Source organism: Microbacterium sp. M28 (genome assembly GCF_025836995.1).
Classification (GTDB): domain Bacteria; phylum Actinomycetota; class Actinomycetes; order Actinomycetales; family Microbacteriaceae; genus Microbacterium.
The window spans coordinates 111,365-336,907 of sequence record NZ_CP107546.1 but is presented as its reverse complement, the minus strand read 5'-3'; the positions used below and the strand labels follow the sequence as shown (position 1 = coordinate 336,907).

The 225,543-nt window shown below is 68.9% G+C and carries 217 protein-coding genes and 1 riboswitch (2 of these 218 only partly in view); of the genes, 106 read left to right on the top strand and 111 right to left on the bottom strand.

What is annotated here, in order from left to right:
- The 10 genes from OED01_RS01680 to OED01_RS01635 all read right to left on the bottom strand — a co-directional run.
- Positions 1–617: the beginning of an arabinan endo-1,5-alpha-L-arabinosidase gene (locus OED01_RS01680; protein ID WP_264156681.1), read on the bottom strand. The gene continues 673 nt to the left of window position 1, outside the view; the window shows 617 of its 1,290 coding nt (coding positions 1–617); it begins with the start codon at positions 615–617; the stop codon falls past the left edge of the window.
- 1 nt (position 618) lies between these two features.
- Positions 619–1,551, bottom strand: a complete 933-nt coding sequence (locus OED01_RS01675; RefSeq protein WP_264156680.1) for a carbohydrate ABC transporter permease — start codon at positions 1,549–1,551, stop codon at positions 619–621.
- 37 nt (positions 1,552–1,588) lie between these two features.
- Entirely contained in the window at positions 1,589–2,491 is a 903-nt protein-coding gene (locus OED01_RS01670; protein WP_264156679.1) for a carbohydrate ABC transporter permease, read from the bottom strand.
- Positions 2,492–2,572: 81 nt separating this feature from the next.
- Positions 2,573–3,892: an ABC transporter substrate-binding protein gene (locus tag OED01_RS01665; RefSeq protein WP_264156678.1), complete on the bottom strand. Its 1,320-nt coding sequence runs from the start codon at positions 3,890–3,892 to the stop codon at positions 2,573–2,575.
- A gap of 156 nt (positions 3,893–4,048) precedes the next feature.
- Positions 4,049–5,065, bottom strand: coding sequence for a LacI family DNA-binding transcriptional regulator (locus OED01_RS01660; RefSeq protein WP_264156677.1), 1,017 nt, complete (start codon positions 5,063–5,065; stop codon positions 4,049–4,051).
- Positions 5,066–5,119: 54 nt separating this feature from the next.
- Positions 5,120–6,247, bottom strand: a complete 1,128-nt coding sequence (locus OED01_RS01655; protein ID WP_264156676.1) for a bifunctional 2-methylcitrate synthase/citrate synthase — start codon at positions 6,245–6,247, stop codon at positions 5,120–5,122.
- 20 nt (positions 6,248–6,267) lie between these two features.
- Complete coding sequence (gene prpB / locus OED01_RS01650) at positions 6,268–7,170, bottom strand: methylisocitrate lyase (protein ID WP_264156675.1); 903 nt, start codon at positions 7,168–7,170, stop codon at positions 6,268–6,270.
- 46 nt (positions 7,171–7,216) lie between these two features.
- Positions 7,217–8,743, bottom strand: coding sequence for an MmgE/PrpD family protein (locus OED01_RS01645; protein ID WP_264156674.1), 1,527 nt, complete (start codon positions 8,741–8,743; stop codon positions 7,217–7,219).
- Positions 8,740–9,384, bottom strand: coding sequence for a GntR family transcriptional regulator (locus tag OED01_RS01640; protein ID WP_264156673.1), 645 nt, complete (start codon positions 9,382–9,384; stop codon positions 8,740–8,742). The genes OED01_RS01645 and OED01_RS01640 overlap by 4 nt, the downstream gene beginning before the upstream one ends.
- 77 nt (positions 9,385–9,461) lie before the next feature.
- Positions 9,462–10,424, bottom strand: a complete 963-nt coding sequence (locus tag OED01_RS01635) for an EamA family transporter (protein WP_264156672.1) — start codon at positions 10,422–10,424, stop codon at positions 9,462–9,464.
- A gap of 48 nt (positions 10,425–10,472) precedes the next feature.
- Here OED01_RS01635 and OED01_RS01630 point away from each other — a divergent pair, with 48 nt between their 5' ends.
- Positions 10,473–11,009, top strand: a complete 537-nt coding sequence (locus OED01_RS01630; protein WP_264156671.1) for a CGNR zinc finger domain-containing protein — start codon at positions 10,473–10,475, stop codon at positions 11,007–11,009.
- A 51-nt stretch (positions 11,010–11,060) separates the two neighbouring features.
- On the opposite strand, the gene OED01_RS01625 is transcribed toward OED01_RS01630, so the two are convergent.
- From OED01_RS01625 to OED01_RS01600, 6 genes are all read right to left on the bottom strand, one after another.
- Positions 11,061–12,395, bottom strand: coding sequence for an LLM class flavin-dependent oxidoreductase (locus OED01_RS01625; RefSeq protein ID WP_264156670.1), 1,335 nt, complete (start codon positions 12,393–12,395; stop codon positions 11,061–11,063).
- Positions 12,392–13,174, bottom strand: coding sequence for an ABC transporter ATP-binding protein (locus OED01_RS01620; protein WP_264156669.1), 783 nt, complete (start codon positions 13,172–13,174; stop codon positions 12,392–12,394). Before OED01_RS01620 ends, OED01_RS01625 begins: the two co-directional genes overlap by 4 nt.
- The gene (locus OED01_RS01615; RefSeq protein ID WP_264156668.1) at positions 13,150–14,028 is read right to left on the bottom strand and encodes an ABC transporter permease; all 879 of its coding nucleotides are present in this window, start codon (positions 14,026–14,028) and stop codon (positions 13,150–13,152) included. Before OED01_RS01615 ends, OED01_RS01620 begins: the two co-directional genes overlap by 25 nt.
- A 1-nt stretch (position 14,029) precedes the next feature.
- Positions 14,030–15,103, bottom strand: coding sequence for an ABC transporter substrate-binding protein (locus OED01_RS01610; RefSeq protein WP_264156667.1), 1,074 nt, complete (start codon positions 15,101–15,103; stop codon positions 14,030–14,032).
- Positions 15,104–15,288: 185 nt separating this feature from the next.
- Positions 15,289–15,729: a LysR family transcriptional regulator gene (locus OED01_RS01605; protein ID WP_264156666.1), complete on the bottom strand. Its 441-nt coding sequence runs from the start codon at positions 15,727–15,729 to the stop codon at positions 15,289–15,291.
- A 122-nt stretch (positions 15,730–15,851) separates the two neighbouring features.
- Positions 15,852–16,214, bottom strand: coding sequence for a VOC family protein (locus OED01_RS01600; RefSeq protein WP_264156665.1), 363 nt, complete (start codon positions 16,212–16,214; stop codon positions 15,852–15,854).
- Between the two features lie 255 nt (positions 16,215–16,469).
- On the opposite strand from OED01_RS01600, the gene OED01_RS01595 reads away from it, so the two are divergent.
- The 7 genes from OED01_RS01595 to OED01_RS01565 all read left to right on the top strand — a co-directional run bounded on the left by OED01_RS01595 (position 16,470) and on the right by OED01_RS01565 (position 24,033).
- The gene (locus OED01_RS01595; protein WP_264156664.1) at positions 16,470–17,729 is read left to right on the top strand and encodes an ABC transporter substrate-binding protein; all 1,260 of its coding nucleotides are present in this window, start codon (positions 16,470–16,472) and stop codon (positions 17,727–17,729) included.
- Between the two features lie 61 nt (positions 17,730–17,790).
- Positions 17,791–18,756: a carbohydrate ABC transporter permease gene (locus OED01_RS01590; protein ID WP_264156663.1), complete on the top strand. Its 966-nt coding sequence runs from the start codon at positions 17,791–17,793 to the stop codon at positions 18,754–18,756.
- Positions 18,756–19,607, top strand: coding sequence for a carbohydrate ABC transporter permease (locus tag OED01_RS01585; RefSeq protein ID WP_264156662.1), 852 nt, complete (start codon positions 18,756–18,758; stop codon positions 19,605–19,607). Before OED01_RS01590 ends, OED01_RS01585 begins: the two co-directional genes overlap by 1 nt.
- Positions 19,608–19,609: 2 nt before the next feature.
- Positions 19,610–21,532, top strand: coding sequence for a hypothetical protein (locus OED01_RS01580; RefSeq protein WP_264156661.1), 1,923 nt, complete (start codon positions 19,610–19,612; stop codon positions 21,530–21,532).
- Positions 21,529–22,314: an RraA family protein gene (locus OED01_RS01575; RefSeq protein WP_264156660.1), complete on the top strand. Its 786-nt coding sequence runs from the start codon at positions 21,529–21,531 to the stop codon at positions 22,312–22,314. The genes OED01_RS01580 and OED01_RS01575 overlap by 4 nt, the downstream gene beginning before the upstream one ends.
- The gene (locus tag OED01_RS01570) at positions 22,284–23,231 is read left to right on the top strand and encodes an aldo/keto reductase (protein ID WP_264156659.1); all 948 of its coding nucleotides are present in this window, start codon (positions 22,284–22,286) and stop codon (positions 23,229–23,231) included. The genes OED01_RS01575 and OED01_RS01570 overlap by 31 nt, the downstream gene beginning before the upstream one ends.
- A 1-nt stretch (position 23,232) precedes the next feature.
- Positions 23,233–24,033, top strand: coding sequence for an amidohydrolase family protein (locus tag OED01_RS01565; RefSeq protein WP_264156658.1), 801 nt, complete (start codon positions 23,233–23,235; stop codon positions 24,031–24,033).
- Here OED01_RS01565 and OED01_RS01560 read toward each other — a convergent pair.
- The 5 genes from OED01_RS01560 to OED01_RS01540 all read right to left on the bottom strand — a co-directional run bounded on the left by OED01_RS01560 (position 24,012) and on the right by OED01_RS01540 (position 31,706).
- The gene (locus tag OED01_RS01560) at positions 24,012–24,683 is read right to left on the bottom strand and encodes a GntR family transcriptional regulator (protein WP_264156657.1); all 672 of its coding nucleotides are present in this window, start codon (positions 24,681–24,683) and stop codon (positions 24,012–24,014) included. The genes OED01_RS01565 and OED01_RS01560 overlap by 22 nt on opposite strands.
- Before the next feature lie 83 nt (positions 24,684–24,766).
- Positions 24,767–28,816: an Ig-like domain-containing protein gene (locus OED01_RS01555; RefSeq protein WP_264156656.1), complete on the bottom strand. Its 4,050-nt coding sequence runs from the start codon at positions 28,814–28,816 to the stop codon at positions 24,767–24,769.
- A gap of 233 nt (positions 28,817–29,049) precedes the next feature.
- On the bottom strand, positions 29,050–29,469 hold the full coding sequence (locus tag OED01_RS01550) for an RbsD/FucU family protein (RefSeq protein WP_264156655.1): 420 nt from the start codon (positions 29,467–29,469) through the stop codon (positions 29,050–29,052).
- Positions 29,462–30,430 carry an aldo/keto reductase gene (locus OED01_RS01545; RefSeq protein ID WP_264156654.1) on the bottom strand — a complete coding sequence of 323 codons (969 nt, stop codon included), beginning with the start codon at positions 30,428–30,430 and terminating at the stop codon, positions 29,462–29,464. The genes OED01_RS01550 and OED01_RS01545 overlap by 8 nt, the downstream gene beginning before the upstream one ends.
- A complete protein-coding gene (locus tag OED01_RS01540; RefSeq protein ID WP_264156653.1) occupies positions 30,417–31,706 on the bottom strand; it encodes an L-fuconate dehydratase in 1,290 nt (429 codons plus the stop codon). Before OED01_RS01540 ends, OED01_RS01545 begins: the two co-directional genes overlap by 14 nt.
- Before the next feature lie 122 nt (positions 31,707–31,828).
- Between OED01_RS01540 and OED01_RS01535 the strand changes: the two genes are divergently transcribed.
- Positions 31,829–32,689 carry a fumarylacetoacetate hydrolase family protein gene (locus OED01_RS01535; RefSeq protein WP_264156652.1) on the top strand — a complete coding sequence of 287 codons (861 nt, stop codon included), beginning with the start codon at positions 31,829–31,831 and terminating at the stop codon, positions 32,687–32,689.
- Complete coding sequence (locus tag OED01_RS01530) at positions 32,686–33,432, top strand: SDR family NAD(P)-dependent oxidoreductase (protein ID WP_264156651.1); 747 nt, start codon at positions 32,686–32,688, stop codon at positions 33,430–33,432. The genes OED01_RS01535 and OED01_RS01530 overlap by 4 nt, the downstream gene beginning before the upstream one ends.
- Before the next feature lie 21 nt (positions 33,433–33,453).
- Here OED01_RS01530 and OED01_RS01525 read toward each other — a convergent pair whose 3' ends face one another.
- Positions 33,454–34,359, bottom strand: a complete 906-nt coding sequence (locus OED01_RS01525; RefSeq protein WP_264156650.1) for an amidohydrolase family protein — start codon at positions 34,357–34,359, stop codon at positions 33,454–33,456.
- Between the two features lie 47 nt (positions 34,360–34,406).
- Between OED01_RS01525 and OED01_RS01520 the strand changes: the two genes are divergently transcribed.
- The 4 genes from OED01_RS01520 to OED01_RS01505 are packed head-to-tail and all read left to right on the top strand — an operon-like array spanning position 34,407 to position 37,641.
- Positions 34,407–35,090: a FadR/GntR family transcriptional regulator gene (locus OED01_RS01520; RefSeq protein WP_264156649.1), complete on the top strand. Its 684-nt coding sequence runs from the start codon at positions 34,407–34,409 to the stop codon at positions 35,088–35,090.
- The gene (locus OED01_RS01515; protein ID WP_264156648.1) at positions 35,087–36,034 is read left to right on the top strand and encodes a ribokinase; all 948 of its coding nucleotides are present in this window, start codon (positions 35,087–35,089) and stop codon (positions 36,032–36,034) included. Before OED01_RS01520 ends, OED01_RS01515 begins: the two co-directional genes overlap by 4 nt.
- Positions 36,035–36,053: 19 nt before the next feature.
- Complete coding sequence (gene cds1, locus OED01_RS01510) at positions 36,054–37,115, top strand: L-cysteine desulfhydrase Cds1 (protein WP_264156647.1); 1,062 nt, start codon at positions 36,054–36,056, stop codon at positions 37,113–37,115.
- Positions 37,116–37,131: 16 nt separating this feature from the next.
- Positions 37,132–37,641 carry a glycine cleavage system transcriptional repressor gene (locus OED01_RS01505; RefSeq protein WP_264156646.1) on the top strand — a complete coding sequence of 170 codons (510 nt, stop codon included), beginning with the start codon at positions 37,132–37,134 and terminating at the stop codon, positions 37,639–37,641.
- Positions 37,642–37,763: 122 nt separating this feature from the next.
- Here the strand turns inward: OED01_RS01505 and OED01_RS01500 are convergent, their stop codons facing one another.
- The 3 genes from OED01_RS01500 to OED01_RS01490 form a co-directional block, all read right to left on the bottom strand.
- Positions 37,764–38,777 carry an aldo/keto reductase family protein gene (locus OED01_RS01500; protein ID WP_264156645.1) on the bottom strand — a complete coding sequence of 338 codons (1,014 nt, stop codon included), beginning with the start codon at positions 38,775–38,777 and terminating at the stop codon, positions 37,764–37,766.
- 63 nt (positions 38,778–38,840) lie between these two features.
- Positions 38,841–39,335 carry a hypothetical protein gene (locus OED01_RS01495; protein WP_264156644.1) on the bottom strand — a complete coding sequence of 165 codons (495 nt, stop codon included), beginning with the start codon at positions 39,333–39,335 and terminating at the stop codon, positions 38,841–38,843.
- 83 nt (positions 39,336–39,418) lie between these two features.
- Complete coding sequence (locus OED01_RS01490; protein ID WP_264156643.1) at positions 39,419–40,867, bottom strand: aminotransferase-like domain-containing protein; 1,449 nt, start codon at positions 40,865–40,867, stop codon at positions 39,419–39,421.
- 19 nt (positions 40,868–40,886) lie between these two features.
- Here OED01_RS01490 and OED01_RS01485 point away from each other — a divergent pair, with 19 nt between their 5' ends.
- Complete coding sequence (locus tag OED01_RS01485) at positions 40,887–41,237, top strand: hypothetical protein (protein WP_264156642.1); 351 nt, start codon at positions 40,887–40,889, stop codon at positions 41,235–41,237.
- Between the two features lie 139 nt (positions 41,238–41,376).
- Here OED01_RS01485 and OED01_RS01480 read toward each other — a convergent pair whose 3' ends face one another.
- The gene (locus OED01_RS01480) at positions 41,377–41,883 is read right to left on the bottom strand and encodes a TetR/AcrR family transcriptional regulator (RefSeq protein WP_264156641.1); all 507 of its coding nucleotides are present in this window, start codon (positions 41,881–41,883) and stop codon (positions 41,377–41,379) included.
- A 127-nt stretch (positions 41,884–42,010) separates the two neighbouring features.
- Between OED01_RS01480 and OED01_RS01475 the strand changes: the two genes are divergently transcribed.
- Complete coding sequence (locus OED01_RS01475) at positions 42,011–42,622, top strand: NAD(P)H-dependent oxidoreductase (protein ID WP_264156640.1); 612 nt, start codon at positions 42,011–42,013, stop codon at positions 42,620–42,622.
- 43 nt (positions 42,623–42,665) lie between these two features.
- On the opposite strand, the gene rlmN is transcribed toward OED01_RS01475, so the two are convergent.
- Entirely contained in the window at positions 42,666–43,940 is a 1,275-nt protein-coding gene (gene rlmN, locus OED01_RS01470; protein WP_264156639.1) for a dual-specificity RNA methyltransferase RlmN, read from the bottom strand.
- A 94-nt stretch (positions 43,941–44,034) separates the two neighbouring features.
- On the opposite strand from rlmN, the gene OED01_RS01465 reads away from it, so the two are divergent.
- From OED01_RS01465 to OED01_RS01455, 3 genes are all read left to right on the top strand, one after another.
- Positions 44,035–44,673: a bifunctional 4-hydroxy-2-oxoglutarate aldolase/2-dehydro-3-deoxy-phosphogluconate aldolase gene (locus OED01_RS01465; protein WP_264156638.1), complete on the top strand. Its 639-nt coding sequence runs from the start codon at positions 44,035–44,037 to the stop codon at positions 44,671–44,673.
- A 117-nt stretch (positions 44,674–44,790) separates the two neighbouring features.
- A complete protein-coding gene (locus OED01_RS01460; protein ID WP_264156637.1) occupies positions 44,791–45,387 on the top strand; it encodes an ankyrin repeat domain-containing protein in 597 nt (198 codons plus the stop codon).
- Positions 45,384–46,115, top strand: coding sequence for a sulfite exporter TauE/SafE family protein (locus OED01_RS01455; RefSeq protein ID WP_264156636.1), 732 nt, complete (start codon positions 45,384–45,386; stop codon positions 46,113–46,115). The genes OED01_RS01460 and OED01_RS01455 overlap by 4 nt, the downstream gene beginning before the upstream one ends.
- Before the next feature lie 12 nt (positions 46,116–46,127).
- Here the strand turns inward: OED01_RS01455 and OED01_RS01450 are convergent, their stop codons facing one another.
- Together OED01_RS01450 and OED01_RS01445 are read right to left on the bottom strand one after the other, a co-directional pair.
- The gene (locus tag OED01_RS01450; RefSeq protein ID WP_264156635.1) at positions 46,128–46,958 is read right to left on the bottom strand and encodes an SDR family oxidoreductase; all 831 of its coding nucleotides are present in this window, start codon (positions 46,956–46,958) and stop codon (positions 46,128–46,130) included.
- 87 nt (positions 46,959–47,045) lie between these two features.
- Positions 47,046–47,807 (bottom strand): SDR family NAD(P)-dependent oxidoreductase, encoded by a 762-nt coding sequence (locus OED01_RS01445; RefSeq protein WP_264156634.1) that lies wholly within the window; start codon positions 47,805–47,807, stop codon positions 47,046–47,048.
- Between the two features lie 97 nt (positions 47,808–47,904).
- On the opposite strand from OED01_RS01445, the gene OED01_RS01440 reads away from it, so the two are divergent.
- Together OED01_RS01440 and OED01_RS01435 are read left to right on the top strand one after the other, a co-directional pair.
- Complete coding sequence (locus tag OED01_RS01440) at positions 47,905–48,264, top strand: DUF488 domain-containing protein (protein ID WP_264156633.1); 360 nt, start codon at positions 47,905–47,907, stop codon at positions 48,262–48,264.
- A 122-nt stretch (positions 48,265–48,386) separates the two neighbouring features.
- Positions 48,387–49,112 carry an aminoglycoside 3'-phosphotransferase gene (locus OED01_RS01435; protein ID WP_264156632.1) on the top strand — a complete coding sequence of 242 codons (726 nt, stop codon included), beginning with the start codon at positions 48,387–48,389 and terminating at the stop codon, positions 49,110–49,112.
- Position 49,113: 1 nt separating this feature from the next.
- On the opposite strand, the gene OED01_RS01430 is transcribed toward OED01_RS01435, so the two are convergent.
- The 3 genes from OED01_RS01430 to OED01_RS01420 all read right to left on the bottom strand — a co-directional run bounded on the left by OED01_RS01430 (position 49,114) and on the right by OED01_RS01420 (position 52,014).
- Positions 49,114–49,893: an energy-coupling factor transporter transmembrane component T family protein gene (locus OED01_RS01430; RefSeq protein ID WP_264156631.1), complete on the bottom strand. Its 780-nt coding sequence runs from the start codon at positions 49,891–49,893 to the stop codon at positions 49,114–49,116.
- Positions 49,890–51,341 (bottom strand): ABC transporter ATP-binding protein, encoded by a 1,452-nt coding sequence (locus OED01_RS01425; RefSeq protein ID WP_264156630.1) that lies wholly within the window; start codon positions 51,339–51,341, stop codon positions 49,890–49,892. The genes OED01_RS01430 and OED01_RS01425 overlap by 4 nt, the downstream gene beginning before the upstream one ends.
- A gap of 7 nt (positions 51,342–51,348) precedes the next feature.
- A complete protein-coding gene (locus tag OED01_RS01420; protein WP_264156629.1) occupies positions 51,349–52,014 on the bottom strand; it encodes an ECF transporter S component in 666 nt (221 codons plus the stop codon).
- A riboswitch (TPP riboswitch) is annotated at positions 52,007–52,116 on the bottom strand. It overlaps the preceding gene by 8 nt.
- Before the next feature lie 60 nt (positions 52,117–52,176).
- On the opposite strand from OED01_RS01420, the gene OED01_RS01415 reads away from it, so the two are divergent.
- Positions 52,177–54,123, top strand: a complete 1,947-nt coding sequence (locus tag OED01_RS01415; RefSeq protein ID WP_264156628.1) for a D-alanyl-D-alanine carboxypeptidase — start codon at positions 52,177–52,179, stop codon at positions 54,121–54,123.
- Positions 54,124–54,330: 207 nt separating this feature from the next.
- Here OED01_RS01415 and OED01_RS01410 read toward each other — a convergent pair whose 3' ends face one another.
- From OED01_RS01410 to OED01_RS01400, 3 genes are all read right to left on the bottom strand, one after another.
- Complete coding sequence (locus tag OED01_RS01410) at positions 54,331–56,436, bottom strand: ABC transporter ATP-binding protein (protein ID WP_264156627.1); 2,106 nt, start codon at positions 56,434–56,436, stop codon at positions 54,331–54,333.
- Positions 56,433–58,160 (bottom strand): ABC transporter ATP-binding protein, encoded by a 1,728-nt coding sequence (locus OED01_RS01405; protein WP_264156626.1) that lies wholly within the window; start codon positions 58,158–58,160, stop codon positions 56,433–56,435. Before OED01_RS01405 ends, OED01_RS01410 begins: the two co-directional genes overlap by 4 nt.
- A gap of 149 nt (positions 58,161–58,309) precedes the next feature.
- Positions 58,310–59,368 carry an enoyl-CoA hydratase/isomerase family protein gene (locus tag OED01_RS01400; RefSeq protein ID WP_264156625.1) on the bottom strand — a complete coding sequence of 353 codons (1,059 nt, stop codon included), beginning with the start codon at positions 59,366–59,368 and terminating at the stop codon, positions 58,310–58,312.
- A gap of 100 nt (positions 59,369–59,468) precedes the next feature.
- On the opposite strand from OED01_RS01400, the gene OED01_RS01395 reads away from it, so the two are divergent.
- Positions 59,469–61,166, top strand: a complete 1,698-nt coding sequence (locus OED01_RS01395; protein ID WP_264156624.1) for an ATP-binding cassette domain-containing protein — start codon at positions 59,469–59,471, stop codon at positions 61,164–61,166.
- 3 nt (positions 61,167–61,169) lie between these two features.
- On the opposite strand, the gene OED01_RS01390 is transcribed toward OED01_RS01395, so the two are convergent.
- The 11 genes from OED01_RS01390 to OED01_RS01340 form a co-directional block, all read right to left on the bottom strand.
- Positions 61,170–61,619, bottom strand: coding sequence for a hypothetical protein (locus tag OED01_RS01390; protein WP_264156623.1), 450 nt, complete (start codon positions 61,617–61,619; stop codon positions 61,170–61,172).
- 118 nt (positions 61,620–61,737) lie between these two features.
- Complete coding sequence (locus OED01_RS01385) at positions 61,738–63,054, bottom strand: glutamate-1-semialdehyde 2,1-aminomutase (protein WP_264156622.1); 1,317 nt, start codon at positions 63,052–63,054, stop codon at positions 61,738–61,740.
- Between the two features lie 43 nt (positions 63,055–63,097).
- Complete coding sequence (gene hemB, locus OED01_RS01380; protein WP_264156621.1) at positions 63,098–64,084, bottom strand: porphobilinogen synthase; 987 nt, start codon at positions 64,082–64,084, stop codon at positions 63,098–63,100.
- A complete protein-coding gene (locus OED01_RS01375; RefSeq protein ID WP_264156620.1) occupies positions 64,081–64,878 on the bottom strand; it encodes a uroporphyrinogen-III synthase in 798 nt (265 codons plus the stop codon). The genes hemB and OED01_RS01375 overlap by 4 nt, the downstream gene beginning before the upstream one ends.
- Positions 64,878–65,870, bottom strand: coding sequence for a hydroxymethylbilane synthase (gene hemC, locus OED01_RS01370; RefSeq protein WP_264158001.1), 993 nt, complete (start codon positions 65,868–65,870; stop codon positions 64,878–64,880). The genes OED01_RS01375 and hemC overlap by 1 nt, the downstream gene beginning before the upstream one ends.
- 7 nt (positions 65,871–65,877) lie before the next feature.
- On the bottom strand, positions 65,878–66,555 hold the full coding sequence (gene hemQ / locus OED01_RS01365) for a hydrogen peroxide-dependent heme synthase (RefSeq protein WP_264156619.1): 678 nt from the start codon (positions 66,553–66,555) through the stop codon (positions 65,878–65,880).
- A 96-nt stretch (positions 66,556–66,651) separates the two neighbouring features.
- Positions 66,652–66,948, bottom strand: coding sequence for a hypothetical protein (locus OED01_RS01360; protein ID WP_264156618.1), 297 nt, complete (start codon positions 66,946–66,948; stop codon positions 66,652–66,654).
- Entirely contained in the window at positions 66,935–67,342 is a 408-nt protein-coding gene (locus OED01_RS01355) for a phage holin family protein (RefSeq protein WP_264156617.1), read from the bottom strand. The genes OED01_RS01360 and OED01_RS01355 overlap by 14 nt, the downstream gene beginning before the upstream one ends.
- Position 67,343: 1 nt before the next feature.
- Positions 67,344–67,763 (bottom strand): hypothetical protein, encoded by a 420-nt coding sequence (locus tag OED01_RS01350; RefSeq protein ID WP_264156616.1) that lies wholly within the window; start codon positions 67,761–67,763, stop codon positions 67,344–67,346.
- A 124-nt stretch (positions 67,764–67,887) separates the two neighbouring features.
- Positions 67,888–69,429, bottom strand: coding sequence for a protoporphyrinogen/coproporphyrinogen oxidase (locus tag OED01_RS01345; protein WP_264156615.1), 1,542 nt, complete (start codon positions 69,427–69,429; stop codon positions 67,888–67,890).
- Positions 69,426–69,761, bottom strand: coding sequence for a metalloregulator ArsR/SmtB family transcription factor (locus tag OED01_RS01340; RefSeq protein WP_264156614.1), 336 nt, complete (start codon positions 69,759–69,761; stop codon positions 69,426–69,428). The genes OED01_RS01345 and OED01_RS01340 overlap by 4 nt, the downstream gene beginning before the upstream one ends.
- 65 nt (positions 69,762–69,826) lie before the next feature.
- Between OED01_RS01340 and OED01_RS01335 the strand changes: the two genes are divergently transcribed.
- Positions 69,827–70,729 carry an NAD(P)H-binding protein gene (locus OED01_RS01335; protein WP_264156613.1) on the top strand — a complete coding sequence of 301 codons (903 nt, stop codon included), beginning with the start codon at positions 69,827–69,829 and terminating at the stop codon, positions 70,727–70,729.
- A gap of 3 nt (positions 70,730–70,732) precedes the next feature.
- Here OED01_RS01335 and hemE read toward each other — a convergent pair whose 3' ends face one another.
- Positions 70,733–71,755: a uroporphyrinogen decarboxylase gene (hemE, locus tag OED01_RS01330; RefSeq protein WP_264156612.1), complete on the bottom strand. Its 1,023-nt coding sequence runs from the start codon at positions 71,753–71,755 to the stop codon at positions 70,733–70,735.
- 120 nt (positions 71,756–71,875) lie between these two features.
- On the opposite strand from hemE, the gene OED01_RS01325 reads away from it, so the two are divergent.
- Entirely contained in the window at positions 71,876–73,126 is a 1,251-nt protein-coding gene (locus OED01_RS01325) for a glutamyl-tRNA reductase (RefSeq protein WP_413231639.1), read from the top strand.
- A gap of 7 nt (positions 73,127–73,133) precedes the next feature.
- On the opposite strand, the gene OED01_RS01320 is transcribed toward OED01_RS01325, so the two are convergent.
- From OED01_RS01320 to OED01_RS01295, 6 genes are all read right to left on the bottom strand, one after another.
- On the bottom strand, positions 73,134–73,610 hold the full coding sequence (locus tag OED01_RS01320; protein WP_264156610.1) for a heme-degrading domain-containing protein: 477 nt from the start codon (positions 73,608–73,610) through the stop codon (positions 73,134–73,136).
- 46 nt (positions 73,611–73,656) lie between these two features.
- Positions 73,657–74,463 carry an NAD-dependent epimerase/dehydratase family protein gene (locus OED01_RS01315; RefSeq protein WP_264156609.1) on the bottom strand — a complete coding sequence of 269 codons (807 nt, stop codon included), beginning with the start codon at positions 74,461–74,463 and terminating at the stop codon, positions 73,657–73,659.
- Positions 74,460–75,761: a mandelate racemase/muconate lactonizing enzyme family protein gene (locus OED01_RS01310; RefSeq protein ID WP_264156608.1), complete on the bottom strand. Its 1,302-nt coding sequence runs from the start codon at positions 75,759–75,761 to the stop codon at positions 74,460–74,462. The genes OED01_RS01315 and OED01_RS01310 overlap by 4 nt, the downstream gene beginning before the upstream one ends.
- The gene (locus tag OED01_RS01305; RefSeq protein ID WP_264156607.1) at positions 75,761–76,579 is read right to left on the bottom strand and encodes an RraA family protein; all 819 of its coding nucleotides are present in this window, start codon (positions 76,577–76,579) and stop codon (positions 75,761–75,763) included. The genes OED01_RS01310 and OED01_RS01305 overlap by 1 nt, the downstream gene beginning before the upstream one ends.
- Before the next feature lie 99 nt (positions 76,580–76,678).
- Positions 76,679–78,898, bottom strand: coding sequence for an alpha-amylase family protein (locus OED01_RS01300; protein ID WP_264156606.1), 2,220 nt, complete (start codon positions 78,896–78,898; stop codon positions 76,679–76,681).
- Positions 78,895–79,716: a hydroxypyruvate isomerase family protein gene (locus OED01_RS01295; protein WP_264156605.1), complete on the bottom strand. Its 822-nt coding sequence runs from the start codon at positions 79,714–79,716 to the stop codon at positions 78,895–78,897. Before OED01_RS01295 ends, OED01_RS01300 begins: the two co-directional genes overlap by 4 nt.
- 86 nt (positions 79,717–79,802) lie before the next feature.
- On the opposite strand from OED01_RS01295, the gene OED01_RS01290 reads away from it, so the two are divergent.
- A complete protein-coding gene (locus OED01_RS01290; RefSeq protein ID WP_264156604.1) occupies positions 79,803–80,864 on the top strand; it encodes a LacI family DNA-binding transcriptional regulator in 1,062 nt (353 codons plus the stop codon).
- A 1-nt stretch (position 80,865) separates the two neighbouring features.
- On the opposite strand, the gene OED01_RS01285 is transcribed toward OED01_RS01290, so the two are convergent.
- The 6 genes from OED01_RS01285 to OED01_RS01260 all read right to left on the bottom strand — a co-directional run bounded on the left by OED01_RS01285 (position 80,866) and on the right by OED01_RS01260 (position 87,693).
- Positions 80,866–82,008 (bottom strand): Gfo/Idh/MocA family protein, encoded by a 1,143-nt coding sequence (locus tag OED01_RS01285; RefSeq protein ID WP_264156603.1) that lies wholly within the window; start codon positions 82,006–82,008, stop codon positions 80,866–80,868.
- Positions 82,005–82,760 (bottom strand): ThuA domain-containing protein, encoded by a 756-nt coding sequence (locus OED01_RS01280; RefSeq protein ID WP_264156602.1) that lies wholly within the window; start codon positions 82,758–82,760, stop codon positions 82,005–82,007. The genes OED01_RS01285 and OED01_RS01280 overlap by 4 nt, the downstream gene beginning before the upstream one ends.
- A 68-nt stretch (positions 82,761–82,828) precedes the next feature.
- Positions 82,829–83,809 (bottom strand): carbohydrate ABC transporter permease, encoded by a 981-nt coding sequence (locus OED01_RS01275; protein WP_264156601.1) that lies wholly within the window; start codon positions 83,807–83,809, stop codon positions 82,829–82,831.
- Positions 83,806–84,777 (bottom strand): ABC transporter permease, encoded by a 972-nt coding sequence (locus OED01_RS01270; RefSeq protein ID WP_264158000.1) that lies wholly within the window; start codon positions 84,775–84,777, stop codon positions 83,806–83,808. Before OED01_RS01270 ends, OED01_RS01275 begins: the two co-directional genes overlap by 4 nt.
- 32 nt (positions 84,778–84,809) lie before the next feature.
- Entirely contained in the window at positions 84,810–86,456 is a 1,647-nt protein-coding gene (locus tag OED01_RS01265) for a type 2 periplasmic-binding domain-containing protein (protein WP_264156600.1), read from the bottom strand.
- A gap of 214 nt (positions 86,457–86,670) precedes the next feature.
- Positions 86,671–87,693, bottom strand: a complete 1,023-nt coding sequence (locus OED01_RS01260; RefSeq protein ID WP_264156599.1) for an aldo/keto reductase — start codon at positions 87,691–87,693, stop codon at positions 86,671–86,673.
- A gap of 58 nt (positions 87,694–87,751) precedes the next feature.
- On the opposite strand from OED01_RS01260, the gene OED01_RS01255 reads away from it, so the two are divergent.
- On the top strand, positions 87,752–88,405 hold the full coding sequence (locus tag OED01_RS01255; RefSeq protein ID WP_264156598.1) for a GntR family transcriptional regulator: 654 nt from the start codon (positions 87,752–87,754) through the stop codon (positions 88,403–88,405).
- Here OED01_RS01255 and OED01_RS01250 read toward each other — a convergent pair.
- The gene (locus OED01_RS01250) at positions 88,402–90,468 is read right to left on the bottom strand and encodes a beta-galactosidase trimerization domain-containing protein (RefSeq protein WP_264156597.1); all 2,067 of its coding nucleotides are present in this window, start codon (positions 90,466–90,468) and stop codon (positions 88,402–88,404) included. The genes OED01_RS01255 and OED01_RS01250 overlap by 4 nt on opposite strands.
- A complete protein-coding gene (locus tag OED01_RS01245) occupies positions 90,465–91,349 on the bottom strand; it encodes an NAD(P)-dependent oxidoreductase (protein WP_264156596.1) in 885 nt (294 codons plus the stop codon). Before OED01_RS01245 ends, OED01_RS01250 begins: the two co-directional genes overlap by 4 nt.
- Positions 91,350–91,437: 88 nt before the next feature.
- Between OED01_RS01245 and OED01_RS01240 the strand changes: the two genes are divergently transcribed.
- The 4 genes from OED01_RS01240 to OED01_RS01225 are packed head-to-tail and all read left to right on the top strand — an operon-like array spanning position 91,438 to position 94,334.
- On the top strand, positions 91,438–92,274 hold the full coding sequence (locus OED01_RS01240; protein ID WP_264156595.1) for an NAD-dependent epimerase/dehydratase family protein: 837 nt from the start codon (positions 91,438–91,440) through the stop codon (positions 92,272–92,274).
- Positions 92,271–93,296 carry a D-2-hydroxyacid dehydrogenase gene (locus tag OED01_RS01235; protein ID WP_264156594.1) on the top strand — a complete coding sequence of 342 codons (1,026 nt, stop codon included), beginning with the start codon at positions 92,271–92,273 and terminating at the stop codon, positions 93,294–93,296. The genes OED01_RS01240 and OED01_RS01235 overlap by 4 nt, the downstream gene beginning before the upstream one ends.
- Positions 93,297–93,336: 40 nt before the next feature.
- Positions 93,337–93,909, top strand: coding sequence for an HhH-GPD-type base excision DNA repair protein (locus OED01_RS01230; protein WP_264156593.1), 573 nt, complete (start codon positions 93,337–93,339; stop codon positions 93,907–93,909).
- A complete protein-coding gene (locus OED01_RS01225) occupies positions 93,909–94,334 on the top strand; it encodes a DUF1801 domain-containing protein (RefSeq protein ID WP_264157999.1) in 426 nt (141 codons plus the stop codon). The genes OED01_RS01230 and OED01_RS01225 overlap by 1 nt, the downstream gene beginning before the upstream one ends.
- 15 nt (positions 94,335–94,349) lie before the next feature.
- On the opposite strand, the gene OED01_RS01220 is transcribed toward OED01_RS01225, so the two are convergent.
- Complete coding sequence (locus OED01_RS01220) at positions 94,350–95,171, bottom strand: serine hydrolase domain-containing protein (RefSeq protein WP_264156592.1); 822 nt, start codon at positions 95,169–95,171, stop codon at positions 94,350–94,352.
- Positions 95,172–95,331: 160 nt separating this feature from the next.
- Positions 95,332–96,717, bottom strand: a complete 1,386-nt coding sequence (locus OED01_RS01215; protein ID WP_264156591.1) for a glycine--tRNA ligase — start codon at positions 96,715–96,717, stop codon at positions 95,332–95,334.
- 130 nt (positions 96,718–96,847) lie between these two features.
- Between OED01_RS01215 and OED01_RS01210 the strand changes: the two genes are divergently transcribed.
- On the top strand, positions 96,848–98,317 hold the full coding sequence (locus tag OED01_RS01210; protein WP_264156590.1) for a peptide MFS transporter: 1,470 nt from the start codon (positions 96,848–96,850) through the stop codon (positions 98,315–98,317).
- Between the two features lie 9 nt (positions 98,318–98,326).
- Here OED01_RS01210 and OED01_RS01205 read toward each other — a convergent pair whose 3' ends face one another.
- Positions 98,327–99,169: a sigma-70 family RNA polymerase sigma factor gene (locus tag OED01_RS01205; protein WP_264156589.1), complete on the bottom strand. Its 843-nt coding sequence runs from the start codon at positions 99,167–99,169 to the stop codon at positions 98,327–98,329.
- 23 nt (positions 99,170–99,192) lie between these two features.
- Positions 99,193–100,527: an FAD-binding oxidoreductase gene (locus tag OED01_RS01200; protein WP_264156588.1), complete on the bottom strand. Its 1,335-nt coding sequence runs from the start codon at positions 100,525–100,527 to the stop codon at positions 99,193–99,195.
- 96 nt (positions 100,528–100,623) lie between these two features.
- Between OED01_RS01200 and OED01_RS01195 the strand changes: the two genes are divergently transcribed.
- Positions 100,624–102,063: an MFS transporter gene (locus OED01_RS01195; RefSeq protein ID WP_264156587.1), complete on the top strand. Its 1,440-nt coding sequence runs from the start codon at positions 100,624–100,626 to the stop codon at positions 102,061–102,063.
- 20 nt (positions 102,064–102,083) lie between these two features.
- Here the strand turns inward: OED01_RS01195 and OED01_RS01190 are convergent, their stop codons facing one another.
- On the bottom strand, positions 102,084–102,479 hold the full coding sequence (locus OED01_RS01190; protein WP_264156586.1) for a hypothetical protein: 396 nt from the start codon (positions 102,477–102,479) through the stop codon (positions 102,084–102,086).
- A 71-nt stretch (positions 102,480–102,550) separates the two neighbouring features.
- On the opposite strand from OED01_RS01190, the gene OED01_RS01185 reads away from it, so the two are divergent.
- Together OED01_RS01185 and OED01_RS01180 are read left to right on the top strand one after the other, a co-directional pair.
- A complete protein-coding gene (locus tag OED01_RS01185; protein WP_264156585.1) occupies positions 102,551–103,747 on the top strand; it encodes a cobalamin-independent methionine synthase II family protein in 1,197 nt (398 codons plus the stop codon).
- Between the two features lie 69 nt (positions 103,748–103,816).
- On the top strand, positions 103,817–104,614 hold the full coding sequence (locus OED01_RS01180) for a TspO/MBR family protein (RefSeq protein ID WP_264156584.1): 798 nt from the start codon (positions 103,817–103,819) through the stop codon (positions 104,612–104,614).
- Positions 104,615–104,699: 85 nt separating this feature from the next.
- Here the strand turns inward: OED01_RS01180 and OED01_RS01175 are convergent, their stop codons facing one another.
- The 3 genes from OED01_RS01175 to OED01_RS01165 all read right to left on the bottom strand — a co-directional run bounded on the left by OED01_RS01175 (position 104,700) and on the right by OED01_RS01165 (position 108,375).
- Positions 104,700–105,638, bottom strand: a complete 939-nt coding sequence (locus tag OED01_RS01175; RefSeq protein WP_264156583.1) for a serine hydrolase — start codon at positions 105,636–105,638, stop codon at positions 104,700–104,702.
- An 88-nt stretch (positions 105,639–105,726) separates the two neighbouring features.
- A complete protein-coding gene (locus tag OED01_RS01170; RefSeq protein WP_264156582.1) occupies positions 105,727–107,691 on the bottom strand; it encodes a M13 family metallopeptidase in 1,965 nt (654 codons plus the stop codon).
- A 45-nt stretch (positions 107,692–107,736) separates the two neighbouring features.
- Positions 107,737–108,375 carry a TetR/AcrR family transcriptional regulator gene (locus tag OED01_RS01165; RefSeq protein WP_264156581.1) on the bottom strand — a complete coding sequence of 213 codons (639 nt, stop codon included), beginning with the start codon at positions 108,373–108,375 and terminating at the stop codon, positions 107,737–107,739.
- Between the two features lie 65 nt (positions 108,376–108,440).
- On the opposite strand from OED01_RS01165, the gene OED01_RS01160 reads away from it, so the two are divergent.
- Positions 108,441–109,484 carry an agmatine deiminase family protein gene (locus OED01_RS01160; RefSeq protein ID WP_264156580.1) on the top strand — a complete coding sequence of 348 codons (1,044 nt, stop codon included), beginning with the start codon at positions 108,441–108,443 and terminating at the stop codon, positions 109,482–109,484.
- Positions 109,481–111,184, top strand: coding sequence for an amidase (locus tag OED01_RS01155; RefSeq protein ID WP_264156579.1), 1,704 nt, complete (start codon positions 109,481–109,483; stop codon positions 111,182–111,184). The genes OED01_RS01160 and OED01_RS01155 overlap by 4 nt, the downstream gene beginning before the upstream one ends.
- 16 nt (positions 111,185–111,200) lie before the next feature.
- Here OED01_RS01155 and OED01_RS01150 read toward each other — a convergent pair whose 3' ends face one another.
- Positions 111,201–111,749, bottom strand: coding sequence for a DnaJ family domain-containing protein (locus tag OED01_RS01150; RefSeq protein ID WP_264156578.1), 549 nt, complete (start codon positions 111,747–111,749; stop codon positions 111,201–111,203).
- Between the two features lie 57 nt (positions 111,750–111,806).
- On the opposite strand from OED01_RS01150, the gene OED01_RS01145 reads away from it, so the two are divergent.
- A complete protein-coding gene (locus OED01_RS01145) occupies positions 111,807–113,132 on the top strand; it encodes an MATE family efflux transporter (RefSeq protein ID WP_264156577.1) in 1,326 nt (441 codons plus the stop codon).
- Between the two features lie 40 nt (positions 113,133–113,172).
- Entirely contained in the window at positions 113,173–114,048 is an 876-nt protein-coding gene (locus OED01_RS01140) for a YceB family lipoprotein (protein WP_264156576.1), read from the top strand.
- On the opposite strand, the gene OED01_RS01135 is transcribed toward OED01_RS01140, so the two are convergent.
- From OED01_RS01135 to OED01_RS01120, 4 genes are all read right to left on the bottom strand, one after another.
- Positions 114,049–115,212 (bottom strand): hypothetical protein, encoded by a 1,164-nt coding sequence (locus tag OED01_RS01135; RefSeq protein ID WP_264156575.1) that lies wholly within the window; start codon positions 115,210–115,212, stop codon positions 114,049–114,051. It abuts the gene before it with no gap.
- An 83-nt stretch (positions 115,213–115,295) separates the two neighbouring features.
- Entirely contained in the window at positions 115,296–115,952 is a 657-nt protein-coding gene (locus OED01_RS01130; RefSeq protein ID WP_264156574.1) for a response regulator transcription factor, read from the bottom strand.
- Positions 115,949–117,133 (bottom strand): sensor histidine kinase, encoded by a 1,185-nt coding sequence (locus tag OED01_RS01125; RefSeq protein WP_264157998.1) that lies wholly within the window; start codon positions 117,131–117,133, stop codon positions 115,949–115,951. The genes OED01_RS01130 and OED01_RS01125 overlap by 4 nt, the downstream gene beginning before the upstream one ends.
- 7 nt (positions 117,134–117,140) lie before the next feature.
- A complete protein-coding gene (locus OED01_RS01120) occupies positions 117,141–117,761 on the bottom strand; it encodes a TrmH family RNA methyltransferase (RefSeq protein ID WP_264156573.1) in 621 nt (206 codons plus the stop codon).
- A gap of 22 nt (positions 117,762–117,783) precedes the next feature.
- Between OED01_RS01120 and OED01_RS01115 the strand changes: the two genes are divergently transcribed.
- From OED01_RS01115 to OED01_RS01095, 5 genes are all read left to right on the top strand, one after another.
- Positions 117,784–118,413: a metal-dependent transcriptional regulator gene (locus tag OED01_RS01115; RefSeq protein WP_264156572.1), complete on the top strand. Its 630-nt coding sequence runs from the start codon at positions 117,784–117,786 to the stop codon at positions 118,411–118,413.
- Between the two features lie 109 nt (positions 118,414–118,522).
- Positions 118,523–120,451: a glycoside hydrolase family 10-like protein gene (locus OED01_RS01110; RefSeq protein ID WP_264156571.1), complete on the top strand. Its 1,929-nt coding sequence runs from the start codon at positions 118,523–118,525 to the stop codon at positions 120,449–120,451.
- A 95-nt stretch (positions 120,452–120,546) separates the two neighbouring features.
- The gene (locus OED01_RS01105) at positions 120,547–121,326 is read left to right on the top strand and encodes an HAD-IIA family hydrolase (protein WP_264156570.1); all 780 of its coding nucleotides are present in this window, start codon (positions 120,547–120,549) and stop codon (positions 121,324–121,326) included.
- Between the two features lies 1 nt (position 121,327).
- The gene (locus tag OED01_RS01100) at positions 121,328–121,897 is read left to right on the top strand and encodes a YdeI/OmpD-associated family protein (protein ID WP_264156569.1); all 570 of its coding nucleotides are present in this window, start codon (positions 121,328–121,330) and stop codon (positions 121,895–121,897) included.
- On the top strand, positions 121,894–122,052 hold the full coding sequence (locus OED01_RS01095) for a hypothetical protein (protein ID WP_264156568.1): 159 nt from the start codon (positions 121,894–121,896) through the stop codon (positions 122,050–122,052). Before OED01_RS01100 ends, OED01_RS01095 begins: the two co-directional genes overlap by 4 nt.
- A gap of 47 nt (positions 122,053–122,099) precedes the next feature.
- Here the strand turns inward: OED01_RS01095 and OED01_RS01090 are convergent, their stop codons facing one another.
- From OED01_RS01090 to OED01_RS01065, 6 genes are all read right to left on the bottom strand, one after another.
- Positions 122,100–123,257, bottom strand: coding sequence for an anhydro-N-acetylmuramic acid kinase (locus OED01_RS01090; RefSeq protein ID WP_264156567.1), 1,158 nt, complete (start codon positions 123,255–123,257; stop codon positions 122,100–122,102).
- Positions 123,258–123,443: 186 nt separating this feature from the next.
- Complete coding sequence (locus OED01_RS01085; protein ID WP_264156566.1) at positions 123,444–124,526, bottom strand: Gfo/Idh/MocA family protein; 1,083 nt, start codon at positions 124,524–124,526, stop codon at positions 123,444–123,446.
- On the bottom strand, positions 124,523–125,311 hold the full coding sequence (locus OED01_RS01080; RefSeq protein WP_264156565.1) for a ThuA domain-containing protein: 789 nt from the start codon (positions 125,309–125,311) through the stop codon (positions 124,523–124,525). Before OED01_RS01080 ends, OED01_RS01085 begins: the two co-directional genes overlap by 4 nt.
- A 31-nt stretch (positions 125,312–125,342) precedes the next feature.
- Positions 125,343–126,206, bottom strand: a complete 864-nt coding sequence (locus OED01_RS01075) for a carbohydrate ABC transporter permease (RefSeq protein ID WP_264156564.1) — start codon at positions 126,204–126,206, stop codon at positions 125,343–125,345.
- 13 nt (positions 126,207–126,219) lie between these two features.
- Positions 126,220–127,161, bottom strand: a complete 942-nt coding sequence (locus tag OED01_RS01070; RefSeq protein WP_264156563.1) for a carbohydrate ABC transporter permease — start codon at positions 127,159–127,161, stop codon at positions 126,220–126,222.
- A 71-nt stretch (positions 127,162–127,232) separates the two neighbouring features.
- The gene (locus OED01_RS01065) at positions 127,233–128,450 is read right to left on the bottom strand and encodes a sugar ABC transporter substrate-binding protein (protein ID WP_264156562.1); all 1,218 of its coding nucleotides are present in this window, start codon (positions 128,448–128,450) and stop codon (positions 127,233–127,235) included.
- Positions 128,451–128,612: 162 nt separating this feature from the next.
- On the opposite strand from OED01_RS01065, the gene OED01_RS01060 reads away from it, so the two are divergent.
- Entirely contained in the window at positions 128,613–129,638 is a 1,026-nt protein-coding gene (locus tag OED01_RS01060) for a LacI family DNA-binding transcriptional regulator (protein WP_264156561.1), read from the top strand.
- Positions 129,639–129,645: 7 nt separating this feature from the next.
- Here OED01_RS01060 and OED01_RS01055 read toward each other — a convergent pair whose 3' ends face one another.
- Together OED01_RS01055 and OED01_RS01050 are read right to left on the bottom strand one after the other, a co-directional pair.
- Entirely contained in the window at positions 129,646–130,737 is a 1,092-nt protein-coding gene (locus OED01_RS01055) for a Gfo/Idh/MocA family protein (RefSeq protein ID WP_264156560.1), read from the bottom strand.
- A complete protein-coding gene (locus tag OED01_RS01050; RefSeq protein WP_264156559.1) occupies positions 130,722–131,456 on the bottom strand; it encodes a ThuA domain-containing protein in 735 nt (244 codons plus the stop codon). Before OED01_RS01050 ends, OED01_RS01055 begins: the two co-directional genes overlap by 16 nt.
- A gap of 81 nt (positions 131,457–131,537) precedes the next feature.
- Between OED01_RS01050 and OED01_RS01045 the strand changes: the two genes are divergently transcribed.
- Entirely contained in the window at positions 131,538–132,683 is a 1,146-nt protein-coding gene (locus OED01_RS01045; protein ID WP_264157997.1) for a Gfo/Idh/MocA family protein, read from the top strand.
- Positions 132,684–132,777: 94 nt separating this feature from the next.
- Here OED01_RS01045 and OED01_RS01040 read toward each other — a convergent pair whose 3' ends face one another.
- Both OED01_RS01040 and pyrE read right to left on the bottom strand, forming a co-directional pair.
- Positions 132,778–133,680, bottom strand: a complete 903-nt coding sequence (locus tag OED01_RS01040) for an ROK family protein (protein WP_264156558.1) — start codon at positions 133,678–133,680, stop codon at positions 132,778–132,780.
- On the bottom strand, positions 133,677–134,234 hold the full coding sequence (gene pyrE / locus OED01_RS01035) for an orotate phosphoribosyltransferase (protein ID WP_264156557.1): 558 nt from the start codon (positions 134,232–134,234) through the stop codon (positions 133,677–133,679). The genes OED01_RS01040 and pyrE overlap by 4 nt, the downstream gene beginning before the upstream one ends.
- A gap of 83 nt (positions 134,235–134,317) precedes the next feature.
- Between pyrE and OED01_RS01030 the strand changes: the two genes are divergently transcribed.
- Entirely contained in the window at positions 134,318–134,854 is a 537-nt protein-coding gene (locus OED01_RS01030) for a YbhB/YbcL family Raf kinase inhibitor-like protein (RefSeq protein WP_264156556.1), read from the top strand.
- On the opposite strand, the gene OED01_RS01025 is transcribed toward OED01_RS01030, so the two are convergent.
- Positions 134,851–136,077, bottom strand: a complete 1,227-nt coding sequence (locus OED01_RS01025) for an AAA family ATPase (RefSeq protein WP_264156555.1) — start codon at positions 136,075–136,077, stop codon at positions 134,851–134,853. The genes OED01_RS01030 and OED01_RS01025 overlap by 4 nt on opposite strands.
- A gap of 122 nt (positions 136,078–136,199) precedes the next feature.
- Between OED01_RS01025 and OED01_RS01020 the strand changes: the two genes are divergently transcribed.
- Positions 136,200–137,045, top strand: coding sequence for an exodeoxyribonuclease III (locus tag OED01_RS01020; RefSeq protein WP_264156554.1), 846 nt, complete (start codon positions 136,200–136,202; stop codon positions 137,043–137,045).
- Positions 137,042–137,851, top strand: coding sequence for a Cof-type HAD-IIB family hydrolase (locus OED01_RS01015; RefSeq protein WP_264156553.1), 810 nt, complete (start codon positions 137,042–137,044; stop codon positions 137,849–137,851). Before OED01_RS01020 ends, OED01_RS01015 begins: the two co-directional genes overlap by 4 nt.
- A 19-nt stretch (positions 137,852–137,870) precedes the next feature.
- Here the strand turns inward: OED01_RS01015 and OED01_RS01010 are convergent, their stop codons facing one another.
- From OED01_RS01010 to OED01_RS01000, 3 genes are read right to left on the bottom strand one after another with little or no spacing between them, the layout of a single operon-like run.
- Positions 137,871–138,500 carry a dihydrofolate reductase family protein gene (locus tag OED01_RS01010; protein ID WP_264156552.1) on the bottom strand — a complete coding sequence of 210 codons (630 nt, stop codon included), beginning with the start codon at positions 138,498–138,500 and terminating at the stop codon, positions 137,871–137,873.
- Complete coding sequence (locus OED01_RS01005) at positions 138,497–139,192, bottom strand: winged helix-turn-helix transcriptional regulator (RefSeq protein WP_264156551.1); 696 nt, start codon at positions 139,190–139,192, stop codon at positions 138,497–138,499. The genes OED01_RS01010 and OED01_RS01005 overlap by 4 nt, the downstream gene beginning before the upstream one ends.
- Positions 139,192–139,638, bottom strand: a complete 447-nt coding sequence (locus OED01_RS01000; protein WP_264156550.1) for a VOC family protein — start codon at positions 139,636–139,638, stop codon at positions 139,192–139,194. Before OED01_RS01000 ends, OED01_RS01005 begins: the two co-directional genes overlap by 1 nt.
- A gap of 144 nt (positions 139,639–139,782) precedes the next feature.
- Here OED01_RS01000 and OED01_RS00995 point away from each other — a divergent pair, with 144 nt between their 5' ends.
- From OED01_RS00995 to OED01_RS00960, 8 genes are all read left to right on the top strand, one after another.
- The gene (locus OED01_RS00995; protein WP_264156549.1) at positions 139,783–141,039 is read left to right on the top strand and encodes a sensor histidine kinase; all 1,257 of its coding nucleotides are present in this window, start codon (positions 139,783–139,785) and stop codon (positions 141,037–141,039) included.
- Complete coding sequence (locus tag OED01_RS00990) at positions 141,036–141,692, top strand: response regulator (protein ID WP_264156548.1); 657 nt, start codon at positions 141,036–141,038, stop codon at positions 141,690–141,692. The genes OED01_RS00995 and OED01_RS00990 overlap by 4 nt, the downstream gene beginning before the upstream one ends.
- Positions 141,689–142,333, top strand: coding sequence for an ABC transporter ATP-binding protein (locus OED01_RS00985; protein ID WP_264156547.1), 645 nt, complete (start codon positions 141,689–141,691; stop codon positions 142,331–142,333). The genes OED01_RS00990 and OED01_RS00985 overlap by 4 nt, the downstream gene beginning before the upstream one ends.
- On the top strand, positions 142,330–143,829 hold the full coding sequence (locus OED01_RS00980; RefSeq protein WP_264156546.1) for a hypothetical protein: 1,500 nt from the start codon (positions 142,330–142,332) through the stop codon (positions 143,827–143,829). The genes OED01_RS00985 and OED01_RS00980 overlap by 4 nt, the downstream gene beginning before the upstream one ends.
- A 45-nt stretch (positions 143,830–143,874) precedes the next feature.
- Positions 143,875–145,047, top strand: a complete 1,173-nt coding sequence (locus OED01_RS00975) for a benzoate/H(+) symporter BenE family transporter (RefSeq protein ID WP_264156544.1) — start codon at positions 143,875–143,877, stop codon at positions 145,045–145,047.
- A gap of 75 nt (positions 145,048–145,122) precedes the next feature.
- Positions 145,123–146,064, top strand: coding sequence for an ABC transporter ATP-binding protein (locus OED01_RS00970; protein WP_264156542.1), 942 nt, complete (start codon positions 145,123–145,125; stop codon positions 146,062–146,064).
- A complete protein-coding gene (locus OED01_RS00965; RefSeq protein ID WP_264156540.1) occupies positions 146,061–147,152 on the top strand; it encodes an ABC transporter permease in 1,092 nt (363 codons plus the stop codon). The genes OED01_RS00970 and OED01_RS00965 overlap by 4 nt, the downstream gene beginning before the upstream one ends.
- Before the next feature lie 178 nt (positions 147,153–147,330).
- A complete protein-coding gene (locus OED01_RS00960; RefSeq protein ID WP_264156538.1) occupies positions 147,331–147,918 on the top strand; it encodes a nitroreductase family protein in 588 nt (195 codons plus the stop codon).
- Here OED01_RS00960 and OED01_RS00955 read toward each other — a convergent pair.
- Positions 147,908–148,540 (bottom strand): TetR/AcrR family transcriptional regulator, encoded by a 633-nt coding sequence (locus OED01_RS00955; RefSeq protein ID WP_264156536.1) that lies wholly within the window; start codon positions 148,538–148,540, stop codon positions 147,908–147,910. The two genes, OED01_RS00960 and OED01_RS00955, sit on opposite strands and share 11 nt — an antisense overlap.
- Before the next feature lie 60 nt (positions 148,541–148,600).
- On the opposite strand from OED01_RS00955, the gene OED01_RS00950 reads away from it, so the two are divergent.
- Genes OED01_RS00950 through paaZ form a run of 4 tightly spaced genes read left to right on the top strand, consistent with a single transcriptional unit; the run spans position 148,601 to position 153,406 of the window.
- Entirely contained in the window at positions 148,601–149,785 is a 1,185-nt protein-coding gene (locus tag OED01_RS00950) for an acetyl-CoA C-acyltransferase (RefSeq protein ID WP_264156535.1), read from the top strand.
- Complete coding sequence (locus OED01_RS00945) at positions 149,785–150,525, top strand: enoyl-CoA hydratase/isomerase family protein (RefSeq protein ID WP_264156533.1); 741 nt, start codon at positions 149,785–149,787, stop codon at positions 150,523–150,525. The genes OED01_RS00950 and OED01_RS00945 overlap by 1 nt, the downstream gene beginning before the upstream one ends.
- On the top strand, positions 150,522–151,358 hold the full coding sequence (locus OED01_RS00940; RefSeq protein WP_264156531.1) for a 3-hydroxyacyl-CoA dehydrogenase family protein: 837 nt from the start codon (positions 150,522–150,524) through the stop codon (positions 151,356–151,358). Before OED01_RS00945 ends, OED01_RS00940 begins: the two co-directional genes overlap by 4 nt.
- Entirely contained in the window at positions 151,355–153,406 is a 2,052-nt protein-coding gene (gene paaZ, locus OED01_RS00935) for a phenylacetic acid degradation bifunctional protein PaaZ (protein ID WP_264157996.1), read from the top strand. Before OED01_RS00940 ends, paaZ begins: the two co-directional genes overlap by 4 nt.
- Positions 153,407–153,418: 12 nt before the next feature.
- Here paaZ and OED01_RS00930 read toward each other — a convergent pair whose 3' ends face one another.
- Positions 153,419–155,527, bottom strand: a complete 2,109-nt coding sequence (locus OED01_RS00930) for a RecQ family ATP-dependent DNA helicase (protein ID WP_264156529.1) — start codon at positions 155,525–155,527, stop codon at positions 153,419–153,421.
- A gap of 64 nt (positions 155,528–155,591) precedes the next feature.
- Here OED01_RS00930 and OED01_RS00925 point away from each other — a divergent pair, with 64 nt between their 5' ends.
- From OED01_RS00925 to OED01_RS00895, 7 genes are all read left to right on the top strand, one after another.
- The gene (locus OED01_RS00925; RefSeq protein ID WP_264156527.1) at positions 155,592–156,011 is read left to right on the top strand and encodes a pilus assembly protein CpaE; all 420 of its coding nucleotides are present in this window, start codon (positions 155,592–155,594) and stop codon (positions 156,009–156,011) included.
- Between the two features lie 89 nt (positions 156,012–156,100).
- A complete protein-coding gene (gene paaA, locus OED01_RS00920) occupies positions 156,101–157,054 on the top strand; it encodes a 1,2-phenylacetyl-CoA epoxidase subunit PaaA (protein WP_264156525.1) in 954 nt (317 codons plus the stop codon).
- Positions 157,051–157,338: a 1,2-phenylacetyl-CoA epoxidase subunit PaaB gene (gene paaB, locus OED01_RS00915; protein ID WP_264156523.1), complete on the top strand. Its 288-nt coding sequence runs from the start codon at positions 157,051–157,053 to the stop codon at positions 157,336–157,338. The genes paaA and paaB overlap by 4 nt, the downstream gene beginning before the upstream one ends.
- Entirely contained in the window at positions 157,335–158,252 is a 918-nt protein-coding gene (gene paaC / locus OED01_RS00910; protein ID WP_264156521.1) for a 1,2-phenylacetyl-CoA epoxidase subunit PaaC, read from the top strand. The genes paaB and paaC overlap by 4 nt, the downstream gene beginning before the upstream one ends.
- Positions 158,246–158,728 carry a 1,2-phenylacetyl-CoA epoxidase subunit PaaD gene (gene paaD / locus OED01_RS00905; protein WP_264156519.1) on the top strand — a complete coding sequence of 161 codons (483 nt, stop codon included), beginning with the start codon at positions 158,246–158,248 and terminating at the stop codon, positions 158,726–158,728. The genes paaC and paaD overlap by 7 nt, the downstream gene beginning before the upstream one ends.
- Positions 158,725–159,825, top strand: a complete 1,101-nt coding sequence (gene paaE / locus OED01_RS00900; protein WP_264156518.1) for a 1,2-phenylacetyl-CoA epoxidase subunit PaaE — start codon at positions 158,725–158,727, stop codon at positions 159,823–159,825. Before paaD ends, paaE begins: the two co-directional genes overlap by 4 nt.
- A 10-nt stretch (positions 159,826–159,835) precedes the next feature.
- Positions 159,836–160,606 carry an enoyl-CoA hydratase/isomerase family protein gene (locus tag OED01_RS00895; RefSeq protein WP_264156516.1) on the top strand — a complete coding sequence of 257 codons (771 nt, stop codon included), beginning with the start codon at positions 159,836–159,838 and terminating at the stop codon, positions 160,604–160,606.
- Between the two features lie 113 nt (positions 160,607–160,719).
- Here OED01_RS00895 and OED01_RS00890 read toward each other — a convergent pair whose 3' ends face one another.
- Positions 160,720–162,864: an ATP-dependent Clp protease ATP-binding subunit gene (locus tag OED01_RS00890; RefSeq protein ID WP_264156514.1), complete on the bottom strand. Its 2,145-nt coding sequence runs from the start codon at positions 162,862–162,864 to the stop codon at positions 160,720–160,722.
- Between the two features lie 150 nt (positions 162,865–163,014).
- On the opposite strand from OED01_RS00890, the gene OED01_RS00885 reads away from it, so the two are divergent.
- The 3 genes from OED01_RS00885 to OED01_RS00875 are packed head-to-tail and all read left to right on the top strand — an operon-like array spanning position 163,015 to position 166,813.
- Positions 163,015–164,253: an ATP-binding protein gene (locus OED01_RS00885; protein ID WP_264156512.1), complete on the top strand. Its 1,239-nt coding sequence runs from the start codon at positions 163,015–163,017 to the stop codon at positions 164,251–164,253.
- Positions 164,253–165,524: a tetratricopeptide repeat protein gene (locus OED01_RS00880; RefSeq protein WP_264156510.1), complete on the top strand. Its 1,272-nt coding sequence runs from the start codon at positions 164,253–164,255 to the stop codon at positions 165,522–165,524. Before OED01_RS00885 ends, OED01_RS00880 begins: the two co-directional genes overlap by 1 nt.
- Positions 165,521–166,813, top strand: coding sequence for a tetratricopeptide repeat protein (locus OED01_RS00875; protein ID WP_264156509.1), 1,293 nt, complete (start codon positions 165,521–165,523; stop codon positions 166,811–166,813). The genes OED01_RS00880 and OED01_RS00875 overlap by 4 nt, the downstream gene beginning before the upstream one ends.
- Here OED01_RS00875 and OED01_RS00870 read toward each other — a convergent pair.
- The 3 genes from OED01_RS00870 to coaBC all read right to left on the bottom strand — a co-directional run bounded on the left by OED01_RS00870 (position 166,785) and on the right by coaBC (position 170,676).
- Complete coding sequence (locus tag OED01_RS00870; RefSeq protein WP_264156507.1) at positions 166,785–167,402, bottom strand: hypothetical protein; 618 nt, start codon at positions 167,400–167,402, stop codon at positions 166,785–166,787. The two genes, OED01_RS00875 and OED01_RS00870, sit on opposite strands and share 29 nt — an antisense overlap.
- Before the next feature lie 102 nt (positions 167,403–167,504).
- Positions 167,505–169,373, bottom strand: coding sequence for an alkyl/aryl-sulfatase (locus tag OED01_RS00865; protein ID WP_264156505.1), 1,869 nt, complete (start codon positions 169,371–169,373; stop codon positions 167,505–167,507).
- 106 nt (positions 169,374–169,479) lie between these two features.
- Positions 169,480–170,676, bottom strand: a complete 1,197-nt coding sequence (gene coaBC / locus OED01_RS00860) for a bifunctional phosphopantothenoylcysteine decarboxylase/phosphopantothenate--cysteine ligase CoaBC (protein ID WP_264156503.1) — start codon at positions 170,674–170,676, stop codon at positions 169,480–169,482.
- A gap of 167 nt (positions 170,677–170,843) precedes the next feature.
- Between coaBC and OED01_RS00855 the strand changes: the two genes are divergently transcribed.
- The gene (locus OED01_RS00855) at positions 170,844–171,518 is read left to right on the top strand and encodes an NRDE family protein (protein ID WP_264156501.1); all 675 of its coding nucleotides are present in this window, start codon (positions 170,844–170,846) and stop codon (positions 171,516–171,518) included.
- A 64-nt stretch (positions 171,519–171,582) separates the two neighbouring features.
- On the opposite strand, the gene OED01_RS00850 is transcribed toward OED01_RS00855, so the two are convergent.
- Positions 171,583–172,743 (bottom strand): endo-1,4-beta-xylanase, encoded by a 1,161-nt coding sequence (locus tag OED01_RS00850; protein WP_264156500.1) that lies wholly within the window; start codon positions 172,741–172,743, stop codon positions 171,583–171,585.
- Between the two features lie 138 nt (positions 172,744–172,881).
- On the bottom strand, positions 172,882–173,850 hold the full coding sequence (locus tag OED01_RS00845; RefSeq protein ID WP_264156499.1) for a GlxA family transcriptional regulator: 969 nt from the start codon (positions 173,848–173,850) through the stop codon (positions 172,882–172,884).
- Between the two features lie 101 nt (positions 173,851–173,951).
- On the opposite strand from OED01_RS00845, the gene OED01_RS00840 reads away from it, so the two are divergent.
- Together OED01_RS00840 and OED01_RS00835 are read left to right on the top strand one after the other, a co-directional pair.
- Entirely contained in the window at positions 173,952–174,119 is a 168-nt protein-coding gene (locus OED01_RS00840) for a hypothetical protein (protein WP_264156498.1), read from the top strand.
- A 29-nt stretch (positions 174,120–174,148) separates the two neighbouring features.
- Positions 174,149–174,616 (top strand): hypothetical protein, encoded by a 468-nt coding sequence (locus OED01_RS00835; protein ID WP_264156497.1) that lies wholly within the window; start codon positions 174,149–174,151, stop codon positions 174,614–174,616.
- Between the two features lie 19 nt (positions 174,617–174,635).
- On the opposite strand, the gene OED01_RS00830 is transcribed toward OED01_RS00835, so the two are convergent.
- The 3 genes from OED01_RS00830 to OED01_RS00820 form a co-directional block, all read right to left on the bottom strand.
- Entirely contained in the window at positions 174,636–175,757 is a 1,122-nt protein-coding gene (locus OED01_RS00830; RefSeq protein ID WP_264156496.1) for an AI-2E family transporter, read from the bottom strand.
- A gap of 122 nt (positions 175,758–175,879) precedes the next feature.
- Positions 175,880–177,094, bottom strand: a complete 1,215-nt coding sequence (locus OED01_RS00825) for a glycosyltransferase family 4 protein (protein WP_264156494.1) — start codon at positions 177,092–177,094, stop codon at positions 175,880–175,882.
- Between the two features lie 5 nt (positions 177,095–177,099).
- Positions 177,100–178,320: a glycosyltransferase gene (locus OED01_RS00820; protein ID WP_264157995.1), complete on the bottom strand. Its 1,221-nt coding sequence runs from the start codon at positions 178,318–178,320 to the stop codon at positions 177,100–177,102.
- Positions 178,321–178,459: 139 nt separating this feature from the next.
- On the opposite strand from OED01_RS00820, the gene OED01_RS00815 reads away from it, so the two are divergent.
- Positions 178,460–178,912: a MarR family winged helix-turn-helix transcriptional regulator gene (locus OED01_RS00815; RefSeq protein WP_264156492.1), complete on the top strand. Its 453-nt coding sequence runs from the start codon at positions 178,460–178,462 to the stop codon at positions 178,910–178,912.
- Positions 178,909–179,571, top strand: a complete 663-nt coding sequence (locus tag OED01_RS00810) for a hypothetical protein (RefSeq protein ID WP_264156491.1) — start codon at positions 178,909–178,911, stop codon at positions 179,569–179,571. Before OED01_RS00815 ends, OED01_RS00810 begins: the two co-directional genes overlap by 4 nt.
- A 3-nt stretch (positions 179,572–179,574) precedes the next feature.
- Here OED01_RS00810 and OED01_RS00805 read toward each other — a convergent pair whose 3' ends face one another.
- A complete protein-coding gene (locus tag OED01_RS00805; RefSeq protein WP_264156489.1) occupies positions 179,575–179,985 on the bottom strand; it encodes an MmcQ/YjbR family DNA-binding protein in 411 nt (136 codons plus the stop codon).
- 82 nt (positions 179,986–180,067) lie between these two features.
- Between OED01_RS00805 and OED01_RS00800 the strand changes: the two genes are divergently transcribed.
- A complete protein-coding gene (locus OED01_RS00800; protein WP_264156488.1) occupies positions 180,068–180,655 on the top strand; it encodes a hypothetical protein in 588 nt (195 codons plus the stop codon).
- 7 nt (positions 180,656–180,662) lie between these two features.
- Here OED01_RS00800 and cls read toward each other — a convergent pair whose 3' ends face one another.
- Positions 180,663–182,132 carry a cardiolipin synthase gene (gene cls, locus OED01_RS00795; RefSeq protein ID WP_264156487.1) on the bottom strand — a complete coding sequence of 490 codons (1,470 nt, stop codon included), beginning with the start codon at positions 182,130–182,132 and terminating at the stop codon, positions 180,663–180,665.
- 47 nt (positions 182,133–182,179) lie between these two features.
- Between cls and OED01_RS00790 the strand changes: the two genes are divergently transcribed.
- The gene (locus tag OED01_RS00790) at positions 182,180–183,823 is read left to right on the top strand and encodes a SulP family inorganic anion transporter (protein WP_264156486.1); all 1,644 of its coding nucleotides are present in this window, start codon (positions 182,180–182,182) and stop codon (positions 183,821–183,823) included.
- 1,044 nt (positions 183,824–184,867) lie between these two features.
- On the opposite strand, the gene OED01_RS16450 is transcribed toward OED01_RS00790, so the two are convergent.
- Positions 184,868–186,220 carry a sulfatase-like hydrolase/transferase gene (locus OED01_RS16450; RefSeq protein WP_413231599.1) on the bottom strand — a complete coding sequence of 451 codons (1,353 nt, stop codon included), beginning with the start codon at positions 186,218–186,220 and terminating at the stop codon, positions 184,868–184,870.
- A gap of 189 nt (positions 186,221–186,409) precedes the next feature.
- On the opposite strand from OED01_RS16450, the gene OED01_RS00780 reads away from it, so the two are divergent.
- On the top strand, positions 186,410–187,336 hold the full coding sequence (locus OED01_RS00780) for an HAD family hydrolase (RefSeq protein WP_264156485.1): 927 nt from the start codon (positions 186,410–186,412) through the stop codon (positions 187,334–187,336).
- A gap of 117 nt (positions 187,337–187,453) precedes the next feature.
- Here the strand turns inward: OED01_RS00780 and OED01_RS00775 are convergent, their stop codons facing one another.
- Positions 187,454–188,329: a formylglycine-generating enzyme family protein gene (locus OED01_RS00775; protein WP_413231638.1), complete on the bottom strand. Its 876-nt coding sequence runs from the start codon at positions 188,327–188,329 to the stop codon at positions 187,454–187,456.
- Between the two features lie 198 nt (positions 188,330–188,527).
- Here OED01_RS00775 and OED01_RS00770 point away from each other — a divergent pair, with 198 nt between their 5' ends.
- Entirely contained in the window at positions 188,528–190,852 is a 2,325-nt protein-coding gene (locus tag OED01_RS00770) for an arylsulfatase (RefSeq protein WP_264156483.1), read from the top strand.
- Positions 190,853–191,033: 181 nt separating this feature from the next.
- Here OED01_RS00770 and OED01_RS00765 read toward each other — a convergent pair whose 3' ends face one another.
- On the bottom strand, positions 191,034–191,600 hold the full coding sequence (locus tag OED01_RS00765; RefSeq protein WP_264156482.1) for a dihydrofolate reductase family protein: 567 nt from the start codon (positions 191,598–191,600) through the stop codon (positions 191,034–191,036).
- A gap of 72 nt (positions 191,601–191,672) precedes the next feature.
- On the opposite strand from OED01_RS00765, the gene OED01_RS00760 reads away from it, so the two are divergent.
- The gene (locus OED01_RS00760; RefSeq protein WP_264156481.1) at positions 191,673–192,248 is read left to right on the top strand and encodes a TetR/AcrR family transcriptional regulator; all 576 of its coding nucleotides are present in this window, start codon (positions 191,673–191,675) and stop codon (positions 192,246–192,248) included.
- Positions 192,249–192,418: 170 nt separating this feature from the next.
- Here OED01_RS00760 and melA read toward each other — a convergent pair whose 3' ends face one another.
- Positions 192,419–193,801 (bottom strand): alpha-galactosidase, encoded by a 1,383-nt coding sequence (gene melA / locus OED01_RS00755; RefSeq protein WP_264156480.1) that lies wholly within the window; start codon positions 193,799–193,801, stop codon positions 192,419–192,421.
- A 74-nt stretch (positions 193,802–193,875) separates the two neighbouring features.
- Between melA and OED01_RS00750 the strand changes: the two genes are divergently transcribed.
- Together OED01_RS00750 and OED01_RS00745 are read left to right on the top strand one after the other, a co-directional pair.
- On the top strand, positions 193,876–194,751 hold the full coding sequence (locus tag OED01_RS00750; RefSeq protein ID WP_264156479.1) for a helix-turn-helix domain-containing protein: 876 nt from the start codon (positions 193,876–193,878) through the stop codon (positions 194,749–194,751).
- Positions 194,752–194,856: 105 nt separating this feature from the next.
- Entirely contained in the window at positions 194,857–195,591 is a 735-nt protein-coding gene (locus OED01_RS00745; RefSeq protein ID WP_264156478.1) for a Pr6Pr family membrane protein, read from the top strand.
- Here the strand turns inward: OED01_RS00745 and OED01_RS00740 are convergent.
- The 5 genes from OED01_RS00740 to dnaK all read right to left on the bottom strand — a co-directional run bounded on the left by OED01_RS00740 (position 195,525) and on the right by dnaK (position 200,944).
- Positions 195,525–196,892, bottom strand: a complete 1,368-nt coding sequence (locus OED01_RS00740) for a flavin monoamine oxidase family protein (protein WP_264156477.1) — start codon at positions 196,890–196,892, stop codon at positions 195,525–195,527. The genes OED01_RS00745 and OED01_RS00740 overlap by 67 nt on opposite strands.
- Before the next feature lie 52 nt (positions 196,893–196,944).
- Positions 196,945–197,382: a heat shock protein transcriptional repressor HspR gene (locus tag OED01_RS00735; protein ID WP_413231598.1), complete on the bottom strand. Its 438-nt coding sequence runs from the start codon at positions 197,380–197,382 to the stop codon at positions 196,945–196,947.
- Between the two features lie 73 nt (positions 197,383–197,455).
- The gene (locus OED01_RS00730) at positions 197,456–198,436 is read right to left on the bottom strand and encodes a DnaJ C-terminal domain-containing protein (RefSeq protein ID WP_264156475.1); all 981 of its coding nucleotides are present in this window, start codon (positions 198,434–198,436) and stop codon (positions 197,456–197,458) included.
- Positions 198,437–198,443: 7 nt separating this feature from the next.
- Positions 198,444–199,082: a nucleotide exchange factor GrpE gene (locus tag OED01_RS00725; RefSeq protein WP_264156474.1), complete on the bottom strand. Its 639-nt coding sequence runs from the start codon at positions 199,080–199,082 to the stop codon at positions 198,444–198,446.
- A gap of 2 nt (positions 199,083–199,084) precedes the next feature.
- Positions 199,085–200,944 (bottom strand): molecular chaperone DnaK, encoded by a 1,860-nt coding sequence (gene dnaK / locus OED01_RS00720; RefSeq protein WP_264156473.1) that lies wholly within the window; start codon positions 200,942–200,944, stop codon positions 199,085–199,087.
- Between the two features lie 263 nt (positions 200,945–201,207).
- Here dnaK and OED01_RS00715 point away from each other — a divergent pair, with 263 nt between their 5' ends.
- The gene (locus OED01_RS00715; protein ID WP_264156472.1) at positions 201,208–201,447 is read left to right on the top strand and encodes a hypothetical protein; all 240 of its coding nucleotides are present in this window, start codon (positions 201,208–201,210) and stop codon (positions 201,445–201,447) included.
- 30 nt (positions 201,448–201,477) lie between these two features.
- Here OED01_RS00715 and OED01_RS00710 read toward each other — a convergent pair whose 3' ends face one another.
- Complete coding sequence (locus tag OED01_RS00710) at positions 201,478–202,833, bottom strand: HNH endonuclease (protein WP_264156471.1); 1,356 nt, start codon at positions 202,831–202,833, stop codon at positions 201,478–201,480.
- Positions 202,834–203,052: 219 nt separating this feature from the next.
- Between OED01_RS00710 and OED01_RS00705 the strand changes: the two genes are divergently transcribed.
- The 22 genes from OED01_RS00705 to OED01_RS00600 all read left to right on the top strand — a co-directional run.
- Entirely contained in the window at positions 203,053–204,771 is a 1,719-nt protein-coding gene (locus OED01_RS00705; RefSeq protein ID WP_264156470.1) for a nitrite/sulfite reductase, read from the top strand.
- Positions 204,768–205,511 carry a phosphoadenylyl-sulfate reductase gene (locus tag OED01_RS00700; protein ID WP_264156469.1) on the top strand — a complete coding sequence of 248 codons (744 nt, stop codon included), beginning with the start codon at positions 204,768–204,770 and terminating at the stop codon, positions 205,509–205,511. The genes OED01_RS00705 and OED01_RS00700 overlap by 4 nt, the downstream gene beginning before the upstream one ends.
- On the top strand, positions 205,508–206,431 hold the full coding sequence (gene cysD, locus OED01_RS00695) for a sulfate adenylyltransferase subunit CysD (RefSeq protein ID WP_264156468.1): 924 nt from the start codon (positions 205,508–205,510) through the stop codon (positions 206,429–206,431). Before OED01_RS00700 ends, cysD begins: the two co-directional genes overlap by 4 nt.
- Positions 206,431–207,738, top strand: coding sequence for a sulfate adenylyltransferase subunit 1 (locus OED01_RS00690; protein WP_264156467.1), 1,308 nt, complete (start codon positions 206,431–206,433; stop codon positions 207,736–207,738). The genes cysD and OED01_RS00690 overlap by 1 nt, the downstream gene beginning before the upstream one ends.
- A 37-nt stretch (positions 207,739–207,775) precedes the next feature.
- Positions 207,776–208,843 (top strand): ABC transporter substrate-binding protein, encoded by a 1,068-nt coding sequence (locus OED01_RS00685; protein WP_413231597.1) that lies wholly within the window; start codon positions 207,776–207,778, stop codon positions 208,841–208,843.
- Entirely contained in the window at positions 208,843–209,697 is an 855-nt protein-coding gene (locus tag OED01_RS00680; protein WP_264156466.1) for an ABC transporter ATP-binding protein, read from the top strand. Before OED01_RS00685 ends, OED01_RS00680 begins: the two co-directional genes overlap by 1 nt.
- Complete coding sequence (locus OED01_RS00675) at positions 209,687–210,589, top strand: ABC transporter permease (protein WP_264156465.1); 903 nt, start codon at positions 209,687–209,689, stop codon at positions 210,587–210,589. The genes OED01_RS00680 and OED01_RS00675 overlap by 11 nt, the downstream gene beginning before the upstream one ends.
- Positions 210,586–211,428 carry a uroporphyrinogen-III C-methyltransferase gene (gene cobA, locus OED01_RS00670; protein ID WP_264156464.1) on the top strand — a complete coding sequence of 281 codons (843 nt, stop codon included), beginning with the start codon at positions 210,586–210,588 and terminating at the stop codon, positions 211,426–211,428. Before OED01_RS00675 ends, cobA begins: the two co-directional genes overlap by 4 nt.
- Positions 211,429–211,467: 39 nt before the next feature.
- The gene (locus OED01_RS00665) at positions 211,468–212,871 is read left to right on the top strand and encodes an FAD-dependent oxidoreductase (RefSeq protein WP_264156463.1); all 1,404 of its coding nucleotides are present in this window, start codon (positions 211,468–211,470) and stop codon (positions 212,869–212,871) included.
- Positions 212,868–213,197 carry a ferredoxin gene (gene fdxA / locus OED01_RS00660; protein WP_264156462.1) on the top strand — a complete coding sequence of 110 codons (330 nt, stop codon included), beginning with the start codon at positions 212,868–212,870 and terminating at the stop codon, positions 213,195–213,197. The genes OED01_RS00665 and fdxA overlap by 4 nt, the downstream gene beginning before the upstream one ends.
- Positions 213,190–214,110 (top strand): NAD(P)/FAD-dependent oxidoreductase, encoded by a 921-nt coding sequence (locus tag OED01_RS00655; protein ID WP_264156461.1) that lies wholly within the window; start codon positions 213,190–213,192, stop codon positions 214,108–214,110. The genes fdxA and OED01_RS00655 overlap by 8 nt, the downstream gene beginning before the upstream one ends.
- A 146-nt stretch (positions 214,111–214,256) precedes the next feature.
- Entirely contained in the window at positions 214,257–215,564 is a 1,308-nt protein-coding gene (locus OED01_RS00650) for an ABC transporter substrate-binding protein (RefSeq protein ID WP_264156460.1), read from the top strand.
- Between the two features lie 9 nt (positions 215,565–215,573).
- Complete coding sequence (locus tag OED01_RS00645) at positions 215,574–216,539, top strand: carbohydrate ABC transporter permease (RefSeq protein WP_264156459.1); 966 nt, start codon at positions 215,574–215,576, stop codon at positions 216,537–216,539.
- Positions 216,536–217,402, top strand: a complete 867-nt coding sequence (locus OED01_RS00640) for a carbohydrate ABC transporter permease (protein ID WP_264156458.1) — start codon at positions 216,536–216,538, stop codon at positions 217,400–217,402. The genes OED01_RS00645 and OED01_RS00640 overlap by 4 nt, the downstream gene beginning before the upstream one ends.
- A complete protein-coding gene (locus tag OED01_RS00635; RefSeq protein WP_264156457.1) occupies positions 217,380–219,443 on the top strand; it encodes a GMC family oxidoreductase N-terminal domain-containing protein in 2,064 nt (687 codons plus the stop codon). Before OED01_RS00640 ends, OED01_RS00635 begins: the two co-directional genes overlap by 23 nt.
- 107 nt (positions 219,444–219,550) lie before the next feature.
- Positions 219,551–220,267 carry a DUF1684 domain-containing protein gene (locus OED01_RS00630; protein ID WP_264156456.1) on the top strand — a complete coding sequence of 239 codons (717 nt, stop codon included), beginning with the start codon at positions 219,551–219,553 and terminating at the stop codon, positions 220,265–220,267.
- 51 nt (positions 220,268–220,318) lie between these two features.
- Positions 220,319–221,812: an ABC transporter substrate-binding protein gene (locus tag OED01_RS00625; RefSeq protein ID WP_264156455.1), complete on the top strand. Its 1,494-nt coding sequence runs from the start codon at positions 220,319–220,321 to the stop codon at positions 221,810–221,812.
- Positions 221,813–221,872: 60 nt separating this feature from the next.
- Positions 221,873–222,835: an ABC transporter permease gene (locus OED01_RS00620; RefSeq protein WP_264156454.1), complete on the top strand. Its 963-nt coding sequence runs from the start codon at positions 221,873–221,875 to the stop codon at positions 222,833–222,835.
- Entirely contained in the window at positions 222,832–223,692 is an 861-nt protein-coding gene (locus OED01_RS00615; protein WP_264156453.1) for an ABC transporter permease, read from the top strand. The genes OED01_RS00620 and OED01_RS00615 overlap by 4 nt, the downstream gene beginning before the upstream one ends.
- Positions 223,689–224,507 carry an ATP-binding cassette domain-containing protein gene (locus tag OED01_RS00610; protein WP_264156452.1) on the top strand — a complete coding sequence of 273 codons (819 nt, stop codon included), beginning with the start codon at positions 223,689–223,691 and terminating at the stop codon, positions 224,505–224,507. Before OED01_RS00615 ends, OED01_RS00610 begins: the two co-directional genes overlap by 4 nt.
- The gene (locus OED01_RS00605) at positions 224,504–225,262 is read left to right on the top strand and encodes an ABC transporter ATP-binding protein (protein WP_264156451.1); all 759 of its coding nucleotides are present in this window, start codon (positions 224,504–224,506) and stop codon (positions 225,260–225,262) included. The genes OED01_RS00610 and OED01_RS00605 overlap by 4 nt, the downstream gene beginning before the upstream one ends.
- Positions 225,263–225,417: 155 nt before the next feature.
- A protein-coding gene (locus OED01_RS00600) for a helix-turn-helix domain-containing protein (RefSeq protein WP_264156450.1) crosses the window boundary here: on the top strand, positions 225,418–225,543 show its 5' end (the start). The gene runs 771 nt beyond the window's last position; 126 of the gene's 897 nt are visible here — the first part of the coding sequence; it begins with the start codon at positions 225,418–225,420; the stop codon falls past the right edge of the window.

The following is a 225,543-nucleotide window of genomic DNA, read 5'->3' as shown; positions in this document are numbered from 1 at the left end:
ACGACGAAGGCGCCTTCGATCGCGCCGTCGACGTTCGACGGGCGTCGCGCGATCAGCGCACCCTTCTCCTCTCGGACGCGCTCCCCCGTCTCGAGCGACAGCTCGACGATGTGGATGCCGTCGAAGAACGAGCCGTAGATCATCCATGCGCGGCCGGCGCGATCGAAGGTCACGGCGGCGTCGATGGCGTTGTGGCCGTCGCGCTCGTGCCGGGTCGCGACGACGATGCCCTGATCGGTCCACGGGCCGGCGAGGTGCTCCGCCGTGGCGAGGCCGATGGCCGACGTCCGCGACCCGAACGTCGACGCCGAGTAGTACATGTGCCACCGGGTCGAACCGTCGGCCGTCGGCCAGCGGACCACCTCAGGCGCCCAGAGTCCTGCGGCTCCGCTCCACTCCCGTGCCGGCGCTGGCACCTCGCCGAGCGCGGTGCCCTGGAAGGACCACGTCACCAGATCCGGCGAGGTGCGCACGTGGGCACCCACCGGGATGCCGTCGAAACCTGCGGCGGCATCCGTGGAGAACATGTACCAGAGACCGTCGTCTCCGCGGACCACCGTGGGGTCGTGCGCGTTGCGCGCGCCCCACGTGGTCGGGTCGCCGGTGGAGGTGCTCATGTCAGCCCTTCGATCCGCTCAACGCGACCGACTCGATGATCTGACGCTGGAAGATCAGGAAGACGACGAGCACGGGGATGAGCGCGATGAACGATGCCGCCATGATCAGCGGGTAGTCCGTCTGGCTGGCGTAGGTGGCGTTGAACGTCGCGATCACCAGCTGCAGGGTCTGCTTCTCGGGCGAGTTCAGGTAGATGATCGGAGCGAGGTAGTCGTTCCAGACCGCCATGAACCAGAGGATGAACTGCGCGGCGATCGCGGGCCGGATCACCGGGAAGATGAGCCTGAAGAAGATCCGCAGGTAGCCGGCGCCGTCGAGCTTGGCCGCCTCGATGATCGAGTCGGGGATCGAGCTGAGGTACTGCTTCAGGAAGAAGATCATCACGATGTTGCCGAAGATGCCGGGCAGGATCAGCGGCCACAGCGTGTCGACCAGGCCGGCGTCGCCGAACATCTTGAACTGCGGGATCATGATCGTCGGGAACGGGATCATGATCGCGGAGAGCATCGCGAGGAACACCACGTTCTTGAACGGCAGACGCATCTTCGCGAACGCGAAGGCCGCGAGTGACGACGTCACCGCGCCGACCACCGTGACGCTGACCGACACGATGACGCTGTTCATGATGCCGCTCGCGAGGGGGCCGGCGGTCCACACTCGGACGTAGTTCTCCCACTGCACCGGGTCGGGGATCCACTGCGGCGGGAGGGCGAAGACGGCCTCACGGGTCTTCAGCGACGTGCTGAAGGTCCACAGCAGCGGCGCGATCATCACGATGCCGCCGATGGCGAGCACGATCGTGACGATCACGTTCATCATGCGGTACGAGCGCGAGCGGCTTCCGACCGCCTGCACGGAGTTGCCGTTGCCCTTCCCGATCGGGTTTCGAGGCAGGCCGCGACGGCGCGACACCTCGGGGAGGACGGTGGTCATGGTTCCAGGAGCTGGAGCTGTCTGAGTCATGGCTGCCTCACTCGATCGAGAACTGGGAGCGCCGGTTCATCTGGAACTGGATCGCCGTGACGACGAAGACCAGGATGCCGAGCACGACGGACATGGAGGTCGCGTAGCCCATCTGGAGGTAGTTGAAAGCCTTCTGCCAGATGTACCAGACGATGGATGCGGTGGAGAATTCGGGTCCACCGGTGGGGGTCATGATGTTGATCTCGATGAAGATCTGCGCGCCGCCGATGATGCTCGTGACGACGAGGAAGAACGTCACCGGCTTGAGCATCGGGATCGTGATGTGGCGGAACTGCGCGAACGTGCCCGCGCCGTCGATCGCCGCTGCCTCATAGAGGTGGCGGGGGACGGACTGGAGGGCTGCCAGGTAGAGCAGCATCGAGAAGCCGAGGCCCTTCCACACCGACATGATGATGATGGCTGGCTTGGCCGTCGCGGCATCCTGCAACCAGTTGGGTCCTTCGATCCCGAAGATCGCGAGGACCTGGTTGACCAGACCGAAGTCGCCGTTGTACGCCCACTGCCAGAGAATGGCGACGGCGGCGAGCGACGAGATGACCGGCACGTAGTACACCGTGCGGAAGAAGGTCGTCCCGCGCATCTTGCGATTCAGCGCCAGGGCAAGCAGCAGCGACAGGAGCAGACCGATCGGGATGCCGATCATCATGAAGACGGTGTTGCCCATCGCCTGCCAGAAGTAGCGGTCCCCCATCATCTCGATGTAGTTGTCGAGACCGTTGAAGACCGGCTCGCTCAGGCCGTTCCACTTCGTGAAGGAAGCGTAGACCGCGAACACCAGCGGGTAGGCGATGAAGATCAGGAAGCCGAGCAGCGGGGCCGCGATGAACGCGAACGCCGCCAGGTGCTCACGGCGGTGCAGCCGGGATCGACGAACAGTCGTCGTGGACATGGTCACCTCAGGGTTCAGGACGGGCGGATTGGACCTCGGGGCCGGCTGGCGCCGACCCCGAGGCAGTCGGGCGTCGACCGGTCAGCCGATTCCGGCGTCCGCGTTCGCCTTGTCGAGCAGCTCCTGCATGCGCGGCTGGACCTCCTTGAGGTACTCCTCCGCCGTCTGGTCGCCGTCGAGCACGGGCTGGATGTTCTTGAACAGCTCGTCGTACCACTCGGCGCTGTACGTCGTGTTCGCCGGCAGCGCTCGACCGTAGTCCTGCGCGACGTCGAGGAACTCCTGCTTGTTCGCCGGGGGCAGCGTGCTGGAGGCCACCCACTCGTCTGCCATGTCGATGAGGTTCGGGATCTGCACGCCCGCATCGACCAGCGACTGCTGCGCGGTCGCGTCGGTGGAGAGGTAGATCGCGAGCTCGGTGGCGAGGTCGGCGTTCTTCGTCGTCTCGGAGACGGCGATGCCGAGCGTGCCGATCCAGCTGGCCGGCTCTCCGGTGGAACCGACCGGATAGGGGATCAGGTCCCACTCGAAGTCGAGCGTCTCGTAGGTGGGCACGTCCCACGGGCCGACCGGGAAGAATCCGATCTGTCCCTGCATCCAGCGCTGGTAGGTGTCCAGCGTCTGCGCGTCCGAGGTCGACGGGGTGACGCCTTCGACCAGCGACAGGTCGGCGAACCACTGCAGCGCCTCGACGAACTCGGGCTCGTCGACGGTGACCTCGGTGCGGTCCTCGTTCAGCCAGTCGCCGCCGTTCGACCACACGAAGGGCTGCAGGTTCCACTGGACGTTCAGTCCGGTGCCCCACTGGTCCAGCGTGCCGTCTCCGTTGGTGTCGAGCGTCAGCTTCTTGGCGACGTCGACGAACTCGTCCAGGGTGTACGGCTCGTCCTTGTCAGGCAGCGGGACACCCGCGGCCTCGAACATGGTCTTGTTGTAGCCGAACGAGAAGGGACCGATGTCCTTGGGCATCGCGTAGATCGCGCCCTGGCCCATGAGCTGGCCGTCGAAGCGGTAGCTGTCGACACCGTACTGCCAGAGGTTGTCGAGGTCGACATCCGCCTCGACGGCCTCGGTGATGTCCTTGACGATGCCCGACTTGACATACGCCTGGACGCTGCCGGGGTCGATGTAGAAGACGTCGGGGATCTGCTTGCCTGTGATGGCCGCCTTGAGCTTGGTCGAGTAGTCGTCGGCCGTGGTCATGATGATCTTGACCTTGGCGTCGTGGTCCTTCTCGAACTGCTTGATGGCGGCCGTGTACGCCTCCTTCTCCGCGTCGTTGCCGCGGAACATGAAGGTGATCTCATTGCTCGCGGCGTGACTGCTGCCGCCGGCGCAGCCGGTCAGGGCGGTGGCCGCGAGGGCTGCGATGCCGACTCCGGCCAGAATTCGTGACTTCATTGTGCTGTGTCCTCTCGGGGCTGACTTCGATGTCGCCTCGCGCGCTCCCGCTGGTGAGCACGGTGCGATTCCCAATCGATCTACAACGTTGTAGTAAACGTTGTAGAAATCATTGTGAACCCGCACCGAACGATTGTCAATCGCGCGGTCGAATCGTTATCGCGCGGCCGGAGCCGACTCGCGCTCGAGCATCCGGAAGTCGGCCAGGAGGGTCCGAGGGGCGGGCTTGTCGTCGCCGGCACCGATGCGTTCGAGCAGCGTCTTCACCGCCGCCTTCGCGATCCACTCGCGTCCGGGATCGACGGTCGTCAGCGAGGGGATCGAGTACTCGGCCTCGTCGAGACCGTCGAAGCCGACCACGGCGACGTCGTCGGGGACCCGCCGACCCGCCTCCTGCAGGACGCGCATGGCGCCGAGCGCCAGGGTGTCGTTCAACCCGAAGACCGCGTCGAACTCGACACCTCTGGCCAGCAGTTCGCGCATCGAATCGGCGCCGTTCGCCCGATGCCAGAGCGTCGTGTAGCCGACGATCGAATCGTCGTACGGGATGCCGGCATCCGCCAGCGCCTCCCGATAGCCCTGCAGACGCAACGCCGCCGACCCGATGACCTCTCCCTCGTGCGCGCCGACGACGGCGATGCGGCGTCGGCCGGCACGCAACAGATACTCGGTCGCTGCCTTCGCGGCCTCGACGTTGCGCATGGTCACATGATCGGTCGGTCCGTTGAAGATGCGCTCACCGAGGAGCACCATCGGATACGAGACCTCGAGCGCGGCTACATCCTCCTGCCCCATGCCCAACGGGCTGAAGATCAGCCCGTCGGTCAGCTTGAGCCGCGGGCTGCGCAGCAGGTCCATCTCCCGATCTCTATCAGCACCCGTCTGCTCGACGAGGACGACGACGCCGGCCGCCTCGGCCTCGTGGATCACCTGCGCGGCGAGCTCGCCGAAATAGGCCAGACTCAGGTCAGGCAGCGCCAGCGCGATCGCGCCGGTGCGCCCCGAGCGCAGGTTGCGAGCCGTCAGGTTCGGGGTGTAGCCGAGCTCCTTGATCGCCTCTTCGACCTTCTCCCTGGTCGTCGGACGAATATGCGGATAGTCGTTGATGACGTTCGACACCGTCTTGATCGAGACTCCCGCGAGTCTCGCGACGTCGTGCAGCGTCGCGGCCATGATCCCACCCCTCTTCAGCGTCAGTCTACAACGTTGTAGAGACGTTCTGATGCGTCAGAGCGCGACGTGCCGCTCCTCGGGCCCATCGTAGGCCGACAGCGGGCGGATCAGCGCGTTGGCGCCCGCCTGCTCGATGACGTGGGCGGTCCAGCCCGTCACGCGAGCGGCGACGAACAGCGGAGTGAACGTGAGCGTGTCGAATCCGATGAGGTTGTACGCCGGGCCGGACGGGTAGTCCAGGTTCGGGTAGATGCCCTTGCGTGCGACGAACTCCTGCTCCAGCGAGTCGTACAGTGCGGCGACGTCGTCGCGTCCGTAGTGCTCGACCAGGGTGTCGAGCGCTGCCTTCATGGTCGGCACCCTCGAGTCGCCGCTCTTGTACACCCGGTGTCCGAAGCCCATGATCTTGCGCTTCTCGGCGAGCGCGGCATCCAGCCATTCCGTGACGTTCGAGGCGTCGCCGATCTCGTCGAAGATGTGCAGCACCGCCTCGTTCGCGCCGCCGTGCAGCGGGCCTTTGAGCGCACCGATGGCGCCGACGACGGCCGAGTAGAGATCACTCAGCGTCGACGTGATGACGCGCGCCGCGAACGTCGACGCGTTGAAGGAGTGCTCCGCGTACAGGATCATCGAACGGTTGAACGCATCGACGACGACCGGGTCGGGCAGCTCGCCGAACGTCATCCAGAGGAAGTTCGCGGAGTAGTCCAGGTCGTCGCGCGGAGCGACCGGCTCCTGGCCTCGCCGACGGCGCTGGCCGTAGGCGACGATCGCGGGGAGCGCTGCGAACAGGCGGATGCTGCGCAAGAGGTTCTCCTCCGGGCTCGCCTGCGCGTCCAATGCGGAACCGGCGGCGTCCGTCGCGCCGATGACACTGACGGCTGTGCGCACCTCGTCCATCGGGTGCGCCTCGAGCGGGACCAGATCGATCGTCGCCTTGACCTGGTCGGTCAGCGCGCGATGGGCGCGCTCGGTCGCGCGGAACTCCGCCAGCTGCTCGGCATCCGGAAGGTCACCGTTCCAGAGCAGGTAGGCGACGGCCTCGAACGGCTGCGTCGCGGCCAGCTCCTGCACCGGATACCCGCGGTAGAGCAGGCTGTTCGTCTCCGGATTGACCTTGCTGATCGCGGTCGTGTCGACGACCACACCGGCCAGGCCCTTGCGGATCTCGGTGTCTGCCATGTCCTGCTCCTTTGCCACGTTCACGGGTGCTCGATGGTGAAGTTGAAGACGCCGGAGTCGAAGTGGTTGTACGACTCGTAGTCGATCAGGTCGTAGAGGTCGGCGCGGTGCTGCATCTCCCCCAGCTTCGAGGTGAGGTGCCCCTCCTCGTTCAGCGTATCGAGTGCGCGGCCGGCCGCACCCATCGCGATGCGCAGCAGCGACACCGGCCAGATGACGATGTTGACCCCTGCGTCGCGCAGCTGATCGGTGGAGAACAGCTCGGACTTGCCGAACTCGGTCATGTTGGCGAGGATCGGCACGTCCAGCGCCGTGGCCATCGCCTCGAACTCGCCGAGGTCGCGCATGGCCTCGGGGAAGATCGCGTCGGCACCGGCATCCACCAGCGCCTTGGCGCGTTCGATCGCCGCCTCCAGCCCTTCGACGGCCCGGATGTCGGTCCGAGCCATGATGAGGAAGTTCTCGTCCCGACGGGCGTCGGCTGCGGCCCGGATGCGCTTGATGGCGGTGTCCTCGTCCACGACGGCCTTGCCGTCGAGGTGACCGCACCGCTTGGGATTGACCTGGTCCTCGATGTGGGTGCCGGCGAGCCCGGCATCCTCGAGGGTCTGGATGGTGCGGGCCACGTTCATCGGCTCGCCGAAGCCGGTGTCGGCGTCGACGATCGCGGGCAGCTCCGTCATCCGCGCGATCTGCTGCGCCCGACCGGCGACCTCGGTGAGCGTGGTGAGGCCGATGTCGGGGAGCCCGAGGTCCGCCGACAGGACGGCGCCCGAGATGTAGACGCCGTCGAACCCCTTCTGCTCGATCAGCCGGGCGCTCAGCGGATTGAACGCACCCGGGAAGCGCAGCAGTTCACCCGAAGTCAGGCGCTCGCGGAACAGCCGCCGCTTCTCTGCCGGGGTGGTCGTGGAGTACAGCATCAGAGGCCTCCCCGCATCTTCTCGGACTCGGTCCGGCGGGCAGACATCAGAACAGGCCCTTCGTGGTGGGCTCGGCGGCGAGGATGCCGGGGCGCGCGATGATCGACAGCTCGCCGACCTCGGCGGCGCTCAGCTCGGGAAGGCGCTGCACGAGCTCGAGGAAGCGATCGATCTCGGCCGCGTCGAGCACGGGTTCGGCGAGCAGACGGAACTTCGCGATGTAGTCCGCGCGGGCGAACGGGCGGGCGCCGAGCGGGTGCGCGTCGGCGACGGCGATCTCCTCGACGATCGTCGAGCCGTCCGTGAGGGCGATCTCGACGCGCCCGCCGAAGGCCTTCTCCGCCGGATCGATCGAGTGGTAGCGGCGGGTCCACTCGGCATCCTCCGCCGTGGTGATCTTGTGCCACAGCGCGACCGTGTCCTGCCGAGCTGCGCGCGAGGGCAGGTACGAGTCGACGTGGTGCCACGCACCGTCCTGCAGCGCGACCGCGAAGATGTACGGGATCGAGTGATCGAGGGTCTCCCGCGACGCCGTCGGGTCGTACTTCTGGGGGTCGTTGGCGCCGGAGCCGATCACGTAGTGCGTGTGGTGACTGGTGTGCAGCACGATCGACGTGACGTTCGCCGGATCGGCGAGCTCCGGGTGCTCGCGGTGCAGCTTGCGGGCGAGGTCGATCCACGCCTGCGCCTGGTACTCCGCGGAGTGCTCCTTCGTATACGTGTCGAGGATCGCGCGCTTGGCCTCGCCGGCCGCCGGCAGCGGCACATCGTAGGAGGCGTCCTTGCCGTCCAGCATCCAGGCGATGACGCCGTCCTCGCCTTCATAGATCGGCGACGGCGAGGTCTGACCGCGCATGGCACGGTCGACGGCTTCGACCGCCATCTTGCCGGCGAAGGCCGGCGCGTGCGCCTTCCACGTCGAGATCTCGCCCTTGCGGCTCTGGCGCGTGGCGGTCGTGGTGTGCAGCGCCTGGCCGACCGCCTGGTAGATCGTCTCGACGTCGAGTCCGAGCAGGGTGCCGATGCCCGCGGCGGCGGCCGGCCCCAGGTGGGCGACGTGGTCGATCTTGTGCTTGTGCAGGGAGATCGCCTTCACGAGGTCGACCTGGATCTCGTAACCGGTCGCGATGCCGCGGACCAGCGCCCGACCATCGCATCCGACGTGCTGGGCGACCGCGAGGATCGGCGGGATGTTGTCACCGGGGTGCGAGTATTCGGCCGCGAGGAACGTGTCGTGGTAGTCGAGCTCGCGCACGCCCACGCCGTTGGCCCACGCCGCCCACTCCGGGCTCGTGCGGCGATCCAGCGCGGCGCCGAACACGGTCGCGCCCTGCCCGCCGGACGAGACGGGGTGGCTGAACGCCTGGTCGCGCGCCGCGACGATCGGCGCCCTGGTGAGGGATGCCGCGGCCACCGACGCGTTGTCGATGATGCGGTTGATGATCATGTCGACGACGTCTGCCTCGACCTCGGCCGGATCGGCGGCGACTTCGGCGATCCGCCAGGCCAGCTGCTCCTCGCGGGGGAGCTCCTCCTCGGAGCGGTGGACGCGGACGTGGTGGGTGACGGTCATGACTGTCCTTCGGTGTCGATCAGGGATTCGAGGATGCTGGTGAGGGCGTTGCGCAGATGCACGTGCGTCGCATGGGCGGCGAGTTCGCCGTCGCGATCGGCGAGCGCCTCGGCGATGAGACGGTGCTCGCCGACGGAAGCGGCCAGGCGCTCCGGCTTGTCTCGGGCCATGCGGCGCACGCGGACCAGGTGCGTGCGGATCGTGCGCAGCGCCGCGTCCATGTAGTCGTTGGCCACGGCCAGGTCGACGGCACGGTCGAGACGGGCGATGAGCGCGTAGTAGTCGTCCTTACCGGAGGCCGCGGTGAGGTCGACGCGGGCGAACTCGGCGGCGAGCGCCGCGAAGACCTCGGTGTCACCGCGCTGAGCGGCCAGGCGGGCCGCGGACTCCTCGAGTGCCCTTCGGGTCTCGAACAGCGAGCGGATGTCGTCGACGTCGACGGCGGAGACGACGGTCACCCTGGGCGACTGCTGGACGACGAGCCCGTCGAGCATCAGCTGCTGCAGCGCCTCCCGCATCGGCGTGCGGCTCACGCCGAGGCGCGCTGCCTGGTCGCTTTCGGCCAGCACGGTTCCCGGCGCCAGCGCTCCGGACTGGATCTCCTCCAGGAGCGCGGCGTATGCCCGGTCGCTTGCTCGCATGCCGCTATCGTATACACAAACCGAGCAGGACGGGGGCCTGACCCTCGAATCGCCCACTCACCGTATACGCACAGCGGTCAGATCGCGCGTTCCGGGAGCGGCTCGACCAACTCGGCTGCCGCCGGCTCGCCGAGCTTCACCACGACCACGCCCGCCAGCACCAGGGCGGCGCCGATGCCCTGCAGGAGATCGGGGAGCTGGCCGAGCAGCAGCCATCCGAAGAGCATCGCCGCGACGACCTCGGCGAGCGCGACGAACGAAGCCAGCCGCGACCCCAGCATCCGGGTCGACACGATTCCGAGGACGTAGGCCACGGCGGTCGCACCGAGTCCGATCGCGAGGACCGGGATGAACCACGGCACGGTGCCGAAACGGTAGGCGATGTCGCCGGTGGCCCAGACCATCGGCAGCACGCCGACCAGCCCGGCGAGCGACAGCGCGATGGCCCCCAGCAGCAGCCCGAGCCCGGCCAGTGCGACCGGCGGGATCCCGGTGTCCCGCTGCGCGGACAGCAGGAAGTAGCTCGCCGCTCCGACCATCGCCCCGAGCGCCCAGAGGATCCCGATCACGTCGGCCGTGGCCCCCGTGATCACGTCGAGCATCAGGACCAGTCCGACGAAGGCGATCGCGGCGCCGAGGATGCTGCGCCGCGTCGGCCGCTCCCCCCGACGGATCCAGAGCCACAGGACCACGGCGATCGGGGCGGTGTACTCGATCAGCAGCGCGATGCCGACATCCATCCGTGCGACGGCCTGGAAGTAGAAGAGCTGCGTGGCGGCGACGGCGAGGATGCCGTAGGCGAGCACCATGCCGGCGTTGCGGCGGACCGAATCCCAGCGCCCTCGCAGCGCCAACAGGGCCGGTACGAGAAGGATGAGCGCACCGACCCAGACACGAGCGGTCACCGCCGCGCCGGGCGTCCATCCGGCATCGATCAGCCCGCGCGCCCACGCGCCGGACATCCCGAACGAGAAGGCGGCCCCGATCGCGACCACCAGTCCGATGCCGACCTGCGAGCGACGCGTCACGTCATTGGTCATTGCCCTCATGGTCGATGACACTAGTCGCGGCCGATGTAAGCTGTCAACATGCTCTTCACCAATGACACCGAGGCATCGCTCAGTGCTGCCGTGGAGCTGGCCAACAGCGCGGAGCACCCGGACACCCTGACCTCGCGCGGCGACCTCGACGCGTTCCTCGCGGCGCACTTCTACACCGGCAGGGTGGATCATGACGGCCGCGAACTGGACGCCGTGCGGGCACTCCGTCCTCGACTGCGGACGATGCTGCTCGCCGAGCGCGACGAGATGGTCGCACACGTCAACGACGCCCTCGCCGCCGTGCCGCTGAACGCGCGGCTCATCCGGCACGGCGACGTGGACTGGCATCTGCACGCCGTCTCCGACGACCGATCGCTGCCGGAGCGGATCCTGATCGAGACGGCGATGGCGCTGATCGACGTCATCCGTGCGGACGAAGGTGGCCGCTTGGGCGTGTGCGCCGACGACGACTGCGACGCGATCGTGCTCGACCTCTCCCGCAACCGCTCCAAGCGGTACTGCTCGACGACCTGCACCAACCGCAACGCCGTCGCCGCCTACCGGGCACGGCGCGCGGCCCGCTGACGCGCGGAACGTCGTGCGGCGCCCCCTCCCTGGCGACGCCGCACGACGCGATCAGACCGCGGCGAGCTCGCGACGACCCACGGGGCGCGGAAGCCCGTAATGCTCTCGCAGGGTCGTCCCGGTGTACTCGGTGCGGAACAGCCCGCGCTCCTGGAGGATCGGCACGACCCGCTCGACGAAGGCCTCCAACCCCGAGGGCAGGACGGCGGGCATGATGTTGAATCCGTCCGCCGCGCCGTGCTCGAACCACTGCTGGATCGTGTCCGCGACCTGGAGCGGCGTACCCGTGAAGGTGCGATGCCCACGCCCTCCGCCGAGGCGGCCGATCAGCTCGCGGACGGTGAGGTTCTCCCGTCGGGCGAGCGCGACGATCAGCGTGTAGCGGCTCTTCGCGCCCTCGATCTCGTCCTCGCTCGGCAGATCCGCCGGCAACGGGGCATCGAACTCGAGCTCTTCGGGCTGCAGCTTCAGCACCTTGGCCAGCTGCGCGCGCGCGAACTCCGGGGCGATGAGCCGGTCCAGCTCAGCCTCCTGCTCTCGTGCTTCGGCCTCCGTGTCGGCGATGATCGGGACCAGGCCGGGCAGCACCTTGATCTGTTCGGGGTCACGGCCGTTCTCGATCGCCCGACGCTTGATATCGGCGTAGAACTCCTGCGCCTCCTCGATCGTCGGCGTCGCCGTGAAGATCGCCTCAGCCCAGCGCGCGGCGAACTCCTTGCCGCTCTCGCTCGACCCCGCCTGCACGAGGAGCGGGTGCCCCTGCGGACTGCGCGGCGAATTGAGGGGGCCCTCCACACGGAAGTGCTCCCCGCGATGACCGATCGCGTGAACCCGATCGGCGCGCGCGTGCACCCCGGCATCCTTGTCGGCGATGATCGCATCGTCCTCCCACGAGTCCCACAGCTTGGTCGCGACCTCGAGGAACTCCGACGCCCGCGCATAACGGTCGCGGTGCAGCGGCTGGTCTTCGAGTCCGAAGTTCCGGGCAGCGGCCTCCCCCGCCGTCGTGACGATGTTCCAGCCGGCTCGCCCGTTCGAGATCCAATCGACCGACGACAGGCGCCGCGCGAGGTTGAACGGCTCGTTGTAGGACGTGGATGCCGTGGCGATCAGACCGATCCGGGAGGTGGTGACGGCGAGGGCCGTCAACAGCACCGTCGGCTCGAACCCGCCCACGGGGCGCCGACCCACCTCACCGAACAGCGCAGGGGAGTCGGCGAGGAACAGCGAGTCGAACTTCGCATCCTCCGCGATCTTCGCGAGCCGCTGGTGGTACGCGAGATCGAGCAGCGCATGCGGATCGGACTCCGGCAGGCGCCAGGATGCCTCGTGATGCCCCGTGTCGTGCAGAAACAGGTTGAAGTGCAGTTGTCGTGCCGTGCTCATGAGATCTCCTCGGTCGTCGTGGATGTCGTGTGGTCGCCGACCGGATCGCTCTGCACTCCGAGCGAGGCCAGTAGCAGCGTGCGCAGGCGGGTGAACTCCCGGTCGGCGGGAGTGCGCTGCTCGGGCAGTTCGATCCGCAGATCGAGTGAGAACCGCCCGTCGTCGATCACGAGCACGCGGTCGGCGAGCAGCAGAGCCTCGTCCACGTCGTGCGTGACCAGCAGAACAGCAGGACGGTGGACGCGCAGCAGGGTGCGCAGCAGGCCGTGCATCCTGATGCGGGTGAGTGCGTCGAGCGCCCCGAACGGCTCATCAGCGAGCAGCAGCTGCGGCTCGCTCACGAGGGAACGCGCCAGCGCCGCGCGCTGCTGTTCGCCGCCGGACAGCTCGTGCGGCCAGGCGCGCTCGCGGCCGGCGAGTCCGACCTCGGCGAGCACCTCGCGGCCGCGCTCTCGCGCGAGGGACCCGGACTGGCCGAGCACCACGTTGTCGAGCACGCGCAGCCACGGCAGCAGCCGCGAGTCCTGGAAGACCATCGAGACGCGCCGGGGGACGTGGATCTCGCCGGATCCGTCGACGGTGTCGTCCAGGCCTGCGACCGCTCGGAGCAGGGTGCTCTTGCCCGAACCGCTGCGACCGATCAGAGCGACGAACTCGCCCCGATCGATCTCGAGGTCGATGCCGTCCAGCACGTCCCTGTCACCGAAGGACCGGCGCAGCCCGACGGTGCGGACGGCCGTGCCGACGGTCGGGGTCAGCTCGCGAGTGTGCGGCGCCATGACAGCACCCGCCTTTCCAGAAGTCGGACGAGGGCGTCCGAGACGAAGCCGAAGACGCCGTACACGACGAGGCCGACGAGGATGATGTCCGACTGGGCGTACAGCTGGGCCTGGGACATCATGTAGCCGACGCCGGAGGTGGCGTTGATGGTCTCGACCACGATCAGTGCCATCCACGATCCGACGACCGCGAGACGGAAGCCGACGAAGAACCCGGGCAGCGAACCGGGCACGAGCACGAAGCGGATGTACTGCCACCGCGTCAGCCCGAGCGATTCGGCGAGCTCGATCTGCTTGGTGTCGATGCCGGTCAGGGCGCTGTAGGTATTGATGTAGATCGGTACGAGGACCCCGAGCGCGACGATCGTCACCTTGAACTCCTCCCCGATGCCGAGCCACAGGATGAGCAGCGGGATCAGCGCGAGGACCGGGATCGCCCGCTTGACCTGCACCGTGCCGTCGACGACGGCTTCGCCGAGACGGCTGAGCCCGGCGATGACGGCCAGTGCCACGCCGGTCACCGTGCCGATCACGAGGCCGAGCAGCGCCCGGGACAGCGAGGCTCCGACGTGCTCGGCGAGCGTGCCGTCGATGATGAGCTGCCATGCGGTCGCCGCGACGGTGCCTGGTCCGCTGAGCAGTCGCGGGTCGAGCAGCCCCCACGAGGATGCCGCGAACCACAGGACCACGATGATGAACGGGCCGAGCAGGCGCGCACCGGGCAGCGACCGGCCACGACCGAGGCGATGACGACGCGACTGCAGGACGAGATCGGAGCTCGGTGCGGGCGCGGGCCCTGTGTCCGGGGCCGCGACCACAGCGGTCGGCCGTGTCGTCAGCTTGATCGAAGACATGTCACTCCCCCTTCACGTACTCGTCGGATACCGCGGCGGCGGCGTCACCCTCGAACCGACGGTCGAACAGCACCTCGGCATCCACTTCGTCGATGAACCCGCCATCGGCGAGCAGGTCGGCCGACGACTGCGCCCATTCGACGGCGGTGTCCCAGTCCGTCGGGAAGGAGGGCTTGCTGGCCAGCGCCCAGATGCGATCGGCGTCCTCGGCCGTCACGCCCTCGGTGTCGACGAAGTAGAACTGCTTCCACTCGTCGGGGTGCTCCCAGGCCCAGACCTGGGACTGGGCCCACACCCGGATGTAGTCGCGGACCGCGCGCACGTTCTCCTCGTCCTCCAGCACCGTCGTGGGCACCCAGAGGACGGTCAGCAGATCCGGGACCTCGGCCGGCAGCGCCTCGGCCCCGTCCGTTCCGAACTGGTCGATGTACTTCGTCACCGCCGGCTCGGAGAGCGGAGCGATGTCGACCTGCCCGCCCTGCAGCGCCGTGAGGAACTGCGTACTCGGCAGCTCGACGAACTCGACCTCGTCGTATTCGATGCCCGCCTCCTGCAGCGTCCGCAGAACCGTGTCGCCCTGCGACTGCCCCTGCGAGAAGGCGATCCGCTTGCCGCGCAGATCCTCCCAGTCGCTCAGGTCGACGCCGGGTGCACTCGCGAACACGTAACCCGGAAGCGGACGCTCGAGCACGCTGACGATCGTCGCGTCGAATCCGATGTCGTGCGCCTGGATGGGCGGGATGATCGCGTTGCTCGCGATGTCGAGCGCTCCGGCGCGGAAGGCCTGGATCACGTCTGGGCCCGCTGCGGCGTTCACCCATTCGGCGACGCCGAACGCAGGACCGTCGAGTTCATCACCGGCCAGCTCGAGCTGCAGCTGGGTCGTCCTGCCCGCGACGCGGAGTTCGGTGTCGGCCGACGGCGCTCCGGTCGGCAGGGGCGCGGATGCCGAAGGCTCCGATGAGGCGGAGCTCGCACTCGCGCAGCCGACCAGGAGAGTGAGACCGACGACCGCACCGGACATCAGAGCCAGCCGCCTCGTCGATCGTCGGAGAGGGGATCTGGAGGAGATCATGACGGTTCCTTTCGGTCGGTGGGGATGCTGGGAATCCTGCGTCGAGCGCTCGGGCGGCGTCCAATAGCGATTCCCACGACCACCGATCACGAACGCTGATGCATGGGCCGGTTGATCGCTCCGTTCCGCGTCATGACGCGGAACGAGCGCACCGCGGCATCACCACTCCGCGAAGACGCGCAGCGTCACACACGACGGGACGTGTCAGTGCGTGACGATGTGTTACCGGCAGCGGACCACTCGGAGAGCAGCTGTGGAGCGCAGTCGGCGACGAAGCGGAGAAAGGCGGACAGCTCACCGCTGTCCTGCACGCCGACGCCCTCGATCTCGGCCTCCGTGCTCACATCGGCGGACGCCGGCGCTCCCCTCAGTTGCCGCAGCGCCTCGTCGTGCACGGAGATGATGCGGCGCGCCTCGATCAGCAGTCGTTCGCCGTCCGGCGTGAAGCGCGCGACCCGTCCGACCTTCTCGACGAGTGACAGGCCCAGCCGTCGCTCGAGCACGCGCACGTGCTGGCTGACGGTGGGCTGGCTGCATTGCAGCGCCGCAGCCGCGCGTCCGAAACCGCCGTGCTCGCGGATCGCGACGAACGTCCTGAGCAGCGTGATGTCCAGTGTCACGTCCATGCCGCGATGGTAGAGACGTGCTCATGAACGGAGCGCGCGGGCCGTCATGCGCGGTCACTCCGCGTCGCAATCCGCTCCCACGGCGCGGTCACGGCCTGCCGTGGGAGCACCGCCGGAAGGGCTCAGCCGCCGACGACGCCTTCGAACAGCCCGATGTGGTTGCCGTCCGGATCGACGATCACGGCCCACGCGCTCGTGTCGGTGATCGGCTGCCGTTCGGCAGCGACGCTGCCTCCGGCTGCGACCGCCGCCGCGATCGTCTCGTCGATCGAGTCGACCTCGACGTACGAACGCGGTTGGGTGAAGCCGGGATCGCGCGGAGCGAGTCCGCCGCCCGAGATACCGTTCGGGGCCTGCCACATCGGGTACCCCTCGAACCCGGGCATCTCGGCGATCTGCCAGCCGAACAGCGTCGAATAGAACGTCGTCGCACGCGCCATGTCCCCCACCGGGATATCGATGTGCGTGATGTCTCCGTGTGCCATCTCTCTCGCCTCTCCGTCGGGCCTTCACAGCCGCAGTGCCGAATCCTCGCGGCCAGTCTGCTCCGCCCCTCCGACATCGACAAGGGGTTCCCGTCCGTGTACACCCCGCCGTCGCCAGCCACTGCCATCATTGGTGTGGAATTGCTCGGCCACAGCCTCATTCCGCCCTCGTCGCAACCACGAAGTACTTCACAAACGATTATCGATTAGTGTATGTTCGGGACATCCCTCCCGTGCACCACGAAAGGATCAACGATGATCAAGGGCCGACACCTCACCGCGCTGGGCATCGCCTCGGCCGCCTCCCTCGCGCTCGCCGGCTGCGCGTCGTCCGCCCCGGCGGACAGCGACGAGAAGATCGAACTCAGCATGCTCGTCAACGTCACTCCGAACCTCACCGAGGAGTATTGGAACGACCTCGTCGCCCCCTTCGAGAAGGAGCACGAGAACATCGACGTCGTCATTCAGAACCCCGGTGCCGAGGGCGTGCACGCGGCTGTCCCGCGACTGCTCGCCGCGGGTGATGCCCCGGACATCGTCCAGTCCATGGCCCCCACGACCGAGATCGCCCCTGAGCTGGTCGACCTCTCCGAGTACGACTGGGCGACCTCCGGACCGCTCGCCGAGCAGTACACGATCGACGGCAAGTACTACATGGCCGGCATCGGGGTGCAGCTGCAGAGCCTGTTCTTCTACAACAAGACAGCCTTCGCCGAGGCGGGAATCACGGAGGCCCCCGCCACCGTCGACGAACTCACCGAGGCGCTCGGCAAGCTGAAGGCCGCCGGCTGGACGCCCGTGCAGACCGGCGGCGACTGGATGACCAGCCACACGCTCCAAACGCTCGGCCTCCCGTCGATCATCACCGAGTACCCGGACTGGTTCCAGGAGATGAGCGCCGGTGAACTGACCTTCGGCGACACGTACGCGGAAGCAGTCGACACTTATGCGGAGTGGGTCGCCCAGGGGTACATCCCGAAGGAAGCCCTCGGCATCAAGTACCCGGATGCCGAGCAGGCGTTCCTCTCCGGCAAGACCGCCGTGTACTCGATGGGCAGCTGGTTCGCGGGCACGCAGGCGAACGCCGCCGAATCCGCTGACATCGGAGTCTTCCGCGCACCTGCGTTCGATGCCGGCACGCAGCCGTCGATGGGCGCCAACATCGCCAGCCCCTACTCGATCATGAAGTCCAGCGAGCATCAGGATGCCGCCGCCGAACTGATCGAGTTCCTGGTCACCGATCAGGAGGCGGTCAGCAGCCAGCTCGCGGTCGACGGCAACTTCCGCGACGGATACGAGTACGAGATGACTCCGCTCGGCGAGGAGTTGCTCGAGATCGTCGCCGACACCCCGGCCGACGCGTACACGCCGACGGGCAACGGCTACGGCGAGCGCACGCTGCCGTCGGAGTACTCCAACGAACTCAACACGCAGACGCAGGCCCTGATCGGCGGCACCCCCGCGCAGGAGATGCTCGACGCGATGGATGCGTGGTTCCTCGCGAACGCGAACTGACGCCATGCTCCGGGCGCGGCTCCCGCTGCGCCCGGAGCCCGCACGACAGAGGATCTCGAAGATGAGCCAGACCATGATCGCCCCACCGGGCACCGCTGAGCCAGTGACCGCAGCGGCGCCGCCTCCGCCACGACGCGGGAAGTCGGCAGCCGCGCGCGTGCGGAGCGCCTTCCCCGGGTTCCTGATGGCGGCACCCGCCGTCGCCGTCTTCCTGCTGATGTTCGTGATCCCGATGATCCTCGCGTTCGTCCTGAGCTTCACGAACTGGAACGGGTACAGCCTGAACTTCACGTTCGTCGAGTGGGACAACTACCTCAAAGCGTTCCGGAACCCGCGCTCGGTCGACGCCGCCATCTTCACGGGGATCATCGCGGTCATCGGGACGGTCCTGTGCAACGTGGTGGGTCTCGCCATCGCCGCCCTCATCTCGGGCCCCGGCCGATCGAACACCCTGCTGCGCACCATCTTCTTCTACCCCTACGTCATCAGCGCCCTGATCATCGGTTTCCTGTGGTCGGCGATGCTCGCTCCTGAGGGCGCCGTCAACGGGATGCTGACGACACTCGGACTCCCCGCGATGCCGTTCCTCGTCGAGCCCGACTTCGCCAGGGCCTGCGTCATCTTCACCATCGTCTGGTCGCACTTCGGGTTCAACATGATCCTGTTCCTCGCCGGCATCAAGTCCGTGCCGATCGAGTATTACGAGGCGGCGACGGTCGACGGCGCGACTCGGTGGCAGCAGTTCCGCAACATCACGCTGCCGCTCATCGCCCCCGTCTTCACCGTCAACATCGTCCTCACCCTGGTCGGGCTCCTCAAGGCCTACGACATCGTCCTCTCCCTCACGGATGGCGGACCGGCCGGCTCGACGCAGACCATCGTCTACCAGATCCTCAAGGACAGCTTCGCGAACTCGAACCTCGGCTTCGGCGCCGCGCAGTCCGTCATCCTGCTCATCGTCACCGCCGTGCTGGGGCTGAGTGTCACCCTCATCCGCCGCCGCGCCGAGCGAAAGGTCACCGACTGATGGGCGCCCGCACCTCCGCTCCCGTCCCCGCCCGCGTGGTCCGCTGGACCATCCTCGGCGCCGTGGCACTGCTGATGCTCGTGCCCCTGTACACGATGGTCATCAACGCCTTCAAGCCGCAGGCCGAGATCATCGCCAACCCGCTCGGCCTCGATCCGGCGACCTTCACCTTCGACTATCTCTGGGCAGCGATCACGAGCTCGAAGTTCAACGTCATCGCCGCCTACGGCGTGACGCTCTTCTTCGTCGCACTCGTCAACGTGTGCTGCATCGCGCTCGCGGCACCTGTGGCGTTCGTCATCGCCCGCGGCCGCTCCAAGTGGCACATGGGACTGCTGCTGCTGTTCGTCTCCGGGCTCTTCATCCCAGGACAGGTGACGCTGATTCCGGTCGTCTTCGTGCTGCGTCTGCTCGGGCTCATCAACACCGTCCCCGGCTTCATCCTCTTCGAGACCGCGGCGACGCTGCCGGTGACGATCTTCCTGTTCGCGGCCTACCTGCGCACCGTTCCGCGAGACATCGACGAAGCAGCATCTCTCGACGGCGCAGGGCGCATCAGGGCGTTCTGGTCCTGCATCTTCCCCGTCATGCGCCCGATCGTGGCGACGGTCGTCGTGCTGAATTCGATCGGAGTGTGGAACGACTTCGTCAGCCCTCAGATCATCCTCGGACCGAGCTCGGGCATCTACACGGTCACCACGGGCGTCTATGCGGCCGTCGGGCAATTCGCCACCGACTACACGGTCGTCTTCCCGACGCTGCTGCTGGCCGTGTTGCCGGCCATGGTCTTCTTCGTCATCATGCAGCGGCACATCATCGGCGGTCTCGTCACCGGCGCGACGAAGGGCTGAGGATGTCGACGACCGCTCACACGACGCCCCTCCGATCGCTTCCCGCATGGGCTGTGCTGCAGCGTCGGCTGTTCTCCGAGATCGAGGACGCCAGACGTCTGTTCGTCGAGCGCTACACGAATCCGGACGGGAGCCTGCGCGGAATCGCCGCCTTCGCGGACCGTGACGGCGTCGACGACCTGTACGAGCCGTTCTTCAACTGGCCCGCGTTCTATCTACTGGGGGGACCGGATGACGCGCTGAGCGATGCCAAGCGGCACTGGGAGGGGGTCACCGCCCAGCTCTCGTCCGCGGGCATGCTCACCGACGAGTACGAGAACGGGTACGACTGGTTCCACCAAGGCGAGTCCGCGTTGCTCTTCCTCGGCATCTGCGCCGCCGATCCGAGAGACGAGCGGTTCGCCGAGCGCGCGCAGCGGTTCGCGGCGCTCTACACGGACACGCGGCACGGCAACCATGACGCCGAGCGGAACATCATCCGTGCGCCGCACAACGGTGCGCTCGGCGCGCGGCGCGGCCTCGAGGACGGCGTCCCGCAACCGTACTCCGCCGCGCTGACCGAGATGCGCCCGTATGGACTGCCCGTGCAGGGCATCGACGGGATCGCGGAGTGGGATGATCTCGCCGATCCGGAGAACGCCCGCCGCATGGCGGAAGAGATGCAGCGCCGGGCCGTGGGAGACGTCGCGGTGAACCTCGCCGCGACATCGCTCGTCGCCAACGCCTGGCTGTACGACGGGGATGCGCGCTCGGCGTCCTGGGTGACGCGCTACGTCGACGGGTGGATGGCGCGGGCCGCGGCGAACAACGGGCTGCTGCCGGACAACGTCGCCCCCGATGGAACCGTCGGCGGGCTCCAGGACGGACGCTGGTGGGGCGGCCACTACGGCTGGGCATGGCCGCACGGACTCCATTCCGTCGCCATGAGCGCCCTGATCGGTGGGCTCAACGCCGCACTCATCACCGATGACGATCGCCCGCTCGACATGGTGCGAACGATGCTCGACACGGTGCTCGAGCACGGAATCCGCGGCAGCGTGGACTCGTCCGACTACAGCCTGCGCGGCGAATGGAAATTCCGGTTCGGCGTGGCGTCCGCGGACGATTGTCTCCTCGTGCCGTATCGCCACGGTGCCGATGGCTGGTTCGATTTCGGCCCTCTGCAACTGGACCTTCCGACCTGGCTCTGGTGGTGGTCCCGGTCGGATGCCGATCGTGCACGTCTCGATCGCGCGATCGACGGATTGCCCTCCACCCTGGACCCGGTCGGCGAGTTCCGGGACAAGGAGGAGGCGGGACACGAGGCCGGCTGGATCCGGTTCCTCGACGGAGCATTGCCGGAATACCCGGAGCGCGCGCTCGCCATGGCCCTCGGACAGGTGGCTCGCCGCGTCGCGCTGATGCGCACGGATGGCGACGATCCGGACGGCGCGCATCTGCACTTCTGGCAGCGCGTCAATCCCGTCGTCACCGAAGTGCTGTCGCAGCTCGTCACCGGTACGCCGCAGGTGCTCTACAACGGCGGGCTTCCGTTCTCGGCGATCGACTACGCCGATGCGGACCTCGGTCGCCCCGGACTCCCCCAGGACGTCGCCGCGCTCGTCGACCGTCTGGAATCCGACACCATCGGCATCCGCCTGGTGAACACGTCGACGACCCGCGCCCGCCGTGTGCGCATCCTCGCCGGACGCTTCTCGCGCACCCGCATCGCGAGCGCCGCGGTCACCGCAGAGGGCGACGACGGATACCCGGGTCCGAGCGGGGCCTACGCCGGCACCCGCGTCGAACCCTCGACACGGACCGTCGAATGTCCGGACGGCACGCTGACCGTGGAGTTGGCGCCGGCCCACGCCGCCGAACTGACCCTGACCCTCACGCGGACGCGGTCCGCACCGCATCATCGCACCGACGAAGGAACATCATGAGCGACACCCCTCTGATCCGCCCCGACTTCACGCTTCCCGTCCGCGGGCCGATGTACGAGCGGCCGTCCGCCGAACTGATGTCCTCGTTCGACCAGGTGTCTTCCGCGACCGCGTGCGCGAAGCTCCACGGCCTCGGCATCCGTCACAGCTACGTCGACGGACCGGTCCCGCTCTCCCCCGGTCAGCGCGTCGTAGGCTCCGCGCTGACGCTGCAGTTCATGCCGCAGCGCGAGGATCTCGCCTCCGGACACGGTCAGGAGTACGCCGAACGGCACACCGCTCTGTGGCACGTCCTGGAGGCCGTGCAGCCCGGTGACGTTCTCGTCATCCAGGCGTACGGAAGCCGATTCTCAGGCTGCATCGGCGACATCCTCGCGCGATACTTCGCCCGCAAGGGCGGCGCGGGCATCGTCGTCGACGGCCGGATCCGCGACTCGGGCAAGATCCGCGAACTCGGCATCCCCGTGTGGTCGACGGGGACCACCCCCCACTACGCCTCGCAGTCCGAACTCACGCCGTGGGGCTATGACGTCCCCGTCGCCGTCGGCGGCTCGTTGTGCATGCCGGGAGACGTCGTCGTCGCGGACGACGACGGACCGGTCATCGTCCCCCGGGCGATGGCATCGAGCGTGGTCGATTCCGCGCGCGACCATGAGGAATGGGAGGGCTTCAGCCGTCAGCGGCTGGATGAGGGCGCGCGCCTGAGCGACTACTACCCTCTCACTCCGGACAGCCGGGAGGAGTACGAGGCATGGCGTTCCGCGCAGAGCTCCGTCCGCTGATCGAGGCCGACAGCCGCCACGACTCTCTCGGCCTCGGCTGCGCGCCGATCGGCAACCTCTACACCGCGGTCGGCGACGACGATGCCGTCGCCACCGTCCAGGCTGCGCTCGGCCACGGCATCCGCTTCTTCGACACGGCCCCGAACTACGGCGCCGGCGAGAGCGAGCGTCGACTGGGCGCGGCTCTCGCGGGCATTGATCGCGATACCGTGACGCTCGCGACGAAGGTGGGGCGCATGATCGTGGACGCCGACGGCACCGAGGTCCCGGTCGGAGGGAGCGGCGCAGGACTGGTGAGCGACATCGGCTACGACGCCGTGTGGCGCAGCGTCGAGGGGAGCCTGAAGCGCCTCCGTACGGATCGGATCGACCTGCTGCACCTGCACGACCCCGAGGACGTGGACGCCGCACTGTCCGGTGCGATGCGGGCGATGATCGAGCTCAGGGAGCAGGGCGTCGTCCGCGCGCTCGGTGTCGGAATGGTGCGGACGGCGCCGTTGACACGGTTCGCCGCGGAGGCGCCGGTCGACGTCATCATGGAAGCCGGCCGGCTGACTCTGCTGGACCGAACCGCGCTCGACGAGCTGCTGCCCGCGTCCGCTGCGCACGGCGTCGGCATCCTCGCCGCCGGCGTGTACAACTCGGGCATCCTCGCCGATCCACGCGGCGCCGCGTACTTCGACTACCACCCGGCCCCGCCCGCGACGGTCTCGACGGCGCTGCGCCTCGAGGAGGCCTGCCTGAGTGCGGGCGCGAGCCTCGCCGATGCCGCCGTCCAGTACCCGTTTCAGCATGATGTCGAAGGGGTGATCGTCGGCGCCAGGACCCCATCCGAGGTGGAGGCCTTCGTCGCGAGTGCGAACGCCCGGATCCCCGACGCGCTCTGGTCCGAACTCGACCGCATCGCCACCGGCTGACATGCGCATCGTCGACGCCCACATCCATCTCTGGGACCGCACACGGCATCCGCTGTCCTGGTTCCGTGACGACATGGGGCTCGCACCGCGCGTGACGGCGGCCGACCTCGAGGCGGAGGCGGCCGTGGATGCCGCGATCGCTGTGCAGGCCGCCGACACGCTCGAGGAAGCCGCCTGGCTCACCGAGCAGGCGGCGCGGAGCCCGATGCTGTCGCGCATCGTGCTTCAGTACTCGCCCGCACCGGGCGCATGGGCCGGGGTCGCGGCGAGGGCGCTGGGGCCTGAAGTGGCGGGACTCCGGGCCGCGATTCCGCAGCATGCGGCCGACCTCTCCGACGTCGTCGAGCTGGACGCTCTGGCGGATGGCCTCGCCCGCACCGACCGGGTTCTCGAGTTCCTCATCCGCCCCGACCAGCTCCCCGGCGTCGCGGCACTCGCCGACCGGCATCCAGACCTGACCGTGGTGCTGTGCCATCTGGGGCTCGGCGCCGGCGACCCGACGCCCGGCTGGCGCGCGGATCTCGTCGATGTCGCACGCCGGAGCACCGTGCACGCCAAGCTCTCCGGCGTGGTCGGCGCACGGACCGATCATGAGCTGCAGGAGATCTCGGATGCCGCGCTGGCGGCTTTCGGGCCGCATCGACTGATGTTCGGAAGCGACTGGCCGATGTCCGCGCGGAATCTCCACCACTCCGACGTGGTCAGCGCGACCGCACGGATGCTGTCGGCACTCAGCCGCGACGACGCGGCCTCCGTCTGGCACGGCACCGCTGACCGGGTCTACGCGCTGGGCGCTTCCTGATCCTCGAGGAGAGTCCCGGCCGCGTGCCGGCGGAACAGGGTGGATGCCGCGTCCGGGTCCCCGGCATCGAGGACGTCCAGGAGCCCGCGGTGCCACTCGGCGACCTCATGCCAGTCCCCTGTGAACGTCGGGTCACCGAGCACGTGCATCACGCGCAGGCTGGGTTCGAGCAGATCCCACATCTTGGGGAGGTAGACGTTGCCACTCGCTTCGATGACGGCCCGGTGGAACACGAAGTCCAGTTCTCGGAAAGCCGGAAGATCGGAATCATCGGCGGCCGCATGCATCTGCTCGATGACCGTGATCAGCTCGGTGCGACGATCCGCATCCAGATTGCCACTGGCCAGCCGTCCGGCGAGTCCCTCGAGTTCGACACGTGCGATCTTGGCCTGAGCGGCCTCGTCATCGGTGTAGGTCGCGACGAAGTTGCCCTGATGGCGGATGTGCGACACGAGTCCTTCGTGTGCCAATCGCTTCAACGCATCGCGCACGGGCGCCTGGCTGACCTCCAGCTGACGGGCGAGCTGAGACTCCACCAGCTGCTCGCCGGGTGCGAGACGGGAGTCCTTGATCATCGCCTTGATCATCAGGTAGATCTGATCGGAGAGCAGCCCTCGCTGCAGCCCCTGCGGAGCCAGTGCTTCTGCCATGTCCTTCATACTACGTCCATTATCGACTATCGCTAATGGCGCGACCCGCGGGCTCGAGGGTGTCCGCAGGCCGCGCCACGAGCTCACTTGTGCTTCTTCTTCACGGATACGACGAGCTCCACCGCGCCGCCCTCGTAGGAGACGGTCAGCTTCTGGTGCGGGCGCACTCGGCTGCTGTCGAACCCCGTCACCATCTCAGGTGTCACATCGACCTTGGTCGTCTTGCCGTCGCTCCAAGCGACGTCCAGGATCATCCCGGTCACGTCCAACCCCTCACCGACGAGGTACTTCACCTTCGGCGCGGCCTCCTCGGCCCATGCCACCCCCGTGACGGTCGCAGGCGGTGCGACCCTCGTCAGCGTGATGCTGTTCTGCTTGGCGTAGTGGTAGACGTTGAAGAAGCCGTCGGCACCGATGCGCAGGTTCTCTCTGGCATCCAGACGATTCCAAACGGTCTTCCCGTCCACCTCGAGGACGATACGGGTTCCGGTGCCCTCGGCGACGGCGCCGAACGCGATGCGGTGGGTGCTTCCCGGCTCGATCACGGTGTTCGGGATGATGTCGAGCATCGTCTGCCCCGGACTCCAGCTCTGGAACTCGATCGTGTCCTCCTTGACGACGACGAGGTAGCCCGTGTTGGAGTTCTGCCAGGCAGGGACACCCGTCTGGTCGGATCGGACCTGGAACCCGTACCAGCCGCCGTCGAACGCGCCGAAGGTCGCGTCGAACTCCAGCAGCCCGTCTCCGAAGCGCTCCGCCTCATAGCCGTGCACCCCCTCCGCGCCTACCCGTATCGTCCCCTGATCGAAGTCGAGCTTGTCCGACTGCGTCCAGTTCGCCGCATCGGCGAGCTGGTCGCCGAGCGCGACGGTGGGGTGCTCGGCATCCGCGACCGTCACGACCGCCGTAGCCGAGATCGACGGATCGGCCACCGACGTGGCCGTGATCGTCGCTTCGCCGGCCGCGAGGGCGGAGACCGTGCCGCCGGCGACCGATGCCACGGCCGTGTCGCTGCTGGACCACGTGACGCGCACGTCACTGGCGTCCTGCGGCGACACCGTCGCGATCACCGGACGGCGCTCGCCGGTCTGCAGGACCAGCTCGTTCGCGTCGAGAGCGATGCCGTCCACCGGGACCGCCGAGATCGAGAACCCGACGTCGTCGAAGTCCAGGTGCGAGAAGCCCTCGGTGTAGAACCCGACCTTCCCGGCGGCTCCCGGGGCCGGGTCCGCGTCCTCGAGGACGACCTCTCCGTCCACCACGATGCGGATCACACCGTCCTGCACGGCGATGCGGACATGGCTCGTCGCTGCGGCAGGCAATGCCTTCGATGGGTCGAGCACCGCCTCGCCGACGGTCTGCCACGCGTTGTCGAAGATCGTCCATGTCGGGCCTGCGGCAGCATTGCGGTAGCGGATGTACCCGCCGCCGGCACTGTTGCGGTTGTACACGATCATGACCGCATTCGCGGGGATCGTCGCCGGCGTCGTGACGTCGAAGTCCAGCACGAAGCTGGTGAAGTCCCGCGGGAGCTGCGAGTTCGCGCCGTTCACGATCCGGTAGACGTGATCGCCGCCGTCGCCGGTGACGATACTGCGGTTCGGATCCGTCGGCCACCCGTTCGAGCCGTCTTCGAAGTCGGTGAAGTGCAGCACGCCGTCGCCCTCGCCGACGGTCACCTCGATCGTGTCCGAGATTCCGGCATCGGATGCCGCGGCCACCGTCACGGTCGTCGAACCGGGTGCCATTCCGACCAGCTTCCCGTCGTCGACCGTCGCGATGGACTCATCGGCCGATGAGTAGACGAGACCGGCGTCATCCGCGTTCCACGGCAGAGGCGTCGCCTGCACGAGCAGTTCCTTGCCGACGTCGAGCGTGACGGCATCGGCATCGAACGCGACCGCCTCGAGCGGCACCGATTCGGGCGACTGCGTCTGGCCGATATGGCCCTTCGTACCGATCTCGTCGAAGCCGATGTCCTCGAACCCGGGGATCTGTGCGAACACCGCCGCGTCCTCGGTCAGTCGGTAGTCGCCGTTCGCGGCATCGACGAATCCTGGATCACCATCGCTCACCCAATTGCTGTCGTAGTTCAGCAGCTCCTTGACATCTCTCGCCCCCTGCGCGTTGACCTGGGACTGGCGTGGCACGGTCGGGTTCCATACGACGTTCCTGGCGAACGTGCTGTGGTCGGGGAAGTAGTGGTTGTCCTCGAAGAAGTGACCGAGCTCGGGATACTTCTCGAGATACGGCGTGCCGACGAAGTCGTTGTTCTCGACGAACACCTTCTCCCACTCCGGCATGTAGGAGCGATCGACGACATTGCCCTCCTGATCGCCCATCCACAGCTCGTAGTTGTCGTACGGGACGTTCGCGTCGACGAAGATGTTGTTCGTGGCCTCGATGTAGTCGGCCGATCCGCTCTTGATGGCGCTGTTTCCCATGTTCACGAAGATGTTCTTCTCGATCGTGAGGTCCCACGTGAAGTTGTCCGCGTAAATCCCTTCGACACCGGCCATGCCGGCGCCGATGTCATGGAAGTAGTTCTGCCGGAACACGTGGCCGCGTTGCTGCGGCGTCATCCCCGCGTTCATGTAGATCGCCCCGAGATCGTGGAACGTCTTGCAGACGTCGTAGACCTCGTTCTGCTCGAACAGGTGATCGTTGCCGTGCACGATGATGCCGGGGTGCGGGGCGTCGTGGATCTCGTTGCCGCGGGCCACGTTGCCGACGCCGTCGAACATCACGCCGGGGTTGTAGGCCTTGTGGTAGTACGCGAAGTCGTGGATCTCCGAGTTCTGCACGCTGTTGTTGCCCGGCGTGAGCGTGGTCTTGTCGCCGCCCTGCAGCACGACGCCGACGCCGCCGACGTGGCTGAGCTCACTGTCCAGCACCGCGTGGCCCTTGCCACCTCGGTTCACGGGGATTCCGTCATAGGTGTAGCGGCCCGGCGAATTGATGAGCACACCGCCGTCGGTGAAGTTGCGGATGTCGCTGTGCTGGATCGTCACGTTCGACCCGCCGAGGATGACAGCGGCTGTGGCGCGCCCGTACTCGAGCACGAGGTCGTCGAAGGTGATGTGCGAGGCGCCGTCGGCGCGGATCATCGGCTCGTCGAGCGTGGTGACCACCGGTTCGCCTCGCCCGGCGAGGAAGGCGGCGTTCGGGACGAGGTACAGCTTGCCCGCGGCCCGATCGATGTAGTACTCCCCCGGTGCGTCGAGCTCCTCGAGAAGATTCTGCGCGAAGTGGAAATCGGGGAACCAGCTCTTCATGATTCCCGACATCTCGCCGTATCGCAGGGTGATGGTCTTGGCCTCGGTGTCGATCGCCTCGATCTTGTTGTACGACCACTCCCAGCTGTATCCGAAGATCCCGTCGAGCCACACATCTTCTGCCTGGGTCCAGTGCTGCGGACGATCGTATGTGTAGGTGAAGGTGCCGCCACGCTCCTGCAGGTCGGCATCAGCGCGGGTGGGACCCGGATCGATGATGTCGCCCATCTGCACCGTGTCCTTGGTGGCGCCCGCGTTGGGCCAGCGTGCGAGGGTCATCCCCTGGCCATCGACGTAGAGCTCCATCGGCGGGGTGACGCTGACGTCGTTGGCCTTCCAGTAGCCGTGACGGCTGAGCTGGCCGTAGTCGTCGATGCCGAGAGCCGCAAGGTCGATCTCGCGGATGTCATCCCTGGCGGACTCGTCGATCACGCGGTCGAGGACGGCCTGATCCTCGGTCAGACGGAAGTCCTCGTACGCGAGGGCCTGACCGCCGGTCAGCGTCGCCACCTCGCCGGGGTACGACCGATAGACGATGGGGGCATCCGCCGTACCGGAGTCCTCGGCACCGAGCGAGAAGGATGCGGAGCGCTGGTAGCTGCCTTCCCGCAGGTAGACGGTGGTGCCGTCCGCCGACAGGGTGCCGGCCTGCTTGCGCTCGCGGATGAGGTCGCGTGCCGCTTCGAGCGTCGCCAGCGGGGCGTCGACGGAGCCGACCGCCTCGTCGTCACCATCAGTGGCGACGTAGATCACGTCACCCGGCGGCTCGTCGACTGCAGAGGCCGGTTCGGGGTGGAGCGCCGGCAGGGCCGTCGCCACCAGGGCGGTCAGGATCAATGTCGTCGCAGCTCGCTTCATCGCGCTCTCCAGACTCAAGGGCACCGCGCGACGGTGCGCGGTGCGGTGGATGGCCTCATCCTAAACTAATCGATAATCGACTGACAAGTATCGATTGACTGGGAACCCGTTCGAGTCCACGCCGCGACGCCAGGGCGCAGACATACCCGACCCGTGGGCGGCATCGTCAACGCGACGACAGGGGCTCCGCTGAGGACCTCGTCGATCGCATCCTGGCCGCGCGTGAGCGGGCGTCAGCTCGAGGAATGCCCCACGACGCCCTTGCGCAGCAACGCGTTGCCGTACTTCCGCATCTCGCCGGTGCGGACGATGAGATACGCGTCCTTCGCGACGTCGTAGTACGCGAAGCGCTCGACGAAGCGCGTGGTCGCCTCCACGGTGCCCGCGGCGGTCATCAGCTCCCGCTGGACGTCCAGCACCTCGGCATCCGCCGACTCCATCAGGTCCAGACCTGGCGCGTCATCCAGCGGCAGCACTGTCCGGATCGCCGCGACGACGTCGGGGGTCGTGGTACCGGGCAGATCGACGACCCGATCCCCGAGCCCCCATGCCGGAAAATGCGCATCGGCGACGACGACGGAATCGGAGTGACCCATCCGGTCCAGATGCAGCAGCAGCTCACCGGTGAGCAGCGGGTGGATTCCCTCAAGCATCCTGACCTCCGGGAATGAGCCCTTCGTCCGCGAGCTCCGCCCAGAGACCAGTAGGGATGGCGAGGGCGGCGTACTCGGCGTTCTGCCGCAGTTGCGCAGGCCGGCTGCCGCCCACCACGACCGAGCGCACGGCCGACGCCTGCAAGGGGAACTGGATCGCGGCCGCGGGCAGGGGCACGTCGTGGCTGCGGCAGATGTCCGCGATCCGCACGAGGCGTTCCCACAGCTGCTCCGGCAGCGCACCGTACTCGTAGCGTCCGTCCCGGCGCGGCTCGCTCTGGGCGAGCAGCCCGGAGTTGAAGACGGATGCCGCGACGATCCCCGTTCCGGTCTCGTCGCAGGCGGGCAGCACATCGGCCGCAGCCGGCTGCTCGAGCAGCGTGTACCGTCCCGCGACCATGATCGTGTCCAGATCGGCTTCCCGGACGGCGCGTGTGAGCGCCTCGGCCACCATCGAGCCGATGCCGATCTCGTCGACCTCGTGCTCGGCGCGGAGCCGTTCGAGCGCGGGGAACGCGCTGTCGATCGCGAGATCCAGGTCGTGACGCTCCGGATCGTGCAGGTACAGGATGTCGATGCGCTCGATGCCCAGCCGCTCACGCGACTCGTCGAGACTCGCGCGGATGCCGGCATCCGAGAAGTCCCACACCCGCATCAGATCGTCGCGCACGTGGAAGTCGTTCGCGGTGTCGAGTCCGCCGGTGCGCTCGGGGTTGGGGCGCAGGAGCCTGCCTGCTTTCGTGGACAGCACGAACTCGTCGCGGGGCTTGGTCTGCAGGAAGGCACCCAGCCGCCGCTCGGAGAGCCCGAGCCCGTAGTGCGGAGCCGTGTCGAAGGAGCGGATGCCGCCGTCCCACGCCGTCTCGAGGATCTCCCATGCCTCGTCATCCGTCAGGGCGCGGAAGAGGTTGCCGACGTTCGCGGCGCCGTATCCGAGAGCCGGAAGCTCACGCGAGGGCATGCGCACCGCTCCAGGTGTAGGCCTCGATGCTCTCGGGCTTCATCTCCATGCCGGCTCCCGGCGCGGTCGGCGGCATGTAGGACCCGCCGCGGATGTCGGTCGGGACGGCGAAGTGCTCGTGCAGGTGATCCACGAACTCGATCAGACGCCCTTCTCGGGTGCCGGTCACGGCCACGAAGTCGAACATCGACAGGTGCTGCACGGCCTCGCACAGTCCGACGCCCCCGGCATGCGGGCAGACCGGGATGCCGAACTTGGCGGCCAGCAGCAGGTTGGCGATGTTCTCGTTGACGCCGGCGACGCGCACCGCGTCGATCTGCATGACACTGATCGCATCGGCCTGCAGGAGCTGCTTGAACATCACGCGATTGTGCGCGTGCTCCCCCGTGGCGACCCGAATCGGAGCGATGCCGCGGGCGATCTCGGCGTGACCGAGGATGTCGTCGGGGTTCGTCGGTTCCTCCACCCAGGCCGGATGGAACTCCGCGAGCGCGTTCACCCATTCGATCGCCTCGGACACCTCCCAGCGCTGATTGGCGTCGATCGCGATCGGGAAATCGGGCCCGACGACCTCTCGGGCCTTGCGGAAGCGCCGGATATCGTCCTGCAGGTCGGCGCCGACCTTGAGCTTGATCTGGGTGAAGCCGTCGGCCATGGCCTCGCGTGCGAGGCGCTCGAGCTTCTCGTCCGAGTATCCGAGCCAACCGGGACTGGTCGTGTAGCCGGGGTAGCCGGTCGCGAGCAGCTCCCGCTCTCGCTCCGCACGGCCTGGCACCGCCGCCCGCAGGATCTCGAGCGCGTCGTCGCGGGTGAGGGCGTTGGTCAGATAGCGGAAGTCGACGAGGTCGACGATCTCCTCGGGTGTCATGCGGGCGAGCAGCTGCCAGAGCGGGAGCCCGGCGCGCTTGGCCTTGATGTCCCACAGCGCGTTGGTCACGGCGCCGATCGCCATGTGCATGACGCCCTTCTCCGGACCCAGCCAGCGCAGTTGCGAATCGCCGATGATCTCGCGGAATGTGCCGCCCATGTCGTCCAGCAGCGGTTCGATCTCGCGTCCCACGAGGTGACCGACGAGCGCATCGATCGCCGCCACCTGCACATCGTTGCCGCGGCCGATCGTGAAGACGAACGCATGACCGGCGTCTCCGGCATCCGTGCGGATCACCACGTACGCCGCGGAGTAGTCCGGGTCGGGATTCATGGCGTCTGAGCCGTCAAGGCTCAGCGACGTCGGAAAGCGGACGTCGGTGGTCTCAAGCGCGACGATGCGGCTCACGGTTCCCTCTTCCTCGCGCGTCGATCGATCAGCGCGGATCTCTTGGAGTGTAAACATCCGATGTCTATACTGTCAACGACACCGGCCGCAGGACGGCCACTCCCCGACGAAGCAGGAGAATCATGAAGTTCGCGCGGCTTGGCGCCCCCGGATCCGAGATCCCCGTCCTCGTGGACGGCGATCGCCACCTCGACCTGCGACCCGTGACATCCGATGTGAACGGCGACTTCCTGTCGAGCGACTTCCGCGCCCGGGTGCAGTCGGCTCTGGATGCCGGCGCACTGAACGAGCTCGACGGAGCAGCCGAGTTGCGCATCGGTGCCCCCATCGCGCGTCCGAGCGCGGTGATCTGCATCGGACAGAACTATGCCGCCCACGCGAGAGAGTCGGGAGCGGAGCCGCCGACGGTGCCGATCATGTTCCTGAAGACGCCGAACACCGTGGTCGGGCCGAATGACGCCGTGACCATCCCGCGCGGCAGCGAGAAGACGGACTGGGAGGTCGAGCTCGGCATCGTCATCGGCGAGCGCGCCGCATATCTGGACTCCCCCGAGCAGGCGGAGGCGCACATCGCCGGTTACGTCGTCGCGAACGACGTGTCGGAGCGGACGTTCCAGATCGAGCTGTCGGGTGGACAGTGGTCGAAGGGCAAGATCGCGTTCGGCTTCAACCCCACAGGACCCTGGCTGGTCACCCCGGACGAGGTCGACGTGGACGATCTGCGACTGCGCAGCTGGGTTGGCGGTGAGCCGCGCCAGGACTCGAACACGAGCGACATGATCTTCGACGTACGCGCGATCGTGCATCACCTGTCGCAGTTCGTCACCCTGGAGCCGGGGGACCTCATCCTCACCGGGACGCCGCAGGGCGTCGCGTTCGGCGGGAAGTTCCCTTATCTGACCCCGGGTGACGTCGTCGACATCGAGATCGACGGACTCGGGCATCAGCGGCAGGAGTTCGTGGCATGGGAGGCGGCGGAATGACGCGTCGACTGGAGGGACTGGTCGCGGTCGTCACCGGCGGCGCCTCCGGAATCGGTGCGGCGATCGCCGAGCGGCTGCACGCCGACGGCGCCGAGATCGCGGTCGTGGATCTGCACACGGAGGGCACTCCGTTCGCCGCCTTCACAGCCGATGTGTCCGACCGCGCATCCGTCGACGCGGCCGTCTCAGCGGTCGCCGAGCGGTTCGGGCGGATCGACATCGTCGTGAACAACGCCGGCGTCGGTGCCGTCGGCGACATCGCCGCGAACGATGACGACGAGTGGGCGCGCGTGCTCTCCGTGAACGTGACCGGAATCGCGCGCGTGACAGCGGCCGCGCTGCCGTGGCTCAGGCGCTCGCCCGCCGCGGCGGTGTGCAACACCTCCTCGATCGCTGCCACCGTCGGCCTGCAGCAGCGGGCACTGTACAGCGCTTCCAAGGGGGCTGTGCTCTCCCTGACGCGGGCGATGGCGGCCGATCACCTGCACGAGGGGATCAGGGTGAATGCCGTGAACCCCGGGACAGCGGACACCCCATGGGTGGGTCGCCTGCTGGACCAGGCCGAGGACCCCGCCGCCGAACGCGCGGCTCTGGAGGCGCGTCAGCCGCACGGCCGGCTGGTCTCCCCGATCGAGGTCGCCGCGGCCGTGGCCTACCTCGTCAGCCCGGACGCCGGGTCGACGACGGGCAGCTATGTCGAGGTGGACGGCGGCATGGTCGCTCTGCGCGTACGGCCCCGGTAGCGGCATCCGCTTCGGAGGACCTCAGCCGATCCCGTAGAACCGCGCCGCGGTGCCCCACATGATCGCCTCGACGTCGTGCCCGCGGTCCCGCGCCCAGTCGACGACCGCTCCGGCCCAGCGGCTGCGGCCGGAGTACTGGTAGCTCGGCGACCCGTCGGCCGGGGCGTGCGGGTCGTCCGCCTCGGCGGGGCCGATCACCGACACCGGCCAGTCGCTGCCCCACATCAGCCGCTCGGCGCCGAAGGCCTCGACCGCGGCATCGAGGAACGGCGCCATCTGCTCGGCGCTCCAGTCACCGCCGGCCTCCGCCGGCAGTCCGGAGAGCTTGCAGTGCACGAGCGGATGCTGCGCGAGCGCGTCTATCCCGCCGAGCCACAGCGCTGACGGTTTGAGGGGCGCGGATGCCGTGCCGACGCCCGGCTTGCCGAGATGGTCGAGCACGACGCGCAGGTCGGGCACGGCCCGCGCCAGCGCATCGACATCGGCGAGCTGGCGCGCGCCGCGGACGCACGCATCGAAGCTCAGACCGCGTTCGGCGAGTCCGCGGGCGCCCGCGATGAATGCGCCGGATGCCGCGAACCCGTCCGGTTCGCTCTGCAGGAGGTGTCGAACGCCGGCGACGCGCGCGAATCCGGTCAGGGCGTCGAGGTGCGAGATCGTGGCGGCGCCGCGGTCCAACCGCGCCCCGGCGACGATCGCGCTGATGCCGAGCTCCTCGGCGAGGCCGTCCACCCAGCGCACCTCGTCCAGGTACTGCTCTTCGACGCAGTCGGCCTGGACGAACACGGCACTCTCCTGATCCGTGAGCTCGACACGGGCATGGTCGAGCTCGAGCCCGGCGAAGGCGTACGCCAGCGGCCCCTCCAGCCATTCGTAGCGGAGGAGCTCCGGGTCCCAGAGATGGAGGTGGGAGTCGAGAACGCGCATGCCCCCATCCTGCCGCAGACATCCGATCACTGTGCGAGGATGACCGCATGGCAGTCACGGACGAGGCGATCGAGAAGATCAAGGCGATGATCGTGTCGGGCGAACTCGCCCCCGGCGACCGCCTTCCCCCCGAGAAGGAACTCGCCGAACGGCTCGGCCTGTCCCGCAACTCCATGCGCGAGGCCGTCAAGGCGCTCGAGGTCATCCGGGTGCTCGACGTGCGGCGCGGGGACGGCACCTACGTCACGAGCCTCGAACCGCACCTGCTGCTCGAGGCGATCTCCTTCGTCGTCGACATGCACGACGACGACTCGATGCTCGAGATCTTCGCCGTGCGGCGGATGCTGGAGTCCCAGGCCACCGGGCTCGCCGCCACTCTCGGCGACGACGAGCAGGTGCGGGAGTTGCACGCGGAGCTCGACAGCGTCGACGCGGACGTCTCGATCGACGATCTGGTCGCACACGACGTCCGCTTCCATCGGGACATCGTGCGGATGGCGGGGAACGCCTATCTGGCCAGTCTGATCGAGCATCTGAGCAGCCAGACCGTGCGGGCACGCGTGTGGCGCGGTCTGACCGAGCAGGGCGCCGTCGAGCGCACGCTCGCCGAGCATCGGGCGATCGCCGAGGCGATCGCGCTGCACGACCCCAACCTCGCGACCTCCCTCGCCACCGCGCACATCGCGGGTGTCGAGCGATGGTTGCGCCAGGCCGCGACAGGAGCACCATGACCGCCGCATCCTTCGGCGAGCGCTCCGGCGTCGTCATCATCGGCAGCGTCTCGGCGGACGTGACCACGTTCTCATCACGCCTGCCGGCCAGAGGCGAGACCGTTCTCGGCGAGCAGTTCACGCTTCTACTCGGCGGCAAGGGCGCCAACCAGGCCGTGGCCGCCGGCCGCGCCGGTGCCACGACGAGCTTCGTCGGCTGCGTCGGCGACGACCTCTTCCACGATCTCGTCGTCGACGGCCTGACCGACGCCGGCGTCGATGTGACCCACCTGCGCACCGTCGACGGCCCCACCGGTGTCGCGCACATCCGCGTCGACGCCTCGGCGCAGAACGACATCGTGGTGGTGCCGCTCGCGAACGCTCAGCTGAGCACCGAGCAGATCGACGATGCCCTCGCGGACCTCGCCTCGACGGCATCCGTGCTCCTGACACAGCTGGAGACGCCGATCGCGCTCACCAGGCACATCACGGCGCGGGGACGCGCGCTCGGCTACACCGTGATCCTCGATCCGGCACCGGCCGCCGACCTCCCCGCCGACGTGTGGCGGAACGTCGACATCGTGACGCCGAACGAGACCGAGGCCTCGCTGATCACCGGCATCGAGGTCACGGATGCGGCATCCGCCGAAAGCGCCGGACGGTGGTTTCTCGCCCGGGGCGTCGGAGCCGCGGTCATCACGCTCGCCGTGCAGGGGTCCGTCGTCGTCACCCCCGACGGCGCGTTCTTCGGTCCCGCGCTGCGGGTGGAGGCCGTCGACACGACCGCGGCAGGCGATGCCTACGCCGGATATCTCGGCGCCGCGCTCGCCGGCGGCGCCACCCTCGCCGAAGCGGTGCGGCTCGCCACCGTGGCCGGCGCCCTCACCGTCACCCGTCAGGGCGCATCGCCGAGCATCCCGCACCGCGCCGAGGTCGATGCGCTCCTCGCCTCGCGTGCCGGCTGACGGGGTTACGCTCGAGACCATGAGCACCTGGACCAGCACCGCGATCACCCTGCTGGACGCCGACGCGAACCGCAGCGCCGACACGCATCTGCACGTCTTCCCACTTCCGGTCGAGTGGGGCATCGATCTGTACCTGAAAGACGAATCGGTCCACCCCACGGGGTCGCTCAAGCACCGGCTGGCCCGGTCGCTCATCCTGTACGGACTCGTCAACGGCCGCATCCACGAGGGCACCACGCTCGTGGAGGCATCCAGCGGCTCCACGGCCGTCTCGGAGGCGTACTTCGCACGGATGCTGGGGCTCGATTTCGTCACGGTCGTCCCCCGCTCGACGAGCCCGGAGAAGATCGAGCTCATCGAGTTCTACGGCGGACGCTGCCACTACGTCGACCGCGCGCCGGAGATGTACGCCGAGGCCGAGCGCCTGGCCGCTGAATGCGGCGGGCACTACCTCGACCAGTTCACGTACGCCGAGCGTGCCACGGACTGGCGCGGCAACAACAACATCGCCGAGAGCGTGTTCAGCCAGATGGAGCACGAGCGGCATCCGATCCCGTCCTGGATCGTCGTCGGAGCCGGAACCGGCGGGACCAGCGCCACGTTCGGACGCTATGTCCGCTACCGGAGGCACCACACGCAGGTGGCGGTCGTCGACCCGGAGGGCTCGGCGTTCCACGGCGGCTGGAGCACCGGTGCCGCCGACTACACGACCGGCACGCCGAGCCGCATCGAGGGCATCGGCCGGCCGCGCGTCGAGCCGTCGTTCGTCCCAGGCGTGATCGACGAGATGCTGCAGATCCCGGATGCCGCATCCATCGCGGCGATCCGACTGCTGCAGGAGCGGACCATGCACTGGGCGGGCGGGTCGACCGGCACCAACCTCGTCGGTGCGTTCCAGCTGATCGCGCGGATGCGGGCCGCGGGCGAGACCGGCAGCGTCGTCACGCTGATCTGCGACGGCGGGGCGCGCTACGCCGGCACGTACTACGACGACGAGTGGGTCGCGGCGCAGGGCTGGGACCTCGTGCCGCATCGGGCTCGGATGGATCGGTTCCTCGAGACGGGTGTCTGGGCCGAGTGAGGGCTACGCTTCTGGCATGACCACGCTCATCCTCACCGTCGTCGGTTCGGACCGTCCAGGGCTCGTCGCGGCCGTCGCCGACATCGTCGACGAGCACGGCGGCAACTGGGAGAACAGTCAGCTCGCGGAGCTCGCCGGCGCCTTCGCGGGCGTGATCCAGGTGTCCGTCCCGGACGACAGCCGCGCCGACCTGACCGCAGCGCTGCGGGAGCTGGACGGCCTGCTGACGGTGACCGTGCATGCCGGGTCGGATGCCGTGGACGACGCCGATGCGCGTCCGATCACCCTGCAGATCCTCGGCAACGACCGACCGGGGATCGTCCGTGAGGTCTCCGCCGTCCTGAGCACGCACGAGCTCAGCATCGAGAGCATGACGACCGAGACGCGGGATGCCGCGATGGCCGGAGGACGCCTGTTCGAGGCATCCGTCGTCGCCGAGGTCCCGGCGTCCGCCGATCTGGACCAGCTGCGCGCGGATCTCGAGCGTCTGACGACCGAGCTTCAGGTTGACATCGCGCTGAGCTGACATCGAGCGCCCCGGCATCCGCCGAGACCTCTCCGTAACGGCGAAACCCCGTCGTATTCGCGCGAATACGACGGGGTCTCGCAACTCACGAGAGGTCTCGCGTGCTGCAGAGGATCAGGCGATCAGACCAGGCGGGTCTTCGGCGAGACGCCGTAGGTGTCCTCCGGGTCCGAGAACACGGTGTCGCCGAGCGCCGTGTCGATCGCCGCGAGCGTGTCGGCATCCAGCGTCACGCCCGAGGCCTTGACCGTGTCGGCGAGCTGCTCCGGACGCGATGCCCCGACCAGTGCCGCCGCGACGTTCTTGTTCTGCAGCACCCACGCGATCGCCAGCTGCGGCATGGTGAGCCCCGCCTGCTCGGCGATCGGCTTCAGGCGCTGGACGGCCGACAGGGTGTCGTCGTTCATGAAACGCTTGATGAACCCGGCACCGCTCTTCTCGTCGGTCGCGCGGGAACCCTCCGGAACCGGCTGCCCCGGCAGGTACTTGCCGCTCAACACGCCCTGCGCCATCGGCGACCAGACGATCTGCGAGATGCCCAGCTCCTCGGATGCCGGGACGACCTTGCCCTCGATCACGCGGTGCAGCATCGAGTACTGCGGCTGGTTCGAGATGAGCTGGATGCCGAGCTGCCTGGCGAGTGCGTGTCCGTCCTGCAACTGCTCCGCGGTCCACTCGGAGACGCCGATGTACAGTGCCTTGCCCTGCCGCACGACGTCGGCGAACGCCTGGAAGGTCTCTTCCAGCGGCGTCTCGTAGTCGTACCGGTGCGCCTGGTACAGGTCGACGTAGTCCGTGCCGAGGCGCTGGAGCGAGCCGTTGATCGACTCGAAGATGTGCTTCCGGCTCAGTCCGGTGTCGTTCGGTCCCTTGGGGCCGGTCGGGAAGTACACCTTCGTGAAGATCTCCAGGCCTGCGCGGCGCTGACCATGCAGCGCCTTGCCGAGCACGACCTCGGCTGCGGTGTTGGCGTAGGTGTCCGCCGTGTCGAACGTGGTGATTCCGGCATCCAGTGCCGCGTGCACCGTCTTGACCGCGGCGTCGTCGCCGACCTGTGATGCGTGCGTCACCCAGTTGCCGTAGGTGATCTCCGAGACCTTGAGACCGCTGTTACCGAGAAAACGATATTTGACCATAGGTCAACGCTAGAGCCTTCGGCGGGACCCGGGGTGGGATGCCGGGACGAAAGTCGCACTGTTTCAGCCCGCGACAGCCGGTCGCCTCGGCCCGACGACCCAGGCGAAGGCCGTGCCGGCTATGACGGGAAGCATGAGCGCGCTCGCCAGATAGTACGCAGCGACACCGGGCAGGGTGACGCCCGCGGACACGAAGAACGTGTCGGCCAGCGCCATCCCCGGTCCGAAGGACGCTACGAAGAAGGCCGGTGCGCCCATCGCCAGGATCACCGCGAACGCCAGCACCGCCAGCGCCGGATGCGCACGTCCGCGGGCGAGCACGATGGCCGCGATCACGGCGATCGCGATGCCGGCGCCGAGAAAGGTCGCGACTGCCGCTTCTCCCGGGTTCTCACCGGCCGCGGACATCTCGGCGCGAATCTCCGCGAGCGAAAGCCCCGGTGCGGCCGCGAGCGGCGTCCAGATCGTGATCTGCAGGGCGGCGAGCACGGCGTAGGCGGTGACGAGGAGCACCCCGATGGCCGACACCCACAGCGTCCTGTTGCCTTGCGCGCGCATGGCCTCATCGTAGGGACGTCGTACGGCCCGCATCGGTCGGCCGGCACCTTTCACCGGCACTTCCCAGTGTCCCGCGCTGCCGGTCAGAGCCCTGCCCGATACTCCCGCCACGCCGCCCCCAGACGACGTACGCCCTCCGTGAGGATGTCGTCCGGCGGAGTGAACGGAATCCGGATGTGATCGTCCGGCGAGGTGGATGCCGCGAACTCGGCGCTTCCTGCCACCGAGACGCCGTGCAGCGCCGCGACGCGTGCGAAGGCATCCGCCGACCCGGTGGGGATCTGGGCCCACAGCGACAGCCCGCCGCTCGGTGCGCGGAATGTCCACTCCGGCAAGTGCTCCTTCATCAGGCCGAGCAGCAGGTGAAGGCGTCCTCGATGCGCAAGGGAGACCTCGCGCTGCAACGCCGCGGTGTGCACGAGGAGGTCGCTGGCCAGCAGCTGCGCCGGCACGCTCGTGGACTGGTCCGCGAGCTGACGCGCGCCGCGCAATCGCCTGACCAGTACGGGGTCGGCGCGCAGCCACCCGATGCGCAGTCCTGCCCAGGCCCATTTCGACACCGACTCGACCACGATCACCGGGGCATCCGGACGCTCCGCCGCGAGCGGAGGCGGTACGACGCCGTCGAAGGAGATGCCTGCGAGCACCCGGTCCTCGACGATCGGAACCCCGTACTGCGCCGCGAGGTCGGCGATGCGCCGCCGTGCCGGTGCCGGCAGTCGTGTGCCGGTCGGGTTCTGATGATGCGGATTCAGCGCGATGAGCGCCGGACGGAGCCGCGCCATCGCGACCTCGAGCGCGGCGGGATCGAGGCCGTCGTCCCCCATCGGGATGCCGTGCACGCTGCCGCCGCGCAGGCTCACCGAATCGGTCACCCCTGGCCAGGTCACCTCCTCGGCGAGGACCACGTCGCCGGGCCCCACCAGCGCGTTGACGACCAGACTGATGGCCTGCTGCGCACCGTGCGTGACCAGGATCTGCTCCGGCGAGGTCGGCGTGCCTTCGGCCGTGAGCATCTCGGCGATCTGCGTCCGAAGCATCGGCAGGCCAGCAGGGTCGGTCTCCGGAAGCAGCGCGAGGTCGAGGCGGGGCTTGTGGTTGCGGATGAGCTCTACGGCCGTCTGCGGGATCTGCGGCACCGACCGCAGCAGATCGATCGCGTTGGGCAGCGAGGAGAACAGCGCCTCCCCACGGCCCGCTCTGCCCGGCTGCGAGACGAGGGTTCCGGCGATGCGCGTGCCGCTGCCCTGTCGCCGCTCCACGTTCCCACGCTCGGCGAGGTCGGCATACGCGGCGACCACGGTTCCGCGCGACACCGAGGTCGCCGCCGCGAGCGTGCGCTCCGCCGGTAGTCGATCGCCGGGGCGCAACTCTCCCGTCGCCACCAGCGCTCGGATGCCGTGCGCCAGGCGCGCCGACAGCGTTCCATCGCCCTGCGCCCACCGTCCGAGCCGCGCCGCGAGGGCGGTGGAATCGACGATGGCCGTCCGGTGGTCCACCAGCCGCGGATTGGCTCTGTCCTCTGTCGTCATGATCATGAATTCTGGTCCAATGAGCAGCATCCTCGACACTAATTCGCCATTCACTGGTCCAATCGCGCCAGATTGGACCATCGAGGCGCTTCTGGAATGGTTCGGTGACGACGATCATCGGCTGAGCGACGCACGGCTGCGCGCACCGCTGCGCATGCTGGAAGAGACGCTGACCGGCACCCGCTGGACCCTCGAGCTGGATGCATCGCTCACCGGCACCCGCATCACGCGAGAACCGGCCATCATCAGTCTCGTCCGTTCGATCGCGTTGCACGCGTCCCGACATCCGGCCGTCCGCGCATGCACGGTCGCGGAGGTGCTGCGCGACGCGACCCAGGTCGCAGAGTCTGCCGTTCCGACGCGCGTTTAGCGGCAGAATTCGCGACCCGCGTCGGCGGGGAGCGATCAGAGCAACGCATTGCGCGACCCAGGAGGCGCGGCACCCGCGAGACCACGCGCAGCGATCCGCCAGCGGCCGCAGCGACGGCACGGCCGCGGCCGGCGGCCGGTCAGGCCGGAAGCATCCGCCTGATCGCAGCCTCACCCGCCGCGAGCGCGGCGTCGAGGTCGAAGTGTCCGGCCGCGCACAGGGTGCCGAGCCCGTGGATGAGTCCCCACAGCGCGAGCACGTCCGTCTCCGCTGCGAGTCCGGCGGCGCTGGCGGCGGCCCGCAGGGCGTCCTCGAGCTCGCCGATCATCGGGGCCATCGTGGCGCTGGGGTGACCCGGTACGCACACGGTCGGGTCGTAGATGACGTCGAAGCCGTTCGGATTCTCCACCGCGTAGCGGATGTACGCACCGCCCCCGGCGATCAGCGCCGGCACCGGTTCGGTCGTGCCGTCGATCGCCGCGCGGACGAGCGCCACGAGGTCGGCCATGCTGCGCTCAGCGAGGACCTTCAGCAGCCCCTGCCGGTCGGCGAAGTGGTGATACGGCGCGTTGTGGCTGACGTTCGCCGACCGCGCCACCTCTCGGAGGCTGATCTCCTGCGCCGGCTTCTCCGCGAGAAGGCGCATAGCCGCCGCCTCCAGGGCGTGGGCCAGGTCCCCGTGATGGTAGGCCGTTCGAGAAGTTGACACGAGCAACATTGTCTCCTATGTTGACACTGTCCACCAAGTAGACACTGTCAAGATAGGAGATCTCATGACCACCGCGCTGATCATCGACGGCAACCCTGATGCCCGCTCGCTCACGGCCGAACTCGCCCGGCGCTATGCCGCAGGACATGGCGACGCACGGGTGCTGGCACTGCGCGATCTCGATTTCGACCCGCATCTGCGCTTCGGCTATCGGGAGCGGATGCCCCTGGAGCCCGACCTCGCCGACGCGAAGCGCGCTCTCCACGCGGCCGAGACCGTCGTCGTCGCGACGCCGCTGTGGTGGGGATCTGTGCCCGCCGTCCTCAAGGGCTTCTTCGATCGCGCGCTGCTGCCCCAGCAGGAGTACCGGTACACGAAGCTCGGCCTGCCAGAGGGACTGCTCGGCGCCCGCCGAGGCCGGCTCCTCCTGCTCGCCGACACCCCCTGGTACGCCGCGCCCTTCACAGGACTCCCCGCCCAGACGCAGGTCGCCCGCAACACGCTCCGGCTCTGCGGTATCCGCTCGGTGCGCACCCACCGGATGCTGGGCGTGAAGGATGCCGGACCGGAGCGGATCGCGACCTGGCTGGACACCGCGGAGCGACTCGGCGCACGGGACGCGCAGGCGCGCGCCACGGCTCCGGTCGCAGAAAGTGTCGTTACGGCGTCGGCATAGCGACAGAATTCGCGACCGGAACGGGCGCAGACCCGAAGCCGCCTCAGACGGAGGCCGCGGCTGCCTCGTCCTCGGTCGTCGCGACGAGCTGTCCGCAGGCCCCGTCGATCTCCTTGCCGCGGGTGTCGCGCAGGGTCGTCGGGATGCCGGCGTCGTTGAGGCGGCGCACGAACTCGTTCTGCACCCACACCTCCGACGAGGTCCAGATCGAGCCCGGCGTCGGGTTCAGGGGAATCGGGTTCACGTGCACCCACCCGCGGCCGCGCGCGTTGAGCTTGTCCGCGAGGAGGTCGGCGCGCCAGGCGTGATCGTTCATGTCCTTGATGAGCGCGTACTCGATGGACACCCGGCGTCCGGTCTTGTCGAAGTACTCGCGCGCCGCATCCAGAGCCTCGTCGACCTTCCAGCGGGAGTTCACGGGGATGAGTTCGTCGCGCAGCTCGTCATCCGGAGCGTGCAGGGAGAGCGCGAAGGTCACCGGGATGTCCTCGGCGGCGAGCTTGCGGATCGCGGGCACGAGGCCGACCGTGGACACCGTGATGCCGCGCGCGCTCATGCCGAGCCCGTCCGGCTGGGCGCTGACCATGGTCCGCACCGCGTGCATGACGCGGTTGTAGTTGGCCATCGGTTCGCCCATGCCCATGAAGACGATGTTGCTGACGCGCTCCAGGGAGTGATCGTCGCGCTTCTTGCCGCCGAGCTCGCCGTTCGCGATGGCGCGGTTCGCACGGACGACCTGCTCGATGATCTCGGCCGCCGACATGTTGCGCGTGAGCCCGGCCTGACCGGTCGCGCAGAACGGGCAGTTCATGCCGCAGCCGGCCTGGCTCGACACGCACAGCGTGATGCGGCCGGGGTAGCGCATGAGCACGGATTCGACGAGCGCACCGTCGTGCAGCCGCCACAGGAACTTGATCGTGTCGCCCTTGTCGGTCTCCAGGCGCCGCACCTCGGTCATGAGCGGGGGCAGCAGCCCGGTGACGAGTTCGTCGCGGATGCCTGCGGGCAGGTCCGTCATCTCGGCGGGGTCCGACGTGTAGTGCTTGAAGTAATGGGTCGACAGCTGCTTGGCGCGGAAGCCGGGCAGGCCGAGCTCCTTGACCTTCTCGACGCGCTCGGCCGGCGTCAGATCGGCCAGATGCACGGGCGGCTTGCCGCGCTTCGGGCTGGCGAACTGCAGCAGCGGCCGCCCTTCGGCATCCTTCTTCTGCGTCCATCCTTCGGTCGTCGGCCGCACCTGGGGTGTGCCGGATGCCGCGGGCGTCGTCGTGGGACGCACTGCGCTGGCCTTGCGCGGCGCACGGGAGGTCTCGGTCATACCTTCCAGGGTACGGCGTACCGGCTGGGAGACAGCGGGGCTGCGCGAGGCCGGTGAGAGAATGAACGCACGCACGCCCGATGAAGGAGCCTCCATGACCGACCGTCTCGACAGCGCCCGCGCCACGGGCGTCCTCGCCGTCCTCCGCGCCCCGTCGCCCGAGCTGGCCCTCGAGGCATCGGAGGCGATCATCCGCGGCGGTGTGACCGGCATCGAGGTGACCTACTCCACCCCTGACGCGCCGGCCGTCATCCGCGAGCTGCGCGCCCGTCACGGGGACGCCGCCTACATCGGCGCCGGGACGGTGACCACCGTCGAGCAGGCGAACGCGGCGGCCGACGCCGGAGCGGAGTTCCTCGTCAGCCCCGGAACCCTTCCCGACCTCACACGCGCGATGCTCGACACCCGCCGTGTCGTCATGACAGGCGCCATGACGCCCACCGAGGTCATGGGTGCTCTCGCGCTCGGCGTCGACGTCGTGAAGATCTTCCCCGCGTCGCTCGGCGGCCCCTCCTACCTCGGAGCACTCCGAGGCCCGTTCCCCGACGCCCCCCTCATGCCCACCGGCGGCGTGAACCCGGACAACCTCGCGGACTGGTTCGCGGCGGGCGCGGTGGCCGTCGGCGCCGGCGGCGACCTGGCCAACGGGTCGTCGATCAAGGCGCAGAACTGGTCCGATCTCGAGCAGCGTGCGCAGCGGTTCGCCGCGGCGCTCTCCGCCGTCCGAGCCTGATCACGACGCGGGGCGAATCGCATGAGGCGAGCGGCGCTCGCGGCAGCGCTGGCCATCCTGATGATGGGTGCGGCCGGCTGCGCGGCGCCTGAGGCCCCGATCCCGGAGGAGACAGCCATGACCGAATCGGCGGACACTGCACTGCTGACGGCCGCCGCGGCCGGTGACGCCGACGCGGTCCGCTCGGCCATCGACGCCGGCGCCGACCTCGAAGCGCGCGGCGGGAACGGAGCCACAGCCCTCGTCGCCGCGACGAAGCAGAACCACGTCGAGGCCGCCCGCGTGCTCATCGAGGCCGGCGCAGACGTCAACGCGAAGGACGACATCCAGGACTCCGCGTACCTGTACGCCGGGGCGCGCGGTCATGACGAGATCCTCCAGCTGACGCTCGCGAACGGCGCCGACCTCGCCAGCACGAACCGCTTCGGCGGGACCGCTCTGATCCCGGCATCCGAACGCGGTCTGCTGCCGACGATCCGGATCCTGCTGGATGCCGGGGTCGACGTGAACCACGTCAACGACCTCGGTTGGACCGCCCTGCACGAGGCCATCGTCCTGGGCGACGGGTCGGCCACGTACGTCGAGGTCGTACGCACGCTCATCGAGGGCGGCGCCGATGTGTCGATCCCCGACGGCGAAGGCGTCTCGCCGCGTCGGCTCGCCGCCGACCGCGGGTACGACGCGATCGTCGCCGAGATCGACCGAGCCGGATGATCGAGCTCACTCCCCTCGCCTGGAGCCTGCTGGGCCTGGCGGCCCTGGTCGCCGGCCTGGGCAAGACCGCCATTCCCGGCAGCGCGACCGTGTCGGTGGTGCTGTTCGCCGCGGTGCTGCCAGCCAGGACGTCGACCGCGGCGATGCTGCTGCTGTTCATCGTCGGCGACGTGTTCGCCCTGATCGCCTACCGGCGGCACGCGCACTGGCCGACCCTTGTGCGCCTGGCGCCGGCGGTGCTGGCCGGGCTCGTCCTGGGCTTCCTGTTCCTCGCGTACGGCGACGACCGGATCGTTCGTCGCGCGATCGGGGTCATCCTGCTGCTCATGATCGCCGTGACGCTGTGGCGTCGGCGCCGAGCGGCGACGCCGGTGGGCGGCCGGATGCTCGGAGCGACCTACGGCACGCTCGCCGGCTTCACCACGATGGTCGCCAACGCCGGCGGACCGGTGATGTCGATGTACTTCCTCGCGACGCGGACGCCCGTGCAGGTGTTCCTCGGCACGTCGGCCTGGTTCTTCGCGATCGTGAACCTCGTGAAGGTGCCGTTCCTCGCCGGCATCGGGCTGTTCACACCCGAGGTCCTGCTGATGGACCTGCTGCTCACGCCGCTCGTCGTGATCGGCGCGCTGGTCGGCCTGAAACTCGCCAAGCGGATGCCTCAGCAGCTGTTCGACCGGCTCGTCATCATCCTGACGATCGTCGGTGCGGTGTATCTGCTGTTCTGACGCCCGCGTCAGTCAGTCGAGGAAGATGTCCGGGAACAGCGCGCTGTCCGGGGTGCCGGGGATCGCCGCGTAGCCGGAGAAGTCCGTGACACCGTCCGCCTCGAGCACGTCCTCGACGATCAGACTCTGTCCGGTGCAGTCGCGCGCCGGCTTGGTCAGCACCGCGTACGCGGCATCCGCGTAGATGTCGGCGGTGCGGCTGGCCGCCATGACCTTGTCGCCGCCGAGGAGATTCTGCACCGCGGCGGTCGCGATCGTGGTTCGCGGCCAGAGGGTGTTCGCCGCGATCCCGTCCCTGGCGAACTCGGCCGCGAGCCCGAGCGTCACCATCGTCATCCCGAACTTCGCCAGCGAGTAGCCGGTGTGCGCTCCGAGCCACTTCGGGGTCGGGTTCAGCGGTGGAGACAGCGACAGGATGTGCGGGTTCTCGGCATCCTTCAGCTGCGGGATCGCCGCGCGGGACAGCATGAACGTCCCGCGGACGTTGACGTCCTGCATGAGGTCGTACTTCTTCGCCCCGAGATCGAGCGAGCGGGACAGGTCGATCACGCTGGCGTTGTTGAGGACGATGTCGATTCCGCCGAACTCGCCCACCGTCTTGAGCACGGCCTCGGTGATGTCGTCGTCCTCGCGCACGTCCCCGACGATCGGCAGGGCGTTGCCGCCGGCGGCGCGGATCTGCTCGGCCGCGGTGTGGATCGTGCCCTCGAGCTTCGGATGCGGGGTGTCGGTCTTGGCGAGCATCGCGATGTTCGCGCCGTCCCGTGCGGCCCGGAGGGCGATCGCGAGGCCGATGCCGCGGCTGCCGCCCGACATCAGGATGGTCTTTCCTGCCAGCGTCATGGTTCTCCTAGATCCTTGTTCGAATCGCTCTGTCTGCTCGAATCCGGCCGAACTCGAGCAGACATCGCTGCTCGAACCCGGGGAATGCTACTTCGGCGCCATCCGGATGGCGCCGTCGAGGCGGATGGTCTCACCGTTCAGATAGTCGTTCTCGACGATGTGCTGGACGAGGGCGGCGTACTCGGCAGGGCGTCCGAGCCGGGCCGGGTGCGGCACCTGCTCGCCGAGGGAAGCCTGCGCGGCCTCGGGGAGACCGGCCAGCATCGGCGTCTCCATGATCCCTGGCGCGATCGTGCACACCCGGATGCCGTGGCGCGCGAGCTCGCGCGCCACCGGAAGCGTCATCGCGTGCACGCCGCCCTTGGAGGCCGAGTACGCGGGCTGGCCGATCTGCCCGTCGAAGGCCGCGACACTCGCGGTGTTGACGATGACGCCGCGGTCGCCCGAGGCGGTCGGCTCCTGCTTCGCGATGACAGCGGCGGCCTGCGACAGCACGTTGTACGTTCCGACGAGGTTGATCCGGATGATCCGCTCGAAGTCCTCCAGCGAACCCGGTTCGCCGTCACGGTCCAGCACCTTCGCCGGAGGGGCGATGCCGGCGCAGTTCACCACGATGCGCAGCGGAGCCTCGGTGTTCGCGGCGACGACGGCCGCGGCGGCATCCGCGGGGCTGGTCACGTCGCCGGGGGCGAAGGCACCGCCCATCTCGGCGGCGAGCGCGGCACCGGCCGAGCCCGGCAGGTCGAGCAGGGTGACGTGGGCACCGGCGGCGGCGAGCGCGCGCGCCGTGGCGAGGCCGAGTCCGGAAGCGCCGCCCGTGATGAGGGCGCCCGATCCCTGGATCTGCATGCTGTTCTCCTTCGAACGATCGTGCAACTCAGTTCCAGCTTACGCGGTTCCGAGTCTCACGCTGGCGGGAGGCGGCCGGCGGGTGTTGGCTGGAGCCATGGAACTGCGTCGCAAGCGAGCCTACGACACCGCCGATCCGTCCGACGGGTTCCGCGTGCTCGTCGATCGACTCTGGCCGCGTGGCCTCTCCAAGGACCGAGCGGCGGTCGATCTCTGGGCGAAGGACACCGCGCCCAGCCCCGAGTTGCGCAAGGCCTGGCATGCCGCAGCGGCGGATGACTGGGACGCCTACGCCGATCGGTACCGGGCAGAGCTCGCTCACGAGTCGGCGCCCGCTCTCGCCGAGCTCGCCGAACGGCTGCGCCCGCACCCGACGGTCACGCTGGTGTACGCGGCTCACGATCCGCACCGCAATCACGCGATCGTGCTCGAGGAGGCGCTGCGCGACCTGGTGTGAGACCGCGCTGGTTCACAACTCCTCAGAATGTGAGGTGCGTGCTCCGGCGAAACGCTTTCCGGCCCGCAACTCCGTGATGTGCGAGCATCGATGAGGAGTTGCGAACGTGGAAAGGACCCCGCATGACCATCCCGGCCGCGTCGATCCCTGTGCCGGAGCGCGTGCGCGAGCTCGCGGACGGCGCCGCCCTCACCCCGGTGTGGGAGAACGGCATCGGAGGCCTCACGTTCCGCACGGACGACGACCGCTACATCAAGTGGGGCCCGCACGACGTCGAGGCCAACATGCGCGACGAGGCGGAGCGGATGCGATGGGCCCGTCGCTGGGCACGGGTGCCCGCGGTGCTGGAGCAGGGGCAGGATGCCGACCACGAGTGGCTCGTCACCGCAGCCATCACGGGCCGGAGCGCCGTCGATCCACTCTGGATCGCCGAACCGGCCGCGGCCGTCCGGGCCGTCGGCGAAGGACTCCGGATGCTGCACGACGCGCTCCCCGTCGACGAGTGCCCGTGGGAGTGGAGCGTCGCGAGCCGCTTCGCGAACGCGGAGCGGCGAGGCATCCGCCTCCCGGATGCCCTGCGCGATGCCCCGGAGATCGACCGGCTCGTCGTGTGCCACGGCGATGCCTGCATGCCCAACACTCTGCTCGACGACGCAGGGCGACCCATCGCCCACGTCGACCTGGCAGCACTCGGCGTCGGCGACCGCTGGGCGGACATCGCCGTGGCGTCGATGAGCACGGAGTGGAACGTCGGCGCCGGATGGGAGGACGCCCTCATCGAGGCGTACGGCGTCGAGCCCGACCGCGAACGGCTGGCCTACTACCGGGATCTGTGGAACGCGGGCTGACTCAGCTCCACACGAACCGGAACGAGCCGACCGCGACCGCCGCCGCGATCGACACCGCCATGATCGCGAACCCGCCGGTGAGGGCGACGGCGTCCCGGGGGTGCAGGCGCGACGTCCGCGACCAGGTCCGCTCGATGCCGGACCCGAAGCCGCGGGCCTCCATCGCCATGGCGAGCTTGGTTCCGCGGCGCACCGCGAACACCAGCAGCACGAACGCCATCGAGAAGAACCTCCGCAGAGCGCCGGTGTCACCGACGCCACGTGCCCGACGGGCGAGGCCCATCGTGCGCCAGTCGTCGAGGAAGAGCCCCAGCATCCGGGTTCCGGCCAGGATGCCGAGCACGAACCGGCTCGGCAGCCTGGCGACCTGGGCGAGGGCGTCGGCGAGCTCGGTCGGGTCGGTCCGACCGAACAGCAGGATCGTCGGCAGGCCGAGGGCGAGGACGCGCAGGCTCACGGCGATCGCGAGCGAGATCGAGTCGTCGCTGATCGTGACGAACCCGAAGCTCCAGTAGATCCGGCCCGCCGGCTCGGCGTAGAGGAGCATGCTGAGCCCCGCGATCGGAGCGAAGATCACGATCGGGAGCAGGCGCTTCAGCACCGTACCGACGCTCAGGCCGGTGAGTGGAAGGCACAGCAACTGCAGCGAGATCGCGACGAGGGCGCTGGTCACGTCGATCGATGCGAACAGCGGGATCGACAGCACGAGTGCGAGCACGACCTTCGTCACCGGGTTCACGCCGTCGAGCCAAGTCGTCCGTTCGACCTCGACGGCGCTCATGCGTTCACCCGGCTCTCCAGAGCGATGCGGTGTCCGCCGAGGTGGCGGATCACGCCTTCGTCGTGCGTGACGGCCACGATCGTACGACCGCGGGCGATCTCCTCCTGCAGGAGCGCGACGAGCGAGATCCACCCACGGCGATCCTGTCCGAACGTCGGCTCGTCGAGCACGATCACCTCGGGGGATGCCGCGAGCACCGTGGCCACGGAGAGCCGGCGCTTCTGACCGCCGGACAGCGTGAACGGGCTGGCGAGCGCGAGCGGGGCGAGTCCCAGCCGGTCGAGCAAGGCGTCGACGACGGCATCCGTCCTGGCCCGGTCCCAGCCGAGGGCCTTCGGCCCGACCGCCAGCTCGTCACGCAGCGTCTGGGTCAGGAACTGGTGCTCCGGCTCCTGGAACACCGTGCCGATACGGGTCAGCAGTTCGCGCGACGACCATCGGAACGGCCGACGGCCGGAACGACCCGCGAGGTCCGCTGCCGCGATCACCTCACCGGAACGCTCCGGGATGAGGCCCGCCAGTGTGAGCGCCAGCGTCGACTTGCCCACGCCGTTGGGCCCCGAGACGACCGTCGCGCTGCCCCGAGGGATCTGCACGTCCAGGCCGGCCTGGACGATCGTGCGCGGCTCCCGAGCGACCGCGAGATCGGATGCCGAGAGGACCGCCGCCCCGGTGGCGGCGTCGAGCTCGGGCAGGTGGATCTCGGCATCCGGAACCCACACGCCGGCATCGGCCAGCGCCGCCCCGTGCTCCGCGAAGACACGAGACGGCGACCCGTCGGCGAGCAGACCGCCGTCGGCGGCGAGCACGATGACGCGGGTCATCAGATCCGCCCACACCGGAGTGCGGTGCTCGACCACGATGAGCGTCGCTCCGGTCGAGTCCACCGCGCGCTCGACGCTCGCGCGCACCTCGCGGACACCGGCGGGGTCCAGGTTGGCCGTGGGCTCGTCCAGCAGCAGCAGCCCGGGGCGCATCGCGAGCGCGCCGGCCAGCACGAGCCTCTGCTTCTGCCCGCCCGACAACGCCTTGGTCGCGCGGGTCAGCGGGACGATGAGTCCGGTCGCCTCCAGAGCCTCGGCAACGCGGCCGGGAATCTCGGATGCCGGCACACCGAGGTTCTCGCATCCGAACGCGACGTCGTCGCCGACCTTGGACAGCACCACTCCGGCGTCCGGGTCCTGCAGAACCAGCCCCGTGCGGCCCCGAGCGGATTCGGGGGCCGCGCCGTCGATCCGCAGGGACCCGGTGCGCTGCCCCTCGTCGGCGTCGCCGAGCACGCCGGCGAGACCGGCGAGCAGCGTCGACTTGCCCGCACCGGACGCGCCGAGCAGCAGCACACGCTCGCCCGGTTCGATCGTGAACGTGACGTCGCTGACGGCCGGACGCCTGCGGCCCGCGTACTTCCAGCCCCAGCCCTCGGCCTGGACGCGGGCGGGGGCGTTCATACTCAGCTCAGACCTCGCGGACGAGCTCTCGCCCGGCCGCGAATCTGTTCAGCGCCCCCGTGACGGCGAGGGCTCGGACGAGCAGCCACCCGACCACGCCGGCGAGGATCGCCCCCGAGATCACGAGAGTGGTGAGGTAGATCGCGTTGAACTCGAGCGACTTCAGGATGTTCGGCGAGCTGCCGTAGAACAGCTCGAACACCCATGCGGCTGCCGCGGCACCGACGCCGGCGAGCATCGCGACCACGATGCCGAAGCGGCGGTAGAAGAACAGTGCGAAGATCAGCTCGGCTCCCAGCCCCTGGACGATACCCGACAGCACGGTGGAGACGCCCCACACGTTGCCGATCAGCATCGAGACGATCGCCGCGACGACCTCGACGACGAAGGCCGCGCCGGGCTTGCGGATCACGAGCCCGCCGATGACGCCGCCGATCAGCCAGATGCCGACGGCGATGCCGCCGAGGCCAGGGGTCAGCGCGTCGGCGGCGCCGAACCAGGCCCCGCCGATGATGTTCCATCCCCAGAACAGCAGACCGACCGCGACGCCGAGGACGGCGGCGACGACGATGTCGACGACCCGCCAGCGGTGCGGGCTGGTCGCAGCGGATGCGGGGGTGGTGGCGGCATTCTTCGCTTCGTGGGAAGCGGATGCGGACGTGGACGTGCTCATCTGTTCTCCTCCCTGCGCCGGCATGATCCGGATCAGGTTCGACGGTCGAAGCGCGGATCGCTTCCTCTCAGCCCGGCTCGCCGGACTCCCGTGGGTTGTGGGGTCGATCTTACTCCTCGGCCAATGCGGCGTTGTCACATACGGGTTCGGTACCGTATTCAAGTGACCCTCGATGAGCAGACCGACGGCGGCGGCGCCCTGACGCGTCGCGAGCACCGACGGCGCACCGGGGCCATCCCGACGGTCGTGGACGCCGACCTCGACGCCGCGGCCTCCGAAGTCGCCGCTGCCGAGGTCGTCTCGGAAGCCGAGATCGTCGCGGAGACCGCCGCGGTCGACGACGGTACGACTGAGGACGCGGATGCCACCCGTGCGATTCCGGTGACGACCGGTTCGTCCGCCGTGAACGCATCCGAACCGGAGGCCTCTGCCGAGTCCGGCCATTCGGACACCGCGCGAAGCGGCGCCGTAGTCGGCTCCGGGACGAACGTGTCCGCGGACGTCCCGTTCGAAGGCGAGCCTGCCGAGGCGATCGATACCCGTGGCGCTCCGTCTGCGCCGGGCGCACGTGCATCGGACGCGTCCGGGACCACCACGTCCGAGCTCTCTGACTCCGGCGTGGTCGTCGCCGCAGGTTCCGCGCCGCCCATGTCCGCGGCCGCCGCATCCGTGCCGACCGAGGTCGCGCCCCCCGAGGACGACGCCGCGCTGTCGTCGCTGCTCACGGAGCAGGATGATCAGGCGGAGCCGCAGGCCGCCTGGGCCGATGAGAACTCGCCGCCGACCGCACTGCTGTGGGTGGACCCGGCCGCCGTTGAGGCCGCCACCCAGGCCGCACCGCTCGAGGCGCAGAGCACGGACGACGCCCCCGACCTGCTCGTCGGTGCTCCACGGCGCGGATTCCTGCAACCGGGCATCCTCATCCCGCTGGGGACGCTGGTCGCCCTCGGTGTGGCGTACACGGCGACCGTGCTGCTCTGGCCGTTGCACGAACTGCCGCCCACCATCGAAGCCGTCACGGTCGAGCCCGCAGCCGCCGGGGCCGCCGCGCTCACGTGGCCTGCGACCGGGAGCGCGGGAGTGAGCGTCGCGGGCGTCGGTGCCGCGGCATCCACGCCGGAGGCCGCCCCGATCGCCAGCATCACCAAGGTCGTCTCCGTGATGATGGTGCTCGACGCCATGCCGCTGCAGCCCGGCGAGCAGGGGCCGGAGTTCGCGTTCGACCGCGGCGACTCCCGCGAATACTGGTCGTACCTGCGGGATGACCAGTCGGCGCTGGATGTTCCGGTCGACGGCGTGCTGACCGAGTACCAGATGCTGCAGGGCATCCTGCTGGGATCGGCCAACAACTACATCGATCGTCTCGCCGAGGAGATCTGGGGATCGGACCGCGAGTTCGCCGCCGCGGCCGAGGCATGGCTGTCCGCCCGCGGCCTGGACGAGATCGACATCGTCACCCCCTCCGGTCGCAACGAGAACAACGTCGCCTCCCCGGAGTCTCTGACCGCTCTCGCCTCGATCGCCATGGCGCATCCCGTCTTCGCGGAGATCGTCGGAACCCGGTCGGTCGACCTGGCCGGTGCGGGTCTGGTCACGAACTCGAACGGCCTCCTCGCCGACCCAGGTTTCGTGGGCCTCAAGACTGGTTCGCTGGACGGCGACTACAACCTGCTCAGCGGCAAGGACGTCACGGTCGGCGACACGGACGTCCGCATCTATGCGGCGGTGCTCGGTCAGAAGAACAACGACGAGCGCCTCGCCGCCAGCCGGGCGCTGTACGCGCAGGTCGAGGAGCAACTGAACGCGCAGGGTCCCGCCGTCGACGCCGGCACTGTCGTCGGCCAGGTCAGCACCGCCTGGGGTGCGAGCTCGGACATCGTGACGGATGCCGATGCGAACGTCGTGCTCTGGAACACGGCGGCACCGACTGCCGAGGTGACCTTCGACCTCGGAGAGACCAGGGACACCGAAGCCCCCGTGGGGTCCGTCATCGTCACCGGCCCGGTGAACGCGACGGAGGTTCCCGTCGTGCTGGCCGACGAGATCGAAGGCCCGAGCGCGTGGTGGCGACTGACGCACCCGTTCGAGCTGCTCGGCATCACGAGCTGACGCGGAAATCGCGCCCGAGGTGGCACACGTGGTCGCTTCACCGTGCCGGACACGACCACACGCGACCCCTCCCGGCGCCCCGGGCGCCCACGCAGACCGGGCTGTCGCGATTGGTCGCCTCACCACCCCCGATATGACCAGGTGCCCCGGCGCCCGGACGCGACGGAGGGCCGCCACCCCGTGGGGTGACGACCCTCCGTCTGCGGGTCAGGCCCGCTCGGACTCCGACTCGGCCTCGGCCGCTTCCTCTGCCTCGCCGGTCACGACGACCGGGGTTGCGGTGAGCGCCTCTTCGGCATCGATGTCGGTCGCGGCCTGCTCGAACTGCGACTGGTACAGGCGCCAGTAGGCTCCCTGCGCAGCGATGAGCTCGTCGTGCGTGCCCTTCTCGACGATGTCGCCGTGCTCCATCACGAGGATGAGGTCGGCGTCGCGGATCGTCGACAGACGGTGCGCGATCACGAACGAGGTTCGGCCCTGACGCAACGCAGCCATGGCGTGCTGCAGCAGCAGCTCGGTGCGGGTGTCGACGGCGCTCGTCGCCTCATCGAGGATGAGGATCGACGGCTGCGACACGAACGCCCTGGCGATCGTGATGAGCTGACGCTCACCCGCCGACACGTTCGAGGCGTCCTCGTCGAGAACCGTCTCGTAGCCCTCGGGAAGTGCGTGGACGAACCGGTCGACGTAGGTCGCCTTCGCCGCCGCCAGCACCTCTTCGTCGGTCGCCGTCGCACGACCGTACCGGATGTTCTCCAGGATCGATCCGGCGAACAGCCACGGATCCTGCAGCACCATTCCCGTGCGCGAGCGCAGGTCGGAACGCGTGAGCGCTGCGATGTCCTGACCGTCGAGCAGGATGCGCCCGCCGCTCAGCTCGTAGAAACGCATGATCAGGTTGACGAGGGTCGTCTTGCCTGCACCCGTCGGCCCGACGATCGCGACCGTCTGGCCGGGCTCCACGCGGAACGACAGGTCGTTGATCAGCGGACGCTCCGGCGTGTACGAGAACGACACGTTCTCGAACTCGATGACACCCTTGCCCTGCTTGATCTGCGGGGCGTCCTCGTCGTCGGCCTCCTGCTCGTCGGCATCGAGGAAGTCGAACACCCGCTCCGCCGAAGCAGTACCGGACTGCACGACGGCCGCCATGCCGCCCAGCTCGCTCAGCGGCTGCGTGAACTGCTGCGAGTACTGGATGAACGCCTGTACGTCGCCGAGACGCAGCTGGCCGCTGGCGACCATCAGACCACCGAGCACCGCGATGCCGACGTAGGTGAGGCTGCCGACGAAGGTCATGGCGGGCATGATGATGCCCGACAGGAACTGCGCCTTGAAGCTCGCCTGGAAGAGCTCTTCGTTCTCGACCTGGAACTTGTCCAGGGCGTCCTGCTCGCGGCCGAAGACCTTGACCAGCGCGTGGCCGGAGAAGGCCTCCTCGACGCGGGCGTTCAGTCGGCCGACCTTGCGCCACTGCGTTCCGAACGCCTTCTGCGAGTGCGGACCGATGACGCCGAAGATGACACCCATCAGCGGTAGCGCGACCAGCGCGACCAGCGCGAGCTGCCACGAGATCGTGAACATCATCCAGAGCACGCCGATCACGGTCAGGATCGACGTCAACGCGCCCGAGAGCGACTGCTGCATGGTCTGGGTGATGTTGTCGATGTCGTTCGTGACCCGAGAGATCAGCTCACCGCGCTGCACCTTGTCGAAGTACGACAGCGGCAGACGGTTGATCTTCGCCTCGACGTCCTCGCGCAGACGCCACATCGTGCGCATCATGATGACGTTGATCACGTAGCCCTGGATCCAGGTGAGCAGCGCAGCGCCGACGTAGATCGCCAGCACCGCGATGATGATCCATCGCAGCCGATCGAAGTCGATGCCGGCGCCGACCTGGAAGTCGCTGAACGCCGCGACCATGTTCGCGAAGTCGTCCTGCCCCTGGGCGCGGAGCATCTCGACGATCTGCTCCTGGGACGTTCCGGCAGGGACGCCGGAGTCGCCGAGCGTCTTGGAGATGAAGCCCTCGTAGATGATGTTGGTCGCCTCGCCGAGCACCTTGGGCGCCGCCACGGTGAGGACGACGCCGATCGCCCCGAGGATCGACACGAACACGAACCACAGTGCCGAGGGCTTGAGCAGGCCGATCATCCGACCGAAGCTCTTGCCGAAGTTGTCGGCCTTGCCGGGCGCGACCGCGTCCCAGTCGCCGGAGTTCTGGCGCGCCTGTTCGGCGAGTTCGGCTTCGTACTGCTCTTCAGGGGTCAGCTGCACCGGCTCGTTCCCTGAGCTCTTCGACGCGCTCATGCGTCCACTCCCAGCTGCGATTCGACGATCTCGCGGTAGGTCTCGCTCGAAGCGAGGAGTTCGTCGTGGGTTCCGACGCCGACCATGGTGCCGCCATCCAGGACGACGATGCGGTCGGCATCCGTGATGGTCGACACACGCTGTGCGACCACGATCTTCGTCACCTCCGGAAGTTCTCGCCACAGGGCCTGTCTGAGGCGGGCGTCCGTGGTGAGGTCGAGGGCGGAGAACGAGTCGTCGAAAACCAGGATCTGCGGCTGGTGCACGATCGCCCTGGCGATGGCGAGACGCTGACGCTGGCCGCCGGAGACGTTCGTGCCGCCCTGGGCGATGCGCGAGTTCAGCCCGTCGGGCATCTCCTCGACGAAGTCGCGTCCCTGAGCGATCTCGAGCGCCTTCCAGAGCTCCTCGTCCGTGGCCTCCTCGCGGCCGTAGCGGAGGTTGGATGCCACGGTCCCGGTGAACAGGAACGGTCGCTGGGGCACGAGCCCGATACTGTCCCACAGCGCCTCGACATCCGCCTCGCGGACGTCGGTGCCGCCGACGCGCATCACGCCGCCGGTGACGTCGAACAGACGCGGGATCAGCGAGACCAGTGTGGTCTTGCCGGCACCGGTCGATCCGACGATCGCCACCGTCTCACCCGGCTCCGCGCGGAAGTCGATGCCGCTGAGCACCGGGGACTCCGCGCCGGGGTAGGTGAACTCGACGCCCTCGAACGAAACGGCGCCGGGGGTCGGGAACTCGGTGACGCCGTTCTCGGGGCGCTCCAGCGTGGATGCGACATCCAGCACTTCTCCGACGCGCTCGGCCGAGACCGCGGCGCGCGGGATCATGATCGCCATGAAGCTGGCCATGATGACACCGCCCATGATCTGACCGATGTACTGCATGAAGGCGAACAGGGTGCCGACCTCGACGTTGCCCTCGTTGATCTCGATGCCGCCGAACCAGATCACGGCCACGACCGTGACGTTCAGGATCAGCATGAACAGCGGGAACAGCAGGACGAACAGCGAACCGATCTTGCGACCGAGGATCATGATGTCCGTGTTCGCGCCGCGGAAGCGCTCCTCCTCGATGTTCTCGCGGACGAAGGCGCGCACGACGCGCACACCCGTGAGCTGCTCGCGCATGATGCGGTTCACGTTGTCGAGCTTGCGCTGGTTACGACGGAACAGCGGCACCATGCGCCCGATGATGATGCCTGCGAGGATGAGCAGCACCGGCACGGAGACGGCGATCAGCCAGCTCAGCCCGACATCCTGCTGGACGGCCATGATGATGCCGCCGATCGCGAGCATGGGAGCCATGACGAACATGGTCGCGCCCATCATCGCGAGCATCTGCACCTGCTGCACGTCGTTGGTGTTGCGGGTGATGAGCGACCCCGCGCCGAACTGCGAGACCTCGCGCTCGGAGAATCCGCTCACGCGGGAGAAGACGTCGGCGCGGATGTCGCGGCCGACGCTCATGGCCGCACGTGCCGCGAAGTAGGTGGCGATGATCGAAGCCGTGATCTGCCCGAGCGAGACCATGAGCATGAAGGCTCCGGTGCTCCAGATGTAGCCGGTGTCGGCCTGCGCGACACCCTTGTCGATGATGTCGGCGTTCAACCGAGGGAGATAGAGCGTCGCCAGGGCACTGGCGAACTGGAACACCAACACGCCCACGAGCAACGGCCAGTATTTGGAGAGATAGCGGAACAGGAGTTTTCCGAGCATGGAGGATTCCTTCTGAGCAGCGGACCCGAGTGGGCCATCAAGTAGCGTGCCACGCCCCACGGACATTGCCCAGTGGATACCGGCGTTATCCGCTCAGGGCGAACGAATTCCGCCGATGGGGGCGCATATCTGCACCCCGTCCAGCTTTCTCAGGCGAACAGTGGGGTCTCGGGCACGAACTCCCTGGCGCCCGCCCCGGCATCCGGACCCAGCTCGGCGATCGTGGCGGGCTGCCAGCGCGGCGTCCGGTCTTTGTCGACCAGTTGCGCGCGGATGCCCTCGACGAGGTCCGGGTGGTGATGCACGAACCAGAGTACGCGGCGGTACTCCCCCGTAAGCGCGTCGCGGAGGTCGCCCTCGCGCGCCTCGCGGACCGCGTCGAGGGTCACGGCCAGGCCGGTCGGTGCGAGTTCGGCGAGCACGCCGGCCGTCTCAGCGGCCGCTGGCTCCGAGCGCTCCGCCAGCCGCCGGACGATCTCGCCCACCGAATCGGCCGCGAAGGCGTCATCGATCCAGGCGCGCTCGGCGATCAGGCCTGAGGGCTCGGGGGTCTCGTCGAACAGCAGGACCAGTTCCGCCGGGCCTGTCGGGTCGGCTCGGTAGGCGAGGGCTTCGCGCAGCGCGTCCAGGTTCTCGGAGGGCACGTAGTGATCGGCGAGGCCGGTGTACACGGCATCCGCGCCGTCCAGCGTGCGTCCGGTGAGAGCCAGGTACTCCCCCAGCCGGCCGGGTGCGCGACCCAGCAGGTACGTGCCGCCGACGTCGGGGGTGAAGCCGATCCTGGTCTCCGGCATGGCGAGCCTGGAGCGCTCCGTGACGATGCGGATCGCGGCATGACCGGCCAGGCCGATGCCGCCGCCCATCGTGATGCCGTCCGCGAAGGCGACCAGCGGCTTCGGGTACTCCGCGATCAGCGCGTTCATCGCGTACTCGGCACGGAAGAAGTCGGCCGTCCGCTCGGGCTCCCCTGCGCGGATCTGGTCGTACAGCGCTCGCACGTCGCCGCCGGCGCAGAGCCCTCGGCCTTCCCCGTCGAGAAGGACGATCTGTACGTCGGTGTCCGTCTTCCACTCCTCGAGCGCGCGGGTGATCTCCTGGATCATGCCGAGGTCGAGGGCGTTGATGGCCTCAGGCCGATTGAGCGTGAGCCGCCCCAGCGCGCCCTCGGTGCGGACGAGGACACGGGATGCTGCAGGCTGATCGGTCACGGATGCCACGTTACCCGCTGGCGGTTTCCACCCTGATAATGCACGATTTTCCGCGATTTCCGACAAGATAGAGGGTACTGCCCACCGAAGAGAGGTCCCGATGCCCGACGGACAGGTGCTCGAGTTCGATCGAGTGACGAAGCGGTTCAGCGACGTCACCGCCGTTTCCGACTTCTCGGGACGGGTCGAGCCTGGGGTCGTCACCGGGTTCCTCGGTCCGAACGGTGCCGGCAAGACGACCACGCTGCGGATGCTGCTCGGCCAGATCCGACCCACGTCGGGGACGGCGACCATCGGCGGAGCGCAGTACTCCGATCTGAAGCACCCGGCGCGCATCATCGGCGCCATGCCGGAGGACCCCGGGTTCCGCCCGCGTCGTTCGGTCGAGCGCCACCTCGTCATCGCCGCGAAGGCGAACGGCATCGCGCTCTCGCGTGTGTCCGAGGTCATCTCGTTCGTCGGTCTGGACGGCGAGGCGGGTACGCGCATCGGCGCGCTGTCGCTCGGCATGCGCCAGCGTCTCAGCGCCGCGACGGCGCTGCTCGGAGACCCCGGTGCGCTCGTGCTGGACGAGCCGGCGAACGGCCTGGACCCCGAGGGGATCCGTTGGATGCGCATGCTCATCCGCGGACTCGCCGATGAGGGCCGCACGGTTCTCGTCTCTTCGCACGTGCTCAGCGAGGTCGAGCAGGTCGCCGATGAGATCCTGGTCATCGCGCACGGTGAACGCAAGTTCGCCGGGTCGCTCGCCTCGCTCGCGGACCCTACCGCCGGGCCTGTCGTGGTGGATGCCGTGGACCGCAACGGCCTGACCGACGCGCTGCGCGCCGCCGGCTTCGAGTTCGAGGTCCTGCGATCGGGTCTCACCGTGCGCGGCAGCGACGCGAGGACCATCGGCACGGTCGCCGCTCAGGCGGGCGTGGCGTTGACCACTCTGCAGCAGCGCGGACCGACGCTCGAGGACGTCTTCCTCGATCTCGTCAACGATCGCCCCGTGCAGCTGCGCAAGCCGGAGGCCGCGGATGCGACCGTGGCCGTTCCGGTGGTTGCCGCGCTCGCGGGCGTCGCCGACACGGATGCCGCGCCCGTCGCCGACCAGGAGCTCGCCGTCGATGACGCCGAACCCGACGCGGAGGAATCCCCCGCGGACGCGGACGCCGCGGAGGCAGACGCTGTCGACGGCATCGCAGAGGACGGGGGCGAAGCCGACCCGGCCGCGACCGAGGACGACTCCGTCGAGGCTGCCTCCGTCGACGAGGACGAAGACGACGACGCCGAGGACGAAGAAGACGCCGAGGGGATCGAGGTCTTCGCGCCGATCTCGGCCGCCGAGGATCGCCCGCTTCCCGGCGTCGCCGACCTCGCGGCCGCGGCCGCGGGACTCTCGCGGTCCGACGAGGGCTCCGAGGCGCCGTCGAACCCCGCGGTGTCGGATGCCTGGGCAGCGCTGCTCACCGGCCGCCCGCTCGACGAGAGCGCAGAAGAGGACGACGCCCAGGAGCAGCTGTCCGAAGACAGCGCGTCGCCCGCATCCGATGATTCCGCCGACGAGGTGCAGACCGCCTCGGACGACCAGCACGAGCCGAGCCACCAGCCCGAGTCGGACGAGTCGCACGACCATCTCGACGAGGCGGATGCTCCTGCCGCACCCGACTCGGACTCATCGGAGGCCGAATACACCGAGTTCGCGCACGAGCAGCACGTCGCGGACGGCGATGACGCGCCGGTCGAGCGCGGTGAGCAGCACGACGAGGACGAGCAGCACGACGGCGAGCAGCCCGAGCACTCGCGGTCCTGAGCGTCAGATCGGGCGCGGTCGGATGACCGGGCGGCCCTTGCCCTTCACGACGGGAACCGGCGCGGTCGCGACGATTTCGACGACGTCGGCGAGCTCCTCCGTCACGTCCAGGCGCAGCGCCTGAGTCAGCGCCAGCCCGTGACGGGTCGTGAAGATCAGCCGCTGATACAGCTCGTCGCCCTCGAGATCGATGACGACGCTCGGGCGACGACGGCGGATGAGCACGAAGTCCGTGGTGCCCGCGCCCTTCCAGGTGCCGGCGGCGAGGATGCCCGGAATGTGCGTTCCCGGCCCCGGCACGCCGCGCAGCCACGTCCACGCGTCATCGGTGAGCTGGACCTTGGTGATGTTGTCGCGTGCGACCCGGATGTTCTCGCGATGGAATGTCGCAGCCCGCTCGACGGGTGAGAGCACGACTTCGAGCTGCGTCTGATCCAGCAGCAACGTCACCATGACTCTCAGTCTGCCAGCGTCCTCCTGCGAGATGTCTGCGACTTGCTCACAGGACGGCAACGATCCGGTCGTGGGGAACGCTCGGCGCGGCCGTCCTGACGAATGCCGGGGGCTGTGGTCAGGCGCGCGCGGCGGCCTCAGCGGCTGCCGGCAATGCGCGCTCGATGCTCGCCAGGGCGGCGTCGTCGTGGGCGGCGGTGAGGAACCAGGCCTCGAACACGCTCGGCGGCAGGGCGATGCCCTGCTCCCGCATGCTGTGGAAGAACGGAGCGTATCGGAAGGCCTCCTGCGCCTGCGCCTCGGCGTAGTCGCGCGGCGCGTTCTCGGCGAACACGACGCCGAACAGATTGCCCGCCCGCGGGACGGCGTGCACGACACCAGCCGCGGTCAGCGCGGCGTCGAGCGCATCGGCGAGACGGGATGCCGCGGCATCCACTCGGGCGTAGACGTCCGGGGTCGCCAGCCGCAGCGTCGCGAGTCCTGCGGCGACGGACAGCGGGTTCCCCGACAGCGTGCCGGCCTGATACACCGGGCCGAGCGGGGCGAGCAGGTCCATGATCTCCGCGCGTCCCCCGAGCGCAGCAAGAGGCATCCCGCCGCCGACGACCTTGCCGAAGGTGATGATGTCGGGCAGGTAGACGTCGCCCGCTGAGGCCTGCAGGCCCCAGAAGCCGGCGGGGTGCACGCGGAAGCCGGTGAGCACCTCGTCGAGGATGAGCAGCGCGCCGTGGGCGTGCGCGGTCTCCGCGAGGAACGCGTTGAAGCCCGGTTCGGGCGCGACCACGCCCATGTTGGCGGCGGCGGCCTCGACGATGATCGCGGCGATGCGATCACCGAGCTCGGCGAAGACCTGCTCGATCGCCGCCCGGTCGTTGTAGGGCACGACGAGGGTCTGCGCGGCGATCGGAGCCGGCACTCCGGCCGAGCCGGGCAGGGCGAGCGTCGCCACCCCTGAGCCTGCGGCGGCCAGCAGGCCGTCGGAGTGACCGTGGTAGTGGCCGGCGAACTTCACGAGCAGGTCACGACCGGTGGCGCCTCGGGCCAGACGGATGGCCGTCATCGTCGCCTCCGTGCCGGTCGACACGAGCCGCACGCGCTCGATCGGCGCGTGCTCGCCGACGCGGACCCGGTCCACGATCAGACCGGCGAGCTCGACCTCGCCCTCGGTGGGCGCGCCGAACGACAGCCCGCGGGTCGCGGCCTCCTGCACGGCACCGACCACCTCCGGGTGGGCGTGACCGAGGAGGGCAGGCCCCCACGACGCCACGAGGTCGACGTAGGTGTCGCCGGCGGCATCCGTCACCGTCGCACCCTGCGCCGAAGCGAGGAAACGCGGCGTGCCGCCGACCGATCCGTACGCCCGCACCGGGGAGTTCACTCCGCCGGGCGTCACCGCACGGGCGGCGGCGAAGAGGTCATCATTGCGGTCGGTCATGGGGCAATCCTCGTGTCGACGGTCGGTCGGTTTCAGGCGACGGTCAGCGGACGGGCGACGACAGCCACCGGGCGGCCTCGGTCGCCCAATAGGTGAGAACGGCGTCCGCACCGGCGCGGCGGATCGACAGCAGCGATTCCAGGATCGCCGCGCGGCGATCGATCCAGCCGTTCGCGGACGCGGCCTCGATCATCGCGTACTCGCCGGAGATCTGATATGCCCACACCGGAATATGCACGCTGTCGCGCACTTCGCGCAGCACGTCGAGGAACGACATCGCGGGTTTCACCATGACGATGTCCGCGCCCTCGGCCTCGTCGATGACGGCCTCGCGGACGCCTTCGCGACGGTTGCCCGGATCGAGCTGATACGTGCGCCGGTCTCCGGTCAGCTGCGAATCGACGGCCTCCCGGAACGGGCCGTAGAACGCGCTGGCGTACTTGGCCGCGTACGCGAGGAGCAGCGTGTCGACGAACCCTTCGGCATCCAGGGCCCGACGGATCGCCGACACCTGGCCGTCCATCATGCCGCTCAGACCCAGCAGCTGCGAGCCGGCGCGCGCCTGCGCGAGCGCCATGGCGGTGTACCGTTCGAGAGTCGCATCGTTGTCGACGGATCCATCAGCCGCCAGCACACCGCAGTGGCCGTGATCGGTGAACTCGTCCAGGCACAGGTCGGTCTGCACGACGAGAGCATCGCCCACCTCGGCGGCCAGCACAGCGGTCGCGACGTTGAGGATGCCGTCCGGATCGTCGGCTCCGGAGCCGATGGCGTCGCGGACCGCCGGAACGCCGAAGAGCATCACGCCTCCGACACCGGCGTCCGCGGCCTCGACAGCGGCGCGCTTGAGCGAGTCCAGGGAATGCTGCACGACGCCGGGCATCGAACCAATCGGAACCGCGTCGGTCAGACCTTCGCGCACGAACATCGGCAGGACGAGATGCCGCGGCAGCACATCCGTCTCGCGCACGAGGTCGCGGACGGCCGCCGACTGCCGGAGTCGACGCGGCCGGATCTCAGGGAAGCTCACGGCGCGAACTCGTCTGCCGCGTGCGGAAGCGTGAAGTGCGAGACCGCCTCGATCAGGGCATCCACGGTCTGCTTGTCGGCGACGACCTGGATGGACAGGCCGGCCTTGCGGGCGTCCTTCGCCGTGCGGGGGCCGATGGCGGCGAGCAGCGTCTCGTCAGGGATCTCGGGGAACTGCTCGCGCACCTGCTGCGCCACGGAACCGCTCGTGATGAGGATGGCGTTGATGCGTCCGCTGTTGACGTCACGCCGGATGCGGTCGGTCACGGGAACACCGACCGTGCGATAGGCGACCACGCTCGAGACGCGATGCCCCGCCTTGACGAGGGACTTCGACAGCACCGGCTTGGCGATCTCGCTGCGCAGCGTGAGGATGCGGCGCGGCTCGGGCTCGAGCGCGATGAGCTGCGCGGCCATGCCCTCCGCGGAGTTGTCCTGCGTCGGAACGAGCGCCACCTCGTAGCCCGCTGCCTGCAGGGCCGCGGCCGTCGTCTCTCCGACCGCAGCGATCTTCGTGTTCTTCGGCACGACGGCGCGGTGCGCGAACAGGACGTCGACGGTGGTCGCGCTCGTGACGGTCAGCCAGTCGAACTCGCCGGCGGCGAGCTGCTCAAGGGCTTCGTCGAGGGCGGCCTGATCGGTCGTCGGGCCGAAGTTGATCAGCGGCGCGACGACGGGCACGGCGCCCTGCGCGCGGAGACTGGCGGCGACGCCGTCGCCCCACGGGCCTCCTCGCGGGACGAGGACGCGCCAGCCGGCGAGCGGCTTGTCATGCTTCGATTCGGATTCGGTCATCAGGAATGCTCTCGGGGAACCAGGTCGGCCGCCCCTTGTTCGAGCAACCGACGGGCGACAGAAAGCCCGATCTCACGTGCTGTGTGCATCGGGTTCGCACCATCGGCAGCATCCGCACCATTGCCACTGCCGTTCAGACGAATATACCCCCCGTTCACCTGCTCGGTGACGTCGAGCCCGATCCGCCGGCTTCCATCGACCGCGTACACGACCGTTCTGATCCGTATCGAGTCGCCATCGACGACCGCGTGCGCGGCCATCGGCGCCTGGCATCCGGCATCGAGGCCTTCGAGGATGCCGCGCTCCACCTCGACGGCGAAATGGGTCTCCGGGTCGTCCAGCGCGGCGAGGGCCGAGCGCAGGTCGTCCGGAGCATCCGTCCTGGTCTCGACCGCCAGCGCCCCCTGGCCGGGGGCGGTCGGCCACTCGGCAAGACCGAGCTGCTCGCGGTGCAGGCTCGTGTCGCTGCCCAGCCGCGACAGGCCGGCGGCGGCGAGGATCACGGCATCCAGCTCGCCGGACTCGACACGTCCCAGTCGCGAGTCGACGTTGCCCCTGATGTCGACGACCTCGGCCTCCGGCGCCCGCCGCCGCACCTGCGCGATGCGGCGAGGGGAACCCGTGCCGATGGAAGCGCCGGCGTGCAAGGCGTGCAGGGGCGTTCCGCCGCGCGTGATGACGACGTCACGGGCGTCCTCACGGGGCGGGGTCGCCGCGATGACCAGTCCGTCGGGGATCGCGGTGGGCAGATCCTTCAGCGAATGGACCAGGAAGTCGCACTCGCCCGCGAGCAGAGCCTCGCGCAGACGGGTGGCGAAGATCCCCATGCCGCCGATCTCGGACAGCGAGGCGCGATTGGTGTCGCCCTCCGAGACGATCGGAACGAGCTCGACCGGGCGCCCGGAGACCTGCTCGAGGGCGGCGGCGACGTGGCCGGACTGCGCCCTGGCAAGGGCGCTTCGACGGGTGCCGAGGCGGATCGGAGTCGTCATCACGGGCCTACTGGAGCACGTCCGCGATCTCGTCGAAGCGCAATCGCCGTCCCGTGTAGAACGGGACCTCCTCCTTCACGTACAACCGCGCATCGGTGTAGCGCAGGTCGCGCATGAGGTCGACGAGCTCGGTCACGTCATCGGCCTCGAGCGGAAGCAGCCACTCGTAGTCGCCGAGCGCGAAGGCCGCGACGGTGTTCGCGATGACACCGGTGAACGCGGCGCCCTTGCGTCCGTGGTCGGCGAGCATCTTGCGGCGCTCCTCCTCCGGGGCGAGATACCACTCGGGGGTGCGTACGAACGGGTACAGGCACAGCCAGTCCTTCGGCTCGACCCCGCGGAGGAAGCCGGGCACGTGCGCGCGGTTGAACTCGGCGTCGCGGTGGACGCCCATGACGTTCCAGACCGGGATCAGCGTGCGCAGCAGTTCGGTGCGGCGCAGCCGGCGCAGTGCCCGCTGCAGTTCCTCGGCTGTCGCGCCGTGCAGCCAGACCATCAGGTCGGCGTCGGCCTTGAGTCCGGAGACGTCGTAGAAGCCGCGGATCGTGACGCCGGAGTCCTCGATGTGCTCGGCGATGGTCTCCAGCTCGGTCGCGTCGGTCTCGAGGACCGGAGCGTTCGGGTTACGGCGCCACACCGCCCAGAGGGTGAAGCCGGATGGGGATTCTTCGCTCAGGTCGGACATGCTTCCAGTCTGCCCCTTTCCCCCTGGCATCGCTAATGCGCGACGGATGCCCGGCCGGCTCCTGGCCGGAGCCTCGGCCCCTGCGCGGAGGAAGCGTCAGCGGGCGATCACCCTGGCGATGCCCCAGACGAGCGCACCTGCGGCCGCCGCGATTCCGACTGCGGCGGCGATCGCGCCGACCGGGTTGCGGTCGGCGAAAGCGCGCGCCTTGACGGCTGCGCGCTTCGACGCCTTCTCGACCCGGCGCGGAACGTTGCCCTTGATCTCGATGGCCGCGAGTGCCGCCTTCAGCTCGGCGCGCGCCGACTGCACCGGGTCGGCGATACCTGCCGGAACCGCGGTGCGGGGAAGCGTCACGGGTGTGCGGGAAAGCTGCTGCTCAGAGTTCGTCATCGCCGGCGTCCTTCACGAGTCGGATGTCCTTCGCCACGGCCTGTCCGGGGTTCTCCCTGGCCATGACCTTGCGGAACTTCAGGATGCCGAGCAGTGCGAACACGAGCACGGCGATGATCAGGATGCCGATGACGGCCAGTGCGGACAACCAGACAGGCCACCACGACGAGAGTCCGGCCACGGCGAACACGAGGATCATCGGCACGAGCCAGAACAGGAAGAACAGCGCGACGAGGAACCAGACGCTGCCGATCCCGGCATCCTTCGCGGTGCGGGAGATCCACACCTTCGCCGCATCGATCTCGGCCTTGACGAGTGCGCTGACGAGCTCGGGGAGGTCCCCGAGCAGCGTCAGCAGGCTGTCGTCCGCACGGTCGCGGTATCCGCGGACCATGTCACTTGCCGTTCTGCGTGGTCTTCTTGGCGGCAGGCTTCGCGGCGGCGGGCTTGGAGGAGGTCGACTTCGCCTCGTTCGCCTTCTCCTTCGCCTCGTCCACGGCGTCCTCGGCCGCGTCGGAGACCTCTTCCACGACGTCCTTGCCCGCGGCGATCGTGGCGTCGAGCTTCTGGCCGGGCGTACCGGGGCCGGTCGCGGACTTGGTCACCTTGACGACGCCGTTCCAGACGGCGCCCGGGATCGCGGCGGCCTTCTCTCCCACGAAGCCCTTGACCTTGCCCACCTGCTCCTGGACGGGATCGAGGTGGTAGAGCTTCAGCCACTGCGTCTTGATCTGCTCATAGCGCTCGCGCCCGGCGCGTGTGCCGAGAACGTAGCCGACGCCGAGTCCGACGACGAGTCCGATCTTCCCCTTCATGGGGTCTCCTCACGTTGTTCCGGTCGGGCCGCACGCGTTCTTTCCGCGGGCCAGGAGTTCCAGAGTAACCCCATATGCCGTTTTCGGCATCTAATCTTCTGAGGGGTTGACAGCGGGCCTTCGATCAGGCCCAGAGAAGGTGCCGGCGGATGCGATCCGCCTCGGCCGTGGCATCGGGGACGACCTGCGCCAGCCCGGTTCCGGACAGCCACGCCCCGACGACAGCGAGACCCGGCACCGCTTCGACGGCCGTCCGCGTCCTCCTCCGGCGCTCACCCGCGCCGATGAGTGATGCCGGCTGCGACTGCGTGAAGCGCGCCCGGTGCGCACCCACGAGCTGCGCCGAGGAGAGCGGGATGCCGAGCAGCGCCGAGGCCTGCTCGAGCGCGAGCTGCGCGGCCGCGTCGTCGTCGAGGGATGCCGTGGCCGCCGGTTCGCCCTGGGAGCCGAACGAGACGCGCACCACGTGGCGGCTCCCCGCCGTCTCGCGCAGCCACGTCCACTTGGCGGTGGCGTGCGTGAGCGCCTTGGCGGTGAAGCTCCCCGGCACCGTGAGCACGCCGGTGCCGCGGGGGGCGGCGTCCAGCGCCGGGGCGTCGAGCAGGAGGGTGACGATCTCGATCTCGGGAGAGGCCGCGGCCGCACCGAGGTCGGCCACATGACCGTCCAGCAGTGCGCGTGCCGGCCCTTCGGCCGTGGCGATGATCACGGCATCCGCCGTCAGCGGCTCGTCGTCCGCGGGCGAGGCGGCCTCAGCGGCATCCGGGGCCTCCGGGGCCTCCGGGGCCTCCGGGGCCTCCGGGGCCTCCGGGTCGGCTTCATCGACAGCCGCGACGGCAACGGTCCAGGCGTCTCCGGCGCGGGTGAGGGACTCGACCGCTGCCCCCGTCCGCACGACTGCACCGAGCTTGTCGAGGTCTGCGCGCAGCGCGTCGACGAGCGTGCTCATACCGTCGGCGAGACCTTCGACCGCCGATCCGGGCGCCTTGTCCTTGCGTGCGGCCTGCTGCTGGCCGACCAGGGCGTCGACGGCGCCGCTGAGCGAGCCGACCCTGGTCAGCGCGGCGTTCAGCCCCGGTGCCGCGACGTCGACGTCGACGTCGTCCGGGTGCGCCGAGTAGACGCCCGAGACGACCGGCGCGACCAGGCGCTCGAGCACCCGGCGTCCCATCCGCGCTGCGACCAGGCGGCCGAGGCTGCGCTCGTGGCCGATGGTCAGCGGCGGACGGACGCGGTCGACGTAAGCGCGCCATGCGCCCCGCCATCCGATGATCCGGCGCACGTCGTCGACGAACGGATTGGCGGGGATGCCGAGGATGCCGCCCTTGGGCAAGGGCAAAGGTTCCACGCCGGGGACACCGGCCAACCACGCTCCGCCGGCGGCCGGCGTCTGGACGTGGTCCGCCAGTCCCAGTTCGTTCACCAGTCGCCGGACATGGCCGCCACGGGTGGCGAAGCTCTCGGCTCCGGCGTCCAGTCGAACGCCGTCGATCTCGGCCCGACGGACGGCGCCGCCCAGTTCGGCCGTTGCCTCGAGCAGCGTCACGCGCATGCCGATCTTGGCGCACTCGCGTGCCGCCACGAGGCCGGCGACGCCACCGCCGACCACGACGACGTGGCGCTCGGCGGCACGCTCGGCCAGTTCGGGTTCGGGGTGTTCGCTCATGCATCCATCTTTTCAGGGCGCTGCTGAGTGCCGCGCTTGCGCACCTCCCGGAGCACGATCTGCTCGGGGCAGACGACGGAGAGGAAGTCGCCGACGGACAACGCAAGTCGCTCGCCGACGAGCGAATAGAGGATCCGGTTCCCGTCGCGGCGTTCAGTGATCAGCTCCGCCTGACGGAGCACGCTGAGGTGTCGGGAGATCGTCGGGCCGCTCGAGGTGAAACGAGAGGCGATCTCGCCAGCGGCGAGTTCCCCGTCCTTGAGGTCCTGCAGGATCTGCCGGCGGGTGGGGTGAGCCAGTGCGGCGAAGACGTCGGACGCGTTGTCTGCCATGGTTGCAATATAGCACTTTCGCTAGATAGCATTTCGTTGAATAGCTAATAAGCGAAGGAGCGGACATGAAGGTCGCGATCACCGGTGGCACCGGTTTCGTCGGACGGCATCTCGCCGAACGATTGGATGACGTCGTGCAGGTCTCGCGCCGCGCGGGTCTCGATCTCGCCGACGTGGACGCGCTCGCAACCGCTTTCGCCAGATGCGATGCCGTCGTTCACTGCGCCGGCATCAACCGCGAGATCGGCGACCAGACGTTTCAGCGCGTGCACGTGCAGGGCACGCGCAACGTGGTCGAGGCCGCCCGGCTCGCGGGTGTGAAGCGGATCGTGATGGTCAGCTTCCTCCGCGCCAGGCCGAACTGCGGCTCCGGCTACCACGAGTCGAAGTGGGAGGCCGAGGAGCTCATCCGAGCGTCCGGCATCGAGCACACCATCGTGAAATCGGGCATGATCTACGGCGCCGGCGACCACATGGTCGACCACGTCACCAAAGCGGTGCGCACGCTGCCTGTGTTCGGAACGGTCGGGTTCCGCGAGCGCACTGCCCGTCCGGTGCCGGTGGAGGATGCCGTCGATGTCCTCATCGCGGCCCTGGAGGGGCGCATCCCCGATCCGACGATCGCACTCATGGGCGTCGACGAGATCACTCTCGGCGAGGCGCTCCGACGCATCGCCCGCGTCGCCGGACGACGCCCCGCGTTCGTCCCGCTTCCGGTGTGGACGATCAAGGCACTGGGCCACCTCACCGAGTGGACCATGGTCGTGCCTCTGGTCGCCCGAGCGCAGGCGCGGATGCTGGCCGAGGGTGTGAGTGAGCCGTTGCCGTTCGCCCCGGAGCCGCCGGAGGACATCCGCCCGGCGCGACCTTTCGACGACGCGCGGATCCGTGCTGCCCTTCCGGAGGGCAGGTTCGGACCCGACGACCTGCGGATCGTGCGCTGGTGGCGCCGGGTACGGGCTGCCTGAGACTCAGTCGCCGTGGACCAGTTCGACGATGCGGGTCAGCTGATCGGGGTCGGTCTCCGGCGGGACACCGTGGCCGAGGTTGACGATGTGCGCACGCGCCGCACGGCCGCGCTCGAGCACGTCGCGCACATGCGCCTCGAGCACGGGCCACGGAGCGGAGAGCAGCGCGGGGTCGATGTTGCCCTGCACGGTCACATCGGGGCCAAGGATGCCAGCGGCCACGTCGAGCGGCTGGCGCCAGTCGACGCCCACGGCATCCGCGACGCCGTCGAGACGCATGTCCGCGAGGAACGGCCCCGTGCCGACGCCGAAGTGGATGACGGGGAGGTCGATGCCTTCGACGGCGGCCCGCGAGTGCGGGGCGACGAAGGCGCGGTAGTCGGAAGGGCTGAGCGATCCGGCCCACGAGTCGAACAGCTGCACCGTCGCTGCTCCGGCGTCGCGCTGCGCCTCGAGGAAGCGGCGCGAGATGCGCGACAGCCAGTCGGCGAGGCGATTCCACGCGGCGGGGTCGGTGTGCATCATGGCGCGGGCTCGGAGATGCTCCTTGGACGGTCCGCCCTCGACGAGGTAGGCCGCGAGAGTGAACGGTGCTCCGGCGAAGCCGATGAGCGGGGTGTCGCCGAGTTCGGCCGTCGTGATGCGCACGGCCTCCGCGATCGCGGTCGTGTCGAGATCGTGCGGGTCGATCGCCGTGATCCGATCGACGTCGGTTGCGGTCCTGACCGGGTCGGCGAACACCGGCCCACGACCCGGTTCGATGACGACGTCGACGCCGGCGAGGCGCAGCGGGATGACGATGTCGCTGAAGAAGACCGCGGCGTCGACGCCGTGCCGCCTGACCGGCTGCAGGGTGATCTCCGCGGCGAGGTCGGGGGTGAGACAGGCGTCGAGCATCCGGGTTCCGACGCGTAGTTCGCGGTACTCGGGCAGCGATCGCCCGGCCTGTCGCATGAACCAGACCGGGGCGGTCTCCGGGCGGTCTCCGGCGAGCGCGCGCAGCAGCGGGGCAGTGGGTGCAGGCATGCTTCCATCCTCCCATCCGAGAGCTTTGTTTCCGCCTGGGAGCGAGCGCCTTTCGACACGGCGTAGAATCTCCTTGTGCTGCTGTGTGTGACGGCGAGTCACAAGACCGCCTCTTTCGACATGCTCGAACGACTGAGCCGCACCCCTGACGACGTCGCGCCGAACCTTCTGTCCATCGCGCCGTGCGTTCAAGGGGCTGTGGTCCTTTCGACGTGCAACCGGTTCGAGGCGTACGTGGAGATCGACGAGCCGGTCACCGCCGCGGGTGCCGTCGGCGTCGAAGCGGTCCTCGAAGCCATCGAGCAGTCCTCCGGCATCCCGGCATCCGAGTTGGACGGATCGTACGCCGTGCACTCCGGAGCCCGCGTGGCCGAGCACCTGTTCGCCGTGGCATCCGGACTCGAGTCCGTCGTGCCGGGCGAGGGCGAGATCGCCGGCCAGGTCCGCCGTGCGCTGACCTCCGCCCGCAAGGAGGGAACCACCTCCCCTGAGCTCGAGCGCCTGTTCCAGCGCGCCAGCCAGGCACAGCGCAAGGTCAAGAACGTCACTGCGCTCGGACGCGCCGGCCGCTCCCTGGTGCGCCTGTCGCTCGAACTCGCCGACAGCCGGATCGCCGACTGGTCCGCCGAGCGGGTGCTGCTGGTCGGCACCGGCGCGTACGCGGCTGTCACGCTCGCCACGCTCCGCGAACGCGGCGCGAAGCACATCTGCGTCTACTCCCCCTCCGGCCGTGCCGAGCTGTTCGCGAAGAAGCACGACATCACGCCGGTGGCCGCAGAGGACTACGCGCGCATCGCCTCGCGCTCCACGCTGCTGATCACCTGCACCACCGCGACCGAGCCCGTCCTCGGCCCGGAGCACCTGCAGGCGCCCACGGGACCGGTGGCCGCCGGATGCCCCGTCGGGCCGCACTCGCAGCTCGTGATCGACCTCGGGATGCCGCGCAACGTCGACCCCTCGATCTCCGACCTCGAAGGCGTCGCCCTGCTCGATCTGGAGACCATCCGCCTGCACGCACCGCTGGAGGAGCTCCAGGCGACGGATGCCGCACGCAGCGTCGTCCGCGAAGCCGCCGACACCTTCCACGTCGTCGGCCGACAGCAGAGCGTGACACCCGCCGTCGTCGCGATGCGCTCGCACATCTTCTCGTTGCTCGAGGCCGAGATCGACCGCGCCAGGGCGCGCGGCGACGAGGACGGCCGCGTCGAGCAGGCGCTGCGCCACCTCTCCGGCGTCCTGCTGCACACCCCGACCGTGCGTGCGCACGAGCTGGCCGCCGAAGGCCGCGCGGACGACTTCATCGTCGCGCTGAACACGCTCTACGGCATCGCACCTGCCGCCCCGGCATCCGAGGAGTCGGCGAGCGCCTGAGCGGCACTCATCGTTCGCGGAGTGCTCGAAGGCCCTCGACGACGAGAGCGTGATCGTCGGCCTCGGCGAGACCGGACGCCGCAGCGACGCCGACGAGCAGCTCCCCCACCCGAATGGGGAATCCGCCGCCGAAGGGGGCGAAATCGTTGGGTTCGTGCCAGTTCGTCGAACGGAAGTCCGCTCCGCGGAGCCGGAAGGACAGTCCGACGCGGTACGTCGACTGTGCGTACGACCCTACAGTGCGTATCTTCCGCTCCAGCCACAGATCGTTCTCGACGCGTGTGCCGGCGCGGGCGGCATGGAACACCCGCTGTGCGCCGAACACGATCGACACGGCCACAGCCTGGTCCCGCGAACGCGCGAGCTCGATCATGCGCGTTCCCGCGACATAGGCATCCTCATAGCCGAACGCGTCGAATCGCAGCTCTTCCTCCTGCGCGATCACTTCTGCCAGAGTCTTCTCCACTCCGGAGTCCGCACCCATCAGTCACCTCTCGTCATCTGTTCATCATCGGTCGCTGCTGCGACGATCACACGTCCTCACCGCGCCAATCGAGGATGCTCCTCGCGCGCTCCGAGTCGTAGAACGAGGCGCTGCCGCGGAGACGAGCGGTGATCGGCACGTGCGGGTAGTACCTGGCCGCAAGCTCCGCCGTCGGAGTGCTGCTGAGCGTCGAGGCGGCCACGAGATTGAGCACGACGTGCGCCTCAGAGGCGACCGTGCAGGCGCGCACGGTCGCTTCCGCCGCCTCGTCGAGGGGCGTCCACCCCCAGAGGTCGCGCGACGGCGCGTCCGCGGGGTGCCGGTCCAGACGCTCCGCCCGCGTGGCGATGAGCGCGTGGTATCGCAACGAGAATGCAGAGAATCCCGGGTTCGAGGCGACCACGGCGTCCGCCTGCAGCTCCGCTTCTCTTTTGGACAGGCCGTACGGGTCTTCGCAGTAGGACGAATGCGTTTCATCGACCGCGAAATAGTCGTACCGCGGCGAGCGGCTGAAGCATCCACCGATCGCGTTCACGCTCGACGCCATCACCACTCGACCGATGCCCTGCTCAGCCGCGACGGTCAGCGCGTTGTACGAGCCGGTGACATTGGTGTTGTGCACCACCTGCGCCCGCCTGTTCAGAGGGGAGGTGATCGCCGCCAGATGCACGACGGCATCCGCGTGACCGATCGCGTCGCGCAGTGCCTCCGCGTCGGTGACGTCGCAGGCGACGCCGCCGGGCGAGGCGACCCGGTCGATGGCGACGGCCTCGTATCCCTCGGAGCGGATCGCGGCCACGACTCGTCGGCCGAGCAGCCCGGCCGCCCCCGTGACCGCGATCCGCATGGTCATCCCCAGATCCGATCCATGCTCCGCTCCGCATCCCAGTGGGAGGTTTCCGCGAAGAACACCGGATCCGCCGGGTCCAGGTGACCACGCATGGCCTCCTCGTCGATGTCTCCGAACCCGAGACCGGGAGCGTCGGGGACCTGGATGAATCCGTCCTGGATGATCGGGGTGGGTAGACCGGTGACGAGGTCGCTCCACCCTTCGACATCGGCGGCGTGGTGCTCCAAGCCGATGAAGTTCTCCGTCGCCGCCGCGAGATGCACGCAGGCCATCGTCGCGACCGGCGAAGCGGCGAGGTGCAATGCCATGGGGATACCGAAATCCCAGGCGTAGTCCCCGAGACGTTTGGTCTCCAGGATTCCACCCGATGTCGCAGGGTCAGGGTGGATCACGCTCACCGCTGCCTCTTCGATCAGAGGCCGGAAGTTCTCCGCCAGGTAGATGTCCTCGCCCGTGCATGTCGGCGTGGTCGTCGCATTCGTGAGGCGCTTCCACTGCGCGGTGTACTGCCACGGGATCATGTCCTCCAGCCACGCGAGGTTGAACTCCTCGAACGCCTGCGCGATCCGGATGCAGGACTCGAGCGGGATGTGACCGAAGTGATCCATTGCCAGTGGCACCGCGTAGCCCACCTCTTCGCGAAGCACGCGCACGTAGTCGACGAGGTACTCGATGCCGGCAGGAGTGATCTGCTGCCCGGTGAAGGGGTGCATGGTCAGCTTCGCCGTGCGCGCGTACGGTGGTGCGATGAGGGTGCCCGGGATGTCCCAGAGGAGGTCGACCCCGACGTCGACCTTGAGCATCTTGTATCCCGCATCCAGTCTGCTGCGCAACATCGCGGCTGTGCGGTGCGGGTCGGCTCCGCCGGGGGTGTCGGCGTAGCACATCACCTCATTGCGATGCTTTCCCCCGGCGAGCTGATAGGCCGGTACGCCGTACGCCTTGCCCGCCAGATCCATGAGCGCCATCTCGACGGCACTGACGCCGCCACCTCGGCGACCGTGCCCGCCGAACTGCTTGATCGAACGGAAGATCGCATCGATGTCGCACGGATTGCGGCCGATGAGCCGGCTCTTGAGGGCGAGAACGTAGCTCGCGCTCGCCTGATCGCGTACCTCACCGTATCCGCTGATGCCCTGGTTGGTGTCGATGCGCACGATCGTCGAGCGGAAGGGCACGCCGACCAGGTTCGCGATCCGCAGATCGGTGATCCGCAACTGCGACGGGGCGGAAGAACGCGAGACGGGGAGTTCGTACGCGGCCTCAGACGACAGGGATCCGATATCGCTCAGCGTGGACATCAACGAGCGCTCCCCTCGCGCTCGCGCCAACTCTGAAAATCGGTCTCGATCTCGTCGAGCCACGGCGAGGTGTCGATGGAAGCGCTCGAGTAGCGCCCCTCTCTCAGCCGTTGCTTGCCGAACGCGTCACGTGACGCCGTCTCCCATGCGTTGTCCGCGAGCTCGACCGCGAGTTGCGGAGGCACGAAGTACACGCCGGTCGCCGTGCCGAGCACGACGTCACCGGGCAGCACCGTCGCCCCGCCGATGCGCACCGGTGTGTTCAATCCGGCGAGGGTGACGTTGCGGATGGGCGTGGGGTCGGCCGCGCGGTAGAAGAAGTTGACGTCGTCGAGTCGCTGCAGACCGGTCAGATCCCGAACGCCCCCGTCGATCACCGCGCCGGCGTGGGTGCGGGCTGCGACGGCAGTGCCGAGATTGTCACCGATCACCGTGCCCTCGACGACTTTCCCGAAGATGTCGACCACCATGACATCGCCCTCACCGAGCGCATCGATCACCCAGGAGTTCTGGCGATCGCCGTCCTGCAGACCGTCGCGCTCGCCCGCCGCGACCACGGCGGCGTCGTAGTCGGGACGGTGGGGAAGGAACTGCGCGGTCACCGCCCGTCCCACGAGCACCCGCCCCTGGTGGGTCTGCTGCCATCCGCTCGCGAATTGCCGCGGATACCCGTGCTTGTGGGTCGTCGCCCAGGCGTCCTCGGATGTCGCCGTCATGATGCGCTCGAGCACGTCATCACCGACGCGCGGACGCCCGTCGGCAGAGCGCTCCCCCTCCCATCCGGCGGTGAGGCGGATGATGTCCGCTGGACTCTGCAAGAAGCCATCGACTGGCACGTTCTTCTCCCTGATCGGTACTGCGGTTCGGTTCGGTTCGGTTCGGTTCGGTTTAGTTGTGCCCGAATCGGCGGATGTCGTTCAGTCGAAGTCGATCGTCAGCTCTTCCAGATCGATCGCTATCACCTCGAAATCGAGCACCGAGTCGATGGTGAGCTCGACCCGTCCGTCGACGATCAGCGCGTCCGCGTCGGCGTCTGAACGCAGCAGCCGAACCTGTCGAACCCGTCGTCCCTCCGGGATCGCTATCGAGACGAGCTGTTCGGGGCTCGGAAGCAGCTCGACGATCGGACCCTTGAGGTAGCGCGGATTCGTCATGTTCACGAGGTGCACGGTCATGGACGAGGACTGCTCCCACGCGACGACTTCGATGACACCGCCGCCGCGTACGCTGACGAGCTCCGCCGCGTCTCTGGCCCAGTCGAGCACGCCGCGCATGAGTTCGAAGTGGTCCTGCACGAGGAAATCGCTGAACGCCCTGTCGATGTCGTTCGCGAAGTACGCCACTCGGCCTGCCCCGACCTGGGACAGAACCAACTGCGGTCTGCTCTCATCGGTATCGCGGCGGTACACGTCCTCCATCGGCAGGTCGGGGTACGAGTCGATGAGCGTCACCGGAACTGTGCGCGAGATCGATTCGCTCACGTCGCGGTCGTCGCGAACAGTTACCTCGACCCTGTTGGCGGAGTTGATGATGACGTCGGTGCCGGTGATACCCCGCAGCACCCGTTCCGCCGCGTCTCCGTCGCCTTCGGCCGCCGCTCTCAGCCTCAGGTAAGAGTTCGAGATGTCGGTGCGTACGCCGTGCGCGCTCACCCCGAACTGGTCGCCGAGGGCGAAGTCCTTCCGCGGTCGGCCGTGTTCGTCCAACAGGCTCGTTCGATATGTGGCCACGAGCGTCCCTCCGCGCGCGACGAATTCGCGGAGCTGATCGGCCTGCCGATCCGACATCGCGACGGTATTGGGCAGGATCAGTACGCGATACTTCTGCAGCGCGGCGGCGTCGAGCAGCTGGTCGTGCACCATGTCGAACGGCATTCGCGCCTCGACGAGCATCTGGTACCAGCCGAGAATGGGGCGCTGCACCGTCCTCTCGGATTCCGCTCCGTCGAAGGCACGCGCGCTTTGCTGGGAGTAGACGAGACCGATATCGGCGATCGAGCGCGTGTTGCGGAGGTACCGCTCGTTCTCGGCGTGCCAGAGATAGATGCTCTTGACGACGTCGAGCCAGCGGGTGTCGTGAACGGTGCCAGCGAACTTGGTGAACCAGGCGCGGACACCGTTCGCCGTGGCCGATGCCACCCACATCCGGATCTCCTCGGCGACCTGGACCGAGTCTTTCCAGCGATGGGCTTCTTCGATGCCCATGCTGAAGATACCGCCGACCGGCTTGTTCCCCATGACCGCTCGGAACTCCTTGGCGTGACGTCCGCTCGTGAACGCAGGACTCAGCCCGCTCCGGGCCTGCTTGTCCGCGAACAGGATCTCCGACTGCGCGGCGAGCGCGGACATATCGATCGCGCTGAGTGCGCCGCCTCCGGAGTTCGGGACGAAACGCGCTTCGGGTTTCAGAGCACGGATCTGCTCATCCCAGGTGCGCGCGATGCCGAGCAGCGTGCGTTCCCACCACTGGCGGTAGCGGATCTCCTCCGCTGTGTAGCCGCCGTTCCTCGTCGGCAGGGGCGGAATGTCCGCGCCACCGCTCGCGTCGCGGTATTGCGCGCGGCACCCATCGCAGAAGCATCGCCCCTCGCCCGTCCACCGGTTGGCGAAGATCGCATCGACGTCGTAGCGCTCGAGGATCTCTGTGATGACCCTGGGCACGAACTCAGTGGCGTACGTGCCGAAGGGACACGTGAGCCACACGTTCGGCGCCGACCAGTGCTCCTGGGGCTCGCCGTCGCGGTCGCGGCTGAGCCACTCGGGATGAAGCGCCGCAACCGACCCGTGCACGGCGTGCGAGTCGATGCGAGCCATCACGACGAGCCCCAGGTCTCGCGCGCCGCGTACGAGGTCGCCGAACGGATCGCTGTCGCCGAGGTACGGGCTGCGGTAATGCCCCTCGACATCACTCGGATAGAACGCCATGTACCCCCCGGCATTCAGACACGCGGCATCCGCGCGGATGTCGCGCATGTAGTCGATCCAGAAACCGGGATCGAACCCGCTGCCCGGCCGTGGATCGTCGCCGACCATCGTCAACTGCGCCCAGCGCATCGCCCGTTCGTACCAGGGCAACGCAGCGCGTTCGATGTCGACCGCGGCGGCGGACGGGATCGACATGGATTCGACAGTGCTCATCGTGCGACCTCTCGATCCGCCCCGAGCGCAGCCGCGAGCGCCTCAGCGCTCACCGCATGCGGTCCAGGGATGTACTCGGCGGCGATGTGCCCTGAATAGCCGACCTTCGCGAGCGCCCGCAGGACACCGGGGAAGTCGACATCGCCTGTTCCCGGTGCGCCGCGCCCCGGATCATCAGCGAGCTGCACATGAGCGATGTGTTCGGCGTGGTCACGGATCTGGGCCTCGAGATCCATGCCGTTGGACGCCAGGTGGAACGAATCGAACAGCAACGCGACCGAATCGATCCCTTCTGCGACAGCGCGGGAGCGCACTCGTTCGGCGTCATCGAGAGAGCCGAGCGGGTAGCCGGTGTTCGCCGCGCTGCTGAGCGGTTCGAGAAGCAGCGTCCCGCCATCGAGCGCGGCGGCGACGCGTGTGAGATTGGTCAGCGCGACGTCGAGCGCGGCCTCGTCGCTGACACCGTTGAGGCGCAAACCGTACAGTGCGTTGAACAGCGCGCAACCCGTGTTCTGCGCGATCTGCTCCGTCGCCGCGAGCGAGCGCTGCAGATCCACTTCCCGCCCCGGGTGAGAGAGCACCCCGCGCTCACCCGCGGCCATGTCACCGGCGTACAGGTTGAGCGCCACGAGGCTCACGCCTGCCTCATCGATCGCTCGCAGAAACGCATCGACTTCGATGCTCGAAGGCGATGCCGTGTCGAAGGGCCACCACGATTCCACGAGGTGGAAGCCCGCGGCTCTCGCAGCCTGGAACCTTTCGAGAACTGCGAGGTCTGCGAAGAGCAGTGAGACGTTGGCGACGATCGAGGAGGTCATGAGCCGTCCGTTCTGGGGATTGTCCCTGTGACAAGATGATTCGCGGCGGTTATCGATATACGCGACACGACGCGGACAGGAGTGCGATGAGCGATATGCACCCGGAATCGGCGGACTCCGGCAGACGGACGCGCGCGACGATCGCCGATGTCGCGGCCCGGGCCGGAGTGTCGCGCGCCGCGGTGTCGAAGGTGTTCAATCGCACGGGCAGCATCTCCGCCGAGACGACGAGGCGCATCCAAGAGGCAGCCCGTGAACTCAACTGGACGCCCAGCGCGACGGCCACGGCGCTGCGCCGCTCTCGCTCGCAGACGATCGGCCTCGTCTTGGACAAGCCGAACGATCGCGTGGACATCGGGTTCGGCACAGCGTCGTTCCTCGCAGGCATAGAGTCCGAGCTCGCCCCGTTCGACTATGGGCTCCTGCTCTACGCCGTCGGCCGAGACCCCGCAGCTCAGCTCGCTGCCTATCGTCGGGTCGCCGAGACCCGTCGGGTGGACGGCATGATCCTCACCGATGGTGGCGAGCACGATCCTCGCTTCGACGTGCTCGCGGACAACCGCATGCCCGCCGTCCTGGTCGGCACGCCCTTTCCCGGAACCACGATCGCTCACGTCGAATCCCCGAATCCCGAAGCCGGTGTCGAGGACGCTGTCCGGCATCTGCACCAGTTGGGGCACCGCCGTATCGCCTATATCGGCGGCACGCCGGGGCGCTACCAGTCGGAGGCCCGCCGCGCGGCTTTCCGGACCGCGCTGACCACGCATGGCCTCACTCCGCTGGCGGACGTCTTCGCCGACTACGTCCCCGAACGCGCAGCCGAGGAGACGCGGCGTCTGCTCGCGCTCGCGACGCCCCCGACCGCCATCCTCTACGCCTCCGATGCCATGGCCATCGCGAGCATCAGAACGGCCGCCGAGATCGGCGTGCGCGTGCCCGAAGATCTGTCGGTCATCGGTTACGGCGGAGCCGACCTCGGCGAGTGGATGACCCCGGCGCTCACCACGGTCGTGCGCGATGCGGAGCAACGCGGGCGTGCAGCCGCGATCACCCTGCTGCGTCTGCTCGGCGAGCAGCCGCAAGGGGACGCCGTGTTGAGGAACCCTGAGCTCGTGCTGCGCGCTTCGACTGCGACGATCCATAGCTGACTCAGACCCTCGCCACGTCGAGGTCGGCCCCGGCAGGACTGGTGGCGCGCCAGGCGCGCAGGTGCTCACCCGCGTCGCCCCACCCGTCCAGCACCGCGCGGATCTGCTCGTCGCCGCGTTCGGCGGCAGCGCGGATCGCCTCCGCACGCGCCTCCTCGAGGACATCGTCGATCCGAATACGCTGGCCTCGCCGGGCGGAGATCACCGCGGCCTCGACCATCGCGAGGCTCAGGATGTTCTCATGCACTTCGCCCGAACAGGTTCCACCGACGTGCACGGCAGCGGCGAAGGAATGGAGCGACTCCGCGACTCCGCCGTATCGGAGTCCTTCGCTCGCCGCCTGCGTTTCCGGCTCGCTGCGAGGGGGTTCGTCACCGTTCCACATCGCGCTGCCGTTCTCGCCGCTCACGCGCCAGGATCCGTTCCAGGAGGTCTCGGCCCCCGGGCTCGCCCAGCTGCCCGTGTAGATGTAACGGGCGCCCCCGGTCATCTCGAAGATCGCGGTCGCCGCCGCGTCGCCCGCGTACCAGCTCCAGCTCGGGTTGTACTCCTCGCAGTACACCGCGACAGGATCGGCGTCGAGCAGGAAACGCGCGGAATCGAAGGGATGGATCGCCATGTCGAGGAGCAGCGGGTGAGCCATCTCGTCTCGGAAACCGCCGAAGTGCGGCGCCCTGAAGAACTCGGTCGTCGCGATTCCGAGACGCCCGAGTCCTGATGCCTGGCTCTTGAGCTCGTGCAGCTGTGAGTTGTGTCGGCGCGACTGGCTCACCACGAACAGACGGTCGTGCGCCTCGGAGGCAGCCGTGAGCGCCACGCTTTCGGCGAGAGTGGCCGCAGCCGGCTTCTCGCTGACGACGTGGAGACCGCGTGCGAGAGCCGTGACTGTCACACCGAAGTGAGCGGCAGGAATCGTCACGTTCGCCACCGCATCCGTCTCGACCCGCTCGAGCATCTCCGCGAGCGTCGCGGCGACGGGCAGGTCCGGGCGTCCGATTGCCTCGACAGCCGCACGCGCTCCTCCAGTGAAGATGTCGACGACGCCGACGAGTTCGAATGCCGCGGACTCCTCAGCGATCGAAATCCATCGGCGTCCCATGTTGCCGGCGCCGACGACGACGACGCGCAGCGTGCGGGCGCTCATCCGGCGCCCACCGCGCTCAGCACCGGCATGGTGCGAGCCAGCGCCGGAAGGATCCGCTCGCCCGGGTTGGCCGCCCAGACGCACGCGTTGGCGAGGACGCGGCGCACATCGGGGTGGTGATACACGGGATAGGCCTGATCACCAGGGCTGAAGTAGAAGATGCGCCCGCGCCCGCGTTTGTAGGTGAGCCCGGAGCGGAAGATCTCCCCACCACTGAAACTGGAGATGAACACTGTCTCGTCCGGCGTCGGAACGTCGAAGAACTCGCCGTACATCTCCTGCTGTGGGATGTCGATCGGGTTCGGCACCCCCTTGACGATCGGATGCGCCGGGTCGACGGTCCACACGAGCTCACGGTCGTCTTCATTGCGCCAACGCAAGGAGCAGGTCGTCCCCATGAGCCGTTTGAAGATCTTGGAGAAGTGTCCCGAATGCAGCACCAGCAACCCCATTCCTGAGAGGACATGCTTCTGCACCCTGTCGACGACCTCGTCGCTGACCTCCTGATGGGCGCGATGCCCCCACCAGGTGAGCACGTCGGTCTCCGCCAGCACGTCGTCGGTGAGTCCGTGCTCGTCGTCGTCAAGCGTGACGGTGCGCACGACAGCCTCGAATCCGAGATGTTCCCGGATGCCGTCGGCGATCGTGGCATGCATCCCGTCCGGGTACAGCTCCTGCACGATCGCGTCCGTCTTCTCGTGCCGGTTCTCGCCCCAGACCGTGACGCGAATAGGTGTGTTTCGTTCAGTCATGTGGATGCTTGCTCCCAAGCGTGTATCGGTGTTTCGTATGGTCGATGCGGAGTGCGGATACCGGGTCGTCACCCCTTGACGGCACCGATGAGGATGCCGCTCTTGAAGTGCCGCTGCACGAAGGGGTACACGACGAGGATCGGGATCACGGCGAGCACGACGACTGCCATCTGGATCGCCAACGAGGCCGGTTGCGCCTGGTCCAGCGCGACCGTGTCGAGCGTGCCGCTGTTGACGAAGCTCTGCCCTTGGAGCACGTATGCCCGCAGCACCAGCTGCAGCGGCCACTTGTCGTTGTCGTTGATATAGAGGATCGCGTTGAAGAAGGCATTGAAATAGCCCACTCCGTAGAAGAGCGCGACGACGGAGATGACGGGCTTGGACATCGGAGCGACGATCGTCGCCAGGATTCGCCATTCCCCCGCACCGTCGATCCGCGCGGAGTCGATGATGCCCTGATCGATGCTCTGGAAGAAATTGCGCACGATCAGGATGTTGAACGCCGACACCGCAGTGGGCAGGATCAGCGCCCAGACCGAGTTGATGAGACCGAGCCCGGAGACGAGCAGGTACATCGGGATGATGCCGGCGCCGAAGAACATGGTGATGATGATCAGGAAGAGAATCGGCCGATGCAGCAGCGAGCCGGGCCGCGAGAGGCCCCAGGCGGCGAGAACCGAGACCACCACACTGAGCGCTGTCCCGACTCCGGTCACGAAGACGGTGACACCGACTGCCTTGGTGACGACCCCTCCGGAGAGGATCTGCGTGTACGCGACCGTGGTGAGACCGTTCGGGACGATCACGAGCCCACCGGCCTCGGTGATCGCGGACTGCGTGGAGAAGCTCGTGAGGACGACAGCCCAGAGGGGGAACAGCACGGCGAAGCACACGACCACCAGGGTCACGACCTTGCTGATCGTCACGATCAGCGAAGGCTTCTCCTGCCAGGCAGGGCGTTTCACCGGCTGGTAGTGCCAGATCCTCGACAGCAGTCCGCCCGATGGTTTGCGAGTGATCAGCGCTTCGGTGGAAGGATGAGCGGTCATTTCTTGTACACCCCCGCCTCGCCGAACATGTGCGCCACCTTGTTCGCCAGCAACACGAGGATCAGACTGATGATGCCCTTCAGCAGACCCGCAGCGGCGCCGTAGCTGAAGTCTCCGGACACGACACCGGAGTAGTACACGAAGGTGTCGAGCACTTCGGAGGCCTCCGCCCCGACCGCGTCGCGTTGCAGGATGAGCTGTTCGAAGCCGACCGACAGCGCATCGCCGAGGCGCAGGATGAGCAGCAGGATGATCACAGGGCGCAGTGCCGGCAAGGTGATGTGCCACATTCTGCGCCAGCCCGAAGCCCCGTCGACGGCGGCCGCCTCGTACTGCGACGGATCGATCGATGAAAGCGCAGCGAGGAAGACCACGATGCCCCATCCCGCGTCGCGCCAGATCGTCTGCGACGTGAGCAACAGGATGAACGTGTCAGGGTTCGTCATGATGTTCAGAGGCTCCGCGCCGACCGCGCGCAGGTGCTGACTGATCAACCCGGCCCCGCCCAGGATCTGCTGGAACACCGTGACGATGATCACCCAGCTGAAGAAGTGCGGGAGAAAGACGATTCCTTGGATCATCGTGCGCAGCCACGGCTGCATGAGGCTGTTCAGCAGGATCGCGAGCAGAATCGGCAGCGGGAAGAAGAACACCAGCTGGAACGCAGTGATGGCGAGTGTGTTTCCGAGCGCGTGCCAGAACGCCGGGTCCTGCAGCAATCGGGCGAAGTTGTCGAAGCCGATGAAGGGGCTCCCACCGATGCCCACGTAGGGCGAATACTCCTGGAACGCCACGACGTTGCCCAGCATCGGGATGTAGGCGAAGATGATCAGCAGCACAACGACGGGCAACGTCATCAGCAGCAATGATCGGTCCTGCTTGAACCGGAGCCAGACCCCTTTGCGGCGCGGCTCGGCTGTCGGGGCCGGCTGTTCCCTAGCGCGATCTTCCTCAACCGGGGCACTGATGCCCGGTCCGAGGCGAGTGGCGACGCTCACGATCAGACGTCCAGATATCCTGCGTAGAACTCCCGCAGCTCGTCGCCGCCGCTGCTCTTCCACGTCGCTACGGCCGCGTCGAGATCGTCGAGGGACTTGCGCCCGCGGACGATGTCGCTCTCCAGGTCATTGAAGGGCTGCGACAGGCTCGCGAGTCGCACCGGTTCGAGGATCTGCATGCCATAGAACTCGGGCTCGACCCCGTACTGCATCGAGTCGGCCATGAAGTTGCAGTAGTCGGTGACGAGGTCCGGATACTGCGGCGCGCTCTGCGTCACCGGCGGACGGACGAGCCACTGGTACGTCGAGGCGACCTCCTTGAGACCGAGTTCCGTCTTGACCGGTGCTCCCGTCGTGGGATCGGCCTCCCAGTGGACGCCTTCGAAACCGTTCTGCAGCAGCGCCTGCTCGGTGGTGCCGAAGGGCGCCGCGATGTAGTTGAGCAGGTCCAGGATCTCGTCCATGCGGGTCGGATCCTCCTGCTTCTTCACGAAGGTCATGATCTTTGCCGGATTGCTGACGAAGAAGCGTGGGGTCGAGCCGTCGTGGACGAACCACGGCAGGGGCTGCTGGTTGTACGTCGGCGTCGTCGGCACCGTGCGCACATGCGAGCCGATCCACCCGGAATAACCGTCGTAGGTCAACAGCACCTTGCCGGACTCGAAGCGCGCCTTGTTCTCACCGCTGTTGCCGGCGACAGCATCGGGGTGGATCACTCCTGCTGCGAAGAGCTTCGCCGCGAACTCGAGGTACCCCCGGTATTCGTCGCTCTCATACTTGTGCACGAGCTCGCCCGACTCGAGCTTCCACTTGGGCGGCACGGCATAGATCAGTTTGGCCGTCTCGGACAGATCGTTGCCCGCCCAGCGTCCGGCCTTCTCGTCCGTGATCTCCACTGTGAGGTCGAAGAAATCCTGCGCGTTCTTCGGCATCTCGGTGATGCCCATCTCGTCGAACAGATCTTTCCGGTAGAACGATGCACCCGACATGCGGTCAGATGGATACGGAAGTCCGTAGAGCTTGCCCTCGAACACGCACGATCGCCAAGCGTTCGTGGGGATGTTCGCGAGATTGGGATACTTCTCGACCTTGTCGCCGCTCAGGTACTCCCCCATGTCCTGGAACAGGCCGGGCAGCGCCTGGTCGAAGCGGGCCGGGATGTTGTGCTCGGCGATGGTGACGAAGTCCGGCACGTCCTTGGCCGACGCGAAGATCGCCTGGAGCTTGTCCGGATACGCGTTGTTGTCCGTGAATCTGAAGTCGAACTTGGCGCCGATCTCCTCGTTGACCTGCTGCAGGTATTTGCTGTCCGAGAGACCGGGAACGACATTGCCGTAGGTCGGAGTCATCGCCGTGTACGACCCGCCGACACCCGGGACCTTGTCCACCGACTTCACGAGTTTCGGCCACTCGAGGAATCCGGGCGTCGACCCGTCCACGCCCGGGATGTCGGGAGCGACGTACTCGACCGGCACGTAGTTCGGTAGGACGCCGTCGGGGATGCCCACGGGGCCACTGGCGGCCGTGTTGCCGGAGCCGGCGGCAGTGGTGCAACTCGCGAGGACCGGGGTGATGACGGCGAATCCGAGGAGACCGAGGAAACCGCGGCGACTCGTCTTCAGGTTGGGTACACCTTCGAACGCATTCATGACACTCCTTCGTGTGATCTGTTCTGGGGGACGAGTCGTGCTCGATGGCTCGAGCGGACTCTGGTTGATGGCCGACCTATGGATGGTTGCCCGATGGGCGAGGACCGCTTGTCGAGGTCCCAAGTATTTCGATACACCTCACGCAAGTCAACGCTGTGACACGCATGCCGACAGTCCAGTTCTCAGGCGGCCGAGCACGAATGGCACATCGCGCTCACGCGTCCTGTCCGGTGTCGGAGTCGAGCCGGGCGACCTCGTCATCGCTCAGTACGAGCGATGACGCGGCGGCGGAATCAGCGGCTTGCTCAGGCGAGACGGCGCCGGGGATCGGCACCACGGTCGATGACTGCCGCAGCTCCCAGGCGAGCGCGACGCGCTGGGGACTCACGCCCCGCTCGATCGAGATCCGGCCAAGGGCAGGGTGTCGCTCCGCGATGCTCGCCGCCCCGCCCAGACCTCCGAGCGGCCCCCAGAGCAGATAGGCGATGCCGTTCGCAGCGGCATACTCCATCTCCGCCTGCTGCCCCCGATGACCGATCGAGAAGTGATTCTCGATCGAGCTCAGGCGCCCGTCGAGGATCTCCTGCGCGAGAAGGATCTCGTCGAGGTCGACATTCGAGACGCCTGCGCGCTTGATGATCCCCTCGTCGAGGAGATCCCGCAGCGCTGTGATGGAGTCCCCGAAGTCGTGGTTCGGATCCTTCTTGTGGAAGTGATAGAGATCCAGCGCATCTCCGCCGATCCGCTTGAGCGATGCCTTCGCCGCTTCCTTGAGGTAGGCGGGCGCCCCGTTCCTGATCCACATCGCACCGTCTCGGTAGATGAGGCCGCCTTTGGTCGAGAGGATCACCTTCGACGTGTCGCCGTCGTAGCGCTTGAGCGCCTCTGCGACAAGCAGTTCGTTATGCCCCTGCCCATCCTGCTCGGTCGTGTACGCATCCGACGAATCGAAGAAGGTGACCCCGGAGTCCAGCGCCGCGTGCACCGTCGCGATGGCCGTCGCCCTTTCCGGGCGCCCGGGCACCGAGAGGTTCTGCGTCCCGAGCCCGATCGCACCGATGCTGACGTCGCCGATGCGCCGTTCCACTCGGACCGCACTCATCCCTTCGGGTGTATGGATGTGCATTTGGTGCAGTCCTTTCCGTGTCGCGACAATGCGACGGTTGACGTCGAGTGGCGTGTGATCGGCGGGATGAACCCCCTGTCGAGTTGGCCACTGTGTAACACCATACGACATGTAAACTCGTAGGACAATCTTCAATGCGATGATTGACGAAATACCTCACGGAGGCTCCATGCCAGCTCTGTCGGTCCGCACCGTCTCCCTCGTGGACGCCGTCGCGGAGTCATTGCGTCTCGCCATCATCAACTCCGAGTACGAACCCGGATCGTCGCTCACCGAGGTTCGCGTCTCCGAGGACTTCGGTGTGGCCCGTTCCACCGCGAAGGCCGCCGTGGAACGGCTCGTCTCGGCTGGGTTCCTCGAACGTCTCCCGCATCGCTCCGCACAGATCCCTCTGCTCACCGAGAGGGATGTCATCGACCTGTACGAAACAAGACAGATCATCGAGGGTGCTGCCGTGCGTCTTTCGGCCGCCTCAGGCACTCTGCCGAGCGCCGCGGAGAAGGCGGAAGCGGAGCTGATCAGCGCCGCGGAGAGAGGCGACCGCGATGCGGTCGCAACCGCTGACGTCGCTTTCCACACCGCGCTCGTCGCAGCGGCGGGTCTGCGGAACCTCGCAGACCTGCACGGCATGCTCATGGGTCGCGCCCACATCGCCATGGTGCAAGTGCAGCGACGCAACCCGAACGGAGCCCACCGCAGTCACGGCGAACACGAGAAGATCCTCGCGGCGATCCGGGACGGTGACGGCGAAGCCGCAGCACAGGCACTGTCTCAGCATCTGTCGAGAGCACAGGAAGACTTCCGCCGCGGCCGGACGGACTAGATCCCGCTCACGACGATCGCCTCGAAGTCGCGCACCTCGGCGATGGACAGTACGAGGTCGGCGCCCTCATTCGCGCTCGTCAACGCGCCGGGGATGACGATGGACTCAGCGACGGCTCTCGCCCCCGCTCCAGGCACTCGCAGCCGCACCCCACGGATCGGAACCGCAGGTCCGCAACCGTTCCTGCGCCACCCGGTGTGATTGATGAGGTGGATCACAAGCCCTGCGGATGACCGCCCCAAGACGACCTCGATCTGATCCGGGGCATCCACCTCGATCGGCGCCTTCCCCAGAAGCTCTCGCACTCGCGACACCGCAACTTCTCGGATGCGAGTCAATCCGAAGAGGCCGTAGTTCGCGCCCACCGCCCACGCCAGCTGCGTGACGCTGCCTGCTCCCGCCACACGGGTGGCTGCCGCTGCGGCGGTGCTCACCACGTGTCCGTACGCCTTCTCCGGAGGACCGAAGGGCGCCCGCTCGACGACGGGCAGTGTCTGCCGCGCGTCACCGCGCCATTGCACGCCGTACAGGCGGCCATGCCTCGGGATGAGTGCCGAACCTTCGACGTGCGTCGCGTCATCCAGCTGGATGTAGGAGGAGAGCATGACGGAATCATCGGCCTCGGTTCCGATGACGCGCTGAGCCGCCGACCAGTTCGCGACCCCGGAAGGACCCACCAACCCGCTGCCCCCGGATGCCACCACATGTCCGCCTGCTTCGATGTAGCCTTCGATCGCCGCGTCCTGCTCCGTTGTCAGCGTCACGATGTCGGGGAGCACGACGACCGAGAATCGGTCGAGTGGCTCCCGAGCGATGGCCTCAGCCGGCAGCACGTCGAAAGGCAGGTGCGTCTCCTGCATCGCCACGAACCAGCCCATGAACTCCGCACGTGCCTGCGCATGACCCGGACCGTCCGCGCGCAGTCCATCCGGCCGGACGAGCGCGACCGGCGAGCATGCTCTGAGCCCCGAGTACACCCGGGCGTTCGAGGTGACCAATCGGGTCACCTCGGCGGCCGCGGCAAGCCCGTCATATCGGATTCCGCGGGTCGAGCCCATGATGTAGGTCGATGGATTCGCACCGCGCGCAACCGCCTGGACCAGATACTGCCTGATCATCTCTGGCTGCTCGTCCGCCATCCGATAGGGCATGTCGAAGAACGCCACCGCGTTCACGAGCGCCGGCTTGTCCGGTTGCGCCACTCTCGATGCACTGACCTGTTCACTTGTCGCATGCGGCCAGAACGGCCGGCCGATCGCATTGTTGGCTTCGTGGAACAGCACGTCAGCGGAGCGTCCGAGGATGAGCGCGGAGTCCGGGCATCGCTCCGCGATGTGCGCGCTGATCCTCGCGGTCAAGGCATCGATCGTCCGCTGCGCGAACAGCTTCCACACCCGGTGGATCGGATCGGCTTCGTCGACGGGAAGCGCGTGGCCCGTGGCGTCGAGGAAAGCGGCGCGACATGATGCGCAATGACAGGGGCCGTGCCGGGTGCCGCCATAGTCGACCTCGTTGAACCCGAACCAGTTGAAGAAGAATCCATCCACCTGATAACGACGGATCACCTCGTCAACGATCTCGAACATCGCGCTCTGGTAATACCCGCCGTTCGGACACACGCTCACGAGGCCTTCGTACACCTGCAGCCCTCCGTCTGCGGCACGGTACGCCCACTCCGGATGCGATCGGATGACTTCGGGCGTCACCTTCGAGAAGTCCATCCGGGCGAGCAGACGGATACCACGACGGCGCGCGGCATCGATGGCGTCGCGGACGAGATCACCGCCGGGGCGGTCGGCGAGGTGCGGGTTGCGAGTGTGGAAGTCCAGGTCGCTCGGATAGTGGGCGAGGATGCCGCCCACGTTGAGCAACCAGGCCGTGGCGCCGTGCGACTCGATGTCGTCGAGCACCGCCTCCACGTCGAGCGTCGCATCGATCTCGCGGAGGTTCGTCTGGAATACCCCGAACGCCTCGTTCCACCAGCCCGGTCTCGTCACCTCAGGCAGGCGCGCCGACCGCTGCACTTCGGCCACAGCACCTGCACAGACGATGGCGCTCGTCACGAGAGTTCCGAACGGTTGAGCTCACGAGCGTGCAGCACGAGGGCCGAATGATCGAGGCCGCCGCCACCTGCCGCTACGAGGTCAGCCACGAATCCCGTCACCGTGCGGGTGATCGGCAGCAGCGTTCCGGTGGCCGCCGCCGCATCCGCGACGATGCGCAGATCCTTGTGATGCAACTCCAACCGGAAGCCGGGCTCGAATTCACCGGCCAGCACGCCAGCGACCTTCCGATCGATGACCGTGCTGCCGGCGAGGCCACGTGAGACCGCCGTGAGTGCCGCCTCGACGTCCGCATCCTGTGACTCCAGGAACATCACGGCCTCCGCAAGGGCCTGCAGGTGAGCGGCCACGATGAGCTGATTCGCCGCCTTGACCACCTGCCCGGCTCCCGCAGGGCCCACGTGCGTGATCGTCGATCCCATCGCTGCGAGGACTCCGCGCTGCTCTTCGATCACCGCGGCGTCTCCGCCGATCATGATCGACAGCGTGCCTTCGATCGCGCCCGCCTCCCCTCCGGACACCGGCGCATCCAGCGCGGGATGGCCCGCGTCGCCGAACGCCGTCGCCACCGAGCGAGCGACGCCCGGACTGATCGTGCTCATGTCGATGTACGCGGCCCCTGGCGCAATATGCTCGAGGATCCCACCCGGCCCCAGTGCCACCCGCTCCACGTCCGGTGAATCGGGAAGCATCGTGATCACGAGGTCGGCGCCGCCGATCGCATCGGCGAGGGAACGCTCCACAGGAATCCCGGCCTGGGCAGCCCGTTCGAGGGTCGACGCCGAACGGGCCGTACCGACGACGTGGTGCCCGGCGGCGATGAGGTTGGACGCCATCGGGCGCCCCATCACCCCGAGTCCGATGAATCCGATGGTGGCCATGAGGTGAGAACTCCTTCGTGCTCGGTCGCGCCGTGCGACGGTGTCCGCTAGTGTATCGATCTACCAACCAGCGTGGAAAGAGCATAACGTGAAGATCGCGATCACCGGAGGCAATGGCCGACTCGGAAGCGAGGCCACCTCATACGCGCAGAGTCGAGGACATCAGGTCACGGTCGTCGATCGCCAGGGCGAGCTAGGCGCGCACTCATCGATCCTCGATCTCACCGACTTCGCGAGCGTGGAATCGGTCATCGGCCGCGGACGTTTCGACGCCGTCATCCATCTCGCAGGCATGCCCGGCCGTGCACGTGTCGCCGGCGACGTCCTGTTCCGCAACAACATGCTGACGTCGTACAACGTCCTCACCGCCGCACGGCGGGCTTCGGTCCGCAAGATCGTCTTCGCATCGAGCGAGACCATCCTCGGGCTTCCCTTCGAGACCTCACCCGCCGAACTGCCGATCGTGGAGACGTCGCCGACGTCGTATCGCGTGAGTCATGAATACGGCACGGTCAAGTACCTCGAGGATTGCGTCGCACAGCAGATGGCCGCCGAGGACCCCGAGTTGAGCATCAGTGCGATGATGCTCACCACCATCGTCCTTCCCGAGATGTATGCCGAGTTCGCACGCTACGAAGAGGACGCTCGAGCACGCGGGTACAACCTCTGGAGCTACACCGATGTGCGCGACGCCGCTCAGGGCGTCGTGTTGGCGTGCGAGCATCTCGCGCCCGGGTACGAACGGTTCATCCTCGCCGCCGACGACACCGTCATGACCACCTCGACTGCGGAGCTCCTGGCTCATTTCCATCCGACCAGCAGACTGACCCGTGCTCTCGACACGCACCAGAGCCTGTTCTCGAACGAGAAGGCGAAGCGGATGCTCGGCTACTCACCGCAGCACAACTGGCGGAGCCATCTATGAACGAGAACGCTCTCGGAGGATCGATGCGTTCCATCCACCACGTACTCGCGACCGTCGACTTCGCCGCGGAGGAGATCGCACAACTGAGGGAAGCGTTCGCGCCGGCGCGTTTCACGCATGTCCCGCGCCACGACACGGCGACCGTCTCGACCCTGCTGGATCAGGTCGACGTGGCCGTCCTCGCGGGCGATCTGACCGAGGAGACAATCGCCGCCCCGCACCTCGCGTGGGTGCACTGCGACCATGCGGGCCTCAACGATTCCGCCCGCCAGGAGGTCTTCGACCGTGGGCTGCTCGTCACCGGATCAGCGGGCCGCTCCGGTGAGGCTCTCGCGCAGCACGCGTTCTTCTTCGCCCTCAACTTCACTTACGACATCCGCCGGACACTCGCCAAGCAGGACGCACGTGACTGGAGCGGTGGTGAGGCGTTCCGAGAGCGCCCCGCGCTCTGGGGGCAACGGCTCACCGTCATCGGCTTCGGGCATACGGGCAAGGCCATGGCTGCATTGGGGCGTGCATTCGGCATGCACGTGACGGTGCTGACCCGCAGCAGCAGCCAACGCTCCGCGGACGTCGACCGGCTGCTGATCGCGGATGAAGGCGCGGGCACCGCGGACGCACTGCCGGACGCGGACTTCGTCATGCTCGCCACCAATCTGACCGACGAGACGCACCACCTGATCGGGGAAGAGCAGTTCGCGCTCATGAAGCCGACCGCGATCGTGATCAACCTGGCGCGCGGCGCGGTGATCGACGAAACCGCGCTCGTGGATGCGCTCGGATCAGGACTCATCGCCGGCGCGGGGCTGGATGTGTTCGAAAGCGAGCCGCTCTCCAAGACGTCGCCCTTGTGGAGCATGCCGAACGTGCTGATCACGCCGCATGCGACACCGAAGTTGCCGGACAAGACACAGCGGTCGATCGACACGATCGTCGCGAACATCGGCCGGTACCGGAACGGCGAGCCGTTGCTCAACGCCCTTTCACCTCGGGACCTCTATACGCGCGGCCCAGCCCGATGACAGGCGCCCCGACATCCCGCTCGAGTGCCAGACTGACACCATGGCCCTTCACATCACCGGAGACACCGCCGCCGACGAACTGCTGACCGAGAACCCGCTGGCCCTGCTGGTGGGGATGCTGCTCGACCAGCAGGTGCCCATGGAGACCGCATTCGCCGGTCCGCTGAAGATCAAGCAGCGCACGGGAGCGGCGGATGCCGCAGCCATCGCGCACATGGACCCTGACGCGTTCCTCGAGGCGTTCAAGCAGACGCCGTCCGTGCACCGTTTCCCCGGCTCGATGGCCGCACGCGTGCAGACGCTCTGCGAGACGCTTGTGAACGACTGGGACGGCGACGCGTCCGCTCTGTGGACCGAGGGCGACCCGTCCGGCGCAGAGGTGCTCAAGCGCCTGAAGGCTCTGCCGGGGTTCGGCGAGCAGAAGGCGAAGATCTTCCTCGCTCTCCTCGGCAAGCAGTACGGCTTCACGGGTGACGGGTGGCGCGAGGCATCCGCTCCGTACGGCGAAGAGGGCGCGTACCGCAGCGTCGCCGACATCGTCTCGCCCGAGTCGCTCTCGAAGGTCCGCGAGCACAAGAAGGCGATGAAAGCCGCGGCGAAGGCCGCGAAGTGATGCAGCCGACCGGTGGCAGCGTCGGCGCGTTCATCGCGGCGGTCACGCCGGAGCGCCGGCGGCGGGATGCCGAGACGCTGACCGCGCTCATGCAGGAGGTCTCCGGCCGCGAACCCGTGCTGTGGGGCACGATCATCGGGTTCGGATCCTGCCATTACCGCTACCCCACCGGCACCGAAGGGGACTCCGGGATCCTTGGGTTCGCCCCGCGCAAGGCGGCATCCACGATCTACCTCTTCGACGGCGTCGACGCGCACGCCGAGGCGCTCAGCCGACTCGGTGCTCACACGGTCGGCAAGGGATGCCTGTACCTCAAGGATCTCGAGCAGGTCGACCTCGACGTTCTCCGCGGCATCCTGGAGCGCTCGCAGGCCTGGGTCGAAGCCGGCGGCACGGACCAGGTGCAGCTCACTGTCGCGGGGTGAGCCCCGTCGGGGGCGTCATCCCGCCGAGCCGTATCTCGTGACGATCTCGTCAGTGAGCGGCGGCCAGATCCGCTTGTGCTCGTCTCCGAACGGGACGCCGGAGAGGAAGGCGGCGGCGAGGTCGCGCGATCGGTCGATGAACAGGAAGCTGCCCTGCGCCCCGAAGTGGCCAGCCGTCTCGGGCGGGAACGAGTCGCTGAGCCAGTGCGGGCTCTTCGCGCCCTTGAGCTCGAACCCGAGTCCCCACTGATTGTCGGCGAACGGCCCGTAGCCGGGGACGATGCCGCGCAGCCCCGCGTGCGACACGGTCAGCGCGAGATCGCGCAGGGCTGCCGGGATCAGCGTGGGTCGCAGCACCTCTCGACCGAAGATCATCAGGTCGGCGATCGACGCGCGCGCGTCGGCCGATGGCCGCCCCGTCACGTCGGTCCGCGTCATCCCCAGGGGAAGGACGACTTCGCGCAGCATCCAGTCGGAGAACGCCATGCCGACGGCATCCGCGACGTGCGCGGCCAGGGCGTCGAAGCCGGCGTTCGAGTAGATCCGGCGTTCACCGACGGGCCGCAGAGGTCCGTCGCCCTCCATCGGCAGGCCGCTGGTGTGATCGAGCAGGTCGAGCACGGTCGCCCCGTCCGGGCCGGCGGGCTCGTCCAGATCCACGAGCCCGCGCTCGATCGCGACGAACGCGCCCCACGCCGTGAGCGGCTTGGTCACGGAGGCCAACGGCAGCACGGCCTGCGCGTCGCCCTGCACGGCGAGCGTCTCATCCGGGCCGGTGACGCCGACGAGGGCGGTGTGCGGGAAGCCGTCTGTCGCGGCGAAGGTCGTCGTCTCCACGAGACCATCGTTTCACGGCATCCGGACGGGAGGAGAACTCACGATCCGGAGGGCCTGAATCGCGATATCGCTCCTCCCGTTCGGGTGTTCTCCTCCGGAACGGATGGCGCGGCGAACACGACGGCGCCGCGGTCAGCTCGGCGCCGCCACCAGGGCGAGGTCAGGCGCCCTTGAGCCGCTCGGCCAGGTACTGGTGCAGGTTCTCGATCGCCACCCGCTCCTGCGCCATCGTGTCGCGGTCGCGGACCGTCACGGCGTTGTCGTCGAGCGAGTCGAAGTCGACCGTGACGCAGAACGGGGTGCCGATCTCGTCCTGACGGCGGTAGCGACGCCCGATCGCTCCGGCGTCGTCGAAGTCGATCGCCCACCGTCCTCGGAGGCCGTCGGCGACCTCGCGCGCGAGCGGCGAGAGCTTCTCGTTGCGCGAGAGCGGCAGCACGGCGACCTTGACCGGCGCGAGACGCGGGTCGAGCTTGAGCACCGTGCGGACGTCGGTGCCGCCCTTGGCGTTCGGCACTTCCTCTTCGACGTAGGCATCCACGAGGAACGCCATCATCGACCGCGTGAGGCCGAACGACGGCTCGATCACGTACGGCGTGTACCGCTCGCCGGAGGCCTGATCGAAGTACGTCAGGCTCTGGCCGGATGCCTCGGTGTGGCTGGAGAGGTCGAAGTCGGTCCGGTTGGCGACGCCCATGAGCTCGCCCCACTCCTTGCCGGGGAATCCGAACTTGTACTCGAAGTCGATCGTGCCGGCGGAGTAGTGCGCGCGTTCGTCTTCCGGCACATCGAACTGGCGCATGTTCTCGGGGTCGATGCCGAGGTCGATGAACCACGCCCAGCAGGCCTCGACCCAGTGCTCGAACCACTGCTGCGCCTCGGCGGGCGGCGTGAAGAACTCGATCTCCATCTGCTCGAACTCGCGCGTGCGGAAGATGAAGTTGCCGGGAGTGATCTCGTTGCGGAACGCCTTGCCGACCTGGCCGATGCCGAACGGCGGCTTCTTGCGGCTCGCGGTGAGGACGTTGGTGAAGTTGACGAAGATGCCCTGCGCGGTCTCCGGGCGCAGGAAGTACAGTCCGGACTCGTCGTCGACGACGCCGAGGTAGGTCTTCACGAGACCCGAGAACGCCTTGGGCTCGGTGTACTGCCCCTTCGTGCCGCAGTTGGGGCACGGGATGTCGGCCAGACCGTTTTCGGCCTTGCGGCCCTTGCGCGCCTCGAAGTCCTCGATGAGGTTGTCGGCACGGAAACGCTTGTGGCACTGGAGGCACTCGACGAGCGGATCGCTGAACGTCGCGACGTGGCCGGAGGCCTCCCACACGCGCTTGGGCAGAATGATCGACGAGTCCAGGCCCACCATGTCGCCGCGACCGCGGACGAAGGTCTGCCACCACTCGCGGCGGATGTTCTCCTTGAGCTCGGTGCCGAGGGGCCCGTAGTCCCAGGCCGAACGGGAACCGCCGTAGATCTCACCCGCTTGGAACACGAACCCGCGGTGGCGGGCCAGGCTGATGACCTTGTCAAGACGGGACTGTTCGGCCACGGTGGCTCCAATGGTCGGAAGGTACGGGGAGAACCCGTGATCACGGGCATCCCAATCCTACCGGCGCTCGTCGAGACGCAAGATGCGGGAATCCTCGCGGAGCCCCATCGGCGGGGCTACGGTCGTGTGCATGAGCACAATGCGGGGGGAACGCACGGCCGGAGACAGGGACACACGGTTCTTCGGACAGCCGTGGGAGCTGGCGCACGTCTTCGGCGTCGAGATGTGGGAGCGCTTCAGCTTCTACGGCATGCAGGGGATCCTGCTCATCTACATGTACTTCTCGATCGCCGACGGCGGCCTCGGGATCGACAAGGACATCGCGACCGGCATCGTCGGCGCCTACGGCGGCGCCGTCTATCTCTCCACGATCCTGGGAGCCTGGGTTGCCGACCGCCTGCTCGGCTCGGAGCGGGTGCTGTTCTACAGTGCGTGGGTCATCATGGCCGGCCACGTCGCCCTCGCCGTCCTGCCGAACGCGTGGGGCCTGGGTGTCGGGCTGATCCTCGTCGCGATCGGATCCGGCGGCCTCAAGGCCAACGCGACCGCGGTCGTCGGGACGCTGTACGGCCCGAAGGACGTCCGACGGGATGCCGGATTCTCGCTGTTCTATCTCGGCATCAATCTCGGCGCGTTCCTCGGGCCGCTTTTCACCGGCTGGCTGCAGAGCAACGTCGGCTTCCACTGGGGCTTCGGTGCCGCCGCGGTCGGCATGGGCCTCGGGCTGATCCAGTACTCGTTCGGGCGCAAGCAACTGCCTGCGGCATCCCGTGCGGTCGCGAACCCGCTGCCCCGGAACCGATTCGGCCTCGTGCTCGGCATCGCGGCCGCGGGCATCGCTCTGATCGCGGTGCTCGTGCTGACCGATGTGATCCGCGCCGACAACCTTGCAGCCGTCGTGATCCTGGTGACCGCGGTGGCGGCGGTCGCGTACTTCGTCGTCATCATCGGCTCGCGTGCTCTGAGCGCCGACGCACGGTCGCGGGTGGTCGCGTTCATCCCATTGTTCGTGGTGAACGTCGGCTTCTGGTCGCTGTATCAGCAGCAGTTCACAGTGTTGACGATCTACTCGGACGAGCGTCTGAACCGGACGATCCTGGGGTGGACGATGCCGATCTCGTGGGTCAACTCGATCGCCCCGATCTTCGTGATCATCCTGTCGGGCACGTTCGCCGCGATCTGGACGAAGTTCGGTGATCGCGCCCCATCGGCCCCGGTGAAGTTCGCCCTCGGAGCCATGATCATGGGCGCCGCGTTCCTGCTGTTCCTGCCGTGGGCGAACGGCGACGCGAACTCGACCCCGCTGCTGGCGATCATCGTGATCCTGCTCGTGTTCACGGTCGCCGAACTGTTCATCTCGCCGCCCGGTCTGTCCGTGACCACGAAGCTCGCCCCGGAGCGGTTCCACACGCAGATGGTGGCGCTGTACTTCCTCTCCGTGGCCCTCGGCACCGCGATCGCCGGCTGGCTCGCCCAGTTCTACGACCCCGCGAACGAGGTGCCCTACTTCACGATCATCGGCGGCATTGCGATCGCCATGGGCATAGCTCTCCTGCTCGCGGCCCGACCCGTGCTCGCGCTCATGAGGGGCGTGCGCTGAGCACGCGGCTCAGGCCAGCATCCGGGTCTCCATGTCGGTGATCGCACCGCGGTCGCTCTTCAGCAGCAGCAGGGAGCTCGGGGTCCCGTCGTGCGAGGCGAGCACGCCGAACCCGACGCCGAGTTCGACGATCTCGAAGGCGTAGTCGCGGGCGAACCTGCGGAACTCGGCAGCCTGGCGGGCGACCTGCTCGGCACCGCGCACGATGCGCATGCCGTCGGCGCCCTGATCGACGCGGAACTCCACGTCGGGATGCAGCACGCCGAGCAGCTGCGTGAAGTCGCCGCTGCCCGCCGCGGCGAGGAACGCCTCGACGACCTCGCGCTGCTGCGCACGCGTGGCACGCTGCTGGGGCGACGACGGCGCGGCTCCGCGGATCCGCTCACGCGCACGGCTGGCCAGCTTGCGGGTCGCCTGCGGCGACCGTTCGACCACCTCGGCGACCTCCTCGAACGGCATCCCGAAGACGTCGTGCAGCACGTACGCCAGCCGCTCGTCGGGTGCGAGCTGCTCGAGGACGAGCATGAGTGCGTAGCCGACCCGATCGACCTGTTCGGCGCGCGCGTCGGGGCCGCCGTCGGGATGCGGCCCTTGGACGTCCGGCAGGTTGTCGAGGGGATCCTCCTGCCTGCGCGTCCGCGAGCGGAGCTGATCCAGGCAGATCCTGCTGACGACTCGGGTCAGCCACGCCCGGAGGTCGTCGATCGCCCCCTCGGCGCGTTCCAGCCGGAACCAGGACTCCTGCACGGCGTCCTCGGCGTCGGCGCGCACCCCGAGCATCCGGTAGGCGACCGTCGTCAGATAGCGGCGGTTCAGATCGAACTCCGCGGCGAGCGCGTCGACATCTCTCATGTTGTCTCCCGTCGGATGCGACGTTATCGCGCGGATGCCGGGGCGGGCACGAACGTGCGCGAGAACAGGTTCGCAGAGTCATAGCGGCGCTTGATCTCTCCCAGCCGTCCGCGCGTGCGTTCGGGATACACGGATGCCACGGCATCCGCCGCCGTCCCGTCGATCGAGTTGGCGTACGCGCCGGTCGTGAGAGGGGCGAGCGGGCGCCAGAGCGCCTCCATGCGGGCGAGCAGACCGTCGTATGCGGGCACAGGAGCCACCGCGAACGTGCTGACCATGAGCACCGCGCTCCGATGCGCGAACGCCGTGGCGTCGGCGGGAACCGCGCCGAACGCACCGCCGAGGGCGTGCAGCGTGATCGCGGCCGGCTGCTCCTGCGCTGCCATGTCGACGACGGACGTCACCGCGGCATCCGCTGCGTCGACCGACACGAATCCGCTGCGCAGCGCGACGCGCAGCACCTCCGGCAGTTCCTGCCCGTCGTGCAGGATCTCGAGGTACGGCGCCTGCCGCACATCCTCGGTCAGCGGCGCCGCCACGGCACGAAGAGCGGCGACCACCTCGCAGACATCGCCGCCGTCGCTGCGGGCGAAGGTCACCTGGATCGGCGCTTCGCGCCCGCCGGCGAGCGGATTCGCCAGCACCAGCGTCGAGCTGATCTCCTCCGCGGCCGTCCGCATGACGTCGGCCCACGCCGGAACGACGCGAGCTGCGCGATCGGCGGGGAACGTGAGCACCGCGAAGGCGAAGCCGGGCGTCGGCTGCGCCTCGAACTCGAACGCCGTCACCACACCGTACGCGCCGCCGCCGCCTCGAAGAGCCCAGAACAGGTCCGCGTGCGCGTGCTCGTCGACGCGGAGCACCTCGCCGTCCGCCGTCACGAGCTCGACCGCGCGGAGATGGTCGAGCGTGAGCCCGTGCCTGCGCACCATCCAGCCGATGCCGCCGGAGAGGGTCAGCCCGCCGACACCGACGTCGGCCGTGTCGCCGGAGGAGATCGCGAGCCCGTGCGGCGCGAGCGTCTCCGCGACCTGCCGCCACAGCGCGCCGCCGCCCACGCGCACGCGGCGCTCGTCCAGGAGTTCGACGGCATCCAGCGCGCCGAGGTCGATGACGATGCCGTCGTCGACCGTGCTCAGCCCGGCCGCCGAATGGCCGCCGCCGCGGATGACGAGCGGGCGATCGGATGCCGCGGCGAACCGCACGGCGCGCTGCACGTCGACGACGTCCGCTGGGCGCAGGACGATCGCCGGGTGCGCGGTGCCGAGTGCGGTCCGGGCCGCCGATGCGTATTCGGGCGAATCCGGGGTGATGATCGTGCCGGCGAAGCCTTCGAGTGAATCGACTGAGGTGTGCATGGGGTCTCCTTCGGATGGGTTCATGAGGGAGACGAACGCCGCGACGGAAATGTGACCACGCGGCCCCGATGTCGCGAGCGCCGATAGCCTTGCAGGGTGGGTACGGATGATGAGAAGGCGCGTCGACGCCTCTCCCGGACCCCTCCCCGGTGGGCCACGGTCGCCGTGCTGGCGTTCGCCGGCCTCTGCGCGTCGTTCATGTTCACGCTCGTCGTGCCGCTGCAGGCCGAGCTGCCGAGGCTCCTGAACTCCTCCCGCGAAGACACGACCTGGGTCGTGACCATCACCCTGCTCGTCGCGGCGGTCGCGACGCCGATCTCCGGCCGTCTGGGCGACATGTACGGCAAGCGGCGCGTCGTGGTGGTGCTGCTCGCGCTGCTCGTCGCGGGTTCGTTGATCGCGGCGCTGTCCGGTTCGATCGTCGGCGTCATCATCGGTCGCGGGCTGCAGGGCGGCGTCACCGGCGTCATCCCGCTGGGCATCGCGATCATGCGCGACATCCTGCCGCCGCAGCGACTCGGCACCGCCGTCGCACTGATGAGCGCGACCATGGGGGTCGGCGGTGCGATCGGGATGCCGGTGGCGGCGCTGCTCGCCGTGCACGCCGACTGGCACACGCTGTTCTGGCTCGCCGCCGCGCTCGGCGTCATCGGGCTGGTCCTCGTGTTCCTGTTCGTGCCGGAGGACGTGCTGCGCTCCCCCGGACGCCTGGACATCCCCGGCGCGATCGGGCTGGCCATCGGGTTGACCGGCATCCTGCTGTTCGTCTCGCGCGGAGCCGAATGGGGCTGGACCGCCCCGCTGACCCTCACCAGCATCGTCGGCGGCGTCGCCGTCCTGCTCGTGTGGGGCTGGTATCAGCTGCGCACGGCCGACCCGCTGCTCGATCTGCGCGTCGCCGCTCGGCCGGCCGTGCTGTTCACCAACATCGCCGCGATCGGCATGGGGTTCGCCCTGTTCGCCTCCAACGTGACCTTCCCGCAGATGCTCGAACTCCCGGCCGAGACCGGCAGCGGGTTCGGGCTCGACATGGTCGGCGCCGCGCTCATCGTGATGCCTGCCGGCCTCGTGATGATGGTGATCTCTCCGCTGTCGGGCTGGCTCGAGCGCACGATCGGCCCCCGGCCGCTGTTCACCGGCGGCGCCGCGGCCATCGTCCTGGCGTACGTGTTCGTGCTGCTGTGGTCGAGCGAGGTCTGGCACATCCTCGTCGCGAACCTGTTCATCGGCGTCGGGATCGGCTTCACCTTCGCCGCCATGCCGATGATCATCATGCGCTCGGTGCCGGCGAACGAGACCGGGGCGTCGAACGGGCTGAACGCGCTGTTCCGCTCGGTCGGGACCTCGAGCGCTTCCGCCGTGATGGGCGGCGTGCTCGCCGCGATGAGCGTCGAGGTCGACGGTGTGGCGCTCCCCACGCGCGAGGCCTTCCAGGTGTGCTTCTGGCTGGCGATCGCCGCGGGCATCGTCGCGGTCGTGCTGTCGCTGTTCATCCCCCGCCAGCGCGCGGCGGAGCAGCATCCGTCCCTGCCCTGACCGGCACCGCCGCGCCGCGGTCAGAACACGCGCGGGTCCGGGTCGCCCGCGTGCGGCGGCCGCAGGCGGGCAGGCAGCGGCCACGGCAGGACGAACGGCTCGGACGCCGGCCTGCTCATGTCCCCGAAGTCGTCGACCTTCACGACGATGCGGCCCGTCCGACCGGCATCCGTCGGAGTGACCTCGACGATCCGCACGCGCAGCGGACGTTCGGACTCACCCTCGAGCATCCAGGCGTCGGCGAGCCAGGCGAGCCCGTGCTCCTCGAGCGCCGACTCGGCGTCCAGCCACTCGACTGCCTCCGCGACGGGACGCCCGAGCACATCGATCGCGGTCCATTCATCGCCGGCCGGATGGATCCATCCGAGCAGCTCGCCGTCGTCTCGACGATGCGGCGTCCAGTCGGGGTCGGTCATGCATCGAGCCTACGGGTCACCGTTCGTCACGCGAATCGGCGGCAGCCGCGGCATCCCGATAGCGTCGGAGCATGAGCACGATCGCCACCACCACATCCGGAAGCCTGCCCCGAACCGACGCCCTCATCGCGGCCAACGCCGCCCGTGCGGTCGGAGACGACGGCTTCACGCTCGAGACGACGCCCGAGTTCGAGGAGCTGGTCGCGGATGCCGTCGCGGACGTCGTGCAGCGTCAGCGCGATGCGGGCATCACGCTCGTCGGTGACGGCGAGTTCGGCAAAGCGATGTCGAACCCGCTCGACTACGGCGCCTGGTGGAGCTACTCGTTCCAGCGCGTGAACGGCCTCGCCCTCACGGACAACAACCTCTTCACCCAGCCGACGGCCGTGTCGAGCCCGGGGAACATCGAGCTCACCAGTTTCGTCGACCGCCGGGACCGCCAGCTGTTCCCCGCCGTCTACAGCGACCCGCACTCCGGGGCGTTCGAGGGCAAGCCGGCGACCGAGTTCCCCACGACCACCGGGCCGCTCTCGTATCGCGGCCAGGATGCCGTGGCGGCCGATGTCCGTCAGCTCAAGGCCGCCCTCCGCGACGGGGAGCAGGGCTTCATCACCGCGATCGCCCCCGGCTCGGCCGCCCGCGTGTGGAACGAGCACTACGCCACGTACGACGAGCACCTGTGGGCATGGGCCGAGACGCTGCGCGAGGAGTACAAGGCGATCACGGATGCCGGACTCATCGTCCAGCTCGACGACCCGTCGCTCGCCGAGAACTGGGATCAGATCAGCCCGGAGCCGAGCGTCGAGGACTACCTCGCCTTCACCGCGAAGAGCATCGAAGCGCTGAACCACGCGATCGAGGGACTGCCGAAGGAACTCGTACGGCTGCACCTGTGCTGGGGCTCCTGGCACGGCCCGCACGTCACCGACATCGAGATCGCGAAGATCCTCCCCGAGGTGCTGAAGGCGAACGTCGGCTCGATCTCGTTCGAGGCCGGCAACGTCCGCCACGAGCACGAGTTCGGCGCCTGGGCCGATGCGGCTGTTCCGGACGATCTCGTCCTCGTACCCGGCGTCGTCAGCCATGCCACGAACGTCGTCGAGCACCCCGACCTCGTCGCTCAGCGCATCACGCGCTTCACGGACATCGTGGGCGCGGAGCGGGTGATCGCCTCGACCGACTGCGGCCTGGGCGGTCGTGTGCACGCCGACATCGCGTGGGCGAAGCTGGCGGCTCTCGGCGAGGGCGCCCGGCGCGTGCGCGCCTGAATGCATCCCGCATCCGACGGCGCCTGTCAAGGCGGCGCGGATCGCGTGGCCGCTCGGTAGGGTCGGGGCATGAGCGACACGAGCAGCACGACCAGGGACATCGTCCGCCAATCGGCCGTCATCGCGGCCGCCGTGTTCATGCTGATCGGCGCCACGGTCGGCGGCGGAGCGTTCGGCGGCGCACCCGTCAACGAACTGCAGAACGGCGCGCTCGCGGCCGACGGCTCCTATCTCGCGCCCGCCGGCCCGGCCTTCGCGATCTGGACCGTCATCTACGTCGGGCTGACCGGTTACACGATCTGGCAGGCGCTGCCCGCGCAGCGCGCCGACGAGCGCCAGCGCCGCGCCGGGTGGTGGATCGCGGCATCCCTGGTGCTCAACGGACTCTGGCTCGTCGTCGCACGCTTCGGCACGCTCATCCTCACGGTGCTTGTCATCGCGGTGCTGCTGGCCGTCCTGGCACGGATCATCGTCCTCCTCGGCGCCGCACCAGCACGCAACGGAATCGACCGGCTCCTCGTCGACGGGAGCATGGGCCTGCACTTCGGCTGGGTCACGATCGCGACCGTCGCCAACACCGCCGCCTGGCTGACGCAGACGCTGCCCGGCGAGCTGGAGGCGCAGGCGGACGTCTGGGGCGTGATCGTGCTCGTCGTCGTCACCGCGATCGGCGTGGCCAGTGCGCTGGCCACGCACCGGCTCGCTCCGGCGATCGCATCGGCCTGGGGTCTGGCATGGCTCGCCGTCGGCCGCCTGAGCGGAGAGCCGTCGAGCATCGCGATCGGCGTCACCGCCGTGGCCGCGGCGGTCATCATCCTGGCAGCGGGTGTCGTCGGCATCGTCCGGTCTCGTCGCACCGGTCGCTGACGCGCCTGCGCGGAGAATCCGTTTCGCCTCGGGCGGTGGCTCCGCCGGCCTCGCTCGACGAGCGAGACCGGCCGAGCGAGGGACCTCAGTGCGCGTACTCCATCAGGTCGACGCCGAGCACGCGGAAGGCGTCGTGCGCGCGCAGTCGATGCGCGATGGACAGATCGTCGAAGCACACGATCATCGCGTAGGCGATGCCCGACCGCGGCCCTGCGAGCACACCGGCTTCGGCCCGCACTCCGCGGTCGCGACCGGTCTTGTTGATGAACAGCAGCCCGTGCTCGTCGTGATCGTGCGCGAAGGGGTCGAGACCGGTGGACGCGGCCACCAGGCTCAGGTCCTGATTCAGGCTCAGCCATTCGGCGACCTGGGCGCTCACCGCGGCATCCACGACCTCGGAGTTCACCAGCGCGGAGAAGAGACCGGCGAGTTCGCGGCTCGACCCGACGGCGACCTGAGGCGCGTCGTCGGGTCCGCGGCGATCGCGGAAGCGGTCCAGCACGGCAGTCCGGGTGAGGCCGAGCGCTTCGATGCGGGCACTCACGCGCTCGTGTCCGACGCGCTGCAGCAGCGCGTTGACGGCGATCGGGTCACCCGCGGTGGCCGCCAGCACGGCGAGGTCGGTCAGCGGAAGCGCGGGTGCGCGCAGATGCCTCCACAGCCCCGACGTCGTGACGGCATCGACCGATGAGCGCTCGACGATCTCGAGCGGGTCGAGGCTGCCGTCCTCGAAGGCGGCGGCCACCTCGATCAGCAGCGGGACGACGCCGAGACCCGCGATCGGCATGGGCAGGTGATCGTCGCCGGAGAGGACGTGCCGGTGGGTGTCGAGGTCGACGACGTGCACGGACACCTGCGCCCCGGCATCCGCCAGTTCCTCCAGCGCCTTCAGCGTGGCGTCGAAGGACCGTCGGCCGACGGCGGCGCGACGCGGCAGGCGTCGGGCGCTGCGGTGCGAACGGCGCACAGCGGTCGGCGATGCGCCGTCGAAAGGCTCGGGAGCCGGGGGGAGGGAGGAACCCACGCGTGGTCCTTCACGACAAGGGGTGGGAGGGGGCGGGGATATCGTAACCCCGCCCCCTCCCCCCGTGATCACCCGAGGCCGTGAATAGTCACCAGATCGTCACACGCCCGTCAGCCGGCAGGAACAGCGCGTCCTGCGCTGTGACGTCGAACGCCGTGTAGAAGGCGTCGATGTTACGCACGATCTGGTTGCAGCGGAACTCGTTCGGCGAATGCGGATCGATCGTGAGGAGGCGGATCGTCTCGGCGTCCCGGCTCTTCTGCTGCCAGGCCTGGGCCCACGACAGGAAGAGCCGCTGCACCCCGGTGTAGCCGTCGATGATGGGCGCCTCCGCGCCGCCCAGCGACAGCTCGTACGCCTTCAGGGCGATGCCGAGACCGCCGAGGTCACCGATGTTCTCGCCGATCGTGAGCGCGCCGTTGACGTGGTGCTCCGCATCGAGGCCCACCGGCACGAGCGCGTCGTACTGCGCGATCAGCGCCTTGGTGCGCTCCTCGAACGCGGCGCGATCGGCGTCGGTCCACCAGTCCTCGAGCTTGCCCTGGCCGTCGTATCGGCTGCCCTGGTCGTCGAAGCCGTGTCCGATCTCGTGGCCGATCACCGCGCCGATGCCGCCGTAGTTCGCTGCCGCATCGCGGGTGGCGTCGAAGAACGGGTACTGCAGGATGGCCGCGGGGAACACGATCTCGTTCATCGAGGGGTTGTAGTACGCGTTGACCATCTGCGGCGGCATGTGCCACTCCAGGCGGTCGATGGGCCCGCCGACCTTGTCGACGTTGCGGTCGTGCTCGAAGACATTCGCACGGCGGACGTTGCCGAACAGGTCGGCGGCATCGATCTCGAGCGAGCTGTAGTCTCGCCACACCTCGGGGTGGCCGATCTTCGGCGTGAAGGCGGCGAGTTTGGCCAGGGCCTTCTCGCGCGTCTCGGGACTCATCCACTCGAGTTCGGAGATGCTCTGCCGGTACGCCTCAATGAGGTTCGCCACGAGCTCGTCCATGGCGGCCTTGGCCGTCGGCGGGTAGTGCCGCTCGACGTAGACCTTGCCGATCGCCTCGCCGAGGGCCCCCTCGGTCAGCGAGACGCCGCGCTTCCAGCGCTCGCGGATGGTCGGGATGCCGGAGAGCTCGGTGCCGTAGAACGAGAAGTTCTCCAGCACGATGTCGTCGGTCAGGTACGGTGCGGCGGCATGCACGATCTGGGCGCGCAGCCAGGCCTTCCAGTCGTCGAGGCGCTCGGCGACCAGCAGCGCGCCGAGGCCCTCGAAGAAGCTCGGCTGCGAGACGACGGCCTCGTCGAACGCGCCGGAGTTCGTCGGTGCAACGGCGTCACGCCAGGGGGTCAGGTCGGCACCGGCGAGAGCCTGGATCTCGTCCCACGTCTTGAGGTTGTAGGTCGCGACGGCGTCGCGGCTGCGCACGTTGTCCCAGTGGTGCCCCGCCAGCTCGGCCTCGAGGGCGATCGACCGGTCGGCCTCGGCCGTGGCGTCCGCGAGGCCGGCGAGCGCGAGCAGGCGCTCGAGGTGCGCGCGGTACGTTGCGCGGGTGCTCTCGAAGCTCTCCAGACGGTAGTAGCTCTCGTCCGGGAGCGAGAGACCCGACTGCACGAGGACCGGCACGTAGCGGTCCGGGTTGCCCGAGTCCTGATCGACATAGAAGCTGATCAGGTGCGCACGGCCGTCCCGTTCGTAGACGCCGAGCGTGTGCAGGAAGGCGGGGATGCCGTCGATCGCGTCGATCTCGGCGAGCGTGTCGGCCAGCGGGGTGACGCCGGCCGCGGCGATGCGCTCGGTTTCCATGAAACTGGCGAACAGATCGCCGATCTTGCGCGCCTGCGTTCCGGCTTCCGCGGTCTGCGATTCCTCGATGATCGCGCGCACGTCCTTCTCCGCCTGCTCGGCGAGGAGGTGGAACGAGCCCCAGCGAGCCTTGTCGCCGGGGATGTCGGTGCGGTCGATCCACGCGCCGTTCACATGCCGGTACAGGTCGTCCTGCGGTCGGATGTCGGAGCTGAACTCGGAGATGGCCAGGCCTGCGGGAAGCGCGTCAGTCATGAGCAACAGCCTACGACCGGGATCGGACAGGGCGGATGCCGCGACTCACCGCGTGGGCAGGTGCTTCCCGATGGCCCCCGTCGGCGCGCCGACCAGCGTCTCGCACGCCTGCGCCAGCCGCGCGGCGAATGTGGCCGCGTCGGTGCGGCGGGTGAGCGCGTGCGCCGAGATCCCGTCGATCATGGCGAGGATCTGCCAGGCGACGGCATCCGTGTCGTCGGTGCGGAACTCCCCGGTGCGGTGGCCGTCGTCGATGAGCTGCGCGATGAAGGACTGCCAGGCGCTCATCTGCTCGTCGATCGCGATCGACAGCGCCGCGCTGCCGCGGCCGAGCGACCACGCATCCACCCATACCAGCGTGACGTCGTCATGGTCGCTGCTGAGCACGGTCGAGATCATCCGGGCCAGCTGCGCCGACGGCCCGTCCTCCGTCTCGGATCGCGTGCGCACGTCGTCCAGTTCGGATGCCGCGAGTTCGCGGAACGTGCGGGCGACGAGGTCGTCCATGCTCGACGCGTAATGCGCCACCAGGCCGGGGACGACGCCGGCCCGCGCGGCGACAGCACGCAGCGTCAGGGCCGAGAGGCCCTGCTCTCTCGCGAGGGCGATCGCCGCATCATGGATCTCTGCGGAGCGCTGCTGAGGGCTCTTCCGGGTGCGGGGACGGACGTCGGGCGTTGACATGGTTCCTCCAGTGTAGGAAACTCTTGTATTGATCAGGCGATCAATACATCTCGAAGGAGAACGACATGGGCTGGAGAATGCCCCACGAGGGCGACCGGCACGAGCGCACCTGGATGGCCTTCCCCCGAGCGGGCATCACGCTCGGGGACGGCGCGGCATGGCAGGAGACGGCGTACCGCGCGTGGACGGACACCGCGCTGGCCATCACCGAGTTCGAGCCGGTCACGATGCTCGTCGATCCGACCGAGACGGCCCGCGCGAAGGACATGCTCGGCTCGGCCGTCGAGATCCTCGAGACCCCGCTCGACGAATTCTGGATGCGCGATTTCGGCCCCACCTTCGTCCTCGACGACGATCGCCCTGGCGCGCTCGGCGCGGTCGACTGGATCTTCAACGGCTGGGGCGCTCCGGCGTGGGCGCAGTGGCAGGTTTCGGCCGGGGTCGCCCGGATCGTCGCGGAGCGCACCGGGGCTGCGCACATCAGTTCCGTGCTCGTGAACGAGGGCGGCGGCATCCACGTCGACGGCGAGGGCACCGTGCTGCTCACCGAGACCGTGCAGCTCGACCCGAACCGCAACCCCTACGCCGACAAGGCGCGTGTCGAAGCCGAACTCGCGCGCACGATCGGCACGACCAAGGCCATCTGGCTGCCGCGAGGACTCACCCGCGACTACGACGAGTTCGGCACCAACGGGCACGTCGACATCGTCGCCGCCTTCGCCGGCCCAGGGCGGGTGCTGCTGCACCGCCAGGACGATCCGGGCCACCCAGACCACGTCGTCACGCGCGAGCTGCGGGCGTTCCTGCGGGACCAGACGGATGCCGCCGGTCGGCCGCTCGAGATCATCGACGTGCCTGCTCCGACGACCCTGCGCGACGATGAAGGGTTCGTGGACTGGAGCTACATCAACCACCTCGTGGTGAACGACGCCGTGATCGCCTGCGGGTTCGGCGAGGACGCCGCCGATGCCCGCGCGCGGGACATCCTCGAGGCCGCGTACCCGGGTCGCAGGGCCGTCACCGTCGACGCGCGCCCGATCTTCGCGCGAGGCGGCGGCATCCACTGCATCACCCAGCAGCAGCCGGCGACGGTGGAGGTGCCGGCATGATCGACGTGGTCGAAGCATCCATCGCCGATCTGCGGGCGGCGCTCGAGAGCGGCGACGCCACGAGCGTCCAGCTCGTCCAGGCCTACCTCGCCCGCATCGACGCGTACGACGCGCCGGGCACCGAGACCGCGCTCAACGCGGTCGTGGTCCGCAATCCCAGGGCGCTGGCCGAGGCCGCGGCATCCGATGACCGCCGAGCGGCAGGGCGACCGCTCGGACCGCTCGACGGCATCCCCTACACCGCGAAGGACAGCTATCTCGTCACCGGCCTCACGGCAGCAGCCGGATCACCGGCGTTCGCCGACCTCATCGCGCAGCGCGACGCGTTCACGATCGAACGACTCCGTGCCGGCGGCGCGATCTGCCTGGGTCTGACCAACATGCCGCCCATGGCCAACGGGGGCATGCAGCGCGGCGTGTACGGCAGGGCCGAGAGCCCGTACAGCGCCGACTGGCTGACCAGTGCGTTCGGTTCCGGCTCATCCAACGGCTCTGGCACGGCGACAGCGGCGAGCTTCGCGGCCTTCGGGCTCGGCGAGGAGACCTGGTCGAGCGGCCGCGCACCGGCGTCGTGCAACGCGCTGTGCGCCTACACGCCCAGCCGCGGCGTGATCTCCGTGCGGGGCAACTGGCCGCTCGTTCCGACCATGGACGTCGTCGTGCCGCATACGCGCACCATGGCCGATCTCCTCGAGGTGCTGGACGTGATCGTCGCGGATGACGCGGACGCGCGCGGCGACTTCTGGCGCGCGCAGCCCTGGGTCACGATCCCCGCGGCATCCGAGGTCCGCCCCGCCTCGTACGCCGATCTCGCGCCGGGCGACCTGCGCGGCACGCGACTGGGTGTTCCTCGGATGTACATCAACGCCGATCCGGATGCCGGGACCGGCACCACGATCGGGGGATCGACCGGGCAGCGGATCGAGACCCGATCGTCCGTGATCGCCCTGTGGGAGCAGGCGCGGCGCGACCTGGAGGCCGCAGGCGCCGAGGTCGTCGAGGTGGACTTCCCCGTCGTCACGAACTACGAGGGCGACCGCGCCGGCGCACCCACGATCGCGACCAGAGGACTGGTCAGCCCCGAGTACCTGCGGCGCGAGATCGTCGACCTCTCGGCGTGGGCGTGGGACGACTTCCTGAAGGCGAACGGCGACCCAGGGCTGTCGAGCCTCACGGACGTCGACGGCGCGCAGATCTTCCCCGCGCCGCCCGGCGCGCTGCCCGACCGGTACGACGGCTTCGACGACGACATCGCCGAATATCCGCGAGTCGTGGCAGAGCGCCCGTATCCGGACTTCACCGCGATCCCTCAGCTCGCGGAGGGTGTTCGAGGGCTCGAGGAGACCCGCCGCGTCGACCTGGAGGAATGGATGGACACCCTCGGACTCGACGCCGTGGTCTTCCCCGCGATGGCCGACATCGGCCGCGCCGACATGGACGTGGATCCCGCGTCCGCCGACGCCGGCTGGCGCAACGGCGTATGGGTCGCCAACGGCAACCTGGTCCCGCGTCACCTGGGCATCCCGACCGTGACGATCCCGATGGGCACGATGGCCGACATCGGGATGCCGGTCGGCCTGACGTTCGCCGGACGGGCGTACGACGACACGGCCCTGCTCGCCCTCGGGCTCGCGTTCGAGCGGACCGGTCACCGGCGCACCGAGCCGCCGCGGACACCCCGGCTCGAGGCGCGGGGCTGACGGGCCGACCGGGTGCTCAGCGCCGGCGGAACCAGCTGCGGCGTCGGGTCGCTGTCGTCTCCGGGTCGGGCGAGAGCGCCGCGGTCGCAGCGGAAGACCGCCGGTCGCGCCACGCGGCGACCTCCGCCTCCACATCGCGGGTGCGGGTCACGACCGGCGGGCCGCCCATCAGCTGGCGCCGCGCATTGATCACCCGCCTGTTGAAGTCCTCGAGCACGTCGCGGACGTCGCTCTCCCTCGTCAGCGCGTCGAGCTGGTCGTCCAGCTCCCGGTCCTCCGTGCGCAGCAGCAGTGCGGGAGGGCCGAGGCCGGTGAGGTTCTCGGTCTCGATCTTGCGCCGGATCCACCAGTCGGGATCGTGATGCGTACCGAGCCCTTCCAGCGGCTTGCCGGCGCCTGGCAGGTCGTCGAACTCGCCGCGACGGATCGCGACCTGGATCGCGCTCTCGACGAACTCGTGCTTGTTCTCCGCCGTGAGCTGCATCGACGGCGCCGCCTGTTCGGCGTCGGGCGCGGCGGTCTGCCTGGCCCAGTAGCGGGCGGCATTTCCTCGGGGATCGGTCATCGTGCACCTCCGGAGTCCGGTCCGGCCAGCCTACCGAAGGCCCCGTAGGCTCGGAGGGTGACCGCCCGTGCAGCATCCCTGAACCGAGAGATCCTGCGTCTGGCCGTGCCCGCCCTGGGTGCGCTGGTCGCCGAGCCCGCCTTCCTCATCGTGGATGCCGCCCTCGTGGGCCACCTCGGCACGACGCCGCTCGCCGGTCTCGGGATCGCGGGCGCCGTCCTGCAGACCATCGTCGGCCTGATGATCTTCCTCGCCTACTCGACGACTCCGGCGGTGGCGCGGCGGTTCGGGGCTGGTGATCCGAAGAACGCCGTCTCGGTGGGCATCGACGGCATGTGGCTCGCCCTCGGACTCGGCGCCGTGCTGGCGGCCGCCGGGGCGGTGTCATCGCCCTGGCTGGTGTCGCTCTTCGGTGCTTCGGATGCCGTCGCAGAGCAGGCCGACACCTATCTCGCGATCTCGATGTGGGGCCTGCCTGCCATGCTCATCGTCTTCGCGGCCACCGGGCTGCTGCGCGGCATGCAGGACACCGTGACGCCGCTGTGGATCGCGGGGCTCGGATTCGCCGCGAACGCGCTGCTGAACTGGCTGTTCATCTACGGGTGGGGCTGGGGCATCGCCGGCTCCGCCGCGGGAACGGTCACCGCCCAATGGGGCATGGTCGCCGCTTACGTCGTCGTTATCGGCCGGCTCGCTCGACGCCACCAGGCCTCCGTCCGGCCGCAGCGCGACGGCGTCCGCGGATCGGCGCGGTCGGGGGGCTGGCTGTTCCTGCGGACAGTGAGTCTGCGCGTCGCCCTGCTCGCCACGGTCGGTGTCGCGACCGGCATCGGCACGACGGAGCTCGCGGGCTGGCAGGTCGTCTTCACGATCTTCTCGGCCGCGGCCTTCGCACTGGATGCCCTGGCGATCGCCGCGCAGGCCCTCATCGGGAAGGGACTCGGCGCGGGCGACGAGCGCACGGTGAAGCGAGTGCTCGCCCGCACTGTGGCCTGGGGCGCCTGGTTCGGCGTGATCGTGGGCGCCCTGATCGGTGCACTCTCGGGAGTGATCGGTCTCGCGTTCACGGGCGACCCTGAGGTCGCCGCGCTCATCCAACCCGCACTCATCGTGCTCGCGGTCGCGCAGCCGGTCGCCGGGGTCGTGTTCGTGCTCGACGGCGTGCTCATGGGTGCAGGCGATGCGCGCTATCTCGCGATCGCCGGTGGTCTCAACCTCGTGCCGTTCCTGCCCGTGCTGTGGATCATCGCCGCCACCGGCGTGGACGACACCGCTGGTGTGACGTGGCTGGCCGTCGCCTTCTTCGGCGTGTACCTGCTCGCGCGTCTCGCAACCCTGGGATGGCGCGTGCGGACGGGACGCTGGCTCACCGCGACCGTGTGATCCGCCGCCCCCTCCGCTCGGCATGCGCGAGGATGATGACATGAATCCCTCGCCGGAGTGGCCTCGAGATGCGGATGCCGTCGTCGACTGGATCCGCACGGTCGCCCTGGAACCCGGCGAGGAGGTCATCGCCACCGGACTCGAGCGCATCCGCGTCACAGCAGAGCTCATCGGCACGGATCTGGAGTCACTCGCCATCGATGCGACCGACGCGGCGCTGGATCTGCACTTCGCCGATCCATCGCCGGCCCCCATGCCCGCGGTCGAGCCCGACGTGGTGCGCAGCAGCACGGGCATCGCCCGCTCGGTCCGGATGACCGCGCAGCCGATGCGCATCTCCGGGATCCCGCTCTTCCTCGACGTCCGACTCTCCGACGCACCGATCACCTGGCTGGTGTACGCGAACCCCACAGTCCGAGGGACCGAACAGAGCCGGCACGACCTGCAGGTCGCCGAGGACGGCACCGGCGTGCGCGGCAGCGTCGACCTGTCGATCCGCGCCGACGACATCGCCCCGCTGATCAGATCGATGCTCGAACCAGGCCTGGCGTCGGCCGGCATCCGTCTCAGACGACTGGACATCGACATCCTGCAGGACGGTGCGGACGGCATCCGGCTGCGAGCGCGTGGGGCAGCGCGCTGGAAGCTCCTGTCCGCATCGGCCCGTGCGTCTGCGCGGGTGCGCATCACGAGCGACGGCATCCTGACCCTGCGCGATCTGCGGATCGGGAGCGGCAACCCCGTCGTCGCCTTCGGGTTGCTCTTCGTCCGCAGGCACCTCCGTGACGCGATCGGGAACACGTTCGATCTCAATGCGGATGAGGCCGGCCTGCAGGGCATCCGCGTCCACGGCGTTCAGGTCGCCGCCGACGAGGACGTCCGGATCCGCGCCCGGCTCGGGCGAGCGCCGTCCTGATCACGCCTCCCGACTCTCCATCTCGGCCAGGTGAGCCATCGCGCGGGCGTGCGCCGCGGCATCCACCTCCGGACCGGCCTGGGCGGCCTGGACGGAACGGTGCATCGCGTAGGCCCACGCGGCCAGCCCGAGCAGCGGACCCCAGAGCCAGAACGGGAACATCGCCATGACGTGGAGCGTGTCGACGGCGCCTGCCGGAGACCCGATGCCCTGGGCTGCGAACTCGACGCCGCCGGCGGTGAACAGCACACTCACGAAGCCCGCGGGGAGGATCGCCAGCGCCGGCGGGACGGCTCGCCCGCCGAGGCCGGCCATCCATCGGGGGAACCGTTCACCCCACGGACGGACGAGCCCCAGCGTGAGCAGCCCGCCGAAGAGGATCGCGGATCCGAGCATCAACCCGGTCAGCTGCGTGCCCGGCGACTCGGCGAACTTCTCGGCGCTGCCGCCGAACAACGGCCAGGGAGTGAGCCAGGTCAGACGGGCGAACGTGTAGGGGACGGCGCACAGCGCTGCCACGACGGTGATCGCGACGCGATGACGCAGCACCCCGCGCGCAAAGGCTCCCCTGGCTTCGACGCTGACCCCGATCGCCCAGGTGAGCAGAGCGGCCGCCGTCAGCACATGCGCCAGAGACATCAACATGGTCGGAAGGATGCCGACCATGGCGTCCAGGATGCGCGGCAGAAGGGATGCTCCATCGAGGTTGAGGGCGGCGTGGACGACGCCCGCGATCACCAGCAGCACCACGGGTACGCCGATCCATGGGTGACGGAGGGCGAGCAGCGTGACAGCCACGACGATGCCGAGGGGCACGAGCAGGGCGAAGGTGTAGCCGGCGGCGGGGATCACTCCACCCGGAGTGCCGAAGGCGATGATCGCCGCGACGAGCAGGCCGACCACGCGCAACGTCGTCAGGCTCGACGGCGTCGTGCGCAGCGTCGTGGCAGCGAGGACGGAGACCGCGACGGCGCCCATCGCGGCGCACAGGACGACGACGGATTCGGCGGTCGTCCCGCCGATCCGTGCGAGGAAGGCGGGTTCGAGGTCGGCCGTCCAGGCGACGGCATCGGGGGCGAGCAGCCGGAGCAGGGTCACCGCGGCGATGGCCGCACCGCCCAGGACGGCTGTCAGCAGGAGCAGAGAGCGGATTCGATTCGACATGGCCCCACGCTAAGAAGGCGCGGTGTGCGGCCGCATCGCCCGCGGAGGCGACCGGGGTCACCCGTGCGGGTGATCTCTCCGCCTCACTCCCCCGGTCGGAGCACGCCGTTCTCGTAGGCCCAGATCACGACGTGGACGCGGTCAGGCAGCCCGAGTTTCGCGAGCACGGCCTTGACGTGGGTCTTGACGGTGTTGGCCGACAGGAACAGCGCGCCCGCGATGTCGTCGTTGGACGCTCCGGTGGCGAGCAGACGGACGACCTCCTGCTCGCGGGGGCTGAGCACGGCCAGCGCGGCCTCCGCATCCGGAGCCGGAGACCCGTCACGCACGAAGCCGATCAGAGACCGCATCGCGCGCTCGCCCAGCACCGGCTCGCCCTGCGCCACCGCCATCACGGCATCCGCGACCTGCTGCGGTGCGGCGTCCTTCGTGAGGAACCCGCTGGCGCCGGCCCGAACCGCCGCGAACACGTACTCGTCGAGATCGAACGTCGTCAGCACCAGCACGCGCGTCTCGGGTCGCAGCCGCAGCACCTCGGCTGTGGCCGCGATGCCGTCCGTGCCCGGCATCCGCACATCCATCAGGACGACGTCGACGGCGCGGCCGCGCACGAACCCGATCGCCTCGTCGCCCGAACGCACCGACCCGACGATCTCGAGCCGCTCGTCGCGGCCGAGCATCATCGCGAGCGCCTCGCGCAGCAGGTCCTGGTCGTCCGCCAGCAGTACTCGGATCGTCATGGCCGGTCCTCCCCCGTCGATGCGGCCTGATCGGCGCGCGGCAGCTCGGCCCTGACCGCCCACCCTTCGGCCTCGGCGCCCGCGGACAGCGCACCGCCGGCCAGCCGCACCCGCTCGGCGAGGCCCACCAGCCCGACGCCGACTCCGAGATCGCTCGCCCGGCGCCCGGCACCGCCGTCGTCGCGGATGGTGGCGACCAGGGTCGTCGCCCGCCAGTCCAGCACGACGGTCACCCGCACCGGCGGCCGGGTGTGCCGCAGCGCGTTCGTCAGAGCCTCGCGCACCACGTGGTGCAGCGCGAGCACGACGACCGGCTCGAGCGCTCCGACCATGCCGTGCTCCTCCAGGTTGGCGACCGCCCGCGGGCTCCGAACGCTCTCCACCAGCGCCCGCACCGCGTCGAGGTCCGGGGCGGGGTCGCGACCGGCGTCGTCCGCGACGATCCCGCGCATGCCGCGCAGCGCCTCCCGTCCGGTGTCGACGACCACTCCGAGCGCCCGCTCGCTGGTCTCGGGCTCCTCCCGCAGGAACGCCCTGGCCACCTCGGCCTGGGCGATCATCACGGTCGTCGCGTGGGCGACGAGGTCGTGCAGGTCACGGTTGATCCGCTCCCGCTCCTCGGACACTGCGCGCTCCGTGCGCGTTCGGAGCTCATCCTCCGAGCGCGCTCTGCGCAGCCGCTGCAGGGCCCCGAGCGCCCAGGCCGCGGCGACCGCTGCCGCGAGTCCGATGAACCCGCCGAGCTGCCACAGCGGATTGTCGAGCCCTGGCGTGGCCAGCACGACGATGATCGCGCCGACGATGCCCACGGCGAGCGCGGCGGCGCTGTACCGGCGGTCGCACTGCAGCGACACCTGTCCGAGCACGAGCAGATACACGATCGCCGACGGATACATGGCGGCCGAGTTCACGCCGCCGACCGGGATGAGCGCCAGCGCGAGCATGAGCGCGCTGGCGACGACGAAGGCCGCGAGCGGATGGCGGATCCCGACGAACGACAGCACGTGCAGCACCGTGAACAGCGCGATGGCCGTGCCCAGCAGCAGGCCGGTGAGTCCGGGTGGCTGGGCGAGCGCCGCGATGGTCGCCGGCAGCAGGATCGCGGCGAGCACCGCGGTGGTGATCACATCGAGCCGCTGCCACACTCGGGGCGCGCCTTCTCTGCTCCGCTGGTCCGCCATCACCGGCTCATCCTCCGGCGTACCGCCGGCACCACTCGTACATGACCACGGCACCTGCGGCCGAGGCGTTGATCGATCGGGTCGAGCCGTACTGGGTGATCTCGATGTGGCCGGATGCCGCGGCGAGCGCCTCCTCGCTCAGCCCAGGGCCCTCCTGACCGAACAGCAGCACGCATCGCTCCGGCAGGTCGGCACGGTCGACGGGAACCGCCTCGCCGACGTTGTCGACCGCGATGACCGGCAGCCCGGCATCCCGCGCCCAGGCGGCGAAGGTCGCGACGTCCTCGTGGTGCACGACGTGCTGGTAGCGATCGGTGACCATCGCGCCGCGCTTGTTCCACCGGCGGCGGCCGATGATGTGCACGGTGTCGGCGAGGAACGCGTTGGCGCTGCGCACGATGGAGCCGATGTTCATGTCGTGCTGCCAGTTCTCGATCGCGACGTGGAACGGATGCCGCTTCGTGTCGAGGTCGGCGACGATCGCTTCCATCCGCCAGTAGCGGTACCGGTCGATCACATTGCGGGTGTCGCCGTTCGCGAGCAGCTCCGGATCGTACTGCTCACCCTGGGGCCACTCCCCTTCCCAGGGGCCGACGCCGTGGGTGCTGCGCTCGGGGGTCTCGCTCACCCCGCCAGCGTAGTCTGGACCGGTGGCTTCCCCCGCAGCAGACGACTACCTGAAGACGGTGTACGCGCACACCGAGTGGCAGGACGCCCCGATCACCCCGTCGCAGCTTGCGGCGAAGTTGGGGATCGCGCCGTCCAGCGTCACCGAGATGGTCAAGAAGCTCGCCGCCGCCGGCCTCGTCTCGCACGTGCCCTACGGCGCGGTGCGGCTGACGGATGCCGGACTCGCCCGCGCACTGGCGATGGTGCGCCGGCATCGACTGATCGAGACGTGGCTCGTGCAGGAGTTCGGCTACTCCTGGGATGAGGTCCACGACGAGGCCGAGGTGCTGGAGCACACCATCAGCGATCGCCTGCTCGAGGGCATCGACGAGCGCCTCGGACGGCCGCGCTTCGACCCGCACGGCGATGCGATCCCGGATGCCGCGGGCGCCGTCGACCGTGTGCCGTTCGTGCTGCTCGCTGATGCGCCGGCCGGCCATGTCGGACGTGTCCTGCGGGTCGATGATCGCGACCCCGAACTTCTGCGGACACTGGAGACCGCCGGTCTCGGCGTCGGCGCCGAGGTGCGCGTCCGGGAGTCCGGCGTGGCCGTGGGCGCCGTCGAGCTCGACCTCGACGAAGCGGCGCACGCCATCTGGCTGAGCCGCTGACCGTCCCCGCTACGTGGACAGGTGAGACTGCGTCGAGGGGCTGGCAATATTTTCCGCGGCTGTGCAAGACTATGAAAATCCTTGTCACAATCGATGGAGTGAGGACTCGATGAAGAGACGCCCCCTGGCTGCGACCGCAGCCGCCCTGCTGCTGATCGCCGCCCCCACGGCTGCCGCGGCGGCGACCGGCGCTGACGAAGACGTGCTCTACAAGTACGTCAAGAACGCCGATGGCACCTACGGCTACAGCACCACGCCCGTGGAGACCTACCCCGGGTCGGGGACGCAGGTCTCCATCCCGACCGAACTCGTCGAAGAGCCCCGTCGCTTCTCCAGTGCGTGGGTCGCCACGATCGGAAACCTCAACTTCGGAAAGCCTGCCGGCGAGGCGGACTTCGCCGCGAAGTACGACGCCGTGCTCGATGACTTCGAGGCGTGGAACATGAACTCCGTCATCTTCCAGGTGCGCCCCCTGCTCGACGCGTACTACCCGTCCGAGATCAACCCCTGGTCCGAGTTCCTCGGCGGCCCGCAGGGCACCGACCCCGGATACGACCCGCTGGCGCACATGATCGAGGCGACGCACGAGCGCGGCATGGAGTACCACGCGTGGCTCAACCCCTACCGCGTGACCAACACGAAGATGACGGCATCATCGATCCTCTCCGCACTGGGGATGACGGCGGATCAGGTCAAGGCGCTGAGCACGCCCGAGTACATCGCCGCGCTCAACGCCGCCGGCATCCTCGCCGACGAGAACTTCGCGGTCCGGTATCCGGAGCTCGTGCTGTCCTTCGAGGAGAAGCTGTTCCTCGACCCCGGCCGCCCGGAAGTGCGCGACTACGTCGCGGCATCCGTCGCCGAGATCGTCGAGAACTACGACGTCGACGCGATCCACTTCGACGACTACTTCTACCCGTACCGGATCACCGTCAACGGCGTGAACGTCTTCTTCGGCGAGGCCGGAGAGGACCGCGCGACGTTCGAGCAGCACGGGCTGACCGCGGGATACGCCGACACGAAGGCAGGCATCGAGCAGTGGCGGCGCGACAACGTCACCGGGCTGATCACCGACGTCCGCGACGCGATCACCACGCACAACAGCGCGGCCGGCACCGCCGTCCAGTTCGGGGTCAGCCCGTTCGGGATCTGGGAGCACAACGCTCTGGACCCGGCCGGATCGCACACCCCGATCACGTCGTCGCAGAGCTACAGCTCGTCGATCTTCGCCGACACCCGCGGGTGGGTGCAGGACGAGCTGATCGACTACCTCACCCCGCAGATCTACTGGAGCTTCGACCAGGGCGCTGCCCCGTACGGCGAGCTGGCCGAGTGGTGGAGCGGCACGACCGCGGACAGCCGCACCCAGATCTACACCGGCCACGCGCTCTACAAGCACGTGAACAACGGCGGGTTCGAGGCGGCATGGATGAACCCGGAAGAGGTGCCGAACCAGATCCGCTTCAACCAGAAGCTCGACGGCATCGACGGCAGCGTCCTGTTCAGCTACAACGACATGCGCCCGACGGATCTGTCGACGGTCGCCCCCGCGCTGCAGCCGCGCCACCAGGCGAAGAACGAGGCGATCGAGCTGTTGAAGGCCGAGGCGTTCTCCTACCCGACACTCGTGCCGGCCAAGCCGTGGCTCTCGGACGGCGACGTCGCGGCACCTGGGAGCGTCACGCAGGACGGCTCCACGCTGTCGTGGGCGCAGTGCGGCGACGCGCGGTTCTTCGCCGTGTACGCGGGAACCGGCTCGGCCGATGAGGTCGTGCAGACTCCCGGCGCCCTGGTCGACCGGGTCTGGGCAGGCGACGCGACCGCGTTCGAGTACGAGATCCCCGCGGACGCCGACCCGGCTTCCACCTGGGTCGTGACCGCTCTTGACGCGGCATCCGTGCAGAGCGACGCCGTCGAGGCGGCAGGGCCGTCGACCCACCCCGGCAAGGGCAAGGGCAACGCCAACGGGCACGACAAGGGCGAAGGCGCAGGCCAGGGACACGGCAACGGCAACGTCTGCAAGGCACCGCGCGGCTGACGCCGCGTTCACCGCGCACCGCCCGTCCCCGATCCGGGGGCGGGCGGTCGTCGTCGGCACGTGTGGCCGTCGGTCCGCACGTCTAGGCTGAGCACATGGCAGAACGCACCGAGATCGAATGCTGGCTCACCGACATGGATGGTGTGCTCGTCCACGAGAACGACGCCATCCCCGGAGCATCCGAACTCCTCGCCGGCTGGGAGGCGTCCGGCACGCCCTACCTCGTGCTGACGAACAACTCGATCTTCACGGCCCGCGATCTCTCCGCGCGACTGCGTGCGAGCGGGCTGAGCGTGCCGGAGGACCGGATCTGGACCTCGGCACTGGCCACGGCGGCCTTCCTGCAGCAGCAGGTCCCTGGCGGCTCGGCCTTCGTCATCGGCGAGGCGGGCATCCTCACGGCTCTGCACGACGCGGGCTTCGTCATGACCGAGACCTCCCCCGACTTCGTCGTGGTCGGGGAGACGCGCAACTACTCGTTCGAGGCCATCACGAAGGCGATCCGCCTCATCAACAAGGGCGCGCGCTTCATCGTCACGAACCCCGACGCGACCGGCCCGAGCGCCGACGGCCCGCTCCCCGCGACGGGTGCGATCGCCGCGCTCATCACGAAGGCGACGGGCAAGGAGCCGTACGTCGTCGGCAAACCGAACCCGATGATGTTCCGCTCCGCGCTGAACAAGATCGGCGCGCACTCCAAGCGCACCGGCATGATCGGTGACCGCATGGACACCGATGTCGTCGCCGGCATCGAGGCCGGCCTGCACACGGTGCTGGTGCTCACCGGCATCAGCGACCAGGCCGAGATCGAGAAGTACCCGTTCCGGCCTGACGAGGTCGTGAACTCGGTCGCCGATCTGCTTCCGGACGCCTGACATGGGCGCCCTCGACGACGGCGAGCAGCTGCGCGCGGCGGATGCCGACGCCTGGCGCTCCTGGCTCGAGGACAACCACACCCGTGCGGCCGGCGTCTGGCTGCTCAGCGTCCGCGGAAACCGCACGGATGGCGTCGGGTACGAGGATGCCGTCCGGCAGGCGCTGTGCTTCGGATGGATCGACGGGCCGGTGCGCACCTTCGACGACGCGACGGTCGGGCAGTGGTTCTCGCCTCGTCGGCCGTCCAGCGGCTGGGCGGCGACCAACAAGGCGCGACTGACCGAGCTCGAGGCGGCCGGCCTGCTCGCCCCGGCCGGCATCCGTGCCGTGGAGCTGGCGAAGGCGAACGGTTCGTGGACGATGCTCGATAGCCCCGAAGCCGGCATCGAGCCGGACGAGCTCGCCGCCGCGCTGGATGCCGTGCCGACCGCCCGCGCGAACTGGGACGCGTTCCCGAAATCGGTGAAGAAGTTCGGCCTCACGCACATCGCGATGGCCAAGCGCCCCGAGACCAGGGCCACTCGCATCGCCAAGATCGTGGCGGACGCCGCGGAGGGTCGGAGACCATGAACCAGAGCGACATGCTGTTCCTCGTGATGATCATCATCGGGATCTCCGCGCTGACCCTCGTCACGATCCAGCTCCTCAAGCGTCCCAAGCGCGACGACCGCGGCGAATGGTACGAGGGACCCTGGGACGACGACGACCGTCCACGCCGGCGCTGAGCGCGGCGCGGTCCGACGGAGGTCGCAGGAGCGGATGCCCTGGCGGCTCAGGCCAGCGTCAGGCTGCGGAGGGCATCGACGGGCTCCGGCATCCGCAGCGGCCCTGCGCCCGGGGTGATCGTCCCGAGGATCCGCGGGTCACGCGCGCCGGTGCCGCCGGGGACGACGGCGGGGACGCCGTGCATCGTGCACCACCCGATCAGGGCGAACAGGATCGCCTCCTTGGCATCTGCCGAGGCGCCCAGCTCGTCCGCCAGCACGACCTCCACGTCGGGAAGCGCATCGCGCAGCCCCTGAAGGATCAGCGGGTTGCGGCACCCGCCTCCTGACACGGCGAGGAAGCCGATGCCGGCACGGCGGACGTCGGCGGCGACCGTCCGCACCGTGAGCTCGGTGAGCGTGCGCACGAGATCGGCGACCGGGATGTCTCGACCCTGGTCGGCGACGGCGGCCCGGACGTAGTCGAGGTGGAAATGCTCCTTGCCCGTGCTCTTGGGCGCCTCGAGCGCGTAGTAGCCATCGGCCAGCAGCGCGCCGAGCAGGCGTTCGTCCACCCGGCCCGACCGGGCGATCGCGGCATCCTCGTCGTACCCGAGGTCGTTGAGGCGCTCGGCGGTGACGACCGCGTCGACCAGGGCGTTCGCCGGACCGATGTCGTACGCCGAGACCGTGCCGTCGCCCACGACGGTGATGTTCGCGATGCCCCCGAGGTTCAGCGCGCCGGACACCCCGGATCGGCCGCGCAGGAGCAACTCGTCGAGGAACGACACGAGCGGCGCGCCGTGCCCACCCGCGGTGATGTCGCGGATGCGGACGTCGGAGATCACCGGCACCCCGAGCCGCTCGGCGATCCAGGCGGGCTGACCGATCTGCAACGTCCCGCGGGCGTGATCGCCCTCGACCCAGTGGAAGACCGTCTGACCGTGGCTGCAGACCGCGTCGACTCCCCCGACGGATGCCGCGGCATGCGCTGCGACGTCGGCGAACGCCTGCCCGATCAGAGTGTCGAGCTCGCAGACCTCCGCCAGCGTCGTCGGCGCCGGCGGAAGCGCGGCGACCAGACGAGCGCGTAGTTCGGCCGAGTACGGCACGCTGTCCTCGTGGAGCACGCGGCCGTGCAGCCGGCCGTCCGACTCGGTGAAATCGACGACGGCGACGTCGATTCCGTCGTGCGAGGTGCCCGAGAGCAGGCCGAGAACGCGCATCCGATGTCCTTCCGTCGTGTTCTCCGAGCCTACGACGGATTTGTCAGGACGCCTGCCGAATGCGGACCGCAGCGCGCTCGCGCATCCGGGGGGCCGACACGCCAGATGTCGGACCGAATCGGCCGAAACGTCCGACGGGTGGCGTGTCGGCCCCCGTTCGCGGGACGGGCTGGTCCTCCCGGTCGCCTAAAGGAGCGCCCGCACGTCTTCACGCTCGGTGACCGCGAGCGCATCCTGACGCGCCTGCGCGAGGACGTCCTCGATCCGCACCCGCACGCCGGTCTCGGCAGACCGCACGGCCGCCTCGACCATCGCGAGGCTGCGCAGATTGTCACGTGCTGCGTTCTCCTGCGCCGTACCGGTGCGCAGCGCCGTCACGAAGGCGGCGAGGGATCCGGCGAGCTCCTGCGGAGAGCCGTCGATCTCCGCGACCACCGGGCCTCCGGCATCCGGCCGGTGAACGCGGGGTGCCCCGTCGCCGTCCCACTCGGCCGAACCGTCGGCGGCGCTCACGCGCCACGAACCGTTCCAGGAGGTCTCCAGGCCCGGGGCGCACCAGCTGCCGTCGTACACGTAGCGGGCACCGCCGTCGAACTCGAACACCGCCACGGCGTTGGCCGCGCCGTCGTACCAGCTCCACTCCGGGTTGTACTCCTCGCAGTACACCGACACGGGCTCGGCATCCATGACGTATCGCGCCGCGTCGAACGCGTGGATCGCCATGTCCACGAGCAGGACGTGCGGCATCTCCTCGCGGAACCCGCCGAAGTGCGGGGCCTTGAAGAAGTCGGTGCGCACGGTGCCGATCGTCCCGAGCGCCGCGACCTCCCGCCGCAGCGCCCGCAGCGCGGGGAAGAAGCGCCGCGACTGGCTGATCATCAGCAGCTCACCCGCGGACTCCGCGATCGCCGCCTGCACCGTCGCCGCAGCCACGGTGGGCGCCGCCGGCTTCTCGCACAGGACGGGCAGCCCGGCCTCCAGCGCTTCGCGGTTCACGACGAGGTGCGCCTCCGGGACCGTGACGTTGACGACGGCATCCGCGGCCGTCGCCCGAGCGACCTCGGCCGCGCTGCGTCCGATCTCGACGCCGTCGAGTCCGGCATCCGCCAGCGCGGCGCGTGCGGTGTCGAGGTCGAGGTCGACCAGGCCGACCAGCTCGACGTCCGGGTTCGCCGTGATCGTGCGCAGCCACGCGCGCCCCATCCCGCCGGCGCCGACCTGCACGAGCCGCAGCGGTCGATCCGCCGCGACCGTACGGAAGGTCGTCATCGCTCCATCGCCCCCTGGTAGCCCTGTCCGTTGTAGAAGTCCTCGCGCTCGTAGCGCAGCAGCACGGGGCTGGTGCGCTCGGGGCGAAGCGTCCGCGCCCATTCGACGCCGTTCGAGATGACCTTGCGCACCTCCGCCTGGTGGTAGACCGGGTAGTCCTGGTCGCCCGGGCTGAAGAAGAAGATCCTGCCGAAGCCGCGGCGATAGGTCATGCCGCTGCGGAACACCTCGCCGCCCGAGAACGTCGAGAGGAACACCAGCTCGTCGGGGGCCGGCACGTCGAAGAACTCTCCGTACATCTCCTGCGCCGGGATGATGAACGGATGCGGGATGCCCTGGGCGATCGGGTGCGTCGGGTCCACGGTCCAGACGATCTCGCGGTCGTCCTTGGAGCGCCAGCGCAGCGTGCAGCTGGTGCCCATCAGCTTGCCGAAGATCTTCGACCAGTGGCCGGAGTGCAGCACCAGCAGGCCCATGCCGGCCAGCACGTGCTTGTGCACCCGGTCGACGATCTCGTCCGCGACGTCGCCGTGGGCGGCGTGCCCCCACCAGACGAGCACGTCGGTGTTCGCCAGCAGCTCCTCGGTGAGCCCGTGCTCCGGGTCGTCGAGGGTGACGGTGGTGACCACCGCTCGATCGCCGAGGTTCTCCTCGATGCCCTCCTTGATCGTGCTGTGCATGCCGTTCGGGTAGATGTCGCGCACTTTCTGCTCGACCTGCTCGTGGCGATTCTCGCCCCATACGACGACGCGCACGGGGTTGTCGGGTGTGGTGGTCCCGGTCATTCTGCTTCTCCTCGGTGTGTGGTTCGGACGATTACTTGACGGCGCCGCCGGTGGCCCCCGCCGCGATGTAGCGCTGGGCGAGCACGAGCAGCAGGATGGCGGGGATGGACGACAGCACCGCTGTGGCCATGACGGCGCTCCAGTTGGCGACCTGGGTTCCCAGGTACTGGTAGATCCCGAGTGTCACAGGGGTGATGTCCTCGGTCGTGGTCAGGGTCAGCGCGAACAGGAAGTCGCTCCACGAGAACAGGAACGCGAACAGCCCCGCGGTGATGAGCGAGTTCTTGGCGACCGGCAGCACGATCGACCAGAACGCCCGGAAGTGTCCCGCTCCATCGACGCGCGCCGCCTCGATGATGGACGGCGGAACGCTCATCATGAACGCGCGCAGGATCATGATCGAGAACGGGATCGCCGCCGTCGCGTCGGCGAGGATCAGGCCGGGGATCGTGTTCAGGATGCCGAGGTCGTTGTACGCGGCATACAGGGCGTTGGCGATCACGATCCCGGGGATCATCTGCGCGATCAGCACGGCGAGCAGCGCCACGTTGATCCAGCGGTACCGGAACTGCGCCAGCGCGTACGCAGCCGGGGCCGCGATCGCGAGACTGAGGATCACGGTGCCGACCGAGATGACGAGGCTCGTGACGAGGTTCGCGCCCTGATCGGCGATCGCCTTCTCGTACCCGGCGAAGCTGGGGTTGAACGGGAAGAGCGTGGCGGTCAGCGTGTTGCCCGACGGCTGCAGGGACGCGTTGATCATCCAGTACACGGGGAACAGCATGACGGCGAGGAAGACGATCCCCAGCACGGTGTAGGCGATGCTCCGCCCAGAGCGGCGCTGCGCGCGGCGCGCGGCCGCGGAGTCGCCGGTGATGATGGCCATGGTGGTCATGTGCGGTTCCCTTCTACTCGTCGACGGCCTTGCGGTTTCCGCGCAGGTAGACGACGGCGAAGACCAGGGAGATCAGGATCAGGATGTTGCTGAAGGCGGCGCCGATGCCGAAGTCGAAGTCGACGAACGAGGTCTGGTACGAACGGATCGCGATGGTCTGCGTCGCGTTCGCCGGCCCGCCGTTGGTGAGGCCGAGGATGATGTCGATGACCTTCAGCGTGTAGACGACGCCGAGCACGAGGACCACGTTGATGACGGGCCGCAGGTTCGGCAGCGTGATGTGCCAGAACGACTTCCAGCCGGTGGCGCCGTCCAGGGATGCCGCCTCGTAGAGCTCCTCCGGGATGTCCTGGAGCCCGCCGTACAGGATGGTGACGTTGAACGGGATGCCGATCCAGATGTTCACGAGGATCACGCTGAGCAGGGCCACATCAGGGCTGGTCAGCCACGGGACGGCTCCGATGCCGATGCTGCCCAGGAAGGCATTGAGGATGCCGCTGTCCTGATCCATGATCGACCGCCAGGTGGCGCTGGCCACGATCAGCGGGAGCAGCCACGGCAGCAGCAGCATGGCGCGCAGGAACCCGCTGAGCGGGAAGCGGTGGTGGAAGAACACCGCCAGCGCGAGCCCGATCACGAACTGCCCGGCGATGGATCCGATGGTGAACAGCGCCGTGTTGGCCATCGACGGCCAGAACAGGTTGCTGCTGACCACCGTGACGTAGTTCTGCAGGCCGACCCACGGCGCTTCTCCGGTGAAGAAGGTCTTGGTCGTGTACTCCTGCAGGCTCATCGTGAGGTTCTTGACCACGGGGTAGCCGAAGAACAGCAGGATGTAGAGCGCGGCCGGCACCACGAACAGTGCCTTGACGACGCTGTCGCGGCGGATGCCGCGGCGAGGCACTGGGGCGGGCGACGCTGCCGGAGCGGCTGGCGCGATCGCTGTCGTTGTCATCTCGTTCTCCCTTCCCGATGCCCCGCGGCGCGCCGGAGCGCTGCCGCGGGGCATCAGCGTCGGATGCGGGCTCAGCCCTCTGCGGCCTGCTCGAACGCGACGTCGGGCGTCGCCTTGCCCGTGAGCGCCAGCTGGATCGCGTTGTAGATCACCGTCGCCTGCGTGGGCCATTCCTCGCCGAGCTTGCCGGTGCGCGAGCGGGCGTTGACGACCTGCTCCGCGAAGGCGGCCATGTCGGGCATCTTCTCGGTGAATTCCGGGATGACGTCGGTGCGCGTCGGGATCGTGAAGCGGGTCTCCGCGCCCTGGAGGGCGATGTCGTCGCTGCCCATGCACTCGACGAATTCGGCGGCGTTCTTCTGCTTGTCGGCGTCACCGGTCTCCGGCACGGTCCACACCTCGCCACCGAGCGGAGCGACCGGCGTCTGCCCGGCCTCGTTCACCGGCAGCTGCACGCTCGCCCAGTTGATGTCGGTCTCGTTCAGGGCGGGGATCTGCCACGGGCCGTTCACCATCATCGCCGCCTTGCCGGCCGCGAACTGATCCTTGACGTCGGCCTGGCTCCAGTTGATGACGCTGTCGGATGCCGAGCCGGATTCGACCAGGTCCACCCACAGCTGCAGCGCCTCGGCGTTCTCCGGCGTCTGCAGGTCGGTCTCGTCTCCCCCGTTGGTCCACATGAACGGCAGGAACTGCCACGAGCCCTCGTAGGTGGCGATGGCCGAGAACGCCATGCCGTACTGGTCGCCGGTCGTCAGCTTGGCCGCGGCATCCTTCAGCTCGGCCCAGGTGGTCGGCGGGGCGATGCCTGCGGCATCCAGGATGTCGGCGTTGTAGAACAGGCCGAGCGTGTTCACGACCGGCGCCAGCCCGTAGAGCTCGCCCTCGTACGTCGCGGCCTCGATGATGCCGTCGATGTAGCCGGAGGTGTCGACGTCGAAGTCGCTCAGCGGGGCGAGGGCGCCGCTGGCGGCAATCTCCTGGACGTCCGGGTTGTCGAGCATGAGGACGTCGGGAAGCGTCTTGGAGGATGCCCGCTGCAGAACCTTCTGAATGAGGTCCTTGCCGGGGACCGACTCCCGTTCGATCGTCAGGTCCAGCTCGGCGGCGCACTGGTCGATGAGGTCCTGGACCAGCGTCTTGTCTGGCTCGTTGTTGTAGTAGTCGAGGACCGTCAGCGTCTTCGGGTCTCCGTCGGAGGTGCCGCCACCGCCGCTGCAGCCGGCGAGGGCGAGCGGAACGATCGCGAGGACCGCAGTGGCCGTGAACAGGGTGCGTCGAGTGCGCATCGGTGACTCCTTTGTGTGAGATGCGGGTACAGCGAAAGATGCCGGAAGAGCTCGGGGTGCGTCCTGCCCCTCGGCAATCGTTAAAGCGTTTAAACTCTCGGTGGGAACGAGTATGGATCGATACGTTGTCCTTGTCAACAACTCGCATCGAACGGGAGCGCCATGGTCACCATGCAGGACGTCGCGAAGCGCGCGAGCGTGTCGATCGCGACGGTCTCGTTCGTTCTGAGCGGGGCGAAGCCGATATCGGCGGCCACGCGGGAACGCGTCGAAACCGCCATGCGCGAGCTCGGGTACCGCCGGAACCCCGTCGGCGCGGCGCTGGCGCGCGGACGCACGAACATCATCGCGCTGCTGTACCCGGCCCTCCAGCGCCCGGCCAGCGGCACCGTCATGGGGTTCTTCACCAGCGCCGCCGCACGTGCACAGGAGCGGGGATTCAACCTCGTGCTCTGGCCGATCAGCAACGACGCCGGCGAAGCGGCCGCGCTGGCCAGGACAGGGCTGGTCGACGGGGTGCTCCTCATGGAGGTGCAGATGCAGGACGAGCGCGTCGACGCGCTCGCACCGGGCACGACGCCCTTCGCGCTGATCGGGCGCACCCGCGCGCCCGAGGGTCTCACCTACGTCGACGTCGACTTCGAGACGTCGATGTCGGAGGCGATCGCGGCACTCTCGGAGCTCGGCCATCGCGACATCGCGTTCATCACCGGCAACTGGGATGCCGACCATCTCGAAGGGCACGGTGCCGCTGAGCGGTCGCACGTCCGCTTCCTGTCGGAGATGTCAGCCAGGGGCGTCACGGCGCCCCTCGTGCTGCACTGCCCCGAGGATTCGCTGGAGGGCCGGCGCTTCGGCCGGGAGCTCGTGGAGCAGCACCCGGAGATCACCGCGCTGGTCCTCATGAACGAGCACGCGGGACCGGGCATCGTGATGGGCCTGCGCGATGCCGGCGCCAGGGTGCCGGATGATGTGTCGATCATCTCGATCGGCTCCTCCGCGCACATGGCCGGCATGGCGGATCCGCCGTTGACGTTCATGCGCACGCCGGCCGAGGAGCTCGGCCGCCTCGGCGTCGACGCGATCATCGAGCGGATCGAGAGCGCCGACGCCGAGCGTCCTGCCGTGCTGCTCGCCTGCGAGATGCAGCCAGGCGAGTCGCTCGCGCCGCCGCGAGCGACTCGCTGACCCGGCGTCAGAGCTGCGAGAGCGCCACCGGAGTCGGTCGCTCGCACGTGCTCTCGACGCCGATCGAGGTTCCCTCTTCAGCAGCGCGCAGCACCGACAGCATCACGTCCAGCGAGTGGAATCCCACGGTTCCCGACGCGCGAGCATCGGATGCGCCGGCCACGGCGCGGTCGTGGATGCCGACGCCACGGCCGGCATCGACGTACCCCGCCGAGACCGGCAGCGTCTCCCACTCGGTCTCACCGAGACCCCGTCGCTGCACCTCGCCGTCGAACCGGTTCGGGTCAGGCACGACCAGCGACCCGGCCTCACCGTGCACCTCGATGTTCGACGCCTTGGTCGCGACGGTGTCGAATGACATCACCAGCGTCGACAGCGCACCGGATTCGTGCGTGAGCACGCCCGTGATGTGGGTGAACACCTCGACGGGGATGCGCTCGCCCGCACGCGGGCCCGATCCGATCACACGCTCGTCGCGCGTCCGACTGCCCGCCCCGACGACGCTCGTCACGGGGCCGAGCAGCTGGATCAGCGCGGACACGTAGTACGGCCCCATGTCCAGCAGCGGTCCGCCACCCGGCAGGTAGTAGAAGTCCGGGTTCGGATGCCACCGCTCGTGCCCCGCGGTCATCATGGTCGCCGTGGCCGAGATCGGCGTGCCGATCAGGCCGTCGTCGACGGCTTTCCGCGCCGTCTGCAGACCGGTGCCGAGCACGGTGTCGGGAGCGCAGCCGACCCAGACGCCTGCCGCGGCGGCCGCGTCGAGCACATCGGAAGCGGAGGCGACATCGGCCGTCAGGGGCTTCTCGGTGTAGACCTCCTTGCCGGCGGCGATGATGCGCTGGGCCACCTCGGCGTGCGCCGCCGGAATCGTCAGGTTGACGACGAGCCGGATCGTCGACTCGGCGAGGAGCTCGTCGATGCTCAGCGCCCGCACGCCTGGTACACGAGCGGCGACCTCCGCCGCGCGCTCGGGGACCAGGTCGGCGACGGCGACGAGTTCGACGCTGTCCAGCCGCGAGAAGGTGTCGAGATACTGTGCGGCGATGTTGCCGCATCCGATGATCCCGACCTTCAGGACGCTCAGCGGCTGGCCCACAGCATCCCCCGCTCGATGATCGTGCGGACGTTGGCGTCCTGCAGCACCTCGACCGAGTGGCCCGGTGTGGCGACGAAGATGCGGCCCTGGCCCCACAGTCTCGTCCAGACCGCGGGCGACACGACGGGCCGGTGCCACGGGTGGTACGGCTGGACCGGATGCGTCGTCGTCGCGAGCACGTCGTTCAGGTCGTCGTGCAGCACCCAGTACTGCTCGGTCTCGAGCTCGAAGTCCGAGAGGCCGGCCATGATCTCGTGCGAGCGTCCCAGCTCGGTGAGCTCGACCGTGTAGGGCAGGTAGTTGTCCTGCGCCTTGCCGATGCGCTGGTCGGGGTGACGGCTCGGATGCGTCGCGAACTGACCGCCGATGAGCTGCAGGTAGTCCGAGCTGTTGCGGTACGAATCGGCGATGCCGCCGTGCCACCCCGCCATGCCGGTCCCCGCCTCGATCGCGGCGCGCAGCCCCTTGAGGGCGTCCGGCTCGATCGAATTCATCGTGTTGCTCTGCACGATCAGATCGATCCCGGCCATCGTCTCGGCGTCGGCGTAGATCCCCGGCCCGTCCTCGATCCTGACCTCGAAACCCTGCTCGCGCAGGAACGGCACGAAGAGGTCCGTCGCCTCGACGGGTTGATGCCCGTCCCATCCACCGCGCACGATGAGGGCTGAACGCGTACTGCTCACCAGGTCTCCTTTTCCGATCGACGCTGATCTGGACATCGCGCCGTCCTCGATATATGTTGCCAGAAACAACTTTTGAAGTGAAGCGTCGAAGGAGACAGAACGTCCATGCGTGTTGCGATGATCGGTCACGGATTCATGGGCGCCGCCCATTCCCAGGGCTGGCGGACCGCCCCGCGGTTCTTCGATCTGCCCATCCGACCGGAGATGCATCTGCTGGTCGGACGGGATGCCGCGAAGGCCTCCGCCGCCGCTGAGCAGTGGGGCTGGGCGGAGACCGCCACCGACTGGCGCGCGGCCGTGGAGCGCGACGACGTGGACGTCGTCGACATCGTCACCCCCGGCGACACGCACGCCGAGATCGCACTGGCCGCGCTGCGCGCCGGCAAGCACGTGATCTGCGAGAAGCCGCTCGCGAACACCGTCGCCGAGGCGGAGGAGATGACGCGGGCCGCCGAAGAGGCGGCTGCCGCCGGCATCCGCTCGATGGTCGGATTCACGTACCGCCGCGTTCCGGCCGCCGTGTTCGCCCGGCAGCTCGTCGCCGACGGGCGGCTCGGCGAGATCCGGCAGATCCGCGCCGAGTACCTGCAGGACTGGCTGTCGGATGCCGAGGCGCCCCTCACCTGGCGGTTGCAGAAGGACCGGGCCGGGTCGGGATCCCTCGGCGACATCGGCGCCCACGCGATCGACATGGTCGAGTACGTCACCGGCGTCAACCTGTCGAGCGTCTCGGGCATCCTGGAGACCATCGTCGCCGAGCGCCCGCTGCTCGGCGAAGGAGTCGGGCTGTCCGGCACCGCGTCGACCGAGCGCGGCCCTGTAACGGTCGACGACATCGCCCTGTTCCACGGTCGCTTCGCGAACGGCGCGCTCGGATCGTTCGAGGCCACCCGGTTCCGCACCGGACGCAAGAACGCGTTCCGCTTCGAGATCTCAGGATCCCTGGGCGCGCTGTCGTTCGACATGGAGCGCATGAACGAGCTGGAGTTCTACGACGCGACCTCGCCGGACCTCGAGCAGGGCTTCCGTCGGATCCTCGTCACCGAGGCCGGGCATCCGTACACCGGCTCCTGGTGGCCGACCGGTCACATGCTCGGCTACGAGCACGGCTTCTCGCACCAGGTCGTCGACTTCGTGCAGGCCGTCGCCGACGGGACGCAGCCGCGCCCGTCGTTCGCCGACGCCCTGCACGTGCAGCGGGTCCTGGATGCTGTGGAGCGCAGTTCCGCGGCAGGCAGCGCCTGGACGCCGATCGGCGACTGACCCGGCTGGGGGCCGACACGCCACTTGCCGGACCGATCGCGCCCGGACGTCCGACATCTGGCGTCTCGGCCCCCGGATCGGCTTGACCCCGCGACTACCGCAGCACGAACGCGGCGGCGCCGATGAGCGGCCCCTCGTCGCCGAGCCCGGAGCGCACGACCCGCGTGCGGCGGGAGTACTCGTGCGCTGCACTGGCGGTCAGCGCGGCCTGCACGAGGTCGATGTAGTCGTCGGAGACCCGGGAGAACCCGCCGCCGATCGCGACGGTGTCGAGGTCGACGAGGGTCGCGGCATCCGCCAGCGCCTCTCCGACGGCCTTGGCCGAGCGCTCGATCGCCGCGCGTGCCGTGGCGTCGCCGGCCGCGGCATCCCGTGCGAGGTCCTCACCCGTCGCCCCGGTCCAGCCCTGGGTCTGCGCCCACGCCGCGCTGGCCGGACCTGACGCGATCTCCTCGAGCGTCAGTCCGCCCTCGCGGCGCACCTGTCCGAGGTGGCCGGCGTTTCCGGTGGCACCGGCGATGTACGCGCCGTTCACCACGAATCCGCCGCCGACGCCGGTCGAGACGACGATCGACAGCGACGCGTGCGCGTCCCGCGTCGCGCCCAACCAGGATTCGGCGAGCGCGAGCGCACCGCCGTCGTGGCCGAAGACCGTGGGCACCTCGCGGCCGAGAGCCGACGAAGCGGCGATGCGGACGGCATCCGCGAGGCCGTAGCCACGGGCCTGCGGCATGTTGACGGGGAGGATCTGACCCGCCGTGCGGTCGATGGGTCCGGCGCTGCCGATGCCGGCTCCGACCAGCTCGGCGCCGTCGGGGAGCGCCGCGAGCGCGTGCCGCACGATCGCGTCGACCGCGGCATCCAGGCTCGCCGTCGTCGCGGAGCGCCCCGTCGCCTGTCGGCTGCGACTGCCGGGCACGAGCACACCGGTGTCCGCGACGAGCGCGGACTCCATCTTGGTGCCGCCGACGTCGACGGCCAGAGCGTAGCGGGTCACTGCGGGTCGAGTCCGAGGTCGTCGAGATCGAAGGCCGCGCGCCACTCGAGGCCGGCCTCCTCGATCGCGGCCTGAGCACCGGTCTTGCGGTCCACGATCACGGCGACCGCGATGACCTCCGCGCCCTCGCGGCGCAGCGCCTCGACGGCCTTGAGCGCCGACTGACCGGTGGTCGAGGTGTCCTCGAGGACGACGACGCGCTTGCCTTTGACATCCGCGCCCTCGATCTGACGGCCGCGACCGTGGTCCTTGGGCTCCTTGCGGACGACGAACGCATCCAGGGGGCGATCCGTCGCGACCGACGCGTGCATGACGGAGTTCGCGATCGGGTCGGCACCGAGGGTCAGGCCGCCGACCGCGGCGACGTCGAGGTCGCCGATCAGATCGAGCATGATGCGGCCGATGGCCGGAGCCGCACGGTGATCGAGGGTCAGCTTGCGCATGTCGACGTAGTACGTCGCCTTCTTGCCGCTGGACAGGGTGAAGTCACCATGGAACACTGCCTCATCCGTGATGAGGGCGAGCAGGGACTGGCGGTCTGCGTCGAGGGTCACGGCATCCAGTGTAGGACGCGGGCCCTGTCGACGACGGCGTGTGTCGCCTATCGTGGCGGGGAAGCGAAGGATGCGGAGGTCTCATGTTCTCGTTCGATCCCTATGCCGAGCTCGCCGAACTGCGCCCGGTGGCGCCGCTGCAGCTCACCAGCCCCGATTTCACCCCAGGCGGACCACTGCCGCTGTTCGCGTGGTCGGCGGATCGAGGCGGCGAGGACAGGCTCCCCGCACTGCAGTGGTCGCAGCCGCCGGCTGGCACCCGCAGCATCGCGATCAGCTGCTTCGATCCGGATGCCCCGACCGGATCGGGTTTCTGGCACTGGGCCGCGTTCGACCTCCCCGGCAGCGCCACGTCGGTGCCCGGTGGCGACGGCACCGCCGCGAGCCTGCCCGGTCCGGCACGCGTGCTCCCGAACGAGCAGCGCACGGAGCGCTTCATCGGTGCCGCGCCCCCTGCCGGCACGGGCCTGCACCGCTATTTCTTCGTCGTCGACGCGCTCGACGTCGATTCCCTCGATATCGCCGACGGTTCGACGCCCGCGGTCCTCGGCTTCCACCGCCACTTCCACACGCTCGCCCGGGGCGTCCTCCTCGGCACCGCCGACTCCGCCGACCGCTAGTCGGTGGACTTCCTGCGTGAGCGTTTCTGCAGTTCCGGCACTTCCAGTCTTGGGACGGCGCGCAGCATGAACTTGTCGAAATCGGGCACGGTGAATGCGGCGTATCCGTGCTCCGGCGTGTAGAGAAGTCCCATATCGATCAACTCCGCTCGCGTCGGGCCGAGCTGAGTCGACTCCCGGCCCATCACTCGGGCAACTTCCGACGCCTTCTGCGCATCCGGTCCGAGCTCCGCCATCGCCCGCATATATGCCGTCTGCAGTGGGGTCGCGCGGTCCAATCGGACGCGGAAGAACGAACTGTCCAGCTTCGCCTCATACCCCTCGCGAGCGATCAGCACGTCGTCACGTGTGATGGGCGATCGATCCGCGATCTCCCAGACTTGGTAGCCGAGCTCCTGCAGGAAGTAGGGATACCCACGAGTGATCTCGACCGCGAGGTCGACGGCGTCCGGTTCGAAATCCACTCCTTCTGCCGCCGCGGGCTCGATCAAGGCCTTTCTCGCATCATTGTCGCTGAGCGAGTCGATCTTCGGGAACTGAAAGAGCCGCTCCGCATACGACTTCGCATCTCCCGCCAGCTCAGCGATCTGTGGAAGTCCTGCGCCCACGAAGGTGATCGGCAACTTCCGTTGCACCGTCTTGTGCACGGCCTGTATCAGGGCTTCGAGCTGGCGAGCGCTGAGGAACTGCACCTCATCGATGAGGACCGCGACGCCGCGCTCGCGTTCTTGTGCGATCTCCCCAAGAGCGACCAGAACGTCGGTGAGATCGAGGCCCAGATCGCCATGATCGGCGATTCCCTCCTGAGCCTCCACGTCCCAGGCGAGTGACCAGGTCCCCTGTTGGTCGACGGAGAGCGCGAACGATGTGACCACCGCGGCCGCCCGGCGTGCGCGATCGGTCCATTTTGCGCGCGGTGACAGCCGAAGCAGGGCTGCTTTCAGAAGTGAAGCCATCGCCTGCCGAAATCGAGTGTCATCATGCTTGCGAGCTTCGAACTCAAGCACTTCCCAGTGCTCGGTCCGCGCAATGTCTCCGAACTCGTTCAGAAGCACGGTCTTGCCAACTCCGCGCAGTCCGGTGATGATCATCGACTGATGCGTCTTGCCACGCGTCAGACGACGCAGCAGGGTCTCGAAGGCCTTCGTCTGCTCTTCCCTCCCGACAATGATGTCGGGTGATGCTCCCGCGTTCGGGGTGTAGGGATTCAGGATGCTGTCCACACGCGCCTCCATCTATTACCCAAATTATGGCACTTTATTTGGATCCAATAAAGTGCTATAAATCTCCTAATGGCGCCCCGCACCCCAAGCACCATGTCCGACCCGCCCCGTAGGCTGGACGCATGCGCTTGGCCACCTGGAACATCAACTCCATCCGCACCCGCGTCACCCGCGCCGTCGAGTTCGCCGTCCGTGAGGACATCGATGTCCTGGCGTTCCAGGAGATCAAGTGCAAGCCGGAGCAGTTCCCCTACGCGCCGTTCGAAGAAGCGGGCTACCACGTCGAGGTCCATGGCTTCAATCAGTGGAACGGCGTGGCCATCGCCAGCCGCCTGCCCATCACGGATGTGCGCACGTCGTTCGCCGGGATGCCGGGGTTCGCGAAGGGTCATGAAGGTCCGGACGCCCCGCAGGAGGCGCGCGCTCTGGGCGTGATGATCGACGGAGTGCGGGTGTGGAGCCTGTACGTGCCCAACGGGCGCAGCCTGGACGACCCGCACTACGCGTACAAGCTGCACTGGCTGGAAGAGCTGAAGAACGCCACGGCCGCCGAACTCGCGGCGAACCCGGATCTGCCGCTGGCACTGGTCGGCGACTTCAACATCATCCCGTTCGATGCCGACAACGGCGACCCGGCGATCGTCGAGGGCGTCTCGACGCACGTGTCTCCGCCGGAGCGCCAGGCGTTCTTCGCCCTCGCGGACGCCGGGGTCACCGATGTGGTCCGCCCGCTCATCCCCGAGGGCTACACCTACTGGGACTACCAGCGCCTGAAGTTCCCGCGCAACGAGGGCATCCGCATCGACTTCATCCTCGGATCCCGTGCCCTGGCGGAGGCCGTCACCGGCGCATCCATCCATCGCGAGGAGCGCAAGGGCGAACAGCCCAGCGACCACGTTCCGGTGGTCGTCGATCTCGACTTCGGCACGGTGGACGAGGACGACGACCTCCCGATGATCTTCGCGTGATCCGCCTCATCGCGACGGATCTCGACGGCACGCTGCTGAACGCCGCGAGCACGGTTTCTCCGCGGACGCGCGCCGCCCTGGATGCCGCGCGGGATGCCGGCATCCGCGTCGTCCCCGTGACCGCACGTCAGCCGATCGGACTGCAGCAGGTGGCGGCCGGAGCCGGGTTCGACGACTGGGCACTGTGCGGCAACGGCGCCTACGGCGTGCATCTGGCGACCGGCGAGCACCTGTTCGCGCAGGAGATCCCCGCGGACGTGCAACGACAGCTGGCCGAGGCTCTGGGCGAAGTCATCCCCGACCTGGTCTTCGCGAGCGTGCGCGACGTCGGCGAGAGCTTCGTCGCGCAGCACGGCTACGCCGATCTCGCGCAGCTGAGCGACCACAAGCGCGATCCGGCCACGATGGGCGGCGTTCCCCTCGCGGACGTCCTCGCGGCGCCGAGCCTGAAGCTCGTGATCCGGCATCCGACCGTTCCGATCCCGGAGATCTTCGCCGCATTGCAGGCGCTCGGGCTCACCGGCTTCGAGGCGACGCTGTCGGGTGCGCCGTTCGTCGAGGTGATGGCCGAAGGAGTCACGAAGGCGACGGGCCTCGCTCAGCTGTGCACGCACCTCGGCATCGACCGCACCGAGGTCGTCGCCTTCGGCGACGCGCTCAACGATCTGGAGATGCTGCACTGGGCGGGCCGCGGGGTCGCCATGCCGGACGCCGAACCCGCGGTGCGGGATGCCGCCGACGAGGTCGCCCCGGCATCCAACGATGACGACGGCGTCGCCCTCGTGATCGAGCGCCTGCTGGCCTGAGCGGCCGCAGCGGCCCCTTCTACTCCCCCATCGTCCCGGTCTGTACCTCGCCCGGCAGCGGCGCGTAGCGCAGCAGCAGCGTGCCACCGTCGCCCGCGGAAGCGCTGAGCAGTTTCATGTTCGACGGTGCCGCGCCGTCCGGGAACACCTTCTTGCCCTGCCCGAGCACGACGGGATAGACCCAGAGCTGCAGTTCGTCGTACAGCTTCTCGGCGAGCAGGGTCTGGCCGAAGTCGACGCTGCCGATCACGTGCACGTCGCGGTGACGCGAGCGCAGTGCGGCGATCTCCGATGCGAGGTCGTCGCCGACGCGCGTCGACCCCGGCCACGACAGCTCGATGCCGGCATCCCGCGATGCGACGTACTTGGGCACCCGGTCGAACAGCTGCCCGATCCAACCCTCCGGTCCCGTGGTGTGCTGCGGCCAGTAGCCCGCGAAGATGTCGTACGTGCGCCGTCCGAGCAGCAGCGCGTCGAGGGTCTGCATCCCTTCGGAAACGCTGCGACCGACTGCTTCGCTCTCCAGCGGCGCCTGCCACCCACCGAACGGGAACGCGCCGGACGTGTCCTCCTCCGGGCCCCCTGGGGCCTGTGCGACGCCGTCGAGGGTGGTGAACAGATCGATGATGATGCGTCCGTCCGTGCTCATGTCATGCTCCCTTGCGCGACCAGCGGTGCGATGTGGAATGTCGACGCGAATGCGTCCAGTGCGCTCTCGTCGCCGCGCACCACGGCGACGAGATCCTGCGCGATCGCCTCGCCCGGCGTCACCTCTCCGGCGATCAGGCTTCGGATGCCGGGGCCTGCCACGATCACGGCGTCCGGTTGCCCGGCCGGGAGGCGACCGCCGACCGGCGGCGCTGGCGGGGCGAGCTGAGTGATCGCGAGCTCTCCCGCCGCCACGATGACCCGCAGCACGATGTCGCCGAGGTGGAGCTCGATGTCGGCATCCGCAGCCTCTGAAGGACGGAACGAGGTCCGAAGCGCCATGGTGAGCGAGTCGGGGGTGACGACATCACCCGGTTCCGGATCACCCATGGCCTGGAACCCCCAGCGTCCGAGCGCGAGCAGGATCGGCTCGAGCGAACGCCCGTACGGGGTCAGCTCGTAGACCAGCCCGCAGTTCATCAGCGGGACGCGGCGCACCACCCCGCCCTCCTGCAGCTCCTTGAGACGCGTGGAGAGGATGTTGGTCGGGATCTTCGGCAGCCCCTGCTTGAGATCGGTGTAGCGGCGAGGGCCGACGAGCAGATCGCGGACGATGAGCATCGCCCACCGCTCCCCGATCAGCTCGACGGCCGTCGTCACACCGCAGTACTGGCCGTAGTTCCGGGCGGCCATCAGGCCGACTCGGCGCCCTGCTCCGCCATGAACGCCTCGGGTCCCTGCTCGGCGGCGGCCGGGTCCATGAACAGGAACTCGAGGACGTTTCCGTCCGGGTCCTCGAGGTCGCGCGAGTACATGAAGCCGTAGTCCTGCGCGTCGCGCGGCTCGGTGCCGCCGGCTGCCAGGCCCTTGGTCAGCACGTCGTCGACGTCCTCGCGGGAATCGCGGCTCAGGGCGACGAGCACCTGCGCGGCGCTCTTCGCGTCGACGACCTGCTTGTCGGTGAAGGTGCCGAAGTACTCGCGCGTCAGCACCATGAAGAACACGTCGTCGCTCCAGACGATGCAGGCGGCGTTCTCGTCGGTGAACAGCGGATTGATGTCACAACCCAGTGCCGTGTAGAACGCCTTGCTGCGCTCCAGGTCGGCCGTGGGCAGGTTGACGAAGACTTTGGTGGACATGCGTGCTCCTTTGCAGATTCCGGTCGTCCGGTTCGGACGAGACCGATACTTGCAAATAACAATCACGCTTGTCAATAGCAAGTTGCGCGCGAGTCCACCCCAGGACGGATGCCGCGGCATCCGCTTTTCCGTACGGTGGTGAGCATGCCCGCATCGAGCCGCCCGATCACGCCGCAGCAGCGCAGGTACGACATCATCCTGGCCGCGGTCGTGTTCGTCGCCGGCGTCGTCAGTGCCGCCCTGTCGTCGATCTCCGAGATCTACGGCGATGAGCAGGCGCCGCTGCCGCTCGCCATCCCGTATCTCGTCGTCCTCGCCGCTCCGCTCGCCTTCCGTCGGGTGTGGCCGGCGCAGGTGGCGATCATCGTCTCGGTCGCCTACTTCGTGGCCGTGACGTTCCGCATCCCCGAGCTGTATGCCGGGAACGTCGCGATGTTCATCGCGCTGTACACGGTCGGGGCGTGGATGAGGAACCGTCGTGCCGCGACCGTCGTTCGGGCGGTGATCATCGCCGGCATGTTCCTCTGGCTCATCATCACGATGTACCGCGACGCGATCGACACCGCGCGCGAGGAGGACGTCATCGCCGGCGCGATGTCGCCGTTCGTGGCGTTCATGCTGCTGCAGGTGCTGCTGAACGTGCTGTACTTCGCGGGCGCCTACTACTTCGGCGAGCGCGCGTGGAACGCGGCGAAGCAGCGGGCGGCGCTCGAGCAGCGCACCGCCGACCTCGAACGTGAACGAGAGGTCACCGCCGCACAGGCCGTGGCGCTGGACCGCGTGCGCATCGCCCGCGAACTGCACGATGTGGTCGCGCATCACGTCTCGGTGATGGGCGTGCAGGCCGGAGCCGCCCGGGTGGTGATCGATGCGGATATCGAACAGGCCAAACGCATACTGTCCGGTATCGAGGCGTCAGCGCGCGACGCGATCGGCGAACTGCGGAATCTGCTCGAGACGCTGCGCTCGTCGGACGAGGATGCCGCTGATGCCGCCTCGACGCTCGAACTGGCCGACATCGCCGACCTGGTCGCTGCGGCGACGGATGCGGGCATCCCGACCACCTACGACGTCATCGGTGATCCGCGGCCTGTGCCGCCGATGGTCGCCGTGAACCTCTACCGCATCGCCCAGGAGTCGCTCACGAACGTCCGCCGTCACGCTGGAGCCGGCGCCACCGCCGACGTCCGTCTCCGCTACACGGACGGCACGGTCGAACTCGAGGTCGTCAATACCGGGCGCCGGGTCCTCACGACCAGGGCGGGGCTCGGTCAGCTCGGCATGCGCGAGCGGGCCGCGGCCTCCGGGGGAACGATCGAGTCGGGTCCTCGAGAGCGCGGCGGCTGGCGGGTCCGCGTCGCGATCCCGCTCGTGTCCGCACTCGCGGGAGCATCCGCATGAGCGGCGGCATCCGCGTCCTCCTGGTCGATGACCACGCCATGCTGCGGGCCGGTTTCCGGACGATCCTCGACGCGCAGCCGGACATCACCGTCGTCGGTGAGGCGTCGACCGGCGCGGAGGCCGTGGCCGCGGCATCCGCTCTGCGTCCGGATGTCATCTGCATGGACGTCCAGATGCCGGACATGGACGGGATCGAGGCCACCCGCCGGATCGTCGCCGCCCCGGACTCGCACGCCGCGATCGCGATCGTCACGACCTTCGACCGCGACGACTACCTGTTCTCGGCTCTGGATGCCGGGGCGAGCGGGTTCCTCCTGAAGAACGCGGGCCCGGAGGATCTCGTCTCGGCCGTGCGGGCGCTGGCCGCCGGTGACGGGATGCTCGCCCCTGAGGTGACCCGCCGCGTGCTGCAGCGGTTCGGACGCGACGGCGCAGCCGCCCCACCGACCCTGGCGCCGACCGAGCCGTTCACCGAGCGCGAGGCCGAGGTGCTGGCGCTGATGGCCGACGCGCTCAGCAACGCCGAGATCGGTGCGCGGCTGTACATCGGCGAGGCCACCGTGAAGACGCACGTCTCGCGGATCCTGCAGAAACTCGGCGCGCGGGACAGGGTGCAGGCCGTCGTGCTCGCCCTCCGCGGAGGACTGGCATGACCGCCGGGACGCTCACCGCGACCGCGGTCGGGGTGACGATCGACGAGCAGGTGCTGCTGCCGACGACCTCGGCGACGATCGGCGCCGGTCGCGCGCTGGCGATCCGGGGCCCGAACGGATCGGGCAAGACGACGCTGCTGCGGGTGCTCTCCGGCCTCGCGACGCCCTCGACGGGCGAGGTGCACTGGGAGGGCGAACCGCTGCGCATCCGCCGTGCCGACCACCGCGCGGCCGTCGCGGCGATGATCGGGATGCCGCCGCTCGCACGCGATCTCACGCTGCTCGAGCAGCTGCGCTTCGTGCGGGCGACCTGGGGTGACTCAGCCGCCGACGGCGAGCGCGCCGCACTGGACGGACTGGCGGAGCTCGAGATCTCCCCCCTCGCGGCGCGCTACCCGACCGAGCTCTCCTCCGGCCAGCTGCAGCTGTTCTCGCTCGCGCTCACGTTCGCCCGCCCCTGCCGGGTGCTGCTGCTGGATGAGCCGGAGCAGCGACTGGACGCGCACCGCCGCGGTCTCGTCGCCGATGCGCTGCGGCGCCGGATCGCGGCGGGCGGTGCGGTCGGCCTCGCGACGCACAGCGGGAAGCTCGCCAGGGCGATCGGCGCCGACGTGCTGACGGTCGGCGGCGAGGCGCCGTGACGGACGCCGCGCACGAGCGCGCCCGGATCGCCGCCGCCCGCACCGTGCGGCGCGATCGGGCAGGACGACCAACGCGTGCGGATGCCGCCTACCTCGTGTACGTCGGCATCCTCGTGGCGGCGATCGCCGGTGTGCCCGTGATCCGCACGATCGTGCTGGCGCTGGCGACGCCGGCCGCCGTCGCGGCGTTCACGCGGCCCGAGGCCGCGATGATCGTCTCGGTGCTCGGAGCGCTGCTGTGGCTGGGCGCGCTGGCTCTCGGCCGCGTCCGAGGCCCCATCACACCGCCGCCGTTCACCGCCGACGTCTTCGGCCGCTCCGACATCTCACCGCGCCGTGCGTGGGCGCGAACGCTGACGCGTGTGACCGTGAGCACGCTGGTGCTGAGCGGCGCGATCGCCGTGCTGGCGGTGAGCGGCCTGCTCGCGAACGGCATCGCGGTCGAGCGATGCATCGCGTTCGTCGCCGGTTCGGTGCTCTTCGCACTGCCGGCCGTCGCCCTCTGGCTCGCCGGACAGGTCTTCGATCGACGGGGCGCCGGCGTACTGGCCGCGGGCCTCACCGCGCAGCTGGTGGCCGTCCTCGCCGGCGTTCCGCTGCTCCCGGCATCCGCTCTGGGGACGCTGTGGAGCGGTACCGGCGGCGCGCTGCCGCTCATCGTCCTCGGCACTCTGGCGGTCGCAGCCGTCGCGCTCCTCCCGGTCCTGCTGTCCCGTCTGCGGCCGGACGTGCTCGAAGCGCATGCGGGCCGCTGGGAGGCCATGTCCGTACTCGCGGCCACGGGGGATCTCGCCGGAGCCGCGGACCGGACGCGTCCCCTCCCGACGTTCGGCCGACGCCTTCGGATCACGATGAACCGGCCGCTCACGCTCGCCGTGCTGCAGCGCGATGCGATCGGTGGCGTCCGAACGCCGCTGCGGCTCGCAGTCGCACTCGTGACACTGGGGCTGACCGGGGCCGCCTGGGCATGGCTGTCCGCGGTCGAGAGCGGTCCGCGGTGGGCGGCCGCCATCGGCATCGGGATCGTGGCCTTCCTCGCGCTCGGCGCACTGATGGACGGAAGCCGGGAGGCGGCTGATGCCGCGGGTCGTCCCGCTCTGCACGGGCACCCACCGTGGCGGATGCTCCTGCTGCATCTGTCGTGGCCGACGCTCTGCGCTGTCCTCGTCCCCGCTGCGGTCGCGCTCGGCGCCGGCGGGGAGATCGCCGGAGCCGTGGCCGTCTTCGGCGTCGTGCTCGTCGCAGTGCGCGCGTACGACACCACGAAGGGTCCGCTGCCCATCGAGCTGATGATGCCGGTGCCGACGCCGGCCGGCGATGCGTCGGCCATCGGGATGTGGCTCTGGCAGTCCGATGCGCTGCTGTGGACTTCGGCGCTCGCGTTCGGGACCTCCGTCGCCCTGGGTTCGGGGCCATGGACGCTGGTGTGGGCGGCGCCGATCCTGGGTGTGCTCGCCGCGCTCACGGTCGAGCGACTGAAGCGCTCGGCCGCGTGAACCGGTGGACAGGCGGCACCGCCGGCCCGCGATAGCCTCGCATCCATGACCGAAACCGCCGTCTCGATGTCGCGTCCGATCACGGCCGGGATCGTCACCGCGCTCGTCGGATTCACGAGTTCCTTCGCGGTCGTCCTCACCGGACTCACCGCGGTCGGGGCCACCTCGGGGCAGGCCGCGAGCGGGCTGCTGGCGCTGAGTCTCGCGATGGGGCTCGCGTGCATCGTCCTCGCGTGGCGGTATCGGATGCCGATCACTGCGGCGTGGTCGACGCCGGGCGCCGCGCTGCTCGCCGCCACGGGAGCCGTCGAGGGCGGATGGCCCGCCGCCGTCGGCGCGTTCCTCGTCGTCGCGGCCCTGATCCTCATCGCGGGGCTCTGGCCCGGCTTCGGACGCCTGATCGCGCGGATCCCGGCATCCATCGCCCAGGCCATGCTCGCCGGCGTTCTGCTTCCGCTGTGCCTGGCACCGATCACCGGCATTGCCGAGAATCCGTGGGGCGTCCTGCCGGTCGTGCTCACCTGGCTCGTATGCGCCCGACTCGCGCCGCGCTGGGCCGTGCCGCTGGCCTTCGTCGCGGCGGCCGTGGTGGTCGCGATCGACCTGTTCCGTACCGGGGCGACCGTGGATCCGTTCGCGCTCGTTCCCCGGCTGGAGTTCACCGCTCCCACGTTCACCGTCGGGGCGCTCGTGGGCATCGCACTGCCGCTGTTCATCGTCACGATGGCATCGCAGAACGTGCCGGGGGTCGCCATCATGCGCAGCTACGGCTACGACGTGCCGTGGCGGCCGGCCATGTTCGTCACCGGAGTGAGCACGGCTCTCGGGGCACCGGCTGGTGGGCACAGCATCAACCTCGCCGCCATCAGCGCCGCGCTGGCCGCCGCCCCGGAGGCTGACCCGAATCCCGCCCGACGGTGGATCGCCGGCGTCTCGACCGGGGTGTCGTATCTCGTGCTCGGCGGCTTCTCGGCGGCGTTCGCCGCGCTCGTGCTGCTGGCGCCTGCCGCCGTGATCCCCGCAGTGGCCGGCCTCGCTCTGTTCGCGGCGTTCGGATCGGCCGTGCAGCAGGCAGTCGCGGAGCCGGCCGAACGGATGCCCGCCGTCGTCACGTTCCTCATCGCCGCCTCCGGCCTGTCACTCGGCGGCATCAGCGCGGCATTCTGGGCGCTGATCGCCGGGCTGATCGTGCGCGGCGTCCTCACCGTGCGCCGCTGAGCTCCGCCGGAGAGCGGACGCGCTGTCCGCCCCAGGGGGGATGCCCCACCACCCCCCGCTTCGTAGCGTGGAACCATGAGCACAGGAACCCTGCAGCTGACAGGAATCACCAAGAGTTACGGCCGGCGCCGCGTGCTCGACGACATCACGTTCCCGGTGGCCAGCGGCCACCTGACGGGATTCGTCGGCGGCAACGGTGCCGGTAAGACCACCACGATGCGGATCGTGCTCGGCCTGCTGTCCTCGGACGGCGGCTCCGTCACGCTCGGCGGAGCGACGCTGACCCCCGAGATGCGTCGCAACTTCGGGTACATGCCCGAGGAGCGCGGTCTGTATCCGAAGATGAAGGTGCTCGAGCAGGTCGCCTACTTCGCACGACTGCACGGCTTCTCCAAGTCGGATGCCGTGGCCCGATCGACCGCGCTGCTGCAGGAGCTCGGTCTCGGCGAGCGGCTCAACGACAACATCGAGGCGCTGTCGCTGGGCAACCAGCAGCGCGCGCAGATCGCCGCATCGCTCGTGCACGACCCTGACGTGCTCATCCTCGACGAGCCGTTCTCGGGACTCGATCCGATCGCCGTGGACACCGTCGCCGGCGTCCTGCAGGAGCGGGCCGCGCGCGGCGTCTCGGTGCTGTTCTCTTCGCATCAGCTCGATGTCGTCGAACGGCTCTGCGATGACCTCGTGATCATCGCCGGCGGCGCGATCCGCGCCTCGGGTGCACGAGACGAACTGCGCCGCCAGTACTCCGCACCGCGCTGGGAGCTGGAGACCAGCGGGGATGCCGGCTGGCTGCGGACCGAACCGGGCGTCACGGTCATCGACTTCGACGGCGGAAGCGCCGTGTTCGACGTCGACGCCCCCGACACCGCCCAGCGCGTGCTGCGCCGCGCCCTCGACGGCGGTGATGTCAGCCGTTTCGCCCCCCAGCGGCCGACGCTCGCGCAGATCTTCAAGGAGGTCATCCTCCCCGCAACGGACTCCGATGCCCACGAACTCGAGGAGGTCGCCCGATGACCGCACATCCGACCCTGTCGCCCACTCAGGGGATCTGGCTCGTGGCCGAGCGCGAGCTGTCGACCCGCCTGCGCAGCAAGTCGTTCCTCATCTCCACCGGCATCCTGCTGCTGGTCGCCCTCGTCGGCGTGATCTGGGGAGGAATCGCGTCGAACTCGACGAGTGCGACGCCGATCGCCGCGACGAGCGAGGCAGCGGCGCTCCTGCCGGACGGCGACACGTTCGAGGTGACCGAGGTCGCCGACCGCGACGAGGCAGCTGCGCTCGTCGAATCCGGTGACGTGGAAGCCGCGGTGATCGCCGATTCGACCCAGCCCACCGGGGTCGTCATCATCGCCAACCAGTCGCCGCCGGATGCCCTCGTGAGCGCGTTCTCGATCGCCCCGACCGTGGAGCTGCTGGACCCGAACGCCCCGACCTTCGGCATGCGGTACCTGCTCGGCATGGTGTTCGGAATCATCTTCATGATGGCGGCGCTGAGCTTCGGCTCACCGATCGCGACGAGCGTCGTGGAGGAGAAGCAGACGCGTATCATCGAGATCCTGCTCTCGGCCATCCCGGCCCGCGTGCTCCTGGCCGGCAAGGTCATCGGCAACACGCTGCTCGCGATCACGCAGATCCTGCTGCTCGTCGTCGTCGCGGCGATCGGCCTGATCGTCACGGCGCAGACGGAGCTGCTGCAGGGCTTCGGGGCCCCGCTGATCTGGTTCGCGGTGTTCTTCCTGTTCGGATTCGTGCTGATCGCGACGATGTTCGCTGCGGCCGGGTCGCTCGTGTCACGGCAGGAGGACGTCGGCTCGGTGTACACACCGATGATGATCCTGGTGATGGCCCCGTTCTACCTCGTGCTGTTCCTCGGCGAGAACCCGACGGTCATGACGATCCTGTCGTACGTGCCGTTCTCCGCACCGGTCGCGATGCCGATCCGGCTGTTCTTCGGCGAGGCCGCGTGGTGGGAGCCGCTCGTCGCCCTCGCGCTGCTGATCGCGACGTGTGCGGTCGTGGTTCTCATCTCGGCCAAGATCTATGAGAACTCGCTGCTGAAGATGGGCGCACGTGTCAAGCTCAGCGAGGCGCTGCGGGCCTGACCCGACGCTCACGGGAGGGAAGACGGATGCCGGTTCTCGCCTCGCGGAACCGGCATCCGTCTTCCCTGCGCGGCGATCCGGAGACAGACCAGGGAATATGCATGCGCGCGCATGGGTTTAGAATGCCGGAAGCGCAGACGACGGAGTCGGCACGAAACCCGAATCCGAAAGGTCGATCATGTCCACTCCTGCCCTCACCCGCACCGCCGAGACCACCGTCCCCGTCCTCGACATCCTGGCCGAGCGCTGGAGCCCCCGCGCCTTCGACGACGCGACGCCCATCGACGAGGAGAAGCTCGCCGCCGCACTCGAGGCCGCGCGCTGGGCGCCGTCCGCCAACAACACGCAGCCGTGGCGCTTCCTCGTGGGCCGCCGCGGCTCCGACCTGCATGCCCGGATCCACGACGCCCTGCTCGGCTTCAACCAGGCCTGGGCCGGGAACGCCGCCGTCCTGATCGTCGCGCTCGCGGAGGAGGTGGATGCCCAGGGCACGCCCCTCAGCCACGCACTGTACGACCTCGGTCAGGCCGTCGCGCATCTCTCGGTGCAGGCGCATGCCGACGGTCTCGTCGTCCACCAGATGAGCGGCTTCGACCGTAGCGCGCTGCAGCAGATCGCCGGCGCAGAGGAGCGTCTCGTCCCGACGACCGTGATCGCACTCGGCGAGTTCGGCGACGTCTCATCGCTGCCCGAAGCGCTGCAGGAGCGCGAGGTCGCACCGCGCGTCCGTCGCGCGCTCGACGAGACGGTGCTCGTCAGCGCCTGAGCCCGTCCAGCGCGACGCGCAGCACGTCGTCGGCGAGCTCGGCCGCCCCCTCCGCACCCGTGGGCCGGTACCACTCGACGATCGAATTGACCATGCCGAACAGCAGACGCGTGGCGAGCGCCGCGTCGACGTCGGCACGGACGCTGCCCTCGTCCTGAGCAGCCAGCACCAGTGCGGTCACCTCTCGGTCGAAGACCCGTCGGCGTTCGAGCGCGCGCCGTTCGACCTCGCTGTTGCCCCGGACCCGCAGCAGCAGCGTGACGTACGGCAGTTTCTCGACGAGCACGCCGACGGCTCCGCGCAGGACGTGCTCGAGCTTCGCGCGCGCCGTCCGGCCCTCGGCCGACCGGAGGGCCCCCTCGAGGCCGCCGAGCGCTTCCTCCAGTGCAACCTCGAGCAACTGCTCCTTCGAGGAGTAGTGGTGGTACAGCGCCGACTTCGACAGGCCGAGCCGCTCGGCCAGAGACGACACCGAAGTGGCGTCGTATCCGTGCTCGATGAACACCTGCACGGCGACGGCGAGGACCTGGTCCTGGTCATACCCCGGACGTCCGCGGCGCGCTGGAGTGTCGGTCACGGATCCAGTCTCGCACCGATTGCCCCACCGCGATCCGCCTGACATACTGAATTCCTGACCGATCGGTTGGTAATTACGCATCGACGACGATGTCAAGGAGCGCTGATGCCTGAGGCCTATCTCGTCGGCGGCGTCCGCACGCCGATCGGCCGCTACGGCGGAGCCCTCGCGGGCATCAGACCCGATGACCTCGCCGCGCTGGTCGTCGCGGAAGCGGTCGCACGAGGCGGCATTCCGGCATCCGGCATCGACGAGGTCATCCTCGGCGCCGCCAACCAGGCCGGCGAGGACAACCGCAACGTCGCGCGCATGGCCGTGCTGCTGGCAGGGCTCCCGGATGCCGTGCCAGGCGTCACGGTGAACAGACTGTGCGGCTCGGGGATGTCGGCCATCGCGATGGCGGCTCAGGCGATCCGCGCCGGCGACGCCGACCTCGTCGTCGCCGGCGGCGTCGAGTCCATGACCCGCGCGCCGTGGGTGCAGGCCAAGCCCGCCCGCGCCTGGGCGAAGCCGGGCGTGGCCTTCGACACGTCGATCGGCTGGCGCTTCACGAATCCCCGTCTCGCGGCGCGCGACCGAGCGACGTCCACCATGCCCGAGACCGCGGAGGAGGTCGCCCGCCTCGACGGCATCAGCAGGGCGGATGCCGATGCGTTCGCCCTGCGCAGTCACCGCCGAGCGATCGCCGCGATCGACGCGGGTCACTTCGATTCCGAGATCGTCGCCGTGCCGACAGCCGACGGATCGATCTCGGTCGACGAGGCTCCGCGGCGCGACACGAGTTCCGAGGCTCTGGCGGCGCTGCGCCCCGTCGTGGGAGGTGGCTGCGTCGTCACGGCGGGCAACGCCAGCGGACTCAACGACGGGGCGTCGGCGATCGTCGTCGCGAGCGCCGACGCCGTCGAGAGGTACGGCCTCGCACCCAGGGCACGGATCGTCTCGGCATCCGCTGTCGGCATCGCCCCGGAGATCATGGGGCTCGGCCCCGTCCCGGCGACGCAGAAGGCCCTTGCTCGCGCGGGGCTGACGACCTCCGACCTCGGCGCGATCGAGCTCAACGAGGCCTTCGCGGCCCAGGCGATCGCCGTCATGCGGCGCCTCGGCATCGAGGACGACCGCGTGAACGCCGACGGCGGCGCGATCGCACTGGGGCATCCGCTCGGCGCCAGCGGCTGCCGCATCGTCGTGACGCTGCTCGGCCGCATGGAGCGGGAGAACGCCGACCGGGGGCTCGCCACCATGTGCGTGGGCGTCGGGCAGGGCACCGCCATGATCCTGGAGCGGGTGTGATGGCCGCGCCCGTGCTCGTCGAGGAGCGCGACGACCGAGTCATCGCGACCCTGAATCGCCCGGACAAGCGCAATGCGATCGATCTCGCCACGGTGGATGCCCTGCATGCCGTGTGCGACGGGCTCGAGGCACGACCGCGCACCCTGATCCTCACGGGTGCGGGTGGTGTGTTCGCCGCCGGCGCCGACATCGCCCAGTTGCGGGATCGCCGGGCCGAGGACGCCAGGAGGAACATCAACGCGGCCCTCTTCATCCGCATCCACGAGCTGCCGATGCCGGTCATCGCCGCGATGGACGGGTACGCGCTCGGCGGTGGCGCCGAACTCGCCTACGCCGCGGACATCCGCATCGCGACTCCGGCGCTGCGCATCGGGAATCCCGAGACCGGGCTCGGCATCCTCGCCGCCGCCGGTGCGACCTGGCGGCTGCCCGCTCTCGTCGGCGAGGCGCTGGCCGCCGAGCTGCTGTTCACCGGGCGCAGCCTTTCGGCGGAGGAGGCGCTGGCCGCGGGCCTGATCACCGCGATCCACCCCGCGGACGACCTGATGGATGCCGCGCACGCGATCGCCGACCGGATCAGCGCGAACGATCCGCTCGCCGTTCAGCACACCAAGACCGCCCTGCGGGCGCCCCGAGCGGATCACCCCCGGATCGATGCGGATCTGCAGGCCGAACTGTTCGAGAGCCCCGAGAAGATGCGCCGGATGACCGCGTTCCTCGAGAAGCGAGGGCGCGCATGATCACCAGGATCGGCGTGCTCGGCGGAGGACGCATGGGCGCGGGAATCGCGCATGCGTTCCTGCTCGCAGGCTGCGACGTCACGATCGTCGAGCGCGACGCGGCAGGTGCGGATGCCGCACACGACCGCATCCGCGACCTGCTGACGCGATCGGCGGCGCGGGGACGGCTCGCGCCGGGGAGCGCCGAGTTCCGCACGTCCACGAACGTCTCGGGTTTCGCAGACCGCGAGCTCGTGATCGAGGCGGTTCCTGAGGACCGCGCCCTCAAGACGGACGCCCTCATGAGGGTCGAAGCGGTCGTCGCGGACGAGGCGCTGCTCGCCTCGAACACCTCGTCGATCCCGATCGATGCCCTCGCCGCCGCCCTCGCGCACCCCGAGCGGTTCCTCGGCCTGCATTTCTTCAACCCGGTGCCGACCTCGGCACTGGTCGAGATCGTGACCGGTTCCGCCACCGCGCAGGCGACCGTCGAACAGGCACGCGCATGCGTCGACGCCGTCGGCAAGACGCCGATCGTCGTCCGCGACTCCCCCGGCTTCGCATCGAGCCGGCTCGGCGTGCTGCTCGGACTGGAGGCGATCCGCATGCTCGAGGAAGGCGTCGCGGACGCCGCAGACATCGATCGGGCGATGGAGCTCGGCTACCGGCATCCGATGGGGCCGCTGCGGACGACCGACCTGGTCGGGCTGGACGTGCGTCTCGGGATCGCCGACGAACTGCACGCCGCATTCGGCGAGCGCTTCGCGCCACCCGCCCTGCTGCGGCGGATGGTCGCGGAGGGCAGACTCGGCCGTAAGAGCGGCGAAGGCTTCTACAGATGGGACGCATCATGACCGGCATCCTGCCCAGTTACCTCCAGGATTCCTGGTGGTCGCCCTCTGCGGCCGACGACGCAGCCGTCGTGCGCGATGCGTCCACGGGCGACGAGGTCGCCAGGGTGAGCACGACGGGCCTGGATCTGGCAGGCGCCCTCGCGCACGCCCGTTCGGTCGGCCAGCAGAGCCTGGGCGAGCTGACCTTCCATCAGCGCGCGCTGCTGCTCAAGCGGTTCGCGCTCGCCCTCACCGAACGCAAGGACGAGCTCTATGCGCTGTCCGCCTGCACGGGCGCGACGGCCACGGACTCGTGGGTCGACATCGACGGCGGGATCGGAGTGCTGTTCGCATACTCGGGCAAGGGGCGCCGGGAGCTGCCGAACGGACACGTCTACATCGACGGCCCCGTCGAGCCGCTGTCGAAGGACGGCTCGTTCCTGGGTCGGCACATCGCGACCCGCCTCCCCGGCGTCGCAGTGCAGATCAATGCGTTCAACTTCCCGGTCTGGGGTCCGCTGGAGAAGTTGGCCCCCGCCTTCCTCGCCGGGATGCCGACGCTGATCAAGCCCGCGACCCCCACCGGCTATCTCACCGAGGCGATGGTGCGCATCCTCGTCGAGTCGGGCCTCCTGCCGGATGGCTCGCTGCAGCTGGTGAGCGGAGCGGTTCCCGACCTGTTCGATCGCCTCCGCCTCGGCGACCTCGTCGCGTTCACCGGAAGCGCGTCGACCGCCGAGCACCTGCGTGCCCACGCGGCGGTGCAGACCGGCGGCGTTCGGTTCACCGCCGAGACCGACTCGATCAACGCGTCGGTGCTCGGCCCGGATGCGACCGCCGGCACGCCGGAGTTCGAGGCCTACGTGCGCCAGCTCGTCACCGAGATGACGGCCAAGGCCGGCCAGAAGTGCACGGCGATCCGGCGTGCGATCGTACCGTCGGGTTCCGCCGACGCCGTCATCGAAGCCGTGAACGCCCGGCTGAGCGAGAAGGTCGTGATCGGCGACCCACGAGCCGACGGTGTCACGATGGGGCCGCTCGCATCGCTCGCGCAGCGCGATGAGGTCCGACGCCAGGTGCAGAAGCTCATCGACGGCGGCGGACGGATCGCGGTCGGCTCGCTGGATGCCCCGGCCGCTCGGACGGCCGGCCGGCAGGATGCCTCGGATGGCGCCTTCCTCTCCCCGATCCTGCTGCGCTTCGATGATGCGACGGCCGACGCGGCGCACGCCGTCGAGGCGTTCGGCCCGGTGTCGTCGCTGATCACCTACGACACCGTCGCAGAGGCATCCGACATCGTCGCCCGTGGCGGCGGGTCCCTGGTGACCAGCGTCGCGACGCACGATGCGGCGTTCGCCGCGGGGCTCGTGTCCTCCGTCGCGCCGCACAACGGGCGCGTGCTGATCCTCGACCGCGATGACGCACGATCGTCGACCGGCCACGGCTCGCCGCTGCCCGCCCTCGTGCACGGCGGTCCTGGGAGGGCGGGCGGCGGTGAGGAGCTCGGCGGCATCCGCGCCGTGCTGCATCACATGCAGCGCACCGCGATCCAGGGCTCCCCCGACATGCTCACCGCGATCACCGGCGTCTGGCATGCGGGGGCGACGGCGTCGTCCTCCGGCGTCCACCCGTTCCGCAAGTCGCTGGCCGAGCTGCGGATCGGCGATCGGATCTCCTCGGGTTCGCGCGAGGTGACACTCGCGGACATCGAGACCTTCGCGCACTTCACGGGCGACACGTTCTACGCGCATATGGACGAGGAGGCGGCCGCGGCGAACCCGTTCTTCCCCGGCCGCGTCGCGCACGGGTACCTGCTCGTGTCCTGGGCCGCCGGCCTGTTCGTCGACCCCGATCCGGGTCCGGTGCTCGCGAACTACGGACTCGAGAACCTGCGCTTCATCACTCCGGTGTCGCCGGGCGACAGCATCCGCGTCGAACTCACCGCGAAGCAGATCACTCCGCGCGAGACCGACGACTACGGCGAGGTCCGCTGGGATGCGGTCATCCGCAACCAGAACGAGGAGACCGTCGCGACGTACGACGTGCTCACGCTGGTCGCGAAGCGGTAGCCGCAGTCGGCGTCATCCGCGCAGGGCGAGTACGAACGGCAGCACGGCCGTCGCTCCGGCCTGGCGAAGTGCACGGGCGGCGACCGTCAGCGTCCAGCGACTGTCGGCCTGGTCGTCGACGAGCAGCACCGGCCCCGCGGGGATCTCCAGCCCGTCGGCGCTGAGGCGGTCCCAGAGTCCCGCGAGCCGGAACGCGCTGTTGCCGCCGGGCTGCCCGGTGGGTCCGCCGTTCGCGAACGACAGCGCACCGGCGTACGGGAGGCGGCCGACGTCGGCGAGGCCGCGAGCCAGCGAATCGACCAGGAGCGGACGTGACCGCGACGGCATCGCGACGACGGCGACAGGGCGCTCGTCCCAGCCCCAGTCGGCGAGCACGCGGATGCAGGCGTCGAGAACCGGCCGGGTCACCGGGGCATCCGGAGCCCCGGCCGCGAACATCTCCCGCAGCGTGCCGCCCCAACCGAGGTCGGTGAGGCGCGCGAGCGCGCGCCCGTCGGCGGCCTGCTCCGCGGGGGCGATGCGGCCCTTGACCGGAACGCCGACCCGGTCCGCGCCCGTCGGCCAGGCCTTGCGCGGTTCGAGCGGAACGCCGACCCGGTCGAGCGACCCGGCGGCGGCCTCGGTCGCGGTCTTGCGGATCTCGCTGGGGAACCAGATTCCCGCGCAGTTGTCGCACCGCCCGCACGGCGCAGCGGTCTCGTCGTCGAGCGAACGCTGGAGGAACTCCATGCGGCAGCCGTCGGTCCGTTCGTACTCGATCATGTGCTGCTGTTCGGCCAGGCGCTCGGCGGCGATGCGCTCATAGCGCTCGGCGTCGTAGGTCCACGGCTGGCCGGTGGCGACCCAGCCGCCCTGCACCCGCCGTACGGCCCCGTCGACGTCGAGGACCTTCAGCAGCAGTTCGAGAGGCGTCCGGCGGATGTCGACCATGGCCTCCAGCACCGGCGTCGACACCGGCGCATCGCCGAGCGCGGCGATCACCCGTTCAGCGCGCCCCTGGTCGGGCATCGACGCGGTGGCGAAGTAGTGCCAGATCTCGCGATCCTCGACGCCGGGCAGCAGCAGCACGTCCGCGCTGTCGCTCGCGCGGCCCGCCCGGCCGACCTGCTGGTAGTAGGCGACCGGCGACGACGGGGCGCCCAGGTGCAGCACGAACCCGAGGTCGGGTTTGTCGAAGCCCATCCCCAGCGCGCTGGTCGCCACGAGCGCCTTGACCTCGTTGCGCTTGAGCATGCCCTCGGATTCGGCGCGCTCGTCGCTGTCGGTCTGTCCGGTGTACGCGCGCACCTGGTGCCCGTGCTCGCGCAGCAGTCGAGCGGTGTCGACCGCAGCGGCGACGGTGAGCGTGTAGATGATGCCTGAGCCGGGCAGGTCGTCGAGATGGCTGAGCAGCCAGGCCAGCCGGCTCGCCGAATCCGGCAGTCGCAGCACGCCCAGGCGCAGGGATGCTCTGGCGAGCGGGCCGCGGATCGTGAGGACCCCGGCATCCGCACCACCGGAGCCGAGCTGTTCGGCGACGTCGGCGACGACGCGGCTGTTCGCCGTCGCGGTCGTCGCCAGCACCGGCACGGCGGCCGGCATCTCTGCGCTCAGGTCGCGCAGCCGCCGGTAGTCGGGACGGAAGTCGTGGCCCCAGTCGCTGATGCAGTGGGCCTCGTCGACCACGAGCATGCCGATCCGGCGCACGAGAGCCGGCAGCTGCTGTTCGCGGAACGCCGGATTGTTCAGCCGCTCCGGCGACACCAGCAGCACGTCGACCTCGTCGCGATCGAGCTGCGCGAGCACGTCGGACCACTCATGGGCGTTGGTCGAGTTGATCGCCACGGCGCGCACGCCGGCGCGTTCTGCGGCGGCGATCTGGTCGCGCATGAGCGCCAGCAGCGGCGACACCAGCACGGTCGGGCCCGCGCCCTGACGACGCAGCAGCAGCGTCGCGACGAAGTACACCGCCGACTTGCCCCAGCCGGTGCGCTGCACGACGAGCGCGCGTCGGCGCCCCGCGACCAGCGCCTCGATCGCCTCGTACTGGCCGTCGTGGAACTCGGCATCCGGCCGCCCGACGAGTTCGCGCAGCGCGGCGAGGGCGGCGTCGCGGGTGTCGGTCGGTGTCGCAGAGGTCATGCCCCCACTCTGCCTCACCCGACCGACACGGCTCTGCGCTGCCGGACGGCCGTAGGGTGGATCCATGATCTCCCGTGAACTCGCCGTCGCGCTGCGGGATGCGGGGCTGACCTGGCGGCCCGACAGCGGCGGCCGGTTCCAGCTCGATCTTCCGAACGACGTCGAACTCGAAGCAGAGGCCGACGTCTTCACGGTCAGCGAGATGACGATCGAGGCGCGACGCACGCCGAGCGGCACCGATCTGGCCTTCAACGGCACCACCGAGTGGGCGCTCGACGCGGTCACCCTCGAGGACGCGGTGTGGCTGCCCCGGGAGGACCAGCTGCGCGACCTCCTGCGCGGGACGTTCCGCAGCCTGGTCCGCCTCGACGACACGTTCCGGGTGGAGATCGAGATCGCCGGCGAGCCGCTGAGGTTCGAGCATCCGGACCCGTCGGAGGCGTACGGGAACGCTCTGCTCGAGCTCATCTCGCGCTCGCGCTGATCCGACGCGTCCTGAGCGCTTTACGCCCCCGGACTCCTGTGCGAGAATAAATGAACGATCGGTCAGTAAAGCGCGACGAAGGAGTCGACATGGACGACCAGTCCGCGGGGCAGCGACGATTCGACGAGATCATCGCGGCGGACTCCCGCGTCGAGCCGCACGACTGGATGCCGGACGCGTACCGCAAGACCCTGGTCCGCCAGATCAGCCAACACGCCCACTCAGAGATCATCGGCATGCAGCCCGAGGGCAACTGGATCACGCGCGCACCGAGCCTCAAGCGCAAGGCGATCCTGATGGCCAAAGTGCAGGACGAGGCCGGTCACGGCCTGTACCTCTACTCGGCCGCGCAGACGCTCGGAATCGGACGGACGGAGATGACCGAACAGCTCATCGACGGCCGTGCGAAGTACTCCTCGATCTTCAACTACCCGACGCCGACGTGGGCCGACATGGGCGCGATCGGCTGGCTCGTCGACGGCGCGGCGATCTGCAACCAGGTGCCGCTGTGCCGAGCATCCTATGGCCCGTACGCCCGCGCGATGGTGCGCATCTGCAAGGAGGAGTCGTTCCACCAGCGGCAGGGCTTCGAGATCCTGCTGACCCTCATGCATGGCACACCGGCACAGCGCGAGATGGCGCAGGTTGCCGTGAACCGCTGGTACTGGCCGAGCCTGGCGATGTTCGGACCGCCGGACGACGAGTCGCCGAACTCGGCGCAGTCGATGGCGTGGAACATCAAGCGGTTCTCGAACGACGAGCTGCGTCGACGGTTCGTCGGCATGCTGGCGCCGCAGGCCGAGGTCCTCGGTGTCACGCTGCCGGATCCCGACCTCCGCTACGACGAGGAGACCGGCCAGTACGAGATGGGCGAGATCGACTGGAACGAGTTCTTCGCCGTGCTCTCCGGCAACGGTCCGATGAACGCCGAGCGCATCCGCGCCCGCCGAGAGGCGCACGAGGAAGGCGCCTGGGTGCGCGAGGCCGCGGCCGAGTATGCGCGCAAGCAGGCCGCGCGCGAGCTCGAGGGGGCGGCGGCATGACGGAGGAGACCTGGCCGCTGTGGGAGGTGTTCGTCCGCGCGAACCGCGGACTCAGCCACGTCCACGTCGGCTCGCTGCTCGCGCCGGACGCCGACCTCGCGGTCCGCAACGCCCGCGACCTGTACACGCGTCGCGGCGAGGGTGTCTCGATCTGGGTCGTCCCCGCCGAGGCGATCACCACGAGCGACCCCGACGCCAAGGGCGCGTACTTCGAGAGCCCGGCGGGCAAGAACTTCCGCCACGCCGTGTACTACACGGCGTCCGAGGGGGTGCCGCACCTGTGAACGCGCGACGCGAGAACGGCGCAGGGGGCGCAGATGGTCGCCTTCCGAGCACGGATGCGACCGAGCGCAACACCTCCGGCGCGGGCGGAACCGGGTCGCGCCCGCTCCCCCACGGCCACGTCACGGTCGACGAGCTCGACCTCGCCGCCGAACTCGCCGGGACGGATGCCGCGGCCGCACCGGCCACGGCCGAGTACGCCCTGTGGCTCGGCGACGACGCGCTGATCCTGTCCCAGCAGCTCGGCGAGTGGATCGCCCACGCCCCGGAGCTCGAGGAGGATGTCGCGCTTGCGAACATCGCCCTCGATCTGCTCGGCCACGCCCGGTCGCTGCTGCGCTACGCGGGCACAGCGACCGGGCGAACCGAGGACGAGCTGGCGTACTTCCGTGACGAACCGGAGTTCCGCTCCGCCTGGTTGTTCGAGCAGCCGAACGGCGACTTCGCCCGCACGATCGCCCGACAGCTCATCGCCTCGACGTACCTGTTCGAGCTGTACACGCAGCTGCAGCGCTCGGCGGACCCGACGCTCGCCGCGGTCGCCGCGAAGGCGGTCAAGGAGGTCGACTACCACCGCGACCATGCCGAGCAGTGGACACTGCGCCTCGCGGGCGGCACCACGGAGTCGCGCCGACGGATGATCCGCGGCCTCGCGGACGTCTGGCCGTACGCCGATGAGCTGTTCCGCGACGAACCCCTGATCGATGACCTCGAGGGCATCGCCGTGCGGCCGGCATCGCTGCGCGCCGGCTTCGATGCCCGCATCGGCGCCGTGCTGAGCGCCGCGGATCTCGAAGCACCCGCGGGACCCGCAGCAGCCGGGGACGGACGACGCGGCATCCACTTCCCCCACCTCGGGCGGATTCTCGCCGAGATGCAGGTGCTCGCCCGACAGCATCCGGGGGCGACATGGTGACCGTGCTGACAGACGCGCGGGCGATCGCGGCATCCGTGCCCGATCCCGAGATCCCCGTGCTGACGATCGCCGATCTCGGCATCCTCCGCGGGGTCACGGTCGACGACGGACGGGTCGCCGTGACGATCACCCCGACCTACAGCGGATGCCCCGCCGTCGAGGCCATCCGCGACGACGTCATGAGCGCGCTCGCGGATGCCGGATTCGCGGACGTCGTCGTCCGCACCGTGCTCTCCCCCGCCTGGACGACCGACTGGATGACGGATGCCGGAAAGCAGAAGCTGCTCGAGTACGGCATCGCGCCCCCGACGGGAAGGCGCGCAGCCGGGCCCGTCGCGGTGCCGTTGAGCGTGCGCTGCCCGCAGTGCGGGTCGCTGGACACGCGGGAGCTCACCCGCTTCGGGTCGACCGCATGCAAGGCACTGTACGAGTGCCGCGCCTGCCTCGAGCCGTTCGACCACTTCAAGACGCTATGAGCACCGCGACGCGGCGTCGTGCGCGATTCCACGAACTCGAGGTGATCGAGGTGCGGCCGCTGACCGCCGACAGCATCGAGGTGACGTTCGCGGTTCCGGCGGAGCTGCGCGACGAGTACCGGTATCTGCCGGGTCAGTACGTCGCGCTCCGAGCGCACGTGGATGGCCGCGAGGTGCGGCGCAGCTACTCGATCTGCCGGGCGCCGTCGCCGGGTCGCATATCGGTCGGCATCAAGCGTGACCTCGGCGGCCTGTTCTCGGTGTGGGCGCACGAGAACCTGCACCCCGGCATCCGGGTCGAGGTGATGAGCCCGGAGGGACGCTTCACGTCCAACCTGCCTGATCTCGACGGCGCCCATCTGGTCGGGATCGCCGCCGGATCGGGAATCACCCCGATGATGGCACTCGCCTCCGCGGTGCTCGCCGCCTCGACGACCGCACGGTTCTCCCTCGTCTACACGAACAGGGCGACGCGCGACGTGATGTTCCTCGAGGACCTCGCCGACCTGAAGGACCGCTACCCGGCACGCCTCGCCCTGCATCACGTGCTGTCCCGCGAGCAGCGCGCAGCTCCGTTGCTGTCCGGTCGGATCGACGCCCACAAGCTCGACGCGATCCTCGACGGACTGGTCGAGCCTGCGAGCGTGACCGAGTGGTTCCTGTGCGGTCCGTTCGACCTCGTCGCGCTGTGCCGCGAACGGCTCGCGGCCCGCGGGATCGGTGACGACAGCATCCGATTCGAACTGTTCACGACGGATGCCGACGAGCCGCGCGCCGACCGCGGACGACCGGTCTCCGTGCGCGAAGAGGACGAGACCTACGTTCTGGAATTCACCCTGGACGGGCTCTCGACGACCGTCGAGTCGCCGGTCGCGGCGGACGAGCCGTTGCTGGATGCCGCGCTGCGCGTTCGCGGCGACGTGCCGTTCGCGTGCGCCGGCGGGGTGTGCGGAACGTGTCGCGCGCGCCTGGTCGAAGGCGACGTCCGCATGACGCAGAACTTCGCGCTCGAGCCGGACGAGCTGGAGCGCGGCTATGTGCTGACCTGCCAGTCCCATCCGACGACGCCCCGCGTGGTCGTCGACTACGACGTGTGAGGAGAGCTCCGTGATCGAGCTGACGATCGACGGCGACGTCGCCCATGTGGTGCTGAACGCTCCGGAGAAGCGCAACGCCCTGGATCCGCAGGCCCTGCTCGCGCTCGGCGACGCATACGATCGGGCCGAGGATGCCGGAGTCCGCGCCCTGGTGCTGAGCGGCGAGGGCGCGGGGTTCTGCGCCGGTCGCGACATCTCAGGCGTCGACCCCGCGACCGATGACGTGATCGGTTACCTCGGCGGCCTCGTGACCCCCCTGCTGCAGCGGATGGCGGCTTTCCCCGCGCCGACGTTCGCCGCAGCGCAGGGCGCATGCCTCGGCGTCGGTCTCGGACTGCTCATCGCGACGGACGTCGTCTACGTCGCCGACACGGCGAAGATCGGCTCGCCGTTCGCGGCCCTGGGAGCGACGCTCGACTCCGGCGGGCATGCACTGTTCCTGGACCGGCTCGGCCCGCACAAGACCCTCGACCTGATCTACACCGGTCGGCTCATGACGGGAACCGAGGCGGTCGCGTCCGGCCTCTTCTCGCAGGTGATGCCCGCCGACGAGGTGCAGCAGGCGACGACGGATGCCGCGGTGCGCGCGGCCTCCGGAGCCACCGCGGCGTTCCTGGCGTCCAAGCGGCTGATCGCCCGCATCCGGGACGAGCGGCTGTCGTTGTGGGATGCCGTCGTGCTGGAGAACGTGGCCCAGGCCGAACTGTGCGACACGAGCGACTATCGCGAGGGATTCGCCGCGTTCCAGGAGAAGCGGAAGCCGGAGTTCACCGGGTACTGACGCCGTCTGAGGGACGGATGTCGGGACCAGGCACGGATGTCAGGCGATTCCGCGGCGTGTCGCCCGCCCGGTGGGAATCGGCCCGACATCCGTGCCGCCGGGTTCACAGGACGTCAGCTCGCGGAGGTCAGCACGAGCCCCGAACCGTCGGCCGCGACGTCCACCCGCACCGTGTCGCCGTCGCGCACGTTTCCGGAGAGCAGCGCTGTGGCCAGCTTGTTCTGCACCTCGGACTGGATGAGCCGGCGCAGCGGCCGCGCACCGAACAGCGGATCGTAGCCGCGTTCGGCCAGCCACGAACGCGCGTCCGGGGTCACGGCGAGACTCAGCCGGCGCTCGTGCAGACGCGCCTGCAGCTGGTCGACCGTGAGCTCGACGATCTGCGCGAGATCGTCCTCGCTGAGAGCCTGGAACATCACGATGTCATCGAGGCGGTTCAGGAACTCGGGTCGGAACGCCTGCCGCACCAGCGACATCACCTGCTCGCGCTTCACCTCCGGCGACAGAGTCGGGTCGATCAGGATCGGCGAGCCGAGGTTGCTCGTGAGCACCAGGATGACGTTCGTGAAGTCGACCGTCCGACCCTGCCCGTCGGTCAGGCGTCCGTCGTCGAGCACCTGCAGGAGGACGTCGAAGACCTCGGGGTGGGCCTTCTCGACCTCGTCCAGCAGCACGACGCTGTACGGACGCCGCCTGACGGCTTCGGTCAGCTGACCACCCTGCTCGTAGCCGATGTAGCCCGGAGGGGCACCGACCAGACGCGACACCGAGTGCTTCTCGCCGTACTCCGACATGTCGATGCGCACCATGGCGCGCTCGTCGTCGAACAGGAACTCGGCGAGCGCCTTCGCGAGCTCCGTCTTGCCGACGCCGGTCGGCCCGAGGAACAGGAAGGAGCCGGTCGGGCGCCCGGGGTCGCTGATTCCCGCGCGGGAGCGGCGGACGGCATCCGACACCGCCTTCACGGCATCCTTCTGCCCGATCAGCCGCTTGCCGAGCTCGGCCTCCAGGTGGAGCAGCTTCTCGCTCTCACCCTGCAGGAGCCGGCCGACCGGGATGCCGGTCCACGCTGCGATGACCGCCGCGATGTCCTCCTCGGTCACCTGCTCGTTCACCATGCGGGGCTCGGTGGATGCCGTCGCCTCGGCCTGCTCGGCCTCGGCGATGTCGCGCTCCAGACGCTTGATCGTCTCGTATTCGAGCTTGGACGCCTTCGTGTAGTCGGCGTTGCGCATCGCGAGGTCGCGCTGGGTGATCGCGTCATCGAGCTGCTTCTTCAGGTCGCCGACGCGATTCAGCCCCTGACGCTCGCGCGCCCAGCGCTCCTCGAGGACGGCGAGCTCCCGCTCCAGTTCGACGAGGTTCTCGCGGAGGGTGCCGAGTCGCTCCTTCGACGCGGCATCCTTCTCCTTCTTCAGGGCGAGCTCCTCGAGCTTGAGCCGGTCGACCTGACGCTTGAGCTGGTCGATCTCGACAGGTGAGGAGTCGATCTCCATCTTGAGCCGCGACATCGATTCGTCGACGAGATCGATCGCCTTGTCCGGAAGCTGACGACTGGGCAGGTAGCGGTTCGACAGCGCGGCGGCGGCCACGAGGGCGCTGTCAGCGATCGTGACCCCGTGGTGCGCTTCGTAGCGACCCTTCAGTCCGCGCAGGATCGCGATGGTGTCCTCGACGGTCGGCTCGCCGACGTAGACCTGCTGGAAGCGGCGCTCGAGCGCGGCATCCTTCTCGATGAACTCGCGGTACTCGTTCAGCGTCGTCGCGCCGATCATGCGCAGCTCGCCGCGGGCGAGCATCGGCTTGAGCATGTTGGATGCCGCGACGGAGCCCTCCCCGCCTCCGGCGCCCATCAGCACGTGCAGCTCGTCGATGAACGTGATGACCTTGCCGTCGGATTCGGTGATCTCCTTGAGGACCTGCTTCAGACGCTCCTCGAATTGCCCGCGGTACATGGCACCCGCCACGAGGGCTGAGATGTCGAGGGTGACCAGCTCCTTGTCCTTCAGCGACTCGGCCACGTCGCCCGCGACGATGCGCTGCGCGAGGCCTTCGACGACAGCAGTCTTGCCGACGCCCGGCTCACCGATCAGCACCGGGTTGTTCTTGGTGCGCCGGGTGAGCACCTGGCTGACGCGACGGATCTCGTTGTCGCGGCCGATCACCGGGTCGAGCTTGCCCTGGCGAGCGCGGTCGGTGAGGTTGATCCCGAACTGCTCGAGAGCGGACTGCTGGTCTTCGGTCTGGGGCGTGGTCATCTGTCCTCCTGGGGACTCCTTCATCAAAGTTGAGTGGTGGTGACTCAACTTTACCTCTTCGCGCGCCGCGGATCAACCGGAGCCCCCTTCGGATCGTGTCCGGTGCATCTGCGAGAATCAAGGTGTTCACGACGACGGCGGGGGGCCAGGATGGCGCAGAACGACGAATTCCTCGAGGTGATCGCCGCCGAGGTGGCGCAGGATCCGCAGAACATCGCACTGCGGGAGGACTACATCACGCTCCTGTTGGAGCACGACGTCGACCGCGCAGCGGCCGAGATCGACGCGTTCGAGGCGCACGGCGGCGACCCGGCTCGCGCTCGCGTCCTGCGGGCTCGGCTGATGGCGGCGCGACTGCGCACCAGAAGCGGGGGCACCGAGCGATCCGGACCGGCGCCAGAACCAGCGACGCCCGCCGCAGCATCCGTCCCGCCGGCGCCATCCCGCGTCTCCGCCCCGTCGGACGATGACGCGGCGGACGAGGATCGGATCGAACAGCCCGGCCTGTGGGATGCCGAGCGTCCGCAGGTGACGCTCGCGGACGTCGCCGGCCTCGCGGAGGTCAAGCAGCACCTCGACTCGACCTTCCTCGCTCCGTTGCGCAACCCGGCCCTCGCGGCGGCGTTCGGGCAGAAGGCCGGCGGATCGCTCCTGATGTACGGCCCCCCGGGATGCGGCAAGACGTTCATCGCGAAGGCGATCGCCGGCGACCTCGGCGCATCCTTCATCCACGTCACGCTGGCCGACCTGCTCAGCGCGTACATCGGCGAGAGCGAGAAGGCGATCCAGAGCGTCTTCCACGACGCCAGGGCAGCCGCGCCGTGCGTGATCTTCTTCGACGAGTTCGACGCTCTCGGCGGCCGGCGGTCTTCGGGCGGTGGAGGGTCGCAGTCGATGCGCATGATCGTGACGCAGCTGCTCGAAGAGCTCGACGGTGTCACGAGCGAGAACGACGGTGTGTACTTCCTCGCCGCGACGAACCGCCCGTGGGACATCGACCCCGCGCTGCGCCGCCCTGGGCGCATCGACAAGACCGTGCTCGTGCTGCCGCCGGATGCTGTCGCCCGCGCCGCGATCCTGCAGGGCGACCTCGACGGCAAGCCCCAGGACGACGTCGACATCATCGCCGTCGCCGCCGCGACCGAGGGGTTCTCGGGCGCCGACATCGCGCAGGTCGCGAAGCAGGCGCTGCAGCAGTCGCTCACCGCGTCGATGGCCGCGGGAGCGATCGTCCCCGTCACCACCGCCGGCCTGCTCGAGGCGGCGGCGAGCATCACACCCTCGACCAGGACGTGGTTCGATCAGGTCGCCCCCGTGCTGGAGTACGGCGCAGACGACGGCACCTTCGATCAGCTTCGGACCTACCGCGTCAAGCACGGCATGCGGTGATGCGCGGCGGCGACCACGGCGACCTCGAACAGGCCGCCATCATCCGGGACCGCGACCTCGCCCTCGAGCTGCTCGGCGCCCAGCCGACCAACCGCAGGATCGCGGCCCTGAGCCACAGCGTGCTCGCCCGCGAACCGACGTTCACGGGCACCTATCTGATCCTCGCCCTGCATCACCAGGCCCGCGGCGATCTCGACGATGCCAGGAAAGCGCTTCGCGAGCTCATCGGACTGCAGGACGGCTATCAGCTCACCGCGTTGCGCATCCTCCGCGATCTCGAGTACGAGGACCGGCGGTTCGACGAAGCGCTCCGACTCGCCGAACAGGTCATGGCCGGTGGTGCGGATGTCGGATGGCTCGACCTCATGATGCTCGGCGCTGCGACCGTGTACACCGGCAGCCGCACCGCAGGGTGGGACCTCATGGACGAGGCGGTCGCGTGGACGGGTGAGGTCGACCCGGACCTCATCCCGACGGTCCTCACCAAGCGGGCGCTGCTCTTCCTCACGACCGGCGCACCGCCGGAGCGCTACCGCCCCGCCGCCGAGGCCGCGATCGCCGTCAATCCGTCGGAGACGCTGCTGTCGACCGCCCTCGGCTACGCCTACCTGTTCGACTACCGCGCGGCGGACGCACGCGACCTGTTCCAGCGCGTGCTGCGGGAGGACCCGACCGATGTCGTCGCGCAGAGCGGCATGATCATGGCGCGCGGGTTCCTCGATCCGATCGAACGCGGTGACACGACGATGGATCAGCTCCGCGAGGCCGGCATGGGCGAGATGATGTGGCGGATGATGCACGAGCAGATCTTCGACCTCGACATCGCACACGCGTTGGCCGCACTGAGCCGCGTGCTCCCGCGCGCACTCGTCCGCGTGCTGCGCGGCCCGCTGCGCAGGAAGAAGCTCGAGTCCACGGAGGGGAACGGCGAGCTCCTCGGCTGGCATGACGGCCAGGATCCGGGCACGGGCGGGGCGTGGGGACTCGACGAGGCGGTGCGACTGCTTTCGAGCGCCGAGATCGATGCTCTGGTCGCGAAGGCGCAGCAGCCCGGCGCCTGGCCCGCCTGGCCCGAAGAAGAGGTCTTCGTCCCGATCGCCACCGACGACGCGGGCGCGTACTACTTCCAGGGGTATGCCGAACGGCTGTACCTCCGCCGGCCCGGAGTTCCGGACGCCGAGATCGCGCCGAGCCTCGCCGACTGGCTGTGGGATCGCGTCGTCGACTTCGGCGGCGCCGAGCCGCGCCCGGGAAGGATGCCGCGCTCATGAGCAGGCCGACGGACCAGGAGCGCGCGGCCATCGAGCACGACAGGGACCTCGCCTGGGAGCTCTACGGTGTGCAGCCGACGCACCCGCGCATCCCCGAACTCGCGGGCAGCGTGCTCGCACGCGAGCCCACCTTCACCGGAATGATCATCCTCACCGCGCTGCACCGCGAGGCATGCGGCGAGATCGACGAGGCGAGGCGCCTGCTGCAGAACCTCATGGGGCGTCGGGATCGCCAGTACCTCAACTCCGTGAAGAAGTTGCGCGACCTCGAGATGTCCGAAGGCGATTTCGCCGAGGCGCGGCGTCTCTCCGAGATCGTGCTGCGTGAACAGCCGGATGCGGACTGGATCGAGCACATGGAGCTCGGCAGCGCGATGGCGTACACCGGCGAAGCGGAAGCGGGCTGGCGTCTGATCGACGAGGCGGTCGGGATCGCCGCCGCGCAGGGCGACCACGAGTACTCCCTCGCGTTGGGCCAGCGCGCCACCCGACTGTTCGCGACGGCGGCGAGCCCCGAGCGGCTGCTGCCCGCCGCCGAGGAGGCGTACGCGGCCGACCCGACCGAGTCCCTGCTCGCGCTGACGCTCGGGTACGCCTACCTGTGCGGTTACCGGCCGGAGGACGCCCTCGCTCTGTTCGAGCGCGTGCTGCGCGAGGATCCGACCATGGACCTCGCGCAGTACGGCGTCCGGATCACGCGTGGCTTCCTCGAGCCGATCCGGTCCGGCGCCGCGACGATGGACACCATGCGCGAGGCGCAGATGGGCGAGTACGCCTGGCGCCGGTTCGTGGCCAAGGCGTTCCGCGCCGACCTCGCGGATGCGCTGGCCGCGCTCGACGAGGTGATGCCCGAGGATCTGGCGGCTGCGCTGCGGCCGCCGCTCGACCGGGAAGCCGCCCGCGCGAGCGGCGGCGAGGACACGATCCTCGCGTGGCACGACGGTCAGGAGCCCGGCACCGGCGGACTCTGGGGTGCTGGCGAGCGATTCCGGCTGATGACCGGCGCCGAGGTCGCCGAGCTGGACGACTCCGTCGAGAACGACCCCGCGGCGTGGGGCGACTGGGAGGACAAGCCCGACTACTTCCAGGTGGTCTTCACGGATGACGCCGGCGACTACCTCCTCGAAGGAGTCGGCGGAAAGCTCTACCACCGCTCACCCGGAGTGCCCGATGTCGAGGTAGCGCCGAGCCCGGCGGAATGGATCTGGGATCGCGTCGCCGCGTTCGGCGGACATGATCCCCGTCCCGGGCGCCACCGGCTCAGATCAGGATCGGGAACGTCAGCATGATGATCGCGCCGGTCACGCCGACGACGACAGCGAGACCGAGCAGCACCCACCGCACCCACATCACGAGATCGCGCTGCGACATCGCGGTGAGGAACAGCACGAGAGCGAACAGCACGGTCAGCAGCGTGTAATTGTCGCCGCGCTGATTGCTCTCCAGCGCATCGGCGAATCGGGTGTCGGCACGCTCGGACAGTGCGGCCGCCTCCTCACTCCCCGGCGGTACGTACTCGTCCATCACGAAGGGACCGCGCTCCTCGCGCCCGCCCTCTTCCCACGCCTCGAACGCGACCGCGAACTCCGGGCTGAACCGCTCCTCGATGTACGCCGTCAGTTCGGCATCCTGTGCGCGATCGGCGAGCACCCACTCGGTCCAGATCGTGAGGTCGTACTGGCGCGCGTCGCGTGCGGTGCCGTCGGCGACGCCGGAGTTGATGCGCGCACCGGATGCCTCGCTGAAGGCGATCGACATGTCGCCGCCCCACTTGGAGGACTCGAAGCCGCACCACGCGGTCAGGACGGCGGTGATCGACAGCACGAAAACCGCGATGACGTCGAAGACGTCCCGGCGCTGTCTGGTCGTCTCGGTCATGCTGCGATTCTGCCGGAAGCATCGGGAGAACAGGAAGATCGCCGCGAGTGAATTCTCACGGCGACCTCCTGTTCGGTCACCCGGACGCTGCCCGCCGGGATGCTACGGCAGGACGATCTCGAACGCCGGGTCTCCGGGCGACAGCACAGCGAGCAGCTGGTCGATGACCTCCGTGCCGCCCGTCGCCTCGATCCCGTCGGATTCGCGGTCGCCGGCGGCGAGCGCGATCAGGCGCTGCTTCGTCAGGGTGAGGTGCGGGTCGGCTCCCGCGGGATCCTTCTCGACGTACACGAGGACGCCATTGCGCAGGGTCACGTGGAACGACCTGTCCAGATCCGACAGCGTGATGTCGAATGCGAGATCGAGGTCCCATGCCCGCGGTCCGTCGACCGTGATCGCGACGGCGTCGAAGAGCTGCTCCGGCGTGAGCTGCGCGACGATCGCCGGGGCGTTCGTGACCGTCGGCGTGCCGAAGTTGCCGGTGCGCAGCTCGGTCGCGCCGGAGAGGAAGAAGTTCCGCCAGGTGCCGTTCTCGGCGCCGTACCCGAGCTGCTCGAGCGTGTCGGCGTACTGCTCGCGCACGGCCGCGTTGTCCGGCTCGACGAACACGGCGTGGTCGAGCAGGGTCGCGGCCCACCGGAAGTCGCCCGCGTCGAAGGCCGTCTTCGCGAGTTCGAGCACACGGTCGATGCCGCCGAGGGCTTCGACGTAGCGGGTGGCCTGCGCCTTGGGCGGGTGCGGCCACAGCCGGGCCGGATTCCCGTCGAACCAGCCCATGTAGCGCTGGTAGATGGCTTTGACATTGTGGCTCACGGAGCCGTAGTAGCCGCGCGCGTGCCAGGCGTGCTCCAGCACCGGGGGAAGCTGGATGTCCTCTGCGATCTCCGCACCCGTCATTCCCTGGTTGAGCATCCGCAGCGTCTGGTCGTGCAGGTATCCGTACAGATCGCGCTGCAAGCCGAGGAAGTGGCGAATCTCCGCGTTGCCCCACGTCGGCCAGTGGTGCGAAGCGAAGACGACGTCGACCTCGTCGCCGAAGCGTTCGATCGCCTCGGTCAGGTAACGCGACCACACGTGCGGGTCCCGCACGACCGCTCCGCGCAGCGTCAGCAGGTTGTGCAGCGTGTGCGTGGCGTTCTCCGCCATGCACAGCGCGCGGTACTTCGGGAAGTAGAAGTGCATCTCACTGGGCGCCTCGGTCCCCGGGGCCATCTGGAACACGATCTCGAGTCCGTCGACCGTGTGCGTCTCGCCCGTGGTGGTGATCTCCCGCGTCGGCGGGATGAGCGTCGCCTCGCCGGTCGAGGTCGTCTGACCGAGGCCTGCACCCACGGCGCCCTTGGGGCCGCGGTCCAGCGCCGCGCCGTACATGTAGCCCGCGCGTCGTCCCATCGCCGTGCCGGCGTAGACGTTCTCGGCGACGGCGTGCTCGACCATGCCCTCGGGGACGATGATCTGCACCCGGCCGGCGGCGACATCGGCTTCGTCGACGATTCCCTGCACGCCGCCGAAGTGATCGATGTGGGAGTGCGTGTGGATCACCGCCGTGATCGGACGATCGCCGCGATGGGTCCGGTACAGAGCGAGCGCGGCCGCGGCGGTCTCCTTGGAAATGAGCGGATCGATCACGATCACACCGGTGTCGCCCTCGACGAACGTCATGACCGACAGGTCCAGGCCACGCGCCTGATAGAGGCCGGGGATGACCTCGAACAGGCCGTGCTTGGCGACCAGCTTCGACTGACGCCACAGGCTCGGGTTCACGGTATCCGGCCCCTCGCCGGACAGGAAGTCGTACGTCGACGCGTCCCACACGACCTCGCCGGCGGCATTGCGGATCTTCGGGTCGTCGAGGGTGCCGAGGAATCCTCGGTCAGCCGCTTCGAGATCTGCCTCGTCCGCGAACGGCAGGCTGTCGCGCAGTGCCCTCTGCTGAGCGACGATAGCCGGTGTCGCGTCGTTGGAACTCACGGGTGGTCCTCCATCCTGCGATCCGCCCGAACGCGGATCAGCCTCCTTGAAGCCTCGCATCCGCACCGTCCTCGAGCAACACGCGCCAGCCGGAGATACCACCGCTTCAGCGCACGGCGATCACGGCATCCCACACGGCATCCGCGACCTGACGTTTGGTGCCGGATGCCTCACCGACGACCCCCGTGTCCGCGACGATCTGCACGGTGTTCTCCGCCGACTCGAAACCCCGGTCCCAGCCGACCTCGTTGACGACGAGCAGGTCGACGCCCTTGCGTTCGCGCTTGCGGCGAGCGCGGTCGAGCAGCTCCTGCTCGTCCCGTGGGGTTTCGGCGGCGAATGCCACGACGGTCTGCGCCGCGCGTCGCCCGGCGGCGAGCCCGGCGACGATGTCCTCGTTCTCGATCAGCTCGATGCGCTCCAGAGGGCCGGCCTCCTTGGTGAGCTTGCGCTGCGCCGTCTCGGCCGGGCGGTAGTCGGCGACGGCGGCGGCCATCACGAGCACATCCGCGTTCTCGGCTTCGCCGCGCATCGCTGCGCCGAGCTCGGTGGCGGTGCCGACGTGCTCGATCCGGATGCCGGGGCGCATGGCATCCGCGAGCACCTCGCCGGCGACGTTCGCGGCGACCAGGACGACTTCGGCGCCACGGTCCGCGGCCGCGAGAGCGAGCGCGGTGCCCTGCCTGCCGCTGGAGCGGTTGCCGAGGAAGCGCACCGGATCGAGCGGTTCGCGCGTTCCGCCCGTCGAGACCACGACGCGGACGCCGGCGAGATCCTGCGGTCGCAGAGCGGCGAGCGCCGCAGCCACGATCGCCTCCGGCTCGAGCATCCGCCCTGGGCCGGAGTCTCCCCCGGTGAGTTCGCCGTCATCCGGGCCGGCGATGAGCACGCCCCGGGCGCGGAGCGTGCCGATGTTGGCCTGGGTCGCCGGGTGGCGCCACATCTCGGTGTGCATCGCGGGCGCGATGACGACCGGCGCCGTCGTGGCGAGCAGCGTGGTGCCGAGCAGGTCGTCGGCGAGCCCGGCGGTCATCTTCGCGATCGTGTTCGCCGTCGCGGGCGCAACGATGACGAGGTCCGCGGCCTGGCCGAGCGCGACATGGCGGACCCGAGCGACGTCATCGTGGACACTGGTGGTGACCGGGTTGCGGCTGACCGCCTCCCAGGTGGGAAGCCCGACGAAGCGCAGCGCGTCCTCGGTGGGGATCACCGTCACGTCGTGCCCGTCCTTGATCAGCAGCCGCACCAGATGCACTGCCTTGTACGCGGCGATGCCGCCCGTCACGCCGACCACGATGTTCATGGGTCGATTCTCCCCGACGCGCGGGTGCTCGTGGCGCTGGTCGGCGCGCGATCCGGAGGAGATCGCACGATTCGGAGGATCGAATCCCGCGGATCGCGCCTCCCGTTCGTGTGATCTCCTCCCGTGCGGCGGCTCCCGGCGAGGCGAGCGCGGATAGGCTGGCGAACGTGTGCACCGTGGTGATCGATGTGGCGGATGCCGGAAGCTCGCGCCTGCTGGCCGTGCGCGATGAGGATCCCGAGCGCGCGTGGGATCACGTCGGTGCCTGGTGGCCGCAGGAGTATCCGGGGGTCGTCGGCATCCGTGACCGCCGGGCGGGCGGCGCCTGGCTCGCGGTGAACCCGACCGAGCATCGCCTCGCCGTGCTCCTCAACCGCGCCGACGTGCTCGACCTGCCGGACGCGGCATCCCGAGGATCGCTCGCTCTGGAGTCGGTGATGGGCCGCTCGCCGGCCGGCATCCCGAGGATGCATGGCTTCAACCTGCTCGAGGCGACGCCGGATGCCGCCCGAGTGATCTCCTGGGACGGCGTCGCGCTGCGGGAGACGCCGATCTCCGCCGGCGTGCACATGATCGCGCACGATGACCTCGACGATCCGGGCACCCCGCGCATCGCCGCGTGGCTGCCGCGCTTCCGTGCCGCCGATCCGGATGCCTGGGTGACTCTGCTCGCCGAGACGGCCGAGCTGCCGGCGGAGGACGACCGCGCGATCATCCGCGACAACCGTCCGCACGGCTATCCGACCCGGTCGCTGCTGTACTGCACGGCGACCGTGTCGGATGCCGGAGTGCGCGTGCACGACGAGGCTCTGCCGCGCCCCGGCCACTGGTCTCCGGAGTGAGTTCGAATCGCTCGATCTGCTCGAAATCCGTCGGATCGGAGCAGATCGAGCGATTCGAACGGGATCAGCGGCGCGGGGACGTTCCGGGCGTCGCTTCCGTGAGCGACTCGAGCATCGCGTCGAACGCGGGCTTCGGCGTGAAGTCGTCCTCGAACGGCGTGGCCCAGCCCTCACCGGGGAACACGTCGGGCACCCACGAGTTCGCATCCGGGAAGCCCCACACCGTGAAGGACGAGCACGCGTCCACGTTCAGGCAGGCCTCGAGAAGCGCGTCGTAGCGATCCGACTGGGTCGCCACCTGCTCGGCCGTCGGGCCGGTCTCGCCCTCCAGCAGCGGGATGCGGACGTCCGCCTCGGTGATCGCGACCTTGAGCCCGAGGGCGGCGAAGCGCTCGAAGTTCTCCTGCAGCGACGTGTCGAACCCGTACTGCAGACTCAGGTGTGCCTGGGCTCCGAACCCGCCGAGCGGCGCGCCCCGATCCAGCAGCTCCTGGGACAGCGCGTAGTACGCATCCGTCTTCGCGTTGACGCCCTCGGCGTTGTAGTCGTTGAGGAACAGCACGGCCTCCGGGTCGGCCTCGTGCGCCCACTGGAACGCGTCGGCGAGAAGTCCGACGGGGTCATCCGCGCACGCCTTGAGGAACGGGTTCGCCTCGGTGCGCAGCTTCACGCCTCCGTTGTCCCACGTGTCCTGGAAGATCTCGTTCGCGACGTCCCACTCGTAGATCTCGCCCTTGAAGTGGCCCACCACGGTGCGGATGTGGTCTTCGAGCACGGTGCGCGCTTCGTCGCACGTCCACGTCCTGCTCGCCTCCGTGACCCACGCTGGGTTCTGGCTGTGCCAGAGCAGCGTGTGCCCACGGACCTCCTGATGGTTCGCCTTGGCGTAGGCGACCAGGGCGTCGGCCGACTCGAAGTCGTAGACGTCCGGGGCCGGTCGCAGGGCGTCCCACTTCATGTCGTTCTCGGGTGTGAGCGACGAGAACTGGGCCCCGAGCACCTGCTGGTACTCGGTCGGCGCCTTGGGGTCGTACGACATGAGCTGCTGCCGGCCCCACACCGCGCTGCCGATCGCGAGGTCGGCGGGTGCCTGGTTGCGCAGTGCGTCCTTGTCGGCGTTGCTGAACCCCGGGGGCGAGGCGTTCGCTGCGGTCACGCCGCACAGCGGAACCACCAGGGCTGCGGTGGCCGTGGCCACCAGAAGCGATCGAATCGATCGGCGCATGGACATCTCCTGACATCGTCGTCGGTCATACGGCCATCTCCCGGCGCGTATGTTTGCGTTCGCGACAAAAGATAGAGCCGTCGACCGGCCGATCACAAGAGTTTCGGAAAAGTATCGGAGATTGTTCCGGAGACCGCCTCAGGCCGCGGATTCGTCCCGCGTGCATGAGAACGTGGCGCGGTACGCGGTCGGCGTCGTCCCCAGCACCCGGGCGAAGTTCTGCCGCAGCACGGCGGCCGAACCGAAGCCGCATTCGGCGGCGATCCGATCGAGGCCGAGATCGGTGCGCTCCAGCATCCGCTGCGCCTGGATGATGCGCTGCCTGGCAAGCCAGGCTGCCGGCGTCGCACCATGCTCGGCCTTGAAGCGCCGTGCGAACGTCCGCGGCGACATGTGGGCGCGATGCGCGAGCTGCTCGACGGACAGGTCCTCCCGGAGGTTCTCCATCGCCCAGTCCGTCACGAGCGCGAGCGAGTCGTTCTGCACCAGCGGCAGCGGACGATCGATGAACTGGGCCTGGCCGCCGTCGCGCTGGGGAGGCACGACCATGCGCCGGGCGACGCGGTTCGTGAGCTCCGCTCCGATCTCCTGCCGGAGCAGATGCAGGCAGGCATCCAGTCCGGCAGCGGTGCCGGCACTCGTGATGATCCGACCGTCCTGCACGAACAGCACATCGGGGTCGACATCGATCTGCGGGTACATGTCCGCCATGACGTCCGCGTACATCCAGTGCGTCGTCGCCCGCCGGCCGTCCAGGATCCCGGATGCCGCGAGGATGAACGATCCGCTGCACACGCTCAGCACCCACGCGCCCCGGTCGTGCGCGGCGCGGACGGCGTCGAGGATCAGGGGGTCGATGTCACCCCATCGTTCGCGTGGCAGTGGGCAGACCACGACGAGGTCCGCCTCGTACGCGAACGCGAGGTCGTTGTCGACGTTGAGGGAGAAGCCGAGTTTGGACGAGACGGCACCAGGGCGCGGGGCGACCACGCGGAAGTCGAAGTTGGGGACGCCGTCATCCGAGCGATCGAGGCCGAACGCCTCGCAGGCGACGCCGAACTCGAACGGTGCGAATCCGTCCTGGACGATGCAGGCCACGGTCTTCATCGATGCCCCTTTCCGATCTGAGCCCATCATGGCAGTTTTCTGGCGAACCATGTCCATTCTGCCACTCGTGACCAGAAATATGCGAGCGTAGCGTTTCTGCCATGTTCATCGTCATCGTTCTCCTCGCCCTCTCGCTCTGGGGCGCCGTCTGGGCCATCGTCGACGTGCGACGCGACGGATACGGGCAGCGCGCCACCGACTGGTCCCGGGTGGCCGGTCGGGAAGACGACGCGCTCCAGCGCGCCGAGTCCATGACCGCCTATCGCTGAGCTCCTGCCGCACGGCTATGCTCAGCGGCATGAGCGACCCCCAGCAGCCCCAGGTCCCGCCCTACGCGCAACCGCAGCATCCGGCGTCCGGCCGATACAGCCAACCCGCGCCGCACCCGCAGGGCTACGTGCTGAACGGGAACTCCGCGCAGCCCGGATACCCGGTCCCCGTCGCGAACGGGAACCCGCCGGGTCGCATCGGGTTCATCTTCGGGCTCATCGGCATCGCCGTCGGGCTCGTCGCCAATCTGGCCACGAACATCCTCATCTACAGCGGCGGGTACTACGCGGTCGAGGCCTCGTCCTGGGTGAGCACGCTGTTCGTCCTCGCCATCGCCGGACTCGCTCTCGGGTTCGGCATCGCAGGCCTGCGGCGCCCGAACGCCCCGCACGGGCAAGCCGGCATCGCGGTCGGCATCGGCCTCGCCATGATCGTCGGCTCGGTCGGCAGCGTCGTCATCAACGCGGTCGGCGCGACGCTGTTCCGCTACTTCTGAGCAGCGCCGCGGCGACCGATCAGCGCGACCACGGCCATCGGCGGCGGCGCACCGGTACGGGTGCAGGCTCCGGTTCCGGCGGGACGGCGGTGTGGTCACCCGAGACCCAGCGCAGCAGTAGCGCATCCGGATTGCCCTCGAGCACCAGCGCCCGTGTGAGCAGCGTCAGCGGGATCGACAGGATGGCACCGAGGGGACCGATCACGAAGGTCCAGAAGATCACCGAGAAGAAGCTCAGCGTCAGGCTGAGATCGACCGCATCGCTGACGAACTTCGGCTGCACGAGCACCTGCAGCACCACATTGACGACGCTGTAGACGATGAGCACACCCAGCAGCAGAGGCCAGTCCCCGACGAAGAACGCCAGGATCGCCGGCGGGATGACGCCGAGCACGAACCCGATGTTCGGGATGAAGTTCGTCACGAACGCGAGCACGGCCCAGACCACGGCGCCGGGGACGTTCATGGCCCACAGCGCCAGCCCGTCGATCACGGCGACGATCGCACCGAAGGACGCGTTGACGATGTAATAGCGCCGGATGCCGCTGTTCAGATGCGTGATCCGGGCGAGCACCGGACCGTGCGTGGCGTGGAACACGACGCCGGCCTGACGGTAGCGCGCAGCGTCGATGGCCATGAAGATGATGTACGCGAAGACGAAGAACAGCGCGGTCGCCACCGCGAGCACGGTCCCGCCGATGCTCGACACGACACTGAGCAGCGTCGCCGGATCCAGCGCGGATGCCGCGGCATCCGCCGCCTCTCCGGCGAGGCCGAGCGATTCGAGCCAGTCGACAGTCTCGTCGAGACGCCGCGAAAGGCCGCCGTCGGCCGCGAGATCGACGACGAGGCGGGCGAACTGATTGCCGGCGAACCACAGCAGCAGCCCCATGACGCCGAGCACGACGTAGGCGACGGCGATGACGGCGGCCGATCCGGCCCAGTTCGGCCAGCCGCGGCGTTCGAGGGGGCGCCGCAGCGGCTCGCAGATCACGACGATGACGATCGCGAGTGCGATCGGACCGACGATCTCCCGAGCGAACGAGAGACCCGCGATCACCACCACGGCCGCCGCGAGCGACAGGAGCACGCGCAGGCTCGGCGAGAGCGATCGGTCGGAGGACGGCGCGGGGCTGGTCACCGGGCAAGCGTAACCGTTGGCGTGTTCGGCGGGCGTGGACGAAACGGGGTCGATGCTGATCCGCAGTCGGCTCGTTTCGACTCGTTCCGCTCGCTCGACGAACGAGAGGAGAGCGAGGAGCGTCAGCCCTGGGCCAGGACGCGCTCGTACACCGCGATCATCGCGGCCGTCCGAGACGACTGCCGGAAGGACTCGGCGACCTCGGCATCCGGTTCGGGCGCCGTGCGTGCGGCGATATCGGATGCCGCGATCCGCAGCGTGTCGGCGAGCGCGGCCACGCGCTCGGGCTCCGCAGCGTCCGAGCGGGGGACGAGCCATTGCCCGCCGCGCAGCTCCGCACCGATGTCCGGATCGCACACGACGGTCGGCGTGCCGAGCGCGGCCGCCTCGAACGGGGTCATGCCCTGGGTCTCGAAGCCGATCGACGTCTGCACGACGGCGTCCGCCGCGGCGATGCGGGCCAGGGTCTCGGGGTAGGACAGGCGGCCGGCGAACCGTACGCCGTCGTGTCCGCGTGCGATCCGCTCGGCGGCGCGCAGCTGCCCGCCGCCGCCGATGATCTCGACCTCGGCATTCACGCCGGATGCCACGACGGCCTCGAGGAAGGGCAGCAGCCGCTTCTCGGGGCTCATCCGTCCGAGCCAGACGAACCGCGGCCTGCCCGGTTCGCGTGCGTCACGCGCAGCGAGGACCTGATCCAGCAGGTCGTCGTCGATCCCGTTCCACACGACGTCGACCGGGCGGAAGACTTCGTGCTCCTCGAGCCGCCGCGCGAAGTGCCCGGATGGCGCGGTGACAGCGCCGGACCCCTGCGCTATTCCGCGCAGATACGCCCAGCCGTCGTTGCCCGGCACCGGCTCCCCGATCCCGCGCATGACGGTGCGGCGCCACGCGTTCAGGACGGCGAGCACCGGCCGGTGCAGCGAGGTGACCGCGGCGAGACCCACGTCCACGCGGTTGTGCATGGTGTGCACCACCGGGATGCCGTGCCGATGCGCGAAGCGGTGGCCGATGAAGGCACCCCAGAAATCGGCCTGCACGTGCACGAGGTCGACCGGTGGCCGCGAGACGAAGGCCCGGTCGAGGAAGCGGTCGACGCGCTTGCCCGGCCAGGTCATCGAGTACTCCCTGTCCACCGTGATGGGGATCGAAGGGGTGTCGAGATACACCGGGTCCGGTGCGCGGGAATCGTCGGCGCCGCGTCCGGAGTGCATCCGAGGCGCGACCACCGTCACGGTGTGACCGGCGCGCTCCAGGAAACGTCTCTGCAGGCGCATCGACACCTGCGCTCCGCCGAGCGAGTCGAGGTGCTGATCGCCGAACAGGACGATGTGCATGGCGCCTACTCCGGCAGGGGCTCGTTGCGGTAGAGCGCCTCGAACGTGTCCAGCGTGCGGTTGATGTCGTGCACGAGCACTCCGTCCAGCGACGCCCGCTGCATCCGCTCGTACTCCGCGGGCTCAGCCGTGAGCACATCGGCGAGGCGTGCCGCGAGAGCATCCGCGTCACCCGGCTCGAACAGGTACCCGTTCTCGCCGTCGTGCACGAGATGCGGCAGGGCGACGGCATCCGCCGCGACGATCGGGAGAGCGGAGGCCATGGCTTCCATCGTCGCGATCGACTGCAGTTCGGCGATCGACGCGATCACGAACAGGCTCGCGCGCGAGAGCAGGGCCCGCAGCTCTTCGTCCGTCGTGCGGCCGTGGAACGTGACGCTCTCGGCCAGACCGAGCTGCGTCGCGAGGTGCTCGAGGTGCTTGCGCTGGTCGCCGCCTCCCACGATGTCGAAGTGCACGTCGAGGGCGGGGTCCAGCTTGGTCATCGCCTGGAGGATGACCTCGATCTGCTTCTCCGCGGTCAGCCGGCCGACGAAGATGATCCGGTTCTTCTCGCGGGGCGCGACGACGGGGGTGTACTGCGTGCGGTCGATTCCACAGCTGACCGGGATCACACCGGCGACGTCGATCGTGCGCTCGAGGAAGTCCGCCGCGCGCCGGGTCGGCGTGGTGACCGCGCGGGCGAGGTTCAGGGTGCGACCCGCGTCCTTCCAGGCCGCCTCGATGATGGGACGGTTGACGAAATCGGGGAACGCGGAGTGGTCGAGGATGTTCTCGGCCATGACATGGTTGGTCGCCACGACGGGGATGCCGCGTTCGCTCGCGATGCGGGCGAGTCCGCGGCCGATGATGATGTGAGATTGGATGTGCACGACATCAGGGTTGACGGCATCCAGCACCTGGCGCGCGTAGTGCTTGGAACGCCACGGCCAGACGAAGCGGAGCCAGTCGTGCGGCAGCCAGCGCACCGACGGCAGGCGGTGCAGGGTCATCCGCTCGCCCTCGACGAGTTCGGTGTGCGCCCGCGCACGGCGGTAGGCCTGATTCGGCGCGACCACGTGGACCTCGTGTCCGCGCTGCACGAGGCCGGCGGCGAGGCGCTCGGCGAACCGCGCTGCTCCGTTGATGTCCGGGGCGAAGGTGTCGCACCCGATGACGATCGTGAGCGGACGGGAGACGGAGGCGCTCGACGGATCGATCGGATCGTCAGAAGAAGTCACGGAGATGCTGCCTTACGGTCGGGCGGCCAAGGAGATGCGGGGCCTGGTCGGGCGCAGGCCACTCTACCCGAGCGCTCTGGGCCGATCCGGGAGGCGGGACCGACGATTTAGTGAATACACATCATGATGCAGTATCATCATCATTATGGAACCGCTTCTTCTCGATCGCCTGCTGCAGATCACCGACCTCTTCCAGCGCGACATGGCGCGCGCGTTCGAGGGCAGCGGCCTCACCACGGCCCGCGTCCACCTGCTGTGGGTGCTCACGCACAACGGTCCTTCGACGCAGCAGTCGCTCGCCGTCGCGTGCGGCGTCAGCCCGCGCAACATCACCGGACTCGTCGACGGACTCGAGGCATCCGGTCATGTCCGTCGCACCCCGCACCCGACCGATCGCCGCGCGGTCCTCGTCGAGCTCACCGAGAGCGCGACAACGATGATGCGGCGGATGCAGCAGGAGCACGTCGAGCTGAACGACACCCTGATCGCGGCCATCGCGCCGGCGGACCGCGCCGCGGTCGAACGCGGGCTGAACAGCCTGATCGAGAAGCTCACCGCCCTCGTCGACGACGCGCAGACACCGGAGCGGCGATCATGACCGCCGTGGCGAGCCCGCCGCGACCGTCGCGCACGAGGCGGGTGCTGTCGTTCCTGAAGCGCGCCCTGATCGCGGAGCTGCGTGTGTACTCCAGCATCGGCCGCGCGATCGCGCGTCGCCCTGCGGTCGAACCCGGCGGCACCGGAATCGGCTATCACCGCCCCGTGCTCACAGTGCTCATCATCTTCATCGTGCTCTCGGCTGTCGAGATCCCGATCTTCGACCTCATCGTGCATCCGTGGCCCGGCATCCGCATCGCCGTGCTGATCCTCGGGATCTGGGGCCTGACCTGGATGCTGGGGCTGCTCTGCGCGATGCTGCTGCGCCCGCATGCGGTCGGGCCGTCGGGCATCCGGGTCCGCAGCGGTCTGGAGGTCGACGTCGCGATCCCGTGGAGCGCGATCGCCTCCGTCGAGATCGCGAAGCGCGTCGACGAGCCGAAGTCCCCCCGCGTCACGGACGGCCCCGACGGCGGCGAGTACGCCGAACGGATGCAGGACGAGACGAACATCCTCATCGAACTCGAACGGCCGACGCCGATCCGACTGCCGGGCCTCGCCCCGCGTGGTGGCGAGCACCAGGTCACGCGCGTGCGGTTGTGGGCGGACGATCCTCGGGCTTTCCTCGCCGCGGCGCGGCCGTTCCTGCTCGACGCCTGAGGCTCACTCCAGGCCGCGCTCGGCGAGCCACGCCTTCCGCTCGCGTGCCGGGGCTCGGACCAACCAGGCGTCGCAGATCAGCTCCTCGAGCCGGTCGCGCTCGATGACGTCGAGTCGCACCAGCAGGGCCGGATACCCGTCGAAGTGCGGGATGGTGAACAGGACGTCCGGTTCGGCGCCGAGCAGCGCCTCTTTCTCCTGCAGATCCGACACGCGGATGCCGAGCGCCACGCCGTCCGGCCAGGAGCGATCGAGTTCGGCCAGCGTGCGCAGGTCCGTGTTCGTCGGTCCGCGCACCCATGCGATGGAGCCGCTGCGCAGACGCCATTCCGGCGCACCCGTGTGCCCGCCGACGCGTTCCTCGACGCCGGGCAGCGCCATCGCGATCTCCCGCACGTCCGCCAGGCTCGCCATGCCGCCCATCGTGCTCCGCCGCCCAGCCCATCGCAAGACCGATGCACAACAGGATCCCAGCGCGTTCCCCTAGCGTTGAGACATGCGCCTGACAGCATCCGCCGACCCGGCCCTGTGGATCCCCGTGACCGACTCGTTCGGGTGGAAGGGGCGCCGCCACCGCAAGGCGGCGCTGCGGATGCTGCTCGGGCAGGCGAATCAGGCCGTCGGCGCCACGGCACGACCCGGTTCGCGATTCGGCGCGTGGCTGATGAGTCAGGCGGCCCCGATCGCCATGCGCCAGGCGGACGGCCGCGTGCTCGCCTGGACGTGGAAGGCCGACCCAGAACTCGTCGTCGCCCTCGCGACGACGCAGGAGCTCACACCTCAGGTGCGCATGGCCAGGGCGAACATGCCGATCGAGTACGACGACACCGAGACGTTCGCGACACCGCTCGGCGTCGGCGAGAAGCTCGTGATGGCGATCCCGCCGACCCCGGAATCTCCTCCGTTCGCCACATATACGTGGGACACGGGCACGCACCTGGTCACGCTCAACGTCATCTGCAGCGACCGGGAGCGATTCGGCACGCTGCTTCCCGCGCTGGACGACCTCGCCCGCAGCATCCGCATCTCGGACGACCTGACCGCCGGTGAATCCGGCGACGTCCTCCGCCTTCCGCCCGCCTGACGCGCGATCAGTTCAGCGCGGAGGTGAGCCGGAAGACCCCGTCCAGGAACGTGGACTTCACCGGCTCGCGGCGCCATTCCTCGAGCGTCAGCTCACGCCCGGCGTCGCGGTAGGCCTGCTCGACCTCGCGCATCTGCGCGACGAACGACGCCCCTCGGACCAGCATGGAGATCTCCATGTTGAGGGTGAACGAGCGGATGTCCATGTTGCTCGACCCGATCACGGCGATGTCGTCGTCGATCGAGAAGTGCTTGGAGTGCAGGATGAACGGCGCCGGGTACAGGAAGATCCGCACGCCCGCCTCGAGAAGCGCCTCGTAGTACGAGCGCTGGGCGTGGTAGACCATGCCCTGATCGCCGAGCTCGGAGACGAACAGCTGCACCTCGAGCCCGCGCTGCCGGGCGATCGTGATCGCGTAGACCATCGCCTCGTCCGGGACGAAGTACGGGCTGGTGATGATGACGCGCTCAGTCGCGCCGTGGATCAGCGAGAGGAACAGGCGCAGGTTGTTCTCGGTCTCGTAACCGGGGCCGCTCGGGACCAGCTGGCACACCAGCGCGTCGGGAGAGGCGGATGCCGCCACCTCGGATGCCGCGACGATCTCGTCGAGCTGCTCACCGGTCTCGATCAGCCAGTCGGAGAGGAACACGGCATCGATCTCGGTCACGGCGGGGCCGGTGACGCGCGACACGAGCTCCTGCCACTTGAGGCCGCGGCTGATGTTCTTGGGCGAGTTGTACGTGCGGTCGATGAGGTTCTGCGATCCGACGAACGCGACGCGCCCGTCGACGACGACGAGCTTGCGGTGGTTGCGCAGGTCAGGGCGCTGGTACTTGCCCTTGAGGGGCTGCACCGGAAGCATCCAGTTCCACAGCACGCCGATGCGGTCGAGTTCGGCGAAGGTCTCGTCAGCCTTCGCGACCTTGCGCGAGGCGATGTGGTCGGCCAGCAGTCGCACCGTCACGCCGCGGGCGACTGCGTTCTCCATGGCCGTGAAGAAGACCTTCGTCGTCTCGTCCCAGCTGACGATGTAGAACTCGACGTGCACGTAGGTCTGCGCCGTGTCTATGGCCGCGGCCATCTCACGGATCGACGACTCGTAGTCGGAGATGAGCTCGGCCGTGTTGCCACCGATCGGCGGGAAGCTGGTGAGCTCGGTGTTCTGCGTCGTGACACGGGTGAACCAGGTCGGCCAGCCCGACGTGTCGACGCGGAAGTCGCCCGATGCCACCCGGTCGCGGATGATGCCGTCGATCCGCGCCTGCTCCGCCCGACGCTTCTTGGGCAGCTTCACGTTGCCGATCAGCAGGAACACCACGAGGCCGACGATCGGCAGCAGGAAGATCAGCAGCAGCCACGACATCGCGGCCGTGGGCTTGCGCCCCTTGGGGATGATGATCAGCGCCGCGATGTTGATGATGAGCACGATGATCGCGCTGGCCACCCACCCGAGGTTGGCGAGGAGAAGGGAGTTCACTCCTGAAGTGTGCCGTACTTCGATGCCCTCCCGGTAGATTCGCGCATGTGACCTCTACGACATCTCCCGCGCACCGGCCGGGGTGGCTGCTGCCGACGCTCTCCGGGTACCGACGGGAATGGCTGGTCGCGGATGTCGTCGGCGGACTCTCCGCCGGGGCCGTCGTGATCCCTCAGGCGATGGCGTACGCGACCATCGCGAACCTGCCCGTGCAGATCGGCCTGTACACCTGCATCATCCCGATGCTCGTGTACGCGCTGCTCGGCGGGAGCCGCGCGATGAGCGTATCGACCACGTCGACGATCGCGACGCTCACGGCCACGACCCTGGTGTCGGCCGGGGTCGCCGCGAACGCGGAGGATCCGGATCAGGCGTTGGGTTCCCTCGTGACGCTGACCCTGCTGGTCGGTCTCCTCCTTCTCCTCGCTCGCATCTTCAAGCTGGGCTCCCTGGTGGAGAACATCAGCACAGCGACCGTGCTGGGCATCAAGATCGGCGTCGGCGCGACCGTCGCGGTCGGGCAGCTGCCGAAACTCCTCGGCGAGACGGGCGACGTCTCCGGTGACGGGTTCATCCGGTCACTCCTGGCGGTCGGAGACGCCTTCGGCAGCGCGAACGCGGCCACCATCGCGCTCTCGGTGGGGTCGACCGTCCTGCTCGTCGTCCTGCAGAAGTTCGCGCCCCGCGTGCCGGGGACGCTCATCGTCGTCGCCGGCGGCATCCTCCTCGCGGCGTTCACCGGTCTGACGGCGGCCGGCGTCGCGCTGATCGAGCCCGTTCCGTCCGGCATCCCGACGCCGCGGCTACCCGACCTCAGCCATCTGGCCGATCTCGTACCCGGAGCCCTCGCGATCGCCGTGATGGCCTTCCTCGAATCGGCCGCAGTGGCCCGCGGCATCCGCAAGGCGACGGAGCCGCAGGTCGACAGCAACCAGGAGCTGTTCGCGACCGGCGCAGCGAACGTCGTCGGCGCGTTCTTCACGACGATGCCATCCGCGGGCGGGTTCTCGCAGAGCGCCGTCAATCAGGCCGCGGGCGCCAAGACCCAGGTGTCCACACTCGTCACGGTCGCGCTCGCGATCCTCGTGTCGCTGTTCCTCGGACCGGTGCTCAACCTGCTGCCGCAGGCGACCCTGGCCGCCATGGTGTTCGTCGCGGTCGCCGGGCTCATCAACATCCCCGAACTGGTCCGGTGGGCGCGCATCAGCCCCCGTGACTTCTGGATCGCCCTCGTCGTCGCGCTCATCGGCCTGTCCGTCGGGCTGCTCGCCGCCGTGGCCGTCGGGGTCGTCGTGACGCTCGTCCTCGTGCTGCGGGAGCTCAACATCCCCAAGCTCGACGTCGTGGGTCGTCGCGGATCGGCGATCGGGATCCACCTCGGCCGGGGGCTGTACACGGCGAATGCCCTTGAGAACGAGCGCGCCATCGTCGCCATCGCGACGACCCAGCCCGAGCCAGTCACCGCCGTCGTGCTGGACGTCGAGCGCCTCGACATCGTCACGATCACGATCCTCGATGCGCTTGAGGATCTCGACCGCGAGCTGTCCCAGCTCGGCATCGCACTTCACATGGCGAAGCTGCCGGACACCGCGCAGGTGGTCGCGCGACGGACCTCGTGGTACGCGGAACTGGAACACGACGGGCGCGCTCACGACTCGGTCGAGGACGGTTTGGCCGCGTCATCCGCCTGAGCCGGGCGCTCGAGCGGATGCCGCGGTGGCCGGCGCGCTACTGCCGGGTCATCGCGATCGTCATGAGATGGTCGGGGTCGGCGTGGTGCGAGTGGTCGTCGTCACCGGCATCCAGCCGCACCCAGCCGATCTCACCGGTGAACTCGTTGCCGCGTGCGCCGTAGTCGGGCGACACCGGTGAGGCGACGTCCTGTCCGACGTCGACCGTCTCGTCCATCGAGTACATGAACGGCAGCGTCCGTTCGACCACACCCTCGGCGACCAGCGTCTCGCCGTCGTAGAGGGACACCGTGCCGCCCTTACCGACGCCACCACCGGCGTAGGCGAAGTGCGCGCGCACCTCGTGCGTTCCGGCATCCAGCTTCGCGTCGCCTGCGACCACATCCGTCTTGATTCCGAGGATGTTGTACGCGAACCGCAGGCCGCCCTCGTGCGCGTAGAAACTCCATCCTCCGTACGAGCCGCCCTGGGCGATCAGCACTCCCTCGGCACCGGCATCCGGAACCGTGATCGAGGCCGTGATGGTGAAGGACTTGTTCTTCAGGTTGATCACGGAGTTCTCGCTCAGCCGCTTCATCCCGGTGTACAGCGTCTGGGACGAGCCCTTGACGAGTTCCGGACGCCCGGCGATCTCGGAGTTGAAGCGCTCCGCCGAGCGGATATCGATCGGCAGCACGCTGAAGCGGGCCGCCTGGATCAGGAAGAGACGTTGCAGCTCGGCGAGCTTCTCCGGGTGCTCGGCGGCGAGGTCCTTCGACTGCGTCCAGTCCTCCTCGACGTCGTAGAGCTCCCACACGTCGTCGTCCAGACCGTGCGACGATCCGAGCCACGGGTCCTTGTGCTTCGCACAGGCGACCCAGCCCTTGTGGAAGATGGCGCGGTTACCCAGCATCTCGAAGTACTGCGTGGTGTGACGCTCATCGGCGTCGCCATCGTCGAAGGAGTAGTTCATCGGCGTGCCCTCGTATGGGCGCTGCGTCACGCCGTTCACGGAGGACGGCTCCGGGATGCCGGCCGCCACGAGAACGGTGGGAGCGACATCGATCACGTGCGCGAACTGGTTGCGGATCTCGCCGCGCGCGGCGATGCCGTTCGGCCAGGACACGATCGTGCCGTTGCGCGTGCCGCCCCAATGGCTGGCGACCTGCTTGGTCCACTGGTAGGGCGTGTCCATCGCATGCGCCACCCGATCGCATAGTGGTTGTACGACTGCGGCGTGCCCAGCTCGTCCTTGTGGGCGATCATGTACGCGTCGTCCTCCATCGCGTCCATGTGGTTGATGACGAAGCCCTCGTTGGTCGTGCCCTTCATCGTCCCCTCGGCGGATGCACCGTTGTCGCCGATGATGACGTAGACGAGCGTGTTGTCGAGTTCGCCGAGCTCGTCGAGCGCGTCGATGAGTCGTCCCACGTGGTGGTCGGCGTACTCGAGGTACCCCGCGTACACCTCCATCTCACGAGCGAGGACGGGGTGCAGATCCGCGCTCATCTCGTCCCACGCCGGGATGCCGGGGCTGCGTTCGGTGAGCACTGCATCGGCGGCGATGACGCCGAGCTCCTTCTGCCGGGCGAACGTCTCTTCGCGCAGGGCGTCCCAGCCCTGGTCGAACTTCCCTTTGTACTTGTCGGCCCACTCCTGCGGGACGTGGTGAGGGGCGTGCGTCGCGCCCGGCGCGAAATACGTGAAGAACGGCTTGTCGGGCGTCAGCGCCTTGCGCTGCTTCATCCATCCGATCGCTTTGTCGGTCATGTCGCCCATGAAGTGGTATCCCTCTTCGGGAGTGCCCCACGGCTCGACCGGCGAAGTGTTCTCGTAGATGGCGGGATACCACTGATTGGTCTCGCCGCCGATGAAGCCGTAGAAGTACTCGAATCCGTTGCCCGGGGTCGGCCAGTGGTCGAACGGTCCCATCGGGCTCGACTCCCACACCGGTACCTCATGGCACTTGCCGAACTGCGAGGTGCTGTAGCCGTTGAGCTTGAGCGTCTCGGCGAGCGGGGCGCAGTCGTTCGGGCGCAGCGAGCTGTAGCCGGGCGCAGACGTGGCGATCTCGGTGATGCCGCCCATGCCGACGGTGTGGTGGTTGCGACCGCTCAGCAGGGCGGCACGCGTGGGCGAGCACAGGGCGGTCGTGTGGAATCGCGTGTACTTCAGCCCCTGCGACGCGATGCGCTCGAAGGTGGGCGTCTGGACCGGGCCGCCGAACGCGCTCGATGCACCGAAACCCGTGTCGTCGATGAGGACGACCAGCACGTTCGGTGCCCCTTCCGGCGGGCGAGTGGGTGTGATCGGCGGGTAGTGCGTGTCCGGGTCCGTCGCGTCGTACGTCACCGTGCCGGTGTACGCGAGGTCGGGAATCGGTAGTGCGGAACGATGGACGACGGGCTCGTTACTCACGGTCAACCTCTCAGGCCTGGCAGCGGCGGCACAGGGCAGCTGGATCGCCCGCGACCGCCCCTTCCCGATCACGAGCCGCCGAGTTCGGCGACTCTCGACAACCGTGGCACAGCATGCGTCACGTGACAACGAAACAGTTCGGATTCGCCGTGCGAGCGATAGGGTCGGAGCCAGATCCGAGGAGAACCCATGACCGACATCCTGCCCTCGTGGCGTGACACCCCGACCCGCACGGCGATCCTCGACTTCGTCGCGGCTGTGACCGAAGAAAGCGGTGCCGACTACGTCGCCCCTGAGGAGCGTGTCGCGGTCTTCGACAACGACGGCACGCTGTGGACCGAGAAACCCATGGTCACGCAGCTGCACTACCTGCTCGGCGAGTGGAAGAAGGCCGCCGAGGCCGACCCGGCGCTCGCCGAGAAACAGCCGTACAAGGCTGCGGCTTCCGGCGATCTCGAGTGGCTGGCCGCCGCCGTCGACAAGCACTACGCCGGGGACGACGCCGATCTCGGTGTGCTCATCGCGGCGGTCGCCGGCAGCTCGGCGGGGCGAAGCGTCGACGACTATGCCGCCTCGGTCGCGGAGTTCTACCGCGACGCCCGGCACCTCTCCCTGGGAACCCCGTACTCCCTGGCGGTGTACCAACCGATGGTCGAGCTGGTGCGATACCTCGAGGCGAACGGCTTCACGGCGTACATCGTCTCCGGCGGCGAACGCGACTTCATGCGGCCGATGACCGTGGCGAACTACGGCATCCCCGCCGAACGCGTGATCGGCACGGGACTCGGACTCACCTACGACGAGGAGGCGAACGTCGTGCGCTACGCGCCCAAGCTGGCCTACTTCGACGACGGCCCCGAGAAGCCCGTGCGGATCTGGATGCGCACCGGGCGGCGTCCGATCCTCGCAGCCGGCAACTCGAACGGTGACGTGCCGATGCTGCGCTACGCCCAGGGCAGCCCCCGCAGCCTCGCCCTGCTGGTGCATCACGACGATGACACCGATCGCGGAGACATCCCCTACGACAACGGCGCCGAGAAGGCTCTCGCCGCGGACGACCTCACGGTGATCAGCGTGCGCGACGACTGGTCGCAGGTCTTCCCGACCGCGCCCTGATCCGCTCGTTCGTTGAGCGACGAGCCCCCCCCGTTCGTTGAGCGACGAGCGCAGCGAGGAGTCGAAACGCGGCGACTGCTGCTCGGCGATCACCCCGTTTCGACTCCCTCCGCTCGCTCAACGAGCAGAGGGAGCGTCGGCGGCGCATCGGAACCCGATGTGCGACATGCCGGTGTCCTCGGCCTGTGGCGATCGCGCAGCCGGACGGAAGCGCAGGCAGTAGTCCGGCGAGCACAGCTGCGAGCCGCCCTTGAGCACGCGCCGAGGAATCTCGGGAAACTCCCTCACCGCGCTCGCGGCGGCGAGCAGATTCGCGCGCTTCCCGGCATCCACCGGCTTGTCGGACAACCGAAGGTGCCGCGGCGTGTAGTAGTCGCTCGTCCACTCCCAGACGTTGCCGATCAGGTCGTACAGACCGTAGCCGTTCGCCGGGTACGAGCCGACCGGAGCCGCGTCGCCCACGCCCTGGTTGTCGTACGGGAAGCGGCCCAACCAGGAGTTCGCCTGCGCAACGCCGTCGGGGTACGCCTCGTCGCCCCACGCGAAGCGCTTGCCCTCGAGACCGCCTCGGGCGGCGAACTCGTGCTCGGCCTCGGTGGGCAGGCGAAGACCTGCCCACCCGGCGTAGGCGTTCGCGTCCTCGAAGGCGATGTGCACGACCGGATGCTGCAGGCGGTCGTCGATCGCCGAATCAGGCCCGAAGGGCCGACGCCAATATGCGCCGGGCTGCCAGCGCCACCAGTTGCGCCAGTTGCGCAGGTCCACCGGTTCGGACGTCGGAGTGAACACCATCGATCCCGGCACCAGGTCGGCCGGGTCTGCTCCGGGAAACGCGGTCGGGTCGAGCTCGCGTTCGGCCACCGTGATGTAACCGGTGGCGTCGACGAACGCGGCGTACTGGGCGTTGGTCACCTCATAGCGATCGATGCGGAACGGGGCGACCGTCCGCTCGTGCACGGGGCGCTCATCGGGATAGAACTCATCCGAGCCCATGAGGAACGTTCCGCCGTCGAGGAGCACCTGATCGTGTGTCGTCACGCTCCCACCGTATCCGCGCCGCACGGACGTCGGCGCCGATCCGATTTGTTCCTAACCCGATGCGGGTGAACCTCTGGCTCGGTCGGCGCGCCGCCGGTACCGTGTGGAGCGTACGTGCGCGGAGGCATCCGCTCTCCCGACTGGAGGGAAACCATGACCAAGGAATTCAGCGGCAAGATCGCGGTCGACGTGCGAGACTCCGTGCCCGACTGGAGCCCCTACGAGCTGCCGAAAGCGCCCGACGGCGCACCCAACATCCTCGTGATCCTGTACGACGACACGGGCATCGCGTCCTGGTCGCCGTACGGCGGGCGGATCAACATGCCGACGCTGGACCGTCTCGCCGAGAACGGGCTCACCTACACGCAGTGGCACACGACATCGATCTGCTCATCGACGCGGTCCACGTTCCTCACCGGTCGCAACCACCACGCCAACGGCATGGGCGTGATCATGGAGGGCACGAACGGTTTCCCCGGCTACTCCGGGCGCATTCCCGCCGAGTGCGCGACCATCGGTCAGGTGCTGCAGGACAACGGCTACTCGACGTTCTGGGTGGGCAAGAACCACAACGTCCCTGAGGAGGACATCTCGTCCGGCGGCAGCAAGTCCCAGTGGCCGCTGGCGATGGGCTTCGACCGGTTCTACGGATTCCTCGGCGGCGAGACGAACCAGTGGTACCCCGACCTCGTCGAGGACAACCGCTTCATCGAGGCGCCGTACACACCGGAGGAGGGCTACCACCTCTCGAAGGACCTCGCCGATCAGGCCATCCGGATGATCCGCGATCAGAAGTCCTCGAACCCCTCGAAGCCGTGGTTCACCTGGTACAACCCGGGCGCCAACCACGCACCGCACCAGGCGCCGGACGAGTACATCGCCAAATACAAGGGCCTGTTCGACGACGGCTACGACGCCTACCGCACGTGGGTGCTGGAGCGCATGATCGAGCGGGGCATCCTGCCAGAGGGCACGGCGCTGACCGAGTTCAACCCGATGCCGGAGGACCAGGAGAACGCGGCCGACCACGTCAAGCCGTGGGATTCGCTCTCGGACGACGAGAAGCGGCTGTTCAGCCGGATGGCCGAGGTGTTCGCGGCGTTCAGTGAATACACCGACGTCCAGATCGGGCGCGTCATCGACTACCTCGAGGACTCGGGCCAGCTCGAGAACACGCTGATCTTCTACTGCGCGGACAACGGCGCATCCGGCGAGGGCAGCCCCGACGGTTCGGTCAACGAGAACAAGTTCTTCAACGGCTTCCCCGACGACCTGAAGGAGAACCTGGACAAGATCGACGCGCTCGGCTCGAACGAGACGTACAACCACTACCCCACCGGGTGGGCGGCGGCGTTCTCGACCCCATTCAAGATGTTCAAGCGCTACTCGCAGTTCTCGGGCGGCACATGCGACCCGATGATCATCCACTGGCCGGCCGGCATCAAGGCCAAGGGCGAGGTCCGTCACCAGTACCACCACTCCGTCGATGTGGTCTCGACGATCCTCGATGTGATCGGCATCGAGTTCCCCGAGATCTTCCGCGGCGTCGAGCAGCGCCCGCTGCCGGGTGTGTCGATGCGATCGTCGTTCGATGCCGCCCCCGACGCTCCGACCGACAAGCACGTGCAGTACTACGCGATGCTCGGCACGCGCGGCATCTGGAAGGACGGCTGGAAGGCTGCGACGATCCACGCCCCGCTGACCGGCCACGGCCGCTTCGACGAGGACGAGTGGGAGCTGTACCACGTCGACGTCGACCGTTCGGAGTCCAGGAACCTCGCCGCCGAGCATCCCGAGAAGCTCAAGGAGCTCATCGAGGCGTTCGAGATCGAGGCGAAGGACAACAACGTCTATCCGATGGATGACCGTCCGGCCCGCGAGCAGCTCACGATCGAGCGCCCGCAGGCGGAGCCTCCCCGCACGCGCTACGTCTACTACCCCGGCACGACGGCGGTGCCGGAGTCGGTGGCGGTGAACGTCCGCGGCCGGTCGTTCAAGATCATCGGCGACGTGGTGGTCGAAGAGGACACGCAGGGTGTCATCTTCGCGCACGGCTCGCGCTTCGGCGGGCACGCGCTGTTCATCAAGGGCGGTCGGCTCACCTACGTCTACAACTTCCTCGGCATCCCGCCGGAGCAGACGTTCACGTCAGGCGTCCTCACGCCGGGACCCCACGCGCTGGGCGTCGAGTTCATCCGCGAGAGCGCGGGCGAGCACGGCGAGTCGATCGGCACGGCGAAGCTCTACGTCGACGACCAGGTCGTCGCGGAGGGTCCGATGCGCGCGCAGATCGGGAAGTTCACGCTCTGCGGCGACGGCCTGTGCATCGGCTTCGACAGCGCGGATGCGGTCAGCCACCAGTACACGAACCCGTTCCCGTTCACGGGCGGGAAGCTGCTGGGCGTCGGCATCGACGTGAGCGAGGAGCAGTACCTCGACCTCGAGCTCGAGGCGCAGGCGGCGTTCGCCCGCGAGTAGGGGTCCGGTCGGCGAGCGGGGCGGGAGGGCAGCGGCCTTCCCGCCCTGCTTCGTGTCCGGGTTGGTGCGGGTCAGCAGTCGTTCGACTCACGCGAACCCGGACACGCAGACGGTGCGTGTCCGGGTCGGTGCGGGTTCGGCGCACGATCGCCCGCCTCAACCCGGACACGCATTGGTTCCATCAGGTGCGCGCGTACTCGGCCAGCACCACGCCGGACTCGAACGCGGTCGTCGCCGTGCGGGTGAGCGCCTTCGGCGCGTAGCCGCGGCGTCCGAACAGCGGGATGCCATCGCCGATCAGCACGGGATTGATCTTCAGCACGAGCCGATCGATCTCGTCGGCCAGCACGGCGGCGAGCGCTCCCCCACCGCACAGCCAGATTCCCTTGCCGTCCTCCTCTTTGAGGGCACGGACGGTCTCGACGGGATCGCGGTCGGTGAACTCGACGCCCTCGACCCGCTCGGGGTCGCGCCGCGTGAAGACGACCTGCCGCAGGTGTCGATAGGGGCTGGGCATATCGGGCAGCCCGACCGCGTAGGTGTTCCATCCCATCAGGACGGTGTCGAACAGCTCGCCGTCGGTGGGGATGCCGAGGGCTTCGCTGAACTGGGTCGGGATCGTCTGGTGGAACCGGTCATTGATGAGGTCCCGGTGATCACCCTCGGCGAGGAGGAAGTCGAACTCGCCGTTCGGTCCGGCGATGAAGCCGTCGAGGGTGACGGCCACGTAGTAGGTCAGTTCGCGCATAGGAGCTCCAATCACAACAGGTGCAGTGGTTTGAGACTACAACAAGTGCAGTGGTTGCGCTAGTCTGCTGTCATGGCGAAGAACGAAGCTCGACGCGCGGCGCTCGCGGATGCCGGGATCGCCGTCCTGGCGAGCGAAGGGTCTCGCGGGCTCACCCACCGAGCGATCGATGAACGCGCCGGGGTGCCGATCGGCACCGCGTCGAACTACTTCCGCACGCGCGAGGCGCTGTTCGCCGGACTGTTCGAGCGGATCGGCGCGCGTCTCGCCCCGACACCGGCGGACCTCGAAAGCCGCGCAGCGCAGGAACCGAGCCGCGAACTGTTCGCCGAGTACCTCCGCGATATCGTGCGGCGCCTGTCGACCGAGCGCGAGGTCACGCTCGCGCTGTTCGAGCTGCGGCTCGAGTCGGCCAGGCGGCCCGAACTCGCTCAGTTGATGTCGTCGTGGCTGCGCGGCGGCTTCGCTGCGGACGTCGCCTTCAACGAAGCCGCTGGCCTCCCCGGCGGCGCCCGAGAGATCGCCCTGTTCCACTACGCGATCGACGGCCTCCTGCTCGACCGGCTCACATCCTCGATCGATCCGGAGACCTCCACAGATGCCATCGTCGACGCCCTCGTCGACGGACTGCTGCCGCGGGGGAGCTGAACCGAGGATCGCAGAGCACGCCCGACGACCTCGCCCGCGGGGCGTGTCCGGGTTGGAGCGGGTAATCGGCGCTCGCACCCGCAAAAACCCGGACATCCTCTACGGGAGTGTCCGGGTTCGCGCGGGTGCGCGCCTGCATCACCCGCACGAACCCGGACACGCTCAGGGCCTCACGACGCAGGCTGCAGTCCCACAGGCAGCAGGGCCGCGTGCGCATGGAAGAGCTCATCGGTCATCTCGCGGATCTGGCCCAGCGTCAGTTGCGCGCTGGTCAGCGGATCCAGCATCACGGCGTGGTAGACATGCTCGCGCTCACCCCTCAGCGCGGCACGCACGGCGAGATCCTGGACGTTGACATTGGTCCGGTTCACGGCGGCGAGCTGAGGCGGGAGCTCCCCGATCGCCGTCGGCTGCACGCCGATACTGTCGACGAGGCACGGCACCTCCACGCACGCCGAACCGGGCAGGTTCGAGATGAGACCGTCGTTGGGGACGTTCCCATAGACGACGCTGGGTACGCCGGTCACGATCGAGTTGACGATCATGGCGCCGTATTCCACCGAGGGCGCGAGGTCGTCCTTGAGCTTCGTCAGCTGCTGGTCGATGTCACCGGACTCGTCGTGCGACGCGCAGATCTCGTAGTAGTCCCAGCGTTCCGGGATGAACTCCAGAGTCGTCTGCGGGTCCTTGCGAAAGTACGGCAGGTACTCGGATGCGTGATGGCTGGATTCGGTCTGGAAGTAGCCGAACGCGTTCATGATCTCAGTGCGGACCTGCTCGTTGCCGCCCTCGTACGTCGAGGCCGCCTCCGCGGTCTCACTGTGATTGCCGTCGTCCTCCGCCAGTTCGGTGGCGGAGGCGCCGACGCGGTGACGGCCGGCCATCGTCTCGCGCAACCGCGGATACAGGTCCTCTTCGCCGCGGCGGAACTGCAGGATCCACGCCTGGTGGTTGATGCCGGCCGAGACGTAACTGACCTCGTCATACGGCACATCCAGTGTGCGAGCGAGCATCCGCGTCGTGCCCTGCACGCTGTGGCACAGCCCGACGGTGTTGAGCCCCTTGGCGTTCAGGAACCCCGTCGCCATCGCCATCGGATTCGCGTAGTTGATGATCTGAGCATCCGGGCACAGCTCCAACGCGTCCGCAGCGATCGCCTCGTACGCGCTGACCGACCGCAGGAACCGGAACACGCCACCGGGGCCGACCGTGTCGCCCACGGTCTGATCGACTCCATGAGCACGAGGGATCATCACGTCGTGCCGGTAGGAGTCCACGCCACCGACCTGGAACGTGATGATGACGAAGTCCGCATCGCGGAGAGCCTCACGGCGGTCGGTGGTCTCCTCGATCACGGTGTCGAAGCCGTGGTGGTCGCGCAGCGAACGCGCCGCGGTGGCGGTCCGCGAGAGCCGATCGGCGTCGAGGTCCATCAGACACAGCGTGCTGGAGCGCAGCGCGGGGAAGCTCAACAGATCGCCGATGAGCCGGAACGGGAAGACATAGCCGCCGGCACCGATGATGGTGACCTTCGGAGAGGAGGAAGTAGCCATGACCTCGACGGTAGCGGCGGGCTCATCCGGCATTCGTCCTCCCGGATCGTCGATTCTTCCGGAATACTCAGATCATGAGTACGTCCCCGTCCACGACATCCCGCAGCGTGCCGGCCACGCCCACGGATGGCGGCGTGGAGGTGGAGGACCCGCGGTTCTGGATCTGGCGCGGCTCCGTCCCGTCGATGCGCAAGGCGCACCGGCACGACGACCTCGAGCTCAACTTCGTGATTTCCGGACGCCTGGACTACCTCTTCGGCGGCTCGCCCCTGAGCATCGCGGCCGGCGAGGTCGCGTTGTTCTGGGCGGCGACGCCTCATCGCCTCCTGCCCCAGGATCCCGACAGCGAAGCGTGCTGGATCCACGTCCCTCTTGTTCGGGTCCTGAACTGGGGGCTGCCGGACCAAGACGTCAACGAACTGCTGCAGGGCCGGCCGATCATCGTGCCCGCCGAATCCGTCGGTCTGAGCCTGGAGGCGATGTTCGACGTCTGGAGTCAGGATCTCGAGACCCATGAGGACGAGACGGCGATCCTGCTCGAGACGCAGGCCCTGGTGCGGCGCGTCCTGCGGCAGCACTTCCGACACGTCGGCGATGCCGCGCGCCCCCGGGAGTTCGGGGCATCCGAGAGCGTCGCACGCGTCGCGGCGATGGCCCAGTTCATCGTCGCGCGCTTCCGCGACCCGATCGCCATCGCCGACATCGCGGATGCCGCCCACCTCAACCCGAACTACGCCATGACGCTGTTCCGCGAGACGATCGGCACGACGATCGGCGGATACCTGACCCGCTGCCGCGTCGCCGAAGCGCAACGCCTTCTGCTCACGACCCGGCTCACGATGATCGACATCGCCCTGCAGTCCGGCTTCGGCTCCCAGAGCAGCTTCTACGAGCAGTTCTCGCGGACCTGCGGAGGCTCTCCCGGCGCGTATCGGAGGCGCCTCGGCTGACGCCGCTCACGCTGATCCGCCGCCGGTCCCCGCCTCGCTCACACCTGCGCTCCGTAGACTCGCCAGATGACGCGGGGACCGCGTGGGAGAGGAGGCGGATCGAGCGTGCGTTGGCGGACGACCTTCGGCGTGCTGCGCCTGCTCACCGCCACCGTCTGTCTCGGCGCCCTGATCCACCGCCTGTTCTGGGGGCTGAGCTCGAACACCGTCGCCGGCGACAACTTCTTCGCCTATCTCACGGTGCAGTCGAACTGCGCGCTGGTCGTGCTGCTACTGATCGGCGGGGTGCTCGCGCTGGTCCGCGAGACAGACCCCCGCTGGTTCACGATCGCGCTGGCCCTGGTCCTGACGTGGACGATCACGGCAGGTCTCGCGTTCGCGCTGATCGTCTGGCAGGCCGGACTGCGCGGCATCCGCATCGACGTGCCGTGGTCGGATCAGCTGCTGCATTTCTGGCTCCCGGCGTGCACGGCCCTCGCCTGGGGGCTGACCCCCGGTCACCGGCACGTCACCTGGTGGGTGGTGCCTGGGTGCCTCGCGTTCCCGGTGCTGTGGGGCCTCGTGACGTTGTGGCGCGGTCCGTCGATCGGCTGGTATCCGTACTACTTCCTCGACCCGCGCCAGGTCAGCGGGCCACCCGAGTTCGTCGTGACGTGCGCGGCGGCGCTGGCGATCTTCGCACTCGTCGCCACGGCAGTCGTCGGCGTGAGTCGGATGCCGAGCCCGTGGGCGCCGCTCGCGCGCAGGCGGCGGGCGATGACGCGGCAGGCGCGCTACGACGGATCGTCGGACGGCATGAACGGCGTCAGCGACACGAGCGCCGCCACCACGGCCTCCTGATCGCCGAGGCCGGCGAACTCCTCGGCCGCTTCGCCTCCGACGAGGCCGACGAGGACGGGCTCCCCGGTCGACGGCTGCAGGTTGAACCACGTCCGGATCACGGAGTCGCCGTCGACGACGTGCCACAGCGCGGCCTCGGTGTCCCAGAACGTCTCGTCGAAGCGCAGCCAGATCGTCTCGATCGCACCGAATCCGAGATCGGCGATCGCGTCTCGGTGGGCGAACGGCAACGCGGGCGAGAACTCGACACCGCCGTGCTGCAGGACGCCCAGCGGCACGGTGATCACGACGCGGTCGAACGACAGCGACTCGCCCGTGCCCAGGCGCAGGCTGACGCCGGTGTCGTCGTACGCGACCAGCGCGACGGGCGACGAGAGGCTCACTTTGAGCCCTTCCAGCAACGACTCGACGAACGCGGCCAGGTCGGCGGACGGAGCCGCGTAGCTCTCCGGCGGCAGCGCCGGCGGGAACCAGGACGACAGGGCGTCGGGGTCGCCCCCGGATGCCGCGGTCACGGTCGCGAGCAGCGCGGCGAGGCCCGGCTCCTCGGGATCCGCACCGTTCTCGATGAGCGCCTCGGCGACCGAGAGGTCCTTCGGCTGCGCCTGCGCGGCTTCCAGGGCTGAGGCGAGCGGTTCGACACCGACCGCGTCGACGGGACCGTCCGGCGAGCGCCATTCCGCACCGGTGAGCTCCAGCAGGCGCGTGTCGACACCCTCCCATCGCGCCCGAAGATCGGTGTCGTCGACGCCCAGCATCCATCCGCCCAGCTGCACCGGGATCGGCCATGCCTCGTCGACGCGCGAGTCGATGCGGCCGCCGATCCGTTCGCGCGCCTCGAAGACGGTCACCTTGGCTCCTGCCTCGGCGAGACGTCCCGCTGCGACGGCCCCGGCGAGGCCGGCTCCCACGACGGCGATGCGCTCACCGGCGGCTGCACGCGTGCGCAGGTCGTTGGCCACGCGCTCGCCCGATCGGATGGCGCCGCGCATGGTGCCCGGCGCGTCGCTGTCGGTGGCCTCACCGGCGAGGAACACCCGCCCCTCGATCGGCTCGGAGAGCGCGGCGCGCAGGCTCGGCTGCGCACCGACGGGCGTGTAGCTCGCGCCACCGCGGAAGAAGGGATCCGTCGACCAGGTGCTGCGCATGGTGTGCGTCGGCTCCGGCCCGTCGAAGGTCGGCGGGGCGCTCGTCGGCGTCCGCGTGGGGGTCGGTGTCGGTTGCGGCTCCGGCGTGCAGGACGCGAGGAGCACACTCATCGCGCCGACACCGGCGCCGATCAGCAGTGTGCGGCGCGTCATCCTCATGGTGTCGCCACCTTACCGCCCCGACCTGTCCGCGGCGCGAGTGCGCTCACTCCTCCGGTCGTCGCCCGCCCGGCTGCCACAGCACGACCTCGGTGGACCGCCGGATGCGGCGGCCGGCCGCGACCGGGATGACTCCTCCGGCGCCGGCGGCGAAGACCCGAACGCCAGGGCGGTTCTCCCGTTCGGCGCGCAGCGCGCCCTCGAGTTCGAGGACGCGACGGCGCAGCATCCGCACCTCGTCCTCCAGGTGCAGCAGGCGCGAGATCGCCGGGAGGCTCATGCCCTCGCCGGACAGGCGGGCGACCTCGCGCAACTGCTGCACGTTGCGCGGCGAGTACCGCCGCGAGCCGCCGCGCGTACGACCGGGGACGACGAGTCCGATCCGGTCGTACTGGCGCAGCGTCTGCGGATGCATGCCGGCGAGCTCGGCGGCGACGGCGATCGCGAACACCGGAGCGTCGTCATCGTCGGTAACCATCGCCATCACCTCCGGGGCTTCTTCGATTCTTACTGCGTTTCGACTCGCTTCGCTCGCTCAACGAGCGAGGGGCGGTCGATCAGCCGCGCGCCTTGGACATCAGGTCGGCGCGCGGGTTCTCCTTCGGCTCGGCGGCCGCGAAGGCCTCCAGGGCGGCACGAGCGGCGTCGTCGAGATGCGACGGCACCGCCACCTGCAGCTCGGCGAGCAGGTCGCCCGTACCCTTGCTGCTGGCGATGCCGCGTCCCTTGACGCGCAGGACGCGTCCGGACGGCGTACCCGGCGCGACGCGGAGCTTCACCGGGTCGCCCCCGAGAGTCGGCACCTCGATCGTCGCGCCCAGCGTCGCCTCGGTGAACGTCACCGGCACGGTGACACGCAGGTTCAGCCCGTCGCGGGTGAAGACGGGATGCGGGCGGACCGCGACGGTCACGACGATGTCGCCCTTCTCGCCGCCGTCCGGTGAAGGCCGGCCGCGGCCGCGCAGACGGATCTTCTGCCCGTCGGCGACCCCCGCCGGGATCTTCACCTTGAACGGTTTGCCGTCCTCACCCTGCAGCGTGATCGTCTCACCCTGCGCGGCCGTGATGAAGTCGAGCGTGGTCCTGGCGGTGACATCAGCTCCGCGCTGCGGTCCACCGAATCCTCGGTACCCGCCGGACGGCTGCCCGAACCGGCCGGAGCCGAACGAGCCGCCCTGCCCCTGGTTGAACATCGCGAAGATGTCCTCGAAGTCGGCAGACGACTGCCCGCGCTGCCCGAACCGGCTGAAGACGTCCTCGAAGCCCCCGGCCCCCGCGCCACCCGCGGTGAAGCGGGCACCGGAGCCCATGGCACGGATCTCGTCGTACTCCTTGCGCTGCTCGGCGTCGGAGAGCACCGAGTAGGCCTCGCTGATCTCCTTGAAGGTCGCCTCCGCCGCGGCATCCCCCGGATTGGAGTCCGGGTGGTACTTGCGGGCGAGCTTGCGGTACGTCTTCTTCAGATCCGCGTCGCTGACGTCTTTCGAGACGCCCAGCGTCTTGTAGAAGTCCTTGTCGAACCAGTCCTGGCTTGCCATCTGACCCCTACTCCGCCGGGACGGCGACGACGACCTTCGCCGGGCGCAGTTCGACATCGCCCAGGCGGTAGCCCACCTCGACGACCTCGAGCACAGTGGTCTTGTCCGCTCCCGGCGTCGGCTGCTGGAAGATCGCCTCGTGGTGCTGCGGGTCGAACTCGTCGCCCTTCTCGCCGTACGAGACCACGCCGAGGCGCTCCACGACCGCGCGCACCTTCTCGGCGATCACGGCGAAGGGCGTGCCCTCGACGAGGTCGCCGTGCTGGGCGGCGCGGTCGAGGTCGTCCAGCACGGGGATGAGGCCCTTGGCGGCTTCGCCCTTGGCACGGTCGATCTCGACCTGGCGCTGCTCCTCGGTGCGCCGACGGTAGTTGGCGTACTCCGCCTGCAGACGCTTGAGGTCGTTCAGCAGCGCCGACTCGAGGTCGGCGAGCACAGCATCCTCCGCCGCGGCCTCGCCGGTCTGCTCGGTGCCGAGGATGTCCTCGATCGTCAGGTCGTCCGCGGGAGTCGCATCGGATCCTTCAGCGGCCGCAGCCTCCGCCGAATCCGGGTTCTCCTGCGGCTCGGGGCCGGATGCCGCAGCATCCGACCCCTTGCCGTCGGGACGAACCTCGTCGTTGTCGTCGAAGTTCTTGTCCGTCATGGTTACTTCTTCTCTTCGTCCTCGTCGATGACCTCGGCGTCGATGACGTCCTCGTCGGAGGAGGTGTCATCGGCGGGCGCGTCCTGCGCCTGCTCGCCGGCGGAGGCGTCCGCCTGGCTCTGCGCGTAGATCGCCTCGCCCAGCTTGCCCTGCGACTCGTTGAGCTTGTCGAACGCCGCCTTGACGGCGTCGTCGTCCTCGCCGGCCAGAGCCGTCTTCAGAGCGTCGACGTCGGCCTGGACCGAGTCCTTCACGTCAGCGGGGAGCTTGTCCTCGTTGTCCTTGATCAGCTTCTCGATCGAGTACGCGAGGGTTTCGGCCTGGTTGCGCTGTTCGAGAGCCTCGGCGCGGCGCTTGTCCTCGGCCGCGTTCTCCTCGGCCTCGCGCACCATGCGCTCGATGTCCTCCTTCGACAGCGACGAGCCGCCGGTGATGGTCATCGACTGCTCCTTGCCGGTGCCCTTGTCCTTGGCGGACACGTGCACGATGCCGTTCGCGTCGATGTCGAAGGTGACCTCGATCTGCGGGATGCCCCGAGGAGCCGGCGCGATGCCGGTGAGCTCGAACGTTCCGAGCGGCTTGTTGTCGCGGGTGAACTCGCGCTCGCCCTGGAAGACCTGGATCGCGACGGAGGGCTGGTTGTCGTCCGCCGTGGTGAAGGTCTCGCTGCGCTTGGTCGGGATCGCGGTGTTGCGGTCGATGAGCTTGGTCATGCGACCGCCCTTGGTCTCGATGCCGAGGCTCAGCGGGGTGACGTCGATGAGCAGCACGTCCTTGCGCTCACCCTTGAGGACACCGGCCTGCAAGGCGGCACCGACGGCGACGACCTCGTCAGGGTTGACGCCCTTGTTCGCTTCCTTGCCGGTCTCGCGCTTGACGAGCTCGGCGACGGCGGGCATACGCGTGGAGCCACCGACCAGCACGACGTGGTCGATGTCGGCGACCTTGATGCCCGCTTCGCGGATGACGTCCTCGAACGGCTTCTTGGTGCGGTCGAGGAGGTCCTTGGTGAGGTCCTCGAACTTGGCACGCGTGATCGTCTCGGAAAGCGAAACAGGGCCGGACTCGGTCAGCGAGAGGTACGGCAGGTTGATGCTCGTGCTCGTGGAGCTGGAGAGCTCCTTCTTCGCCTGCTCCGCAGCTTCCTTGAGGCGCTGCAGAGCGATCTTGTCACCCGAGACGTCGACGCCGGAGGTCTCCTTGAACTGCTTGATCAGGTGGTCGACCAGGCGCTGGTCCCAGTCGTCGCCGCCGAGGCGGTTGTCACCCGAGGTTGAGCGCACCTGGATCGTGGAGAAGTCGTCGTCCTTGCCCACTTCGAGCAGGGAGACGTCGAACGTACCGCCACCGAGGTCGAAGACGAGGATGAGCTCGTCCTCCTTGCCACGGTCGAGGCCGTACGCGAGAGCGGCGGCGGTGGGCTCGTTGATGATGCGCAGGACGTTCAGGCCCGAGATCTCGCCGGCCTCCTTGGTGGCCTGGCGCTCGGCGTCGTTGAAGTACGCGGGAACGGTGATGACGGCATCCGTCACGGTGTCGCCCAGGTACGACTCGGCGTCGCGCTTGAGCTTCTGAAGGATGCGCGCGGAGATCTCCTGCGGCGTCCACTTCTTGCCGTCGACGTCGAACGTCCAGTCGGTGCCGACGTGGCGCTTGACGGAGGCGACGGTGCGGTCGACGTTCGTGACGGCCTGGCGCTTGGCGGTCTCGCCGACGAGCACCTCGCCGTCCTTCGTGAACGCGACGACCGAGGGGGTCGTGCGGAAGCCCTCGGCGTTGGCGATGACCTTCGGCTCGCCACCTTCGAGGACGCTGACGACGGAGTTCGTCGTACCGAGGTCGATTCCAACAGCACGTGCCATGTGTTTCTCCTTCTGAGATTCGGTCGGGGAGTCCAGGGCGATCAGCAAACCTGAGTCGCGATGACTCAACTGTACCTCGCCACCCGGATGCTGTCAAACAAACTTGATACGAGTTCACTCAAGTTTTACTTCACGCCGCGACTCGTCGGCTCCCTTTCTCATGTCTGAGGTCAGTGCCACGATGAGTCCCTGCCACTACCGGCAGTCGTGCGAGAGCAATTCGCCCGCCATCACGTCGGACCGCCATCCAGATCGGAGTTCTCGTGAGCAATCCCAACTCAATGGTTCTGACCAAGATCGCTTGCGGCGGCCACGAGCACGAGATGTGCGTTTCAGTTGGCCGGGGAATACCACCAGAACTGCGTTGCCCTCATTCAAGCCACGGCGGCGGCGTTAGCAGCGGCTGTGCGCTTCCTTTCGATCTCAACGAACTCGTCGAACGGGAGTTGCGCGAAAAGCTCCAGGAATCAAAGCGTCAAAGGTATGTGCTCGTGCGGCTATGACCATCAGCGCGCCCACATCACGCCCCATGTTCACGCCGCGGCCACTACGACGTCGAAGCGGGCCCGGCCGCCCAGGCGGGGAGTCCGCATCGGATCGACGTAGGGCGGCGGGATGAACCAGACGCGGGCGGCGACACCGCCGCCGTCTATGCGGATTTCCCAGCCGTTGTCGTGAATGCGGTGGTGACAGGTCTCGCACAGCAGGATGCCGTTCGCGAGGTCGGTGCGACCGCCATCCCGCTCCCACCAGTCGATGTGATGCACCTTCGTCATCTCGGCCGGCAGCGCGCACATCGCGCATCCGCCGTCCCGCTCAGCGAGCGCCAGCTTCTGGACCTTCGTGAACAACCGCCGCCCTCTGCCCCAGTCGAGGATCTCGCCCCCGCCGCCGAGCACCCACGGGATGATCTCGCCGTCGGCGGCCATCCGCCGGACGGCGGCGATGCTGACCGGCTGGTCGGAGCCGTCGATACGACCGGCTCCCGTTCCGGACGTCAGGTCTTCCAGATTGACCCGGACGATGACCTTCGCGCCGGCAAGCGGCATGTGCGACCGATCGCACTCCGAGGCGTGCTGACAGAACAGCGAGAACGCGTCAGCCTGGAGCTGTTCCACGCTGCGGCGATCGGCATCCGCGCCATCAGCGTCGACCGCATCCTTGCGAGCGGCGAACGCCGCAGAGACGTAACCGCGCAACGCTGCCTTGACCGGCGCGCCGGACGCGACGTCCGTCACGAGCTCGAGGTGCAGTTCACCATCTCGCTCCCAGAGCCGCAACGACCGGCGGCCGCGAATCTCCTCTTCCCGAGGCTGCACGCCGTCGGGATCCAGCCACGCCTCGACCCGGGCGGTGATCCGCCGCACGTCGTCCGTACTCAGGCCAGGAGCCTTCTCCACGAGCAGTCGCTCCGCTGCGGCGACCCGCTCCGCCCCGGCCGCACATCGCGTGCGCTCGAGCACGGAGATGATCATCCCGGCCACCTGATCCCCGATGGCACCGACGGCGAGGGCGTCGCGCACGGCCGGATACGCCGCCGGCAGACGCTCGCCGATCAGGTTCACGCGCGGAGCCGTCGCCTCACCGACCTTCACGAGACGAGTCGCGTCGCCCGTCGAGCCGCCCCTCGAGGCGGCGATCAGCTTCGCCGGGCTACGGAACCCGTGCTGCTTCGCCAGCGCCTCAGGCCCCAGCTCGGCGCGCGATTCGTACGCGATGCCCGCAGCGACCTCGGCGTGCACGGCACTCGTCCGTCGCTCCAAGACTCCGAGCGCGTCGTTCACCGCGACCAGCTGCGCCCGCGAGAGGTCGGTCGCATCACCCGCGGCGCCCCACACCTCGGCCAGCACGGCGAGCGCCTCGTGCAAGGGGGTCAGGTGCGGGGACATGCTCCGATTCTATCGGATTTCACGCAGAGATTCGAATATTTCTTCGAACAGATTTCGAGGCTCCGGAGGCCGCTGTTAACGCACGATCGCCTCGATGAGCCCTGTGTGTCGTCATGTTTCGTCGACTGACGTCATGTGTCACAGACGCGTGACCTTCGCGGGCGGAATCGCCAGAGTTGTGCAACGCCATCTCCGACGAGCAGTGCAGAGAGCATCTTCATGACCACGCCCCAGCAGACCCCGATCCGCGGTGCACGCACGCGCACGACACGAACGCCGACCAAGCCGCACGGTCAGTGGCTCGTCGACGGCACCGAACCCCTCAACGGCAACGAGGAGTTCAAGCTGGCGGACAACGGACTCAACGTCCGGGAGCGCATCGAGAACGAGTACGCCCAGGGCGGGTTCGCGTCGATCGACCCGACCGACCTGCACGGACGCTTCCGCTGGTGGGGGCTGTACACGCAGCGCAAGCCAGGCATCGACGGCGGCCGCACCGCGCAGCTCGAGCCGCACGAGCTCGAGGACGAGTACTTCATGCTGCGCGTCCGCATCGACGGCGGCCAGCTCACCACGCATCAGCTGCGCGTGATCGGTGAGATCTCGACCGAGTTCGCCCGTGACAGTGCCGACCTCACCGATCGTCAGAACATCCAGCTGCACTGGATCCGCGTCGAGGACGTCCCCGAGATCTGGCGCCGCCTGGAAGACGTCGGGCTGAGCACCACGGAGGCGTGCGGCGACGTGCCCCGCGTCATCCTCGGCTCGCCCGTCGCCGGCATCTCCGCGGACGAGATCATCGACCCGACCCCGCAGATCAACGAGATCGCCGAGCGCTTCATCGGCGACCCGACGCTCGCGAACCTCCCCCGCAAGTACAAGACCGCGATCACCGGGCACCCCAGCCAGGACGTCGTGCACGAGATCAACGACTGCGCGTTCGTCGCCGTCGAGCATCCGGAACTGGGCATCGGCTACGACCTCTGGGTCGGCGGCGCCCTCTCGGTCGTCCCGCGCCTCGGCGAACGCCTCGGCACCTTCGTCGCCCCGGAGCGGGTCGCCGAGGTCTGGCACGGCGTCACGCAGATCTTCCGCGACTACGGCTACCGTCGCCTGCGCAACAAGGCGCGCCTGAAGTTCCTGCTCGCGGACTGGGGCACCGAGAAGTTCCGCGAGGTGCTCGAGACCGAATACCTCGACAGCCCTCTGCCCGACGGTCCTGCTGCTCCGACGCCGACCAGCATCGGGGACCACGTCGGAGTGCACGCCCAGAAGGACGGCCGCTTCTACGTCGGCGCGGCCCCGCTCGTCGGCCGCGTCTCGGGCAGCACCCTCACGGCCCTCGCCGACCTGGCCGAGGTCCACGGCTCGCGGCGCGTGCGCACCACCCCGCACCAGAAGATGCTCGTCCTCGACATCCCCGAGGCCGAGGTCGAAGCCCTGGTCACCGGCCTCGATGCCCTCGGGCTGTCGGCCAGGCCGAGCCTGTTCCGCCGCGGCACCATCGCCTGCACGGGCATCGAGTACTGCAAGCTCGCGATCGTCGAGACGAAGGCGAACGCCGCGACGGCGATCGAACAGCTCGAGGAGCGCCTCGGCGCGCTCGAGCCCGAGATCGGCCGTCCGATCACGCTGCACGTGAACGGATGCCCGAACTCCTGCGCGCGCATCCAGACCGCCGACATCGGGCTGAAGGGCCAGCTCGTCTCGATCGACGGCGAACAGGTCCCCGGGTACCAGGTGCACCTCGGCGGCGGCCTCGCCGGCGTCGACCGCGCCGAGGCTGGCCTGGGCCGGACGGTCCGCGGTCTCAAGGTCGCGGCCGACGGGATCGCCGACTACGCCGAGCGCGTCATCCGCCGCTACCTCGCCGATCGCATCGAGGGCGAGACCTTCGCGCAGTGGGCGCACCGCGCCGATGAGGAGGCCCTGCAATGAGCGTCAGCCTCGCCCCCCGCATCCGCACCAAGCGCAACCGCGAAGAGCTCGCGGCCCTGGCCGAACAGGGCAACATCGAGCTCGGCAGCCTGACCGACCACGAGGCCTCGGCCGCCGAGGTCGTCGCCTGGGTCGCCCGCAACTTCGGAGCGGATGCCGCGGCCGTGGCCTGCTCGATGGCCGATGCCGCGCTGCCCCACCTCGTCGCGGAGCACCTCCCCGGCGTCGACGTCCTCTTCCTCGACACTGGCTACCACTTCGCCGAGACCTACGCGACGCGCGACGAGGTCGCCCGCGCCCTCGACGTGCGCATCGTCGACGTCACGCCGGATCAGACCGTCGCCGAGCAGGATGCCGAGTTCGGCGCCAAGCTGTTCGAACGCGACGCCGCGCTCTGCTGCGCCCGCCGCAAGGTCGCCCCGTTGCAGCAGGCGCTCGGCGGGTACGAACTCTGGTTCACCGGCGTGCGCCGCGACGAAGCCCCCACCCGGACGAACACGCCGCTGGTCACGTGGGACGAGCGCAACGGTCTGGTCAAGGTGAACCCCGTCGCGGCGTGGAGCTTCGACGACGTGCTGGCGTACGCCGCCGAGCACAAGGCACCGGTGAACCTGCTGGTGGACTTCGGCTACCCCTCCATCGGATGCGAGCCATGCACCAAGCAGGTCGCACCGGGTGAAGACCCCCGCTCCGGCCGCTGGGCCGGGCAGGCGAAGACAGAATGCGGGCTGCACGTATGACGATCGACACGACCGCCGCGCCGGCGACGAGACTGAGCGCGCTCGACCAGCTCGAGGCCGAGGCCATCCACATCATCCGGGAGGTCGTCGCGGAGTTCGAGCGCCCCGTGCTGCTGTTCTCCGGCGGCAAGGACTCCGTGCTCGTCCTGCACCTCGCCACCAAGGCGTTCGCCCCTGGGCGGGTGCCGTTCCCCGTGCTGCACGTCGACACCGGGCACAACTTCCCCGAGGTCATCGCGTTCCGCGACGAGACGGTCGCCCGCCTGGGCCTGACCCTCGAGGTCGCGAACGTCCAGGACTACATCGACGACGGCCGCCTCACCGAGCGTCCAGACGGCACGCGCAACACGCTGCAGACGCAGCCGCTGCTCGACGCGATCGCCGCGGGCAAGCACGATGCCGTCTTCGGCGGCGCGCGGCGCGACGAGGACAAGGCCCGCGCCAAGGAGCGCATCATCTCGCTGCGCGACGAGTTCGGCCAGTGGGATCCGCGCAACCAGCGCCCCGAGCTGTGGAGCCTGTACAACGGCCGTCACCTCCCCGGCCAGCACGTGCGCGCCTTCCCGATCTCGAACTGGACCGAGCTCGACGTCTGGCGCTACATCGAGCGCGAGAACATCGCCCTTCCTCCCCTGTACTACGCGACCGAGCGCGACGTGTTCCGCCGCGACGGCATGTGGTGGGCGCTCGGCGAGTTCGCCCAGCCGCTGAAGGGCGAGGAGATCGAACGCCGCATCGTGCGCTACCGGACGGTCGGCGACATGAGCTGCACCGGCGCCGTGGAATCGGATGCCGTCGACACGGCATCCGTCGTCGCCGAGGTCGCGCGGTCGACGCTCACCGAGCGCGGTGCCACCCGTGCGGACGATCGCATCAGCGAGGCCGCCATGGAGGACCGCAAGAAGGACGGGTACTTCTGATGACGACTCTCACTCGGGAGCACACGCTGTTCCGGTTCGCGACGGCCGGATCGGTGGACGACGGCAAGTCGACCCTGGTCGGCCGTCTGCTGCACGACGCGAAGGCGATCCTCGCCGACCAGCTCGAGCAGGTCGCATCCACATCCCGTGCACGCGGCTTCGCGCACGGCGAGTTCGACTTCGCGCTGCTCACCGACGGCCTCCGAGCCGAGCGGGAGCAGGGCATCACGATCGACGTCGCCTACCGCTACTTCGCCACCGATCAGCGCAGTTTCGTCCTCGCGGACTGCCCCGGTCACGTCCAGTACACGCGCAACATGGTCACCGGTTCCGCCACCGCCGACGCCGTGATCGTCCTCGTCGACGCGCGCAAGGGCGTGGTCGAGCAGACCCGCCGCCACCTCGCCGTGGTCTCGCTGCTGCGCGTGGCGCACGTGATCGTCGCGGTGAACAAGATCGACCTGACCGGCTACGACGAGGACCGCTTCATCGAGATCGAACTCGAGGCCGAGCGCGTGGCCGAACAGCTGGGTCTGTCCGGCATCCACGTGCTGCCCGTTTCGGCGCTCGAAGGCGACAACGTCGTCGATCGGTCGGCGCAGACGCCCTGGTACACCGGTCCGACGCTGATCGAGCTGCTGGAGACCCTGCCGACGCAGGACGAGACCGAGTCGGCGGATGCCGCGTTCCGCCTTCCCGTGCAGATCGTGCTCCGGCCGCAGGGCGGCCTCGACCCGCGCATCGACCCAGCGGATGCCGAGCGGTTCCGCGACTTCCGCGGCTTCGCCGGGCGCGTGTCATCCGGCACCGTCCGCATCGGCGACAGGGTCGAGGTCCTCCCCGGCGGCCACGAGACCGAGATCACCGGCATCCACGTCGCCGGCAGCGAGGCCGAGGTCGCGACGGCGTCACAGTCCATCTCGGTCACCCTCGCCGACGAGGTGGACGCCGCACGCGGCGCCGTCATCGTCGCCGCCGGAACCGCGCCGGCACTGCGCCGCGAGGCTGTCGTCGAGCTCTTCCAGCTCGACCAGCGCGCCACGACGCCGGGAACGAAGGTGCTCGTCAAGCACGGCACTGCGACAGTGCAGGCGCTGGTCACCGAGATCGTCGACCGGCGCGACCTCGAAACACTCGCGCACGACAACGCCGACCGGCTCGCCGTCAACGAGATCGGGCGCGTCCGCCTGCGCTTCGCCGCCGACCTGCCGCTCGAGCCGTACGCCGTGAACCGCGCCGCCGGCTCGCTGCTGCTCATCCACCCCGTCGACGGGGCGACGCTCGCCGCCGTCACCGTCGTCGCCTGAACCCGCACCACCCATCACCGTCTAAGGAGGCGAAACCGTGAAGATCACCCGCAAGACCACCGCTCTCACCGCACTTGGAGTCGGCGCGATGATGCTGGCCGGCTGCGCCTCCGCCGCTCCGGGTGCGGAGGGCGCCTCCGAGCCCGTCGAAGAGGTACGCCTGGGCTACTTCGCCAACGTCACCCACGCGCCGGCACTGGTCGGAGTCGAGGAGGACCTGTTCACCGACGCCCTGGGCGAGGACATCGAACTCAAGACCGAGATCTTCAACGCCGGCCCTGCCGCGATCGAAGCGCTCTCCGCCGGCGCGATCGATGCCACGTACATCGGACCCAATCCGTCGATCAACACGTTCATCCAGTCGGGTGGGCAGTCCGCGCGGATCATCGCCGGCGCGACCTCGGGCGGTGCGGCCCTCGTCGTCCGCGACGGCATCGACGAGCCGGCCGACCTCGAGGGCGCGAACATCGCGAGCCCGCAGCTGGGCAACACGCAGGACGTCGCGTTGCGCACCTGGCTGGCGGACGAGGGCTTCGAGACCTCGACCTCGGGTGGGGGCGACGTCACGATCACCCCGACCGAGAACGCCCAGACCCTGACCCTGTTCCAGCAGGGCGAGGTCGATGGCGCCTGGCTCCCCGAGCCGTGGGTCTCCCGCCTGGTCCTGGATGCCGGTGCGCACGTGCTGGTCGACGAAGCCGACCTCTGGGAGGGCGGTGCCTTCCCGACGACGGTGCTCCTGGTGCGCGCCGAGTTCGCGGAGGAGCACCCGGACGTCGTCGAGAAGCTGCTCGAAGGCCACGTCGCCTCTGTCGCGTGGCTCGGCGAGAACGCTGCCGAGGCGCCCATCGTCATCAACGAGGCGCTGACCGAGGCCACGGGCAAGGGTCTCTCCGACGAGGTGCTGGCACGGGCGCTCGAGAACGTGACGTTCACCGTCGACCCGCACGCCGAGACGTTCGAGACGCTCGTCGAGGACGGCCTCGCCGCTGGCACCCAGAAGGAGGGCTCGATCGAGGGCCTGTTCGACCTGACCGCGCTGAACGCGCTGCTCGAGGAGGACGGCCAGGAGCCGGTCTCCGCGGGCGGCCTCGGGGACGAGTGATGACGGCGCCGGCGGGGAAGGCCATCGCGGACGACACCGCGCGTGCGTACGCGGGCGTCTCCCCGCTGGCGCCGAGCTTCGACGGAGTCACACCGGCGGCCCCGGCATCCGCACCGATCGAGCCGATCGTCCGGATCGACCATGTCACGAAGCGCTTCGGGTCAGGGCCCGTCGTCCTCGACGACGTGTCGCTCGACATCGCCCCCGGCGAGTTCGTGTGCCTGCTGGGTGCATCGGGATGCGGCAAGTCCACGCTGCTGAACCTCATCGCCGGTCTCGAACCGGTGACCTCCGGCTCGCTCTCGGTACCCAGCACCGGCGCGGCCGTCATGTTCCAGGAGTCCGCGCTCATGCCGTGGCTGACCGCCCGGCGCAACGTCGAACTGGCGCTCCGGCTGCGCGGTGTCCCTCGGGCGGAACGCCGCGAGGAGGCGCTCCGCCTGCTCGGCACGGTGAACCTCGCGGATGCCGGAGACAAGCGTCCGCACGAGCTGTCCGGCGGGATGCGCCAGCGCGTCGCCCTCGCCCGCGCGCTCGCGCAGGACCGCTCCGTGCTGCTGATGGATGAGCCGTTCGCGGCGCTCGACGCCATCACCCGTGATCTGCTCCACGAGGAGCTCGAGCGGGTCTGGCGGGCGACCGGACGGACCATCGTGTTCGTCACCCACAACGTCCGCGAGGCGGCCAGACTCGGTCAGCGCGTCATCCTGCTCTCCAGCCGACCTGGGCGGATCGCCAGGGAGTGGAAGCTCGGCGGGACGGCAGGGCGGCGCATCGAATCTCCGGAGGTCTCCGCCCTCGCCGCTGAGATCACCACCGAGCTCCGAGAGGAGATCCGACGCAATGCCGCTTGAAACCGTCAAGACCAATGCGCTCGACTCGTTCGACGAGCTGAACACCCTCTCGACCGGCCTCGACCGTCTGCAGAGCGAAGAGGACCAGCGCTCGTCCGCCTGGCGCACGATCGTCAGCAAGGTCCTCCCGCCGATCATCCTGCTCGTCGTGCTCCTGGCCGCGTGGCAGCTGTACGTCGTGATCGCGGAGCCCCGGCCGGACATCTCGCCCGGGCCGCTGCAGGTCGCCGGGGCTCTCGGTGACGCGTGGGAGTCCGGGCGGCTGCAGGAAGCGGTGGGGACGAGCCTCGAGCGCGGCGTCGTCGGCTTCCTCATCGCGATCGTGGTCGGGACGCCCATCGGGCTACTGATGGCGGAATGGAAGGCGCTGCGGCGTGCTGCCGGTCCGCTGATCTCCGGTCTGCAGGTGCTGCCGTCGGTCGCGTGGGTGCCGGCCGCCGTCATCTGGTTCGGGCTGAGCGACGCGACCGTCTACTTCGTGATCCTCATGGGCGCGATCCCCTCGATCATCAACGGCCTGCTCTCCGGCATCGACCAGGTGCCTCCGCAGCTGCGGCGCGCCGGCATCGTGCTCGGCGCCAGCCGCTGGCAGCTGGCCACCGCTGTCGTCCTCCCCGCCGCGCTGCCGGGCTACGTCGCCGGGCTCAAGCAGGGCTGGGCGTTCTCGTGGCGTTCACTGATGGCCGCCGAGATCATCGCCGTCGGCGGCTCCATCGGGTTCGGACTCGGGTCGATGCTGCAGCAGTCCCGGGAACTCGCGGACCTCGCCGGCGTGCTCGGCACCATCCTGGTGATCCTCGCGATCGGCATCCTCATCGAGCTGGTCCTGTTCGGACCGCTCGAGCGGCGCCTGCTGCGCAGCCGCGGACTCGCGCAGGGAGGCGCCAGATGACCGGTCACGTGACGCTCGTCGGCGCGGGTCCCGGCGACGCCGGGCTCCTGACGCTCCGGGGCCTGCGCGCCCTTCAGGAGGCGGACGTCATCGTCGCCGATCGGCTCGGCGCCCGCTCGGTGCTCGACCAGCTCGCCGACGAGGGCGTCGTCCTCGCCGCCGAGGTCGTCGATGTCGGCAAGCTCCCCGGTCACCACAAGGTGCCCCAGGACGGCATCAACGCGCTGCTCGTGCAGCTCGCCTCCGACGGGCGCCGCGTCGTCCGCCTCAAGGGCGGAGACCCGTTCGTCTTCGGCCGCGGCCGCGAGGAGCAGCTGTTCTGCGAAGCGGCCGGCGTTTCCGTCGAGGTCGTCCCCGGTATCACCAGTGCCGTCTCGGTCCCGGCCGTCGCCGGCATCCCGCTGACCCACCGCGGCATCTCGACCTCCTTCACCGTCGTCAGCGCGCACGACCAGATCCAACGGCTCCCCGGCGGCGCCGACCACACGGTCGTCCTGCTGATGGGCGTGAACACGCTCGGGCACTCCGCCCACGTGCTCGCCGACGGTGCACGCGGGGCCGACTGCCCTGTTGCGATCATCGAGGACGGCTACGGCGAGAACGAACGCGTCACGATCGGCACGCTCGGCACGATCGCGCACCTCGCCGCGACCAGGCAGGTGCGCTCGCCCGCCGTGGTCGTCGTCGGCGACGTCGTCCGCCTGAGCCCGCACGCGGCATCCCTGCCGGCATCCGAACCCGTCCAGCGTCCACGCTGGTACGAGGCGATGGATGCCGGACTCGCAGTCGACACCGGCCTCAGCCGGGCGATCGACCGCACCCTCGACTACGTGATCTGACCCCGTCCGCACGCTCCGCGGAGCGGCACCCGAAAGGCCATGCCCATGTCCTCCTCTCCCCTCGCCCTGCGCGTCGCGATCGTCGGCGCCGGCCCCGCCGGAATCTACGCCGGCAATCTCCTGGCGAACGCCGTCGCCGAGCGCGGCGGCCGTCTCGAGATCGACCTGTTCGAGTCGCTCCCCGCGCCGTACGGGCTGATCCGCTACGGGGTCGCGCCGGACCACCCCCGGATCAAGGGCATCGTGAACTCGCTGCACGAGATGCTCGACGCGCTCCCCACGGCATCCGACGACGAACCGGCGACGCGACGCACGATCCGTTTCATCGGCAACGTCGAGGTGGGGCGCGACATCGCCCTCGACGAGCTGCGCGAGCGCTATCACGCCGTGATCCTCGCGACGGGCGCGATCCGCGACGCCGCTCTCGAGATCCCCGGCGTCGAACTGCCTGGCTCGTACGGCGCGGCCGACTTCGTCGCGTGGTTCGACGGCCACCCCGACGTCGCCCGCACCTGGCCGCTCGAGGCCCGCGAGGTCGCCGTGATCGGCAACGGCAACGTCGCCCTCGACGTCGCCCGAGTGCTCGCGAAGCACGCCGTCGATCTGCGCTCGACCGAGGTCCCGGACAACGTGCTCGCGGGCCTCGAATCCTCCGCCGTCACCGACGTGCACGTCTTCGGCCGCCGCGGCCCCGCCGACATCAAGTTCACCCCGATCGAGCTCCGCGAACTCGGCGAGGTGCGCGATGTCGACATCGTCCTGCACGACGAGGACTTCGACGGGGTCGACCCGACCGCGGCATCCAACAACCAGCTGAAGGTCATGCTGCGCACCCTCAACGGGTGGCGCGACCGTCCGGTCGGCGGCGCATCGCGCCGCCTGCACCTACACTTCTGGCATGCGCCGGTGTCGATCGAGGGCGACGGCCGGGTCGAGAGCATCCGCTTCGCCCGTACCACGACGGATGCCGACGGTGCGCTCGTCGTCACCGACGAGATCCGCGAGTACCCGGTCCAGGCGGTCTACCGCGCCGTCGGCTACTACGGCACGCAGGTGAACGGCGCGCCCTTCGACAGCGCACGCGGTGTCGTCCCGAACGCGGCCGGACGGGTCGACGACGAGCCGGGCCTGTACGCCACCGGCTGGATCAAGCGCGGCCCCGTCGGTCTCATCGGCCACACCAAGTCGGACGCCCTCGAGACGATCACGAACCTGGTGGCGGATGCCGAGGCCGGACTGCTCTCGGCGGCCGACACCTCCGATGACGTGCTCGACGTGCTCGACGAGCGGGCGACCGAGTACACGACGTGGGACGGCTGGCTCGCGCTGGACGCCCACGAAAGGCACCTCGGCGAGACGCACGAGCACACCCGCGAGCGCGTCAAGGTCGTCCCCCGCGACGAGCAGGTGGCGGTGTCGCGCGACGGGGCACTGGTCCGATGACGTATGTGATCGCTCTGCCCTGTGTCGATGTGAAGGATCGCGCCTGCATCGACGAATGTCCCGTGGACTGCATCTACGAGGGCGAACGGTCGCTGTACATCCACCCGGACGAGTGCGTCGACTGCGGTGCCTGCGAACCCGTGTGTCCCGTGGAGGCGATCTACTACGAGGACGACCTCCCCGAAGAGTGGGCCGACTACTACAAGGCCAACGTCGAGTTCTTCACCGAGATCGGGTCTCCCGGAGGTGCGGCCAAGGTCGGCGTCTACGACTTCGACCACCCGGTCGTCGCGGCGCTTGCTCCCCAGGGCGACGGGCATGACTGACTACGACGTCCTCGTGATCGGCGGCGGGCCTGCGGGGCTTTCCGCCGCCCTGAATCTCGGCCGATCGCTCATGCGCGTGCTCGTGATCGACGCCGACCGGCCGCGCAACGCGGCGACGTTGAACTCGCACGGCTTCCTCACGCGCGACGGGATCCCGCCGCACGAGCTGCGCCGCCTCGCACGGGAGGAGCTCACCGCCTACCCGAACGTCGAGGTGCGGTCGCGGGTCATGGTGGCGGGGCTGGCTCGCCACGGCGACGCCTTCGTCGCGGGCATCGGCCGGCGCGAGGCGACGTCGACCGTGACGGCCCGGACCGTGCTGCTCGCGACCGGACTGCGCGAGACGCTGCCCGACGTGCCCAACCTGCGCGGCTTCTACGGCATGAGCCTGTTCAGCTGCGCCGCCTGCGACGCCTGGGATCTGCGGGATCGTCCGCTGGCACTGATCGGCGAGTCGGACGACCTCGCCGATCGCGCCCGGCTGATCGCCCGGTGGAGTCCGCAGCTCACCGTTTTCACGAACGGCGCCGACGTCGTGTCGACAGCCGAGGAGGCCGAGCTCGCGGCCTCCGGGATCACCGTCGCGCGGCATCCGATCGTGGAACTCGTCGGAGAGCGCGGGCGGCTGGAGGCCATCGTGCTCGCGGACGGCTCACGCGTCCAGGTCGACGGCGGATTCGTCCGCCCGGAGTGGGACTCCAACCTCGCCTTCCTCGACGGGATCTCGCCCGCCGTCGACGGGGCGGGGCACCTGGTGACGGACCGATCCGGCCGCACGGATGTCCCCGGTCTGTATGCCGCCGGGGACGCCGCAGCCCCCGGTCCTCAGCAGCTCATCGTCGCCGCCGGCGCGGGTGCTCGGGTCGCCGCCGTGATCGTGCACGACGCGATCGGCGTCGCGACCGCGCACTGAACCCTCGCTCGCGCGGACGCTCCGCATGCGTCGCCGAAATTTGTTGACGGCTCCGACAAAAGGGACTAGACAGGTGCTGTCCGTCTCAATGTCGAGAGCGGTCGGCCCGCCCGGCCGCGAGAAATGGAGTGTTCTGCATGGATCGCATGACTTCGCCTTCAGGGTTCACGCGTCGCGGATTCCTGATGTTCTCGGGTGCGGCCGTGGCCGCGATGACGCTCGCGAGCTGCGCCCCCAACGGGTCGGGAGGAGGCGGCGGAGGCGGCGGAGGGGGGTCGCTCAAGTTCTGGAACATGCCCTGGGGCCAGGCGGAGTTCGGGCCGCGGGATGCCGAGATCGCCGAAGCCTACGACGGCGCGCTCAAGGTCGAGCACCAGGAGATCCAGTGGGCGAACTTCACCCAGACGTTCTCCTCCGCCGTGGCGAGCAACACCGGTCCGGCAGTCAGCTCCGGCGGCGGGACTCAGGCGTTCCTCTTCGAATCGCAGGGGAAGATCGCATACGCCGACGACCTGCTGGAATCCTGGAAGGAGAACGGCCTCTACGATGACTTCCTCCCCGGGCTCGTCGATGCGATGAAGGTCAAGGGCGGCTATGCGGCGGTCCCGTACAACCTCGACATGCGCGTCATGTGGTACAACACCGTGCTGCTCGAGCAGGCCGGCGTCGAGCCACCCACCGACTGGCAGAGCTACCTGGCCGCGAGTGAGGCGCTGAAGAAGATCGGCGTGTACTCGTTCGGCGTCGGCGCCGGCTCCGGCTCCTTCACCGGCAGCCACATCCTCACGAGCTTCATGATCAACAACGGCGGCGGCCTCTTCAACGCCGACCAGGAACCCGACTGCGTCACCGACCGCAACATCGAGGCGATGGACTTCGTGCTCGAGATGGTCGCGAAGGGGTACGTCGACCCCGGCAGCGTCACGTACACCAGCGACAACGTGCAGACCCAGTGGCGCGAGCGCAAGTTCGGGATGGGCTGGGACGGCGGCGGCCTCGCCGCCAACGTCGCAGGCGACGTCGGACCGGAGCTCGCGGTCAACAGCCCGCTCACGGGACCCCACGGAGACCAGGGCGCGCTGTACTTCCCGAACAACATCATGATGTACACGAACACCCCCGACCAGGCCGAGTCGGAGGCGTTCCTGACGTACTACTACGAGAACATGGCGCCGCTGTGGACGGAGAACACCGGCATCGGGCTGCCGCCGCTGAAGTCGATCACCGAGACTCCCGAGTTCCAGGCGAACACCAACGCGGTGAAGATCATCGAGGAGTGGCAGCCGATCTCGCACACCTGGGGCGCACCCGGCGGTGATGCGCTGTTCCTGGGCGTGACGGCGGTCGACGGCACGCCGGCCATGAACACGTTCACGCAGACGATCCTCGGTGGTCAGGGCACCGGAAAGGCTGCACTGGAGACGCTGCAGAAGACGCTCGAGGCGAACGCGTAGGTCTGCTCCATGATGACCTCCGCCTCCCTCTCCGAGTCGCTGAGCAAGGCACGAAGGGGCGTCGGCGTCGGCGGGTCGGGGCGAGAGCCCCGCACTCGCCGGCGCGCGGTCCTGCCTGGCCGCACCCTCACGCTGACACTCCTCGTCCTGCCCTCCATCATCCTCGTCCTGCTGCTCAACGCGTATCCGGTCATCTACGCGGGCCTGCAGTCGGTGCGCGACGGCGACCTGATCCTGCCCGGTGATTTCATCGGCCTGCAGAACTATCAGACCGTCCTGTCCGACCCTGTGTTCTGGGCATCCGCCCGGTTCACGCTCATCTTCACCCTCGTCGGCGTCTTCGGCAGCTGGGTCGCCGGCCTCGGCATCGCCCTGCTCCTCCGAGGACGCGTCCCCGGACGAGGCCTGTTCAAAGTCCTCCTCCTGCTGCCGTGGGTGGTGCCGACCGTCGTGTCCGCGACGTCCTGGAACTGGCTCGTGGCGACGCCGCAGAGCCCGCTTCCCGTGCTCGCCGAAGCGCTGGGTTTCGGGCAGGTGCTGTTCCTCGCGAATCCGCTCCTCGCCCAGATCATGGTCTGCGTGTTCAAGGTCTGGATCAGCTTCCCGTTCATGATGATGATGATGAGCGCCGCACTCGCGGCCGTGGACACCACGGTCTACGAGGCGGCCCGCGTGGACGGCGCGACAGCGTGGCAGGCGTTCCGCCACATCACCCTGCCGCTCACCGCGAAGTCGACGTACATCAGCTGGATCCTCATGACGATCTTCTGCGTGAACGACTTCCCCACGATCTTCCTGCTGACCGGCGGCGGGCCGGTCAACGCCACCCAATCGCTCGTCGTGCAGGCGTATCGCACCGTGTTCCTGGAGTTCCGCACCGGACCGGGTGTCGCGATCGCGTTCCTCATGACGATCGTGCTCGTGATCATCTCCGTCGTCCTCTACCGACGCGTGCAGAAGGCGGACATCGAATGACCCTCACTCAGACCCTCGTCACCGCGGGATCCAAGAAGGGCAGGAGCGGCACCGACGAGCAGCTGCGCGGCCGGTGGTGGAAGTTCACCCTCCTGCTGTTCATCACGGTCATCGTGATCATCCCGGTGGGCGCCGTGCTGTACCTGTCGTTCCAGCCGGCGCTGGGCAGCGCCGAGACCGGATTCACCTTCGAGAACTACGCGAAGATCTTCACGCAGACGAACGTGCTCATCTGGTTGCAGAACAGCCTGGTCGTCACGCTCGCCACGGTCGTGGTTTCCGTCGCCGTCGCGGCGCCGGCAGGATATGTGCTCTCGCGCGGCCGCAGCAAGCTCGTCTCGGGCTACTCGCTGCTGCTGTTCATCATCCAGTCGCTGCCGGTCGTCACGGCCGTCATCCCGCTGTTCATCCTGTTCGCGCGGCTGAACCTGGTCGACAACCTGGTCGGCCTCACGATCATCTACGTCGGCTCGACCATGTCGGTCGCGATCTGGATGATGGCCGCGTACTACGACTCCATCCCGATCAGCCTCGAGGAGGCGGCCTGGATGGACGGGGCGAGCCTGTTCGGCGGTTTCGTCCGGATCGTCCTGCGCAATTCCCTCCCCGGGGTGCTGTCGACCGCGATCTTCTCGTTCCTGCTCGCCTGGAACGACTACCTCGTCGTCCTGGTCTTCATCCGGTCCGAGACGAGCTTCACGCTCTCGGTCGGCCTGCAGACCTTCTTCCAGCAGAACGCGACGAACTGGGGATTGGTCATGGCGGTCGCGGTGATCGCGATGCTGCCACCGGTCATCATCTTCGCCGTGCTGAACAAGTACTTCAGCGTCGGAGGCATCGGTGGTTCCCTTGCCGGGCGGTGACGTCGCGTCTCATCCGGCGCTGCGCGCGGCCGTGGCCAGGATCATCCCGGCCGACGATTGGCGCGACGGCTGGGAGGGCGGGGTGGGCGCGTATCTCGCCGACCCCGTCGCGAGGCGCGATCTCGCCGGCATCCTGCCGCAGCTGGCGGCGCTCGGCGCGTGGCTCGACCGCGAGTCCGGCGCCGGCGGCTTCGCGGAGCTGGCTCCTGGGCATCAGGATGTCCTGCTGCAACGGGCCGAAGCCGACCCTGAGACGGCGCCGGATTTCGCGGCGCTGCGGCGGGTCTGCTGGGAGGGCTACTACGCCCTCCGACCCGGCCACGAACCGGACGGGCTGGCGATGGTGGGCTACCGCGCTCTGCCGGACGGCGTGGTTCCGATCGAACCCGACTCCCTGCCCGACATCGGCTCGCACGGTGTCGCGTCCGCGTACGACGCGATCGTCATCGGCGGCGGACCAGGCGGCGGAGCGGCGGCGCGCGTCCTCGCGGCGGCCGGGAGGACGGTCCTGCTCGTCGAGCGCGCGCCGGCGCGGACGAACGCGCAGCTGCGCGGCGATCATCTGCACGGCAAGCGCAACGCGGTGTACTGGCCGACTCTCGGGCCGGGTCCGGGGCATCCGCGGGAGCTGTTCGGCGCGGAGGGCGCCGGGATGCTGGTCGACGGTATCGGCGACGCGGGTCCGTACGGTCTCAACGCGGACGTCCTCGGCGGCGGCACCCGTGTGTGGCAGGGCATGTCGTGGCGCTTCCTGCCCGAGGACTTCCGCATGGAGACCGTGTACGGAAATCCGGACGCGGATGCCTCGCTCGCCGACTGGCCGTTCGAGTACGACGAGCTCGAGCCGTACTACACGCGTGCCGAGTGGGAGCTCGGCGTCGCCGGCGAGGAGGGACCGCTCACGGCCCGAACTCCCCGCACGCGCGGCTACCCGATGCCCGCGATGGGGACGGAGCCGGCCCGCGAGCTGCTCGCCTCCGCCGCGGACCGGCTCGGGTGGGGGTGGGGACCGATCCCCCTGGCGATCAACAGCGTTCCGCACGACGGTCGGGCCGCGTGCGCGCGATGCCCGCAGTGCGTCGGCCACGCGTGTCCGGTCGATGCGAAGAACGGCGCGCACAACACGCTCATCGCGCGGGCTGTGGCCGACGGCTGCAGCGTGCTGCAGGATGCCGAGGCGATCGAGATCCGCGACGGGGCGTCGCACGCCGAGGTGACCCTCATGGTGGACGCTTCGACCGACCGCGCCCGCGAGGTCGTCGTGCGGGCGGACGTCGTCGTGGTCTCGGCCGGTGCGGTCGAGTCGGCCCGCCTGCTGCTGGCGAGCGGTCTCGGCAACGAGCACGTCGGCCGCAATCTGCACGACCATCGATTCGTGACCGTGCTGGGCGACGTGGCCGAACCCGTGAAGCCGTTCGTCGGACCAGGCCACTCGGTCGCGACGCTCGACCACGTGCATGCCGACACCGTGCCGTACGGCGGCGGAGTGCTCGTCGACCTCATGGGGATGCTTCCGCTGACCTCCGCCGGTTCCCCGCCCGAGGGCGTCGCGTCCTGGGGCGCCGGGCACAAGGAGTGGATGCGCGAGGGGCGCGCCCACATCTTCGGCGTGTTCGGGATGGGCCAGGAGGTGCCGCACCGCGGATCGGGCGTGGGCCTCAGCGACCGTGCGCGCGACCGATGGGGGCGCCCCGGGGCGACGATGACCAAGCTCGTCCACGACGCGTCACGGGAGATCGACGAAGGTCTCGGAGTACAGGGGATCCGGTGGCTCGAAGCCGCGGACGCGACCGGCGTGCACGTCGTCCGCCGGGGCGGTGCGACCGCCTCGGCCGCGGGCGAGCACTCCTGCGGCACGGTGCGGATGGGCGCGTCGGCAGCCGCCGCGGCGACCGATCCGGAGGGGCGGCTGTACGGGACGCGTCGGATCGTCGTGTGCGACTCGTCCCTGCATCCGACGAACGGATCGGTGAACCCCACCCTGACCATCGTCGCCAATGCGCTGCGCGTCGCCGAACGCCTGCAGGCGCGCTGGGTCTGACCGGATCGGATCGACGCGGCACGGAATGCCGACGCGTCCACGCGTGTTCCCCTCGATGACGTCGCGTCGCGGCGCCCTTCCCCGCACGCCCGTAACCTGGAACGGTCATGTCTGCACCCGAAGAAGACCACGCCCGCTGGCGCAATGAGCGCCACTCCGCAGTCGCCGCGCCAACCGGCAACCTCGCACTCGTCGAGACCCGCTGGGTCGGCCGCGAACGGCCCGACCTCGAAGCGGAGCGGTCGAAGGCCCCGGCATCCGTCACGGTGACGCAGCTCCAGCGCACCGACATCTCCACCGGCGGGCCCGAGTACGGGTTGCGGTTCTGGGATGCCGATTCGCCCGCCATCCGCGCGTACGACCGCATCGACGCGTACGAGTACGACCCGGCCTGGGTCATCGAGGCCGGCTTCACGCCGGTGGATGCCGGCCGCACTGTCCCGTTCGAGCACATCCGCGACAACGGCGGCACGCGCGAGCTCGTCGTCCCCGGCGACATCACGTTCACCCTCGACGGAGTCGAGCACCGCCTCGCCGCGTTCGACGACGGCGGCACGCTGCTGCTGGTCTTCGGCGACGCGACCAACGGAACCGAGACGTACGGGTCAGGACGCTTCCTGTTCGTGCGCCGAGACGACGAGGCAGGATTCGGCGACGCGGGCTCGGTCGTGCTCGACTTCAACCGCGCGTTCGTCCCGCCGTGCGGCTTCTCGGCGCAGTACAACTGCCCGCTGCCACCGCCGCAGAACCGGTTCTCGCAGCCGATCCGCGCCGGCGAGAAGAACGTCGTCTTCACCGACGACTTCGACATCTACTCGGCCTGACCCGCGGCCGCTCCGAACACCCGAACACCCACCCGAACCGGGAGACACCCTGTGAGAACTCCGATCGCGCTCGCGGCGACCATCGTCGCGACGGCCCTCGTCCTGGCCGGCTGCTCGTCGAGCACGCCATCCGCCGAAGACTCCGCTGACGCCACCATCGCCATCGGCTCGCTGTACGAGCCGCAGAACCTCAGCAACACGCAGGGCGGCGGCCAGGGCGTGACCGAGGCGTTCAACGGCAACGTCTACGAGGGCCTCTACCGGCTCACCGACGCCGGCGAGGTCGAGCCCCTGCTCGCGGCGAGCGAGGAGGTCAGCGAAGACGGCCTGACCTACACGATCACGCTGCGCGACGACGTGACGTTCCACTCCGGCAAGAAGCTGACCTCGGCCGACGTCAAGGCCAGCGTCGAAGCGGTCACGGCCGAGGACTCCAAGTCGGCCCGCAAGTCGTCGTTCTCGGTGATCTCCGACATCGAGACGCCCGACGACAGCACGGTCGTGTTCACGCTGTCGCAGCGTTCGATCTCGTTCCTGTACAACCTCGCGTACATCTGGATCGTGAATGCGGAAGCCGAGGATCTCACCACGAGCGAGGACGGCACCGGCCCGTACACGCTCGACGAATGGAAGCAGGGCAGCACGCTGACCCTGACCCGCTGGGACGACTACTGGGGCGGGCCGGCCGCGAACGGCGAGGTCGTCTTCACCTACTTCACCGACGCCACTGCGCAGAACAACGCGCTGCTCACCGGCGAGATCGACGTGATCACGAGCGTCCAGAGCCCCGACGCGCTCGAGCAGTTCGCCTCGAACGACGACTACACGATCAGCGAGGGCACCTCGACGACGAAGGAGCTGCTCGCGTTCAACGATCGCGTCGCCCCGTTCGACGACGCGCTGGTGCGCAAGGCGATCTACTCCGCCATCGACACCGAGAAGCTGCTCACCTCCGTGTGGGGCGACTACGGCACCCTGATCGGATCGATGGTGCCCCCGACCGACCCCTGGTACGAGGACCTCACCGACGTCAACCCGTACGACGTCGACCTCGCGAAGCAGCAGCTCGCGGAGGCCGGGTACCCGGACGGTTTCGAGTTCACCCTCGACACCCCCAGCTACGACCCGCACCCGGTCGTGGCCGAGTTCCTGCAGTCGCAACTGGCCGAAGTCGGCATCACGGTGAACATCAACACCATCAGCGCCGACGAGTGGTACACGAAGGTCTTCCAGGAGCGCGACTTCGAGGCGACCCTGCAGGAGCACGTCAACGACCGCGACGTGGTCTGGTACGGCAACCCCGACTTCTACTGGGGCTACGACGACGCGCAGGTCCAGCAGTGGGTCGCTGAGGCCGAGCAGGCGGCGACCACCGAAGAGCAGACGGCGCTGCTGAAGCAGGTAGGCGAGAAGATCGCCGCGGATGCCGCGAGCGTCTGGCTCTACCTCTACCCGCAGATCGTGGTCGCCTCGAGCGACCTCAGCGGATACCCCGTCAACGGCCTGAACTCGCAGTTCTTCGCCTACGACATCGTCACCTCCTGACCCCTTCGGATCGCGGGGTGGGATGCTGAAGCATCCCGCCCCGCGATCCTCATGCCTCCCATGCTCACGTATCTGCTCCGCCGCTCCGCGTTCCTCGTGGTGTCGCTCGTCGTCGCCATGATGGTGATCTTCGTGCTGCTCCGGCTGCTGCCTGGCGACCCGGCGAACGCCCTGCTGTCGGTGGATGCCACGCCCGAGCAGATCGCCGCGGCGCGGGCTCAGGTGGGCTCGGACCGACCGCTGATCGAGCAGTTCGCGCTGTGGGCCGGTCAGATGCTGCGGCTCGACCTCGGTGAGTCGTACATCAGCACGCTCCCGGTCGGACCCGAGATCGCGGCTCGGCTGCAGATCACGCTGCCGCTGACGCTGATTGCCTTCGTTCTGGCGCTGCTGCTGTCGCTCGTGATCGGCATCACCGCAGCGGTGAAGGCCGACACCTGGTACGGCACCGTGCTCTCCGGTTTCGCGCAGCTCGGCATCGCGGTTCCGGTGTTCTGGGTCGGCATCCTGCTGGTGTGGGTGTTCGCGCTCGGCCTCGGCATCCTCCCGTCCGGAGGCTTCCCCCGTGATGACTGGGAGGATCCGGCCGACGCGCTGCGCTCGCTCGTCCTGCCCGTCCTCACGGTGGCGATCGTCATGAGCGCTTCGCTGTCGCGCTATGTCCGTGCCGCCACCCTCGACGTGCTCGGCAGCGACTATCTGCGCACCGCCCGCGCCGGCGGATCCGGCCTCGGTGAGGCGCTGCTGCGCCATGGCGTCCGCAACGGTGCTGTCCCCGTCATCGCGGTCCTCGGCATCGAGCTGTCGACCACGCTGCTCGGCGCCGTGGTCGTCGAGAGCGTCTTCACGCTCCCCGGCCTCGGCAGCATGCTGCTGACCGGCATCGAACAACACGACTTCGCGAACATCCAGGGCGTGCTCGTGGTTTCGACCCTGTTCGTCCTCATCGTCGGCTTCCTCGCCGACATCGTGCAGCGCCTCATCGACCCTCGGCTGCGCACGCGGATGGCTGGTGCACGATGACGGCCGTCGTGGAGCAGATCGAGGATGCCGCACCCCGGCGTCGTGGCGGCAGCGGCACGACCCTCGTGATCGGCCTGTGCTTCACCGGACTGATCGTCCTCCTCGCCGTGGTCTCGCTGCTCTGGCTGCCGTATGCGCCGAGCGACGTCAGCGGCGGGCGCCTCGAGGGGCCGAGCGGCGCGCACCTGCTCGGTACGGACAAGCTCGGTCGCGACCTGTTCACCCAGCTCATGGTCGGTGCACGCATCGCGCTCGTCGTGGGGATCGGATCGGTCGCGCTGGCTGCGCTGCTCGGAATCACGATCGGACTCATCGCGGCGTTCGCACGCCCGTGGGTGGACGATTCGATGTCCGCGGCGCTGGATGTCATCATCGCCTTCCCCGTGCTGCTGCTCGCGATGCTGGTCGTGGCCGTGCAGGGCGCGTCGCTCTGGTCGGCGATCCTCGCGATCGGGCTGGCGATGTCCGCCGTCGTCGCGCGGCTCACCCGCATCCTCGCCCATCGGGTGCTGCAGGAGCAGTTCATCACGGCGGCGCGCACGAGCGGTACGCGGTGGCCGGGGATCGTGGCGTTCCACGTGCTGCCCAACATCTGGCCCACACTCAGCGTGAATCTCGCGCTGCAGTTCGGCGCCGCGGTCCTCGCCGAGGCCAGCCTGTCGTATCTCGGTCTCGGCGCTCCGCCGCCGAACGCGTCCTGGGGGCGGCTGCTGCAGGAGGCGCAGGGCACCGTGCTCACCGCGCCCGTCGGCGCGATCGCCCCGGGCATCGCCCTGGTCGTGCTCGTCCTCGGTGTGAACTTCATCGCCGACGGCCTGCGCGATTTCGCCGACCCGACCCGCAGGAGGACGCGTTGAGCCTTCTCGAGATCTCCGCACTCACCGTGACCGCCGGCGGCCGCCGCGTCGTCGACGACGTGTCGTTCACGGTCGCCGCCGGTGAGCGCGTCGGCATCATCGGCGAATCCGGCTCGGGCAAGTCCGTGACGTCCCTCGCCGCCACCGGGTTGCTGAGCGCGGGTCTTTCGGCATCCGGATCGGTCCGGCTCGACAGCACCGAGGTGATCGGCGCGTCGGACGGTGCGCTGCGGCCGCTCCGCGGCCCGGTCGCCGCCCTGCTCTTCCAGGAACCCCTGACCGCACTCGATCCGCTCATGCGCGTCGGCCGGCAGATCGCGGAGCCGATGCGCCGTCACCTCGGGCTGCGTGGCCGGGAGCTGCAGGATGCCGTGCGCGCTGCTCTCGTCGACGTCTCGCTCCCCGACGAGCGGATCGCCCGCGCGTATCCGCACGAGCTGTCCGGCGGGCAGCGCCAGCGAGTGGCGACGGCGATCGCACTCGCCGGCCACCCGAAGCTCCTCATCGCCGACGAACCGACGACCGCGTTGGACGTCACCGTGCAGGACGAGATCCTCACCCTGCTGGGCCGCCTCGTCGCCGAACGAGACATGGCTCTGCTGTTCATCAGCCACGACCTCGCCGTCGTCGCCCGCATGACCGATCGAGTGGTCGTGATGCAGCGCGGCCGGGCCGTCGAGCAGGGGCCGGTCGGGCAGATCATCTCGGCTCCGCAGGATCCGTACACGACGGCGCTGGTCGCGAGTGCCAGGGCTCTGGATGCCGCGCTCGACGCACCCGTGGCATCCGACGGAGCCGAAGGGGGCGAGCGATGAGCATTCTCGAGCTGCGCTCCGCGCGATTCTCGTACGGGACGCGCACTGTGGTCGACGACGTGTCGCTCCAGGTGTCCGCGGGCGAGGCCGTGGGCCTGGTCGGCGAGTCGGGCGCGGGCAAGTCCACGATCTTCTCGCTGCTGCTCGGGCTCGCCGCACCCCACGAGGGCGAGGTGCTGTTCGACGGGCAGCCGCTGAACCGGCGCGACCGTGCACTCATGCGCCGGTTCCGCACCGACGTGCAGACCGTGTTCCAGGATCCGTACTCGTCGCTCGACGCCCGGCAGCGGATCGACCGGATCGTCGGCGAGCCGCTCCGATCGCTCGGCATCGCCCGCGGCGAGGCGGCGCTGAGCGCCGTGGCGGAGGCCGTCCGATCGGTCGGACTCGACGCCGACGTGCTCGAACGGTACCCGCACGAGTTCTCCGGCGGACAGCGGCAGCGCATCGCGATCGCGCGGGCGATCGTGTCGAAGCCCCGGGTGCTGCTGGCGGACGAGCCGGTGAGCGCGCTCGACGTCACGACTCGCATCCAGGTGATCGACCTTCTGCGCGCGCTCCGGGCCGAGACCGGGCTGGCGCTGGTCATGGTCTCGCACGATCTGAGCGCGGTGGCCGCGCTGTGCGAACGGACGGTCGTGCTGCGCGGCGGTCGTGTGGTCGAGGAGGGGCCGACCCGCGGCATCCTGGACGCGCCGCAGACCGACTACGCGCGCACACTGGTCTCCGCGATTCCCCGGCTGCCCGCGACCTGAGGGGCAGCCGGCGCGCGTCGCGTGTCGGCATCCGTGCCGAACTCCTGCAGAATCCGCACCCGCTGCCGCCGCACCCCCGATCGGCGCGGAACTGCAGGAGTTCGAAACGGGCTCCGCGCCGGAATAGCCGGACCCTGCGCGTCGTTGAGGGCAGTATGACGACTGTCGATCCTGCTCGCCTGGCGGAGGTGCTCTCCTCCTTCGACGTGCGGCTCGGCTTCGCGCGGCGCACCACGCTCGCGCAGGACGGGGTGCTTCCCCTGCCGGCCGGACAGGTCACC

Excerpts from the sequence above, each read along its gene's own strand:
- OED01_RS01675 (WP_264156680.1), bottom strand. The coding sequence starts at position 1,551 with ATGACCACCGTCCTCCCCGAGGTGTCGCGCCGTCGCGGCCTGCCTCGA.
- OED01_RS01670 (WP_264156679.1), bottom strand. The coding sequence starts at position 2,491 with ATGTCCACGACGACTGTTCGTCGATCCCGGCTGCACCGCCGTGAGCAC.
- OED01_RS01665 (WP_264156678.1), bottom strand. The coding sequence starts at position 3,892 with ATGAAGTCACGAATTCTGGCCGGAGTCGGCATCGCAGCCCTCGCGGCC.
- OED01_RS01660 (WP_264156677.1), bottom strand. The coding sequence starts at position 5,065 with ATGGCCGCGACGCTGCACGACGTCGCGAGACTCGCGGGAGTCTCGATC.
- OED01_RS01655 (WP_264156676.1), bottom strand. The coding sequence starts at position 6,247 with ATGGCAGACACCGAGATCCGCAAGGGCCTGGCCGGTGTGGTCGTCGAC.
- prpB (WP_264156675.1), bottom strand. The coding sequence starts at position 7,170 with ATGCTGTACTCCACGACCACCCCGGCAGAGAAGCGGCGGCTGTTCCGC.
- OED01_RS01645 (WP_264156674.1), bottom strand. The coding sequence starts at position 8,743 with ATGACCGTCACCCACCACGTCCGCGTCCACCGCTCCGAGGAGGAGCTC.
- OED01_RS01640 (WP_264156673.1), bottom strand. The coding sequence starts at position 9,384 with ATGCGAGCAAGCGACCGGGCATACGCCGCGCTCCTGGAGGAGATCCAG.
- OED01_RS01635 (WP_264156672.1), bottom strand. The coding sequence starts at position 10,424 with ATGACCAATGACGTGACGCGTCGCTCGCAGGTCGGCATCGGACTGGTG.
- OED01_RS01630 (WP_264156671.1), top strand. The coding sequence starts at position 10,473 with ATGCTCTTCACCAATGACACCGAGGCATCGCTCAGTGCTGCCGTGGAG.
- OED01_RS01625 (WP_264156670.1), bottom strand. The coding sequence starts at position 12,395 with ATGAGCACGGCACGACAACTGCACTTCAACCTGTTTCTGCACGACACG.
- OED01_RS01620 (WP_264156669.1), bottom strand. The coding sequence starts at position 13,174 with ATGGCGCCGCACACTCGCGAGCTGACCCCGACCGTCGGCACGGCCGTC.
- OED01_RS01615 (WP_264156668.1), bottom strand. The coding sequence starts at position 14,028 with ATGTCTTCGATCAAGCTGACGACACGGCCGACCGCTGTGGTCGCGGCC.
- OED01_RS01610 (WP_264156667.1), bottom strand. The coding sequence starts at position 15,103 with ATGATCTCCTCCAGATCCCCTCTCCGACGATCGACGAGGCGGCTGGCT.
- OED01_RS01605 (WP_264156666.1), bottom strand. The coding sequence starts at position 15,729 with ATGGACGTGACACTGGACATCACGCTGCTCAGGACGTTCGTCGCGATC.
- OED01_RS01600 (WP_264156665.1), bottom strand. The coding sequence starts at position 16,214 with ATGGCACACGGAGACATCACGCACATCGATATCCCGGTGGGGGACATG.
- OED01_RS01595 (WP_264156664.1), top strand. The coding sequence starts at position 16,470 with ATGATCAAGGGCCGACACCTCACCGCGCTGGGCATCGCCTCGGCCGCC.
- OED01_RS01590 (WP_264156663.1), top strand. The coding sequence starts at position 17,791 with ATGAGCCAGACCATGATCGCCCCACCGGGCACCGCTGAGCCAGTGACC.
- OED01_RS01585 (WP_264156662.1), top strand. The coding sequence starts at position 18,756 with ATGGGCGCCCGCACCTCCGCTCCCGTCCCCGCCCGCGTGGTCCGCTGG.
- OED01_RS01580 (WP_264156661.1), top strand. The coding sequence starts at position 19,610 with ATGTCGACGACCGCTCACACGACGCCCCTCCGATCGCTTCCCGCATGG.
- OED01_RS01575 (WP_264156660.1), top strand. The coding sequence starts at position 21,529 with ATGAGCGACACCCCTCTGATCCGCCCCGACTTCACGCTTCCCGTCCGC.
- OED01_RS01570 (WP_264156659.1), top strand. The coding sequence starts at position 22,284 with ATGGCGTTCCGCGCAGAGCTCCGTCCGCTGATCGAGGCCGACAGCCGC.
- OED01_RS01565 (WP_264156658.1), top strand. The coding sequence starts at position 23,233 with ATGCGCATCGTCGACGCCCACATCCATCTCTGGGACCGCACACGGCAT.
- OED01_RS01560 (WP_264156657.1), bottom strand. The coding sequence starts at position 24,683 with ATGGCAGAAGCACTGGCTCCGCAGGGGCTGCAGCGAGGGCTGCTCTCC.
- OED01_RS01555 (WP_264156656.1), bottom strand. The coding sequence starts at position 28,816 with ATGAAGCGAGCTGCGACGACATTGATCCTGACCGCCCTGGTGGCGACG.
- OED01_RS01550 (WP_264156655.1), bottom strand. The coding sequence starts at position 29,469 with ATGCTTGAGGGAATCCACCCGCTGCTCACCGGTGAGCTGCTGCTGCAT.
- OED01_RS01545 (WP_264156654.1), bottom strand. The coding sequence starts at position 30,430 with ATGCCCTCGCGTGAGCTTCCGGCTCTCGGATACGGCGCCGCGAACGTC.
- OED01_RS01535 (WP_264156652.1), top strand. The coding sequence starts at position 31,829 with ATGAAGTTCGCGCGGCTTGGCGCCCCCGGATCCGAGATCCCCGTCCTC.
- OED01_RS01530 (WP_264156651.1), top strand. The coding sequence starts at position 32,686 with ATGACGCGTCGACTGGAGGGACTGGTCGCGGTCGTCACCGGCGGCGCC.
- OED01_RS01525 (WP_264156650.1), bottom strand. The coding sequence starts at position 34,359 with ATGCGCGTTCTCGACTCCCACCTCCATCTCTGGGACCCGGAGCTCCTC.
- OED01_RS01520 (WP_264156649.1), top strand. The coding sequence starts at position 34,407 with ATGGCAGTCACGGACGAGGCGATCGAGAAGATCAAGGCGATGATCGTG.
- OED01_RS01515 (WP_264156648.1), top strand. The coding sequence starts at position 35,087 with ATGACCGCCGCATCCTTCGGCGAGCGCTCCGGCGTCGTCATCATCGGC.
- cds1 (WP_264156647.1), top strand. The coding sequence starts at position 36,054 with ATGAGCACCTGGACCAGCACCGCGATCACCCTGCTGGACGCCGACGCG.
- OED01_RS01505 (WP_264156646.1), top strand. The coding sequence starts at position 37,132 with ATGACCACGCTCATCCTCACCGTCGTCGGTTCGGACCGTCCAGGGCTC.
- OED01_RS01500 (WP_264156645.1), bottom strand. The coding sequence starts at position 38,777 with ATGGTCAAATATCGTTTTCTCGGTAACAGCGGTCTCAAGGTCTCGGAG.
- OED01_RS01495 (WP_264156644.1), bottom strand. The coding sequence starts at position 39,335 with ATGCGCGCGCAAGGCAACAGGACGCTGTGGGTGTCGGCCATCGGGGTG.
- OED01_RS01490 (WP_264156643.1), bottom strand. The coding sequence starts at position 40,867 with ATGACGACAGAGGACAGAGCCAATCCGCGGCTGGTGGACCACCGGACG.
- OED01_RS01485 (WP_264156642.1), top strand. The coding sequence starts at position 40,887 with ATGAGCAGCATCCTCGACACTAATTCGCCATTCACTGGTCCAATCGCG.
- OED01_RS01480 (WP_264156641.1), bottom strand. The coding sequence starts at position 41,883 with ATGCGCCTTCTCGCGGAGAAGCCGGCGCAGGAGATCAGCCTCCGAGAG.
- OED01_RS01475 (WP_264156640.1), top strand. The coding sequence starts at position 42,011 with ATGACCACCGCGCTGATCATCGACGGCAACCCTGATGCCCGCTCGCTC.
- rlmN (WP_264156639.1), bottom strand. The coding sequence starts at position 43,940 with ATGACCGAGACCTCCCGTGCGCCGCGCAAGGCCAGCGCAGTGCGTCCC.
- OED01_RS01465 (WP_264156638.1), top strand. The coding sequence starts at position 44,035 with ATGACCGACCGTCTCGACAGCGCCCGCGCCACGGGCGTCCTCGCCGTC.
- OED01_RS01460 (WP_264156637.1), top strand. The coding sequence starts at position 44,791 with ATGACCGAATCGGCGGACACTGCACTGCTGACGGCCGCCGCGGCCGGT.
- OED01_RS01455 (WP_264156636.1), top strand. The coding sequence starts at position 45,384 with ATGATCGAGCTCACTCCCCTCGCCTGGAGCCTGCTGGGCCTGGCGGCC.
- OED01_RS01450 (WP_264156635.1), bottom strand. The coding sequence starts at position 46,958 with ATGACGCTGGCAGGAAAGACCATCCTGATGTCGGGCGGCAGCCGCGGC.
- OED01_RS01445 (WP_264156634.1), bottom strand. The coding sequence starts at position 47,807 with ATGCAGATCCAGGGATCGGGCGCCCTCATCACGGGCGGCGCTTCCGGA.
- OED01_RS01440 (WP_264156633.1), top strand. The coding sequence starts at position 47,905 with ATGGAACTGCGTCGCAAGCGAGCCTACGACACCGCCGATCCGTCCGAC.
- OED01_RS01435 (WP_264156632.1), top strand. The coding sequence starts at position 48,387 with ATGACCATCCCGGCCGCGTCGATCCCTGTGCCGGAGCGCGTGCGCGAG.
- OED01_RS01430 (WP_264156631.1), bottom strand. The coding sequence starts at position 49,893 with ATGAGCGCCGTCGAGGTCGAACGGACGACTTGGCTCGACGGCGTGAAC.
- OED01_RS01425 (WP_264156630.1), bottom strand. The coding sequence starts at position 51,341 with ATGAACGCCCCCGCCCGCGTCCAGGCCGAGGGCTGGGGCTGGAAGTAC.
- OED01_RS01420 (WP_264156629.1), bottom strand. The coding sequence starts at position 52,014 with ATGAGCACGTCCACGTCCGCATCCGCTTCCCACGAAGCGAAGAATGCC.
- OED01_RS01410 (WP_264156627.1), bottom strand. The coding sequence starts at position 56,436 with ATGAGCGCGTCGAAGAGCTCAGGGAACGAGCCGGTGCAGCTGACCCCT.
- OED01_RS01405 (WP_264156626.1), bottom strand. The coding sequence starts at position 58,160 with ATGCTCGGAAAACTCCTGTTCCGCTATCTCTCCAAATACTGGCCGTTG.
- OED01_RS01395 (WP_264156624.1), top strand. The coding sequence starts at position 59,469 with ATGCCCGACGGACAGGTGCTCGAGTTCGATCGAGTGACGAAGCGGTTC.
- OED01_RS01390 (WP_264156623.1), bottom strand. The coding sequence starts at position 61,619 with ATGGTGACGTTGCTGCTGGATCAGACGCAGCTCGAAGTCGTGCTCTCA.
- OED01_RS01385 (WP_264156622.1), bottom strand. The coding sequence starts at position 63,054 with ATGACCGACCGCAATGATGACCTCTTCGCCGCCGCCCGTGCGGTGACG.
- OED01_RS01375 (WP_264156620.1), bottom strand. The coding sequence starts at position 64,878 with ATGACCGAATCCGAATCGAAGCATGACAAGCCGCTCGCCGGCTGGCGC.
- hemC (WP_264158001.1), bottom strand. The coding sequence starts at position 65,870 with ATGACGACTCCGATCCGCCTCGGCACCCGTCGAAGCGCCCTTGCCAGG.
- hemQ (WP_264156619.1), bottom strand. The coding sequence starts at position 66,555 with ATGTCCGACCTGAGCGAAGAATCCCCATCCGGCTTCACCCTCTGGGCG.
- OED01_RS01360 (WP_264156618.1), bottom strand. The coding sequence starts at position 66,948 with ATGACGAACTCTGAGCAGCAGCTTTCCCGCACACCCGTGACGCTTCCC.
- OED01_RS01355 (WP_264156617.1), bottom strand. The coding sequence starts at position 67,342 with ATGGTCCGCGGATACCGCGACCGTGCGGACGACAGCCTGCTGACGCTG.
- OED01_RS01350 (WP_264156616.1), bottom strand. The coding sequence starts at position 67,763 with ATGAAGGGGAAGATCGGACTCGTCGTCGGACTCGGCGTCGGCTACGTT.
- OED01_RS01345 (WP_264156615.1), bottom strand. The coding sequence starts at position 69,429 with ATGAGCGAACACCCCGAACCCGAACTGGCCGAGCGTGCCGCCGAGCGC.
- OED01_RS01340 (WP_264156614.1), bottom strand. The coding sequence starts at position 69,761 with ATGGCAGACAACGCGTCCGACGTCTTCGCCGCACTGGCTCACCCCACC.
- OED01_RS01335 (WP_264156613.1), top strand. The coding sequence starts at position 69,827 with ATGAAGGTCGCGATCACCGGTGGCACCGGTTTCGTCGGACGGCATCTC.
- hemE (WP_264156612.1), bottom strand. The coding sequence starts at position 71,755 with ATGCCTGCACCCACTGCCCCGCTGCTGCGCGCGCTCGCCGGAGACCGC.
- OED01_RS01325 (WP_413231639.1), top strand. The coding sequence starts at position 71,876 with ATGCTCGAACGACTGAGCCGCACCCCTGACGACGTCGCGCCGAACCTT.
- OED01_RS01320 (WP_264156610.1), bottom strand. The coding sequence starts at position 73,610 with ATGGGTGCGGACTCCGGAGTGGAGAAGACTCTGGCAGAAGTGATCGCG.
- OED01_RS01315 (WP_264156609.1), bottom strand. The coding sequence starts at position 74,463 with ATGACCATGCGGATCGCGGTCACGGGGGCGGCCGGGCTGCTCGGCCGA.
- OED01_RS01310 (WP_264156608.1), bottom strand. The coding sequence starts at position 75,761 with ATGTCCACGCTGAGCGATATCGGATCCCTGTCGTCTGAGGCCGCGTAC.
- OED01_RS01300 (WP_264156606.1), bottom strand. The coding sequence starts at position 78,898 with ATGAGCACTGTCGAATCCATGTCGATCCCGTCCGCCGCCGCGGTCGAC.
- OED01_RS01295 (WP_264156605.1), bottom strand. The coding sequence starts at position 79,716 with ATGACCTCCTCGATCGTCGCCAACGTCTCACTGCTCTTCGCAGACCTC.
- OED01_RS01290 (WP_264156604.1), top strand. The coding sequence starts at position 79,803 with ATGAGCGATATGCACCCGGAATCGGCGGACTCCGGCAGACGGACGCGC.
- OED01_RS01285 (WP_264156603.1), bottom strand. The coding sequence starts at position 82,008 with ATGAGCGCCCGCACGCTGCGCGTCGTCGTCGTCGGCGCCGGCAACATG.
- OED01_RS01280 (WP_264156602.1), bottom strand. The coding sequence starts at position 82,760 with ATGACTGAACGAAACACACCTATTCGCGTCACGGTCTGGGGCGAGAAC.
- OED01_RS01275 (WP_264156601.1), bottom strand. The coding sequence starts at position 83,809 with ATGACCGCTCATCCTTCCACCGAAGCGCTGATCACTCGCAAACCATCG.
- OED01_RS01265 (WP_264156600.1), bottom strand. The coding sequence starts at position 86,456 with ATGAATGCGTTCGAAGGTGTACCCAACCTGAAGACGAGTCGCCGCGGT.
- OED01_RS01260 (WP_264156599.1), bottom strand. The coding sequence starts at position 87,693 with ATGTCGTATGGTGTTACACAGTGGCCAACTCGACAGGGGGTTCATCCC.
- OED01_RS01255 (WP_264156598.1), top strand. The coding sequence starts at position 87,752 with ATGCCAGCTCTGTCGGTCCGCACCGTCTCCCTCGTGGACGCCGTCGCG.
- OED01_RS01245 (WP_264156596.1), bottom strand. The coding sequence starts at position 91,349 with ATGGCCACCATCGGATTCATCGGACTCGGGGTGATGGGGCGCCCGATG.
- OED01_RS01235 (WP_264156594.1), top strand. The coding sequence starts at position 92,271 with ATGAACGAGAACGCTCTCGGAGGATCGATGCGTTCCATCCACCACGTA.
- OED01_RS01230 (WP_264156593.1), top strand. The coding sequence starts at position 93,337 with ATGGCCCTTCACATCACCGGAGACACCGCCGCCGACGAACTGCTGACC.
- OED01_RS01225 (WP_264157999.1), top strand. The coding sequence starts at position 93,909 with ATGCAGCCGACCGGTGGCAGCGTCGGCGCGTTCATCGCGGCGGTCACG.
- OED01_RS01210 (WP_264156590.1), top strand. The coding sequence starts at position 96,848 with ATGAGCACAATGCGGGGGGAACGCACGGCCGGAGACAGGGACACACGG.
- OED01_RS01205 (WP_264156589.1), bottom strand. The coding sequence starts at position 99,169 with ATGAGAGATGTCGACGCGCTCGCCGCGGAGTTCGATCTGAACCGCCGC.
- OED01_RS01200 (WP_264156588.1), bottom strand. The coding sequence starts at position 100,527 with ATGCACACCTCAGTCGATTCACTCGAAGGCTTCGCCGGCACGATCATC.
- OED01_RS01190 (WP_264156586.1), bottom strand. The coding sequence starts at position 102,479 with ATGACCGACCCCGACTGGACGCCGCATCGTCGAGACGACGGCGAGCTG.
- OED01_RS01185 (WP_264156585.1), top strand. The coding sequence starts at position 102,551 with ATGAGCACGATCGCCACCACCACATCCGGAAGCCTGCCCCGAACCGAC.
- OED01_RS01180 (WP_264156584.1), top strand. The coding sequence starts at position 103,817 with ATGAGCGACACGAGCAGCACGACCAGGGACATCGTCCGCCAATCGGCC.
- OED01_RS01170 (WP_264156582.1), bottom strand. The coding sequence starts at position 107,691 with ATGACTGACGCGCTTCCCGCAGGCCTGGCCATCTCCGAGTTCAGCTCC.
- OED01_RS01165 (WP_264156581.1), bottom strand. The coding sequence starts at position 108,375 with ATGTCAACGCCCGACGTCCGTCCCCGCACCCGGAAGAGCCCTCAGCAG.
- OED01_RS01160 (WP_264156580.1), top strand. The coding sequence starts at position 108,441 with ATGGGCTGGAGAATGCCCCACGAGGGCGACCGGCACGAGCGCACCTGG.
- OED01_RS01155 (WP_264156579.1), top strand. The coding sequence starts at position 109,481 with ATGATCGACGTGGTCGAAGCATCCATCGCCGATCTGCGGGCGGCGCTC.
- OED01_RS01150 (WP_264156578.1), bottom strand. The coding sequence starts at position 111,749 with ATGACCGATCCCCGAGGAAATGCCGCCCGCTACTGGGCCAGGCAGACC.
- OED01_RS01140 (WP_264156576.1), top strand. The coding sequence starts at position 113,173 with ATGAATCCCTCGCCGGAGTGGCCTCGAGATGCGGATGCCGTCGTCGAC.
- OED01_RS01135 (WP_264156575.1), bottom strand. The coding sequence starts at position 115,212 with ATGTCGAATCGAATCCGCTCTCTGCTCCTGCTGACAGCCGTCCTGGGC.
- OED01_RS01130 (WP_264156574.1), bottom strand. The coding sequence starts at position 115,952 with ATGACGATCCGAGTACTGCTGGCGGACGACCAGGACCTGCTGCGCGAG.
- OED01_RS01125 (WP_264157998.1), bottom strand. The coding sequence starts at position 117,133 with ATGGCGGACCAGCGGAGCAGAGAAGGCGCGCCCCGAGTGTGGCAGCGG.
- OED01_RS01110 (WP_264156571.1), top strand. The coding sequence starts at position 118,523 with ATGAAGAGACGCCCCCTGGCTGCGACCGCAGCCGCCCTGCTGCTGATC.
- OED01_RS01105 (WP_264156570.1), top strand. The coding sequence starts at position 120,547 with ATGGCAGAACGCACCGAGATCGAATGCTGGCTCACCGACATGGATGGT.
- OED01_RS01100 (WP_264156569.1), top strand. The coding sequence starts at position 121,328 with ATGGGCGCCCTCGACGACGGCGAGCAGCTGCGCGCGGCGGATGCCGAC.
- OED01_RS01095 (WP_264156568.1), top strand. The coding sequence starts at position 121,894 with ATGAACCAGAGCGACATGCTGTTCCTCGTGATGATCATCATCGGGATC.
- OED01_RS01090 (WP_264156567.1), bottom strand. The coding sequence starts at position 123,257 with ATGCGCGTTCTCGGCCTGCTCTCGGGCACCTCGCACGACGGAATCGAC.
- OED01_RS01085 (WP_264156566.1), bottom strand. The coding sequence starts at position 124,526 with ATGACGACCTTCCGTACGGTCGCGGCGGATCGACCGCTGCGGCTCGTG.
- OED01_RS01080 (WP_264156565.1), bottom strand. The coding sequence starts at position 125,311 with ATGACCGGGACCACCACACCCGACAACCCCGTGCGCGTCGTCGTATGG.
- OED01_RS01075 (WP_264156564.1), bottom strand. The coding sequence starts at position 126,206 with ATGACCACCATGGCCATCATCACCGGCGACTCCGCGGCCGCGCGCCGC.
- OED01_RS01070 (WP_264156563.1), bottom strand. The coding sequence starts at position 127,161 with ATGACAACGACAGCGATCGCGCCAGCCGCTCCGGCAGCGTCGCCCGCC.
- OED01_RS01065 (WP_264156562.1), bottom strand. The coding sequence starts at position 128,450 with ATGCGCACTCGACGCACCCTGTTCACGGCCACTGCGGTCCTCGCGATC.
- OED01_RS01060 (WP_264156561.1), top strand. The coding sequence starts at position 128,613 with ATGGTCACCATGCAGGACGTCGCGAAGCGCGCGAGCGTGTCGATCGCG.
- OED01_RS01050 (WP_264156559.1), bottom strand. The coding sequence starts at position 131,456 with ATGTCCAGATCAGCGTCGATCGGAAAAGGAGACCTGGTGAGCAGTACG.
- OED01_RS01045 (WP_264157997.1), top strand. The coding sequence starts at position 131,538 with ATGATCGGTCACGGATTCATGGGCGCCGCCCATTCCCAGGGCTGGCGG.
- OED01_RS01030 (WP_264156556.1), top strand. The coding sequence starts at position 134,318 with ATGTTCTCGTTCGATCCCTATGCCGAGCTCGCCGAACTGCGCCCGGTG.
- OED01_RS01020 (WP_264156554.1), top strand. The coding sequence starts at position 136,200 with ATGCGCTTGGCCACCTGGAACATCAACTCCATCCGCACCCGCGTCACC.
- OED01_RS01010 (WP_264156552.1), bottom strand. The coding sequence starts at position 138,500 with ATGAGCACGGACGGACGCATCATCATCGATCTGTTCACCACCCTCGAC.
- OED01_RS01005 (WP_264156551.1), bottom strand. The coding sequence starts at position 139,192 with ATGGCCGCCCGGAACTACGGCCAGTACTGCGGTGTGACGACGGCCGTC.
- OED01_RS01000 (WP_264156550.1), bottom strand. The coding sequence starts at position 139,638 with ATGTCCACCAAAGTCTTCGTCAACCTGCCCACGGCCGACCTGGAGCGC.
- OED01_RS00995 (WP_264156549.1), top strand. The coding sequence starts at position 139,783 with ATGCCCGCATCGAGCCGCCCGATCACGCCGCAGCAGCGCAGGTACGAC.
- OED01_RS00990 (WP_264156548.1), top strand. The coding sequence starts at position 141,036 with ATGAGCGGCGGCATCCGCGTCCTCCTGGTCGATGACCACGCCATGCTG.
- OED01_RS00985 (WP_264156547.1), top strand. The coding sequence starts at position 141,689 with ATGACCGCCGGGACGCTCACCGCGACCGCGGTCGGGGTGACGATCGAC.
- OED01_RS00975 (WP_264156544.1), top strand. The coding sequence starts at position 143,875 with ATGACCGAAACCGCCGTCTCGATGTCGCGTCCGATCACGGCCGGGATC.
- OED01_RS00970 (WP_264156542.1), top strand. The coding sequence starts at position 145,123 with ATGAGCACAGGAACCCTGCAGCTGACAGGAATCACCAAGAGTTACGGC.
- OED01_RS00965 (WP_264156540.1), top strand. The coding sequence starts at position 146,061 with ATGACCGCACATCCGACCCTGTCGCCCACTCAGGGGATCTGGCTCGTG.
- OED01_RS00960 (WP_264156538.1), top strand. The coding sequence starts at position 147,331 with ATGTCCACTCCTGCCCTCACCCGCACCGCCGAGACCACCGTCCCCGTC.
- OED01_RS00955 (WP_264156536.1), bottom strand. The coding sequence starts at position 148,540 with ATGTCAGGCGGATCGCGGTGGGGCAATCGGTGCGAGACTGGATCCGTG.
- OED01_RS00950 (WP_264156535.1), top strand. The coding sequence starts at position 148,601 with ATGCCTGAGGCCTATCTCGTCGGCGGCGTCCGCACGCCGATCGGCCGC.
- OED01_RS00945 (WP_264156533.1), top strand. The coding sequence starts at position 149,785 with ATGGCCGCGCCCGTGCTCGTCGAGGAGCGCGACGACCGAGTCATCGCG.
- OED01_RS00940 (WP_264156531.1), top strand. The coding sequence starts at position 150,522 with ATGATCACCAGGATCGGCGTGCTCGGCGGAGGACGCATGGGCGCGGGA.
- paaZ (WP_264157996.1), top strand. The coding sequence starts at position 151,355 with ATGACCGGCATCCTGCCCAGTTACCTCCAGGATTCCTGGTGGTCGCCC.
- OED01_RS00930 (WP_264156529.1), bottom strand. The coding sequence starts at position 155,527 with ATGACCTCTGCGACACCGACCGACACCCGCGACGCCGCCCTCGCCGCG.
- OED01_RS00925 (WP_264156527.1), top strand. The coding sequence starts at position 155,592 with ATGATCTCCCGTGAACTCGCCGTCGCGCTGCGGGATGCGGGGCTGACC.
- paaA (WP_264156525.1), top strand. The coding sequence starts at position 156,101 with ATGGACGACCAGTCCGCGGGGCAGCGACGATTCGACGAGATCATCGCG.
- paaB (WP_264156523.1), top strand. The coding sequence starts at position 157,051 with ATGACGGAGGAGACCTGGCCGCTGTGGGAGGTGTTCGTCCGCGCGAAC.
- paaD (WP_264156519.1), top strand. The coding sequence starts at position 158,246 with ATGGTGACCGTGCTGACAGACGCGCGGGCGATCGCGGCATCCGTGCCC.
- paaE (WP_264156518.1), top strand. The coding sequence starts at position 158,725 with ATGAGCACCGCGACGCGGCGTCGTGCGCGATTCCACGAACTCGAGGTG.
- OED01_RS00890 (WP_264156514.1), bottom strand. The coding sequence starts at position 162,864 with ATGACCACGCCCCAGACCGAAGACCAGCAGTCCGCTCTCGAGCAGTTC.
- OED01_RS00885 (WP_264156512.1), top strand. The coding sequence starts at position 163,015 with ATGGCGCAGAACGACGAATTCCTCGAGGTGATCGCCGCCGAGGTGGCG.
- OED01_RS00880 (WP_264156510.1), top strand. The coding sequence starts at position 164,253 with ATGCGCGGCGGCGACCACGGCGACCTCGAACAGGCCGCCATCATCCGG.
- OED01_RS00875 (WP_264156509.1), top strand. The coding sequence starts at position 165,521 with ATGAGCAGGCCGACGGACCAGGAGCGCGCGGCCATCGAGCACGACAGG.
- OED01_RS00870 (WP_264156507.1), bottom strand. The coding sequence starts at position 167,402 with ATGACCGAGACGACCAGACAGCGCCGGGACGTCTTCGACGTCATCGCG.
- coaBC (WP_264156503.1), bottom strand. The coding sequence starts at position 170,676 with ATGAACATCGTGGTCGGCGTGACGGGCGGCATCGCCGCGTACAAGGCA.
- OED01_RS00850 (WP_264156500.1), bottom strand. The coding sequence starts at position 172,743 with ATGCGCCGATCGATTCGATCGCTTCTGGTGGCCACGGCCACCGCAGCC.
- OED01_RS00845 (WP_264156499.1), bottom strand. The coding sequence starts at position 173,850 with ATGAAGACCGTGGCCTGCATCGTCCAGGACGGATTCGCACCGTTCGAG.
- OED01_RS00840 (WP_264156498.1), top strand. The coding sequence starts at position 173,952 with ATGTTCATCGTCATCGTTCTCCTCGCCCTCTCGCTCTGGGGCGCCGTC.
- OED01_RS00835 (WP_264156497.1), top strand. The coding sequence starts at position 174,149 with ATGAGCGACCCCCAGCAGCCCCAGGTCCCGCCCTACGCGCAACCGCAG.
- OED01_RS00825 (WP_264156494.1), bottom strand. The coding sequence starts at position 177,094 with ATGCACATCGTCCTGTTCGGCGATCAGCACCTCGACTCGCTCGGCGGA.
- OED01_RS00815 (WP_264156492.1), top strand. The coding sequence starts at position 178,460 with ATGGAACCGCTTCTTCTCGATCGCCTGCTGCAGATCACCGACCTCTTC.
- OED01_RS00810 (WP_264156491.1), top strand. The coding sequence starts at position 178,909 with ATGACCGCCGTGGCGAGCCCGCCGCGACCGTCGCGCACGAGGCGGGTG.
- OED01_RS00805 (WP_264156489.1), bottom strand. The coding sequence starts at position 179,985 with ATGGCGAGCCTGGCGGACGTGCGGGAGATCGCGATGGCGCTGCCCGGC.
- OED01_RS00800 (WP_264156488.1), top strand. The coding sequence starts at position 180,068 with ATGCGCCTGACAGCATCCGCCGACCCGGCCCTGTGGATCCCCGTGACC.
- OED01_RS00780 (WP_264156485.1), top strand. The coding sequence starts at position 186,410 with ATGACCGACATCCTGCCCTCGTGGCGTGACACCCCGACCCGCACGGCG.
- OED01_RS00775 (WP_413231638.1), bottom strand. The coding sequence starts at position 188,329 with ATGGGCTCGGATGAGTTCTATCCCGATGAGCGCCCCGTGCACGAGCGG.
- OED01_RS00770 (WP_264156483.1), top strand. The coding sequence starts at position 188,528 with ATGACCAAGGAATTCAGCGGCAAGATCGCGGTCGACGTGCGAGACTCC.
- OED01_RS00765 (WP_264156482.1), bottom strand. The coding sequence starts at position 191,600 with ATGCGCGAACTGACCTACTACGTGGCCGTCACCCTCGACGGCTTCATC.
- OED01_RS00760 (WP_264156481.1), top strand. The coding sequence starts at position 191,673 with ATGGCGAAGAACGAAGCTCGACGCGCGGCGCTCGCGGATGCCGGGATC.
- melA (WP_264156480.1), bottom strand. The coding sequence starts at position 193,801 with ATGGCTACTTCCTCCTCTCCGAAGGTCACCATCATCGGTGCCGGCGGC.
- OED01_RS00750 (WP_264156479.1), top strand. The coding sequence starts at position 193,876 with ATGAGTACGTCCCCGTCCACGACATCCCGCAGCGTGCCGGCCACGCCC.
- OED01_RS00740 (WP_264156477.1), bottom strand. The coding sequence starts at position 196,892 with ATGACGCGCCGCACACTGCTGATCGGCGCCGGTGTCGGCGCGATGAGT.
- OED01_RS00735 (WP_413231598.1), bottom strand. The coding sequence starts at position 197,382 with ATGGCGATGGTTACCGACGATGACGACGCTCCGGTGTTCGCGATCGCC.
- OED01_RS00730 (WP_264156475.1), bottom strand. The coding sequence starts at position 198,436 with ATGGCAAGCCAGGACTGGTTCGACAAGGACTTCTACAAGACGCTGGGC.
- OED01_RS00725 (WP_264156474.1), bottom strand. The coding sequence starts at position 199,082 with ATGACGGACAAGAACTTCGACGACAACGACGAGGTTCGTCCCGACGGC.
- dnaK (WP_264156473.1), bottom strand. The coding sequence starts at position 200,944 with ATGGCACGTGCTGTTGGAATCGACCTCGGTACGACGAACTCCGTCGTC.
- OED01_RS00710 (WP_264156471.1), bottom strand. The coding sequence starts at position 202,833 with ATGTCCCCGCACCTGACCCCCTTGCACGAGGCGCTCGCCGTGCTGGCC.
- OED01_RS00705 (WP_264156470.1), top strand. The coding sequence starts at position 203,053 with ATGACCACGCCCCAGCAGACCCCGATCCGCGGTGCACGCACGCGCACG.
- OED01_RS00700 (WP_264156469.1), top strand. The coding sequence starts at position 204,768 with ATGAGCGTCAGCCTCGCCCCCCGCATCCGCACCAAGCGCAACCGCGAA.
- cysD (WP_264156468.1), top strand. The coding sequence starts at position 205,508 with ATGACGATCGACACGACCGCCGCGCCGGCGACGAGACTGAGCGCGCTC.
- OED01_RS00690 (WP_264156467.1), top strand. The coding sequence starts at position 206,431 with ATGACGACTCTCACTCGGGAGCACACGCTGTTCCGGTTCGCGACGGCC.
- OED01_RS00680 (WP_264156466.1), top strand. The coding sequence starts at position 208,843 with ATGACGGCGCCGGCGGGGAAGGCCATCGCGGACGACACCGCGCGTGCG.
- OED01_RS00675 (WP_264156465.1), top strand. The coding sequence starts at position 209,687 with ATGCCGCTTGAAACCGTCAAGACCAATGCGCTCGACTCGTTCGACGAG.
- cobA (WP_264156464.1), top strand. The coding sequence starts at position 210,586 with ATGACCGGTCACGTGACGCTCGTCGGCGCGGGTCCCGGCGACGCCGGG.
- OED01_RS00665 (WP_264156463.1), top strand. The coding sequence starts at position 211,468 with ATGCCCATGTCCTCCTCTCCCCTCGCCCTGCGCGTCGCGATCGTCGGC.
- fdxA (WP_264156462.1), top strand. The coding sequence starts at position 212,868 with ATGACGTATGTGATCGCTCTGCCCTGTGTCGATGTGAAGGATCGCGCC.
- OED01_RS00655 (WP_264156461.1), top strand. The coding sequence starts at position 213,190 with ATGACTGACTACGACGTCCTCGTGATCGGCGGCGGGCCTGCGGGGCTT.
- OED01_RS00650 (WP_264156460.1), top strand. The coding sequence starts at position 214,257 with ATGACTTCGCCTTCAGGGTTCACGCGTCGCGGATTCCTGATGTTCTCG.
- OED01_RS00645 (WP_264156459.1), top strand. The coding sequence starts at position 215,574 with ATGATGACCTCCGCCTCCCTCTCCGAGTCGCTGAGCAAGGCACGAAGG.
- OED01_RS00640 (WP_264156458.1), top strand. The coding sequence starts at position 216,536 with ATGACCCTCACTCAGACCCTCGTCACCGCGGGATCCAAGAAGGGCAGG.
- OED01_RS00630 (WP_264156456.1), top strand. The coding sequence starts at position 219,551 with ATGTCTGCACCCGAAGAAGACCACGCCCGCTGGCGCAATGAGCGCCAC.
- OED01_RS00620 (WP_264156454.1), top strand. The coding sequence starts at position 221,873 with ATGCTCACGTATCTGCTCCGCCGCTCCGCGTTCCTCGTGGTGTCGCTC.
- OED01_RS00615 (WP_264156453.1), top strand. The coding sequence starts at position 222,832 with ATGACGGCCGTCGTGGAGCAGATCGAGGATGCCGCACCCCGGCGTCGT.
- OED01_RS00605 (WP_264156451.1), top strand. The coding sequence starts at position 224,504 with ATGAGCATTCTCGAGCTGCGCTCCGCGCGATTCTCGTACGGGACGCGC.